Origin of the sequence: Haloferax massiliensis (assembly GCF_001368915.1) — an archaeon.
GTDB lineage: Archaea > Halobacteriota > Halobacteria > Halobacteriales > Haloferacaceae > Haloferax > Haloferax massiliensis.
The window spans coordinates 106,600-270,133 of record NZ_CSTE01000006.1 but is presented as its reverse complement, the minus strand read 5'-3'; the positions used below and the strand labels follow the sequence as shown (position 1 = coordinate 270,133).

At 67.3% G+C, this 163,534-nt stretch carries 163 protein-coding genes, 2 tRNA genes and 3 pseudogenes (1 of these 168 cut by a window edge); 97 read left to right on the top strand and 71 right to left on the bottom strand.

Going from position 1 to position 163,534, the window contains the following annotated elements; all coding sequences use genetic code 11:
- The 8 genes and pseudogenes from BN996_RS19125 to BN996_RS19095 form a co-directional block, all read left to right on the top strand.
- Window positions 1–954 (top strand): FAD-binding protein (locus BN996_RS19125; RefSeq protein WP_139043147.1); only part of this gene is annotated, 954 nt, incomplete at its 5' end.
- Complete coding sequence (gene nadC, locus BN996_RS19120; protein ID WP_089781731.1) at window positions 941–1,747, top strand: carboxylating nicotinate-nucleotide diphosphorylase; 807 nt, start codon at window positions 941–943, stop codon at window positions 1,745–1,747. The genes BN996_RS19125 and nadC, both read left to right, overlap by 14 nt.
- 84 nt (window positions 1,748–1,831) lie before the next feature.
- Entirely contained in the window at window positions 1,832–3,025 is a 1,194-nt protein-coding gene (locus tag BN996_RS19115) for an MFS transporter (RefSeq protein WP_089781730.1), read from the top strand.
- A 39-nt stretch (window positions 3,026–3,064) separates the two neighbouring features.
- Entirely contained in the window at window positions 3,065–3,997 is a 933-nt protein-coding gene (locus BN996_RS19110) for a hypothetical protein (protein WP_089781728.1), read from the top strand.
- A 72-nt stretch (window positions 3,998–4,069) separates the two neighbouring features.
- Entirely contained in the window at window positions 4,070–4,867 is a 798-nt protein-coding gene (gene pyrF, locus BN996_RS19105; RefSeq protein WP_089781726.1) for an orotidine-5'-phosphate decarboxylase, read from the top strand.
- A gap of 90 nt (window positions 4,868–4,957) precedes the next feature.
- Window positions 4,958–5,170, top strand: a pseudogene (locus tag BN996_RS20400) (J domain-containing protein); the annotation flags it as partial.
- Window positions 5,150–5,356: pseudogene (locus BN996_RS20755) on the top strand (molybdopterin biosynthesis protein); the annotation flags it as partial. The pseudogenes BN996_RS20400 and BN996_RS20755, both read left to right, overlap by 21 nt.
- 99 nt (window positions 5,357–5,455) lie before the next feature.
- Complete coding sequence (locus tag BN996_RS19095) at window positions 5,456–6,202, top strand: response regulator (protein ID WP_089781722.1); 747 nt, start codon at window positions 5,456–5,458, stop codon at window positions 6,200–6,202.
- A gap of 67 nt (window positions 6,203–6,269) precedes the next feature.
- Here the strand turns inward: BN996_RS19095 and BN996_RS19090 are convergent, their stop codons facing one another.
- From BN996_RS19090 to BN996_RS19055, 8 genes and pseudogenes are all read right to left on the bottom strand, one after another.
- Window positions 6,270–6,938, bottom strand: coding sequence for an HAD family hydrolase (locus BN996_RS19090; protein ID WP_089781721.1), 669 nt, complete (start codon window positions 6,936–6,938; stop codon window positions 6,270–6,272).
- Between the two features lie 46 nt (window positions 6,939–6,984).
- Window positions 6,985–7,380 carry an LWR-salt protein gene (gene lwrS / locus BN996_RS19085; RefSeq protein WP_089781719.1) on the bottom strand — a complete coding sequence of 132 codons (396 nt, stop codon included), beginning with the start codon at window positions 7,378–7,380 and terminating at the stop codon, window positions 6,985–6,987.
- Window positions 7,377–7,652, bottom strand: coding sequence for a 4a-hydroxytetrahydrobiopterin dehydratase (locus BN996_RS19080; RefSeq protein WP_007275669.1), 276 nt, complete (start codon window positions 7,650–7,652; stop codon window positions 7,377–7,379). The genes lwrS and BN996_RS19080 overlap by 4 nt, the downstream gene beginning before the upstream one ends.
- Before the next feature lie 45 nt (window positions 7,653–7,697).
- Window positions 7,698–7,970, bottom strand: coding sequence for a hypothetical protein (locus BN996_RS20305; RefSeq protein ID WP_167344171.1), 273 nt, complete (start codon window positions 7,968–7,970; stop codon window positions 7,698–7,700).
- A 62-nt stretch (window positions 7,971–8,032) separates the two neighbouring features.
- Window positions 8,033–9,427 carry a glutamyl-tRNA reductase gene (gene hemA, locus BN996_RS19070; RefSeq protein ID WP_089781715.1) on the bottom strand — a complete coding sequence of 465 codons (1,395 nt, stop codon included), beginning with the start codon at window positions 9,425–9,427 and terminating at the stop codon, window positions 8,033–8,035.
- A pseudogene (locus BN996_RS19065) lies at window positions 9,424–10,001 on the bottom strand (precorrin-2 dehydrogenase/sirohydrochlorin ferrochelatase family protein). The gene hemA and the pseudogene BN996_RS19065 overlap by 4 nt, the downstream one beginning before the upstream one ends.
- A gap of 1 nt (window position 10,002) precedes the next feature.
- On the bottom strand, window positions 10,003–11,064 hold the full coding sequence (ahbB, locus tag BN996_RS19060) for a siroheme decarboxylase subunit beta (protein WP_089781758.1): 1,062 nt from the start codon (window positions 11,062–11,064) through the stop codon (window positions 10,003–10,005).
- A gap of 167 nt (window positions 11,065–11,231) precedes the next feature.
- Complete coding sequence (locus tag BN996_RS19055) at window positions 11,232–11,630, bottom strand: DUF5778 family protein (protein WP_089781713.1); 399 nt, start codon at window positions 11,628–11,630, stop codon at window positions 11,232–11,234.
- A 149-nt stretch (window positions 11,631–11,779) separates the two neighbouring features.
- Here BN996_RS19055 and uppS point away from each other — a divergent pair, with 149 nt between their 5' ends.
- Window positions 11,780–12,709, top strand: a complete 930-nt coding sequence (gene uppS / locus BN996_RS19050) for a polyprenyl diphosphate synthase (RefSeq protein ID WP_089781711.1) — start codon at window positions 11,780–11,782, stop codon at window positions 12,707–12,709.
- Between the two features lie 27 nt (window positions 12,710–12,736).
- Here the strand turns inward: uppS and BN996_RS19045 are convergent, their stop codons facing one another.
- The 3 genes from BN996_RS19045 to BN996_RS19035 form a co-directional block, all read right to left on the bottom strand.
- The gene (locus tag BN996_RS19045; RefSeq protein WP_089781709.1) at window positions 12,737–14,104 is read right to left on the bottom strand and encodes a serpin family protein; all 1,368 of its coding nucleotides are present in this window, start codon (window positions 14,102–14,104) and stop codon (window positions 12,737–12,739) included.
- A gap of 71 nt (window positions 14,105–14,175) precedes the next feature.
- Entirely contained in the window at window positions 14,176–14,544 is a 369-nt protein-coding gene (locus tag BN996_RS19040; RefSeq protein WP_089781707.1) for an Rz1 protein precursor-related protein, read from the bottom strand.
- Window positions 14,545–14,730: 186 nt separating this feature from the next.
- Window positions 14,731–15,339, bottom strand: coding sequence for an undecaprenyl diphosphate synthase family protein (locus tag BN996_RS19035; protein ID WP_089781705.1), 609 nt, complete (start codon window positions 15,337–15,339; stop codon window positions 14,731–14,733).
- A gap of 162 nt (window positions 15,340–15,501) precedes the next feature.
- On the opposite strand from BN996_RS19035, the gene BN996_RS19030 reads away from it, so the two are divergent.
- Together BN996_RS19030 and BN996_RS19025 are read left to right on the top strand one after the other, a co-directional pair.
- Complete coding sequence (locus BN996_RS19030) at window positions 15,502–16,815, top strand: DUF92 domain-containing protein (protein ID WP_089781703.1); 1,314 nt, start codon at window positions 15,502–15,504, stop codon at window positions 16,813–16,815.
- Window positions 16,812–17,267 (top strand): GNAT family N-acetyltransferase, encoded by a 456-nt coding sequence (locus tag BN996_RS19025; protein WP_089781701.1) that lies wholly within the window; start codon window positions 16,812–16,814, stop codon window positions 17,265–17,267. Before BN996_RS19030 ends, BN996_RS19025 begins: the two co-directional genes overlap by 4 nt.
- Window positions 17,268–17,309: 42 nt before the next feature.
- On the opposite strand, the gene dnaG is transcribed toward BN996_RS19025, so the two are convergent.
- The gene (gene dnaG / locus BN996_RS19020; RefSeq protein WP_089781699.1) at window positions 17,310–18,707 is read right to left on the bottom strand and encodes a DNA primase DnaG; all 1,398 of its coding nucleotides are present in this window, start codon (window positions 18,705–18,707) and stop codon (window positions 17,310–17,312) included.
- A 212-nt stretch (window positions 18,708–18,919) separates the two neighbouring features.
- The gene (locus BN996_RS19015) at window positions 18,920–19,669 is read right to left on the bottom strand and encodes a sugar phosphate isomerase/epimerase family protein (RefSeq protein ID WP_089781697.1); all 750 of its coding nucleotides are present in this window, start codon (window positions 19,667–19,669) and stop codon (window positions 18,920–18,922) included.
- A gap of 216 nt (window positions 19,670–19,885) precedes the next feature.
- On the opposite strand from BN996_RS19015, the gene BN996_RS19010 reads away from it, so the two are divergent.
- From BN996_RS19010 to BN996_RS18975, 8 genes are all read left to right on the top strand, one after another.
- Window positions 19,886–20,107 carry a DUF3311 domain-containing protein gene (locus BN996_RS19010; RefSeq protein ID WP_089781695.1) on the top strand — a complete coding sequence of 74 codons (222 nt, stop codon included), beginning with the start codon at window positions 19,886–19,888 and terminating at the stop codon, window positions 20,105–20,107.
- Window positions 20,107–21,606, top strand: coding sequence for a sodium:solute symporter family protein (locus tag BN996_RS19005; protein WP_089781693.1), 1,500 nt, complete (start codon window positions 20,107–20,109; stop codon window positions 21,604–21,606). Before BN996_RS19010 ends, BN996_RS19005 begins: the two co-directional genes overlap by 1 nt.
- An 88-nt stretch (window positions 21,607–21,694) precedes the next feature.
- Entirely contained in the window at window positions 21,695–21,979 is a 285-nt protein-coding gene (locus BN996_RS19000; protein WP_089781691.1) for an amphi-Trp domain-containing protein, read from the top strand.
- Between the two features lie 75 nt (window positions 21,980–22,054).
- Window positions 22,055–22,573: a GNAT family N-acetyltransferase gene (locus tag BN996_RS18995; protein ID WP_089781689.1), complete on the top strand. Its 519-nt coding sequence runs from the start codon at window positions 22,055–22,057 to the stop codon at window positions 22,571–22,573.
- Window positions 22,574–22,686: 113 nt separating this feature from the next.
- Entirely contained in the window at window positions 22,687–23,484 is a 798-nt protein-coding gene (locus BN996_RS18990; RefSeq protein WP_089781686.1) for a YqcI/YcgG family protein, read from the top strand.
- 28 nt (window positions 23,485–23,512) lie between these two features.
- On the top strand, window positions 23,513–24,079 hold the full coding sequence (locus BN996_RS18985; RefSeq protein ID WP_089781684.1) for a cysteine hydrolase family protein: 567 nt from the start codon (window positions 23,513–23,515) through the stop codon (window positions 24,077–24,079).
- A 75-nt stretch (window positions 24,080–24,154) separates the two neighbouring features.
- Window positions 24,155–24,538 carry a DUF7994 family protein gene (locus BN996_RS18980; protein WP_089781682.1) on the top strand — a complete coding sequence of 128 codons (384 nt, stop codon included), beginning with the start codon at window positions 24,155–24,157 and terminating at the stop codon, window positions 24,536–24,538.
- Window positions 24,539–24,664: 126 nt separating this feature from the next.
- A complete protein-coding gene (locus tag BN996_RS18975) occupies window positions 24,665–25,792 on the top strand; it encodes a putative sulfate/molybdate transporter (RefSeq protein ID WP_089781680.1) in 1,128 nt (375 codons plus the stop codon).
- 269 nt (window positions 25,793–26,061) lie between these two features.
- On the opposite strand, the gene BN996_RS19870 is transcribed toward BN996_RS18975, so the two are convergent.
- Window positions 26,062–27,129, bottom strand: a complete 1,068-nt coding sequence (locus BN996_RS19870) for a DUF8203 domain-containing protein (RefSeq protein WP_139043146.1) — start codon at window positions 27,127–27,129, stop codon at window positions 26,062–26,064.
- Window positions 27,130–27,286: 157 nt separating this feature from the next.
- On the opposite strand from BN996_RS19870, the gene BN996_RS18970 reads away from it, so the two are divergent.
- Both BN996_RS18970 and BN996_RS18965 read left to right on the top strand, forming a co-directional pair.
- Complete coding sequence (locus tag BN996_RS18970) at window positions 27,287–28,231, top strand: HFX_2341 family transcriptional regulator (protein ID WP_007275692.1); 945 nt, start codon at window positions 27,287–27,289, stop codon at window positions 28,229–28,231.
- Between the two features lie 178 nt (window positions 28,232–28,409).
- The gene (locus BN996_RS18965) at window positions 28,410–28,646 is read left to right on the top strand and encodes a DUF4242 domain-containing protein (protein WP_007275693.1); all 237 of its coding nucleotides are present in this window, start codon (window positions 28,410–28,412) and stop codon (window positions 28,644–28,646) included.
- A gap of 54 nt (window positions 28,647–28,700) precedes the next feature.
- On the opposite strand, the gene BN996_RS18960 is transcribed toward BN996_RS18965, so the two are convergent.
- Window positions 28,701–29,756: a hypothetical protein gene (locus tag BN996_RS18960; protein WP_089781678.1), complete on the bottom strand. Its 1,056-nt coding sequence runs from the start codon at window positions 29,754–29,756 to the stop codon at window positions 28,701–28,703.
- Window positions 29,757–29,825: 69 nt separating this feature from the next.
- On the bottom strand, window positions 29,826–30,536 hold the full coding sequence (locus tag BN996_RS18955) for a DUF1405 domain-containing protein (RefSeq protein ID WP_089781676.1): 711 nt from the start codon (window positions 30,534–30,536) through the stop codon (window positions 29,826–29,828).
- A gap of 583 nt (window positions 30,537–31,119) precedes the next feature.
- Between BN996_RS18955 and pdxS the strand changes: the two genes are divergently transcribed.
- Window positions 31,120–32,028 (top strand): pyridoxal 5'-phosphate synthase lyase subunit PdxS, encoded by a 909-nt coding sequence (pdxS, locus tag BN996_RS18945; protein ID WP_089781672.1) that lies wholly within the window; start codon window positions 31,120–31,122, stop codon window positions 32,026–32,028.
- A gap of 72 nt (window positions 32,029–32,100) precedes the next feature.
- On the opposite strand, the gene BN996_RS18940 is transcribed toward pdxS, so the two are convergent.
- Window positions 32,101–32,604 carry a universal stress protein gene (locus BN996_RS18940; protein ID WP_089781670.1) on the bottom strand — a complete coding sequence of 168 codons (504 nt, stop codon included), beginning with the start codon at window positions 32,602–32,604 and terminating at the stop codon, window positions 32,101–32,103.
- A gap of 133 nt (window positions 32,605–32,737) precedes the next feature.
- Window positions 32,738–33,619, bottom strand: coding sequence for a homoserine kinase (locus BN996_RS18935; RefSeq protein WP_089781668.1), 882 nt, complete (start codon window positions 33,617–33,619; stop codon window positions 32,738–32,740).
- Window positions 33,620–33,780: 161 nt separating this feature from the next.
- Between BN996_RS18935 and BN996_RS18930 the strand changes: the two genes are divergently transcribed.
- From BN996_RS18930 to BN996_RS18920, 3 genes are all read left to right on the top strand, one after another.
- Window positions 33,781–35,094, top strand: a complete 1,314-nt coding sequence (locus BN996_RS18930) for an NAD(P)/FAD-dependent oxidoreductase (protein WP_089781666.1) — start codon at window positions 33,781–33,783, stop codon at window positions 35,092–35,094.
- 149 nt (window positions 35,095–35,243) lie between these two features.
- Window positions 35,244–35,903 carry a TetR/AcrR family transcriptional regulator gene (locus tag BN996_RS18925; protein ID WP_089781664.1) on the top strand — a complete coding sequence of 220 codons (660 nt, stop codon included), beginning with the start codon at window positions 35,244–35,246 and terminating at the stop codon, window positions 35,901–35,903.
- Window positions 35,900–37,384 (top strand): MATE family efflux transporter, encoded by a 1,485-nt coding sequence (locus BN996_RS18920; protein WP_089781662.1) that lies wholly within the window; start codon window positions 35,900–35,902, stop codon window positions 37,382–37,384. Before BN996_RS18925 ends, BN996_RS18920 begins: the two co-directional genes overlap by 4 nt.
- A 23-nt stretch (window positions 37,385–37,407) precedes the next feature.
- Here BN996_RS18920 and BN996_RS18915 read toward each other — a convergent pair whose 3' ends face one another.
- Window positions 37,408–38,049: a DUF6149 family protein gene (locus BN996_RS18915; RefSeq protein WP_193310976.1), complete on the bottom strand. Its 642-nt coding sequence runs from the start codon at window positions 38,047–38,049 to the stop codon at window positions 37,408–37,410.
- 122 nt (window positions 38,050–38,171) lie between these two features.
- Here BN996_RS18915 and BN996_RS18910 point away from each other — a divergent pair, with 122 nt between their 5' ends.
- The 6 genes from BN996_RS18910 to mptA all read left to right on the top strand — a co-directional run bounded on the left by BN996_RS18910 (window position 38,172) and on the right by mptA (window position 42,949).
- The gene (locus tag BN996_RS18910; RefSeq protein ID WP_089781661.1) at window positions 38,172–39,080 is read left to right on the top strand and encodes a winged helix-turn-helix domain-containing protein; all 909 of its coding nucleotides are present in this window, start codon (window positions 38,172–38,174) and stop codon (window positions 39,078–39,080) included.
- 88 nt (window positions 39,081–39,168) lie between these two features.
- On the top strand, window positions 39,169–39,570 hold the full coding sequence (locus tag BN996_RS18905; protein WP_089781659.1) for a hypothetical protein: 402 nt from the start codon (window positions 39,169–39,171) through the stop codon (window positions 39,568–39,570).
- 108 nt (window positions 39,571–39,678) lie between these two features.
- A complete protein-coding gene (locus BN996_RS18900) occupies window positions 39,679–40,920 on the top strand; it encodes an NAD(P)/FAD-dependent oxidoreductase (RefSeq protein WP_089781754.1) in 1,242 nt (413 codons plus the stop codon).
- A gap of 219 nt (window positions 40,921–41,139) precedes the next feature.
- On the top strand, window positions 41,140–41,379 hold the full coding sequence (locus BN996_RS18895; RefSeq protein ID WP_089781657.1) for a DUF7979 domain-containing protein: 240 nt from the start codon (window positions 41,140–41,142) through the stop codon (window positions 41,377–41,379).
- A gap of 166 nt (window positions 41,380–41,545) precedes the next feature.
- Entirely contained in the window at window positions 41,546–41,941 is a 396-nt protein-coding gene (locus BN996_RS18890; RefSeq protein WP_004975410.1) for a DUF7124 domain-containing protein, read from the top strand.
- An 81-nt stretch (window positions 41,942–42,022) separates the two neighbouring features.
- Window positions 42,023–42,949 carry a GTP cyclohydrolase MptA gene (gene mptA, locus BN996_RS18885; protein WP_008575490.1) on the top strand — a complete coding sequence of 309 codons (927 nt, stop codon included), beginning with the start codon at window positions 42,023–42,025 and terminating at the stop codon, window positions 42,947–42,949.
- Between the two features lie 76 nt (window positions 42,950–43,025).
- Here mptA and BN996_RS18880 read toward each other — a convergent pair whose 3' ends face one another.
- Together BN996_RS18880 and BN996_RS18875 are read right to left on the bottom strand one after the other, a co-directional pair.
- Complete coding sequence (locus tag BN996_RS18880; RefSeq protein ID WP_089781655.1) at window positions 43,026–43,829, bottom strand: TrmB family transcriptional regulator; 804 nt, start codon at window positions 43,827–43,829, stop codon at window positions 43,026–43,028.
- Between the two features lie 74 nt (window positions 43,830–43,903).
- Window positions 43,904–45,562: a DUF255 domain-containing protein gene (locus tag BN996_RS18875; protein WP_089781653.1), complete on the bottom strand. Its 1,659-nt coding sequence runs from the start codon at window positions 45,560–45,562 to the stop codon at window positions 43,904–43,906.
- A gap of 170 nt (window positions 45,563–45,732) precedes the next feature.
- Between BN996_RS18875 and BN996_RS18870 the strand changes: the two genes are divergently transcribed.
- From BN996_RS18870 to BN996_RS19865, 9 genes are all read left to right on the top strand, one after another.
- Window positions 45,733–46,332 (top strand): FxsA family protein, encoded by a 600-nt coding sequence (locus tag BN996_RS18870; protein WP_193310975.1) that lies wholly within the window; start codon window positions 45,733–45,735, stop codon window positions 46,330–46,332.
- Between the two features lie 180 nt (window positions 46,333–46,512).
- A tRNA-Ile gene (locus tag BN996_RS18865) sits at window positions 46,513–46,586 on the top strand.
- Between the two features lie 931 nt (window positions 46,587–47,517).
- Window positions 47,518–49,335, top strand: coding sequence for a DUF8148 domain-containing protein (locus BN996_RS18850; RefSeq protein WP_008577217.1), 1,818 nt, complete (start codon window positions 47,518–47,520; stop codon window positions 49,333–49,335).
- Window positions 49,336–49,421: 86 nt separating this feature from the next.
- Complete coding sequence (locus BN996_RS18845) at window positions 49,422–49,790, top strand: hypothetical protein (RefSeq protein WP_226908799.1); 369 nt, start codon at window positions 49,422–49,424, stop codon at window positions 49,788–49,790.
- On the top strand, window positions 49,790–50,197 hold the full coding sequence (locus BN996_RS18840; protein WP_089781645.1) for a DUF8023 family protein: 408 nt from the start codon (window positions 49,790–49,792) through the stop codon (window positions 50,195–50,197). Before BN996_RS18845 ends, BN996_RS18840 begins: the two co-directional genes overlap by 1 nt.
- A 7-nt stretch (window positions 50,198–50,204) precedes the next feature.
- Window positions 50,205–50,627, top strand: coding sequence for a DUF8125 domain-containing protein (locus tag BN996_RS18835; protein WP_226908798.1), 423 nt, complete (start codon window positions 50,205–50,207; stop codon window positions 50,625–50,627).
- Window positions 50,624–51,013: a hypothetical protein gene (locus tag BN996_RS18830; protein WP_089781643.1), complete on the top strand. Its 390-nt coding sequence runs from the start codon at window positions 50,624–50,626 to the stop codon at window positions 51,011–51,013. The genes BN996_RS18835 and BN996_RS18830 overlap by 4 nt, the downstream gene beginning before the upstream one ends.
- Window positions 51,010–51,996: a hypothetical protein gene (locus BN996_RS18825; RefSeq protein ID WP_089781641.1), complete on the top strand. Its 987-nt coding sequence runs from the start codon at window positions 51,010–51,012 to the stop codon at window positions 51,994–51,996. The genes BN996_RS18830 and BN996_RS18825 overlap by 4 nt, the downstream gene beginning before the upstream one ends.
- A 66-nt stretch (window positions 51,997–52,062) precedes the next feature.
- Complete coding sequence (locus BN996_RS19865; RefSeq protein WP_139043144.1) at window positions 52,063–52,563, top strand: hypothetical protein; 501 nt, start codon at window positions 52,063–52,065, stop codon at window positions 52,561–52,563.
- 65 nt (window positions 52,564–52,628) lie between these two features.
- Here BN996_RS19865 and BN996_RS18820 read toward each other — a convergent pair whose 3' ends face one another.
- Entirely contained in the window at window positions 52,629–52,907 is a 279-nt protein-coding gene (locus tag BN996_RS18820) for a winged helix-turn-helix domain-containing protein (protein WP_226908797.1), read from the bottom strand.
- Between the two features lie 698 nt (window positions 52,908–53,605).
- On the opposite strand from BN996_RS18820, the gene BN996_RS20710 reads away from it, so the two are divergent.
- The 4 genes from BN996_RS20710 to BN996_RS20705 all read left to right on the top strand — a co-directional run bounded on the left by BN996_RS20710 (window position 53,606) and on the right by BN996_RS20705 (window position 55,676).
- Entirely contained in the window at window positions 53,606–53,728 is a 123-nt protein-coding gene (locus BN996_RS20710) for a hypothetical protein (RefSeq protein ID WP_264371820.1), read from the top strand.
- Window positions 53,725–54,777: a tyrosine-type recombinase/integrase gene (locus tag BN996_RS18815; protein WP_089781639.1), complete on the top strand. Its 1,053-nt coding sequence runs from the start codon at window positions 53,725–53,727 to the stop codon at window positions 54,775–54,777. Before BN996_RS20710 ends, BN996_RS18815 begins: the two co-directional genes overlap by 4 nt.
- A gap of 400 nt (window positions 54,778–55,177) precedes the next feature.
- Window positions 55,178–55,366 (top strand): hypothetical protein, encoded by a 189-nt coding sequence (locus tag BN996_RS18810; RefSeq protein ID WP_042661863.1) that lies wholly within the window; start codon window positions 55,178–55,180, stop codon window positions 55,364–55,366.
- Window positions 55,367–55,547: 181 nt separating this feature from the next.
- Window positions 55,548–55,676: a hypothetical protein gene (locus BN996_RS20705; protein WP_255516694.1), complete on the top strand. Its 129-nt coding sequence runs from the start codon at window positions 55,548–55,550 to the stop codon at window positions 55,674–55,676.
- Window positions 55,677–55,803: 127 nt separating this feature from the next.
- Here BN996_RS20705 and BN996_RS18805 read toward each other — a convergent pair whose 3' ends face one another.
- Window positions 55,804–56,826, bottom strand: a complete 1,023-nt coding sequence (locus BN996_RS18805; RefSeq protein ID WP_089781637.1) for a sodium:calcium antiporter — start codon at window positions 56,824–56,826, stop codon at window positions 55,804–55,806.
- Window positions 56,827–56,944: 118 nt separating this feature from the next.
- A complete protein-coding gene (locus BN996_RS18800) occupies window positions 56,945–58,168 on the bottom strand; it encodes a GNAT family N-acetyltransferase (RefSeq protein WP_089781635.1) in 1,224 nt (407 codons plus the stop codon).
- A gap of 138 nt (window positions 58,169–58,306) precedes the next feature.
- Between BN996_RS18800 and BN996_RS18795 the strand changes: the two genes are divergently transcribed.
- The 3 genes from BN996_RS18795 to BN996_RS18785 all read left to right on the top strand — a co-directional run bounded on the left by BN996_RS18795 (window position 58,307) and on the right by BN996_RS18785 (window position 59,634).
- Window positions 58,307–58,528 (top strand): DUF7996 family protein, encoded by a 222-nt coding sequence (locus tag BN996_RS18795; protein ID WP_089781633.1) that lies wholly within the window; start codon window positions 58,307–58,309, stop codon window positions 58,526–58,528.
- 164 nt (window positions 58,529–58,692) lie between these two features.
- On the top strand, window positions 58,693–58,944 hold the full coding sequence (locus tag BN996_RS18790) for a DUF8006 family protein (RefSeq protein ID WP_004969679.1): 252 nt from the start codon (window positions 58,693–58,695) through the stop codon (window positions 58,942–58,944).
- A gap of 159 nt (window positions 58,945–59,103) precedes the next feature.
- Window positions 59,104–59,634 (top strand): DUF5815 family protein, encoded by a 531-nt coding sequence (locus BN996_RS18785; RefSeq protein ID WP_004969680.1) that lies wholly within the window; start codon window positions 59,104–59,106, stop codon window positions 59,632–59,634.
- Between the two features lie 21 nt (window positions 59,635–59,655).
- On the opposite strand, the gene BN996_RS18780 is transcribed toward BN996_RS18785, so the two are convergent.
- The gene (locus tag BN996_RS18780; RefSeq protein ID WP_089781631.1) at window positions 59,656–60,678 is read right to left on the bottom strand and encodes a S66 family peptidase; all 1,023 of its coding nucleotides are present in this window, start codon (window positions 60,676–60,678) and stop codon (window positions 59,656–59,658) included.
- A 144-nt stretch (window positions 60,679–60,822) separates the two neighbouring features.
- Between BN996_RS18780 and carB the strand changes: the two genes are divergently transcribed.
- On the top strand, window positions 60,823–64,071 hold the full coding sequence (gene carB / locus BN996_RS18775; protein ID WP_089781629.1) for a carbamoyl-phosphate synthase large subunit: 3,249 nt from the start codon (window positions 60,823–60,825) through the stop codon (window positions 64,069–64,071).
- Between the two features lie 143 nt (window positions 64,072–64,214).
- A complete protein-coding gene (locus BN996_RS18770) occupies window positions 64,215–64,979 on the top strand; it encodes an SDR family oxidoreductase (RefSeq protein ID WP_089781627.1) in 765 nt (254 codons plus the stop codon).
- Window positions 64,980–64,991: 12 nt separating this feature from the next.
- Here the strand turns inward: BN996_RS18770 and BN996_RS18765 are convergent, their stop codons facing one another.
- Entirely contained in the window at window positions 64,992–65,813 is an 822-nt protein-coding gene (locus BN996_RS18765; protein ID WP_042661874.1) for an NAD(+)/NADH kinase, read from the bottom strand.
- A 186-nt stretch (window positions 65,814–65,999) separates the two neighbouring features.
- Here BN996_RS18765 and BN996_RS18760 point away from each other — a divergent pair, with 186 nt between their 5' ends.
- The gene (locus tag BN996_RS18760) at window positions 66,000–67,124 is read left to right on the top strand and encodes a KaiC domain-containing protein (protein WP_089781625.1); all 1,125 of its coding nucleotides are present in this window, start codon (window positions 66,000–66,002) and stop codon (window positions 67,122–67,124) included.
- Between the two features lie 25 nt (window positions 67,125–67,149).
- On the opposite strand, the gene BN996_RS18755 is transcribed toward BN996_RS18760, so the two are convergent.
- The 3 genes from BN996_RS18755 to BN996_RS18745 all read right to left on the bottom strand — a co-directional run bounded on the left by BN996_RS18755 (window position 67,150) and on the right by BN996_RS18745 (window position 70,447).
- Window positions 67,150–67,821: a nitroreductase family protein gene (locus tag BN996_RS18755; protein ID WP_089781623.1), complete on the bottom strand. Its 672-nt coding sequence runs from the start codon at window positions 67,819–67,821 to the stop codon at window positions 67,150–67,152.
- A 162-nt stretch (window positions 67,822–67,983) separates the two neighbouring features.
- A complete protein-coding gene (locus BN996_RS18750) occupies window positions 67,984–68,418 on the bottom strand; it encodes a universal stress protein (protein WP_042661871.1) in 435 nt (144 codons plus the stop codon).
- 61 nt (window positions 68,419–68,479) lie between these two features.
- A complete protein-coding gene (locus BN996_RS18745) occupies window positions 68,480–70,447 on the bottom strand; it encodes an ATP-binding protein (RefSeq protein ID WP_089781621.1) in 1,968 nt (655 codons plus the stop codon).
- A 134-nt stretch (window positions 70,448–70,581) separates the two neighbouring features.
- Between BN996_RS18745 and BN996_RS18740 the strand changes: the two genes are divergently transcribed.
- On the top strand, window positions 70,582–70,995 hold the full coding sequence (locus BN996_RS18740) for a DUF7113 family protein (RefSeq protein ID WP_042662121.1): 414 nt from the start codon (window positions 70,582–70,584) through the stop codon (window positions 70,993–70,995).
- A 46-nt stretch (window positions 70,996–71,041) separates the two neighbouring features.
- Here the strand turns inward: BN996_RS18740 and BN996_RS18735 are convergent, their stop codons facing one another.
- Entirely contained in the window at window positions 71,042–72,316 is a 1,275-nt protein-coding gene (locus BN996_RS18735; RefSeq protein WP_089781619.1) for a DNA double-strand break repair nuclease NurA, read from the bottom strand.
- A 154-nt stretch (window positions 72,317–72,470) separates the two neighbouring features.
- Between BN996_RS18735 and BN996_RS18730 the strand changes: the two genes are divergently transcribed.
- Window positions 72,471–73,130, top strand: a complete 660-nt coding sequence (locus BN996_RS18730; RefSeq protein WP_089781617.1) for an HAD family hydrolase — start codon at window positions 72,471–72,473, stop codon at window positions 73,128–73,130.
- Window positions 73,131–73,154: 24 nt separating this feature from the next.
- On the opposite strand, the gene BN996_RS18725 is transcribed toward BN996_RS18730, so the two are convergent.
- Together BN996_RS18725 and BN996_RS18720 are read right to left on the bottom strand one after the other, a co-directional pair.
- Complete coding sequence (locus tag BN996_RS18725; RefSeq protein ID WP_089781614.1) at window positions 73,155–73,550, bottom strand: DUF7993 family protein; 396 nt, start codon at window positions 73,548–73,550, stop codon at window positions 73,155–73,157.
- Window positions 73,551–73,630: 80 nt separating this feature from the next.
- Entirely contained in the window at window positions 73,631–74,077 is a 447-nt protein-coding gene (locus BN996_RS18720; protein ID WP_089781612.1) for a DUF2240 family protein, read from the bottom strand.
- Between the two features lie 129 nt (window positions 74,078–74,206).
- Between BN996_RS18720 and BN996_RS18715 the strand changes: the two genes are divergently transcribed.
- On the top strand, window positions 74,207–74,584 hold the full coding sequence (locus BN996_RS18715; RefSeq protein WP_089781610.1) for a 30S ribosomal protein S8e: 378 nt from the start codon (window positions 74,207–74,209) through the stop codon (window positions 74,582–74,584).
- 156 nt (window positions 74,585–74,740) lie between these two features.
- Here the strand turns inward: BN996_RS18715 and BN996_RS18710 are convergent, their stop codons facing one another.
- A complete protein-coding gene (locus BN996_RS18710; RefSeq protein WP_089781608.1) occupies window positions 74,741–75,742 on the bottom strand; it encodes a phosphate uptake regulator PhoU in 1,002 nt (333 codons plus the stop codon).
- A 345-nt stretch (window positions 75,743–76,087) separates the two neighbouring features.
- On the opposite strand from BN996_RS18710, the gene BN996_RS18705 reads away from it, so the two are divergent.
- The 5 genes from BN996_RS18705 to phoU all read left to right on the top strand — a co-directional run bounded on the left by BN996_RS18705 (window position 76,088) and on the right by phoU (window position 81,551).
- Window positions 76,088–77,143 carry a PstS family phosphate ABC transporter substrate-binding protein gene (locus BN996_RS18705; protein ID WP_089781606.1) on the top strand — a complete coding sequence of 352 codons (1,056 nt, stop codon included), beginning with the start codon at window positions 76,088–76,090 and terminating at the stop codon, window positions 77,141–77,143.
- Window positions 77,144–77,206: 63 nt separating this feature from the next.
- Window positions 77,207–78,166 (top strand): phosphate ABC transporter permease subunit PstC, encoded by a 960-nt coding sequence (pstC, locus tag BN996_RS18700; RefSeq protein WP_089781604.1) that lies wholly within the window; start codon window positions 77,207–77,209, stop codon window positions 78,164–78,166.
- Window position 78,167: 1 nt separating this feature from the next.
- The gene (gene pstA / locus BN996_RS18695; protein WP_089781602.1) at window positions 78,168–79,796 is read left to right on the top strand and encodes a phosphate ABC transporter permease PstA; all 1,629 of its coding nucleotides are present in this window, start codon (window positions 78,168–78,170) and stop codon (window positions 79,794–79,796) included.
- Window positions 79,797–79,847: 51 nt separating this feature from the next.
- Window positions 79,848–80,696 (top strand): phosphate ABC transporter ATP-binding protein PstB, encoded by an 849-nt coding sequence (gene pstB / locus BN996_RS18690; protein ID WP_089781600.1) that lies wholly within the window; start codon window positions 79,848–79,850, stop codon window positions 80,694–80,696.
- Between the two features lie 174 nt (window positions 80,697–80,870).
- Complete coding sequence (phoU, locus tag BN996_RS18685; RefSeq protein WP_089781598.1) at window positions 80,871–81,551, top strand: phosphate signaling complex protein PhoU; 681 nt, start codon at window positions 80,871–80,873, stop codon at window positions 81,549–81,551.
- Between the two features lie 91 nt (window positions 81,552–81,642).
- Here phoU and BN996_RS18680 read toward each other — a convergent pair whose 3' ends face one another.
- Together BN996_RS18680 and BN996_RS18675 are read right to left on the bottom strand one after the other, a co-directional pair.
- Window positions 81,643–81,921 carry a hypothetical protein gene (locus tag BN996_RS18680; protein ID WP_089781596.1) on the bottom strand — a complete coding sequence of 93 codons (279 nt, stop codon included), beginning with the start codon at window positions 81,919–81,921 and terminating at the stop codon, window positions 81,643–81,645.
- A gap of 139 nt (window positions 81,922–82,060) precedes the next feature.
- A complete protein-coding gene (locus BN996_RS18675) occupies window positions 82,061–84,292 on the bottom strand; it encodes a CDC48 family AAA ATPase (RefSeq protein WP_089781594.1) in 2,232 nt (743 codons plus the stop codon).
- Window positions 84,293–84,485: 193 nt separating this feature from the next.
- On the opposite strand from BN996_RS18675, the gene larC reads away from it, so the two are divergent.
- Window positions 84,486–86,045, top strand: coding sequence for a nickel pincer cofactor biosynthesis protein LarC (gene larC, locus BN996_RS18670; RefSeq protein ID WP_089781592.1), 1,560 nt, complete (start codon window positions 84,486–84,488; stop codon window positions 86,043–86,045).
- A 66-nt stretch (window positions 86,046–86,111) separates the two neighbouring features.
- Here the strand turns inward: larC and BN996_RS18665 are convergent, their stop codons facing one another.
- Both BN996_RS18665 and BN996_RS18660 read right to left on the bottom strand, forming a co-directional pair.
- The gene (locus BN996_RS18665; protein WP_089781590.1) at window positions 86,112–86,639 is read right to left on the bottom strand and encodes a hypothetical protein; all 528 of its coding nucleotides are present in this window, start codon (window positions 86,637–86,639) and stop codon (window positions 86,112–86,114) included.
- A 182-nt stretch (window positions 86,640–86,821) separates the two neighbouring features.
- Window positions 86,822–87,568, bottom strand: coding sequence for a hypothetical protein (locus BN996_RS18660; protein WP_089781588.1), 747 nt, complete (start codon window positions 87,566–87,568; stop codon window positions 86,822–86,824).
- 162 nt (window positions 87,569–87,730) lie between these two features.
- Between BN996_RS18660 and radB the strand changes: the two genes are divergently transcribed.
- On the top strand, window positions 87,731–88,420 hold the full coding sequence (radB, locus tag BN996_RS18655; protein ID WP_007274534.1) for a DNA repair and recombination protein RadB: 690 nt from the start codon (window positions 87,731–87,733) through the stop codon (window positions 88,418–88,420).
- 104 nt (window positions 88,421–88,524) lie between these two features.
- On the opposite strand, the gene BN996_RS18650 is transcribed toward radB, so the two are convergent.
- Complete coding sequence (locus tag BN996_RS18650; protein WP_089781586.1) at window positions 88,525–89,667, bottom strand: CBS domain-containing protein; 1,143 nt, start codon at window positions 89,665–89,667, stop codon at window positions 88,525–88,527.
- 389 nt (window positions 89,668–90,056) lie between these two features.
- Here BN996_RS18650 and BN996_RS18645 point away from each other — a divergent pair, with 389 nt between their 5' ends.
- The 6 genes from BN996_RS18645 (at window position 90,057) to BN996_RS18620 (ending at window position 99,683) form a co-directional block, all read left to right on the top strand.
- The gene (locus tag BN996_RS18645; protein ID WP_089781583.1) at window positions 90,057–92,372 is read left to right on the top strand and encodes a type II/IV secretion system ATPase subunit; all 2,316 of its coding nucleotides are present in this window, start codon (window positions 90,057–90,059) and stop codon (window positions 92,370–92,372) included.
- Window positions 92,362–94,488, top strand: coding sequence for a type II secretion system F family protein (locus tag BN996_RS18640; RefSeq protein WP_089781750.1), 2,127 nt, complete (start codon window positions 92,362–92,364; stop codon window positions 94,486–94,488). Before BN996_RS18645 ends, BN996_RS18640 begins: the two co-directional genes overlap by 11 nt.
- A gap of 4 nt (window positions 94,489–94,492) precedes the next feature.
- A complete protein-coding gene (locus tag BN996_RS18635; protein WP_089781581.1) occupies window positions 94,493–96,670 on the top strand; it encodes a hypothetical protein in 2,178 nt (725 codons plus the stop codon).
- A gap of 3 nt (window positions 96,671–96,673) precedes the next feature.
- Complete coding sequence (locus tag BN996_RS18630; RefSeq protein WP_089781579.1) at window positions 96,674–98,404, top strand: Ig-like domain-containing protein; 1,731 nt, start codon at window positions 96,674–96,676, stop codon at window positions 98,402–98,404.
- 124 nt (window positions 98,405–98,528) lie between these two features.
- Window positions 98,529–99,233 (top strand): haloacid dehalogenase type II, encoded by a 705-nt coding sequence (locus tag BN996_RS18625; RefSeq protein ID WP_089781577.1) that lies wholly within the window; start codon window positions 98,529–98,531, stop codon window positions 99,231–99,233.
- 78 nt (window positions 99,234–99,311) lie between these two features.
- On the top strand, window positions 99,312–99,683 hold the full coding sequence (locus BN996_RS18620) for a DUF7980 family protein (protein WP_089781575.1): 372 nt from the start codon (window positions 99,312–99,314) through the stop codon (window positions 99,681–99,683).
- Window positions 99,684–99,774: 91 nt separating this feature from the next.
- Here BN996_RS18620 and BN996_RS18615 read toward each other — a convergent pair whose 3' ends face one another.
- Window positions 99,775–101,223, bottom strand: a complete 1,449-nt coding sequence (locus tag BN996_RS18615) for a DUF7282 domain-containing protein (protein ID WP_089781573.1) — start codon at window positions 101,221–101,223, stop codon at window positions 99,775–99,777.
- Between the two features lie 500 nt (window positions 101,224–101,723).
- Here BN996_RS18615 and BN996_RS20390 point away from each other — a divergent pair, with 500 nt between their 5' ends.
- Both BN996_RS20390 and BN996_RS18605 read left to right on the top strand, forming a co-directional pair.
- Entirely contained in the window at window positions 101,724–101,873 is a 150-nt protein-coding gene (locus tag BN996_RS20390; RefSeq protein WP_187367408.1) for a hypothetical protein, read from the top strand.
- Entirely contained in the window at window positions 101,873–102,061 is a 189-nt protein-coding gene (locus BN996_RS18605) for a DUF7511 domain-containing protein (RefSeq protein ID WP_089781571.1), read from the top strand. The genes BN996_RS20390 and BN996_RS18605 overlap by 1 nt, the downstream gene beginning before the upstream one ends.
- Before the next feature lie 98 nt (window positions 102,062–102,159).
- Here the strand turns inward: BN996_RS18605 and BN996_RS18600 are convergent.
- The 4 genes from BN996_RS18600 to BN996_RS18585 form a co-directional block, all read right to left on the bottom strand.
- Window positions 102,160–102,234, bottom strand: a tRNA-Val gene (locus tag BN996_RS18600).
- Window positions 102,235–102,305: 71 nt separating this feature from the next.
- Complete coding sequence (locus tag BN996_RS18595) at window positions 102,306–102,515, bottom strand: hypothetical protein (protein ID WP_089781569.1); 210 nt, start codon at window positions 102,513–102,515, stop codon at window positions 102,306–102,308.
- Window positions 102,516–102,777: 262 nt separating this feature from the next.
- Window positions 102,778–103,311, bottom strand: coding sequence for a cob(I)yrinic acid a,c-diamide adenosyltransferase (locus BN996_RS18590; RefSeq protein ID WP_089781567.1), 534 nt, complete (start codon window positions 103,309–103,311; stop codon window positions 102,778–102,780).
- Window positions 103,308–103,547 (bottom strand): glutaredoxin family protein, encoded by a 240-nt coding sequence (locus BN996_RS18585; protein WP_004969721.1) that lies wholly within the window; start codon window positions 103,545–103,547, stop codon window positions 103,308–103,310. Before BN996_RS18585 ends, BN996_RS18590 begins: the two co-directional genes overlap by 4 nt.
- 191 nt (window positions 103,548–103,738) lie before the next feature.
- Between BN996_RS18585 and BN996_RS18580 the strand changes: the two genes are divergently transcribed.
- Genes BN996_RS18580 through BN996_RS18570 form a run of 3 tightly spaced genes read left to right on the top strand, consistent with a single transcriptional unit; the run spans window position 103,739 to window position 106,679 of the window.
- A complete protein-coding gene (locus BN996_RS18580) occupies window positions 103,739–104,845 on the top strand; it encodes a metal ABC transporter substrate-binding protein (RefSeq protein WP_089781565.1) in 1,107 nt (368 codons plus the stop codon).
- On the top strand, window positions 104,842–105,684 hold the full coding sequence (locus tag BN996_RS18575) for a metal ABC transporter ATP-binding protein (RefSeq protein ID WP_089781746.1): 843 nt from the start codon (window positions 104,842–104,844) through the stop codon (window positions 105,682–105,684). The genes BN996_RS18580 and BN996_RS18575 overlap by 4 nt, the downstream gene beginning before the upstream one ends.
- Window positions 105,681–106,679 (top strand): metal ABC transporter permease, encoded by a 999-nt coding sequence (locus tag BN996_RS18570; RefSeq protein WP_193310974.1) that lies wholly within the window; start codon window positions 105,681–105,683, stop codon window positions 106,677–106,679. The genes BN996_RS18575 and BN996_RS18570 overlap by 4 nt, the downstream gene beginning before the upstream one ends.
- A gap of 112 nt (window positions 106,680–106,791) precedes the next feature.
- On the opposite strand, the gene BN996_RS18565 is transcribed toward BN996_RS18570, so the two are convergent.
- Window positions 106,792–107,133 (bottom strand): hypothetical protein, encoded by a 342-nt coding sequence (locus tag BN996_RS18565; RefSeq protein WP_226908796.1) that lies wholly within the window; start codon window positions 107,131–107,133, stop codon window positions 106,792–106,794.
- 242 nt (window positions 107,134–107,375) lie between these two features.
- On the opposite strand from BN996_RS18565, the gene BN996_RS20300 reads away from it, so the two are divergent.
- A complete protein-coding gene (locus tag BN996_RS20300; protein WP_004042289.1) occupies window positions 107,376–107,552 on the top strand; it encodes a DUF7838 family putative zinc beta-ribbon protein in 177 nt (58 codons plus the stop codon).
- Window positions 107,553–107,574: 22 nt separating this feature from the next.
- Here BN996_RS20300 and gcvPB read toward each other — a convergent pair whose 3' ends face one another.
- The 7 genes from gcvPB to BN996_RS18530 all read right to left on the bottom strand — a co-directional run bounded on the left by gcvPB (window position 107,575) and on the right by BN996_RS18530 (window position 116,854).
- Window positions 107,575–108,996: an aminomethyl-transferring glycine dehydrogenase subunit GcvPB gene (gcvPB, locus tag BN996_RS18560; protein WP_089781561.1), complete on the bottom strand. Its 1,422-nt coding sequence runs from the start codon at window positions 108,994–108,996 to the stop codon at window positions 107,575–107,577.
- Complete coding sequence (gene gcvPA, locus BN996_RS18555) at window positions 108,996–110,339, bottom strand: aminomethyl-transferring glycine dehydrogenase subunit GcvPA (RefSeq protein WP_089781559.1); 1,344 nt, start codon at window positions 110,337–110,339, stop codon at window positions 108,996–108,998. The genes gcvPB and gcvPA overlap by 1 nt, the downstream gene beginning before the upstream one ends.
- A 1-nt stretch (window position 110,340) precedes the next feature.
- Window positions 110,341–110,721: a glycine cleavage system protein GcvH gene (gene gcvH, locus BN996_RS18550; protein ID WP_089781557.1), complete on the bottom strand. Its 381-nt coding sequence runs from the start codon at window positions 110,719–110,721 to the stop codon at window positions 110,341–110,343.
- A 2-nt stretch (window positions 110,722–110,723) separates the two neighbouring features.
- Window positions 110,724–111,815: a glycine cleavage system aminomethyltransferase GcvT gene (gcvT, locus tag BN996_RS18545; protein ID WP_089781555.1), complete on the bottom strand. Its 1,092-nt coding sequence runs from the start codon at window positions 111,813–111,815 to the stop codon at window positions 110,724–110,726.
- A gap of 294 nt (window positions 111,816–112,109) precedes the next feature.
- Window positions 112,110–114,530, bottom strand: coding sequence for a DUF2309 domain-containing protein (locus BN996_RS18540; protein ID WP_089781553.1), 2,421 nt, complete (start codon window positions 114,528–114,530; stop codon window positions 112,110–112,112).
- Window positions 114,520–116,004, bottom strand: a complete 1,485-nt coding sequence (locus tag BN996_RS18535; RefSeq protein WP_089781551.1) for a proton-conducting transporter transmembrane domain-containing protein — start codon at window positions 116,002–116,004, stop codon at window positions 114,520–114,522. The genes BN996_RS18540 and BN996_RS18535 overlap by 11 nt, the downstream gene beginning before the upstream one ends.
- A 364-nt stretch (window positions 116,005–116,368) precedes the next feature.
- Complete coding sequence (locus BN996_RS18530) at window positions 116,369–116,854, bottom strand: Lrp/AsnC family transcriptional regulator (protein ID WP_007274563.1); 486 nt, start codon at window positions 116,852–116,854, stop codon at window positions 116,369–116,371.
- A 425-nt stretch (window positions 116,855–117,279) separates the two neighbouring features.
- Between BN996_RS18530 and tuf the strand changes: the two genes are divergently transcribed.
- A complete protein-coding gene (gene tuf / locus BN996_RS18525; RefSeq protein ID WP_004969741.1) occupies window positions 117,280–118,542 on the top strand; it encodes a translation elongation factor EF-1 subunit alpha in 1,263 nt (420 codons plus the stop codon).
- 119 nt (window positions 118,543–118,661) lie between these two features.
- Here tuf and BN996_RS18520 read toward each other — a convergent pair whose 3' ends face one another.
- From BN996_RS18520 to BN996_RS18510, 3 genes are all read right to left on the bottom strand, one after another.
- Window positions 118,662–118,913, bottom strand: coding sequence for a DUF7999 family protein (locus BN996_RS18520; protein ID WP_089781549.1), 252 nt, complete (start codon window positions 118,911–118,913; stop codon window positions 118,662–118,664).
- A gap of 337 nt (window positions 118,914–119,250) precedes the next feature.
- On the bottom strand, window positions 119,251–120,444 hold the full coding sequence (locus tag BN996_RS18515; RefSeq protein WP_089781546.1) for an ATP-grasp domain-containing protein: 1,194 nt from the start codon (window positions 120,442–120,444) through the stop codon (window positions 119,251–119,253).
- Window positions 120,445–120,604: 160 nt separating this feature from the next.
- Window positions 120,605–122,170 carry a S8 family serine peptidase gene (locus BN996_RS18510; protein WP_089781540.1) on the bottom strand — a complete coding sequence of 522 codons (1,566 nt, stop codon included), beginning with the start codon at window positions 122,168–122,170 and terminating at the stop codon, window positions 120,605–120,607.
- A gap of 195 nt (window positions 122,171–122,365) precedes the next feature.
- On the opposite strand from BN996_RS18510, the gene BN996_RS18505 reads away from it, so the two are divergent.
- From BN996_RS18505 to hmgB, 5 genes are all read left to right on the top strand, one after another.
- Entirely contained in the window at window positions 122,366–122,842 is a 477-nt protein-coding gene (locus BN996_RS18505; RefSeq protein ID WP_089781538.1) for an NYN domain-containing protein, read from the top strand.
- Between the two features lie 135 nt (window positions 122,843–122,977).
- Window positions 122,978–123,826: a TatD family hydrolase gene (locus BN996_RS18500; protein ID WP_089781537.1), complete on the top strand. Its 849-nt coding sequence runs from the start codon at window positions 122,978–122,980 to the stop codon at window positions 123,824–123,826.
- A gap of 172 nt (window positions 123,827–123,998) precedes the next feature.
- Window positions 123,999–124,586, top strand: a complete 588-nt coding sequence (locus tag BN996_RS18495; RefSeq protein ID WP_089781535.1) for a DUF2150 family protein — start codon at window positions 123,999–124,001, stop codon at window positions 124,584–124,586.
- A gap of 56 nt (window positions 124,587–124,642) precedes the next feature.
- Complete coding sequence (locus BN996_RS18490; RefSeq protein ID WP_089781533.1) at window positions 124,643–127,309, top strand: Ig-like domain-containing protein; 2,667 nt, start codon at window positions 124,643–124,645, stop codon at window positions 127,307–127,309.
- A 62-nt stretch (window positions 127,310–127,371) separates the two neighbouring features.
- Complete coding sequence (gene hmgB, locus BN996_RS18485) at window positions 127,372–128,709, top strand: hydroxymethylglutaryl-CoA synthase (RefSeq protein WP_089781531.1); 1,338 nt, start codon at window positions 127,372–127,374, stop codon at window positions 128,707–128,709.
- Between the two features lie 102 nt (window positions 128,710–128,811).
- Here hmgB and BN996_RS18480 read toward each other — a convergent pair whose 3' ends face one another.
- Together BN996_RS18480 and BN996_RS18475 are read right to left on the bottom strand one after the other, a co-directional pair.
- Window positions 128,812–129,114, bottom strand: coding sequence for a DUF5789 family protein (locus BN996_RS18480; protein ID WP_089781529.1), 303 nt, complete (start codon window positions 129,112–129,114; stop codon window positions 128,812–128,814).
- A 57-nt stretch (window positions 129,115–129,171) separates the two neighbouring features.
- Window positions 129,172–129,879, bottom strand: a complete 708-nt coding sequence (locus tag BN996_RS18475; RefSeq protein WP_004062555.1) for a helix-turn-helix domain-containing protein — start codon at window positions 129,877–129,879, stop codon at window positions 129,172–129,174.
- Window positions 129,880–130,020: 141 nt separating this feature from the next.
- Here BN996_RS18475 and BN996_RS18470 point away from each other — a divergent pair, with 141 nt between their 5' ends.
- Both BN996_RS18470 and BN996_RS18465 read left to right on the top strand, forming a co-directional pair.
- Window positions 130,021–130,665, top strand: coding sequence for a metal-dependent hydrolase (locus BN996_RS18470; RefSeq protein ID WP_089781528.1), 645 nt, complete (start codon window positions 130,021–130,023; stop codon window positions 130,663–130,665).
- A gap of 73 nt (window positions 130,666–130,738) precedes the next feature.
- Entirely contained in the window at window positions 130,739–131,311 is a 573-nt protein-coding gene (locus BN996_RS18465; RefSeq protein ID WP_089781526.1) for a GNAT family N-acetyltransferase, read from the top strand.
- 48 nt (window positions 131,312–131,359) lie between these two features.
- Here the strand turns inward: BN996_RS18465 and BN996_RS18460 are convergent, their stop codons facing one another.
- Window positions 131,360–131,941: a DUF7978 family protein gene (locus tag BN996_RS18460; RefSeq protein ID WP_089781523.1), complete on the bottom strand. Its 582-nt coding sequence runs from the start codon at window positions 131,939–131,941 to the stop codon at window positions 131,360–131,362.
- Between the two features lie 171 nt (window positions 131,942–132,112).
- On the opposite strand from BN996_RS18460, the gene BN996_RS18455 reads away from it, so the two are divergent.
- Complete coding sequence (locus BN996_RS18455) at window positions 132,113–133,300, top strand: metal-dependent hydrolase family protein (RefSeq protein ID WP_089781741.1); 1,188 nt, start codon at window positions 132,113–132,115, stop codon at window positions 133,298–133,300.
- An 8-nt stretch (window positions 133,301–133,308) separates the two neighbouring features.
- Here the strand turns inward: BN996_RS18455 and BN996_RS18450 are convergent, their stop codons facing one another.
- Together BN996_RS18450 and BN996_RS18445 are read right to left on the bottom strand one after the other, a co-directional pair.
- Complete coding sequence (locus BN996_RS18450) at window positions 133,309–133,956, bottom strand: GNAT family N-acetyltransferase (RefSeq protein ID WP_089781521.1); 648 nt, start codon at window positions 133,954–133,956, stop codon at window positions 133,309–133,311.
- Window positions 133,953–134,591: a GNAT family N-acetyltransferase gene (locus BN996_RS18445; protein ID WP_089781519.1), complete on the bottom strand. Its 639-nt coding sequence runs from the start codon at window positions 134,589–134,591 to the stop codon at window positions 133,953–133,955. Before BN996_RS18445 ends, BN996_RS18450 begins: the two co-directional genes overlap by 4 nt.
- A gap of 205 nt (window positions 134,592–134,796) precedes the next feature.
- On the opposite strand from BN996_RS18445, the gene BN996_RS18440 reads away from it, so the two are divergent.
- The 3 genes from BN996_RS18440 (at window position 134,797) to BN996_RS18430 (ending at window position 137,924) form a co-directional block, all read left to right on the top strand.
- Window positions 134,797–135,189, top strand: coding sequence for a DUF8058 family membrane protein (locus BN996_RS18440; RefSeq protein ID WP_007274577.1), 393 nt, complete (start codon window positions 134,797–134,799; stop codon window positions 135,187–135,189).
- A 113-nt stretch (window positions 135,190–135,302) separates the two neighbouring features.
- Window positions 135,303–136,763 carry a replication factor C large subunit gene (locus BN996_RS18435; protein WP_089781517.1) on the top strand — a complete coding sequence of 487 codons (1,461 nt, stop codon included), beginning with the start codon at window positions 135,303–135,305 and terminating at the stop codon, window positions 136,761–136,763.
- Window positions 136,764–136,895: 132 nt separating this feature from the next.
- On the top strand, window positions 136,896–137,924 hold the full coding sequence (locus tag BN996_RS18430) for an alcohol dehydrogenase catalytic domain-containing protein (RefSeq protein WP_089781515.1): 1,029 nt from the start codon (window positions 136,896–136,898) through the stop codon (window positions 137,922–137,924).
- Between the two features lie 43 nt (window positions 137,925–137,967).
- On the opposite strand, the gene BN996_RS18425 is transcribed toward BN996_RS18430, so the two are convergent.
- From BN996_RS18425 to BN996_RS18405, 5 genes are all read right to left on the bottom strand, one after another.
- Window positions 137,968–138,201, bottom strand: coding sequence for a DUF8106 domain-containing protein (locus BN996_RS18425; protein WP_007274580.1), 234 nt, complete (start codon window positions 138,199–138,201; stop codon window positions 137,968–137,970).
- A 70-nt stretch (window positions 138,202–138,271) separates the two neighbouring features.
- Window positions 138,272–139,000 carry an amino acid ABC transporter ATP-binding protein gene (locus BN996_RS18420; protein WP_007274581.1) on the bottom strand — a complete coding sequence of 243 codons (729 nt, stop codon included), beginning with the start codon at window positions 138,998–139,000 and terminating at the stop codon, window positions 138,272–138,274.
- Window positions 138,997–139,830, bottom strand: a complete 834-nt coding sequence (locus BN996_RS18415; protein WP_004969786.1) for an amino acid ABC transporter permease — start codon at window positions 139,828–139,830, stop codon at window positions 138,997–138,999. The genes BN996_RS18420 and BN996_RS18415 overlap by 4 nt, the downstream gene beginning before the upstream one ends.
- Window positions 139,831–139,879: 49 nt before the next feature.
- Window positions 139,880–140,689, bottom strand: coding sequence for a basic amino acid ABC transporter substrate-binding protein (locus tag BN996_RS18410; protein WP_007274582.1), 810 nt, complete (start codon window positions 140,687–140,689; stop codon window positions 139,880–139,882).
- A 265-nt stretch (window positions 140,690–140,954) separates the two neighbouring features.
- The gene (locus BN996_RS18405; protein ID WP_193310977.1) at window positions 140,955–141,746 is read right to left on the bottom strand and encodes a COX15/CtaA family protein; all 792 of its coding nucleotides are present in this window, start codon (window positions 141,744–141,746) and stop codon (window positions 140,955–140,957) included.
- A gap of 234 nt (window positions 141,747–141,980) precedes the next feature.
- Here BN996_RS18405 and BN996_RS18400 point away from each other — a divergent pair, with 234 nt between their 5' ends.
- Window positions 141,981–143,087 carry a M24 family metallopeptidase gene (locus tag BN996_RS18400; RefSeq protein ID WP_089781511.1) on the top strand — a complete coding sequence of 369 codons (1,107 nt, stop codon included), beginning with the start codon at window positions 141,981–141,983 and terminating at the stop codon, window positions 143,085–143,087.
- 131 nt (window positions 143,088–143,218) lie between these two features.
- A complete protein-coding gene (locus BN996_RS18395) occupies window positions 143,219–145,474 on the top strand; it encodes an NADP-dependent malic enzyme (protein WP_089781510.1) in 2,256 nt (751 codons plus the stop codon).
- A gap of 33 nt (window positions 145,475–145,507) precedes the next feature.
- On the opposite strand, the gene BN996_RS18390 is transcribed toward BN996_RS18395, so the two are convergent.
- Both BN996_RS18390 and BN996_RS18385 read right to left on the bottom strand, forming a co-directional pair.
- Window positions 145,508–146,233: a hypothetical protein gene (locus tag BN996_RS18390; RefSeq protein WP_089781508.1), complete on the bottom strand. Its 726-nt coding sequence runs from the start codon at window positions 146,231–146,233 to the stop codon at window positions 145,508–145,510.
- 178 nt (window positions 146,234–146,411) lie between these two features.
- On the bottom strand, window positions 146,412–147,050 hold the full coding sequence (locus BN996_RS18385; RefSeq protein ID WP_042662440.1) for a ribonuclease H family protein: 639 nt from the start codon (window positions 147,048–147,050) through the stop codon (window positions 146,412–146,414).
- A 177-nt stretch (window positions 147,051–147,227) separates the two neighbouring features.
- On the opposite strand from BN996_RS18385, the gene BN996_RS18380 reads away from it, so the two are divergent.
- From BN996_RS18380 to BN996_RS18355, 6 genes are all read left to right on the top strand, one after another.
- Window positions 147,228–148,859, top strand: coding sequence for an ABC transporter substrate-binding protein (locus BN996_RS18380; RefSeq protein WP_089781506.1), 1,632 nt, complete (start codon window positions 147,228–147,230; stop codon window positions 148,857–148,859).
- Between the two features lie 3 nt (window positions 148,860–148,862).
- Window positions 148,863–149,861: an ABC transporter permease gene (locus tag BN996_RS18375; RefSeq protein ID WP_042662442.1), complete on the top strand. Its 999-nt coding sequence runs from the start codon at window positions 148,863–148,865 to the stop codon at window positions 149,859–149,861.
- 6 nt (window positions 149,862–149,867) lie between these two features.
- Entirely contained in the window at window positions 149,868–150,932 is a 1,065-nt protein-coding gene (locus BN996_RS18370; protein WP_042662443.1) for an ABC transporter permease, read from the top strand.
- Between the two features lies 1 nt (window position 150,933).
- Window positions 150,934–152,127, top strand: a complete 1,194-nt coding sequence (locus tag BN996_RS18365) for an ABC transporter ATP-binding protein (protein WP_089781504.1) — start codon at window positions 150,934–150,936, stop codon at window positions 152,125–152,127.
- Window positions 152,120–153,451 carry an ABC transporter ATP-binding protein gene (locus BN996_RS18360; protein ID WP_089781502.1) on the top strand — a complete coding sequence of 444 codons (1,332 nt, stop codon included), beginning with the start codon at window positions 152,120–152,122 and terminating at the stop codon, window positions 153,449–153,451. Before BN996_RS18365 ends, BN996_RS18360 begins: the two co-directional genes overlap by 8 nt.
- Before the next feature lie 114 nt (window positions 153,452–153,565).
- Complete coding sequence (locus BN996_RS18355) at window positions 153,566–154,501, top strand: DMT family transporter (RefSeq protein WP_089781500.1); 936 nt, start codon at window positions 153,566–153,568, stop codon at window positions 154,499–154,501.
- Between the two features lie 9 nt (window positions 154,502–154,510).
- Here BN996_RS18355 and BN996_RS18350 read toward each other — a convergent pair whose 3' ends face one another.
- Window positions 154,511–154,810, bottom strand: a complete 300-nt coding sequence (locus BN996_RS18350) for a DUF8072 family protein (protein ID WP_089781498.1) — start codon at window positions 154,808–154,810, stop codon at window positions 154,511–154,513.
- A gap of 338 nt (window positions 154,811–155,148) precedes the next feature.
- On the opposite strand from BN996_RS18350, the gene BN996_RS18345 reads away from it, so the two are divergent.
- The 4 genes from BN996_RS18345 to BN996_RS18330 all read left to right on the top strand — a co-directional run bounded on the left by BN996_RS18345 (window position 155,149) and on the right by BN996_RS18330 (window position 157,557).
- A complete protein-coding gene (locus BN996_RS18345; protein WP_089781496.1) occupies window positions 155,149–155,415 on the top strand; it encodes a DUF8028 family protein in 267 nt (88 codons plus the stop codon).
- Window positions 155,416–155,710: 295 nt separating this feature from the next.
- Window positions 155,711–156,694: an aldo/keto reductase gene (locus BN996_RS18340; protein WP_089781494.1), complete on the top strand. Its 984-nt coding sequence runs from the start codon at window positions 155,711–155,713 to the stop codon at window positions 156,692–156,694.
- A gap of 62 nt (window positions 156,695–156,756) precedes the next feature.
- Window positions 156,757–157,317, top strand: coding sequence for a DUF1684 domain-containing protein (locus BN996_RS18335; protein WP_089781492.1), 561 nt, complete (start codon window positions 156,757–156,759; stop codon window positions 157,315–157,317).
- Between the two features lie 51 nt (window positions 157,318–157,368).
- Window positions 157,369–157,557, top strand: coding sequence for a DUF8178 family membrane protein (locus BN996_RS18330; protein ID WP_089781490.1), 189 nt, complete (start codon window positions 157,369–157,371; stop codon window positions 157,555–157,557).
- A 173-nt stretch (window positions 157,558–157,730) separates the two neighbouring features.
- Here the strand turns inward: BN996_RS18330 and BN996_RS18325 are convergent, their stop codons facing one another.
- The 3 genes from BN996_RS18325 to BN996_RS18315 form a co-directional block, all read right to left on the bottom strand.
- On the bottom strand, window positions 157,731–158,201 hold the full coding sequence (locus BN996_RS18325) for a type IV pilin domain-containing protein (protein WP_089781488.1): 471 nt from the start codon (window positions 158,199–158,201) through the stop codon (window positions 157,731–157,733).
- Window positions 158,202–158,630: a type IV pilin domain-containing protein gene (locus BN996_RS18320; protein ID WP_089781486.1), complete on the bottom strand. Its 429-nt coding sequence runs from the start codon at window positions 158,628–158,630 to the stop codon at window positions 158,202–158,204.
- A 405-nt stretch (window positions 158,631–159,035) separates the two neighbouring features.
- Window positions 159,036–162,131 (bottom strand): adenosylcobalamin-dependent ribonucleoside-diphosphate reductase, encoded by a 3,096-nt coding sequence (locus tag BN996_RS18315; RefSeq protein ID WP_089781484.1) that lies wholly within the window; start codon window positions 162,129–162,131, stop codon window positions 159,036–159,038.
- Window positions 162,132–162,666: 535 nt separating this feature from the next.
- Between BN996_RS18315 and BN996_RS18310 the strand changes: the two genes are divergently transcribed.
- A complete protein-coding gene (locus BN996_RS18310) occupies window positions 162,667–162,879 on the top strand; it encodes a DUF8029 family protein (RefSeq protein WP_042662454.1) in 213 nt (70 codons plus the stop codon).
- Window positions 162,880–162,973: 94 nt separating this feature from the next.
- On the opposite strand, the gene trpG is transcribed toward BN996_RS18310, so the two are convergent.
- Window positions 162,974–163,534: the 3' portion of an anthranilate synthase component II gene (trpG, locus tag BN996_RS18305; protein ID WP_089781482.1), read on the bottom strand. Its footprint extends 60 nt past the window's final position; 561 of the gene's 621 nt are visible here — the last part of the coding sequence; its start codon lies beyond the right edge, outside the window; its stop codon occupies window positions 162,974–162,976.

Here is a 163,534-nt window from a genome sequence, read left to right as displayed (position 1 = left end):
GTGGCGATGGCCGCCCTCGCCGGCGCGACCGTCTCGGACATGCAGTACGTGCAGTTTCACCCGACCGCGTACGACCCCCGGACTGACCCACGGGCCGACGACGACGCGCGACCGTTCCTCGTCAGCGAAGCCGTTCGCGGCGAGGGCGCGGTCCTGCGCGACGCCGACGGCCGCCGCTTCATGCCTGACGTGCACGAAGACGCCGAACTCGCCCCCCGAGACGTGGTCGCCCGCGCCGTCTCCCGCGCCCGCGACCGGACCGGCCGCGTCGTCCTCGACGTGTCCGACCTCGACTTCCGCGGGGAGTTCCCCGACCTCGCGGCGCTCTGTGACGACCGCGGCGTCGACCTCGACGCCGGCATCCCCGTCGCGCCGAGCGAGCACTTCCTCTGCGGCGGCGTCGCCGTCGACGACCGCGGCAGGACCTCGCTGTCCCGCCTGTTCGCCGCCGGCGAGTGCGCCCGCACCGGCGTCCACGGCGCGAACCGGCTCGCCTCGACCAGCCTGCTCGAAGGGCTCGTCTGGGGCGTCCGCGCCGGCGAGACCGCGGCCGAGCGGGGCCGCGGCGAGGGCGAGACCGTCGAGTACGCGCCGCCGCGCGACTCCGACCCGGCGCTCCCCGACGCCTTCGCAGAGACGAAGTTCGACCGCCTCGGGCGGACGATGGACGAGTTCGTCGGCATCGAACGCACCCCCGACGGCCTCGAAACCGCGCGGGCGCGGCTCCGCCGCCTGAAGGGCGAGGTCGACGCCTACGCCCGCACCCGCGTCTCGCGGTCCGTCTACGAACTCCGGAACGCCTGCGTCTCGTCGCTCCTCGTCGCCCGCGCGGCCGCCGACGCGCCGTCGGCCGGCTGTCACTCCCTCGTCGACCCGGACGGACGCGAGGGAGGCGAAGGAGGCGAGGAAAGCGACGACGCCGGACAGGGAGTGACCCCGAGTGCTGACGACTGAGACCGTCGAGCGCTGGCTGGCCGAGGACGTGGGCCACCGCGACGTGACGAACGACGTGCCCGGCGACACCACCGGGCGACTCGTTGCCAAGGAGCCGGCGGTCGCCGCAGGCCTCGACGCCGCCGTCGCCGTCTTCGACTACCTCGGCGTCGAGGCCGAGAACGCGGTCGACGTCGGCGACGCGGTCGAAGCGGGCGACGAAGTCCTCCGCGTCGAGGGCGACGCCCGGAACGTCCTCCGCGGCGAGCGCGTCGCCGCCAACGTCGTCGGCCACGCCTCCGGGGTCGCCACGACGACCCGCGAGGCCGTCGCCGCCGCCCGCGAGGTCTCCGACTCGGTTCGGGTCGCCGCGACTCGCAAGACCACGCCCGGCCTCCGCGGCGTCGAGAAGCGGGCCGTCGTCGCCGGCGGCGGCGACACCCACCGCCTCACGCTCTCGGGGATGGTGATGGTCAAGGACAACCACGTCGCCGAACTCGGTCTGGAGGAGGCGGTCCGCCGCTTCGCCGAGCGCAAGTCGTTCGCGACGAAGCTCGAAGTCGAAGTCGAGACGCCCGAGATGGGCGAGCGCGCCGCGGCCGCCGGGGCCGACATCGTCCTGTTCGACAACCTCGCGCCCGAGGCGGTCCGCGAGGGCGTCTCCCGACTCCCCGAGGGCGTCATCTCGGAGGCCAGCGGGGGTATCACCCCGGAGGCGCTCCCCGCCTACGCCGACACCGGCGTCGACGTGGTGTCGATGGGCTGGCTCACCCACAGCGCGCCGAGTTCGGACTTCTCCTTCCGGACCGGGTGAGCGGCGGGCGTTCTTTCCGACTCGGATGCCGTCGCAGGCGGTCGAATCCACACGTTCTTTGGCCCGTGTCGAGACGGTGGAACGATGACTTCGTGGCCCGCCGCCCGCCTGCGCTCCCCGGTCGCGAAGTACTACGCCTACAAGACGACCGAGTTCGTCTCCTTTACGACGGCCATCTGGATTCTGTTCGTCCGCTCGCGCGACCTCTCGTTCGCCGAGGTGGGCGCGCTCAACAGCGTCTGGTGGCTCGCGCTCGTCGCGGCCGAGATACCGACCGGCTACCTCGGCGACCGGCTGGGTCGCCGGAGCGCGATGGCCCTCGGGACGGCCGTCATCGCCGTCTCGACGGCGGCGATGGGCCTGTCGGAGACGTTTCTCCAACTCGCGGTCGTCTACGGGACGTGGGCCGTCGGCCAGACGTTCCGGTCCGGAAGCGACGACGCGTGGCTCTACGACCTCCTGGCCGAGACCGACGAGACCCACGAGTTCGCCGCCGTCCGCGGGCGCGCCACCGGCGTCGGCCTCGCAATCGGCGCGGTGACGACCCTCGCCGGGGGCCTCCTCGCCGACGCGACGAACTACGCGGTCCCCTTCTTCGCCACCGCCGCGGTGACGGCGCTGGGCGTCCCGATTCTCTTGTCGGTCCCCGAGACCGGAGCCAACGGCGGCGACTTCACGCCGCGGGCGGCGCTCCGGGTCATCCGCGAGAAGCTCTCGCGCCCGCCGCTCCGCGGCTTCGTCGCCTACTTCGCGCTCCTGTTCGGCGTCGCCAACATGGTGTACATCTTCGACCAGCCGATTCTCCGCGACGTGGCGCTCGACCTCGGCGTCCCCGCGTCGGCGACGAACACCGCCGTCAGCGCCGCCTACGCGCTGTTCTCGCTGGTCGCGGCCGCCGCGACGTTCCGCGCCGGCTGGGTCGAATCCCGCGTCGGCGTCCGCCGGTGGTTCCTCGCCTCGCCGCTCGTGCTCGCGGTCGCCTACGCGTCGGTCCCCCTTTTCGGGCCGCTGGCCTTTCCCGCGTTCGCGGTCGCCCGCGGCGTCACGAACGTCTCGTCCGTCCTCGGGAACCAGTACGTCAACGACCGGGTGGACTCGGTCGGGCGCGCGACCGTCCTCTCGGCCGCCGGGATGCTCTACTCGCTCGCGGTCGTCCCGTTCGAACTGGCCGGCGGGGCCGTCGCCGACGCCCTCTCGCCGGCCGGCGCGCTCGCGCTCTTCGGCGGGGTGCTCGTCGTCGGCGCGGGCCTCCTGTGGACGGTCGAGCGACCCGTGTGACGCAGTAGTATTACGGTCGCTCGCCGGCGATGGGAGGGCATGCGCGTACCGTCGCCCTCCAGGACAGCCCGCGCCGCCGCGAGCGGTCGCTCCGGCGCGGTCGAGTCCGCCGTCGTCGCCGCCCTCCTGCTCGGCGTCGCGCTCCTGCAGTTCGCCGTCCGCGAGTCGCTGGCGGGCGTCGCGCCCGACCTCCTCCGGTCGCGGGGGTTCGTCGTCGCCGGGGTCGTCACCGGCGGGACGCTCGTCTGCGCCCTCGCGCTCTACGCGGGCGCGTACGCGAGAGTCCGCGATATCGCACTCGGCGTCAGGCTCCCGGCGGTCGCCGACCGCGGAATCGGCGTCGTCGCCGTCGCCGCCGCGGCCCCGGCGCTTTTGGTGGCCGCGACCAAGGTCGTCGGCCTCCGCTCGGGCGTCACGTACGGGTCGCTGACGAAGACCGGCTACGGCGCGGACGCGACCCTCGCGGCCGTCGCGCCGGTCTCCGCGCTCGCCGCGCTCGTCGGCGTTCCCGTCCTCGTCGTCGTCTCGCAGGTGCTCGTCCAGCGGAGTTTCGCGCGCGCCCTCGACGGCCGGCGCGCGCTCGCGGTGACGACCGCGACCGCCTCGCTCGCGTTCCTGAGCGCGAACCGCGGAGTCGTGGTGTTCCCGGCGCTCGAACACCTCGTTCGCGCCGCGGTGTTCCTCGCGTGCCTCGGCGTCGCCTTCGCGGCGGCGACGCGAGCGACGACCGGGGGGCGACGGGCGCTCGGGTACGCGCCGCTCGCCGTCGTCTCGACGGTCGCCGTCGGCGAGGAACTCCTCGCGGTCGACTCGCTCGCCGGGGGCGTCTTCGTCCTCTCGCACGTCGCCGTCTTCGCGCTCGCGGCCGTCGCCTACGACCGAACCGTCTCGCTCGTCGTCCCGGCGCTCGCGTACCTCTCGCTGCTCGTGAGCGGCGACGCGGTGGTCTTCCTCTTCGAGGCCGGCCTCTGAGCCGGGTCCGGGGGCGACGCGGCGCGGGGCGAAGGGAAAACCCCTTACTTTCGGTCGTCGCACTCGCGGGCAATGGCCTTCTTCGACGACCTCCGCGACCGCATCGAGGCGACAGACAGCGTCGTCTCCGTCGGCCTCGACGCCGACATCGACCGCATCCCCGACCACCTGCTCGACGAGGACCTCCCGCGGTGGGCGTTCAACCGCCGCATCATCGACGCGACCCACGAGCACGCCGCGGCGTACAAGCCGAACGCGGCGTTCTACGAGGACGAAGACGGCTGGCGCTCCCTGCGCGAGACCATCGCCTACGCCCACGGCAAGGGTGTGCCGGTCCTCTTGGACGCTAAGCGCGCCGACATCGGCAACACGACCCGCAAGTACGCCGACCTGCTCGACGACGCCGACGCCATCACGGTCAACCCCTACATGGGCCGCGACTCCATCCAGCCGTTCCTCGCCCGCGAGGACAAGGGCGTGTTCGTCCTCTGCCGCACCTCGAACCCCGGCGGCTCGGACCTCCAGTCGCTCGAACTCGACTCGGGCGAACCCCTCTACGAGCGCGTCGCGGCGCTCTGCGACCTCTGGAACGAACACGGGAACGTCGGCCTCGTCGTCGGCGCGACCGGTCCCGAGGAACTGGAACACCTCCGCGAGCAGGTGCCCGACCTGCCGTTTCTCGTCCCCGGGGTGGGAGCGCAGGGCGGCGACGCCGAGGCCGCCGTCGAGTTCGGCCTCGCGGACGGCGTCGGCCTCGTGAACTCCTCGCGCGGTATCATCTTCGCCGGCGAGGACCGCGGCGAGGAGTTCGACAAGGCCGCCGGACAGGCCGCAAAGCGCCTCAAAAAGCGGCTGAATCAGTACCGCTGAGGCGACGCAGACAGTCGACTTTCCCGGCCGCTCCGTCCGGCGGTCGCGGCCCGGCGAGACGTTTACCACCGTGGGCCCCTAACTGCGCCCGTGGACCGAGACCGACTCGTCATGGGGCTCGCGGCGGTGTTCGCGGGCATCACCATGCTCCTCGTCGTGTTGGCGTTCGCCTACCGACAGCTCCTGTTGCTGTTCGTCGCCCTCCCCTTCGGCGCGACGACGTACTTCATGTACGCCCACGTCAGCGGACGCCTCGAAGAGCGGTTCCGCCGGACGCCCGCCCGCGCCGACGCCGGGCTCGGCCTCCGCGCGACCGCGGACTCGCTCGGCCTCGATTTCGTCTCGCTCGGGACACAGCCGGTCGCCGTCCTCGCGAACCCCGACCGGACCGAGAAACCCGGCGTCGACTCGTTCCGCGACGCGCTCGCAGCGAGCGACGATGTGTTTGACGCCCTCGCAGGGGTCGAGAGGAGCCAAACGTCGCGGTAACGCTTTAGAAAGCCGCCGCGACCGGTTCAGATATTCGCGTTCCGCTGAAGTATAAACTAAGTGGAACGTTTTTATCCACGTAGCGTGTATAACTGGTATATGAACCGCCCGCTGAAGGTCCTACACGTCGACGACGACCCCGAGATGCTCGCCCTCTCGGCCGCCGCGTTCCGCCAACTCGACGCCGTCTCCTTTCTCACCGCCGAGTCGGCGACCGAGGCGCTCGACGTCATCTCCGCCGAGTCGGTCGACTGCGTCGTGAGCGACTCGCTCGTCCTCCCAAACGGGGTACCGCTCGTCAAGGCCGTCCGACAGGAGCACGCGGACATCCCCATCCTCCTGTTCACGGCCAAAGAATGGCCCGAGGTCGCCGACATCGCCTCGACTGCCGGCGTCACCGAGTACGTCCAGAAAGCCGGTCCCGGCGACCTCGCGACGGTCCTCCAGCGGGTCCGGAGCCTCGTCGACGACGACAGCGTCGACTCCGCGCTCGCCGTCGGGGCCTCCGCGGTCACGCAGGCCCTCGAAGAACACGCCGACGCGACCGCCGAGGCGTCGTTCGGCGTCGACGACAACTGGGTGCTCGTCGGGCAGTGGCTCGGCGACGAGGAGCTCGGCATCGTCATCGTGGAGGCCGTCGAGTCCTACGGCGGACTCTCGGCCATCGAGACGCCGCTGTACGAGTACATCGACACCGACGCGCTCGAAGAACTCCTCCGGCCCGTCGTCGAGGACGAAGAGCGCCCCGGCATCGAGGTCCGGTTCCCGTACGAAGACGTTCAGGTCGCCGTGACGAGCACCGGCGACATCTTCGCTCGCCCGTCGACCGAGCGGACGCTGTCCTGAGCGTCGGTTCCGTTCTTCACTTTTCGCCCCGTCGCCGCCGGAGCGCCGTTGAGCGGAATCGCCCGACTCAGTCGGATCGGACGAGGTCGTCGAAGCTCTCGACGCGGTACTCCCCGAGCACGCAGCGCCCGCGGTGTTCCGGGCCGTGGCGTTCGACGTGGATGCCGTCCAAGCCGGCGTTCCACGCGGCCCCGATGTCGCTTTCGCCGTCGCCGGCGAGGACGCCCGCGGTGCCGCCGTCGGTCAGGAGGCGGTCGTCCAGCCCCAGTTCGCCGATAGCCTGCCGGACCGGCGCGGCGTCGGGTTTCCACCCCGTCTCCTCTGTACAGCAGACGACGGTATCGAACCAGTCGCGCACGTCGAGGCGGTCCAACACGGGGTCGGTCAGGAACTGCTGGCAGTGGGTGACGATGCCGACCGGGCGGCCGGCGGCGTGAATCTCTTGGATGAGGCGCTCGGCGTCGTCGTGGAGGTACGTCACTTCAGCGCGCTTTGCGGGGTCTTCCTCGCGGTGGAACGCGGGCCAGAACTCGGCGGGGTCGATGCCCCACTCGCGGAGCATCGGGTCGCGCGCGCCGCCGAGTCCGTGCCAGATGGTCTCGGCTTCGCGGTCCGTGAACTGACGGCCCAGTCGGTCGCCGACGCGGTCGAACACGTCGCGCGTGTACGACCACTCGGCGTCGACGAGGGTCCCATCGAGGTCGAACAGCCAGAAATCGTAGTCATCGGCGACCATTCGGACAACAAGGTACGTCAGGCATGGATAAATGTCTTCCCCCGCGTCACGAACCGCTCGATTCGACGCGAATCGCGCTCCCGAAGTACTTGTGAAGCACCTCGCGGACCGAGTCGGCGTTGAACGCGTCGAGGTCCGCGGCGACGGCTTCGCGGAAGGCGTCCAGCGACGCCTCGTCGGCCCGGAGCTCCGCGAACGAACACGAGACGACGGGCACGTCGAGCCACGACGCCGCGAGGTCGCGGGCGTGGCGCTCGTCGTTCACCTCGCCCCGCCACAGCGCGTCGCGGAACAGCAGCCAGCCCTCCTCGCCCGGCGGCGGCGGCCTGACGCGGACCGTCGTCTCGAACTCCCGCGGGTCGGTCTCGACGCCGGCGGCCGAGTCGAGGCGGAAGCGGACCCGGAAGACGTAGGTGAGCGCCGCGGTCTCCCCGCCGCTCACAGCTCGTCGTCGAACAGGTCGGCGAGTCGGAGGTCCTTGTCCGTGATGCCGCCCTCCTCGTGGCTCGTGAGGCGGACTTCGACCTCCTGGTACCGAATCGTTATCTCGGGGTGGTGGAACTCCTCTTCGGCGACTTCGCCCACGCTGGCGGCGAACGCAACGCCGTCGAGGTAGTCGTCGAACTCGTAGACGCGGACGATTTCGTCGCCGTCGCGTTCCCAATCCGACCCGAGTTGTGCGTCGACTTCGTCGTCCGAGAGCAGGTCTGCCATGCCGAACCCGTCGAGTGGCAACCCGATAAGGATTCTGCCGGATTGTCAAGTTGTGTCCGCGCGGACGACGAACCGCGGCCCCGTCAGGAGTCGTCGCCCGCCGCGCTCGCGGCCGCGGACGACGCGCCCTGTGACCGACACCTCGTCGCACACCCGGCGTCTCGGGGTCGCGCCGACGAGGCGGCGACGCGCTCGCGCCCGGAGGCGATTCACGAGATACCGGCCGACGGCCGAAAACGCGCTGGCCGCGGCTCGTCGGCGGTCGGCGTCGAGACGGGAGCGGCGCGCGAGGCTCGTCGCTGACAGTCGGCGTACCATCGACGCGGAATAGTCCCGCGTTCGGATAAGAACGTTCGCCCGCCGTCCGCTTCGGCCGCCCGTCAGTCGTCGGAGAGCTGTTCGAGGACGCGCCGGGGAACCTCGCCTTCGAGCGCCTCGCGGTCGAGGTCCTCCGGCGGCTCGCCCGAGAACTCGATGGACGGCCCGGACGGCTCGGACGGCCCGGCCGAGTCCGACGCCCCGAGGTCGCCGAAGCCGGGGTCGAACAGCTGCATGGCGGTCTGGATGGTCGTCCAGTCGTCGTCGCCGGCGGCGTCGCGGAGGCTCTTGGTCGGCGCGGCGAGGATTTGGCCGACGAGCGCGTCCGCGAGCGACTCGACCGTCTCGCGCTGCTCGTCGGTGAGCTCGCCCTGCGATTCGAGTTTCGACAGCGCCGTCGACACCTCGCGGCGCTTGACGTGCTCCGCGGCCTCGTACATCGAGCTGATGGCCTCGTCGGCGCGCTTGCGCTTGTAGGCGGCGAGCAGGCGGTCGAACTCCTCGTCTATCATCGCCTCGACCTCGCGGGCGGCGCGTTCGCGGCGCTCCGCGGTCCGGTCGGTCACCGTCTCCAAATCGTCGATGTCGCGGACGCGGACGCCGTCGATATCGCCGGCGGCGGGGTCGACGTCCCGCGGCTGGGCGATGTCGATGAGCATCGTCTCGCCGGCGTCGTCCAACTGCTCCGGCGTGACGACGTAGTCGGGGCTGCTCGTGGCCGTGATGACGAGGTCGGCGTCGCGGAGGCGACCGCGGAGGTCGCCCAGTCCGGCGGCGGTCGAGACGCCCGGAACCTCGCGGGCGAGGTGGCGGGCGTTGGCGACCGTCCGGTTCGCCACGACGAGGTCGCCCACGTCGACCGACGCGAGCGCCTTGGTCGCGAGCGTGCCCATCTCGCCGGCTCCCACGACGAGGGCGTCCACCTCGCCGACGGGGGCGTCGAGTTCGGCCCGCGCGAGCCTGACGGCGGCGCTCCCGAGGGAGACCGCACCCTCGTTGATTGCCGTCTCGTCGCGGGCGCGCTCGCCGACGTGGACGGCCTTCATGAGCGCGTCTTCGAGCATCGGACCGATGGCGTCCCGCTCGCGGGCGGCCTCGATGCCGGCTTTGACCTGTCCGAGAATCTGGTCTTCGCCGAGGACGAGTGATTCGAGCCCCGACGCCACCCGCATGAGGTGGCGCAGGGTCTCTTCGTGGTCCATGTAGCGAACGCTCCCGTCTCGGACGTCGGGAGCGAAGTCGTCGAGCGCGCGGCGGCCGTCGGCCGCGTCGTCGGTGACGACGTACGCCTCGGCGCGGTTACACGTCTGCAGGGAAAACGCCTCGGTGACGCCGTCGCAGGCGAGGAGCCGTTCGACGACCGTCCGAACGTCGTCGCTCGACGCGGCCTCTATCTCGCGAACGCTGGCCCGGTCGTGGGCGACGCTCACACCGGAGATGACGCCCGAATCTCTCATGAATCACCTCGCTGTGTGTCTCGTATCACGCGCGCTGCCTCTCGTCGGGGGTTTGCATCGCCGGTACGTAAAGCCTTCCAAACTGACGGGTTTCGCACGACCGCGCGAATCGCATCACGGCGCTCTGTTGGCGACCGGTCGGACGCCTTGAGCTCCGCGCGAAGCTCCGCGGTCAGCGCGGCCATCTCGCCCGCCCCCGCCAACTCGGATTCGATGCGCTCCCGGAGGTGCTTCGAGAGGGCCGGACTCGCCCCGCCGGTCGTGATTGCGACCGACACGTCGCCGTCCTCGACGGTGGCCGGGCCGCCGCGACGACCGCGTCGTTCACCGCGTCGTCGTCGGTCGCGGCGACGACGAGCGCCGGCCCGAACCGCTCGACCCAACTGGGAACCTCCTCGGGTTTGGGGGCCGCTCGAACGAGTTCCGCGTCGCCGAAGTCGCGGTCTCCGAACTCGGGACTGACGACGACGGTCCGCGCCTCGCGGGCGAACCGGCGGGCCTTCCGCGCGCCGACGGGCCCCCCGCCGAAGACGACGACGGTCTCGTCGGAGAGGTCGTGAACCAGCGGAATCATCTCACGCAGTGTTCGCCTCGGCTCGTTCGTCCAGTCTGATTCCCGTCTTCTTGAGGATGCGCGTCGAAAACAGGGTGTCCCAGTCGTCGTCGCCCACGTCCCAGTAGTCGCTCATGACCTCGCGAACCTGTTCGATGCGGGCCTCGCTCTCCTCCTCGGAGCGACCGTGTGTCATCGCGAAGAAGTTGTACGGCCAGACGCCCGCGTGTCGCGGCCGGCGGTAGCAGTGGGTGACGAAGTCCAGCGCGGCGATTTCGGGGCCGACCTCCGCCACGAGGTCGTCGGGGACGTTCCAGACGGTCATCCCGTTTTCCGAGTAGCCGAGCGCGTAGTGGTTCGGGATGACGCCGACGCGGCGGACCTTCCCCTCCAGATTGAACCGCTTGATGGTCTCGACGACCCACGACGGCTCCTGTCCGATTGCCGCCGCCACGTCGGCGTAGGGCGTCTCGGTAATCGGCAGGCCGCCCTGAATCTCCATGACGAGGTCGCGCTCGTCGGGCGTCAGGGTGCGCGCGTCCGTCGGCTCCACGTCGGGGCCGAGATGCGAGAGGTCGAGGTCGCCGTCGGAGACGGGACCGTCGAGGAGGAACTTCGCGCCGACGTGGAACTCGCGGCGCTTGGGCATGTTGTACGTCGCTTGGCCAGTCTCGTTTTCGATGTCGCCGAGCACCTCGTCCACCCGCGACTCGTCGGCGACCGAGACGACGAACCACATGTTCAGGTGGGGGTGCTCGCGCTCGTAGTTGTGTGCGACCTCGCGGTGGGCGTTCACCTGCTCGGCCACCTCGTCGAACCGCTCGGGCGGCGCGTGCATGGCGACGAGCGTCGCCGTGCCGCCGATTTCCTCGGCGTTGACGAGCGCGCCGAACCGCGAGAGAACGCCCTCCTCGTCGAGCGTCCGAACCCGCTCGCAGAGGTCGGTCGCCGACACGTCCACCCCGCGCTCGCGGAGCGCGGCCGCCGCGGGCTCGAAGGGCCGCTCGACGACGGGGAAGCCGCCCTGGAAGGCGTTGACGATGGCGCGGTCGAGACGAGAGAGGTCCGCGTCCGCCTGTATCATGGGCGTCACTCGGGATGCGAGGCGGATAAACGCCTCGCTTGTTCTCACCGTGACGAACCGGAGCGAACGCCCGGCGAACAGCCGGTGAACAGTCGACGCGAGCGAGTCGAGCACCCGCGCCCGTGAAGTAAAAAAGACGTTCCAGCGACGACGGGCCGCGCCCCGTCTCAGGGGACCGGCGTGACGCGGTCGACGTCGTCGAGCGCTTCGAGTCCCTCGACGATGGCGTCTTGGTCGGCGATGGCCTCGTAGTAGAACACGAGGTCGAACGTGCCGTCGCGGACGAGCTGTTGGCACTCCCAGACGAACTCGTCGTCCTCGACGGAGAGCCCCTGGAACTGGTTCGACGAGAAGTCGGTGTCGTCGTTGCCGGCGTAAATCCACGCGTCGCCCTTCCCCGCGTGCTCGGCGATTACCTCGTTGATTTCGACGGTCAGCTCCTGCATCTCCAGGTCCTCGCGGCTGGTCAGGTCGGTGTGGACGATGGCCCCGACGAGTTCGATATCGCCGGGTTCGAGCAGCGCGAGGGTCCGCTGGTAGAGGTCCTCGTCGATGGTCTTGCTCATGTCCGAGTCTTCTCGGGGAGGTACAAACGGGTGGCGATTCGTCGTCCACCGTCGGAACCCGCCATTTTGGGGTGGTTCCCCGCACCACGACGCACCGTGTGACGCTATACCCCACAAGACACATTGCCTCGGGAGACGACCGAGGGTATATGTTCGGGTGGGTCCGACGCGGCTTTCGACGCGCCTACGAGCGGGTGCTCGACCGGGAGATAGACGACGGACCGACCCACGTCGCCATCATTCAGGACGGCAACCGCCGGTACGCCCGGAAGAACGGCGACGACGCCCCCGACGGCCACAAGGCGGGCGCGCAGACGACGGAGAACGTGCTGACGTGGTGCGAGGAACTCGGCATCGAGGAGCTGACGCTGTACACCTTCTCGACCGAGAACTTCGACCGCCCGGACCACGAGCGCGAACCCCTCTTCGACCTCATCGAGGACAAGCTCTACGAGTTCGCCGACGCCGACCGCGTCCACGAGAGCGAGGTCGCCGTCCGCGCCATCGGCGAGGTCGACATGCTCCCCGACCGCGTCCGCGACGCCGTCGACTACGCGGAGTCCCGGACCGCCGACTACGACGGGTTCACCCTCAACATCGCCCTCGCGTACGGCGGCCGGGCCGAACTCCTCGGGGCCGCCCGCGACGTCTGCCGGGCGGTCGAGCGCGGCGACCTCTCGCCCGACGAGGTGGACGTGTCGGCGGTCGACCGCCGCCTGTCCAGAAAGCCCGTCCGCGACGTGGACCTCATCATCCGCCCCGGCGGCGACGAGCGCACCTCGAACTTCCTGCCGTGGCACGCCAACGGCAACGAGGCCGCCGTCTACTTCTGTGCGCCCTACTGGCCGGAGTTCTCGAAGGTCGACTTCCTGCGCGGCATCCGCACCTACGAGTCCAGAGAGCAGTCGTGGCAGCGCACCCGGACCGAGCGCGCCGTCACGCTCGTCCGGGCCGTCGCCGAAGTCGAGTTAGAGGACGCCCGTACCGTCGCGGGTCGGCTCCGCGAGCAACTCCCCTCGTCGGGGGCCGACGAGGTGTCCGCGGAGTTGGCGAAGCGGACCGACGAGACGGCCGACTGAGTCGGTCGATTTGGGCTGTTTTTGCGGTTATCCGTCTCCCTGCGCAGCCCCGGCGTCGACGACGCGACCGCAGAACAGAATCGCGTCCGTCGGCCGGTCGCGGACGCAGAACAGGAACGGCCGGTCGAACCGGAGTTCGCCCCAGCTCGGCGGTAGCGAACTTTCGACGACGACGCCCGTCGCCGCCGCGGCCTCCGTTCCCTCCTCGTCCACGGAGACGAACGATTTGTGGAACACCTCGTCGATTGCGAGGCCTGACCCGTCACCCTCGACCATTCCGCCGAAGTCGGCGTCCGAGCCGAACGCGGCGGGCATCCCGAGGTTCGACAGCGCCTCGGAGAGTCGGACCTCCGTCTCGAACTCGAACCGCGGGAGCACGACGTCGCCGATTCGCTCCCGCATCGCCTCGAAGACGCCGAACAGCCGACTCGCGGTCAGACTTCGCTCGAACGACTCGAACTCGCCTTCGTCCGGGAGCAGAAGCACCATCGACACGTCTCGCCCGACGTACGGGAGTTCGACTGCCTGCGCGCTCGGGAGGTCGGCGTAGTTCGCCTTGAGTTCCTGCCGCATGAGCGGCACCGTCGACTCGGACCCGTCCAGCGCGGTGAACGTCCCGTCCTCGGTGTCCTCGGGGTCGAACGTGTGGGCCCACTGCGCCATGAAGTAGATGGCGTTGGTGAGCACGAGCGCCGTGTCGGGCGTGACAGCGCCCGCCGGAAGCAGGTCCTCGATTCGGCCCTCCGTCCGGTCGGCGACCCACCCGTTGATTCGCGCTCGCTCGCCGTCCGGGTCGCCGGCGAAGTCGGCCCGCCGGAGCCCGGCCCCGTAGTTCGATTCGAGGCGGTCGAGGAACCCCTCCGAGAACGCGAACCCCTCGCGGCCCCACAGCGCGTTCGCCACGGCCAGTCGGAAGGCGTCGGCTTCGCCGCCATCGACCGGGTCCCGAGCCGTCTCCCGCTCTTCGAGCGCCGCCTGAAGGTCCGCAAAGGCGGGGTGAACGTCCTCCCCGAGCGTGTAGCGCAGCGTCGCTTCCATCTGTTCGCGGGTCGTCCCGCGAGCGCCCGCGTAGGTCATCGCCAGCGCGACGGAGATGCTGTACGGCGAGAGGAACTGGTTGCCGCCCTGTTCGGACGCGACCTGTCGGTGCAGGTCGAGAGCGAACTCGGCGTTGCCGGCCGCGAGCGCGGCGAGTCGCTCGTTGTCCACGCTCGGTTCGCCGGTCGGCGGTTCGTCGTTCGGGGTCTCTGTCGGCGTGTCCGTGGTCGCGGTCGCGGTGGCCGTCGCCTCGGTTTCGGTCTCGGTCCCCGCGGACGACTGACCGTCGCCCGTACAGCCGGCCATCGTCGCGGCGGCGAGGGCCCCCGACAACGCCAGCATCTCGCGGCGGTTCATGTCGAACGGTTCAGTGGCCTAACAATATGTCTTCTGTATGCACAAACGGCGGTTTGAGCGACGGCGGCGGGTCACTCAGTCGGTCGAACGCTCCGCCGGTACGTCCGCCAGCAGAACCATCCCAGAAACGCGGCGCTCTGCCCGAGCACGACGGCGACGAACTCGGCTTCGTAACGCGGCCCTAACAGCAGTACCACCCCGGCGTAGGCGACGGTCGGAACCCACGAGCGCCACCCCTCGTGGCGCGATTCGAGGAACAGCCACGGCGGGACGACAGCGACGCCGATGAGCGCCCACGCCCAGTCCGGCGCGGCGGGCCGATTGAGCCAGAGAATGAGCAACAGCGAGAGCGCGAGGAGGACGTGGCCGTCTTCGAGCCACTCGCTGGGCGGCGGTGGCGGCGGGAGGAGGTCTGTCCTGTCGGTCGGGGTGGAGGGCATTGGATTCGTGTTGCTACTCAATCAACATATCTGTGTGGTCGAGGAGAGCGCGTCGGCACCGCCGCCACGTGATTCGCCCTACCGGCCGAACTTCTGTCGCACTCTTCGAGCGCGACAGCGGTTGGCCGATTCGCTGACGCTCATCGGCCAAACCACCGTGTCGGCAACCTCGCCACGGGATTTGGCCTACCGGCCAAACCTCCGCTGACGGTCCTGATAGTCCCGCAGCGCCCGCAGGTAGTCCCGCTTCCTGAAGTCCCGCCAGTTCACGTCGGTGAAGTAGAGTTCGGCGTAGACGGACTGCCAAATCATGAAGTCCGACAGGCGCTCCGCGCCCGTCTTGACCACGAAGTCGGGTTCGTCGGGGAACACGAGTCGCTGTTCGATGTCCGCGGCGTCGATGTCGTCGGGGTCGAGCGCGCCCTCCTCGACCTCCTCGGCCAGCGACCGGACGACCGAGGCGAACTCGCGTTTCCCGCCGAGGCCGATACTGACCTGTACGGGGGCGTCGGCGCGCTCGGTGTCGCCCGGCTCTCGGAGCTCAACCCGGTGCGGAACGTCGAGGTCGCGGAGCTCCCGGGCGAGCGTCGGGACGACCGCCTCGTCGAGGACGCTCACGGAGATGGTGACGCGGTCGCTTCCGAACTCGAACGCCCAGCCGACGAACGCTTCGAGCGTGTCGTACGCGCCCTGTTCCAGCAGGTCGCGCTCGGTGATGACGAGCGCGACGTGCTCGGGGGCGTCGGCGTCGTCGAGGCGGAACCGGAGGGCGAGATAGGAGTCGTACAGTCCCACGGGAGTCGTTCTCGCGGCGATTCTCCTAACGCTTCGGGTTCGGCGTCGCCTCCGCGGTCGCCGCCGCGGCACGGGTCCGTCGACGCCGGCCCGCGGACCCGGTGTGGTGCGGTCGTCGGTGATGTCGGGAGGGTTAAGTGCGCGTCGGGGATACCGCATGGTGTGACTTCCACGGTACGGCGAGCGGGCGGATTCGCGGTCGTCGGGACGTTGGCCCTCGCGGCCCCCAGTCTCGGCGCGGCCGCCTTCGCGCCCTTCGCCGCAGTCGCGCTCTTGGCGGCCTTCGTCGTCGACGACGGCCCCCTCTTCGAGCTGTTCGCGCGCCCCGGCGACCGGCAGGACGGCCGGCTCAACGGGCTCGCCGGGTTCGCGCTGGCCGCGACCGGCCTCGCCCTCTTGGCGACGGTCCCGCGCGTCACGATGCCGCTTTCGGTGTTCGCCGCCGCGGTGTTGATACTCGCCTACGGCAACCTCGGCGCGCGACTGGTGGGTTCGAGAACGTCCGACGAGTCGCTTCGCGCGGCGGGCTTCGTCGCGGCCGCGGTCCTCGCCGGCACGGCGGGACAGGTCGTTATCGCGTCGCTGACGGGCGACGCCGCGCTCCTCGCCCGGTTCGTCCTGCTCGCGGCCGTCGGCGGCCTCGTCGGCGCGGTGCTCCGGACGGCCCTCTACGAGCGCGACGACCCGCTCGTCATGCTCTCTATCGGCCTCGTCCTCTGGGGCGTCGAGGTGCTCGCGGGGCCGGTGTCGCCGACGCAGACCGGCGTCGCGCTCGCCCTCACGGTCGCGCTCGGCTACGCGGCCTACGCCCTCGGGACGGCCTCCGTCGCCGGCATGATAACCGGCGTGCTCCTCCTCCTCTTCGCGGTCGTCTTCGGCGGCTTCGGCTGGGCGCTCGTGCTCGTCTCCTTCTTCGGCGTCGGCGCGCTCGCCACCAAGTTCCGGTACGACAGCAAGGCCGAACGCGGCGTCGCCGAGGACAACGACGGCGCTCGCGGGACCGGCAACGTCCTCGGCAACTCGGGGGTGTCGCTCGTCGCCGTCGTCGGCTACGCCGCGGCGCAGACCCTCGGCTACCCCCTCGCCAGCGACCTGCTCGTTCTCGCGTTCGCCGGGTCGGCCGCCGCCGCGATGAGCGACACGCTCTCCAGCGAAATCGGCGGGCTGTTCGACCAACCGCGGCTCATCACCTCGCTCAAGCCCGTCCCGGCGGGGACCGACGGCGCGGTCACGTGGCAGGGCGAAGTCGCCGGCGCGCTCGGCGCGGCCCTCGTCGCCGGCGTGAGCGTGCTGGTGCTTCCCCTGCCGGCGCAGACGGCCGCCATCGCGGTCCTCGCCGGCGGACTCGTCGGGATGACGGTCGACAGCCTCCTCGGCGCGACGGTCGAGGGAGCCGGCCTCGGCAATCAGGCGGTCAACTTCCTCGCCACGCTCGCCGGCGCGCTGGGCGCGGTCGTCGTCTGGATTCCGCTGTGACGGGGGGCGACGCGGCCGCGACGGGTGTTCGCCCCGCCCGCGCCGCCGACGTGCCGGCCGTCGAATCGCTCCAGCGACTCGTCTCCCACCCGTCTCCCGACCTCTTGGACGCGTGGCCAGCCGTCGGCACGCTCCTCGTCACCGTCGACGCCGCCGACCGGCCGGTCGGCTACCTCCTCGGTGTCGGCGCGCACCTGACCGAGCTCGCCGTCTCGCCCGACCACCGGCGCGAAGGGCGCGCCACCGCGCTCGTGGACGCCTTCCGCGACGCGCGCCGTTCTGACGCCGACGCGGCCGACACGACTGACTCGGCTGACGCGCCGCTCACGTTGCTGGTCCATCCGGAGAACGACGGCGCGCGCGCCTGCTACGAAGCGCTCGGGTTCCGCTTGGACGCCCGCGTCCCCGACGCGTTCGACGGCGACGACGGACTTCGACTCGTTCTCGACTGACCGGGGCCGGTCGCCTCGGTCGGCGTCGCGGCGTGTTCGTTCTCAGTCGAGAAGCTGGTCCGCGGTTCTGACGCGGACGCTGACGGGCTTTTTGACGTACTCGCCGGCCGAGCGCGCCACGACGTGTTCGACGCCGCGCTGGGCCGCGATGTCGACGAGCTTCTGGCTCGCCTCGCCGTCGACGACGACGATTGCCGGGGCGGGGTCGGCGTACTCGACGGCGTCGTAGACTTTCTCGACCGCGACCTCGTCGGCGACGTCGAGGTCGGCGTCCAACAGGCGGGCCATGCCGCTCTCGTCGGCGATGACCTCCCGAACGTGGTCGGCGAGCGAGGGCCGTTCGTCCGCCGGTTCGACCGCCTCGGCGACGGCCTCGACCTCGGACTCGGTGAACACCTCCGCGTCGGGAGCGGCGTCGGCGTCGGTATCTGCGCGCGCGCTCGCGGCGTCCGCGGGCTTTTCGACCGCGACGGTGCCCCCGGTGGCTTCGGCGGGGGGCTCGGTGACCGCCTCGGCCGACCCGTTGGCCGGGCCGTCTGCGGATGGAGTCGTCGGCGACTCCGTGCGAGGGTCCGCCGGGGCCTCCCCCGTCCCGTTGACGGCGGCGACGGCGGCCCGGAAGTCCCCGTCGCCGTCGTCGGGGAGCGACGAGAGCGCGACCTTGTTCCGGAGGGCGCGGACGACCGACGCGCGGTCGAGGTCCTCGACCGACTGGCCGTCGGGCGCGAACGCGACGTAGTCCACGTCGCCGACCTGCGAGAGTTCGCGCAGGATGAGTTCGCCGCCGCGGTCGCCGTCGAGGAACGCCGTGACGGTCCGCTCTTGGGTGAGGCCGGCGACCGAGTCGGGGACGTTCGTCCCCTCGACGGCGACGGCGTTTTTGATGCCGTAGCGGAGGAGGGTGAGCACGTCGGCGCGCCCCTCGACGACGATGATGGCGTCGGAGTCGGCGACGCGGGGGCCGGCCGGGAGGCCGTGATACTCGGTGATGTCCTCGACGCGGACGCTCTCTTTGACCTCTTCGAGGATTTCTGTCGAGGACATCACGGTGTCGTCGAACGACTCCGTGAGGAGTTCCTTGGCGCGCTCGACGACCATCCGGCGCTTGGCCTCGCGCACGTCCTCGATGTTCGTGACCTCGATGACGGCCTGACAGGGACCGACGCGGGTCAGCGTCTCCAGCGAGGCCGCGAGGATGGCCGTCTCGACTTTGTCGAGGCTGCTGGCGATGGTCATCTGGCCGAACGAGTGGCCGTTCTCGGAGTCTATCTGTACGTCTATCCGACCGACCTTGGAGGACTGTTGGAGGTCGCGGAGGTCGAGTTCGTCGCCGAGGAGGCCCTCGGTCTGGCCGAAGACGGCCCCGACGACGTCGCTCCGTTCGACGACCCCGTCGGCGGAGATGGAAGCGTGAATGAGATATTTTGCAGTGTCGTCCATTGGTGAAGTCACCCCGCTGGGGGTGGTGATGTGGTGATTGTGATGGCGTCATGGGCCGTCCCCACGAACGTCATTATATAAGTTGCGCCCGAGGGAAATATCTATCGTGGCCGACGATTCGAACGTCGGCCGGCGCTCGTTGCCGTCCTCGAATCCACGTCGTCGCCGGCGAATCGCCGCTCTTCCGCCGCCGTCGACGACCGACCGATTCGTTACGTCTCCTCGTCAGTTCGGTGCGCCGCGACGAACTCGCCCGCGTCCCGGCAGAACGCCGCCGGGTCCTCGGGGAAGTCGTGTTCGGCGACGGCCCACTCGACGAACCCCTCGCGGGCGGCCGCGAGACAGCGTTCGACGTCGAGGTCGCCCTCGCCGAGGTGGACCGGCCGCCCGCCGCGTTTCGCGTCGGCGTCGACCACCACGTCTTTGAGGTGGACCACCGGGGTCCGGTCGGCGTAGCGGTCGAGGTACGCGACGGGGTCGTAGCCGGCCGTGAGAATCCACGCGAGGTCGAGTTCGAAGCCGATACCCGACTCCTCGGCGAGCCGGTCGAGCGCGGGTTCGCCCTCGACCGTGACGAGTTCGTGGTCGTGGTTGTGGTACAGCAGTCTGACGCCCCGCTCGTCGCACTTCGCGGTCAGGTCGTCCAGCCGGCGTGCGGTCTCGTCGACCGCGTCGGCGTCGGCGAACGCCTCCGGCGGCAGGAACGGCACCACGAGCGTCTCGACACCGAGCGCGCCGTAGCGTTCACAGACCGCGTCGAGGTCGGCTTCGAGCTCCTCGATGGGGACGTGGGCGGCGGGCGCGCCGACCCCGGTCTCGTCGAGAGCCGCGCGGACCGCCGCCGCGTCGTCGACGCCCGCGAACTCCACGCCGTCGAAGCCGGCGTCCGCGGCGCGGCGAACGAGCGCCGCGGTCGGCTCGTCGAGGTCTCGAAGCGAGTAGAGCTGGATGCCGAAGTTCATGTGCGTCCGCTCGTCCGCGCCGCTGGAAACTGTTTCGGCGCTCGGGTCGGCGTGACCGGCAGACTGGCCGACGGGACCGCCACCCGCGACGCGGCCGTGACGTGGGTGGTCCCGGTCGTTCGACAGCCATTGTTGAAGAAAATAGTTCTTCAATACGGGGCAACGTAGGTCGATAGAGTAAGATTTACGCCTCGTTATCGATTATCGTTCCTACGAATGACGCGAGTTCGCATCGACTACCGCTGGATTGCCGTCTTCGCAATCCTCGTGACGTTCGCCGTTCCGTGGTTCCTCTGGGGCGACAGCAGGGTGTTCGCCGGCCTGCCGCTGTGGCTCTGGTGGCACATCGGCTGGATGGGGCTGACCGCGGTCGTCTTCCACCTGTTCACCCGGACGGCGTGGGACCGCGGCATCGTCGGGGAGGGGGAGAGTCGCTGATGGTGTCGGCGCTCGGCGTCCAACTCGGCGTCGTCGGCGCGTACCTCGTGGTCGCGCTCGCGGTCGGCCTCCTCGCCTACCGCCTGACCAGCCGCGACGCGGAGGACTACTACCTCGCCGGTCGCTCCATCGGGACCGTCGTCCTCCTGTTTACGACCTTCGCGACGCTCCTCTCTGCCTTCACGTTCTTCGGCGGCCCCGACCTCGCCTACCGGGCCGGCCCCGAGTGGATTCTCGTGATGGGCGTCATGGACGGCGTGCTGTTCGCCATTCTCTGGTACGTCGTCGGCTACAAGCAGTGGCTCGTCGGCCGCGCCCACGGCTACGTCACGCTCGGCGAGATGCTCGGCGACCGCTTCGGCTCGACCCGCCTGCGCGCCGTCGTCGCCGGCATCAGCCTGTTCTGGCTGTTCCCGTACGTGATGCTCCAGCAGATGGGCGCGGGGGAGGCCATCGTCGGCCTGACCAACGGGATGGTTCCGTACTGGGCCGGCGCGGCCGGTATCACCGTGTTCATGATCGCCTACGTCGTCATCGCGGGGCTCCGCGGCGTCGCGTGGACCGACACGCTTCAGGGGCTGTTCATGCTCGGCGTCGTCTGGCTCGCGGTCGGCTGGGTCGCGGCCGCGGCCGGCGGCCCCACGGCGCTCTCGAACGCCCTCGCGACCAACGAACCCGAGTTCCTCGCGCTCGGCGGCGGCGTCTACTCGCCGCAGTTCATCATCTCGTCGGCCGTCACCATCGCCTTCGGCGTGGCGATGTTCCCGCAGATAAACCAGCGCTTCTTCGTCGCCAAGTCGAGCGCCGTCCTCAAGCGCTCGTTCGCCCTGTGGCCCGTCCTCGTCGTCCTGCTTTTCGTGCCCGCGTTCATCCTCGGCACGTGGGCGGCCGGCCTCGGCGTCGCCGTCCCCGAGGGCGCGAACGTCCTCCCCGTGCTCCTCAACGAGTACACGCCCGTGTGGTTCGCCGCGCTCGTCATCGCCGGCGCGATGGCCGCGATGATGTCGTCGTCGGACTCGATGCTCCTCTCCGGGTCGTCGTACTTCACCCGCGACCTCTACCGCCCCTTCGTCAACCCCGACGCGAGCGACGCCCGCGAGGCGTGGCTCGCCCGCATCGGCGTCGCCCTGTTCGCCACGCTCACGTTCGTCGCCAGCCTGTTCCGGCCCGGCACGCTCGTCTCCGTCGGCGACACCGCCTTCGGCGGGTTCGCCCAGATGGCCCTGCCGGTCATCGTCGCGCTCTACTGGTCGCGGACGACCCGGTCGGGGATGTTCGCCGGCATCCTCGGCTCGCAGGCGTTCTACCTCGCGCACGTGTTCGTCCCCGCGATAGAGGTCGGGTCGATGACGCTGTTCGGGCCGACCTACCTCACGTGGGACTACGCCCTCTGGGGGATGGCGCTGTCGGCGCTTCTGACCGTCGGCGTCTCCGCGATGACCGCCGCCGCGCCCGAGGAGAACCAGTCTCGCTTCACCGACGGTCTCCGGGCCGACTGACGCCGCGCCGACCCGACCGCGACTCCGCGCCGACCCGTCCGTTTTCGCCGCAACGAACCTTATCTTCCTGCGCGAGTAACCTCCCCCCATGCCCGAAGAAGTGCTGTTCGAGTCCGAGAACCGACAGACCCGCGCCGAAATCGCGTCGTACCTCCGCACCGTCGCCGACAAACTCGACGCGGGCGAGCCGATTACGCTGACCGCCGGCGACCAGACGGTCACGATGGAACCCCCCGCGTCGCCGACGTTCGAGGTGAAAGCGGAACGCGAGGGGCCCGCGGGCGGTCCCTACGAACTGAGCATCGAGTTCGAACTGGAGTGGGACGAAGGCGCAGAGGACGGTGCGGACGCGAGCGGCCTCGAAATCGAGTGAGGCGGTCGAAACTCACCTCCGGCGACCGCCGAATACGGTTACTCTTTTGACACCGCCGCGAGTCGTCGGTGACTCATGGAGATTCGACCGCTTCAGGCCGACGAGGTAGAGGCACTAGTGGACGACCTGTGGCTCCCGTTCGCCGACGAGATGGGCGACGTCGACGACTACGACGCGCTGGCCGAGGACGTCGACGTGCGGGCCGAGGCGCTCGACTACCGGACCGAGCAGTTGGAAGCCGATGATGTCCGGACGTTCGTCGCCGTCGCGGGCGGGGAGTCGGCGGCGGAGTCCGGTCCCGCCCCTGACTCCGCCGAGGCGTCGCTCCGCGGCTACGTCACGGTCGCCGCGTCCGAATCGCCGCCGGTGTTCGCCCGCGGGTCGGTCGCCAAGGTGAAAGACCTCTACGTCGCGCCCCCGGCGCGGGGCGAGGGCGTCGGCACGGAACTCCTCGAACGGGCCCACGAGTGGGGCCGCGACCGGGGGTGCGAGCGGGCCGCGCTGAGCGTCCACGCCGACAACGACGCCGCCCGGTCGTGTTACGAGTCGATGGGCTACGAGACGCGCTACCTGAAGCTCGACCGCCCGCTCTGAGCGCGGGAACGGAGGCGGCTTCGACCGCGAAAATGAGGGTTGAGCCGCCGTTTCGGGGGCGAGTTCGCCCCGCGAACCCGAACTCTCAAAGTCGCTGAATCCTATTGACGCGCATGAACGAGTCGGGTCACCAAGTGCTCATGGAGCAGGACGTGCTCCGCCGCCGCCTCGACGACGGCGACCTCCCCGACTGGGCGAGAAAGCACTACGAGACCTTCCGCGAGACGATGCTCGGCGACCGCGACGGCGCGCCGTTCCCCTGTTACTTCGGCATCGAGTCCGAGCGAAACGGCGACGCCCTCTACACGTTCGTCGATTCGATGACCGACAAGGACGCGCTGTTGGCGCTCCGCGACACGCTCCTCGAATATCTCGACGTGTACCCGGACTACTCCGAAGCGTGCTCGCTCGTCACGTTCTTCAAGCCGCCGGCGGAGGACCTCACCGAGGCCGACTACCACGAACATCTCTGGCACATCCTCCAGTTCCTCCACGTCAACGACCCCGAACCGTGGCCGGCGGACATCCCGACCGACCCCGACGACCCGACGTGGGAGTTCTCCTTCGGGGGCGAGCCGATGTTCCCGACCACTCGCGCGCCGTTCTACGACGAGCGCGTCAGCCGCTACTGCCCGTGGGGCCTCGAAATCACCTTCCAGCCGCGGGCGCTGTTCGACGGCATCACCGCCGACACCGAGGCCGGCCAGCAGGCCCGCGCGGTCATTCAGGGCCGCATCGAGGAGTACGACGGCGTCTGTCCGCACGCCGACCTCGGCGACTGGGGCGTCGAGGGCGACCGCGAGTGGCCGCAGTACATGTTCTCCTCCGACGAGACGCAAGCGCCCGACGAGTGCCCGATTCGCATCACTCGCGAGCATCCGAAAGTGCCGATGGCACCGGCGGACGACTGATGGCGGGGACCGATTCGAAGGTCGAGCGATGACCGCTTCCGACCTCCCGGCCGACGCCGTGCTCGTCTGTATCGACATGCAGGTCGGCTTCGACGACCCCGCGTGGGGCGACCGCAACAACCCCGAGATGGAGGTGTGCGTCGCCGACCTGCTCGCGGCGTGGCGCGCGGCCGACCGCCCGGTCGTCCACGTCCGCCACGACTCCACCGAACCCGACTCGCCGCTCCGGAGCGACCGCGAGGGCTTCGCGTGGAAGCCGGAGGCCGAACCAGCCGACGGCGAACCCGCGTTCACGAAGCGCGTCAACAGCGGCTTCATCGGGACCGACCTCGAAGCGTGGCTCCGCGAGCGCGACTACTCGACGCTCGTCGTCTGCGGTCTCACGACCGACCACTGCGTCTCGACGACCGCCCGGATGGCCGAGAACCTCGGCTTCGACGTGTACCTCCCGGCGGACGCGACGGCGACGTTCGACCGCGAGGGCTACGACGGCGAGCGCTTCTCGGCCGACGAGCTGCACCGCACCGCGCTGGCGCACCTCAACGGCGAGTTCGCCACCGTCGTCGAGTCGGGCGACCTGTCGGCGACGCGGTGAGTCGTCGAAGTGCCCGCCGTCGGTCGGCCGTGAAGCTGTAGTCAGTTTTTCATGTCCCCGTCGAGAGCGACTTCTATGGACCGTCGATTCCTCGCCGTCGTCGGGGTGTTCGACCTGCTCATCGCGGGCGGCCTCGCGTTTCTCGGCGCGCTCGCGCACCCGCTTTCGTTCGCCCAGTTCGCGCTGTTCGTGGCCGCCGGCGTGCTGTTGGTCGTCGCCGGAATCCGCGAATCGGTCGCTCTCGGGTCGACGACCCTCGGATGGCACGTCGTTGCGGGCGCGGGTTACGTCTGCTTCGGGATGGCCATACTCGTGAACGGCCTCTCGTCCGTCCTCGACGCCCGCGGCGACGTCTTATTCGGTGGGCTGTCCGCGCTCCTACTCGCCCCCGTGATGTTGTTCATGGGCATCGATTACCTCCGCGGCGGCGTCCACTTCGACCTCTCGACGTTCGAGTGAGCGTCGGCGTCGACGACCGCGGGGCGTCGAGGCCGGCGTAACCCAATTCGGTTTCTCGAACCGGCCGCCGTTCCGGCTCCCGATTACGCAAATACATTTCCCCGTCGGCGCGGAATCCCCATCCGAATGGGCGTTTCGTTCCCGTACGGCGACGAACTCGCGGTGGACTTCGAGTGGCACGAGTTCACCGGCGCGGTGGGTGATTCGGTTACGATCCTCCCCATCGTCGTCGCCGTCGCCCGCCTGACCGACCTCTCGCTGGCCGTGGTGCTCATCTGGTTCGGCGTGTTTCAGGTCGTCTGGGGGCTGTACTACGCGGCCCCGCTGTCGGTCGAACCGATGAAGGCGCTGGCCGCGCTCGTCCTCGCCGAGACGGTCACGACCGGCGAGGCGCTCCTTGCCGGGTTCGGCCTCGGCGTCGTCCTCCTCGCTATCGGTCGCACCCGCTCGCTCGGCCGCCTGAGTCGCTACATCGGCGCGCCGGTCGTCCGCGGCGTCCAGTTCGGCGTCGCGCTCGTCCTCCTGTCGACGGGGCTCGAACTCGGCGCGGGCGACCTCCCGCTCGCCGGCCTCGCGGTCGCCGTCGCCGCCGTCGCCCTCCTCACCAGACGCTCGAACGTGAGCGCCCTCGCCGTCCTCGCGGTCGGCGGCGCGGTCGCGTTCGCCGACGTGGGCCACCTGTCGCTCACCGTTCCGTCGGTCGGCGACGCCCGACTGCTCTCGCTCGGCGACCTCTCGTTTTCGGCCGCCGAGGCCGCAATCGCCCAGTTGGCGATGACCGTCGGCAACGCCGCGCTCGCCACGTCGGTCCTGCTCGCGGACTACTTCGACCGCGACGTCTCCGCCGACGAACTCGCCACCAGCATGGGCGCGATGAACCTCCTCGCGGTCCCCCTCGGCGGCTTTCCGATGTGCCACGGCAGCGGCGGCGTCGCCGGCAAGTACGCCTTCGGCGCGCGGACCGCCGGCGCGAACGTGATTCTCGGCGCCGGCTACGTCCTCGTCGCCCTGTTCGCCGTGGACGTGGTCGCCGCCTACCCGGTCGCCATGCTCGGCGTCGTCTTGGCGATTATCGGCCTGCAACTGGCGCGGACGAGTCTGACCAGCCTGACCCGCGCGGACGGCTACCCCCTCGTGGTCGCTATCGGCCTCGTCGGCGTCACGGTGAATCTGGGCGTCGCGTTTGTCGGCGGCGTGGTGGCGTGGCTGGCGTGGGAGCGGTGGGGTGCTTCGGGTTGGCTGAAGAGATGGTGAAGCAGATGGTGCTTCCGGGAACACTAACCGGGTGAGAACATCGTGTTCGACTGTTGCGTGCTGAGATAGGGTTGCGGCGGTCAGTAATAGCCTATATCCCGGATTTTCTTTGAGAGTACATATCTCGAATAGAAAGTCACCATTTCGATAGCAAAATATTTTTTAAGGTTAAACTCGTTCATCAAAACGAGTCTTCGAGAGAAGACAAATTCTTAGGGTCTCCCACAGGAGACTCATTCAATATGCTTCTAGCGTAGTTTATATTGCGGCTATAGCACTAATCCCGATGGTATCTCGTCTAGAAAATGGTTGATAGCTGATTCTGCATCAAACACTGTAATTGAATACTGTGTATTCAAGCGCTCATAATCAGCGTAGATCTCTGAGTTCCCATCCACACAAACAAGTATATCTTCTCCTGAGAAGTGGTGCCGGTCATTATTCTCTTCAAAGAATTTCACCGATCCACCCTTTATCTGAGCATACATACAGGCATGGTGAAACATATCAAGCGATGTAACGCGATCTTTTGGCACATCCCCACGAGCGATGTATACTGTTGGGTCTGGTAGATTGAGATCTGTTCGGATTCCGTCTGTCACGTGGGGAACTAGTCGCTCAAGATCTTTGCCATCATATACTGAATCTGCAACGACGTAACCCGGAGTCTCGTCCTTAATGTACTCTTCAATCTCATCTTTTCTAAGTGGATAGACCTCTTGTTTTAACAATCCTGTAACCAAATCGGCCATTGATAGTACCGGATATGTTTGGTCACCTTGGGGAACGATAAGGAAATTATCTGCCAATTCACCAAGTTCTTGATAGGCACGGCAGACCTGCCCCGAGAAGTAGTCCGTCATTACGTTGTAGTGCGTTCCATCTCCTCCATGATATCGTTCCAAGTACTTCCAAATCGAGACTATGTCATAGTATTGGAATAGAATATCCTTGACAAAATCATGAGAGGTCATTCTGCGAAACTCATCTTCCTCATCGCTGTACAGTTCAATCCATTTTGGTTTCAGATATGTCTCTGTTACATAGATAGTGTCTAGAACGTCAATGGACAAAAGTTCAAATACAATATCCTTCCTTGCTTCCTCAGTCTGCCAAGTGGGGATATGGCGTGAGATATCCTTACTCTTGAGAATTGGATGAGGAAGTTTGATGTCATACTTTTCAATTTTCTCTTTTATTATTTCGAAGTATTTCTCATTGAATTTTTGATGGTCTCCGACCGCAATTGCAACTGATACTACGTTTACTCCGTGTGGGTGTTGCTTATGAAATTCATTTTTCGTGGCGTCTGCTGCAATTATCCCGTCACTTGACATTGTTAGTTCTTCGAACACATCTGGTAAATATCTCACCCCCAATGCCGGTGATGAAACTTCATCAGACCTATACTGAATGACAATCTCCTGTGACGGAGAACGGGTGAACGATACACTACTTGAAGAGATTAATAAACGTCCCCACGGAGTATAGCGTATGCAGACGCACATCGTTCCCGTCGGCTTCGACTACGACCGACTCATCGCGCCGCTCATCCGCGATCAGTTGGACGTGGACCGCGTCATCCTCCTCGAAGGGGCCGTTGGGAGCGAGGCGAACGTCGAGTACTCGCGGAACCTCTCGGGCAAACTCGAAAAGGACTTCGAGAACCTCCTCGGCGCGGAGACCGAACGCGTCATCGTCGACGACGTGTACGACTACGACGCGGCGTTCGAGCAGGCGTACGACCTCATCAACGCGGAACTCGACGCCGACGACGAACTCCGCGGCGACGACGACGAACCCGGCGAGGTGTGGGTCAACGTGAGCGCGATGCCCCGCCCGGTCTCGTTCGCCTTCGCCACCGCCGCCCACTCCATCATGGTCGAGCGACAGGCCGACCGCGAGCGCATCCACACCTACTACACGGCCCCCGAGAAGTACCTCGAAACCGAACTCGCCGAGGAGTTGCGGACCGAGCGCGCGCTCCTTTCGGACCTCCTCGAATCCGGCGAAATCGACGCCGACCGCATCCGCGAGCGCCTCGACGCCACCTCCGACCTGCTGTCGGAGTTCGACGAGCGCGGGACGACCATCGGCGCGAAGCAGATAGACGGCCGCCACATCGTCGAACTCCCGGTGGCCTCCTTCTCCAACGTCAAGCCGTTCGAGGAGGTCATCCTGTTCAAACTCGGCGAGCACGGCGAGTTCGGGTCGGTCTCCGAACTCGCGGAGGCGCTCGCCCGCGAGATGAACGAGGAGTACACCGACTCCTTCCGGTCGAAGGTCATCTACAACGTCGACCGCCTCGGCCCCGGCGGCAAGGGCTACATCGAACAGGAGGAACGCGGGAAGTCCTACCGGACGCGCCTCTCCAGAATCGGCGAGTTGTGGGTCCGCGCCCACGCCGACAGCGACGAGTTCCGGACGAGCGAGGAGTGAGGTCGGCGGCGACGATAGTAGGCATCTGACGGCTATCTGATGGCGGTTTTGTGAGGTTCGAACCGGCGATACTCCAAGCTGGCTCGGGGCGTGACGGTTATATCAGAATATTCTGGTAACTATCGAAGAACGGTTATGAGCTCCGGAGTGCTATACACTAGCACCCATGCCGCTATACATGGACGTACACCGGAACGTAGAGGGGAGTGCGAAAGACGTCGCCGAGGCCCACCGTGCAGACCTGGAGACGCAGGGCAAGTACGGGGTGAACTACAAGCACTACTGGGTCGACGAGACGGACGGCGCAGTCTTCTGCCTCTTCGAGGCACCGAACAAGGAGGCCGGGGCGAAAGTCCACGAAGAGGCCCACGGCCTCGTCGCCGACGAGATATTCGAAGTCCAGCAAGGCGAGTAAGCGCGGCCGGCGCACCCCTCGGCGCGTCCGTTTGAAGCGACTGTTTTTCGGTTCTCAGAACTCCAGCCCCGACGGGTCAGCCGACGGCACGAGCGGGCTCGTCGGCAGTTCCGCCGGCGGCTCGGGGAGGTTGTACTCGCGGGGGGCCACGTCGTTCGGGCCGTCGGGGTAGAACACCGACGCGAGCAGTTGGATGTGGTCGCGGCCCGCGTCGAGTTCGAACTGGCCGCCGCCGTACAGCGACATCCCGCGTTCGTCGGCGTACTCGATGGTGTCGAACAGCGACTCGACCGTGCCGAATCGCGAGGGTTTGACGTTCAGCCACGACGGCTCGAACGGGAGGGATTTCACGGATTCGACGCCGGTAATCGGGGCGTCCCACGAGACGCGGGTCTCGCGGCCGTCGAACAGCGGGCGCGTCTCGTCGGTGAACGCCGGGTCCTCGACGACGGCGTCGGGGAAGCCCGACAGGACGCGCTCGTAGAGGTCGGGGTCTGGGGCTTGGTCCACGTCGGTCCCCTCGTACTGCCCTTTGAGGTCGAGGATGCGGACGCAGTCGTGCGCGGCGAGCGACGCCACAAGCTCGTCGTGCCAGTCGGTTGTCGGGTCGAGTTTGAACTCGCAGTCGGGGTCGCGGTCGAGGAGCGTCTCGACGCGGTCGGCCGACGGCGGGTCGCCGAGGCGGGTGCTCGCCACGAACCGAACCGGGTCGCGCTCGCGGTCGACGGCGGACGCGAGGTCGGTGTCGGCCTGCCGGAGCGCGAGGTCGAGGCCGGCGGATTCGAGCGCCCAGCGCCGGTAGTGTGCGGCCGTCTCGCGCTCGGGTTCCTTCGTCGGGAACAGGTCGACCCCGTCGAGCGCCGCGGAGAAGTCGGCGAACGTGTCGTAGCTTCCGGCGAGGTCGAAGGCGTCCGCGGGCGCGTTCGCGAGGGCGTTGTGGTCCTCGGCGTCGTAGGTCACGTCCTCGCCGCGGCCGACCGCGCCGTCGCCGACGAGCGAGAACACCGTGGTCTTGCGGAGAAAGCCGCTCGACGTGTCGCTCTCGAAGCGGTCGCGGGAGACGGACTCGACGGTCAGCGGCAGGTCGGCCACGCGGTCGAAGAGGCGCATAGCTCGTCGGTTAGGGTCGGCGGGACAAAAGGCTACGTCTGAGTCGGCCGACGACGCGTCGGTTCCCGGTCAGTCGATGCCGCCCCGTTCGAGCTTGGCGACCCGCGTCGCGAGCGCGAGGAACGTCGCCGCGACGGTCAGGAGGACCGCGCCCGCCGCGGCGTACTCGTGGGCTGGCGAAACGTGCTGGACGACGCCGTCGACGATTGGCTCGGCCGGGATGAGCGTGTGGTGCGGCGTGCCCGCGATGGGGACGAAGTAGTCCACGAGGTCGTTGAGAGCGTACCAGCCGACCGCGACGAGGACGGCGAGACTCGGGAACTCGGCGTACCGCTGGATGAGGAAGGCCTCGACGACCATGGCGAGGTGGCTCCAGAAGAGGAAGTTGTACATCGCCCAGTGGAGGTACGAGAAGTCGCCTTTGAACGCGAGGAGGACGTACGGCGTCCACAGCCCGAGTTTGAGACAGCCGAAGAACGCGAGGGCGTTGACGTACTCGTTCGAGCGCCCGAGTTTCCAGAGCGCGAGCGACAGCGCGATGAACAGCGTGGCGACGGGGCTGTCGGGGACGAGCGGCCACATCGCGGTCGGCTCGATGCTGAACTGGTAGCCGTAGTACCAGAAGCCGAAGGCGGTCCCGACGAGGTTGATGACGACCACGAGCCAGGCGATGTTGAGACCGAAGTTCTCCAGCCACTCCGGCAGGGGTGCGAGCCACCGCGGGAGGTCGGTCCCCGCCGGGAGGCCGTCGTCGTCGAGCAGTCGGGTCGCCGCGTCCATACCCACGCCGAAGCGGGGGTGGACAAAAGTGATGCCGGTCTCGGTGACTGCGGCCGGTGTCGGCGGGCGGGGATTACGCCCGCGGCGCTGTTGAAGTCCTCAGCCGCTGATAGCTTGTTGAGTCCGTGCTGAATACAGGGCGCGAGTCGGTCACGTCCACCGACGAGCAATCTCGTAAGCGATGGTCATGGGCAGGGTGATGCCCAAGACGACAAACAGAATCTCATCGACTGTCGGACCAGTTTGCACGAGGGTACTGTAGAACACGAGAGCGCCCGTAGCGAGGACACCAACAACGGTTGCGACGTATTCCGGACTTGTCCAGCTGGCCTGCGAATCGGAGGAGGGCATGCGCTATAGTGCCGACGCTGTGGTGGTATAGTTTGGGAGTTTTTAGGTGAATACGTGGTCTCCGGTTGCTTCATACACCCTCTGAGTATTGCACGCTCCATCTGTCAAAAGCTAAGTAGTTCAACAGAATCACGACACCCCGCCGCCGACCACGAAACACGACCTGTGCGGAATGCGAACGGTTGGCGGGCGGAAGCGACCGCTTAAGTGAGCCCAGTCGCAAGCGACCGATATGCCAGAGGAGACCGACCTGGAGGAGCTTCGGCGCGGGACCGAACTCGTCAAGCGCGGGTTCGCCCAGATGCAGAAGGGCGGCGTCATCATGGACGTCGTGGACGCAGAGCAAGCGAAAATCGCTGAGGAGGCCGGCGCGGTCGCCGTCATGGCGCTCGAAGCCGTCCCGGCCGACATCCGCAAGCGCGGCGGGGTCTCCCGGATGGCCGACCCCGAGACGGTCAAAGAGATCATCGACGCCGTCTCCATCCCGGTGATGGGGAAGGCCCGCATCGGCCACTACACCGAGGCGCAGATTCTCGAATCCATCGGCGTCGACATGATAGACGAGAGCGAGGTGCTCACCCCGGCGGACAACGACTACCACATCGACAAGCGCGAGTTCACCTCGCCGTTCGTCTGCGGCGCGCGCAACCTCCCCGAGGCGCTCCGCCGCATCAACGAGGGCGCGGCGATGATTCGCACCAAGGGCGAGGCCGGCACCGGCGACGTGAACCAGGCGGTCACGCACCAGCGCACCATCAAACACCAGATTCGGTCGCTGACCGGCCTCAACTTCGACGAGCGCGAGAAGTGGGCCCGCGAGCACGAGGCGCCCGCCGAACTCGTCCACGAGACCGCCGAGATGGGTCGCCTGCCGGTCGTCAACTTCGCGGCCGGCGGCATCGCCACGCCCGCGGACGCCGCGCTCATGATGTACCACGAGTGCGACGGCATCTTCGTGGGCTCCGGCATCTTCGGCGCGGAGGACCCGGAACAGATGGGCGAGGCCATCGTCGAGGCCGTCAACAACTGGGACGACCCCGACACGCTCGCCGACATCGCCGCCGGCATCGGCAAGGGCATGAAAGGCGAGGCGAACGTCGGCATGGCCGACGAGGACAAACTGCAGGGCCGCGGCGTCTGACGCGGCGGCAATCGACGCGCTCGACCGTCTCGGTTCTCGATTCGGTTTTTCCGCTCGGTACGTCGTCCGCTCTCAGGCGAGGAGTCCCGACTTCCCCTTTTCCTTTCCCGTCGCGTCGTCGGACGACTCCTCGCCGAGGAGGACGGTGACCGGGCCGTCGAAGTTGAGCATGACCGACTGCGTCAGGTCTCGGGAGATGAGCTTTCCGGCGGGCGAGCGGCGGCGACCGGCGATAAAGAGGTGGTCGCAGCCCTCCCAGCGGGCCGTCTCTAAGATGGTGTCCGCCTCGGGGCCGATGTCGGCGACGATGCGGTAGTCGAGGTCCAGTCCCTCGAACGCCTCGCGGGCGACGCGCTTGGCGCGGCGGGTGGCCGACTCGATGGCCTGGTCGATGCCGTACACCACGTCCGAGGAGCCGACGCTGGCGAGCGCCGAGCGGGTCCGCTCGAACTCCTCGTCCGGGAGGACGGTGAGGACGATGAGTTCAGCGCCGCTGCCGGCGGCGAGTTCGCCGGCCTCGCGGAGGATTCGGTGCGACCGCTTTTCGGGGGAGACGACGACGAGTGCTCGTTCCATGATTCGAATATATCGCGATAGTGAGAAAAGTCTTCTCGGAATCGTGTTACCAGCGACCGCGATAACGCGTTGCAGTCGCTCAGACGGGAGAAAAGACGAGAATCTGGTGTGCGAGTTGTTCTCTGTGTGTCGTTCAGCGCTCGAACACTTCGGCCCCGCGACCGACCCGCGTCTTGTAGGCGCGGGCGGCCACGTCGGCCTCGTCGAAGGCTTCGAGCATCGCGCCGGCGACGCGGGTGCGGTCGCCCGCTTGGCAGACGGCGAGGACCGACGGGCCCGCCCCGGAGACGGTGACGCCGGACGCGCCCGCGCCGAGGGCGGCCTCGCGGACCTCGTGGTAGCCGGTTATGAGCTCTGCTCGCGCGGGCGTGACGACGCGGTCGTCCATCCCCGCGCCGACGAGGTCGGCGTCGCGGCGGCACATCCCGACCGCGAGGGTCGCCGCCCGGCCGACCGTGTGGACCATGTCCTCGATGCTGGCGTCGCTCGGGACGACGCGGCGGGCGTCGCGGGTCGAGACGGCGATTTCGGGGAGGCAGGCGACGAGCGGGATGTCGGCGTCGACGGTCGTCACGCCCTCGTCGGTCGCCACGGTGAAGCCGCCGAGGAGCGCGGGCGCGACGTTGTCGGCGTGGGCCTCGCCGGAGACGACGGCCTCGCCCTCGGCGGCGATGGGCACGAGTTCCTCGTGGGAGTGCCCGCGGTCGTACAGTTCGTTCAGCGCGAGGGCGGCGGCGGCCGAACTCGCCGCCGACGACCCGAGCCCGGACGACGGGCGGACGCCCTTGTCGATGCGGATGTGCGCGGGGGCGTCGAGCGCCTCCGCGACCGCGCCGACGACGTTCCGGTCGGGGTCGGTCGGGATGTACTGGCTGCCGACGCCGGTGACTTCGATCGTCGTCCGGTCCGCCCGTTCGACGTGCACGATGTCTGCGGGGCGGTCGAGAGCCACGCCGAAGACATCGAACCCACTTCCGAGGTTTGCGCTCGTGGCGGGTGCGCGGACCGTAACCATGCCCCGCTGTTGCCTTATCGCAGATAAAAATGTGGCGAACGTCGCAACGACCCCGTCTCGGTCGCTCGGCGAAGCGCGCCGACGCGTCCCGCGGTCGGTGACGACGCCGGCGGACCCGGCCAATCAGAAAGGACTTTCCACCGGACCTCGAACGTCCGAGCATGATAGGCATCGTCGGCGGCGGCATCGCGGGGCTCGCCGCGGCGTACCGGCTCCAGAACCGGGGCCACGACGTTCGAGTCTTCGAGGCGGCCGACTCTCTCGGCGGCCTCGCCGCGACCTACGAGACGAACGGCGACGACATCGAGAAGTTCTACCACCACCTCTCGAAGTCCGAAGAGACCATCGTCGAACTCGCCGAGGAACTCGGCCTCGGAGACGACTTGGAGTGGCGCATCGGCAAGAACGCCTACTACGTCGACGGCGTCGTCCACCCGCTGGACACCGCGTGGCAGATCGCCGCGTACCCCCACATGAGCCTCTACGACAAGTTCCGCCTCGGCATGCTCACGCAGGGTATCGACGTTCGCGGGGGTATCCCGGACTTCGACGCCTACGAGGACCTCGCCGAGTACGAACACACGCCCATCGAGGAGTTCGTCGTCGAGCACACGACCCGCGGCGTCTACGACAACTTCGTCGACCCGCTTTTGGACGGGAAGTTCGGCGAGCGCAAACACGACGTGTCGGCGTCGTGGTTCCTCGGGCGCGTCCGCTTCCGCGGCGAGCGCGACCTGCTTCGCGGCGAGAAACTCGGCTACTTCGACGGCGGCTTCGCGCCCTTCATCGACGCGCTCGTCGAGGCGGTCGGCCGCGAGCACATCGAGACCGGCGCGCGCGTGACCGAACTCGACACCGACGGGGAGGCGGTCTCGACGCTGACCGTCGAGACCGACGACGGGACCGAGACCCACGAGGTCGAGTCGGTCGTCGTGGCGACGATGCCGAACGTGCTCGAAGACCTCACGGGCTTCCCCTGCGACATCGACTTCCAAGGCGCGGTCTGCGGGCTGGCGACCATGTCGGAGTCGCTGATGGACACCTACTGGCTCAACATCGCCCACGACGCGCCGTTCGGGTCGCTCATCGAGCACACGAACTTCGTGCCGAAAGAGCGCTACGGCGGCGACCACCTGCTGTACGTCGCCAGCTACGTGCAGGGGCCGCACGAAGAACTCTGGCAGATGAACGACGAGGAAGTCGAAGACGCGTGGTTCGACGAAATCGAGGACATGTTCCCCGACTTCGACCGCTCGGCGGTCGAGGAGTTCGAAATCGCCCGCAACCCGCGGGCTGGCCCGGTGTACGAGCGGGGCTACCTCGACCTCGTGGTGCCGTACGACCTCGGCGACGACGTGGCCGAGGGGGTCTACTACGCGGGGATGGCGTCGGAAGCGCAGTATCCCGAGCGGTCGCTGAACGGCGGCATCGTCGCCGGCTACGAGGTCGCAGACCGCATCGACCGCAGCCTGTAGTCCGGTCACAACCCGGTTTTCTCGGAGCCGTTCGGGGCGTTTCGTCCCGGAGTGTGCCGTCGTCTCTCGTGCCGCGATATCGCACACTTACCGGCAATCGGTTTCCCGACCGCAACTACTTTTTAAGTAGCTGACTGACTAGTCAGTTAGTGAGTGCAGACGAAACGACGGATCAGTCGGTCCCCGACGAGGTCCACGAAGAACTGATGGCCGCGACCTACCGGGCGCTGTGCGCCCACGGCTACGCGGACCTGACGATGCAACGAATCGCAGACGAGGCCGGAAAGAGCAAGTCCCTCCTCCACTACCACTACGGGACGAAACAGGAGCTGCTCGTCGCGTTCCTCGGCTACCTGTTCGACCGCTTCGAAGCGCGGGTCGCCGCGACCGAGGGCGACGCTCCCGAGGCTCGCCTCCGGGCCCTCCTCGACAAGATGGTCCCCGGAGCGGACGACGACCGCGACTACGACCGCTTCGGACTGGCGCTCAACGAACTGCGGACGCAGGCTCCGTACGTCGAGGCCTACCGCGAGCAGGTCGCCCGCAACGAGGAGGTTATCCGCCGCCGCCTCGCCGACATCATCCGCGAGGGCGTCGCGGAGGGCCACTTCCGCGAGGTCGACGCGGACCGGACCGCGTCGCTCCTGTTCGCCGCGCTCGACGGCGCGCGCCTCCAGCGCGTCGCGGTGACCGACCCCTCGGGCACCGAGACGGCGAGTCAGTCCGCCTTCGACGCGCCGACCGAGGTCCGCGCCGCGCTCGACGAGTTCGTCGTCGAGAACCTCGTGCGCGAGGAGGGCGACGAATGAGCGCGAAGGCCCGCGACGTCAACCTCGTCGACGGCGAGCTCGTCAAGCCGATGTTGGTGCTGTCGCTCCCGCTCGTCTTCTCGCAGATCATGCAGGTGGCGTACAACCTCGCCGACACCTTCTGGGTCGGCCGCGTCGGCTCCGAGGCCGTCTCGGCGCTGTCGTTTTCGTGGCCGCTCGTCTTCCTCATGATCTCGTTCGGCGGCGGCTTCACCGTCGCGGGGACGGTCCTCGTCGCCCAGAACAAGGGCGCGGGCAACCACGGCGAAGTCGACCACGCCGCCGGCCAGACCCTCGGGTTCGTCATCCTGCTTTCGGCCGGGTTCGCGGTCATCGGCTATCTGTTGACGCCGATACTGCTCCCGCTCATCGGGACGACGCCCGGCACGGAAGTCCACCAGTTGGCGGTCGAGTACACGCGCACCATCTTCCTCGGCGTCGCGTTCATGTTCGGCTTCTTCATCTTCCAGGCGCTGCTCCGCGGGTGGGGCGACACGAGGACGCCGATGTACCTGATGGGTCTCGGCGTCGTCATCAACGTCTTCCTCGACCCGTTTCTCATCCTCGGGTTCAACGCGAACCCGATATTCGGCCTCGTCGGCCTCGAAGGCCTCGGGCAGTCGCTTTTCGCCGCGACCGGCTTCACCGGCTTCGGCGTGCAGGGCGCGGCCATCGCCACGGTGTTCTCCCGCGGCGTCGGCGCGCTCGTCGGCTTCTGGCTCCTGCTTTCGGGTCGGGTCGGCATCAGCCTCTCGCCGCGCGACCTGATTCCGGAGCGCGAGACGGTCGAGCGCATCGTCCGCATCGGCGCGCCGTCGAGCATCGAGCAGTCGACCCGCGCGCTCGGCGTGACCGCCCTCACGGCGCTCGTCGCCTACGCCGCCGTCAACGCCGGCGGGGCCAGCACCGAGACCGCGGTCGCCGCGTTCGGTATCGGTAACCGCCTCAACTCGCTGGTCTTCCTGCCGGCCATCGGCCTCGCGCAGGGGACCTCGACGGTCGTCGGCCAGAACCTCGGCGCGGACCAGCCGGACCGCGCCGAGCGCGCCGTGTTCTGGGGTATCGGCATCATCGTCGCCGCGCTGGTGTTCGTCTCCGCCGCCGCGTACCTGTTCGCCGAACCCATCGTCTCGGTGTTCATCCCCGGCGAGGAGGCGGTCATCGCCATCGGCGTGGACTACCTGCGCATCATCGGCCCGACGTTCCTGTTCCTCGGGGCGTTCAACGTCGTCAACGGCGGCTTCCGCGGGAGCGGCTCGACCCGGACCGCGATGGTGTTCTCGCTCATCTCGCTGTGGGTGCTGCGCATCCCGGCGGCGTTCGTGCTCGTGGAGTTCTTCTCCATGGGCCCGACCGGCATCTGGTACGGTATCGCCTTCTCGAACGTCGGGGTGGCGCTCCTCGCGTTCGCGTGGTTCACCCGCGGCACGTGGAAAAACAGCGTCGTCGACGTCGGCCCCCGCGTGCCGACCGACGATTAAGACACGACTCCGCGCGGCCTCTTTTAGGCGGTCTTCTCGTCGGTGCCGTCGACCTCCTGCATCCCCGGCGCGGCCGACACGTCCACGTCCTCGGGTTCGTCGGCCCCGCCGACACCGACTTCGCCGGAGTCGTCTTCGACGTACACGTCGTCTGCGAAGCCGCCCTCCGCGTGGGGGTGGTCCGGGTCGTCGAGTTTGTCGAGCGTCGCGGGCGCGTCCGGGATGTCGATGGTGCGGAACTCGCCGAGCGGGTCGGCGATGTCGATGCCGTGGCGCTCGAAGAACTCCTCGTAGCGCTCGTAGTGGGCCTCGATTTCGTCGACCGGAATCTCCATCATCTCGGTCCAGCCGTGGTTGTAGAAGTCGAAGTTGGCCTGGACGTGGGTTATCTCGCGGGCCTCGGCCTCGGGGTAGCCCGCGTCGAGCGCCGCGAGGTAGGTGTCGAACGTGCACTCGAAGAACGCCGCCATGTGGTCCTCGCGCTCGTCTCTGCGGTCGGGGTCGGCCCGCTCGCCGAAGATGCGAACGTGGAGGTCCACCATCTTCTCGGTGGCGATGTCGCCGATGACCGGCATGGTGAGCGCCTTCTTCGTCGCGAAGTGGCGGATGTTCTGGCGAATCTTCATTTCGTCGTTCGCTTCGGGTCGAATACACGTAAAGACCACGTCTCCGGGGACGACGGCGCGTTCGCCCCGAGCGAGACGGACGCGACCCCGCCGCGACCCGCGAAGCTCCCGAACGAGATTTCACGACGTAATTTAATGCGGTTCGACCGCATGTGAGGGGTATGAGCGACTCCGCATCCGTCCGCGAGGACTCGGTCCTCGAATGCGACGACTGTATCTCGCCGGCCGAAGCGTTCGGCATCGTCGCCGACGAGACCCGACTCACCATCCTCGAAGCGCTCTGGGAATCTCCCGACCGACCCGTCCCCTTCTCGGAGCTCCGCCGACGGGTCGGCGTCGACGACAGCGCCCGCTTCAACTACCACCTCGGAAAGCTCCGCGGCCAGTTCGTCCGCAAGACCGACGAGGGCTACGACTTCCGGCACGCCGGCGAGAAGGTCGTTCGCGCCGTGCTCGCGGGGACGTTCAACGAGGACCCCGTCCTCCCGGCGTTTTCGGCCCCCGGCTCCTGCGTCGGCTGCGGCGGCTCGCTCGAAGCCGACTACGGCGACGAGAAACTCACCATCTCCTGTGCCGACTGCGCCCGGGTCCACGCCCGCGAGGAGTTCCCGCCCGGCGGCCTCGAAGGCCGTAGCTCCGAGGCGCTCCTGTCGGCGTTCGACCAGCGCGTGCGACACCTCCACTGCCTCGCCGCCGACGGCGTCTGCCCCGAGTGCGGCGGGACGACCGGAACCTCGCTGTCCCGCGAGGCAGACCCGTTCGACCTCGACGTGGTCGTGACTCACCGCTGCGCCCAGTGCGCCTACGAGGCCGTCTCCCCCGTCGGGCTGGTCCTCCTCGACGAGTCGACCGTCCTCGGCTTCCTCTCGTCGCGGGGGAACGACGTGTGCGGGACCCCCTTCTGGCGGTTCCCGTGGGTCGTCGGCGACGACGCGCTCACCGTCGTCTCCGAGGAGCCGTGGCGCATCCGCGTCCGCATCGAAGCGGACGACGAGGCGCTCGTCGTCGAACTCGACGGCGGCCTCTCGGTCGTCGACTCCGCCGTCGAACCTGTCGAGACGGTTGCATAAGTACGCTCCAGTAAGCCAGCGTACAGAAATGTAATTCAGATTACTATTATGGCGTCGGCGGTCGTCTCTCCAAACGAGGAGAACGACCATGTTCGACGACACTCACATCGGCCGCGGCGACGTGCGAGAGGCGCTCCCCCACCGGTACAGGACGCTTTCGGAGGCCGCCCTCGTCGCGGTCGCGGCGGTCGGCGGCGTCTTCACGGCGGGGATTACGGCGACGCTCGTCGCCCCGCTCGCTCCCGGCCTCGGCCTCGTCGCGCTGTTCGTCGGGTGGCCGGTCGGCTTCGTCGCCGGTCTCGTCGGCGTTCGCGGCGTCGTCCGGGTGGCTTCCGCCGGTCGCGGCGTCGTCCGCGCCCGTCTCGGCCACGTCCGCAGTCCCAGCCGCGACGCCGTCGCTCGCGGTGGCGACGACGCGGAGGCGACGCATTCGGAGTGCCCCGCGGCCACCGACGGCGGCTTCGACGGGCGCTTCGGCGAGACGCGATAACCATCCGTACTCGGCTTCTGTCTCTCGATTTCGCTGGGGTCCCCGAGGGGGAAATCAATCATGAAGGAGATAGCAATCCACATTAACCCCGAATACAAACGTCGGGTCATGAGCCAATCGTACGTGATCGTCGGCGACGGTATCGCCGGGGCCTCAGCGGCTGAGACACTCCGCGAAGAGGAACCCGACGCCGACATCACCATCATCACGGACGAGGGCGAACCGCTGTACAACCGCATTCTCATCAAGGAATTCGCCAAGGGCAAACTGCCCGAGGCTCCCATCTCCATCCACGACGAGTCGTGGTACGACGACCGCGACGTCGACCTCGAACTCGACACGCTCGTCACGAACATCGACCCCGAGGGCCACACCGTCACCGCCCACGACGGCACCGAGTACGACTACGACAAACTCCTCCTCGCCATCGGCGGCACGCCGACCCAACTCCCCGTCGAGAACTCCGACGCCGAGGGCATCCACCACTTCTGGACGTTCCAGGACGCCCGCGACATCAAAGAGCACATCGAGGGCGCGGACAACTCCGTCGTCATCGGCGCGGGCCTGCTCGGCATCGACCTCGCGGCCATCACGGCCGCACAGGAGGTCGAGGGCAAGTACCTCATGCGCGGCAAGGCGTGGTGGCGCTACGCGCTCTCCGAGGAGGGCGCAGAGATCATCCACGAGGCGCTCCGCGAGCGCGACGTCGAACCCGTCTTCGACTCCGGCGTCGACCACTTCGAGGTCGACGAGAACGACCGCGTCACGACCGCCGTCGACCCCAACGGCGACCGCTACGACGCCGACTTCGTCGGCATCGCGATCGGCCTGAACTTCAACACGGAGATTCTCGGTGGCACCGACATCGAGTACGACAACGGCATCTACACGGACGAGTTCATGCGGACGAACCACGACGACATCTTCGCGGCCGGTGACATCACCGAGTTCCACGACCTCATCCTCGGCGACCGCGCCCAGAACGGCGCGTGGGGCTCCGCCAAAGAGCAGGGCACCATCGCGGCCAAGAACATGGTCGACTACGGCTCCGAGGAGTTCCGCTGGGTCTCGTCGTACTCCATCACCCACTTCGACTTCCCGTTCCTCTCGTTCGGCCACCCGACGCTCGGCGACGACCACGTCGAGGCCAAGTACTCCGACACCGAGTGGCGGCGGCTCGCCATCAAGGACGGCAAAATCGTCGGCGGCGTCCTCATCGGCGACCTCTCGCCGCAGACGAAGTACAAGAAGCTCATGCGCGAACAGGTCGACGTGAGCGGCCAGAAGGAGGTCCTCGTCAAGCAGGACTTCCAGCTCGACGACCTCGAAGGCGCGGCGGCCGAACAGTAACCCGGGACACCGCGCCCGCTGTTTTCACCCGGCCAGCCGCGTCTGCGCTCGCCTCCGGTGCGCCCGTCGGCTCGCGTGCCGGCCGCGCGACGGTTCGCTCCACACCCGTTTTTGGCTCTTTCGTCCGGCGCACTCGCCGTCCGCCGGTCAGTCCGTTCCCCCGTCGTCCCACGCCTCACCGGCCAAACATTTATCTCCACCCGTGGAGTGTGTTATCACATGTCATCCAAAGACGGACAGCAACCGTCTTCTCCAGACGCCACCGCGCCGCCGACCGTCGCACCCGTCTCCGACGTCCCGCCCGGTGCGCGGGTCCACCACTTCGACGAGTTGAGCGAGCGGACCCAGCGCGCGCTCGCGGCCGCCAGTCCCGCCGGCCGGCTCGACATCGACCCGACCGCCTCGCGGCTCTCGCGGGGCGACATCGTGGTGTTCACCGACTACGTCCGCGTTCAGTAATCTCGCTGCGTCCGTCCCGTCGCCCGCGTTCTCCGGCCGACCCGGTCGCCCCCGAGCCGTGCGGCCGTCTCGTTGCGTCGCGTCTCGCGGACGGCCGGGACCGAAGTCGTTTTCCACGCGTCGCCGCCTATCGCCGGGTATGGCAACAGGTGGCGGCCAAGGAACGATGACGCTCGCGTTCGAACTCTCCGCGCTCAAGCAGCTCGGCGACCCGAACGCGGCGTTTTCTGACGCCCGGACGTGGACGAAGTACATCGGCGTGGTGAGCGAGAAACCCACGTACGTCGTGACGAACTTCACCCGGAAAGAGCGAATCCGGCAGGACTTCTTCTCCGGACCGCGCGGCGTCAAAGAGAGCCTCGAAAACGTGATGCGCCAGTTCGACACCGACCGGCACGTCTTCGTCGGCACGTCCGACGAGGACCGCGCGGTGGCCGAGGAGACCGGCTGGGAGTACCTCCCCGTCGAGGACGCCGCCGAGGCCGCCGAGTGGGTGCTCGCCGGCGACGACGACGCTCCCGCCGACCCCTTCGAAGACGAGGGGCGCGACGACTGGCCCTAGTCGGAACACAGCGGCGCGTTCGTCCGCGATTCCGTTCCCCTATCGAAAGCACTAATCAGCAACGGCACTTCTTATTCTCCGATGAGTCACCAGTTGCCTGACGTACAGGCCTCCCAGCCGGACGTGACCGTCGGGCTGAGCCAGGTCGGCGTCACGGGCGTCGAGAAGCTCGTCAAGATAGCTCGCGACGGGAAGCGACCCCTCGTCTTGATGGCGGAGTTCGAAGTGTTCGTCGACCTCCCCGGCGGCCGCAAGGGCATCGACATGAGCCGAAATATGCAGGTCATCGACGAGGTCCTCGAAGCCGCCGTCTCCGAGCCGGCCTACCGCGTCGAGGACATGTGCGGCGACGCCGCCGAGCGCCTCCTCGCCAAACACGAGTACACGACGACCGCCGAGGTCAGCATGACCGCAGAGCTCGTCGTCCGCGAGGACACCCCCGCCAGCGGCCTGTCCACCCAGAGCACCGCCCAAATCATCGCCAGCGCCACCGCGACCGACGAGGGCACCCGAGAGGAAATCGGCGCGGAAGTGGTCGGCATGACCGTCTGTCCCTGCTCGCAGGGCATGTCCGCCTCCCGCGCCCGCGACGTGCTGCAGGACCTCGCCGTCGACGACGACACCATCGAGGAGTTCCTCGACAAGGTGCCTCAGCCGGGCCACTCCCAGCGCGGCCACGCCACGCTCACCGTCGAGACGGAGGGCTCGCCCGAGGTCGACCTCATGGACCTCATCGACATCGCCCGCGACTCGATGTCGGCGCGCATCTACAACCTCGCGAAGCGCCCCGACGAGGACCACATGACCTACCACGCCCACGCCAACGCGAAGTTCGTCGAGGACTGCGTCCGCTCGATGGCCGAGCTGTCCATCGACGCGCTCGACCACCTCGGCGACGACGCGGTGGTCCACATGAAACAGTCGAACGACGAGTCGATTCACCAGCACAACGCGCACGCCGAGCGCGAGGTGACGCTGGGACAGCTCCGCGACGAGCTCGACGCCTGAACGCCCTCGACGCCCGAGACGCTCGTTTTTCGAATCCGACCCCGATTTCAGTTCTCGTTTCCGCCGCCCTGAGCCGCTACAGCGAGAGCGGTGCCGCTTCCTCCCAGCGCGGGTCGAACGTCGCCCGGAGGTCGGCGGCGAACTCGGGGTCTTTCAGGTCGATCATGGCGAACGCCTGTCCGGGGTCGAGGGGGTTCGGCACCTCGATACAGACCTCCACGTCGTCGATGAGGTTGAACACGCCCGTGACGTTCTCCGCGGTGCGCGCCCGGAAGTTCGGCGCGCTCGACAGTCGGTTCACGTAGCTCTGTCCGACGCTCTCGGGCAGGCTGTCGACGAGGCCAGGCGACATGAGCATCGACACTTCGACCCCGCGGTCGAGCGCGGCTTCCAGTTCGTCGACGACGAGGTTGCCGACGGCGTCGAGGTCGAACTGCGGCGAGGGCGTCCCGGCCACCATCACGAGCGAGTCGTCGGCCGCCGCGAGCCGCTCGACGAGCAGGTCGATGGTCTCGTCCGCGCCGACCGCGGCCGTCCAGAACTGGTCGTGGACCGGCTCCGCGGCGTCGAGCTCGTCGGTCAGTTCGTCGACGACGTTCTCGTACTGCTCGGCCTTCTCGGCCAGCTCTTGGCGCTTCGATTCGAGCAGGCGGTCCAGCGCCGTGTCGGGCTCGACGGCGACGTACTTCTTCGGCCGGCTGGCCGCCTGACTCCGGATGAGGTGGTACTGTTCGAGGCTGTTCAGCACGTCGTAGACGCGACCCATGGGAACGTCGCTGGCGCGTGACAACTCCTTGGCCGTCGTCGCGCCCGTCCGCAGAAGCGCGCGGTAGGCTCGGGCCTCGTACTCGGACAGCCCGAGGTCTCGCAGACTGGTCATGCACCGTCCGTCACGTTTCTCCTTGATAAACAAACCGGATGTTTACACCCGCGTTCCGTTGCCGCGGGTCGTTGTCAGGCGTCGGGCGTGACTGAAGACACCGCCTCCATCAACTCCTCGGGAGTGGTTGCCTCCACCGTCGTCTCGCCGGCGCTGACGCGCGCGGTCCCCGCCGGGAGGTCGTCGACGTCGGCATCGGGGACGACGAGCGCCTCGTGGTCCGCGACGCGGAGCGCCGCCCGGTGGAGGTCGGAGCCGACGCCGTCGTTGAGTTCGACGAGGAGCGGGTCGCGGAGGAGCCGCGCCGCCGCGGTCCCGTAGGCGGCGACCTGCACGCCGATGCGGTCCCACGCGCCCGCGAACGCGGCGATGGTCTCCTGTGCCACCTCGTGGTAGCGCCCCTCGCCGGTGAGCGCCGCGAGGTCGAGCAGCGCGTTCGCCATCTCCACGTTCCCGTCGAGCGGGCGCAGCGGCGACGACAGGAGCGCCTCGCCGCTCGCGGGGCCGTCGAGGAACGAGCCCTCGTCGAACAGCTCGTCGATGGCGGCGTCGGCGACCGCAGCGGCGAAGTCGAGAAACGGTTCGCCCGCCACCGACTCGTCGCCGAGCACCTGTCGGGCGCGGCAGGCCGCGGCGACGACGCGCGCCTGATCTTCCAGCAGGAGGTCCTCGCCCGCGTCGCCGCCGGACCGGAAGTGGGTCACGACGCCGTCGTCGACGAGGTCCTCGGCGATTCTGTCGAGCGCGCGGGAGCCGAACTCGCGGGCCCGCTCGTCGTCGGTGAGCCCCGCCAGCACCAACAGCGCGTCCGCGGCGAGAGCGTTGCCGCCGGCGTACACCGTGAGGTCGGTCCGCGGGCCGGGTGCGTTGTCGCGGCCCTCCTTCCCGAGGAGGTAGTAGTCCGTCCCCGCGGCGGGACCCATGCTCCCGGCGAACCCGGTTCCGGTCCACAGCGAGTCGACGAGGAAGTCGGCGGTCCCCGCGGCCGGGTCGAGGTAGGCGTCCTCGCCGGTGTAGCGGTAGCCGTTGGCGAACGCCCGCAGGAGCGCGGCGTTCGATTCGAGCGTCTTCTCGCGGTTCGGCTTCGACCACGCGGCGTCGTCGGCGTAGCGGAAGAAGCCGCCCTCGACGGGGTCGTACAGGCCGTCGCGAATCGCGTCGAGCGACCGGAGCGCCCGGCTTCGGTCGCGCTTCAGCGCGAACTCGACGGTCCGCGGGAGCGGGAACTTCGTGGCGTCGCCCCAGCCGCCGTGGGCCTCGTCGAAGGCGACTTCCAACTGGCCGGCGAGGTGCGATTCGATTTGCGGCGAGACCTCGCCCGCGGGCGGGAGGTCGCCCCTGAGCGCCCGCGGGAGGCGTCCGGCCTCTGCGCCCTTCTTGTCCCACACCTCGCGCACGCGGTCGACGACCTGCCGCATGCCGTCGGGGCCGATGAACGTCGCGCCCGTGATGGGGTGGCCGTCGGGCGCGAGGAAGACGGTCGAGGGGAAGCCGCCCATGTTGTACCGCTCGCGGATGCGCGGCTGGCGGTCCACGTTCACCCGAATCGGGACGAAGCCGTCGTTGAGGTTGGCCGCGATGCGCGGCTCGGCGTACGTCTCGGCGTCCATCTCGTGACAGTCCTCGCACCACGTCGCCGACAGCGAAAGCAGAATCGGCTTGTCCGCCGCTCGCGCCTCGGCGAACGCGTCGGGACCCCACTCTCGCCATTCGACGCGCGTCTCGTCGGTCATGTCCACCCATCCGCGGTGGACGCGGGTAAGCGCTTCGAGCCCTCGTGGCACGACCGGTCGCCGTCGGCGGGTCGCGGGGTCCCTCGATGGCCGCCGCGGTCGGATTCGCGGTCCCGGCGCGCCGCGGGCGGGACAAAAGGGCTATGGGCCGCGACCCGGTAGTGTCGCCCATGCGAACGCGCACGCTGATGGCGCTCTTGCTCCTCATCCCCCTCTCCGACGCGTTGCTGCTCGTGGTCGTCGCGCAGTACATCAACCTCGTGCCGACCGTCGCGCTCGTCGTCCTGACCGGGCTCGTCGGGATGCTCATCGTCCGCGCCGAGGGGCGACACACCCTCAGAAGCCTCCAGTCGAAGTTCGCCGGGGGCGACCTCCCGACGAACGAGGTCATGGACGGCGGCCTGCTCATCGCCGCGGGCGCGTTCCTCCTCACGCCGGGGCTCGTCACCGACACCATCGGCTTCCTGCTCGCCATCCCCGTGACTCGATACCCCATCCGCGAGGTGCTCAAGCGCTTCGTCGTCAAGCCGTACCTCGACAAGCGCGCCGACGGCTTCGTCACCGGCAACGTCTGGACGACCGGCTTCCCGCAGGGCGACTTCGGCCCCGGCGGCCCCGGCGGCCCCGGTGGCTCGCCCGGCCCGAGCGGCGGGAGCAGTTCCGGCGGAAGCGGTAGTAGCGGCAGTAGCGGCAAGGGCGGCGGTGACGGCGTCTACGACGCCGACCCCGACTCCTACCGGTTCGACCGCGACAGCAACGACGCCAACTAACGCGCCTTTCTCGCTTTCGCGTCGGTCGTTCGGTGGCTTCACCCGCGTAGCCGCGCGTTCGGCCCGCGTTTCGAGTCCCGCAATCGACCGACGACGCCGACATTCACTAACACGCACCAACGCGCCTCCGAAAAGAAAGTCTTAAAATCAACAGCGCACAACGAGTGAATGCGCTTACCTGGGCCAATAGCTCAGTCAGGTTGAGCGCTCGGCTGATAACCGGGAGGCCCGCGGTTCAAATCCGCGTTGGCCCATCCAAATTTAACTCGGCATCTTGCCGAATTAAATTGGGCTTCATGGCTCCCCAGCCACCCAGATTCTGCGGTTCCGCTAAATCGAGAACGGCTAGTTTCTCACCAGTTCATAATACGACCTAACGAGGGTCGCCGCCGTCTGCCGGTCTTAGTAGCCGGAGGTGGCCGGTAGTGTCCCAGACTCGTCGAGAGACGGAGCTGTGGCGGTACGTTCGATACCACTGCGGCAGTTGCAAAGCCTGGTGTCTCGTCGATCACTCGACGCGCGCGGCGAAGATGCGCGAGTGCAAAGACTGCGCGCGCATCCCCGCCATCGAGGACGAGATTCGGGACCATCGTCTCACCTCGCTCCTGTGGGCACACCAACTGGCCGCAGAAACCACCGCAAGGACCGGAACAGCGGAGGGCGGGTCCCAGTCCGCCCGGAGCGGCCGGAAGCAGGGGCTTGCCCCTGACCCGGAAGCCGGTCCGCATGAGGCCGACGGCCGTCGGCCGAAAACGAGTGGCGGTAAGGCCCAGTGCCATCGAGGACGAGATTCGGGACCATCGTCTCACCTCGCTCCTGTGGGCACACCAACTGGCCGCAGAAACCACCGCAAGGACCGGAACAGCGGAGGGCGGGTCCCAGTCCGCCCGGAGCGGCCGGAAGCAGGGGCTTGCCCCTGACCCGGAAGCCGGTCCGCATGAGGCCGACGGCCGTCGGCCGAAAACGAGTGGCGGTAAGGCCCAGTGCCGTTTGAGCGATTTCATCCGCACAGACGGGGGTAGCAGTGAGTAACGCGGGCACCCGCGGCCCCGGCGCTCACGACTCACCAGCCGCGCGTGCGGTCTCTCGGAGCGATAGATGAGCGTCGGGAAACGCTCATCGCCCGAAATCGCCGACGTATGGGGCTCTCGACTCCGTCCAGACCGATGTAAAGATACCTACCTCGTGGACTACCTGGGCGACCTCGGCCTGCTGGCCTACGGGTACGACCCGGCGGACCCGGACGATGACCTCGAACTTCGCGGGCGCGACCGCGACCGCGTACGGCTGGTAAAGCGCATCTCGACCTCGCCAGAGGGGATTTACCTGCCGACGCTCGTCTCCGAGTGCGTCAAGGGTCAGTACATCGGACAATGCGAGCGGTTCGACGGGAGCGACCCGGACTACCAGTTCGTCTACCGCTTCCTGAACGACCTCGACGGGCACGACCCCCAACTCATCGAAAAACGCCAGTCTGACGGCATGACGATGGTCACCCCGACAATTCGCCTACTTGACTTGATATCAGAAGGCATTACTCAAACAACCAGGGAACGCGACGACCTGCTGTACGACCGGCATTTCTGCGAAAACTACCTGAGAACCGCGAATGAGGTCGATGACTGGGGTCGGGACCTGCTGGAAGACTCTTTACATCGGTACCTGAAGCGCATCGAGAACTACCAACTGCTGTTCGACGTCCACTTCTGCGGGCGACGCGGCGGCGACACCACCCGCCGGATGACGAAGCAGTACAACACTCGCTTCAACTCCCAAGGACGGCTCCGCAAGACGTGGGCGCGGTACAACAGCGCGCTCGAACACGCCTACGAAAAGTACGACAACGCCGTCTTGATGACGCTGACGACGGACCCTGGCACGTACGACGACCCGACTCGACCCGACCCGCGCTCGCTGTACGACGGCATCTCGTCGATAAACCCGAACTTCAACCGGCTCCTCTCGTACTTCGATTCGGACCCGTCGACGAAAGACGACACCAGGAAGGACGGCGTTCCCAGTTGGTCACCGGCGCTCGACGGCAAAGTGACCGGGCGACCTCGCTACCGGCCGCCGTACCTGAAAGCTCTGGAGTTCACCGAGAAGGGCTACGCGCACCTGCACGTCCTGATGTTCGACGTTCCGACCCGCGAGAGTGACGGGATGCCGTTCCTGATAGACAAGGCGGAGCTGGAACGGAAGTGGAAGGACTACGGCCAGGGTCAAATCGTCGATCTCTATCCACTCGTGTTTCGGGACGACCTCGACGAAGTGGGGAACTTCGGAACGAAAACGCTCGTCGACGACGACGGCGACCAGTTCGAAGTTCCGGTCTCGAAAGGATTTGTGGACTGGTACCGCTACGGCGACCACGACCACAGCGACGAGTGGATAGCGAAGAACGCGAGGTCTCACGACCTCATCGAGTTCTACGACGACGAGAGCGGCGAGGACGGCGACGAACAGATGCAAAGCCGGACGGCTGGCGCGTACCTCGGAAAGTACCTCTCGGCCACCTTCGGCTCCCTGCTCGAAGCCTCCGAGTCGTTCGAGGACGCGAAAGAGTCGGATTCGTACGCGGACAAGGCGGCGACGTGGAAACTCGGCCTCTACTGGGCGACCGGCAGGCGGTTCTGGTCCATCTCACGAGACATCGAGAAAGCGATAGAGAGGCCCGAGCACCTGCAAGACCCGGACGTTCGGCACGCCGTTCGAGAGTTCTCTATCGACTCTCTCCAGCTCGCGTGCGATGGCGCGACAGTCGAAGAACTCGCGCTCGACGACGTAGTGACACCAGGCGTCGAATCGACGCTCCCGGAGAGTGCCGATTTCTATTGCCATATCGACTACCTGGGTTGCTACGCCTACTGGGACATGCCGACGGCCGACGCGACGGCTACGAATCTCGAACACGTCGAAGACTACGTTGCTTCGGGAGGACAGCCGGAATACCCCGATGTCGGCGGCGAGAAACCCCCACCGGTCGCTGACGTGTGGGGATGACGTAGAAACCTACCCTGCCTGGTGATTCCACTTTCACACGGCTGGTAGGTACGGCTAGTACCTACTATCAACATGTTCTAGCTGTAATGGCGTCTGAACCAATGTCGTTCGACGACTTCGAAGAAACGCAAGTCGAGGACGACTACGACGACGGAGTAGAGGAAATCAAGTTCGAAGTGGACGAGCCGGTCATCGGCGTTATCGTCGATATCGACCACGACGTGGGACCGAACGAAAACGACGTAATCCATCTCGCCCGCGGCGGCGACCTCGGTGACCGGGTGAAGTTCTGGTCGAACGGCCAGATTCGCCGGACCATCGACAAGAAGGGTCTCGGCAACGGGAGCTGGCTCGCGGTCAAGAAGACCGCCGAGACGCGGACGTACGAACTCGAAAACGACGACGGCTCGACCGAGGAGCGCGAGTACCACGTCTTCGACGTGAGGGGCGAATAATGGCGTCGCGCTACTCGCAGGGCCTTGGTGGTCTCGCGTCGGACTACGCGATGCTACGGACTATCCCGGCACTGCTGTCGGTCGTGTTCGTCGCTACGGGCCTGTACGCCTTCGGTGGCATCTCCGACATCACCATCACCTGGCTGTCGAACTACACGCTGACGAGCGAGCACGCGACGCTCGGCGGCATCCTCGTGTACGCGGTGGCGTTCATGTCGAGCGAGACAAAGTCGCTCGAACACTACGAGCCCTGGGAGATGGCGTTCATCGTGGCGTCGCCTGCTGTCATCCTCGGCTGGCAGTACGTGACCGAAATCAAGGACCTCCTGCTCGGACTGGGCGACCCGCTGGGCGCGCAAGTCGCGTTCCTGATTACGGTCGTCGGCTGGGCGGTCGCCGTGAGGTAACCCGACCATGACACTTCCTTTCGGCCTCACCAGACTGGAAGCGACTGCGACGTGGGTCGGCTCGCTACCCGACCCGGTGCTGGCGCGGGCACTCGAATATCTCCGGTACAACCGCAAGCAGTTGGAACCGAAGGCCCGGAAGGGCGAATCGCTCGAAATCAACTCCTTCGCTATCGTCCGAGCGGCGGCGGTCAAGACCGTGAAACACGTCGTGCGGACGTTCGAGAAAGGCGCGCTCCCGGACGACGGCGAGGCGCTTCACTCGGAGATTGACAGCGTGCTCGAAGACTTCGACCTGGACGGCTCGGATTCCATCTTCGACGAGGACCCGACCGAGTGGGCACCAGGTGACGGCGACCCGGCACCCGACCCGCTGGCCGACCTCGACCAGCGACGGAAGCAACACGCGGCCAACGGTGAATCAGAATGAAACTCGAATTGGAACTCTCGACGCGCGAACAGTACATAATCGCCCTCTCGCTGTCGGTCGGTATCGTCGCTGGCCTGTGGTTCGGTCTCCTGATGATACCGCCGCGGGCGCTCGACGTGCCGATGCGCTTCCTCGATGACGGCGCGGTGGCGGCGTCGTACTACCCGGTGACGAATATGCACGTGTTCGTTTCGGCGGCCCTGCCGCTGGCGACGGCGTACCTCGTGCGGAACCACGCGCGGGACGACGGGACGGACGACGCGGACGAACGCACGCCTGACCGCTCCGACGGTGACGGAGACGGGCGCGACTGCGCTCACGACCTCGACGGCAGTTCGACCCGCGAGTTCGGCCCGCATCCCCTCGACGGAGGTGAGTCCGCGTGACCGACGAACGACTGCTGACGGCGGCGAAGCTGTACGAACAGGTGCGCGGGCGCATCGACGGCGACCACAGACTGCTCGACCACGCGGGACTGCCCGTCTCGAAGGGCGACCACGCGAACCTGTCGTTCCTGAACTCGCTCGACCTCACCGACGACGACGAACTCGCCGACTCGTTCGCCGAGACCTCGTTGGGGAGGCTCGTCGATTCATCGCTTCGGACGCAAGCCGCGACCCGCGCGGTGCAGTCGTCGCACGCGACCGCGCTTTCGTACCTCGTCGGCGTGACCCAGCAGGACCTCGACGCCAGTTCGCTGACGCTCCCGCTTCGGCTCGTCGACGAGCTCGAAAACGGCGGTGGTCTCACGACCATCACCGGCGCGGGGAACCCGAACACGGGAAAGACGAATACGATGTTCCTGCTGAACGGCGACCTCGCGCGGGCGCACTTCGGCGATGACCTGCTGGTCATCTCGAACGTGGGGACGTGGGACGGCGCGGACATCGTGGTGCGGTCGATGTACGACCTGATGGACGTACTGCTGACCCACCGCGAGCGGCCGAAGACCGTCACTATCGACGAAGGCTCGACGCACTTCGACGCCCGGACGTTCAGCCGCGAAGTGGCCTCGCAATGGACGCCCGCGATTAAGCGGTTCTCGAAGCTCGGCGTCGAATCGGTCGGCGTGGTGAGCCACACCGGGAAGGACGTGCATCCCGAACAGAAACGGCTCTCGACGCTGTCGTTCTACAAAGAGGCGCAGGACGAAGTGACGTTCTACCGCGACTGGGACGCCGATTCAGACTCGCCCGATGGAGAGCTGTTCGGCGGCTCGCTCGTGAACCTCGAACCGACGTTGGAGAAATACGATCCGGACGACGCCGCGCCGTGGGCGTGGAACCTGCCGAGTGATCTGTTTCAGGAGCAGTTTGAGGACTGGAACGAGTTCCACGAAATACTACGGGATACTGAGCCGACTATGTGAAGCGATATGACCGGACTACGTTTTGTCCAAGAAATTGATTTGTAGCCCGTCTCAATAATATTGTCTGTGAGTTCACTTGTTCCCGTCGGATTGGCTTTAGACTTGGTTGGTGCTACGCTCTTGCTGGGTCCAGAAGTGGAGACTATTGGAAAGGCAGCTAGACGGTTCGACCCGATTCACCGGAGTCTAGTTTACGGCTTTGAATATATCCGCGAAGAGACATCAGAGGACGGTGAGTACGCTGGAAGTGTGACTGCTGGACAGATACGACTTCTGCCATTCATGCATTTCATGAATTCAAGAATCGACCAGACAATATCCAGAAAAGATAATATATCTTATGAAGGGAATCGATTTCTTGTCAATGGGGATCGAACATATCTTCCCGAAGAGCGGAAGGTTGAGGGACTTAATGAAACAACCTACACTAAAATGGTAAGTGTTTCTACAGCTCATCGGTTGATATTTGAAGCTCAGAGACGGAGAGTATACGTATATGGCGTGTCTCTGCTTGCTATCGGCTTCGGTCTTCAGATAGTTGCTCAATTTGTTAGTCAACCAACGTAGCTAATCATTTGAACAACCCACCCATCCACCCGCCCCCTTTACGGGTAAGGGTGGTGGGTGCTTGCTCACTCGCTGTTCTCTAACTCGGTGGCGTCGATCTCCCCGGCAAGGTAGGCGCGGCCCCGTTCGGAAAGCCGGTAAATCGCTCGCTCCTCGTCGTGGTACTCGACCAGCTCGTGACTCAGGAGTGTTCTGAGATGCTGGCGGATTGTGGTCCGTGCGTAGTCGGAATTCTCAGCAATTAGAGCAGGTGTAAGAACGAGTTCATCATTCCCCTCGTTTTGCAGTCGCTCCAGTATCGCCCTGTCTGTGGGCGTCATCCAGCCGGCGAGAGGAACGCGCATGGTCTACAACTACATTGATGTAGTAAGTCTATTTTCATTGGCACGTGGCGTGCATCAATCTGTGTTTAACTCATACAGTTCTGTGCGCAACAGTTAAGTCCAACACGTACAGTCCTGTTCGTACCGAGAGCTACACGTGACGCTGACTGTCGTTCAGTCGCGTCAGAAGCGGACCCGGTGCTGCGACACCGGCCCGCGGTGGCTCCCGTAATCAAGGTACGGAAGCATGTTTGCCTACACGACTCGGGCTATTGAAGCCCCACGACGGACGGCTGTTGATAGACTGACAGAAAGCGGCTTCACTTTCGCTCAAACGTACACTTTCACTCCGGGGCCATGGCTCAGTACTTTAACTAGCCCCCTCGAATGGATTACCCGGCTGACGGTCCCCTTCGAGGGTGCTCAACCTACCAAAGCCAGCACCCTCGACCCGGACCGCGGCCTCACAATGGAAGCCATGAATCAGTTATCGCACCGCGGTTGTAAGCGTAGCGAATGGACCGGAAGTGAACCCGATTCGGGGGTGATTCGATGAGCGTCGACTGGTGTCGGTTCCCCTTCGAGGGTGCTCAACCTACCAAAGCCAGCACCCTCGACCCGGACCGCGGCCTCACAATGGAAGCCATGAATCAGTTATCGCACCGCGGTTGTAAGCGTAGCGAATGGACCGGAAGTGAACCCGATTCGGGGGTGATTCGATGAGCGTCGACTGGTGTCGGTTCCTCGACCTCGTTCACGAACTCGACGGCTCCGACGACGCCCGAGCACATCTCGAATCCGTTCGGTTCACTCGTGATTACCTCACGGAGGTGATTCGATGAGCGGCGACCTCGACCCGATTACTCCCGAGTCGGCGCTGATGTACTACCTCGACGCTCGCCAGTACGACCTCTCGGACGACACGCTGCGGTCCCATCGCTACCGAATCGAGTCCTTCATCCGCTGGCTCCAGTCGCCGGACTACGGCGACGGCGAGGTGCTGAACATGAACGACGTGGACCTGCGGATGATTCACGCCTACCGCGTGTTCAAGCGCGAGGAGAATTTCGAGGGCGATGAACCCTGCAACGCGGTGACGATGCAGGGGCAGGTCTCGACGCTCCGCGTGTTCTTCCAGTACATCGCGGACATCAACGCGGTTCCAGAGGAGCTGGCCGACCGAGTCCGGCTCCCTCGTCTGCAACACGGGGAGGACGTGTCCGAAACCGTGCTCGACTCGGAGCGCGCGAACGCGATTCTCGACTACCTCCACAAATGGGAGTACGCGACCTCGGAACACGTGGCATTCCTCATCCTGTGGCGTACGTCCTGCCGGCTCGGTGGACTGCGCGCGCTCGACCTCTCGGACTTCGACCGCGAGGAGCGAGCGCTGTGCTTCCGGCACCGTCCGAAGACAGACACGGGACTGAAGAACGGGACGCGTGGCGAGCGCGACGTGTCGCTGAAGCCGCAGGTCGCGGCGGTCATCGAGGAGTACATCGACGGCCCGCATCGGCACCGGGTGACGGATGAGTTCGGTCGTTCGCCCCTGGTGACGACGACGAACGGGCGACCGTCACCGACGACGATTCGCATCTGGTGTTACAAGTGGACTCGACCGTGCGCGATTGGGGAGGCGTGCCCGGACGGGCGCGACCTCGACGAGTGCGAGGCGACGGATTACAACGAATCGAGTAAGTGTCCGTTCTCGGTTTCGTCGCACCCGGTCCGGTCCGGCTCCATCACGGCGTTTCGTGATGCGGGCGCACCTCGGGAGGTGGTCAGCGACCGGGGCGATGTGAGCGAGAAGATTCTGGAGAAGCACTACGACCGTGCTTCGTCTCGCCAGCGGATGCGTCGCCGTCAGGAGTTCATCCCGGACGACTTGTGACGATGCAAGGAAATGTCGATTTCGACAGTCTGAGGGTAACGAGAGGCCTGATTATGCATACCGCGTTGGCCCACTCCCATCGATAACGTTTCGTTGCCGATGCGAGTCAGGGGCTGAAACTCCCCGGCCACCCAACTTCTGCGGATACCACTGACCGAGAGAACGTTCGGTCCGTCGTTCGTGCCGTCGGGACGAATCAGCGACGAAGCCTCGACTCCACCGACCGCGCGGTGACTGCCTCGGTACAGCGAATCACTAATGTTTAACCCAAATACTCGCCTATTCAGCGCAATTTCGATCCTATTTGCACAGAATCGTCTGCATTTATCAGCATATAGCTGGTCGAACGGTCGAATACGGAGAAAGCTATATCACGCAATAGATTGTGGTACTGAATAACATGGAATACGAACTCACCTGTCTGTACGGGTGCGGCCACACCTCCACGGCCGACTCCCGCGAGAGCGTCGGCGTTCTCGTGATGGAACACATGGACGACGAACACGACACGCCCGTCGACCCGCTCGAAGCGGGCGAACTCGCGTTGAAGCGCTTCGACGGCGCGTCGCTCCGGCAGGCGCGGCAGTAGCGAACAATCCGATTTCTGTCACGTCTTCCAATCCGAGTTTCTCTCGGAGACAACCGTCCCACGACCCCGAGCGGCGGTTCAGTCCGCCGATTTCATGCTCCGAGGGCCGACGGCCTCGGACAAATTTACTCAGTTCTGTATCCCAGTAGTATTAAATCCGTACACGCCATATGTGTTTGTGATGCCAACCATCGACGTCTCCGAACACCTGTACCGCCAGATTGAGTCCGCCGCCGACGGCGACGACCTCGACGCGGCGATGTGGAAGATGGTCGGCCGGTACCAGCGCGGTAACACGCCCGGCGACTGACAGGCTTCGGACCGACCCCGCGACCCCCGACCGCGCGTGCGGTCGTCATCAACCTCGCTCGCCGCGACAGCCCTTCCCGCGGCGAGTCCGTTTTCCGTTTTCTGAGAGGTCATCCCAGAGCGTCGCCTCAACCGAGAAACCCGGTCACGCCGAGGCTTTCTGCGACCAGCCACGCGACGAACAGCGCGTAGGTTCCGAGGAGGAGGTACGACTCGCCGCGCGTCAGTGCCATCTCGGTTCGGAGGACGGCGAAGAAGACGACCGACGCGCCCGTGAGGAAACTCATCATCGGCACGACCTCCTCGAAGTTGATGACCGCGCCCCCGGCGACGAGGATGCCGACCGGGAGGGCGACGAGGAGCGCGAAGACGTTGCTCCCGAAGACGTTGGCGAGGCTCATCGGCGCGTTGCCCTGCCGGGCGGCCGCGACGCTGACGAAGGTGTCCGGCAGGCTCGTGCCGGCGGCGACGACCGTCAGGCCCCAGAGGAACGGCGACGTGCCGAAGGCGTCGCCGAGGCCGACCGCCGCGCGGACGAGCAGTTCGGCCCCGACGAGGATGACCGCGAGCGACCCGACGAGCGCGAGCCACTCGCGGCCCGGGTTCACGTCGTTGACGACGGCGGTGAGTCCCGCGCGGTGCTCCAGCGTGTCGTGGTACTGCATGAACAGATACAGGCCGTACAGCCCGAGCGGGATGAACGCGAGCGGGGGCGTGACGAGGCCGTCGAGGCCCGAGGTGTCGGCGGCGGGGCTGTAGATGACCGCGAGCGAGAAGGTGAGCACGAGGACGGCGATGGAAAGCAGGTAGAACTGCGCCTCCTTGTAGACGAGGTCGCGGTTCGAGGCGAGCCGCTGGCCCTCGCCGACGAGCGCCGACACGGCCGGGATGATGAGGATGTTGTAGACGGCGGACCCGACGACCGCGCCGACGCCGATATCGAACGACTGGTACCGGAGCGTGGCGATGACGATGCTCGATAGCTCGGGGAAGCTCGACCCCACGGCGGCGATGATGGCTCCCTGCACGATGGCGGGGAGGCCGTAGTACGCACCCAGCCGGTCTGAGGCCTGTACGAGCATGTCGCCGCCCCGCCACGCGAGGGCCGCGCCGGCGACCGCGAACGCGACGAGGACCGGAACAGATGGCACGCCCGCACTTCGGCGGCCGATAGCAAAAAACCGACCCGAACGGGGTCGCCGAACAGCGCCGCCGCGCAGTCGCCCGGTCGTCGGCGGTTCGCCCGCCGGCTCCGTCCCGCCCGCGCTCTCAGAACCCCTCGCGGAGGTACAGGTCCCGCTCTGAGAACACCGCGTCGAGGGCGTCGGCCGCGCGTCCGTCGGCGACTGCGAGGTGTTCGGTGCGGGCGAGCGCCTCGACGGACCGCGCGCCGACGAGGAGCTGTGAGAGCGCCCCGATTTCGACGGTCGCGTCGGGGGCGATGTCGTCGTCGACCGGTTCGACGCTCGCCTCGCCGTCGGCGACGGCGAGTCCGAACGGGCCGTCGTTCCAGTCGCAGCGGTCGTCTTCGACCGCGAGGACGAGGTCGCAGACGGCGTCGGCGGGCAACGAGACGGCTTCGAGGGCGGCCGACACGTCCACGATACGGACCATCGGCCCGGGCTTGATCTCCACCGTCGCCGCCCGCGGGTCGGTCAGGTCGTCGATGAGTCGGGTCGACGCGTGCTCCGACGAGAGGACGACCTCGTCGACCTGCGAGTCGTGGTCCCGCAGGAATCGGAGCAGTTGGGCGCGGGCGTCGGCGTCGACGGCGACGAGTTCCGCCACGGTCAGCGTCCGCGACTCCCAGTCGCCGGTCACGTCGTAGACGACGTAGCCGCGGAGGTCGCCGCCCCGCTCCCAGCCGTAGACGAACGGGTCGTCGTCCCAACCGCGGAAGAGCCGGTGTCGAATCCACCCCTCGCTTCGGTTCACCGCGAGGTCTGCGGTCGCCGCGGCCGCGTACACGCCCTCGACCCGCGCCCAGTCGTCGGCGTCGAGTCTGACGAACTCCCCGTCGGGGTCGGCGGCGACCGCCGCGAGCTCGTCGGGCGGGACGGTCGTCTTCGCGTAGTTGTTCGCCGTCGCCCAGCCGAACCGGCGGTAGAACGCGTACTTGAACGGCCAGAGGGCGGAGAGGTATCGCCCGGTGTCGCGGAACTCCGCGAGCAGGTCGTCGAGCATCGCGGCGATGTGGCCCCGTCGGCGCGCCTCCGGCGGGGACGCGACGGCGGAGACGCCGGGCAACGGATGCCACTCGCCGCGGACGCGGGCCGTGAAGTCGTAGAAGGCACAGACCGCGCGGAGCGACGCCGCGTCGAGGTCTCCGACGGGTGCGTCGCGCGGAGCGTCGTAGAACCCTCGCGGGCGGTAGCCCTCCGGGTCGGGCAGTCGCTCGTCCGGCCAGTCGGGACCGTTCTCGGGGCGGAAGGCGTAGTCGAGGAACTCGCGGTACGTCTCGCGGTGCTCCTCGGGGAGAGGGCGGAGATGCATACCCGCGGTGCGTCGGGCGGCAGTATATGTTTTCGGTACCGGGGGCGCGTCGTCGAGCGATTCGACGGGGCTCGACGGGGGTTGAGGGTCGCTCTCCGAACCGTGCGATTCACGTCGCCTCGGTCCCGAGTGCCGCGTATGAGCGAGACGAAACAGTCGTTTCTGTCGCGGGGGAACCTCCTCCTCGCGGCGGTCGTGACGCTCGGCATCGTCCTCCCGGGCGTGGCGCGCCGCCTCCTCGGGGAGGCCGGCTACAACGGCCTCGGGATGGTCGTGTTCACGCTCGGCTACGCGGGCATGGTCTTTATCGTCTGGTACGGGTGGATTCGACCGCTCGACATCACCGGCCCCTCCGGGTAGTCCGCCGCCGTCGGTCGGAACCGTACCGTGCCGAAGCGGTGTTGGCCGACCGTCGGGACCGTTCCGACCGCCCGGTCGCCCCAATATCGGGGGGTTCGACCCCCGGTTTCCAACGAGAATAACGGAACTTTGATAGTCGATTCGAACCGACCGAGAAAACAAGAATGCTTCCCCTTCAGCTCGTAGACACCTTCCTGCTCGACTACAACATCGGGCAGGCGCTGTTGCTCGTGTTCATCCTGTCGACGGTCGGCACGCTGCCGCTGAAGTCACGGCACGTCCTCGGCATCAACGCCACGCTGTTCGGGCTCATCTTCCTTCTGACCCCGGTGACGCTGGGCAAACCGCACTACATGTTCCTCGGCATCACGCTCCTCATCGTCGGTCCCATCGTCTACGTCTCGGGCCGCCGCTGAGGGGACGCCGCCGCGCGTTTCTCCTCCGGTCGCCGCCGTTTTTCGCCGTCAGTACGACGGACAGACCGACCGCAACTGACGTTCCGTGTTATCTCCGTTCCGCGCGCGCCGATTCCGAAGAACGCGACGTTTAAACGGCGAGAACCGCAACCCACGGGTATGTCTGAACCGAGCGTTCCCGGCGGCCGCGGGGCCGTCTTGGACCTCCCCTGCGGCGAGACGAAGCGCGTCCGGGAACTCGACTTGGGCAAACGGGAGTTCGACTGTCCCTGCGGCGACAGCCACGCCGTCGTGATGGACGTCCACCCGCCCGACCGCTTCCTCCCGGAGTTCCTCGTCGAAATCCTCCAGGAGACCATCGAGACCACGAGCGACGACATGCCCGAGTTCGGCACGGCCCACCTCATGGGCATCGTCTTGGAGGAGTTCCCAGAGGCCGTCGTCTCCGAGGACGTCTCGGAGGACGGCGAACTCGGCGCGGGCATCGTCTGGGTGACCGATTTCGATTCTCGAAGGCTCCACGAGATAATCGTCGAACTCGTCGTGGAACTGATGGAACACGCCGTCAGCCACGCCGACGACGACGACGTCGTCTCGGAGTTCGAGTCGAAGATGCTGCAGTTCGACGTGAGCGAGTTCGTCGACCAGTACCGCGCCCAGCGCGACCTCGACCCCGAACCGTACATGTAGCGCGCGCCGAGCGCCCGCTTTTCAGTCGATTCGAAGCCGCCCCACCGTCGGGTCTAAGGTTGCCTTCGCGCCGAGCGGGAGCGGCACCGCCGGGTCGGCGTGGCCGAACTCCACGTCGAACACCGCCGTCGCGTCGGGGTTGTACGCGTCGAGGACCGACAGCACCTCCGCGCGAAGCTGTGCGCCGTAGTCGGCCGGCGGCTCCCACTCTAACCCCGGTGAGAACGTCCGCGGCCGACCCACCACGACCCCGTCGAACCGCGCTAACAGCCCGCGTTCGCCCATCGCCCGCAGGGTGTAGCGGACCTCGCGGGGGAGCGGCACGTCCTCCGAGGTTTCGAGCGCGAGCACCGCCCCGTCGAGTTCCTCGGGGTCGGGGAGGTAGCGACCGGTCTGGAGATGCCACTTCAGGATGCTGAAGTTGCCGCCCCAGAGCCGACCCGTCACGCGGTCGTCGCCCCGCCACGTCCGGCCCGGATTGTCGTGCCACTCACGCGGGTCTTCGGTGTCGAAGTCGAACCAGTCGTCGGTCCACTCCGGGGCGGGTTCGACGACGCCGATGGACCGCTCGAAGAACGCCCGTCGAAGGTAGCGCTCGACGTACGGGTGTAGCTCGGGGTCGACGGTGAGCGTCGGGTGGAGCGTCGCGCCGTAGCTCACGACGCCGTGGTTCCAGAGGAACAGCCGGAGGTTGTCGTTGTCGCTGAAGCCGAAGAAACGCGTCGGCGACGCGGTCAGCCGCGCCGGGTCGAGGTGCGGGAGGATTCGAAGCTGGTCGTCGCCGCCGGTGACGGCGATGACGCCGCGTATCGACGGGTCCTCGAAGGCAGACATCACGTCCTCCGCGCGCGCCGCCGGGTTGTCCCGGAGCCACGCCCAGTCGCGGCGGGCCGACTCGAAGACGACCGGGTCGAGCGAGAACGCGTCGCGGAGTCGCGCGCACGCCCGGTCCAAGTGAGATTCGTCGATGGGGCGCGACGGCGCGACGACCGCGACCCGGCTCCCGGAGTCGAGCGGCGACGGCGTCGTGAATACCGCGGGCATGCGTAGCCGGTACTCGGATACCCGTCAAAAGCCTTCCCCGGCCACGACAGCGGCGTTCCGGGACTTTTTCGAAATTCGCAATCGAGTTTCGGACCTCGTAATTTTTCGCCGGACTTATTACGATGTGCGGATTGGATTCCGACGATGACTGACGAGGACACCTCGACCGGGTCTCAGGAAGCCACGGAGGACCGGACGATTTTGCTCATCGGAAGCGGCCCAATCCAGATCGGACAGGCGGCGGAATTCGACTACTCCGGCGCGCAGGCCTGCCGCGCGCTCCGAGAGGAAGGCGCGCGGGTTGTCCTCGTCAACTCGAACCCCGCGACCATCATGACCGACCCCGAGATGGCCGACAAGGTCTACATCGAGCCCATCACGACCGAGGCCATCTCCGAGATTATCGAACGCGAGCGCCCCGACGGCGTCATCGCCGGACTGGGCGGTCAGACCGGACTCAACGTCACGGCCGAACTCGCAGAGGAGGGCGTCTTAGAGGAGTTCGACGTGGAGATCATGGGCACGCCGCTCGACACCATCTACGCGACGGAGGACCGCGACCTGTTCCGCCAGCGCATGGAGAAGATCGGCCAGCCCGTCCCGAAGTCGACGACCATCTCGCTGGAGGAAGGCGAGGCGGTCGAGAACATCACCGAGGAGGCCCTCGAAGAGCGCGTCGAAGACTCCGTCGACGCCGTCGGCGGCCTGCCGGTCATCTCGCGGACGACCTACACGCTCGGCGGCTCCGGCTCCGGCGTCGTCCACGAGATGGACGAACTCGTCTCCCGCGTCCGCAAGGGCCTCCGCCTCTCGCGCAACAGCGAAGTCCTCATCACGGAGTCCATCTCCGGGTGGGTCGAACTCGAATACGAGGTGATGCGCGACGCCGACGACTCGTGTATCATCATCTGCAACATGGAGAACATCGACCCGATGGGGATTCACACCGGCGAGTCAACCGTCGTCACGCCCTCGCAGGTCATCCCCGACGAGGGCCACCAGGAGATGCGCGACGCCGCGCTCGGCGTCATCCGCGAACTCGGCATTCAGGGCGGCTGTAACATCCAGTTCGCGTGGCACGACGACGGCACGCCCGGCGGCGAGTACCGCGTCGTCGAGGTGAACCCGCGCGTCTCGCGGTCGTCCGCGCTCGCCTCGAAGGCGACCGGCTACCCCATCGCCCGCGTCACGGCGAAGGTCGCCCTCGGCAAGCGCCTCCACGAGATTACCAACGAAATCACCGGCGAGACCACCGCCGCCTTCGAGCCCGCAATCGACTACGTGGTCACGAAGGTCCCGCGGTGGCCCAAGGACAAGTTCACCGACGTGGACTTCGAGCTCTCGACGGCCATGAAGTCCACCGGCGAGGCGATGTCCATCGGGCGCACCTTCGAGGAGTCGCTTCTGAAGGCGCTGCGGTCGTCCGAGTACGACCCCGCCGCCGACTGGGACGAGGTGTCCGACGAGGAGCTCGAAGCCGACTACCTCGAAACGCCGACCCCCGACCGCCCGTACGCTATCTTCGAGGCGTTCGAGCGCGGCTACACCACCGAGGACGTGGTCGAACTGACCGACATCCACGAGTGGTACGTCGAGCGCTTCGGCCGCGTCGTCGAGGCGGTCGAGGCCGCCTCCGAGGGCGACTTCGCCGCCGCCGCCTCCGCCGGCCACACCAACGCCAGCATCGCCGCGGCGACCGGCACGAGCGTCGGCGAGGTCGAACAGAACGTCCCCGGCCGCACCTACAAGCAGGTCGACACCTGCGCCGGCGAGTTCGCCGCCCAGACGCCGTACTACTACTCCGCCCGCAAGCCGGAGTTCTTCCGCGGGCCCTTCGAGGGCGACTCGGCGGGCAACGAACTGCGCGTCGACCGCGACATGGAGAGCGTCGTCGTCGTCGGCGGCGGTCCCATCCGCATCGGGCAGGGCGTCGAGTTCGACTACTGTTCGGTCCACGCGGTGCAGGCGCTCCGCGACATGGGCATCGACGCGCACGTCGTCAACAACAACCCCGAGACGGTGTCGACCGACTACGACACCTCCGACGGCCTCTTTTTCGAGCCAATCACGGCAGAAGAGGTCGCCGACGTCATCGAGGCCATCGACGCCGACGGCGTCATGCTCCAGTTCGGCGGGCAGACCTCGGTCAACATCGGCCACCCGCTGGAGTCCGAACTCGACCGCCGCGGCGTCGACTGCGAGATTCTCGGCACGACCATCGACGCGATGGACCTCGCCGAGGACCGCGACCGCTTCAACCGCCTGATGGACGACCTCGGCATCCTCCAGCCCGAAGGCGGCTCCGCGACCAGCGAGGAGGAGGCGCTCGACCTCGCCAACGACCTCGGCTACCCCGTGCTCGTCCGCCCCTCGTACGTCCTCGGCGGCCGCGCGATGGAAATCGTCCATTCCGACGAGGACCTCAAGGAGTACATCGAGGAGGCCGTTCGCGTCTCCCCCGACAAGCCCATCCTCATCGACGAGTTCCTCGCCGACGGCGTCGAACTCGACGTGGACGCCGTCTCCGACGGCGAAGACGTCCTCATCGGCGGCGTGATGGAACACGTCGAGGCCGCGGGCGTCCACTCCGGCGACTCCGCGTGTATGATTCCGCCGCGCTCGCTCGACGACGAGACGATGGCCCGCGTCCGCGAGGTCACGGAGGACATCGCCAGCGCCCTCGACACGGTCGGCCTGATGAACGTCCAGCTCGCGGTCAAGCGGAACGAGGACGGCTCGAACGACGTGTACGTCCTCGAAGCCAACCCGCGGTCCTCGCGCACCGTCCCGTTCGTCTCGAAGGCGACGGGCGTCCCGATTGCAAAGCTCGCGGCGAAGGTCATGGCCGGCAACTCGATTGCCGACCTCGACGTGAGCGAGCAGATTCCCGAGCAGGTGTCGGTCAAGGAGGTCGTCCTCCCGTTCGACCGCCTGCCGGGTTCGGACCCGCGTCTCGGCCCGGAGATGAAGTCCACGGGCGAGGTCATGGGTACCGCCACCTCGTTCGGCAAGGCCTACGAGAAGGCCCAGTCGGCGGCGAACGACCCGGTTCCGGCCGACGGCACCGTCTACGTCGACCTCGCTGACCCCGAGTTCCCCGACGCCGACAGCGAGGCCGGACGGGAACTGCTCGACGCCTTCGGCGAGTACTACGAGGTGCTCACGCCCGAGGACGTCGACGACTTCCTCACGATGCTCCGCGAGGGCGACTTCGACTTCGTCGTCTCCCGCGACCGCGAGACGCTCATCGACTGCGTCGAAGAGGAGGTCAGCTACTTCTCGACGTACGCCTCCGCGAAGGCGGCCCTCGAAGCGCGCGACGCGGCCGACGAGGACATCGACGTGCTCCCGGTCGGCGAGCGCCCGCGCGTCGTCGCCAACTGGGGCCAGTAACCGAACGGTAGGCGCGCGACCCTCCCGACCCGATTCTTCGACTCGCCGCCGACTTGATTCTCTGTCTCCCGCCGGTGACCGCCGCCGACCCGGACTTTTGACGCGTTCCCGAAGGTTATTGAGCCGCGCCCCCATGCGCGGGTATGGCACGCAATCGCGGTCGCGTCCTCCTCGCCGGTGCGACGGGTCGGACGGGCCGACACGTCCTCGACGCGCTGGCCGAGACGCCCCTCGTCGTCAGGGCGCTGACCCGCGACGCAGACGCCGAGTCGGACCTCAGAGCGCGCGGCGCGGACGAGGTCGTCGTCGGCGACCTCCTCGACGCCGACGACGCCCGGCGAGCGGTCCTCGACGCCGACGCCGTCGTCTCCGCGGTCGGCGTCTCGGCGGGGCTCGAAACCATCCGCGGCGACCTCGTCGACGGCGCGGGCGTGGTGAACCTCGTGGACGCCGCGACCGCCTCCGGCGCACAGCGGTTCGTCCTCACGTCCTCTATCGGCGTCGGCGACTCGAAGGGCGGACTCCCGCTGTCGCTCCGCGCGATTCTCACCGCGTCGGGCGTCCTCTCGGCGAAGGAACGAAGCGAGAACCGCCTTCGGGACGCGCCGCTCGACCACACGATTGTCAGGCCCGGCGCGCTCACCGACGCCCCCGCGACCGCCGACGTGGTCGTCGGCGAGGGCGGCGACTCCGTCCGCGGGAGCGTCCCCCGCGCCGACGTTGCGAACGTCCTCGCGCACTCGCTTTTCACCCGCGAGACCGAAAACCGGACGTTCGAGGTCGTCTCCCGCCCCGGACTCCGCGGCCGGGCGGACAACGTGGTCGATATCGACTGGACGCCGCTCCCCCGGCCCGAGGCCGCGGGCGGCGAGGGAGACCAAGAACGAGAGCGAGAACTCGCGGAGTAGTCGGCGGCGCGCTCAGTCGAGTTTGCCGAGCGCCTCGAAGAAGTCGGAGGTCGGCCCGGCGAGTCGGACCGGCGAGTCGGACCGCTCGATGCGAATCTCCGTCGGCGGCGACACCGTCCGACGGGTCCGGCCGTCGCCGACGACGACCGCCGACGCCGCGTCGGTGACGGTGACGGTCACGGCGGCGTCCAGCGGGACGACGAGCGGCGGCATCCCCTCGTCGGCCGCCATCTCGGTGACGACGAGCCCCTCGACGCCGGGGTGGACGAGCGGCCCGCCCTCGCTGAGGTTGTAGGCGGAACTCCCCGCGGGCGTCGTGACGAGCACGCCGTCGGCGTGGCTCCCGGAGTACAGCGAGCCGTCCACGCGGACCTCCAGGTTCGCACCGCCACCGTGGCCCCGCCGCGGGCCGTGGACGACGACCTCGTTCATCGACGGGTCCATCTCCCAGTCGTCGCCCGTGGCGACGATGCGGGGGACCTCCCGGACCGACTGGTTCCCCTCGCGGAATGCGGCCACCTCGGCCAACACCTCGTCGATGGCGTCGTCGGGCGAGACGGCGTTCAGGAAGCCGACCTCGCCGAGGTTCACGCCGAGGATGGGGACGCCGTCGGCACCGCGGGCGGCGTAGAGGAACGTTCCGTCGCCGCCGATGCTCACCACGAGGTCGCAGTCGTCGAACGACTCGACGGGGACGCCCTCGACGCCCAACACCTCGGCGGTCGCCGCGTCGACGACCGCCTCGGCGTCGACCTCTGCGAGCGCCTCGCTCGCGTCCGCGGCGAGGTACGCCGCCCGGCTGTTGCCCTTCTGTGCGACGATGCCGACCTTCATGCCCCGCGGTTTGGCGTCCCCGGGCAAAAGCCCACCGTCACGTCGCCCGGTCTCGCGTCCGCTCGTCCCGCCCGGCGACGCCGCGTGATATCTTCGCACACGGGAAACGTTCATGACGACGCCGACACACCATGAGATGATGGCAGGCACGGACGCCGGCCGCGCTGTCGTTCGGTGGTGGCTCCCGTGAGTGACGACGACGACTGGTTCGAACGGGCACTCCGCGAGACCGACGACGGCGAGACCGACGCAGAGGACGCGGCCCCGGAGGAACGCGAGCAGCGCGACGACGGCGAGACCGACGCAGAGGCGGACGGCGACGCCGAGACCGAAAGCGGAGCTCCCGAAGCGACAGACGCGGCCGGAGGCGAGGGCGAACCGCTGTCGTTCGGCGACGACCCGTTGGGCGGGGGTGCGGGCGACGACGACCCGACAGACGACGACCCGTTTTCGACCGACTTCGCCACGGCGTTCAACAACGCGCCGACGCCCGACGCGGGTGGCGGGTTCGGCGGCGAGTCGCCCGGCGACGATTTCGGATTCGGTCCCGCCCCCGGCTCCGGACCCGAGGGGTCTGACCCCCCGACCTTCGACGACGAGGAGTTCGACTCCGACATCGACCGCATCGATATCGGCATCGAGGGGCTCGACGACATGATTCTCGGCGGCGTCCCCGAGCGGTCGCTCATGGTGGCCATCGGGAGCGCCGGAACCGGCAAGACGACGTTCGGCCTGCAGTTCCTCCGGAAGGCGCTCGAAGACGGCGGAAGCGGCGTCTACATCACGCTCGAAGAGAGCCGCGAGCGCATCCTCGATACGGCCGACGAGAAGGGCTGGGAGTTCTCGAAACACGAGGCCGACGGCCGGTTGGCCGTCGTGGACCTCGACCCCGTGGAGATGGCGAACAGCCTGTCGAGCATTCGCAACGACCTCCCGCGGCTGGTCGAGGAGTTCGGTGCCGACCGGCTCGTCCTCGACTCCGTCTCGCTTCTGGAGATGATGTACGACCACCCCTCGAAGCGCCGCAGCGAGGTGTTCAACTTCACGCGGTCGCTGAAGGACGCCGGCGTGACGACGATGCTCACCTCCGAGGCGGACCAGTCGACTCCCTACGTCTCCCGACACGGCATCGTCGAATACCTCTCGGACGCCGTGTTCGTCCTCCAGTACGTCCGCGGCGACGACTTCCGGGAGACCCGGCTCGCAATCGAGATTCAGAAGATACGCGACGCCAACCACTCCCGGGAGACCAAGCCCTACGAACTCACGAACGAGGGCATCAGCGTCTACCGGCAGGCGAACATCTTCTGAGTCCGCGTTCGGCGGCGTCGATACCTCAGTCGTCGGCGGGCGCGGGGTCGGCCGACTGTTCGGACTCGAAGCTCTCGAAGTGGACGACCTCGTCGACCGGGCGGCGGTACTTGCGTTCCGCCTGCAGTTCGTCGGCGTCCTCGGCGGGGATACCCATCGTCAGGAGCATCACGGGTTCGTAGCGCTCGCCGTCGATGTCGAACGCGTCGAGGACGGCGTCAGCGTCGAAGCCGCCGATGGGACAGGAGGCGACGCCCTCGTCCCACGCGGCGTACATCAGCGACATGGCGACCAGCGACGTCGAGCGGACGGTCCAGACGCGGCGCTCCTGCTCGGGGAGGTCGGCCATGCCGGCGATGTTGTCGAGGATGCCGTCGCGGACCTCCTCGCTCGGCAGGTAGCCCTTCTCCAGCATGTCGTCGGCGACGGTCTCGGCGTGCGCCTCGGGGTCCTTGTTGCCGAGCACGATGACCGACGCGGCGGCACCGGTGACGTGGTCTTGGTCGTAGGCCGCCTCGCGGAGCAGCTGCTGTGTCTCGTCTTCGCGCAGCACGACGAACTCCCACGGCTGGAGGTTGTAGCTCGACGGGGCCTGTACGGCGTTTTCGAATATCGTCCGGAGGGTCTCGTCGTCGAGCGACTCGTCGGCGTACTCGTGGATCGAGCGGCGGGTCGTCACGACCTCTGTGAACTCCATCGGTTCCCGGCAGGGACGGCGCACAAATAGGCGGTTGCAATCCGGTCGAGCCGGCCGATTCCGGTGTGCTCGCAGTCCTCGTATCGGCACACTACCGGGTGACGCCGATGTTACCGAGGGGGGCAGATGCGCGGTCCCGCGGCGACGGTCGCCCGTCGCGGCTCACCTGACGATGGTCACCGGCACGGGCGACCGCCGGAGGACCTCCTCGGCGACGCTTCCGAGCAGGATGCGCGAGACGCCGGTCCGGCCGTGGCTGCCCATCACGACGTGGTCGTAGTCGGCGTCGTCGCCGCCCAGCACCTCGACGATGACTTTCTGGGGGCTGCCGACCTCGATGCGGTCGGTCACTGCTCTGTCGGCGTCGACGAGTCCGACCTCGGCTTTCACCTCGGCGAACGTCTCTCTCGCCTTTCGTTTCTCCGCTTGGAACCACTCTTCTGAGCCGCTGAGCGCACGCTCTCTGTAGTCGGCGTCGGCGGGGTTGATGACGTTCAAGAGCGTGAGTTCGGCGTCGGGCCACTCCGAGGCGGCGAAGCGAACCGCGGCGACCGACTGCGGCGACCCGTCGGTCGGAACGAGCACGTGTTCGGCCATGTCGCGGACTACTCGGCCGACCGCTAAAAAGCCGCCCGGCGACCGCGCCGCGGCGCGGCCGTCAGTCGCCGTGTCGCGTCACGCAGGTCGAAAGCCCCTTCAGCTCGACGGGTTCGGAGTTGTCGGGCGAGTAGACGACCATCTGCCCTTTCTCCATGTACGGCACCTTGTCTTCGAGGTTCGGCGGGATGTTGACGCTCTTGATGGCGTCCTCGTCGCCGAGGTTGAGCACGACCTTCGTGTTCACCTGCTTGAACACCGGGTCGGCGATGTCCTGTGGGTCCTGCGTGATGAGGAACAGGCCGAGTCGCTCCTTGCGGCCCTGTTTGGCCGCCTCGGTGAACTTCTGGATGACCTTCCGCGCCTGCACCGAGTCGGCGTCGGTGAGGAAGTTGTGCGCCTCGTCCATCCCGAGGACGACCGGCGTCTCCTTGATGCGGTCGCTCGACGGGTCGTTCGAGAGCTTGTCGTCGATGAGCAGCGCCGACACCGCGAGGACGAACAGCTCCTTCGCCCGGCTCGACGAGAGGTGGTAGGTCGGCACGACCGTCAGTCCGCCGGGGCGGACGAGCTGGTGGTCGAGTTCGGTTATCGGCCGGGCGTCCTGGTCGAACACGCCGCTCGGGACGCCCCGGACCCGGCGTTTCACCGCGTCGAAGGTGGCCTCGTGGACCCGCCCCGACTCGTCGAGTTCCTCTTTCAGCGCCGGGTCGTCGAGGAACCGGAGGAACTGCTTGTACGTCCCCGAATCGCCGTAGTCCCCGAAAAAGCGGTTCAGGAGTTCGGTGAGCGCCTGGTACTGGTTGTCGTTGAGGCTGCTGCCGGCGACGAGCCACGGGAGGTCCCGCACCATCGAGAAGGGGATGGTGAACTCCAACTGCTCGGCGCGGTGGTTCGCGCCCGGATACGACGACCCGGCCATCTTCGGCACGAGCGCGACGGTGTTCTCGTGGCCGCCGTGGGCGACGCCCTCGCGCTCGTAGCGCCGGGCCGTCTCGGCGTCCATGTCCGGGTTGTCGTCGTGCATCTGGGCGTACTCGTCCTGCGGGTCGAACTGGACGACCGCGGTCTGCACCTCGCGGCCGTCGTCCATCTCGTAGCTCCGCTCCTCGGAGAGGTACTGCCGCAGGATGTTCTTCGAGGCGTGGGTCTTGCCGGACCCGGTGCCGCCGGCGACGAGCGTGTGGCGGAACACGAGCGGGTCGCCGTCGGTGTAGTCGTCGTTCAGCCGGTAGTCGATGGTCGGCGGACTGGCCGCCGTCCGGACCTTCTCGCCGCCGACCGAGAGGTGGCCGAGGAAGACGCCCTCCTCGGGAATCTTCAGGCCGGTCTTAATCTGGGTCGCGTCGGTGGCCTCGCCGACCGTCGCCTGCGGCTTCGGCACGCGGTCGACCATCCGGCGCTTGAGGTCGCCGCCGTCGGAAAACAGGACGGCGATGGGTTCGAGTTCGGCCATGAACTTGAAATCGCGCTCCTCGAACTCGTCGGCCGGGCGGCGCATCGCCCGGCGGGCGTGAATCTCCGTCGCGTCGTCGGCCTGGAACTCCTGGGCGTACTCCAGGCCGACGATGCGGCAGAACAGCAGTTCGTCGTCGGGGTAGGGGACGATGAGGTACTTCCCGAGGCGGACGCGCTCGCGGTTGCCCGCGGTCACGAACGCCCGGAGCGCCGTCCGGTCGGGGTCCTCCGAGACGCGCAGGCCCTGCGAGACCGCAATCGCGCCGACGCCCCGCTCGTCGCCGACGGGGTCGGCGTCGTAGTCGTCGAACTGCAGGTCGTCCGCGTCGTCGGTCGCGCCGCTCGAATCGGTCGGACCGGCGTCGTCGCGCTCGCCGCGGTCGGTTTCGACACCGCCGCCACCGACGCCGTCCCCGTCGGTCGCGCTCGCGGCGGCCGCGTTCTCGCCCTCCGAGGCGGGTTCGGAGCGCCCCTTTCCGGCGGCTTCCGCTCCTCGGTCCTCTTGACTCGGGTCGGACGAGTCGTCGGGGTCGTCGCCGGCGAAGTCGCTAAAATTCCCCAGGTCGGTCATGTTCCAACGCTTGCGGGCGGCGAGTAAAAAGCCACGCGTCGGCGACGGCTCTCGGTCCCGTGTCGAATGGTCCCGTATCCCGCGGTCTCGGGCCGTCGCGTGCGACTTTTCCGTGTCGCGCACCTAGTCCGGCTATGTTATTGGTCCGCGGTCACGGCGGCGGCACGGCACTCACCGGCACGATATTCGAGCGGGGGGAGCAAGCGCCGACCTACCGCGGCGCGCCGGACGAGGACGCCCCCTACGTCTGGGTCTGCGACGAGTTCTACGAGGTCGAAAGCGGCGGCTCGGAGACCGAAATCGACGGGCGGACGATTCGCGTCGCCTTCGACACGCCGCTTCCCCGCGGCTTCGACACCCGCGAACAGGCGCTGTCGGCGGCGAAAGAACACGTCAGGACGCAGTTCGCGCGGGTCGGCGTCTCCGCCGACGACGTGCGAGTCGAGGTCGTCAGGCCCGAAGAGGAGGGGACGCCGGAGGACGAACAGCCGGACGCGGCGGACCGCTCCGCCGACGAGGGCTCCCCCGAGGGCGACGCGTCGCTCTGAGGTCGGCTGAGCGTCTCGGGTTTCCGGCTGCGCGACGCCCTGTCGCTCACTCGTCGGCGTCGACCCAGCGGATGTTGTCGTAGCTTTTCATCGGGTCCGAATCGAGCTTTTCGGAGAGCTTGCGCCTGAGCGCCGCCTTCTCGCCGACGCTCACCCGCGCGAGTTCGTCGGCCTTCTCGACCGCCAGCGGCGGCCCGCGCGTGGCGGCCACGTCGCGGACGACGTGGTGCATCAGGTCCGTCCGGAGGTCGGGGTCCTTCGTGAACGCGTAGGGCGCTTCGACTCGGTAGCACACGTCGGTTCGGGGGTCGTACAGCACGAAGAACGTCACCGTGTACGCCTCGGGGTCGAGCTTCCGCTCGATGCCGAACGCCTCGCCCTCGGCGCTCAGTTGGCGGTCCGACCCGCCGCGCGAGGCGAACCAGCTCGTGAACGTGAGTTCGTCGGTGCGGCGCTCGTCGCCGTCGGAGCCCTCCCGGCGTTCGAGCAGGTTGACGAAGAAGGCGGCGTCGTCGACCCACGGCCGCCGGCCGGCGTCCCTCCCGTCGAGCTGTTTCCTGACCGTGCGGACGACGTGTTTCGCGCCGGGGTTCTTCACGAAGCCGGCGAGGGGGACGCCGCGCTCGACGAAGCGCTCGACGAGTCGGACGTAGTTCTCCACGACGGCCTTCGGCTTCGCGTCGCGCGCGAGGTCCTTCAGTTCGGCGTCGCGGTCGCGCCAGTTCAGGAGTTCCTTGGGGTACACCGGCCCGTCGAGGATGAGGAGGTCCGAAACGGCGTCGGCGTGTTCGAGCGCGTGGGCGCTCTCGGCGAGGTAGAGCGCGAGCGCGTGGACGACGCCCTCGGCGTAGCGGTTGACCCGCGGGACGCTCAGGACGCGCCGGCGGCCGTAGCCCTCGTCGGAGTGGAGCCACTCGTCGGTGTCGAAAAACGGGACCGGGTCGTGGGTGTGCGCCGCCATGACGATAGAGCGGTGGCGGTGGAGGTCGAGGTCCGACGGCTCGGCGGCCATCGCGGCGTGGGCCACGTCGAGGACGAGCCCGTTTTTGAACGTCGTCGGGTTGATTGTCCCCGAGTCGAGGCCGTGGACGGTCGGAAACGGCGATTCCGTGAGCGCCACGTCGTCGATGTCGGCGGCGTGGAGCCGTTTTTCGCCGAGCGGTTCGACGATTGGGAGCCCTCCATCGGGCGATTCGAGGGGGTCGAGAAACGACTCCCAGACCGTCCGCGCGAGGTCGTCGTAGTCGGCGTCGTCGACCGAGTCCGCGATGGAACTCGCCATGGACGCGATGTCGTCCACGTGGACGGGGTCGAGGGTCATATCTCGGCGTCGTCGCCGACGGGTATAGTGGTTGCCGTCGCCGGTGGGCGACCGTCCGTGGGGGAGGGTCGCCCTCGTACCGGCGCGAGACGGGTTATTCCCTCGACAGGTCCCGGCACGCTCATATCCGTTCGTTTCCAACGCTTCGCCGAGAATGTCTGTCAGCGCGGTCGGGTTCGACCTCGACTACACACTCGCGGTTCCGACGCGGGACCGCGAGACGATTCTCTCGGAGGCGGCGGCGGCGTCGGGCGCGCCCCCGCTGACCCGAGAGGCGTACCTCCGGGCACACCAAGAGAACCTCACGCGCGAGACGCGCGAACCCATCTTCGAGACGCTCCTCGACGAGCACGGCTCTCCCGTCGACCCGGAGCGCGTCACCACGGCGTACCGAGAGCGAATCACCGACGCGGTCGTCCCCGTCGAGGGCGTCGAGGCGATGCTCGCCGGCCTCCGGACGACCTACCGCGTCGGCCTCCTCACAAACGGCCCGGTCGTGGCTCAGGAGGCGAAAATCGACAAACTCGGGTGGCGCGACCACTTCGATACGGCCCTCGTGACGGGCGCGCTCCCCGCCGGAAAGCCGGACGGGCGGGCGTTCGACGCCCTGCTCGACGACCTCGGAACCGCGCCCGAAGAGACCGTCTACGTCGGCGACAGCGTCCACCACGACATCGCCGGCGCGCACGACGCCGGGCTGCGTCCGGTGCAGGTGCTCGGAGACGGCTGCGACGACCCCGACCCGCGGGCTATCGCGCACATCCACCACGACGACCTGCCGACTGCGCTGCCGGAACTCCTCGCGGACCTCTGAGTCGGTCGCGCGACGGCCGGCCAGTTATTCCTCGCGGTCCCCGGCGTCGAGCGCCGCGACCAGCGCGCGGAACGCCGGGAGCGTCCACTTCACCTGCGCGCCGTCCTCGACGAACACGAGCGTCCGCGGCGGGCGGACCGCCTTCGGGCGAACGCGAAGCCCCGCCTCGGAGGCGGCCTCGGCGGTCACGTCGGGATGGGCGATGAACTCGACGCGAGCGCGGTCCGGCTGGACGTACACTTCGGCGACGCGCTCGCCGTCGGCGGCGACCGCGTAGGCGAGCGCGCCGTCGTCGGTCGGTTCCACGTCGGCGTCGGCGTCGACGACCGAGAGAACCGAGAAGGCGTCCTCGTGGCCCGTGACCTCCGAGGCGAGCAGTTGGGCGATGCGTGTCCCGTCGGAGAGCGAATCGACGACCATGCCGGGCGTTCGCGCCCGGACGGTTTCGGGGTGTCGCTTTGCTGGCGGGCGGAGGGGCGAAGCGAAAAGACGGGCGGGCGCTACTCGGCCAGCGACCGCTTTGCTTTCTCGGCCGCGTCGTCGACGTTCACGTCGTTCGCGCGGGCGAAGAGGACCGCGGCGGCCTCGGCGGTGACGCCGAGCCGCGACTGCCGCTCGTTGATGCCGGCGACGGCGGCCTGTTTTTCGATACCGGCGGCGACGCAGGCGTCGAGAATCTGCTCGAACGCCGACTGCTCGCGGAGGACGGAGGCGTCGGGTTCGAACTCCTCGGGAATCTGTACGTCGGCGGGGTCGAACGTCGCGACGACCTCGCCGTCGTCGCGCTCGACGAGGCCGCGACCCGCGGCGAGGTCGATGAGGCGCTTGGCCTGGTCCGGGGAGAACCAGTCGCGGTCGAGCGACAGGGCGACGACGAACTCGCCCTCGCCGAGGCGGGTCGAGCCGTGTTGCCGGAAGGGGACGGCGACGGTGACGTCGAGACTCATCGGTTCGACGGCGGGCGCGGGCGAACTAAACGGTTTGCGTTGCCATCGCCCCCGAGAGACGTGGTGGCACCCGTCTCCGCCGAGCACCGATTCGAGCGATTCAAGTAGTCACCGAGGTTTTTACCCCGTATGAAGGACCAAGGACGCTCCAAGCGAAAGCGGACCGGTGGTCGGCGCAAGCCGTCCCGAAACAAGAAGCGCTACCAGCTGGGCCGCGAACCCGCCGCCACGACGGTCGGCGAGCCCCGGTTCCAGGTCATCGACTCCCGCGGCAACAACGAGAAGCTCCGCGCCCTCTCGACGAACGTCGCGCAGGTCGCAGACGGTGCCGACGTGACGCAGGCGGACATCGAAGGCGTCGTCGACAACCCGTCGAACGTCAACTACGCCCGCCGGAACATCATCACGAAGGGCTCCATCATCGACACGAGCGCCGGCCGCGCCCGCGTCACCTCCCGTCCCGGTCAGGACGGACAGGTCAACGCCGTCGCCGTCGACGAAGAGTAAGCTTCTCTCCCCCGCGTCGCCGTTTCGGCGCGGCTCGACCGTTTGCCCCCCTGAGCCTCGCGGCCGTCGCTCACGGACAGGGGGTTCGAAGTAGAAAGCGAGACTGGACGGTACTGAATCGAATCGCGCGACGACCCGACGCGGCCGGTCGGCCGGTCAGGGCGTCGGCGCGGCCTTCTGGAGCGCCGTCTCGGCGATGTTGCCGCCGTAGTCGGCGCTCCGCGAGACGGAGTCGACGATGAGGCCGAGCAGTTGCGCGCGCGCCGGGTCGAGGTCCCGGAGGAGTTCGTCGATGCCGCGGGCGCTCGCGTCGATGGCTTGGACGGCCTGACGAGACTCGTTGGCGAGGCGGCTCGCCTCGTCGCTCTCCTCGGCGAACAGCGCGTCCATCCCGCCGTTGACGACCCCTTCGGTCTCCTCGAACAGCTCCCGAATCGCCTCGACGATTTCGTCGCTGACGGGCTCTTCGAAGTTCAACGAGAGGTGGGCGATTTTCGTCGCGTGGTCGCCGATGCGCTCCAGCTGCCGGGCCGCGGACTGGTAGTCGAAGCAGATTTCGCGGGGGAGACCCAGCTCCTCGGCGGCCTTCGGGGTCCGGAGCGTCGCCCGGAAGATGCGGGAGACGACCATCCAGAGGCGGTCGACGTCGTCGTCGCGCTGGATGACGTCGCGGGCCATGTCGTCGTCCTTCTCGGCGATGGCCGCGATGGCGTCTTCGAGCATCGAGAGGGCGATGAGCCGCATCCGGGTGACCGCGTTGTGGATGGAGAGTTCCGAGGAGTCGAGCAGGTCGCGGATGACGACCCGGTCGCGCGTCTCTTCGAGCACTTCGAGACCGACGAGGCTCTGGGTCGCCTCGCGGATGGTCCGGCGCTGGTCGGTCGTGATGCGCGAGCTCTCCAGCGCGATGATGTCGAACCCGCTCACGTACATCGTCATGACGGCGCGCGTGAGCTTGTCGCCTTCGAGGCTCGTGATGTCGAGGGTCCCCTCGGTGCGCTCTTCCTCCGAACGGGGCGTGAGGAACAGCGAGTCGCCCTCCGGGTAGAACTCGACTTCGCTCCCCGCCGAGACGCCGTTGTCCGTCGCCCAGTCTTTGGGAATCGAGACGGTGTAGGTGGAACCGCCCGTCACCTGCACCTTTCGGGTTTCGACCATGTCCGTGGGTGGTTCTCAATACACAATAAAACTGTCTATCTCTATATATTGGAGTGCTGATTTACGGCACCGACGAGACACGGCCCGGTCAGTGCCGGATTCGACGGGGGATTCCGCTCGCTCGGGAGCAGCGACGCGACGGCTCCGAAGCGACTCAGTGCCCGAGTTTCTGCCGTTTCAGGGGGAACTAGCTCCCGGACCGAGGTCGAATGAGACAACCCGGAGTTTTCGACGGAATCGACCGCCGATTGTCACTCGGTAACAAGCGTTGTGGACATACCGGAACGTACCACTATATAGTTGTCATAGCAGGGTATTTACGACAAAATCGGCTCGTCAAAATCGATGACGCGTAACTCGGACAGTGTTCTTTCGCGGCGTAAGTTCCTGATTGCCTCGGGTGCGGCCGGCCTCGCGGGACTCGCCGGGTGTACGGAGAACAACACCGGCGGCGACTCCGGTGGCGAGGGCGGTAGCTCCGGCGGCGACTCCGAGGGAACGGACTCGTCGGGCGACGGGAGCGGCGAACTCTCCGGAACCATCGATATCGCCGGCTCCTCGACGGTGTTCCCGCTCGCAACCGCGATGGGTGAGCGCTTCCAGACCGAGCACTCCGAGGTCAACATCAACCTCCAGTCCACCGGCTCCGGTGGCGGCTTCGCGAACTACTTCTGTACGGGGCAGACCGACTTCAACAACGCTTCGCGCCCGATTCAGCCCGACGAGGAAGAGCAGTGCGCGAGCAACGACGTGACGCCCGTCGAACTGAAGGTCGCCACCGACGCGCTGACGGTCATCGTCAACAACGACAACGACTTCATCGGCGAGGGCCTCACCGTCGAGCAACTCCAGACCATCTTCTCGGCCGAGTCGACCCCGACGACGTGGGCGGACGTCAACTCCGAGTGGCCCGACGAGGAAATCGAGATTTACGGTCCCACCGACGCCTCCGGCACCTACGACTACTTCATCGAGGCCGTCATCGGCGAGGAGGGTCCGGGTCACCGCCAGGACTACTCCGCGACCGAGCAGGACCGCACCATCGTCCAGGGCGTCCAGGGCTCCGAGTACGCGATCGGCTATCTCGGCTTCGCGTACTACAGCGAGAGCACCGACGCCGTGCAGGCGGTCCCCATCGAGAACGACGCCGGCGAGTTCGTCGAACCGTCGCTCGACACGGCGCTGTCCGGCGAGTACAACCCGCTTTCCCGCCCGCTTTTCACCTACCCCGCCCGCGAATCGCTCGCGGAGGACCACATCGCGGCGTTCGCCCGCTACTGGATGGAGAACTCCACTAGCCGCGAAATCGTCGCCGACGAGGTCGGCTACGTCCCGCTCGGCGAGGACGAGCAACAGGAGATGCTCGACACGCTCGACGCCGCCATCGAGGAAGCCAACTAGCCGCTTTCTCGACAGAATCAGCTAACGAAGCGCTTTTTCATACACCACGATTCAATCCAACCAATGAGCACAGATGACCTCGAAACCGACCTCACGCGGAACACGGAGAACGCGCCGCGTGAGCTGCTGACGCGGTCGTTCTTCTTCCTGTGCGCGGCGCTGTCCGTCGTGACGACCCTCAGTATCGTCGGGCTCCTCATCACGGAGGCGGCCAAGTTCTTCACGCTGACAGCCCCGCTGATGGGAGTGACGGGGGAGACGGCGTCCGTCGTCGACTTCCTCACCGGAACCACCTGGCAGATACACAGCCAAGAGTTCGGCGTGCTGTCGCTCGTGTCGGCGACGCTGATGGTCACCATCGGGTCGGCCGTCATCGCGCTCCCGCTCGGCGTCGCCACCGCCATCTACCTCAGCGAGTACGCGAGCGCGCAGGCCCGGTCGATTCTCAAACCCGCGCTGGAAATCCTCGCCGGCGTCCCGACGGTCGTCTACGGCTTCTTCGCGCTCATCTACATCACGCCGGCGCTGGAAGTCGTCTTCCCCGACATCGGGACGTTCAACATGCTCTCTGCGAGCATCGTCGTCGGCATCATGATCATCCCGATGGTCGCCTCAATCAGCGAGGACGCGATGTCCGCCGTCCCCGACGAACTCCGACAGGCGGGCTACGGTATGGGCGCGACGAAGTTCGACGTGTCGACCGGCATCGTCGTCCCCGCCGCGCTCTCAGGCATCTTCTCTTCTTTCATCCTCGCGCTCTCGCGCGCTATCGGCGAGACGATGGCCGTCACCGTCGCCGCGGGCGCGCAGGCGAAGTTCCTCAACCCGCTCAATCCCGCATCGTACCTCGAAGGCGCGCTGCCCATGACCGCCGCGATGGTCCAGCTTCTCACCGGAGACATCACCGGCGGCGGGCTGGCCTACCGCAGCCTGTTCGCCATCGGTCTCGTGCTCTTCGTCATCACGCTCATCATGAACGTTATCAGCGACTACGTCTCGCGACGCTACCGGGAGGCCTACTGAGATGGCGACCGACACCGAACCCGGCCGCGTCGAAGACTTCGGACAGGTCAGTCGAACCGCCGGAACCGTCTTCCGGTACCTGCTTTTGGGCGCGACGATGTTCGGCATCGTCACGCTCGCCGTCCTCCTCGTCTACGTCGCCAACGACGCGATTCGCCCGCTCACCGCGGACCTCGGTTGGCACCTCACGTTCTTCCTGACGCTCGTCGTCCCCACGGCGGTCGTCGGCGGCTACCTCGCACGCCGGAACGTCCCGGCGCTCAAACTCGGCGGCATGGTCGTCGGGATGCTCGCCGTCTCCCTGATGTTCAGCGGCGGCGTCGCCATCGTCTTCGTCGACATCATCCCGCCGCTGACCGGCCTCTCGTACGTCATCGGCCTCATCGTTCCGGCGGCGCTCGTCGTCGTCCTGACGAAGTACGAACAGCAGATACCGTTCACGCTCCGCGTCGCCGTGACCGGAGCCGTCTTCCTCCTCTCGCTCGTCGGCGTCCCGGGGTACTACCACAGCATTCCCGAAATCGTCCGCCAACTCCCCGTGGTCCCCGCCGACTGGGTGATTCTGACGCTCGTCCTCGGCGGCGTGACCGCGGTCGTCGTCAGCCAGTACGTCGCTCGAATCCGCGAGGACACCACGGCCGGCCTCGCCGCGGGCGCGTCTGCGTTCGTTTTGACCGGCCTCGCGGCCGTCGTCGGCCCGACGGTCGGCGTCAACGCGAACGCCGCCGCCGTCGTCACGTCGGTCGCGTTCGTCCCGACGGTCGCCTACGCCGGCGGCGCGGCGGTCACCCGCGAACGGGAGCGAATCGGGCTGGTGCTCGCCGGAGTCGTCATCGGCGGGTCGCTCGTCGGCGCGGCCGCGGTCGACGCGCTCGGCTTCGCCGGCCCGCAGTCGTGGGTCGACTGGCAGTTCCTCACGAGCGCCCACAGCGGGACCGCGGAGAACGCCGGTCTCTACCCGGCCATCGGCGGCTCCATCCTGCTGATGGCGACGGTCGCCGCCCTCTCGTTCCCGCTCGGCGTCGGCGCGGCGGTGTACCTCGAAGAGTACGCCCCCGACAACGCCTTCACCCGATTCGTCGACGTGAACATCTCGAACCTCGCCGGCGTCCCCTCGGTCGTCTACGGCCTGCTCGGGCTCGGCGTGTTCGTCACCTACCTCGGCCAGCCCACGGGGACGGTCATCATCGGCGGCGCGACGCTCGCGCTCCTCATCCTGCCCATCGTCATCATCTCCTCGCGCGAGGCGATTCGCGCGGTGCCCGGCGACATGCGGCAGGCGTCCTACGGCATGGGCGCGACGCGCTGGCAGACCGTGAAGAACGTCGTCCTCCCGGAGGCGTTCCCCGGCATCCTGACCGGGACCATCCTCGCGCTCGGCCGGGCCATCGGCGAGACCGCGCCGCTCATCATGATCGGCGCGCCGAACGTCCTTTTCACCCTACCGACGGAGCTCTCGTCGAAGGTGAGCGCGATGCCCCTGCAGGTGTACGCGTGGTCCAGCCTGTTCGCCAGCGAGGACTTCTACACGAAGGCCGTCCCGGCCGGCGTCGTCGTCCTCCTGGCGGTCCTCCTCGCCATGAACTCCGTCGCCATCGTCCTGCGAAACAAGTTCGAAAGTGGAAACTGAACGTCACCAATGAGCCAAAGAGACAAAGCACCCGAGGGAGAACAGCAAGCCATGAACGGAACAGAGGACCCGACGAACGACGAGATGCTCGTCGAAACCGACGTGAGCGACGGGCTCTCTGCGTCGGCGAACTCGGTGGCCGACAACGCCGAGACCGTCATCAGCTCGGAGGACATCAACGTCTGGTACGGCGACGACCACGCGCTCACCGACATCTCGATGGACATCCCCGAGAACAGCGTGACCGCGATGGTCGGTCCCTCCGGCTGCGGGAAGTCCACGTTCCTCCGCTGTATCAACCGCATGAACGACCTCATCGACGTCGCCCGCGTCGAGGGTCGACTCACGCTCCGCGGTAAGAACGTCTACGACGACGACGTCGACCCCGTCGCGCTCCGCCGCCGCGTCGGCATGGTGTTCCAGAAGCCGAACCCGTTCCCCAAGAGCATCTACGAGAACGTCGTCTACGGCCTGAAGATTCAGGGCATCGACGCCGACTACGACGAGGTCGTCGAGGAGTCGCTCAAGCGCGCCGCCCTCTGGGACGAGGTGAAAGACCGCCTCCACGAGTCCGGGCTCGACCTCTCCGGCGGCCAACAACAGCGCCTCTGTATCGCCCGCGCCATCGCGACCGACCCCGAAGTGCTGCTCATGGACGAGCCCGCGTCGGCGCTCGACCCGGTGGCGACCTCGCAGATCGAAGACCTCGTCGAGGAACTCGCCGAGGACTACACCGTCGTCATCGTCACCCACAACATGCAGCAGGCGGCGCGTATCTCCGACAAGACCGCCGTCTTCCTCACCGGCGGCGAACTCGTCGAGTTCGACGACACCCAGAAAATCTTCGAGAACCCCGAGAGCCAGCGCGTCGAAGACTACATCACCGGCAAGTTCGGATAACCCCGTTCCCGCTCGCGAACCCCCGGGTCGCTTCTGTGAGACGTTCGATTCACGCCGCGGAGCGACGCCCGCGTCCCGCCGTCGCGCATTCGACACGGTCGTTCGAGACGGACCGGCGACTCGACCACCGGAACCATCACAAGGAATTTCACGTCCCCTATCGGAACGTCACGTATGGCCAGAAACACGTACCAATCTCGCCTCAATCAGCTCGAAGAGGACGTGTTGTATCTCAGCGAACTCGTCTCGGAGCGAGTTCGGTACGCCCTCGACGCGCTCGAAGACAAAGACGAGCGGAAGGCCCAGGAGGTCATCGAGGGCGACCACGAAATCAACCGTATCTACCTCGACTTAGAACAGGACTGCATCGACCTGCTCGCGCTCCAACAGCCCGTCGCGGGCGACCTGCGATTCATCGCGGCGTCGTTCAAGATCATCACCGACCTCGAACGCATCGGCGACCTCGCGACCAACCTCGCGCAGTACGCCATCGACGCCGAAAACGACGTGTACGCGGAAGTCGACATCCGCCGCATCGGCGACGCCGCCCTCGACATGGTCGACCAGGCGATGGACGCCTACGAGACCGAAGACACGGACCTCTGTCAGTCCGTGGCGGAGCGCGACGACGACCTCGACGCGATGTGTGACAGCGCCTCGGAGAGCATCGTCCGCGACCTCATGAACGGCGACGACTTCGAGGGCGACGGCGACCTCGACCCCGAAAGCGCCCTCGTCGACGTGCGCCGACTCCTGCTTACGGTGCGCGACCTCGAACGCATCGGCGACCACGCCGTCAACGTCGCGGCGCGGACGCTCTACATGATAGACAACGACGACTCCCTGCTGTTCTGAGGCACGTCGGCGCTCGGGTGGCTCGGTCGGCCGCGGTTCGGTCAACGTGGCCCGGACCGAATCCCGGCGTTCTCCGCATTTTCCGAACGGGTCAGGCGGACGTCTGCATGAACAGATACCCGAACATCAGCCCCGCAGTTCCGACAGCCACAGCACTGTAGAGCAGGACGTACTTCAGCGAGTACGCTGACGCGTACCAGACTGCGGCGGCGGCCGCGACGAGCGAAATGCCGAGCGTGCCGTACACCACGGGCATCCCCTCAAGCGATAGTCGGTGCGCCAGTAGCGCTTCGGCGGTGTGGGGCGCGAGGGCACCAGCGCAGACGACGAGGAACCCGCTGGTGAGCCGTCGGTCGGTGTGGGCGGACACACTATCGAACCGGCTGTACCAGACAATATGTTTTCTGGTTGCCACTATTGGCGCGTGGGAAAACCGAAGCTCCGGCTGACGCGAGTGAGTCCAAAAAGAAAAACCAGAACCACCGACCGCCGACCGCCGTCAAACCGGCTTACTGGAAGCCGATGCGGCCGCCGTCGCGGGTGTCGGGCGACAGGCCCTCGCGGGAGCCACCCTTGAACTGGTCTTGGATGTCCTCGTAGTAGCGCATCAGTTCCTCGGTGATGGTCGGGCGGACCGACTCCATCGCCTTGCGGAAGTGGCGCATCTCGATTTCCTCGGCGTCGGCGTCCTCGCGGAGCGCCTCGATGGCCGCCTCGCGGCAGATGGATTCGAGGTCGGAGCCGACGTAGCCGTCGGTTATCTCCGCGATTTCGCGGAGGCTCACGTCGGGGGCGAGCGGGCTCTGCTGCGTGTGGATGTCGAGAATCTGCTCGCGGCCCTCCTCTTCGGGCTGGCCGATGAGCACGAGGCGGTCGAACCGGCCCGAGCGGATGAGCGCGGGGTCGATCATGTCCGGGCGGTTCGTCGCCGCGATGACCATGACGTTGCCCGCGTCTTCGAGGCCGTCCAACTCCGTCAGGAGCTGGTTGACGACGCGCTCGGAGACGTTGTTGCCCATGTCGTTGCCGCGGGCGGGGGCGAGCGCGTCCAGCTCGTCGAAGAAGATGATAGTCGGCGAGACCTGCCGCGCCTTGCGGAATGTCTGCCGAATCGCCTTCTCCGACTCGCCGACCCACTTCGACAGCAGCTGCGGGCCGCGCACCGAGATGAAGTTCGCGTTCGTCTCGTTGGCGACGGCCTTCGCTATCAGGGTCTTCCCCGTGCCGGGTGGCCCGTAGAGGAGCACGCCCTTCGGGGCCTCGATACCCATCCGCTGGAACTTCTCGGGCGTGGTCAGCGGCCACTCGACGCTCTCTTGGACCTTCTGTTTGGGCCCTTCGAGCCCGCCGACGTCGTTCCACGTGACCTTCGGAATCTCGACGAGCACCTCGCGCATCGCCGAGGGTTCGACCTCGCCGAGCGCGCCGCCGAAGTCGTCGTTCTTGACGACCATGCGGTCGATGAGGCTCGGCGGGATGTCCTCCCTGTCGAGGTCGATTTCGGGGAGGTAGCGCCGGAGCGCCTTCATCGCGGCCTCCTTGGTCAGCGCCTCGATGTCCGCGCCGACGAAGCCGTGGGTGTCGTCGGCGAGGTCGTCGAGGTCCACGTCGTCCGAAAGCGGCATCCCGCGGGTGTGAATCTGGAGAATCTCCTTGCGGCCCTCCTCGTCGGGCACGCCGATTTCGATTTCGCGGTCGAACCGGCCGGGACGGCGGAGCGCGGGGTCCACCGAGTCGACGCGGTTCGTCGCCGCGATGACGATGACCTGTCCGCGGGCTTCGAGCCCGTCCATCATCGTCAAGAGTTGGGCGACGACCCGGCGTTCGACCTCGCCGGTCACGTCCTCACGCTTGGGCGCGATGGAGTCGAGTTCGTCGATGAAGATGATGCTCGGCGACTCCTCTTTGGCGTCCTCGAATATCTCGCGGAGCTGTTGTTCGGACTCGCCGTAGTACTTCGAGATGATTTCCGGCCCTGCGATAGAGAAGAAACTCGCCGAGGTCTCGTTGGCGACCGCGCGGGCGAGAAGCGTCTTCCCGGTGCCCGGCGGCCCGTGGAGCAACACCCCCTGCGGGGGCTCGATGCCCAGTTTCTTGAATATCTGGGGGTGTTTCATCGGCAGTTCGACCATCTCGCGGACGCGCTGAATCTCGTTGGTCAGGCCGCCGATGTCCTCGTAGGTGATGCCGCCGCCCGCCTTCTCGAAGCCCGAGATGGGCTCCTCGCGGAGTTCGACGTCGGTGTCCTCGGTGACGAGGACGACGCCGTCGGGCTTCGTCTCGACGGCGATGAGCGGAATCGCCTGTCCGGGCGACCGCATAAACGGGTGATTCGTGCTCGACATCACCGGGACGATGTCGCGTTCGACCACGGGCCGCTTGAGAATCTGCCGTTTGACCATGCCGGCCGCGTCGGACCCGAACTGCACGCTCGCCTCCTCCGGCGGCGCAAGTACGAGTTTGTCGGCCTTCGTGGCCTCTGCCTTGCGGATGGTGACCCGCTCGCCGATGCCCACGTCGGCGTTCTGCCGCGTGAACCCGTCGATGCGGACCGTATCCGTGTTCCAGTCCTGCCGGTCTGCCCGCCACACCTTCGCGGCGGTCGTCTTCCCTCCCTCTATCTCGATGATGTCTCCCGGCGAGAGCTTGAGATGGAGCAAGGTGTCCGGATCAAGACGGGCGATGCCGCGTCCCGAGTCGTTCGGGTACGCTTTCGCCACTTCGAGTTGGACTTCGTTCATGATTACCTCGCGGGGATGCTGATACCTGTGAGAGGCCATCGGATAAGTCCTTCCCCGGTCGGCCCGAGGCACCGTCCTCTCGTGGTTACAGCCTAGCACATCGTAGGGCGGGCCGCTACTAATCCCTACCGACCGGACAGGGGGCGGCGCGTCGATGCCCGGCGTTTTTACGCTCGAACACGACAGTTCACGCATGCGACTCCTCGCGTTCGACGGTCGGATGGGTGCCAGCGGCGACATGCTCCTCGGCGCGCTCGTCGCCGTCGGTGCCGACCCGTCCGTCCTCTCGCCCGTCGAAGACGCCCTCGACGTGACCTACCGCGTCCACGAGGTCGACAAAAACGGCATCCTCGCGACCAAGGTGGACGTGCTCCTCGCGGAGGCCGACGGGGGCGAACCCCGCGGCGAGGGCCACGGCGACGACCACCGACGCCAGCCCGAACCCGAGAGCGGCGACGGCGACGACGGGGGAGACTCCGACGACGCTGACGGTGACGACGAAGACGAGCACAGCAACCAACACCAGTACCGTCACCACGACCACGCTCACGACGAGGAAGGACACGACCACGGCACCGACGACGGACACGGCCAGTCGCACGCCGACCACGGCCACTCACACGACCACGGCCACTCACACGACCACGGCCACTCACACGACCACGACCACTCGCATACTCACGACGACCATCACCACCACGGCCATTCGCATACTCACGCCGACCACGACGGCCACACTCACGCCGAGGGCCACGGCCCGCACCGGACCTACCCCGAGGTCGTCGACCTCGTCGAATCGATGGGCTTGCCCGCGAGCGTGGTCGGGGACGCGACGGCCATCTTCCGCGTGCTCGGCGAGGCCGAGGCCGAGGTCCACGGCACCGACCTCGACGAGACCCACTTCCACGAGGTCGGCGCGGACGACGCCATCGCCGACGTGGTCGGGGTCTGTCTCCTCCTCGACGACCTCGACGTGGACCGGGTCGTCACCGGCCCGGTCGCCGTCGGCGGCGGCCAGGCCGAGATGAGCCACGGAACCTACCCGGTCCCCGCGCCCGCCGTGGTCAACATCGCCGCGGCGGCCGACTGGTCGGTCCGCGGCGGTCCCGTCGAATCCGAACTGCTCACCCCCACGGGCGCGGCCATCCTCGCGCACCTCGCCGAGGGCGTCGAGACGCTCCCGTCGATGTCGGTCGAGTCGTCCGGCTACGGGGCCGGCGGTCGGGAGTTCCCCGACCACCCGAACGTCCTCCGCGCCGTCGTCGGCGACGGCGGTTCGCGGCTCGTCCGCGACGATATCTCCGTCCTCGAAACGAACCTCGACGACGCCACGCCCGAGGTCCTCGGCGGGCTACAGGAGACCCTGACGGACGCCGGCGCGCGCGACGTGACCATCGTCCCGACGACGATGAAGAAGTCCCGCCCCGGCCACCTCGTCAAGGTCGTCGTCAAGCCGGAAGACGCCGAGCGCGTCGCCTACCGCCTCGCGGTCGAAACGGGCACGCTCGGAATCCGCGAACACGGGGCGGGGCACCGCTGGACCGCCCGCCGCGAGTTCGAGACCGCGACGCTCGACATCGACGGCGACGACTACGAGGTGAGCGTGAAGGTCGGAAGCGACGCCGACGGCGTCGTCTACGACCGAAGCGCTGAGTACGACGACGCGCTGGCGGTGGCGAAAGAGACGGGGCTTCCGGTCCGAGAGGTCATGCGCCGCGCCGTCGACGCGGTGGCGTCGGGCGGCGGTGAGTGAGTGATTCGCTGAGTTCCCTCCCCGAGACGCTTCGCCGAAAAAACCGTTCGCTGCCGACCCGTCAGGTCACTTCTCGTTGAACTGCGGCCGGGAGTTGAACGGCGCGAACGTCCCCGCGGGGTTGTTGACGTGGACCCACGCGTGGAGACCCCAGTGTCCCGCCGCGAAGCCCCACATGCCGTCGTCGCTGTCGCCGTGGAACGGGTCCGGGAACGGTCCCCCGTAGTTCGGCGCCTCGTCGAACAGGTACTCTGCCGCGCCGAGGACGAGCGTTTCCTTGCCGTTGCCCTCGTTTCTCCCGTAGACGAGCGCGGCGGGCTTGGTGATATCGACCTCGTCGTCGTCGTTCTCGATGACGTAGTTCTCGTTCACGTAGTGGTAGCCCATGCCCGGCACGAACGGACTGCCGAGGACGTAGCCGTCCGCGATTGCCTTCCGAACGTCGGCGTACTTGGACGTGGCCGCCCGAACCGACGCGAGTTCGCGCTGGAGCGCCCCGCGGTGCGCGGCGAACGCGCCGACCGAGAGCGCGCCGACGCCGAGTGCCTTCAGATACGTCCGTCGCCCGAGTTCGGGGGTGCGTGATGTGCTCATGCGACACGGAATACGCGCCGGGAGAACGTAGGTATGAATCGGGCGCGGTGCGTCTCATAAACCGAGAGTCGCGTTAATAGCGTTCTTCGTGGGCCGACCACTCGAAACGGAGGTTCCTCAACCGGCCGCGTAGAGCCCCGTTAGGCGGCCGTTAACGACGTCAGGGCCGCCGGTATGGACGCTCACTCCTCGCGGGAGCGGTGTTCGTCCAACGCCTCGTCGATGCTCAGTTCCCCGCCGGCGACGCGGCGCGCGAGGCCGTCGTCGATGGTGCGGTTGTCGGCCGACGCCTCCCGGGAGCGCGCCTTGATGCGCGTGAGTTCGCCCTCGGTCGGCTCTATCTCGCGGGACTCGATGCGCTCGCCGCCCCGGCGGGCGATGTTCACCGCGGCGAGCACGTCGCCCATGCCGCGCGCGCCGCTTCCGAGGTAGGGCGTCGTCCCGGTCTCGTCGACGAGCTCGACCGCGACGCCGTCGAGTTCGTTGATGAGCTTCGCGCCCTGTAAGCGCGCGCCGTCGCCGATGCGGACCACGGGGTCGACCGCGTCGTCGGTCTCCTCTCGGATGACGTCGACGGCGTCCGAAAGCGGGACGTGGAACGCGGCGACGACCGTCTCGCCCGAGAGGACCGCGATACCCGGTCTGGTTCCGGGGTCGACGCCGACGACGGTCTGTCCGCCGTCGCCGCGGAGGCTGGCGAGCGCCTCGTCGACGGCGCGGCGCACGTCGTCGCCGGTCGCGGTCACGCGGGTCACGTTTCGGTCGGAGCCCGTGCCGTCGAGGTCGTCGTCGGGGCCGGTGAGGAGCACCCGCGCCCGCTCGGGCAGGGGGTCGCCCGGCTCGACGGTCGTAAACGTGACACCTCGGCTCCGGAGTTCGGACACGGCCTCGTGGTAGAGGTCGAAATCGGCGGTGGCGACGACTATCACGGAGGTCCCTTGGCGACGGCGACGAATAAAGCGTCGTGCGCGAGTCGCCGTGGCGGTCGCGGACCGGCGTCGAGGCGGCGGTCGGTCGCGCGACTGCGAGTTCCCCCGAGACCGTCCGCGGCGACCGGGGTCTTTTTCGGCCGGTGGCTCTCACCACCAGACGTGACAGAGTCAGTCTCCACCGGCTGTGACGCGCTCGACGACCTCCTCGACGGCGGGTTCGAACGCGGCACCGTCACGCAGGTGTACGGTCCCTCCGCGGCCGGCAAGACGAACGTCGCGCTCTCGGCGGCGGTCCGGGTCGCCGCCGCGGGCGGCACCGTCGTCTACATCGACACCGAGGGCCTGTCGGTCGACCGCTTCCAACAGCTCGCGGAGGCGGTCGCCCCCGAGGACGTGGAGTCTGTGACCTCGCGGCTGATGATAAGCGAGGCGTACGACTTCGAGGACCAAGAACAGGCCGTCCGCGACGCCGAGGAGTTCGCCGCCAGCGCCGACCTCATCGTCCTCGATTCGGCGACCGGCTTCTACCGGCTCGAACGGACCGCCGAGGGCGACGGCGGCGAGGCGCTCCGCCGGGTGGCACGGCAGGTCACGCACCTGCTGTCGCTGGCGCGCAAACACGACCTCGCGGTCGTCCTGACGAATCAGGTGTACGCCGACCCCGACACCGACCGGACGCGCGCGCTCGGCGGCCACACCCTCGAACACTGGACCGGCACCGTCGTCCGCCTCGACCGGTTCCGCGGCGGCAACCGCCGGGCGACGCTCGAAAAGCACCGCGCGAAACCCGCCGGTGAGACGGCGACGTTCAAGATAACGGACCGCGGGCTCTCCGCGGCTGACGTGTAGAAAAAGGTCGACGCGGCCGGGCGGACGACCCGGCCGAATCCCGCTCCTGTGTTCGGTTTGCGTTACAGCTCGGGCGTTCGGTGCGCCCCGGCGACTCGGCGGCGTTACAGCTCGTTGAGCTTGCGGAGCAGCTGGCCGCGGTAGCGCTCGTCGGCCTCGAAGCCCTTGACTTCGAGCACGTTGCGTTCGAGCTTGTCGAGCGCGACGTGGAACGCGTGTTCCGCGCCGTAGCCCTCGCCGCTGCCGGCCAGTTGGCCGTGGCTCGTGCGGAGCCGAATCTGGCACTGGATGAGCGGCGTGCCGCGGAGCTTCTCCTTGTGCTCGTGGAAGCGGACGTGGGCGTGGAGCACGCTCATCCGCTGGTACTTGTCGGCGACCTCGGTGATAGCCGAGTTGATGTCGGCGCGGCTCAGCGTTTCGAGGAGGCCGATGTTCGTGACCTGCACGTCCATCTGCTCTTCTTCGGTGTAGGTGAGCGCGCGGAGCACGTCGGTTTTGGTCACCACGCCGAGGACTTCGCCGTCGTCGTCGGCCGGCGTGACGACGAGGCCGGCGATGTCGTTTTCCAGCATGCGCGCGACCGCCTCGCGGACGCTCTCTTCGGGCGTCGCCGTGCGCGCCGGGCTGGTCATGAGGTCGTAGACCGGGAGGTCGAGCATGCGGTCGGTGTCGCCGCGGCGGTCCTGTTTGCCCTGCCGACCCTCGTCGCGCACCATGAACTCGACGAGGTCGTAGGTGGTCAGGATACCTTCGAGGCGGCCCTCGTCGTTGACGACCGGGAGCCGCGAGACGCCGTGTTCGCGGAGGCGGTTGATGGCCTGCCCGAGGTGGTCGCGCTCGCCGACGGTGATCACGTCGTCGGTGTAAATCTGCTCGACGGTCAGCGCGTCGAGGTTGTCGAGGACGGCTTCGAGGATGGCGTCCTGCGTGATGATGCCGTACTGTTTTTCGCCCTCGTAGACCGGCGCGACCTTCGTGTCGCCCTCGACGAGCATCCGCGCGACCTCGCGCACGTTCTCGTGACGGTCTATCTTGGGGACGGCCTTCGTCAGCGCGGCCGCTTTGGTGCTGTCTTCGACGTGCGAGTTGATGAGCTGTTTCTCACCGATGACGCCCGCGTACTCGCCGTCGTCCTGAACGATGATGCCCTTAGGGTTTTCCCGCTCGAAGATGGAGCGGACTTTGCCTAATCGCTCGTCAACGTCGACCTCGATGAAATCAGGAGTGGCGATATCAGCAATATCCATAATACATCCTTACATACAACGCCTCGTCTCTTGAAGGTTCGTCCCGTTTCCACCCGCTAGGAAGGACCGAAATCGCAAGGCCACGAGGGGCTGAAGGGGCGAATTCCGCCGGCAGACGGCCTATGACCATTGTTAACACTCACATTTCGCTGAATGTCGCCGTTTCTCGCCGACGCGTCGGCCGGGGACACCGTCCGCGAGGGACAGTACTCTCAGTTGGTTGTCAGCCGTTGCCGGGTCGTTCCGGGGGCGTGTCGGTCTAACTTCCCCGCCGACATCGAACCAGTTAGATTCCTGAATCCGGCGGTAGTTCGGGCCTAACCGGCCGAATCTGGTCATCTAGTCGCTCCATACTTACAGCAGTTCCTACCGTTCAGTATTTCCAGAGAATGGCGTCTCCTGACAAGAACTCCCAGACTGACCGCCGCGATGGCGAAGAATCGTTCCGAGCAGACGGTGGCTCCGCCCAACTGGTCCCCACGACCGGTCCGGAGGCGATGGCCGCCCGCGCGAGTGAACTCCCGGTCCCCGCGTCGGACCGCATCGAGTACGGCCCCGCCGACCCCGTCGAAGGCGAGGCGGAAGACGAGGACCGCCCGGAAACGCTCCGGGAGGCCGTCCTCCGCGAGGTGAAGGCGTTCTTCGCCGAAATCGACGACGAGACGGCGTTCGCGCCCGCGCCCTCCGAGGCGTTCATCGAAGACAGGTTCTTCGACTTCGCGTTCCTCGAAGGCGTCGAGGCCGTCGAACACTACTGGGTGAACAAACCCTTCGCGTTCGTCTCCATCCTGTACGACCACGAGCGGCGCGAACACCGGTACCACGTGAGCGAGCCGCGCCTCGACGACTTCGAGGACTTCGTGCGCGAGGACCTGACGAAGATTCTGCGCAACAGCCTCTTGTACCGCGACCTCGACGCCGACGGCGACCGCGAGGACGTCTTCGACGACGAGGCCCGCGGGATAATCACCGAACACGCCGCGACGGTCGAAGACGGGTCGCTCTGGAAGCTGTTTTACTTCCTGCTCCGCGACTTCATCCACTTCGGCCGCATCGACCCCGTGATGCGCGACCCCGGCATCGAGGACATCTCCTGTGACGGCGACGACGTGCCCGTCTACGTCTTCCACAGCGTCTACCGGGACGTGCCGACGAACGTCGTCTTCGACGACGGCGACCTCTCGTCGTTCACCATCCGCCTCGCGCAGCGCGCGGGCAAGCAGGTGACCGTCTCCGACCCGCTCGTCGACGCGAGCCTCCCGGACGGCTCCCGCGTCCAGTTGACCCTCGGCTCCGACATCGCCACCCGCGGGTCGAACTTCACCATCCGGAAGTTCTCGGACGTGCCGTTGTCGCCGGTCGACCTCGTGCGCTGGAACACCTTCAGCGTCGAGCAGATGGCGTACTTCTGGCTCGCCATCGAGAACAACCGCTCGCTCATCTTCGCGGGCGGCACGGGCTCCGGGAAGACCACCTCGATGAACGCGGTGTCGTTCTTCGTCCCCGGCCACGCGAAGGTCGTCTCCATCGAGGACACCCGCGAAATCACCCTCCCGCACGACAACTGGATTCAGTCGGTCACCCGCGACACGTTCACGGCCGACGGCCGCGGCGAGGTGTCGATGTACGCGCTCCTGCAGGCCGCGCTCCGCCAGCGCCCCGAGTACCTGCTGGTCGGCGAGATTCGCACGGAAGAGCGCGTCGCCCTGACGTTCTTCCACTCCATCGCCACGGGTCACACCGCGTACACGACGTTCCACGCCGACTCCTCGGAGGGCGTGGTCCACCGCATGCGCAACGAGCCCCTCGGCGTGCCCGCCCAGATGCTCTCGGACCTCGACATCATCTCGGTCCAAAAGCAGATTCACCTCGACGGCGACCGGACCCGCCGGAACATCGCCGTCACCGAAATCGCCGGCGTCGACGACGACGGCGAGGTCGAACTCCGCGACGTGTTCAAGCGCAACCCCGAGAACGACGCCCACGAGCGCGTCGGCGACTCGGTCGTCCTCGACGAAATCGCCGCCGAGCGCGGCTGGACGAAGGCCGACCTCAAGTACGAACTCGACGTTCGCGCCGACGTGCTCCGGTACATCGCCGCCTCGGGCGTCGACGACTACCTGACCGTCTCGGCGATGATTCGCCGCTTCGAGCGCGACCGCGAGGGGCTCCTCGCGCACGTCTACGCCGAGACCTCGCTGGTCTCCGTCGACGAGGACGGCGCGGACGGCGAACGTGACGAGCACGACGCCGCGGCCGACGACCTCGACGACGACGAAATCGAGGTCTCGCCCGAGACCGAACGGCTCCTCGCGGACCTGTTCGACATCGAGTTAGACGACGCGGAAGACGGCGACGAGACGCCCGACGCCGCCGAGGCGGAGGCCGCCCCTGAACCCGCACCCGCCGCCGAACGCGACGCCGACGACCCCGACGAACCCGGCGAGCCCGACAGTGTCGGGACCGACTGGGAAGTCGGCGACGACGCCGATGCCGGTGTAGACGACGCGGAAACCGATTCCGCTGTCGTCGCAGACGCCGCCGAGTTCGACGATATCGCGGAGGCCGGCCCCGCGCCGGCCGATGACGCCTCGGACGCTTCGGACGCCTCGGACGCCGCAGACGCCTCGGATGGTTCGGACGACAGCGAAGCCGACGAACCCGCGACCGACGACGACGAACGGGAGGCCGACGATGCCCGCTGACTCGTCGGCGTCGGTTCCCCTGCCCGACTACGAGGTCGAGCAGTACTTCCCGCGCGAACACTTCGACGAGTCGCCCGAGGAGGTCGAGCGACTCCGCCAGCGCTACGGCTACGTCCGCACGTACTTCAAGCGCCACCCGGCGGGCCACCGCGACCTCCAGCGCTGGCTGAACCAGACCCGCGTGGGAACGACCTACGACCTGTATCTCACCCAGTCGGTGAAGCTGGCGGTCGTCACCGCGGCGTTCGGCTCGCTCGTCGGGCTCGCGCTCACGTTCGTCCTCGCCCGCACGGGCGTGCTGGCGAACGCGTCGAGCCCCGTGATCCTCGGCATCGCGGCGCGGTACGTCGCCCCGCTCACCCCCTACAAGGTTCCCATCCTCGGCGTGGCCCTCGTCGGCCTCGTCGGCGGGTTAGCGGCCGCCGGGACCTACTACGCCCGGTACTACCTCCCCAAGAGCCGCGCCGAGATGCGCGGCCGGAGCATCGACATCCTGCTCCCGCACGCCATCGTCTACATGTACGCGCTCAGCCACGGCGGGATGAGCTTCCTCGAAGTCATCCGCTCGGTCGCCGACGCGCCCGACTACGGCGAGGTGTCCCGCGAGTTCGAGATGATCGCCCGCGACATGGACCTGTTCGGTAACGACCTGTTCACGGCGCTCCGCAACTCCCGGAACCTGACGCCCTCGATCAACTTCGAGCAGTTCCTCGACGACTTGCTGTCGGTCCTCGACTCCGGCGGCGACGTGACCGCCTTCCTCGACCGCGAGTCCGCGACCTACCTCGAAGAGGCCCGCGACGAACAGGAGGACTTCATCGAGACGCTGTCGATGCTCTCGGAGGTGTTCGTCGCCGCGTTCGTCGCCGCGCCGCTCTTGCTCATCGTCACCCTGATGGTCATCAGCTTCCTCGGCGGCGACACGCTCGTCCAGCTGTACGCGCTGAACTACCTCATCTTCCCGCTCGGGATGGGGCTGTTCTTACTCCTCGTGGACGTGCTCTCCTCGCCGTACACCCAGGACACGGTCCGGACGAAACACGACGTGACCGTCCTCGAAGAGATTCGGACGGTCGCGGTCGACTTCCTCGGCGCGATGCGCCGCGAGGTCCAGCGCGCCCGCGAGGCCCGCTGGGGAAGCGACGGAATCGCCTCCGACGGCGGCTTCGTCGACGAGCGACTCGACGACTACCGCCTCGAAAACGCGGTGTACGAGCTTCGGACGCTCATCGGCGACCCGCTCGACATCATGCGCCGCCAGCCGTACCTCTCGGCGGCCTTCACGGTGCCCGTCGCGCTCCTGTCGGTCGTCGCCGTCTACGCGCTCGGCCTCGCGACGCCGAGCCTCGACGCCATGCTCGCCGACCCGTACAACACGACGGTCTGGTTCGTGGTCCTCCCGTTCGCCATCGTGGCGGTCCCGCTGACGGTGTTCCACGAGCTTCGGACCCGCCGCGAGCGCACCCTCGAACGGCGCTTCCCCGACACGCTGAACCTGCTGTCGAGCGCCAACCAGATGGGCATCTCGCTGGTCGAGTCGCTCGCGCTCGTCTCCCGCTGGTCGAACGGCGCGCTCGCGGACGAACTCCGCGCGCTCCGCAACGACATCCGCTGGAACCACGACGCCCACGCGGCGCTCATGGCGTTCGCCACCCGGCTCAACGTCCCGCAACTCTCGCGGGTCATCCGGCTCATCGCCAGCGGCGGCCGCACCAGCGGCGACCTCTCGCGCGTCCTCAGCGTCGCCGCCGAAGACACCCGCAACCGCTACAAACTGGAGAAGTCCCGCCGTCGCGCGATGGGCTCGTACATCGCCATCGTCGTCATCGGGTACTTCGTCTACCTGTTCGTCATCCTGATGCTCGGCGCGAGCTACCTCGCCCCGCTCGCCGAGATGACCGCGCCCACGACGGCGTCGAACGGGCAGGCGCTCCCCATCGGTATCGGCTCCGTCCCGCTGGCGAACTTCCACGTGGTGTTCTTCCACTCCGCGCTGATTCAGGCGGTCGGAAGCGGGCTCCTCGCCGGCAAACTCGCCGACAACAGCGCCCTCAGCGGGCTGAAGTACGCCCTCGGACTGTCCGCGCTGGCGCTCGTCGCCTTCGCACTGGTGTAAGGCCATGACTCACAACACTCCCAACAACACCCAATACACACACTCGCCCCTCAGGCACGTACTGCGCGGGCTCGTCGCGGGCGCGGCCCGCCGCGGCTCGCACCTCCGCGGTGACCGCCGCGGGGCCTCGGCCATCCTCGGCACGATGCTCGCGTTCGCGCTCGTCGTCTCGCTCGTCGCGATGGTGCAGGTCTCGGCGGTCCCCGCGTGGAACCAACAGACCGAGTTCGAACACCTCACGGCCGCCGAGACCGACTTCGCCGCGTTCGACGAGAGCGTCGCGAAGGCCGTCGACGGCCGGCAGACCCGCGCGACCCTCGACGCCGGCGTCGACTACCCGACCCGCGCGCTGTTCGTCTCGCCCGCCGCAGGCTCCGGAAGCCTCCGGACGACCGACCCCGCGACGGCCCGCATCTCCGGCGCGGTCGCGACCGGCGAGACCGGCACCTACTGGGACGGCTCCGAACACGCGTTCGACACCCAGCAGTTCGTCTACCGCCCCGACTACCGCTACCTCCAGAGCGAGCCCTCGCTCGTCCACGAGGGGACCGCACAGTACACCGCCTACGGCGGCGGCGAGGTCGGCGCGACCCAGTCGCTCGTCGACGGCACCAAGGTCTCGCTCGTCTTCCTCGAAGGCGACATCGACACCGCGACGAGCGAGGCGACCACCTTCGGCGTCGTCCCCCTGAGCGCCGGCACCGACTACATCACGGTCACCGACGCGGGCGCGCCCATCACCATCTCGGTCCCCACTCGGCTCTCCGAGGACACGTGGCGCGACCTGCTTGCCGACGAGCCGAACGTCCGCTCTATCGCCTACGCGACCGGAGCCGACTACAACACCCTGACGGTCGAACTCGCGCCCGGCAAGACCTACGACCTGCGGCTCTCGCGGGTCGGCATCGACACCCCCGGCGCGCTCCAAGCGCCCGCCTACATCGTCGATGTCGAGGGCGACAACGCCGTCGTCCCGCCCGGTGCGAGCCACCGCGCCGTCGTCGAGGTCCGCGACGCGCAGAACAACCCCGTCCCCAACGCGGTCGTCAAGGCCAGCCCCGGCCTGACCGCCGAAAGCGGGCGGGTCGTCGCGCGCGACACCGGTACCGTCTCGACCGTCACCGATTCGGACGGCCGCGCGACGTTCGTCTACACCGCGCCCGGAAGCGTCGACGGCGTCGTCAACGACGAGTTCGACGTGGTCGCCGAGGACGCCGCGGGCGCGACCGTCGACCGCGTGACCTTCGACGTACAGCTCCGCGAAGGCGGCGTCACCGACCCGCTCCGCGGGCTCGTGGCCGCCGTCGACGACCCCGGCTTCGTCTACGCGGACGTCGACGGCAACGGCGAGTTCGACGGCGCGGACTACCGCGTCAACGACACCGGCACGGGCGGCGACGTGAAATACGACGCCGGTACCGACCGGCTCGTCGTCCCGCCGAGCACCGGGACCATCGTCTCCGACCGCGACATCACCCTCGCGGGCGACGGGGTCTCGCTCCACGTCGACGTCGTCGCGACCGGCTCGCACAGCCAAGTCGACGTCGACGCCGGAAGCGGCTCGCTGGCCGCGGTCGGCGTGAGCGTCACCTCGGTCTCGGGGCAGGACATCACCGTGACCGCGGGCGACGAAATCGACCTCTCGGGCGCGTCGGTCACGCAGGGAAGCAAAGCCGGCCTCTCCATCGAGGCCGGCGGCGACGTCGACCTCGACAACGCCGGGGTGACGGTCGCACAGGACAGCAACAGCCTCCGTATCGTCTCGACGAACGGCTTCGTCAGCGCCCGGAGCGCCGACATCAGCGGGAAAGGCGACATCCGCATCGACGGCACGGACGGCGTCGACCTCGCCGGAGCCGGCCTCTCGGGGGTCAAGGACAACGGCGCGCTCGAAGTCGCCTCCGCGCGCGGCGGGGTCAACCTCAACGGCGTGGTCATGCTCGGCGACGGCGACATCGTCGTCGACGCCGAGGGCAACGTCTTCGTCGTCGGCGCGAACATCGCCTCGACCAAGACGGACGTGGAGATAACCTCCGACGGCGGGATGGTCAGCGGCCGCGAGGCCGCCATCTCCGCCGAGGACGACGTGGTCATCACCGCGGCGGTCCGCATCTACCTGCCCGACTCCTCTATCGAAGACGAGGACACGCCCGAACTGAACGCCCCCGAGAAGGAGGTCTGAGCCGTGTCCCGTCTCTCCCTCGACTCCCGCGGCGTCTCGGAAATCCTCGGGCTGGTCTTCGCGTTCGGGCTGGTCGTGTCGGTCATCGCGGTGGTCCAACTCGCGGGCACGCCCGTCTGGACCGCCGGCGACGAGGCCGACCACAGCGCCAGCGTCTCGACCGACCTCGCGTCGCTCGACTCGCAGTTCTTCCGGGCCTCCGGCGTCGAGTCCGGCGGCCGCGTCGCGGTCGACTCCGACGTGTCGTACCCCGAGCGCTACCTCGTGGTGTCGCCGCCCGACAGCGTCGGGACGTTCCGGGTCGACGGCGCGGACGCCGTGACCGTCACGGGCGTCTCCGCGGTCGGTCCCGAGGCGGTGTTCTGGGACGGCTCGACCCGCACCTACGAGACCGGTGCCATCGTCTACGAGGCCGACTACGCCGAGCGCGACGAGGCCCGGATGGTGCTCGAAAGCGGCGTCTCGTACCTCGAAACCGACGGCAACCCCGTCGTCCACCGCCAGTCGCTCGTCCGCGGCACGACCGTTACGCTCGTGTTCTTCGAGGGCGACCTCGACGGCCACACGACCGCCGGCGACACCGTGGCGCTCGCGCCCGTCTCCGTCCGCAGCGAGTCGCTGCCGGTGTACAGCGCCACCGACCCGGTTCGAATCTCGGTTCCGACCTACCTCTCGGAGGACGCGTGGGTCGACCTCATGGCCGAGGAACCCCACGCGCGGGTCGTCTCACACGTCGCCAGCGGCGACCACGCGGTCGTCACTATCGAACTCGACGCGGGCGTCCGCTACGACTTCCGCGTCGCCCGCCTCGGCGTCGGCGAGGCCGTCGAACCCGACCCCGCCGCCTACGCCGTAGCGGTCGAAGGCGAGGACGCCGCGGTCCCCTCGGGCGGCCGCGAGACGCTCACTGTCCGCGCGTTCGACCGCTACGGCGCGCCAGCCGCGGGCGCGACGCTGACCGCCACCTCGCCGACGCCGCTCGGCGGCACCGTCGCCCCCATCGACGGGGCGACCGCCGTCACCGACGAGTCGGGCCGCGCGAGTTTTACCTACACCGCGCCCGCCGGCGTGACCGAAATCGAACACGACACCGTCACCGTCGCCCTCGACGGGGCGTCCGGCCCCGGCGCGACGGTCTCCATCCCGCTGGAAGTCCGCGGGATGGGCGAGACCTACGAGGTCAGAAACACCACGCCGTCGACGCCGGAGCCCGAAGACGACTTCAGCATCGACGACGGCGAGGTCGTCCCGTCGAACGCCTTCACGGGCGAGTTCGAACTGCTCGGCAGCGCCATCCGGGACGGTTGGGGCGACGTGCCGGTCTCCGTCACCTTCGTCGCCGACCGCGAGTCGCACCACCCGCGCGACTGGAACAACGTGAACGACCGCCGGTCCCACTCGTTCACCCTGTCTGGCGACGACGGCGACGGACTCTCAATCGTCGCCACCGCCCGGGGCTACGTCAGGGCCGACTCGACGGTCGACCACCGGCAGGTCGCGGTCCTCCGCGACGGCGACCCAGTCCCGGAGATACGAGGCTACAACGGACAGGACGACGTCGCCGAGTTCGTCGCGCCGTACATCAGCGCCGACGGACGAACTATGTCCCTCGCCGACAACCAGGCCATCTTCCTGTTCGAACTCGGGACGACCGACCCGCGGAGCAACGCCTTCGACATGCAGGACGTGGTCATCCTCGTGACCCTCTGGGAAGACGAGGAGGGGGACGACTGAGCGGGCCGACTCCCTCCCGCCGCGCTCGTCAGGAGCGCCGACCCATTCCATTCTTCGGTCTTTTTCCCCGTCGCGTCCGCGCGACCGCCGTATCGTTAACACTCGCGCCGCCGTAGAGCCGCGCATGTCGTTCGACTCCGACCGCGTCTCGACGGTCACGTTCGACTCGTACAGCACCCTCGTCGACGTCGACGCCGCCGAGAAGGCGCTCGCCGCGCGCGTCGACGACCCCGAACCCGTCTCGAAGCTGTGGCGGTCGCGGTCGCTCGAATACACGTTCGTCGGCAACCACGTCGACGAGTACGAACCCTTCTACGAGGTCAACCGCGCGGCGCTCCAGTACGCGCTGGACGCCCACGGCGTGTCGGTCTCGGCGAGCGAGCGCGACGAGATTCTCTCGGTGTACCACGAACTCGACGTGTTCGACGACGTGCGCGACGCGGTCGGCCGCCTCGGCGACGCCGGCTACGACTGCTACGTCGTCTCCAACGGGAACCCCGAGATGCTCGACTCGATGGTCGACCACGCGGACATCCGCGACCTCCTCGACGGCGTCGTCAGCGCCGACGAGGTCGGGGTGTTCAAACCCGACGCGGAAATCTACCGCCACGCGGCCGCCCGAACCGGGACGCCCATCGACGAAATCGCCCACGCGACCGCCGGCTGGTTCGACGTGATGGGGGCGCAACACGCCGGAATGCAGGGCGTCTGGGTCGACCGCAAGGACTCCCCGTGGGAACCGTTCGGCCCGGAACCCGACCTCACCGTCCCGGACCTCACGGCGCTCGTCGACGCGCTCGTCGGCGACGAAAGCGGGACGGCGGACTGACGCGCTCCGGCGTGCTACCCCGCACGATATATGCTATCTGTTCACAATGCTGATGTTACTTGCCGTCCATCTAGTCGGATGGAACGGCGGCGCGTGAAAGGCGGTATCCTGGCCGCTATCGGGTTCGTTCTGTCCCCGCTCTCGTGGTGGAACGACCTCGTGGTCAACCTCCCGCTGGCCTACGCGTTCGGGGTCGCGGTGAGCCTCATCTCCAGAAGCTGGTTTCTCCCGGGCGTCGTCGCGGGCTACTGGCTGACGAACGTGGCCGGGTTCGTCCTGCTCCACAAGGGCGCGGTCGACGCTGTGTCGGCCGAACCTCGTCCGTACACCGCGCGACGGTTCGCCAAGGACTTCGCCATCTCGGTCGGCTACACCGCACTCGTGGTGCTTTTGGTCTGGTTCGGCTTCCTCACCGTTCCCGACGGCCTGCTCGCGGCGCTCGGTCGCTGACTTCGGTTGGCCGGTCGCGCCGGCGCTCGCCGTCAAAAAATAGCTCCGGGCCGACCCGGTGGTGGGTCCGAGTCGGACGGTTGTCGGCGGTTCAGTTCTCCGTTTCGTTGTCGATGGGCGTCTCGGTCGGCGGCGGCGTCTCGCTCATCGGTTCGTCGGTAGTGGTTGGTTCGTCAGTGGTCGGTTCGTCGGTGGTCGGTTCGTCGGTGGTTGGTTCCTCAGTGGTTGGTTCGTCGGTAGTGGTTGGTTCCTCAGTGGTTGGTTCGTCGGTAGTGGTTGGTTCCTCAGTCGTCGGTTCGTCGGTGGTCGGTTCCTCAGTCGGCGTCTCCGTGGTCGGCTCCTCACCGACAGTCACGACCGCGTCGTCGGTGACGGGCGTCCCGTTCATCGTGTACGGGCCGTCCTCGGTTCCGTTGGACGTGAGGAAGTCGAGCGTCTGGTTGTCGTTGGTGTCGAGGTGCGCCTGCGCCGTGAGGTTGGCGCTCTCGTTCAGCGGTTCGAGAAGCGGCACGGTGACGTTCTCCTGCTCCCCGGGTTCGAGGTAGTCGGTCGCGCCGACGACGGAACCGTTCTCGTCGAGGATGGCGATGTAGCCGCCCTCGGAGAGGTTCGCGCTCGCGACGGTCACGTTACTCCCGTCGGACTCCTGGTCGTCGAACTGGAGCGACGCGGTCGGCTCCTCTGTCGGCTCCTCGCTAATCGTCACCTCGGCGTCGTCGGTGACGGGCGTCCCGTTCATCGTGTACGGACCGTCCTCAGTCCCGTTGGAGGTGAGGAAGTCGAGCGTCTGGTTGTCGTTGGTGTCGAGGTGCGCCTGCGCGGTCAGGGTGGCGCTCTCGTTCAGCGGTTCGAGAAGCGGCACGGTGACGTTCTCCTGCTCCCCGGGTTCGAGGTAGTCGGTCGCGCCGACGACGGAGCCGTTCTCGTCGAGGATGGCGATGTACCCCCCGTCAGAGAGGTTCGCGCTCGCGACGGTCACGTTACTCCCGTCGGACTCCTGGTCGTCGAACTGGAGCGTCGCGGTCGGCTCCTCGGGTTCGGGCTGTTCGCCCACGGTGAGCGTCGTCAGCTCGCCGAAGTCCCGCGTCTCGACGCCGTGGATGTACGTCCCGTCTTCGAGACCCGTCGTGTTGACGTCGAACTCGATGGTCTCGGTCTCGTTGGGGTTCAGCGCCCAGCCGGTCCGCTCGACCACGTCGCCTTCGAGTCGGAACTCGACGCACTGGATCATCGGCACGTCGTTCGGGTTGGTGATGTTCGCCGACACCGTCACCGGCTCGCCGGCTTCGACGCCGGACGGCGCGGAGAGGTTGCTCACCTCGAACGACTCGTAGGTCCCGTTGCTCGGATACGTGCAGTACTCCGTCTGCATCTGTGTCTGCGTCTGTTCTTGTACCTGTGCCTGCCGTGTGTCGACCGCCGGCGCGTCCGGCTGGGCGACCGACTGCACGCCGTCGGACGCCGCCAGACCGGTCCCCGCCGCCGCCGCGACGAGGGCGACGACGACGAGGACGCCGGCGATACGTGTTCGTGTGCTCATGTGTCTGCGGTGACAGTCTACCGACGCCGCCGGCAAAAGGTGACGAGATAGTTTCAATAGTTTCGCGTTCCGGCTGTCAACTTACCTGATGGTGTAGGCGGTTAGTCTGTCTCTGATTCCGATACTGGGGGCTTATTGACCAGTTTTTCCGCAACAGTTCGCGAAACACGATGTTTCATTCGAGACGCTACGCGTTAACTGTCAGAAAAGCGATTACGTCACCGAAGCTAACAGGGTAGCCTCTCGTTTATTCGACATTCTTGACAGATTGAGTGACGGATGCGACTGAGCGTTTCGAAACCGGAACGGTATCGAACTGGTGGCTGTCTCGCGGGGCCTCTCCGGACGGCTCGGCCGACTTCCCACCCGCGTACCGATTCTCCTTTGATGTGGATGAGTACAAACTACAATCGAGAGTATCGTTACATTCGGGTTCGAATCTGAACAATTACGACCACAATATCCAAAACTTCTTGTACTCGTGTCGTATTTGGACGTGTATGAGCGAATCCAACGAGAATTCGCGGATCGCACCGTACACGGAGTACTCGCGCACCCGTTCCCGGTGCCCTCGATGCGGGACCTCCGTCCCGAAGGAGGCGGTCGGCGACGCGCTGTGTGCGAGTTGCAAGGCGGACGTCTCTATCTGATGAGTACGGCCGCACCCCACAGTTCCGACGAGTTGGCGGACGCGCCGGTGTTCGACCTCGAATGCATCTACGACGACCCCGAGAACCCGAGCGAACTGACCGTGTTCTCCCCGAAATCGGAGGAACTGACCACCTCGTGGATTACGGTCGACCGAGGGAGCGCCGTCTCGCTGGACGATATCGCGTAGGCGCTCGGCTTGCGACGTTTTTGTTTTTTGATTAACTGACGGCGACCAGCCTCGGCTCCGTAGACGCCTGTCACTTATCGTTTCGAGAACTCAGAAAGTGGGTTGGGGCGGATTCGAACCGCCGGCCTGCTCCGTGTGAAGGAGCCGTCATAACCTGGCTAGACCACCAACCCGGCTACGACTTCGATTTCCCGCGCCGCCAATTAAGACTTACGTTGTGCCCCGATTCGGGGCACAAACGCACCTACTCGGGTCGCCGCACGCGACGGCGAACCCGCCCGGCGGCTCGGCGACTCCGCGTCCGCGGCGCGGGCTCCGACTCGTCTTCGACCTCGCGCCCGAGCGCCGCCATGAGGCGGCGACGGAGCGGTGCCGTCTCCTCGTCGACCCCGGCGTACAGGTGCTCGAACCCCCGCCGGAAGTAGTACCGCGCGTCGGTGAAATGTCGGTTCATACCTCCGGATAGTCCCGCGGACGAGAAAACGGTTATGTCACGCGGTACCGAATCTCATATGTCTGAGAAAGAGCGATACACTTTAGTGATTCTTAGGCATACCTAAAACTGGGAACGCAGGCCACGCTTCGTGGTCGGTCCCAGCGTCTGGCCCCTTCCGGGACGGCGATACCGTGGGCACGATTCGTCCGTCCTGGTCCCATTATCCTCGTGAGCGACCGCGCCGGCCCGCCGACGCCGGCGGGTGAAGCGGGGGCTCGACTCAGTACGTCGGCGACTCCTCGGGCACGCCGTCGCGCTTGTTGACCAGTCGCGCGAAGACGAACAGCGCGTCGGAGAGGCGGTTGAGGTACGCGACGACCTCCTCGTTGACGGGTTCTTCCGGCGCGAGCGAGACGACGCGGCGCTCGGCCCGCCGGGACACCGCGCGGGCGTGGTGGAGTTTGGCCCCCGTCTCGCTCCCGCCGGGGAGGATAAACGACGTGAGCGGGTCGAGTTCCTCGTCGGCCTCGTCTATCCACGCTTCGAGTTCGTCCACGTGGTCGGCGGCTATCTGCGGGTCGCCCTCGTCGGGGTCGGGGTTGGCGAGGTCGGCCTGCACGATGTGGAGGTGGTTCTGGACCGTTTCGAGAACCTCGTCCACGTCGCCGTGGCCGGTCGGGCGCACGGTCCCGACCAGCGCGTTCACCTCGTCGACCGTTCCGTACGCCTCGATGCGGTGGCTCGTCTTCGACACGCGGGTCATGTCCCGCAGGTCGGTCATCCCCTCGTCGCCGCGACCGGTGTATATCTTCATGCCAGCGTCTGGTCGACGTACCGGAGGATGTTCTCGCTCTCGGACATCGTCACGCCGCGGTCGCCGTCTACGAGGACCGGAACGCCGCGCTGGCCGCTCACGCGCTTGACCTCGTTTCGGTCCGAGTGCAGCGCGTCGACCCACTGCGTCTCGTAGTCGACCCCCGCCTCGGAGAGCGCGTCGTGGACCTTCTCGCAGTACGGACAGCCGTCGAGCGCGTAGAGTTCGATTCCCATGTCGGGCCGTTGGGCGCGCCGGCCCAAAGAGATTTGCACGCCGGTGGGTCCGAGCGCCGCGCACTCCTGTTCAGCGGCATCGTCGTCGGTGCCCCGTGAGCCGTTGCGGCTCGCCACTCGTTTTAGACCCGTCTAATTTAAACCTTAGAGCAACACATCTATATAATGCGTTGTCTCTATCTAGCATAGTAATGAACGCGAATCCAGATTCGGCCGGTGCCAAACTCTCTCGGCGGTCGGTCGTCGCGGCCGGTTCCGGTCTGTTGACGGCCGGGCTCGCCGGTTGTCTCGGCGGTGGCGGCGGAGCGGGAGGCGGAACCGACGGCTCGAACACCGGCTCGAACGACGCCTCCGGCGGGTCCGAGTCGGAAGGCGGCCCCGTCGTGGTCGCCTCGTTCTTCAGTTTCTACGACTTCGCGCGGGAGGTCGCGGCCGACACCCCGGTGACCCTGAAGAACCTCATCCCGACCGGGCTTCACGGTCACGGCTGGGAACCCGATGCGAGCGTCACGCGGGACATCATCGAGGCCGACGCGTTCGTCCACGTCGGAGAGGACTTCCAGCCGTGGGCCGACCGCGCCATCCAGACGCTGAAGGACGACGGCGTGGACACCCAACTCATCAACGTCCGCGAGGGCGTCGAACTCGTGGAACTCGCCGCGAGCCTCGACCGCGACGAGGAGGGCGTCGGCGAGGGCCGCGGGAAGGACCCCCACTTCTGGCTCGACCCGCGGCGCGCCAAGACCGCCGTGGACAACATCACGGAGGGGCTGGTCGAACTCGCCCCCGGGCACGAAGAGACGTTCCGCGACAACGCCGACGCGTACAAAACCGACGTGCTCGACCGCATCGACCGGGACTATCAGGACATCTTCGACCGGGCGTCGCGCAAGGTCGTCCAGTTGGCGGCCCACAACGCCTTCCAGTACATCGGCGTCCGCTACGGCGTCGAGATGCGCCCGCTCGTCGTCAACCTCGCCGCCAGCGGCGACGTGAAGCCCTCGGACATCACCGAGGCCAAGCGCGTCATCGAGGACAACGACATCAGGTACATCGGCGCGGGCGTCTTCGAGACGCGCCGCCCCGCGAAACAGCTCATCGCCGAGACGCCCGTCGAGGCGTACTTCCCCGTCACCCCGTACGCGGGCGTCCGCGAGGACTGGGTGGAAAACGACTGGGGCTACGAGGAAATCGCCGACAACATCAACATGCCGACGTTCGAGGTCGTCCTCGGCAACAAGTCGCCCGAGGAAGTCGGCTACGACGGCTGGGCCGACGAATGGAGGAACTTCGAATGAGCGTCTTCCGTAATGGCCAGTCCGCCGAGTCAGCTGAGTCCGCCGACACCGGCGTCGCCGACGCCGCCGCCGATGACGGCCGCGGCTCGTCCGACCCCCTCGTCGAACTCGCGGACGTCGAGTTCGGCTACACCGCGACGCCCGTCGTGGAGGACATCTCGCTCCGCATCGACCCCGGCGAGTACGTCGCCATCGTCGGGCCGAACGGCTCCGGCAAGTCGACGCTGATGAAGCTCATCCTCGGCCTGCTCCGTCCCGACGAGGGGTCTGCACGGCTGTTCGGCGAGCCCTCCCACGCCTTCGACGACGGGGCGCGCATCGGATACGTCGCCCAGCACGCCAGCGCCTCCAAGGAGATGCCCATCACCGTCCGCGAGGTCGTGAAGATGGGTCGGTTCCCCCACGTCGGCTTCGGCCGACTCTCCGCCGAGGACCACCGCATCGTCGACGAGGCGCTCGCCACGGTCGGGATGTCCGAGTTCGCCGACCGCCGGGTGACGAAGCTCTCGGGCGGCCAGCGCCAGCGCGCCTTCATCGCCCGCGCGCTCGCCGGCGAGGCCGACCTGCTCGTCTTGGACGAGCCGACCGTCGGCGTCGACGCCGAGTCGGTCGACGCCTTCTACGACCTGCTCGAAGCGCTCAACGACGAGGGCATCACGGTTCTCCTCATCGAACACGACCTCGGCGCGGTCACCGACCACGCCCGGCGCGTCGTCTGTCTCAACCGCGAGGTCTACTTCGACGGCCCGACCGACGAGTTCGTCGAGAGCGACGCGCTCGCGCGGGCGTTCGGCACGGCGGCCTCCTTCGCGGGCGGTTCGGGCGGTGGTCGCGCGTGATTCCCCTCGAACTGTTGGTCGCGCTCCAAGCGGGGCCGTTAGACGCCGTCCTCGCGCCGTTCTACTGGGTCCTCGCGCTGTGGTCCGACCTGCTTTTCGCCGTCGGCGACGCGACCGGCCTCGGCTTCCTCGACTACCGGTTCATGCACCGCGCCATCCTCGTCGGCCTCTGCATCGGCGTGATGGCCCCGCTCATCGGGACGTTCCTCGTCCACCGCCAGCTCGCGCTCATCGGCGACGCGCTCGCCCACACCGCCTTCGCCGGGGTCGCCGTCGGCCTCTTTCTCAACGGCGTGTTCAGCCTCGGCGTCTCGCCGTATCTGACCGCCGTCGTCGTCGCCGTCATCGCGGCGCTCCTCATCGAACTCATCTCCGAGGCGACCGACGCCTACAACGACGTGTCGATGGCAATCGTGCTGTCGACCGGCTTCGCGCTGGGGACCGTCCTCATCAGCCTCAACGCGGGCGGCCTCGCGGTCGGCATCAACCAGTACCTCTTCGGCAACCTCTCGACCGTCTCCGCGGAGAACGCGGCCATCCTGCTCGTGCTGTTCGCCGTCATCGTCGGCACCGTCGCGCTCACGCGCAATCAACTGCTCTACGTGACGTTCGACGAGACGGCCGCCGCCGTCTCGGGCATCTCGGTCACGTGGTACAACCGCGTGATGGTCATGCTGACCGCGCTGGTCGTCGTCGGCGCGATGCAAATCATGGGCGTCATCCTCGTCGCCGCCATGCTCGTCGTCCCCGTCGCGGGCGCGGCGCAGGTCTCCCGAAGCTTCTCGGAGTCGCTTTTGGTCTCCGTCGTGCTCGCCGAACTCGCCGTCCTCCTCGGCATCGGCGCGTCCTACTACGGCGAGGCGACCGCGGGCGGCGTCATCGTCCTCGTCGCGGTCGGCATCTACGTCGTCGCCGTCGCTATCGGGAAGGTACAGGCGCGCGCCGGCGAGGACGCGACCCCCGAACTGGGGAGTATCGAGTCCTCCGAACTGTAGTCTCTCGCGTTTTCTGACCCGCCTGTTGCTCGGCGATTTCGGTGCGATTCGGTCTCGATTGTCCCCGCCACCGCTCGCGGTGTCTCATACAACCTGCCACCTCAAGCGGCGGTCAGTCCGACTGACTCCCGTGGACGGTCCCGCTCGGGTCCCACAGCAGGTCGACCGCTCCCCCGACGCCGAGGAGAACCAACAGCACCGGGAGGTCCGTCGGTGCGCCGACGCCGTAGGCGGCGACGCCGACGACGCCGAGTGGAACCGCAACGAGACGCTCGACGTTCGGAACCCGGTGGAACAACAGCACCGTCAGCGCGTACCCCGTCAGCGATGCGAGGAGCAACACCTGCACGGCGGCGTGGCCGCGGACGGCGGCCCGGACGGTCAAGCCGCCCAGCACGACGGTAAGCAGGAGGAACAACAGTACGCGGGGGCGCTCGACGATGCGGGAGGGCACGGTCGATGACTGAATCCGAAGATGCATAACCTTTGACAGACGGTCCGGGAGCCCGGCCACAGTTGTGACGCCCCCCAGTTGACGCGGCAAACCGGAGAGACGGCACAGACCCGGCCGTTCACGCGAACTGGCAGTGATTCGGCGACGAATCCGGATTTCATATCGCGGTATTTGATTTATTGCACCGGCCACAGCGTCCGCGAACCAATATCTTCAACAACGACTACCACGGATTCGACCCCATGAGCGACCTCGAAATCGAACGCGAGTGCCCGGCCTGCGGCAACGACACGTTCTACCTCGCCGCCAGCATGGAGATTCACCTCGGCACGAAGACGAAGTGGCACTGCACGGAGTGCGACTACGGCTACATCCACATCACGGACGACATCGAGACGTACGCGAAAGCGGAAGCGTAACCGCGAAAAGAGGGTTTTCTCGTTATTCGTCGTCGCCGAGCGCCCGCCACGAGAGCCGCGGGTTCCGCGCGGCGGACACCTGGTCGATGCGGCGGGCGCTGGTCTTCGAGGGCGCGGTTTCGAGCGCCTCGTCGGAGTCGGCGTACGCCGCGTTGAAGGCGTGCGCGAGGTCGTCGAGCGACGCCTTGTCCTCGACCTCCGTCGGTTCCGTGAGCATCGCCTGCGAGACGAGTTCGGGCCACTTCGTCGTCGGTGGGTGGACGCCGTAGTCGAGCATGCGCTTCGCCACGTCGGCGGCGTCGCGGTCGCCCGAGGTCGCCGCGAACTCGTGGTGGAACGGCCCGTACGGGACTTCGAGGTCTATCTGCGAGGCGAGGTAGTTGGCGTTGAGGACGGCCTTCGCGCTGGCGTCCGCGAGGCCCGCGTCGCCGAGGCGGGCGATGTAGGCGTACGCCTTCACGAGCACGAGCCAGTTGCCGGCGAAGCCGTGGACCTTGCCGATGGACGACTCGGGTTCGTACTGCTCGTAGCCGGCGGCCGTCTCGCGGACCATCGGACTCGGGAGGAACTCCGCGAGCTCTTCGACCACGCCGACCGGGCCGGCACCGGGACCGCCGCCGCCGTGGGGCGTGGCGAACGTCTTGTGGACGTTGTAGTGCATGATGTCGAAGCCCATGTCGCCGGGGCGGGCGCGGCCGAGCAGCGCGTTGAGGTTCGCGCCGTCGTAGTACAGCAGGCCGCCAGCGTCGTGGACCAACTCGGCGATATCGACGATGTCGCGCTCGAACAGCCCCAGCGTGTTGGGGTTCGTGAGCATGAGCGCGGCGGTCTCCTCGGAGACGGCGGCGTCGAGCGCCTCCATGTCCACGCGGCCGTCGTCATCAGAGGGGAGTTCGACCACGTCGTAGCCGGCCATCGCGGCCGACGCGAAGTTCGTCCCGTGGGCCGACGAGGGGATGATAATCTCCGAGCGGTCGTCGCCGCGCGACTCGTGGTACGCCTTGGCGACGAGGATGCCCGTGAACTCGCCCGCGGCACCCGCCGGGGGCTGGAGCGTCACGGCGTCCATGCCGCCGATGTCCGCGAGGTACTCCTGCAGGCCGTGCAGGAGGCCGAGCGTCCCCTGAATCGTCCGGTCGGAGCGGTCGGGGTGGACCCCGGCGTTGGGGTCCGCCGCCACGTCCTCCGTGAACGAGGGGTTGTACTTCATCGTACACGACCCAAGCGGGTACGGCCCGAGTTCGACGCTGTAGTTCATCTGCGACAGGCGCGTGTAGTGGCGCGCCAGTTGCGGCTCCGACAGCGCCGGGAGCGTCAGTTCGTCGCGGGTCAGGTCGTCGGGGAGGACGCCCTCCGAATCGACCTCGACGGTCGTGCTGTCCTTCTCGGACAGGAGCGGTTCGTACTCGTCGTCGCGGCTGAATCGGGCTTGGTCGAAGTTCATCAGATGACCTCCTCGAAGGCCGCGACCAGTCCGTCCGCGGCGTCGGCGTTCGCGTCGGTGATACAGACCTGCAGGTGGTGGTCGTCGAGGGCGTGGACCGCGAAGCCGCGACCCGCGAGGTCGTTCGTGATGGCGGGCGCGGGCTGGTCCGTCCGGACGACGAACTCGCGGAAGTGGTGGCGGTCGTACAGCGGCGCTTTGACGCCCGAAAGCTCGTCAAGTCGGTCAGCGAGGTCGCGAGCGTCGGTGACCGCTCGCTCCGCGAGGTCGACGAGGCGGTCGGGGCCGAGCCACGCCATGTGCATGGCCGTTCGGAGCGCGACCCACGCCTGATTCGTACAGATGTTCGAGGTCGCGCGCTCCTTGCGGATGTGCTGTTCGCGGGTCTGGAGCGTCAGCGTGAACGCCCGCATGTCCGCGCTGTCCTCGGAGACGCCGACGAGCCGGCCGGGGACCTGCCGGAGGTACTCCTCGCGGGTGGCGAAGATGCCGAGACCCATGCCGTAGGCCGTTCCGAGGCCGAGCGCGCCGGCCTCGCCGACGACCACGTCGGCGCCGACGCTCGCTGGCTCTTCGAGGAGCGCGAGCGCAACGAGGTCGCTTCCGAGACAGAACAGCGCGTCGTTGTCGTGGGCGAGGTCGCCGATGTCCGCGAGTCGCTCCTCGATGACGCCGCGGACCGTCGGGGTCTCGGCGTACACCATCGCGGTCTCGTCGTCGACGAGGTCAGCGAGGGCGTCGACGTCGACCGCGCCGTCGGCCATCGGGTACTCGCCGATTTCCATCTCCGCGCCGTCGAGGTAGTTTTCGAGGACGCCGAGGCGGCCCTCGTGGAGGTGTTCGGGGACGAGCACGCGGTGGCCGCTCGCGCCGCGCCGGAGGCGGTTCGCGAGGAGCGCGGCCTCGGCGAGCGCCGTCGCGGCGTCGTACATCGAGCAGTTGGCGACCGGGAGCCCGGTCAGCTCGACCAGCATCGACTGGTACTCGAACAGCACCTGCAGGAAGCCCTGCGCGATTTCGGGCTGGTACTGCGTGTACGAGGTGAGGAACTCCGAGCGCCGCGAGAGGTCGTCGACCAGCGCCGGCACGTAGTGGGCGTGGTGGCCGCGGCCGAGGAACTCCGTCAGCTCCTCGTTGCGCGAGAACAGGTCGGCCATGGCGTTCCTGAGTTCGCGCTCGTCGGCACCGGAGACGCCGAACTCGCCGTCGAAGCGGACTTCCTCGGGGATGTCGAAGAGGTCTTCCGCGCTGTCGACGCCGACGGCGTCCAGCATCGCTTCCTCGTCGGCGTCGGTGTGTGGGGCGTACGGGCTTCCGGCCCGCCGTCCGTTTCCAGCTGTCATCTCACTCCGTCTGCTCGCGGTACTCCTCGGGGGAGAGGAGGTCGTCGAACTCGCTTTCGTCGGCCGGTTCGACTTCGAGCATCCAGCCGTCGCCGTAAGGGTCGTCGTTGAGGAGTTCCGGGGCGTCGAACAGCTCCTCGTTGACGGCCGTGACCGTGCCCGAGACGGGGGCGTAGAGGTCCGAGACGGCCTTGATGCTCTCGACCACGCCGAACTCCTCGCCGGCGACGAGCACGTCGCCCTCGGCGGGGAGCTCCACGAAGACGACGTCGCCCAGTTCGTCCTGCGCGAAGTCGGAGATGCCGATTTTGACGGCGTCGCCCTCGGTGGTGGTCCATTCGTGCGATTCCAGATACTTCCGGTCGTCGGGAATTTCGAACATTGTCAGTTGATGAAGGGGGGAGTCACGATTACTGCGCGCTTCTCGCGGCCGCGGACGAGCACCGAAATCTCGGTCTCGTCGTCGGCGTACTCGACGGGAACGTAACCGAGGCCGATGGGTTCCGACAGGGTCGGGCTCATCGTCCCGCTCGTCACGACGCCGATGACCTCGCCGTCCGCGTCGGCGATGTCGTAGCCGTGTCGGGGGACGCCGCGGTCGAGGAGCGTGAAGCCGACGAACGTCTCCTCGACGCCGGCCTCGCGCTGTCGTTCGAGGGCGTCGCGGCCCACGAACTCGGTGTCGAGGTCGACGACGAAGCCGATGCCGGCCTCGTAGGGGGTCCGGGGTTCCGTCTCGGGGTCGAAGTCCTGTCCCGAGAGCAGGTAGCCCATCTCCATGCGGAGCGTGTCGCGGGAGCCGAGCCCGCAGGGAGTCGCGTCGAGCGCCGACCAGACGGTCTCGGCGTCGGCCCACGGGCAGAGGACCTCGAAGCCGTCCTCGCCGGTGTAGCCCGTCCGGGCCACCCAGCACTCGACGCCCGCCACGTCGACGAACGCCGCTTGGAACTTCGAGAGGTCGCCGAGGGCCGCGCCGGGCGCGGCGTCGGTGACCGAATCGAGGGCGTCGGGGCCCTGCACCGCGAACATCGCCCACTCCTCGGTCACGTCCTCGACGGCGGCGTCGAGGCCCCACTCGTCGCGGAACGCGGTCCAGCGGTCGTACATCTCCTCGTCGTGGCCGGCGTTCGGGATGAAGAGATAGACCCGCTCGTCGCGGTCGGGGAGGCGGTAGACGACGGTGTCGTCGACGATGACGCCCTCGTCGTTCACGATGGCCGAGTACTGCGAGTCACCCGGTTCGAGGGCCGTCACGTCGTTCGTCGTCAGGCGTTGCATCAGCGCGGTCGCGTCCGGGCCGGACACCTCTATCTCGCTCATGTGCGAAACGTCGAAGATGCCGACCGACTCGCGGACGGCCGCGTGTTCGGCCTTGATGGAGTCGTACTCCACAGGCATGTCCCATCCGCCGAACTCGGTGAACGTCGCCCCGGCGTCCGCGTGGACGTCGTACAACGGCGGCTTGCGAAGGCCCATACAGGCCCCTGCGAACTGAGATAAGTAATGCTTTGGTATCTGTTCGCTCGGTATATCCACTATCGTGCATTAATCAGGGGAGGGATGCGGGGGAAAACACCACGAACCCGCAACCAGATGGCGAAATATGCCGTTCGGACGCGGTTGGGAGAAAGACGGCACGCACCGCGATAAACGAATTACTGCGATATATAATTCCGATGTGGGTCGACGACACGCCGCGAAGTCGCTATCCGTGGCGAATCGGCCGGAAAAAACGGTCGCTGGCGAGTGTCCGACTCGAACGCGGCCCGCTCAGTCGTCAGCGGCGGCGGGCGCGGGCGGCGTCTCCGGTTCGGGGCGCGCTTCGACCCGTTCGGACGTCGGCGTCCACGTCAGTTCTTCCTCGTAGTGGAACGCGCGGTGGTCCTGCGTCGGGTCGACGACCGTCAGCGAGAGCCAGTCGTTGTCGAGCAGTTCGGTCAGTTCCTCGTGGTCGGCCAAGATGTCGGTGACGCGGTCGACCGGCGCGTGGATAATCGTCGAGAGGCGGAGCGGCTGGTGGTACGGGTCGTCGTCGGCGGCCATCAGCGACTGGAGGGGGAGGCCGGTCATGAGGTCGCCGCCGTTGCCCTGATAGACGCCGACGTTGCCGACGGGGTTCTGGGTCACCTTCGACCCGCTCCCGTAGGCGGCGTTGTCGACCGTCGAGAAGTAGTACTGCATGTTAATCCACTGGGTGACGACCATCGGCCCCGTGAGAATCGCTTCGAGCGCGTCGCCGTCGGGGTCCGTCGAGTGGTCGTAGGAGTGGAGGAACGCGCGCCCGTCGAGGTTGAGGTCGCTCGTCAGTTCGCGCGGGCCGATGACGAAGCCGGCGTTGCCGGCCAGCCCCCACTCGGGGCGCGTCTCGGCCCAGTCGGCGGCGCGGCGCTCCGCCTCGCTGACGGCCGCGGAGCCGTTTGCGCCCGTCCGCTCGGCGGCCGCGTTCTCGCGGGCGACTGCGAGGTCCGCGCGCAACTGGTCGAGGTCGTCCGCGTGGCTCTCCGGCACGTCGCCGTCGTACAGCTCGATTTCGTCGGTCGTCGTGTTGTGCTGACCGGCGACGAACACCGTGTCCTCGGGGATGTCGAACCCGCGGTCGCGGAGTTCGTCCGCGACCGTCTCGTCGTTGCAGATGGCCGCGAGGACGCGGGCGTTCGGGCCGCCGGGGTTGCCGGCGCAGGCCCCGCAGTCCAGGCTCGAATCGTAGGGGTTGTTGGCCGTCTCGCTGGCGTGGCCGGTGAACACGACGAGGCGGCCGAACTCCTCCCACCCCATCAGGTCGAAGGCGTTCGCGGCGTACTCGACTTTCTCCTCGTCGGTCAGCCCCACCGGGAGGTCGCCGACGTAGGAGTGCTGGTGGTGGACGACCGGGTCGCAGAACTCGTGGTTGTCGGGGACCGCGTCGTCGGCGGTTCCGAGCAGGTCGGCGACGCGGCCGGGAACGAGCGTGCGGGCCGCGAGGGCCACCCCGTAGCCGCTCCCCGCGCTCTCGACGAAGCCGAAGGCGGTTGCGGGGTTGGTCTTCAGCGCCTCGATGGCTTCGCCCGCGGTCTCGCGGAGGCGCGACCAGCGGTCGCGGGTCGCCTCGGTGTCCCTGTCGGTCGGGACCTCGGTGACGCGGTGTTCCGGGTCGACAATCGGGGGACAGGCGTCGACCGCAACCTCGGCGTCGTAGCCCTGATACTCCATCGGGACGCCGAAGAAGCCGGCGTAGCCGTGGGTCTCGTAGTCGCCGGTGTCTTCGATGTGCCGGCGGATGACCTCCGAGCGCGTGTCGATACAGAACACCAGTTGCGCGTCCGGGCGACCGCCGAAGTCGCTGTGTTCGAGGGCCTCGCTCTCGGCGGCGACGCGGTCGACCACCTCGCCGCGGTAGCTCGCCTCCCACGCGCTCAGGAACGCGTCGGCGAGGTCGTCGGCCGCCTCGGCCTCGTCGCTTTTCGACCCGGTCGACGGCGCGATGTCGACGCCGAACGCGTCGAGGAGCGCGAGGCGGGCCGCGAGGTAGCCGTCGAGCGAAATCGGGTACGCGGACTGCCACTCGCCGCCGTCGGCGGCGCGTTGCTTGATGAACCCGGTCCAACCGGGGAGCGCGGCGAGCTGCTCCTCGAATATCGGCACCCACTGGCTCTCGGGATACGGCGCTAACGCGGACTCGATGGCCTCGACCGGCGACTCGGGCAGGTCGGCAACGACCCCGTCGTCGGGAATCCGGCCGTCGTGGGGGGCCATCGACCGGAAGGCGCTGTAGAAGCCGTCTTCGCGGTCCGGCATCGGCCAGTGGGCCTGCCCCTCGTCGAGGAACGCCGACAGCCACTTCGTCAGCACGCGGTCGACCCGCGCGGCGTCCGTGTCTGCGGCGGTCTCGGCGTCCGCATGGCCCGACTCGTCGCCGGCGTCCATGCGCTCCAGTAGGGCTTGGGGGTCGCCCTCGTAGCCGCGCTCGGTCAGTTCCGCGTCGAGCACCGCGGGGTCGATTTGGCCCCCTTCGAGTGCCACTTCGAACGTCTCCGGGGTCGGGTAGCCGCGGCCGCCGACGAGGTCCGCGGCCTGCGTGACCGCCTCGCTGAACGGCATGTCCTCGAAGCCCGAAAGCGGGTTGGCCGTCACGAACGAGTGGACCGGCCAGACCGAGCCGACGGTGGTCGCGGCTTTGTCGATGCTGTCTTCGATGCTGTGTTCAGTACTCATTGTATTCCTCCGTGGCGGTCAGCATGGTGCTGGACGCGGGTTGGCTCGCGTTCAACAGCGCGACGTAGAGGCGGCGACTCCGCTCGTGGACGCCGAGTTCTATCGCGACGTAGACGACGAGGAAGACGCCGGCGACGAGCGCGTGGAGCGCGCTCAGTTCGGCGGGTGCCTCGACGACCGGCAGTCCGGACAGCACGCTCGAAATCCCCTCGTAGACGAGGGCGTACACGGCGATGGCCGACAGGGAGACGAGCGGGACCGCGCCGTAGCGGGCCGTCGACGGGAGCGCGGCGCGCGCGACGACGTTGCGGGCCGCGTGCAGCGTGGTGAGCACGACGAACGCCACGAGCAGGAGTCCGCTGTCGAGGTGCGTTCCCTTCCCGGTGAGCGCCGCGAACAGCGCGCCGCCGGCCAGTCCGGTCGCCACGATGACGGCCGTGCCCGCGACCCCGGTGTCCGGGTTCCCGTGGTCGGTCGGGGCGGTCCGTTCGACCGCGCCGCCCGAACTGAGGAAGTGGTACGCCTTGTAGAAGCCGTGCAGGATGAGGTGGGTGATGGCGGCCCCGAAGAAGCCGAGGCCGGCCTGCATGATCATAAAGCCCATCTGCCCGATGGTCGAGCAGCCGAGTTCGCTCTTGACGTCCGACTGGACGTTCTTGAGCAGTTTTCCGACGAGGGCGCTCGTCGCGCCGACGGCCACGATACCGAGCATGAGCGTGGCGTCGAGGGTCACGACCGGGGCGAACCGGAGCAGGAGGATGCCGCCGGCGTTGACGAATCCGGCGTGCATCAGCGCCGAGGCGGGCGTCGGCGCGGTCATCGACGACAGGAGCCAGCCGTGGAACGGGACGAGCGCGGACTGAATCATCGCCGCGAGAACGAGCGCGACGACGGCGACGAGCCACGCCGGGCCGCCGAGTCCGTCGGCGTTCGCGGCGATTCCCGAGACCGTCGTCGCGCCGGTCGCCCACCACAGCGCCGCGAGCGCGACGCCGAGGAACGCGCTACTGGCGAGGAAGTACCTGCGGGCGACGCTCGCGGCGGCCTGCGCCTGCGGCCAGCCGTCGATGACGCCGATGAGATTCGCCATCACGAGCCCCATCGCGAGCCAGAACAGCCAGAACAGCGCGAGGTGGTCGGCCGCGACGAGACCCATCACGGCCACCGTGAAGCCGAACACGGTCGCGAAGAACTTCGTCTCGTGGGCGGAACCGGCCATGTAGCGGCGCGAGTAGCTGTGGACGATGCCGCTGAAGAACGTCACGACCACCCACAGAAGCACGGTCAGGCCGTCGACGGCGACGACGCCGGGAACTTCCCACGCACCCCCGAGTCGGACTCGGGCGAAGAGCACGGCGACGCTCGCGGCGAACAGCGCCCACACGAGCCGCGTTAGTGCGACGGGCGCGAGCGGCGAGTCCGCCGCCGCGTCCGGGAGTGCTCCGACCGTCGGGTTCGAGCTGTGTCCTGACATCGTTCGGTTCGTCGTTGACCAGTCCGGTCATCGAGACCGCATCGCGGTCCGATACTGGTCGCCCTTACGCCCATCCGAGAACAGATTGTCTATTAAATCTATCTACATTCACAAACCGTTCGCAAATTAGCCATTATAGAACATTATAGTTTCGCGGCGTCGACTCTCGACTCTCAGAGTCGATTCCGCGTAGAACAGTTCGCTCGAGGCCTGATACCCGGTGAAGCGGCGCGAGCGAACGAATCGAGTGCGCCGGCCCGACGGCTGTCGCCCCGCCGCGGCGCCCGGCGACTGCGGTCGCTCGCCTGTCTCGGTGACCGATTCGTGAACGGCCCGTTCGTCGGTGGATGCCGCGCGCGCCCGGTCAGGAGTCGTTCTCGGCGTGCCGCTCGGAGTCGAACTCGCCGAACGGCGTCGTCTCGTGCGTGCGGACGAGGACTTCGTCGGCGACGGTGACGCCCATGTCGAGAAGCTCCTGCGCGATGGACGTGATGTCGTCGTCCGTCTCGCAGACGGCGGTCACGAGGAGGTTCTGCTCGCCGGTGACCAGTTCCTGGACCGCCACGACGCCGTCCATCTCCAGAATCTCGGGGACGAGTTCGCCCCGCTTGGGAATCGAGGCGGTGCAGTACAGCAACATCCGGAGCGGATAGCCCGACTTCTGATAGTCGACGCTCGCGCTGTAGCCTTTGACCACGCCTTCGGATTCGAGCCGCTGGATGCGCTTGCGGACGGTGCTGTCCGAGGTCCCCGTTCGCTTTGCGATGTCCCCAGACGACATGTTCCGGGCGTCCTCCTGGAGTGCGTATAGAATCGCCCTGTCCACGTCGTCGATGTCCTCGCGGGCCATACCACTACCTCCGCGAGGAGCACACTTTAGCCTTTGATATCGCGCGGACGCCCTCTCGCGTCTCGACCTCGGCGGTAGATTTATTACCCAAACGGTAGGAATAGTTACTATGATTGTTGTAAAGGACAACGCCGATACGTCTCACGCTCACGAGCAGTCCGTTCGCCGCACGGCCACCTTCGCCGACATGGCCGCCGCGATGCGTCAGTTCTGAGCCGTCGGCTTCCGCTTCGATTCCCCGCTCGACTCTCGCTCGGTTCGCCCGACGGCGTCGCAACGTGACGGCGTTCCTGAGTTTTCGCGTTTCCTGATAACCCGTTTCCGCGACCCGTCTGAGCCGGCGCGAGACGCGCTTCGCCCCGGGAAAACGGATTTACCTTTGGGTGTCATATTTTACCAAACTGGGCGACACCGCCCTGATACCCATGGCAGACAAACCACACCAGAACCTGGCCATCATCGGACACGTCGACCACGGGAAGTCCACCCTCGTCGGCCGGCTTCTGTTCGAGACAGGTAGCGTCCCGGAACACATCATCGAACAGCACCGCGAGGAGGCGGCGTCCAAGGGGAAGTCGGGCTTCGAGTTCGCCTACGTCATGGACAACCTCGCCGAGGAGCGCGAGCGTGGCGTCACCATCGACATCGCCCACCAGCGCTTCGACACGGACAAGTACTACTTCACCATCGTCGACACGCCCGGTCACCGCGACTTCGTCAAGAACATGATTACGGGCGCGTCGCAGGCCGACCACGCGATTCTCGTCGTCGCCGCCGACGACGGCGTCGCGCCGCAGACCCGCGAGCACGTCTTCCTCGCCCGAACCCTCGGCATCGAGGAGCTCATCATCGCGGTCAACAAGATGGACGTCGTCGACTACAGCGAGGACTCCTACAAGCAGGTCAAAGAGGAGGTCCAACAGCTCCTGAACCAGGTGCGGTTCAACTCCGACGACGCCGGCTTCATTCCCATCTCGGCGTTCGAGGGCGACAACATCGCCGAGCCCTCGGAGAACATGCCGTGGTTCGACGGGCCGACCGTCCTAGAGGCCCTGAACAACCTCCCCGAGCCGTCGCCGCCGACCGACGCCCCGCTTCGCGTCCCGATTCAGGACGTGTACACCATCTCCGGCATCGGGACGGTCCCGGTCGGCCGCGTCGAGACGGGCATCCTCAAGACCGGCGACAACGTCCGGTTCATGCCCTCCGACGCCGGCGGCGAGGTGAAGACCATCGAGATGCACCACGAGGAGGTCCCGGAGGCCGGCCCCGGCGACAACGTCGGCTTCAACGTCCGCGGCGTCGGCAAAGACGACATCCGCCGCGGCGACGTCTGCGGCCCGGCCGACGACCCGCCGTCGGTCGCCAAGACGTTCAAGGCGCAGATCGTCGTGATGCAACACCCCTCGGTCATCACCGCCGGCTACACGCCGGTCATCCACGCGCACACGGCGCAGGTGGCCTGCACGTTCGAGTCCATAGACCAGAAGCTCGACCCCGCGTCGGGCGAGGTCGCAGAGGAGAACCCGGACTTCATCAAGGCCGGCGACGCCGCCGTCGTCACGCTCCGGCCGCAGAAGCCGCTCAGCATCGAACCGTCGTCAGAAATCGCCGAACTCGGGAGCTTCGCCATCCGCGACATGGGACAGACCATCGCGGCCGGCAAAGTGCTCGAAGTCAACGAGTAGCGCCCGGTCCCGACCTCGGTTTTTTCGCGTCGCCGCCGCGACAGCGACCGCGCCGTCCACGCGGACGGTCGGCGACCGATTGGTCACAAACGGCGCGCGAGCGTTCGTCGCGTCCGGCGTCACTCGTCGGCGCCGGGGTAGAGCGCCGACACCTGCCAGACGTTCGCGCGGACGCCCGCCCTGACGATATCCATCCGCACGCGGTCGCCGGCGTGGTGGTTCGCGAGGTAGTCGCGGAAGCTGCTGTTCTCGTAGGACGTGACGTGGTACGTCGAGCCGTTGTCGCCGCGGAGCGTCGCCGCACCGTGGTCGTTGACCTCGTTTACGATTGTGAACGTATTTGGATTATTTCTGGACGCTGTCTCGGACATGTTCAACTATATGTTAATTAGAACCATAAAACCTGCCATCGCGTTTAGTAAATCATTATAAACTATATCCTGATTGTATCTCGGACGACACTGTCCGCTCGCCGTCTGTCGGTTCTCCGAGAGTGGCCCGCGTCCGGTGGTCGACTCGACGTGCCGTGCGCCGGTGTTGGGTTGCGACCGACGTGGGACGTGACGCGACGCGGCCACGCTGTCGAGCGCGGGTGGATCGTCGAAACGAACTGCATCGCGTAAGTACGGCCTCTCGAATCGGGGACGGGGCGCAGTCACCCTTGGCGGAGCAACCAATTAACCGAATGGCTTGATATATCCGGTCTCATTAGTCACCCGCGCCGCCGCGGACCCCTCGGCGCACGTCGACGTAGTAGTCGCGGAGCACGTCCCGGCCGATTCGAAGCGGCGTCTCCGAACCGACGTCCTCGTCGAGCACCGCGGTCACGGTCCGCCGCTCGCCCGCGAGTTCGACCACGATGTCCACCCGCGGCGGCGCGCCGTCTTCCACCGCGGCCGGTGGTTCGGTCCCGAGGTCGGACGCCAAGTCGGGCGCGATTCGCGTCGTCGACGCGGCGGTGTCGATGCGGGCGAGCACCTCTTTCGACCCGCTGATTCCGGTGACGGTCACGCGTTCCGCGTGGCCGACGACGGGAACCCGCTCGTCGCGGACCCGCGAGGGGGCGTCCGCCGGCGGCGTTCCGGTGGCGCGGAACAGGCCGCGGAACCCCGCGGTCGGGTTGACTTCGAGGACGAGCCAGCCGCCGTCGCTCTCGATGAGGTCGACGCCCGCGTAGTCGAGGCCGAGCGTCCGCGTCGCCCGGAGCGCCGCCCCCGCGGCCCGCTGCGGGAGGTCCCCGGTCGCGTCCTCCACGTCGCCGCCGAGGGCGACGTTCGTCCGCCAGTCCCCCGCCGGGGCGTAGCGGTACATCGCGCCGACGACCTCGTCGTCGACGACGTAGATTCGGAGGTCGCGGTGGCGCTCGCTCGCACCGACGTACTCCTGAATGAACGCCCGGCGGCCGTCGACGGTCGCCGAGACGGCCCGGTCGTGGTCGACTAACCACGTCCCACCGCCGTTGGTCCCGATTGCGGTCTTGTAGACGACCGGCGTCCCGAACCCGTCGCGCGCGGCGTTCAGTTTGGCGTCCGCGGTGGCCATGTACGTGTGCGGCACCGGGACGCCCGCGGCGGCCAGCCTGCTCGCCGTCGCGTGTTTGTGGACGGCGAAGAGAACGCTCCGCGGGTCGTTGAGCACGGGCCGAACGGCGGCGTAGCAACTGGCGATAGAGAGGTCTTCGAGCGGGCTCGTCGATTTCGACAGCAGGAGCCGGTTGACAACCACGTCGACGTCGGGGTCCAGCGCGACGCCCGACCGCGACACGTCGATGCCGACCGCCTCCTCGTGGAGCCAGACGGCCTCGTGGCCGAGCGCCGCGACCGCGTTGCTGATGGCTTTCGTCTCCCTGCTGTCGTGGAACCCCAGAATCCCCACGGTGACCGTTTGTGTATCCCCACCCATGGGTGAGACTACGCGTTCCGGTCGCATCAGCGCATCGCGAGGTCCCGCAGAATCGGAATGTGACGCCGCGCGACGCGTTGTCGCGCGCGACGGTCACCCGCTCATGAAGTCGGCTGTCGGTTCGCTCGCGAGGCGGCCTCGCGGGCGGTCGAGGTCCCCGTTACTCCTTTTCGGTGACGGTCACGGTGTAGCTGCCGCTGCCGGAGTAGCTGTCGACCAACACCGAGAGGTCGGCCGACGTGTCGGGGTCGTCGACGACTATCTGCTCTTCGCTGTTCGTGGTCCACGAGCGGTAGTCGTACGACCCGGTCGTGGGGCACGTCCCCGAGCCCTCGTTGACGTAGAGGTCGAAGTCGGCGCTCGTCGGGCCGCTGAGGTCGACGACGACCTGCGACGGCGAGCCGTACTCCCACGCGTAGCTCCAGCAGTCGGAGTCGGCCGACGACGACAGCGAGTCGTCGATGGTCGAGGTAATCGAGTCGCCACCGCCGCCACCGCCGCCACCGCCGCTTCCCGGCTCGGTCGTGACGGCGTTCGCGGCGTCCACGCGACCCGCGCCCTGTTCGTTCTCCGAGAGGCCGATATCGACCGCGGTGTTCTTGAGTTGGCTCCGCAGGTCGGCCGGCGAGAGGTCGTAGACGGCGAGCGTGAGCCCGGCGACCCCCGAGACGACCGGCGTCGCCATCGACGTGCCGGATATCTCCTTGTACTCGGTGTCGGTCGTCCAACACGACAGCACGTTCGTCCCCGGCGCGGCGAGGTCGATGTCGGTGCCGTAGTTGGAGTACGTCGCCAGCGTCTCGTCGGGGTCCAGCGCGGAAACCGCGACGCACTCGCTGTAGGCGGCGGGGTACGAGACGCTCCCGCTCCCGTCGTTGCCGGCGGCGGCGACGACGAGGCTCCCCTGTTGGGTCGCGTACGACACGGCGTTTTTCATCGTGGACGTGTAGCCGCCCCCGCCGAGCGAGAGGTTGATGACGTCCGCGCCTTGGTCCGCCGCCCACTCGATGGCGTCGGCGATGTCGCTCGTCGAGCCGCTGCCGGACTCGGAGAGCGCGCGCCCCGAGAGGAGCGACGAGTCGCTGATGCCGCCGATGCCCTCGTTGTTGTCGGTGGAGCCGGCGGCGATGCCGGCGACGTGGGTGCCGTGATACTCGTCGGCGAGCACGTCCGGATACGGGTCGCCGTCGGCGTCGACGAAGTCCTGGCCCTTGTCGGAGCCGAACTGCGCCGAGAGGTCGGGGTGGTCGTATTTGACCCCTTGGTCGACCACGGCGACGGTCACGTCGGGGCTGCCGAGCGTGGTGTCCCACGCGGCGTCGGCGTTCACCTGCTGTGGCGCGTACTGACTGCCGTACTGCGGGTCGTTCGTCGTGTAGAGCGCCTGATGGGTGACGTTCTTCTCCGCGTACTTCACCTCGTCGCGCTTCGTGACCGCCGAGATGAAGTTCTCGCGGGCGCGGTCGGCGGCGACCGACGGGAACTTGACCGCCACGTAGCCGAGTTTCTTGTTCTCGTGGACGACCGTCGCGTTGCCGGGGACGTGCTTTTCCACGGCCTTGCGCGGACTGTCGGCCGTCTTCGAAACGCCGACGAGAATCTCTTCTTTCTTCGGGCCGGGAGACCGACCGGGCGTCGCGGTGGTCACGCCTGCCGCGCCGGTCAACCCGGCGGCCGCGGCGAGCTTCAGGAAGGTTCGTCTGTCGAAGTTCGGTGTGCCTGTCATAGGCACACATGTCTCGGGAGGCCGTGGCAATATTTGTTAGCTTGACTGAAATTTCAATTTCAGCCTGTTCTTCAAATGGGATTCGGAACCGGCTCGTAAACCAAAATAAATCCTCGACAGATTCCCGAATCGTCGTTCCTGCTTCGGTCGCCCCTCCCTCGAAATTTATAAACCCGAAACCGGGTGAGGTGGTGTATGGACCTCCTGCGGCGGTTGGTCGGCCCCGACGGGCTTCCCTCGGGCCGAGTGGCGCTCTTCGTGGACGGGCCGAACGTCCTCCGCGACGAGTTCGACGTGGACTTAGACGACATCCGGGCGGCGGGGCGCTCGCTCGGCGACCAGTTGAGCGCGGCGCGGCTCTACCTCGACGAGCACGCCACGCCGGGGCTGATTCAGGCCGCGGAGGCGCGCGGGTTCGAGGTCGTCGTCACGAGCGGCGACGTGGACGTGAAGCTCGCGGTCGACCTCACGCGCTACGCCGTCGAGGACCGCGCCGACGTCGTCGCGGTCGCCTCGCGGGACACCGACTTCAAGCCCGCCTTGGAGACGGCCAACGCCTACGGCCTGCGGACGGTCGCCATCGCTCCGGGGAGCTACGGCCGCTCGGACGCGCTCCAGAACGCGGCGACCCACGCGATGACGCTCGACGACCCCGCCGACGGCGGCGACTGAGTCGGCGACGAGCCGGCGGCGCGGACCGCCTTGCCCGACGCCGACCGCCGGCGAGAGCGTCGCCGCACCGACACCGCACCGACCGCACCGACCGCGAACGGTTCGCTTTTTCCTCCCCCGACCAACCACACGTCCATGCAGGAGTTCGACACGCCGGTCGTGGACGACCACCTCCACCTCGACCCGGACCACGGGCGCGGGCTGGAGGCGGTGAAGGATTTCGCCCGGAGCGGCGGCACGCACCTCCTCGTCGTCAACAAGCCCTCGTGGCTCCTCGGACACGAGGTCGAGACGGGCGCGGACTTCCGCCCGGTCTTCGAGACGACGGTCGAGGTCGTCCGCGAGGCCACCGAGCTACTTCCCGGACGCGCGTGGCCGGTCCTCGGCGTCCACCCCGGTCTCGTCTCGAAGCTCGTCGACGACCGCGGGTTCGACCCCGAGGCCGCCCGCGACCTGATGTGCGCCGGCCTCGACACCGCCGCCGAGTTCGTCCGCGAGGGCGACGCGCTCGCGCTCAAGTCCGGCCGCCCGCACTACGAGGTCACCGACGCGGTCTGGGAGGCCTCGAACGCCGTCCTCAGACGCGGTCTCGACCTCGCCGCGGACTGCGACTGCGCGCTCCAACTCCACACGGAGTCGACGACCGACCTCTCGGACGTGGCGGAGTGGGCCGACGAGCGCGGCGTCCCCGGCGAGCGCGTGGTCAAACACTACGCGCAGGGCCACCTGACCGGCGGCACGCCGAGCGTCATGAGCGACAAGGACCGCCTCGAAGACGCCGCCGAGCGGGGCGACCCGTTCCTCATGGAGACCGACTTCATCGACGACCCCGACCGCCCCGGCGCGGTGATGGGACCGAAGACCGTCCCCCGGCGCGTCGACTGGCTCCTCGATGAGGGCCGCGACGACGCGGTCCGAAACGCGCACGTCGAGACGCCCGCGCTGGTCTACGGCGTCGACACCGAAGCGACGCTCGACCGATAGCCGGGGCGAGAGAACGCTAGGCGGGCGAGGCGGACCGACTGACCCGGGAGGCGGGACGACCGCCGAGACCGACGCACGGGCCGAATCGCGCCGTCTCCTCCCACGTCGTCGTCTCACACGGTCACAGGCAGGATAAGAAAGGCATTTGAGTCCGGCACGGGAGGTTGTAGGTATGACCGAGGCCGAGGAACGATACTACTCGCCGGAACGCTGGCAGAACTGGTTGACGCGCGTCGAAGAAGAGGACCTGGACCTCGAAAGCGAGGAGACCGGCCGTCTCCTGATGAACATCCAGAACGACGCGGCCATCGCCATCGCCAAGATTCTGACCGCCTACGACGACGACACGCTGGGCGAAGAGGAGGCGCTCGACGAGCTGTCGACCGTCCACGACATCGTCATGGCCGAACCCGAGTTCGAGTCCGAAAACGAGGAGGCCGAAATCCTCGTCGGGAGCGTCCAGACGAGCCTCTCGTGTGCCTTCTTCGCCGCCGAGGAGTTCATCGTCGCCGGCCCCGCCGAACTCGAAGACGGCATGGACGCCTACATCCGCGCCGCCGCGGACGCCGAGGCCGCCGACGACCTCGACAGCGCGCTCGGCTACATCGTCCGGGTCGGCACCCGCGTCATCGACGGCGAGGAACTCGATATCGAGGTCCTCGACGAACTCGAATTCGGACTCGTCACCGAGTGGGTCAACGGCCTCGACAGCCTCCAGAGCGGCCTCTCGGAGCCCGAGGTCGTCGAAGAAGAAGACTGAACTCGGCCTCTCGCTTCTGTAGGAGTCTTTTTCCCGTTCGGATATCTTCACGTTATATGGACTTTCGGGGGGACGAGAGAGCAGTCACTGTCCAAATCGGCGCAGTCCTGCTGTTCGGTATCATCATCATCTCGATGTCGATGTACCAAGCGACCGTCGTCCCCAACCAGAACGAACAGGTCGAGTTTCTCCACAACCAAGAGGTTCACGACCAGTTCGAATCGCTTCGCGGTGCCATCATCGAAAGCTCGTCGGAGACGACCGCCCGTCCGTCGACGGTGTCGCTGGGGACTCGGTATCCGAGCCGGACGCTGTTCGTCAATCCCGGCCCCGTCTCGGGGACGTTGCAGACGCGGGAACTCGGAAGTCTCACCCTCACGAACGTCGAGACGGGGGAAGCCGAGACGAGCGACTACGTGAACGGCGGTCTCACGTACGAGACAAAGTCGCTCGAATACCGGCCGAACTACAACGTTCTGCAGTCGCCCCCGACGACGGTGTACGAAAACACCGTCGCGTACAACCGGTTCGAGACCGGCTACTCCGGGACGCTCAACGACAAGCAATCACTCATCAGCGGCCGGACGATTTCGCTCGTCGTCCTCCAAGGGAACTACTCGGAAAACGGCGTCGGCTCCGCGACTGTCGACGCGCAGGCGGTCAGCCCGGCGACGCGGACCGTCTCGGTACGCGGGAACGCATCGGGGAACGTGACCATCAGCGTGCCGACGGAACTATCCGTGGACGAGTGGCGTGACCTTCTCGCAGAGGGGAACGACGACTACGTCCACAGCGTGGACCGTTCCGGCGACAGCGTCGTAATCGAGATGCAAGGGGAGGAAGGTGGCGAGCCCGTGACGTACGACCTCCGCGTCGGAGCGGTCGGCGTCGGTTCGGGCGTCGACGACCCGCCGGCGCATTACCTGACGGTCGTCGACGGAGCCTCGCCTCGAAGCATCGGGTCGGGAGACACCGAGACACTCACTTTCGAAGTCCGGGACCAATACAACAACCCCGTCTCCGGAGTCTCAGTGAACTTCTCTGCGAGCGGGAGTTCGGCCTCAATCGACCCGGAGAGGCCGACGACCGACTCGGAGGGGCGAATTCGAGTGACAGTGACGGGCGACTCGGCGGGGACCGCCGAGGTGCTCGGCAGTTTCGACGACGCGACGTTCAATCCGAGTACGCGGCAGGACGCGGGCGTCGAAATCACCGTTTCGAGCGGGGAGGCCACCGAGAGTGGCGTCGCCGGACTCCTCTATGAGAACGACGCAGTCGCCCGCGACGGCGACGACGACGACTTCTTCTCGACGCCCGGTGGCGTCGAGTTCTCGCTTCGGAACGTCGGCTCCGACTCCGTCGAACTCCTGAACGTCGTGATCAACCCGCACGACGACAGCATCGATGGACTCTCAGACCGGGTCGACGGCGGGAACGACGACCCCGGCGAGACAGAGCTGTACGTCGAGTCGCCGAGCGGCGACGCCCTCGTCGACTACCAGATTACCCGGAACGAGTACGTCGACGTGCCCGAAGACGGGCTCGCAATCGATATCGACGAGAGCGGTGACATCGGCGGATCGAACCCCGTCGTCGGCAGCGGCGAGTCCGCGCGGTTCTACGTGTACGAGTTCTACGACGGCGACACGAACGTCGACATGACCGGCGAGTGGCTCTCTGTTCGCGTGACCTACCGCCTCCCGTCGGGCCTCGTCGACGCCAAGACGTTCTCGTTCGAAGCTAACGCCCAGCCGGAAGGCGGTGTGAACGCTCCGCCGACTCCCCGGACGACGGGTCCGTACAGCGTCCCCGAAGGCGAGTCGATACAGCTCGATGGCTCGGGGAGTTCGGACAGCGACGGGTCGATTACCAGCTACAGTTGGTCCATCACTGACGACCCGACGGGACAGGCGAGTCTGTCGAATCCCAGTTCCGCACAACCGACGTTCAACGCGCCCGACAGCGTTTCGGGGGACACCGACGTGACCGTCGAGTTGACGGTCACCGACGACGACGGGGAGACGAGCACGAGAACGACGACTGTGACTGTCACGGATAGCACGCCGTCCCCGCAGCCGTCCATCTCGATGCGGGTCGACGACCTTACCGACATCCGCACGAACAACCCTGACTTCGTCGTCTCCTACGATATCGGAGAGACGAACGCCTCGTTCGAGCGGGTCGAAGTCGAGATGGATTCGACGCAGGGTTCCGCGTTCGATTCCGAACAGCAGACGGCGGCACGAGGGAGCGTTCGGCTGCAGCCCGGATACGGAGCGGAACAGACGTTCGAAGTCACGGTTGACGTGATTTACGATGGACCGAACGGCGAGTACGTCGAGAGCTCCCAGACCGTGACCGACGTGGCCGACGCGCGGAACCGGAACGAAAACGCCGACCTGTCGCTCGGAAGTAGCGCATCCATCAACTCTCTCAACATCGAAGATCAGACAAACACTGGACAAAACGAAGTCAGGTACCGCGCAGACTACGCTGTCTCGACCGGTGACTTTAGTCGGGTCGAACTGGTGGCGCTCAACCTCAACGGCAACGGGGCGACGGACACGACCCAACGGACCGACCGGAACCGTAATAACGTGGAGATTATCAGGTCCGACGGCGCGCAGACTGACTACCGAGTCGGAATACTGGTGTACGACAACACGGGTGCCGTCGTCGACATCCAGACGGTCGACGACGTCGCGGACGGCACTGACCCCTAGTTCGACAACCGACGTAACTCCCCATCGACAAAACCTTATCCCTCGGTTCTGTAGCATCGACCATGACTTCCGTCGGCATCGACGCCATGGAGATTTGGACGGGCAAACTCGTGTTAGACCTCCCCAACACCTTCGCGCCGGTGAAGGGCGAAGACCCGGAGAAGTACACGAAGGGTCTGGGTCTCCACACGTCGTCGTTCCCGGACGTGTACGAGGACATCGTCACGATGGGGGCGAACGCCGCCAAGAAACTGATGGACCGAAAGGGCCTGACGCCCGCGGACATCGGCCGCATCGACGTGGCGACCGAGTCGGCGTTCGACAACTCCAAGCCGGTGTCGACGTACATCGCCGGCTGTCTCGAACAGGTGTACGACGGCGACTTCCGCCACGCCAACAAGGGCGAGCGCAAGTTCGCCTGCATCGCGGGCACCCAGAGCCTCGACGACGCCTACAACTGGATTAAGGCGGGTCGGAATCGCGGGCGCGCGGCGCTCGTCATCGCCACCGACACCGCCCTCTACGAGCGCGGCGACCCCGGCGAGGCGACGCAGGGCGCGGGCGCGGTCGCGATGCTCATCGACGAGGACCCGGACCTCGTCGAACTCTCGACCGAGCAGGGCTACGGCAGCATGGACGAGACGGACTTCCTCAAGCCGAACCAGCAGTTCCCCTCGGTGGACGGCAAGCGCTCCATGCAGGTGTATCTCGCTCGGATGCGCGAGGCGCTCGAAGACTACGAGAGCGTCGCGGGTCGGACCCACCCCGACCTGTTCGAGTACATCCCGTTCCACACGCCGTTCCCCGGCATGGTCCGGAAGGCGGCGCTTCTGGGCTTCCGTCACATGACTCGCGACACGGACATCGAAGACGACCTCGAAGCCGAAATCGGCCGCCAGCCCCGCGAGGAGGACTTCGAGACGTGGGACGACTACGAGGAGGCCATCCGCGGCTACATGGACGAGTTGAAGACGACCGAGCAGTACCGCGACTGGTACGGCCGCGTCATCGAGCCGACGCTCGACATCTCCAGCCGCGTCGGCAACTGGTACACCGGCTCGGTCCACATCGCCCGGCTGTCGGCGCTCATCGCCGCCGCCGACGAGGGGAAAGACATGACCGGAAAGCAGCTTCTCGTCGGGTCGTACGGCTCCGGCGCGCAGGCCGAGATTCACGCCGAGACGGTCCAAGAGACGTGGCTCGACGAGATCGAGGCCGTGGACGTCGACGACCAGCTCGCGGCCCGCACCGAGATTTCCTTCGACGACTACGAGCTCATCCACGACGTGCACAACCACGAAAAGGAGATCGAGGTCGAGGAGTTCACCCAACCCGAAGCCGAGTTCGTCTTCACGGGCTGGGGCCGGATGAACGAGCGCCGCTACGAATACGTGGAGTAGCGGGGACCGTCCGCACGAGCGGAGCGAGTGCGGAGACGAAGCGCCGGTGAGGCGCTTCGGAAGTACGAATACGTGGAGTAGCGGGGACCGTCCACGCGAGCGTCAGAACGGGCGGGGCTGGTCGTTTCGAATCGACCACGCTTCCGCCGGGTTCGACCCTCTGTCATCGTAGAACTTCCGTCCGACGTAGCTCTCGCTCACGCCGCCGAGTATCGTGTTGTACAGGTCGCTCGCCGACTTGTGGGTCTCTGCGCCGAGCGGGTCGAGAATCGTCTCGACTGTCTCCGCGTCGTCGACGTTCGGCGCACTGATTTCGACGTCACCGGCCTGTTCGACCACGCGAGACGTGCTCACCGGATAGGTGAACTCGGTTTCGAGGAACGACTGGAGGTCACTACGTTCCATATGTGCCCATGTGCATCGAGCCCCTTCGTATTTTTCACCATTATTCAGAACGATCGGTCAGGGAAGCTTCCGCAGGTCTTCGAGCATCTCGTCTAAGTCGCGGTCGGTCACGGCGAGCGCGAAGCCGTCGATGGTGGCGAGCGCGGGCGCGTGCTCCCAGAGGTCGTCCTCCGAGAGCCCGTGGAGGACGACCGCGTTCGGCGTCGGCGTGACGACGCGCATGGCGACCAGCGGCGACTCGCCGCGGGTGACGCCGGTGAACACGAGCGCCCGACTCGTCGACTGGCCGTAGAGGCGGTAGAACTCCTCCGATGAGAGCCGCGTGATGGCCTGAATGCTGTTGATGACGGTGTGGCCGCTGATGCGGTCTTGGTCGCCGTCGACGATGGGCGTCGCGCCGATGGCGTCGTAGAAGCTGTCCAGCGGAATCGACGTGGGGTACTCCCGGAGGTCCTGGACGATGTCGCTCTCGAAGCCGGCCGAGAGCACGCGGGCGTACTGCCGGATGCGGCTGCCGCCGCGGGCCTCGTCGATGTCGAGGAGCGCCTCGACCATCCGGCGGATGACGCCGATTCCGGGGCTCTCGCGGCGGCCGCTCTCGTAGTCGGAGACGACCGACGACGACACGTCCAACTGCTCGGCGAGCGCCGTCTGGGAGATGTCGAAGTCGGTCCGCCACTTCCGGAGCGTCGCGCCGGGGTCGTCCGAGAGGGTGATCTCGCCCGCGATGCGGCGGGCGAGGTCGTCGCGCGGTGCCGCGGTCACCGCGAGCACCTCGGTCCGGCCGACGAGTGAATCATGGGACAATCTGCGCGAGTGTCCCGCAAAAGCGTGTCGAAAGTGGTAGTCGTCGCCTGACGAACTCCGTGGGAACACTTCAAGGCCGTCGCCCGACCACTACGCGGTATGCCATCGACCCTCGTCCACGTCGCGGTCGGCGGACTCGTCGGTGCCGCCCTCCTCGGTCGCTGGTTCGACGCCCGGGCTATCGGCGTCGCGCTCGCCGCGGCCGCGGTCCCCGACCTCGACTCGTTCACCAGCACGCTCCTGCCGGGGAGCCACCGCGCGCTCCTCCACACGCTGTTGCTCCCGTTCGCGCTCGCCGCGGTCGTCGTCTACGACACGCGGATTCGGGACCCAGAGCGCTCCGCGATTCGCGGCCGATGGGGTACCCGAGGGGTCGCGGTCGCGTGGGTGGGCATCGCCGCGCTCCTCTGTGGGGGCATCTTTCCCGACCTGTTCACCAACGGCGTCAACGCCTTCTACCCGCTCCACGACGCCTTCTATTCCATCAACGGGCGCGCCGAGTGGTCGAGCACGCGCGGGTTCGTCCAGACGTTCGTCGAGCTACGGCCCGCGTCGCCGCCGCCGACGACGGAAACCCTTCACTACAGCACCGTGGTCGACCCGTCGCCGGGCGCGGAACCCGAGAACGTCGAGCGAATCGCCCCGCTCGCCTCGTCCGGACTGGAGCTGCTGCTCGTCGTTCTCGGGGCGGGCGTGGTCGGCGGGCGACTCCTCTCGGAGCGGCTTCGCGGCTCGTCGGAGTGAGTCAGCGCGGACTGACCCGAGAACGCGGCCGCGACTCCGAGCGTTCATAACCGACGGCGACGCATCCGCGTGCATGACAGAGACACCGGACGGCGTCGAGGTGCGACCCTACGAACCGGGCGACGCGGCCGCGTTCTGGGAACTGAAACGCGGGTTCGAACTCGGCCTCGGCGCGGGGACCGGCGGCGACGACAAGCTGTCGACGTACGAGGCGAAACTCACCGACGACTACCGCGAGCGATACCTCTCGTGGGTCGAGCGCTGTGCGACCGACGACCCCGGGTGCGTCGTCGTCGCCGAGGCGGTGTCGGGCGACGGGGACAGTGATGGCGGCATCGATAGTGACGACGGTGTGGACAACGGCGACGACGACGCTAATCTGGTCGGCTACGCCTTCGCGCTCCCCGAGGAGATGACGTTCATCTGGGATGCGGCCGTGCTCAACGAACTGTTTCTCGACGCCGACTACCGCGGCACGGGCGTCGCCGACGAACTCATGGGCGCGGTGTTGGACCACGTGCGCTCGCAGGACCTCCCCCTGGACCGAATCGTCCTCGACGTGGACGAGGCGAACGGCCGGGCGCGGGCGTTCTACGAGCGCTACGGCTTCGACCACTGGGGCGAACTCGTCGCGCGCGACCTCTGAGGTCGGGAAAACGAGCAACCGGGGGACCGAGCGAGCGGACGTCGGCGACTACCGGAGCGCCGTGGCCGCGACGCCGCCGACGGTCCCGAGAACGGCGGGGTAGGCGACGCCCGCGAGGAGCGCGGACGTGACCGGGTCGGGACTGATAGCCGCGTCGCCGACGCTGACGGTGAACAGTGCGATACCCGCGAGCGCGAAGACGAGGTAGCCGACGGTGGTTCCCGCGCCGGCCAGCGCGCCTTCCTGCGGCGAGGACGCGCCGCTGACGACGGCCGCGAGCGCGCCCGCGGCGAGGAGCGCGACCACGGGCACGACGTAGAGCACCGGCGAGAACGCCTCGACGTTCTCGATGAGGTTCGCGCTGGAGGTCGTTCCGAACAGGCCGGGGAACCGCGTCGTCACGCCGTGGGCGCTCATGAACACCCAGCCGACGACCTTCCACGTCGAGATGTCGGAGCCGAGGGCTTCGAGCACCTGACTGGCCGTCGAGTTCTCGATGGTCGAGGAGGACAGCAGGTACGTCACGAGGTAGCCGAACAGGGCCGCTCCGAGACCGGCGACGCCGCCGCTCCCGACCGACCGAAGCGTCGACGGGTCTGCGCCGGACGTCGAGTGAGGTGTCGATGACATTGTGTCGAGACACATTATCGTTCTCCCGTAAATGTCTCGTGGCCGGCGTGAGACGGCGTCTCGCGGTGCGTACTGACGGTTCACACTGGTTGCGACGTGTCCGGAGACCACCGGACGGCCGGCGAACGCAAGAGGGCCACGTTCAAGTCGCGGGAGGCGATAGCGATGGGCATGCTACTACGGGGTGCGCGGGTGATTCGAAGCGACCGCGTCACCGACGAGGCGGACGTGCGAACCGACGCCGAGACGGGGCGAATCGAGGCCGTCGGCGACCTCGACCCCCGCGGCGACGAACGGGTCGTCGACCTCTCCGGCAAGACGGTCACGCCCGGACTGGTGGACGCGCACGTTCACTTCTCCTTGTCGGGCGAGCGGAGCGTCGAGGACGTAGTCGATATGTCAGACGCCGAACTCACGCTGGTCGAGGCGCGAAACGCCCGGAAGACGCTCGAAGCGGGCGTCACGGGCGCTCGCGTGATGGGTGCGCGCGACATCGACGTGGCGCTGAAGCGCGCCATCGACGCCGGGGACGTCCCCGGCCCGCGGACGGTCGCCAACTGCCGGTCGATAACTATCACCGGCGGTCACGGCCACCACATGGGCCGCGAGATAGACGGGCCGACCGAGGCGCGAACGGCGGTCAGAGAGCAGGTGAAACTGGGCGCAGACTTCATCAAGTTCATGGCGACCGGCGGGGTGACGACGCCCGGCAGCGACCCCGGCGCGGTGGCGTTCACCGAGGAGGAGCTCCACGCGCTCGTCGACGAGGCGCACCGCCGGGGCGTTCACACCGCGACCCACGCCCACGGCGGCGAGGGCGTGAAAGCCGCCATCCGGGCCGGCGTCGACACGGTCGAACACGGGACGTTCCTCGACGACGAGGCCATCGACCTGTTCTTGGAGCGCGACGCGACGCTCGTGCCGACGCTCTCCGCGCCGTACCACATCGTCCGCAACACCGAGGCGGCGACGAAGGAGGACGTGACGAAGACCGAGTTCGTCTACGACCGCCACATCGAGTCGTTCAAGCTGGCCGCCGAGGCGGGCGTCCGAATCGCCGGCGGCACCGACGCGGGCACCCCGTTCAACGTCCACGGCGGCAACGCCTCGGAAGTGCAGTTCATGGCGCAGCACGCCATGGAACCGTTGGACGCTGTCCGGGCGATGACCGAGACGGCCGCCGACGCGGTGGGACTGGACGACTGCGGCGTCGTCGAACCCGGCGCGTACGCCGACCTGCTCGTGTTCGACGACGACCCGCTGTCGGACCTGACGCTGCTGAACGACCCGACGGCGGTCCTGAAAGGCGGTCATGTCGTCGCCGGCGCGGTCCCCGGTGCGGTTCCCGACGGCGAATAAGCGGCGGCTCAGCGAACGTCGTCGGGGTCGACGTCCCAGCGGAACTCGGCGTCGTAGTCCCCGCCGGTCGTCGCCAGCCAGTCCTCGCGGGAGACGCTGTAGCGGAGTTCGTCGGTCGGCTCGCCGTCGACGACGATGCTGTTGCGGTCGCGTCCGTCGAGGTCGCCGCCGAGCGCCGCCATGTACTTCTCTATCGCTCGCTTGGACTGCTCGTTCTCGGCGACGTGCGACACCGAGACGACTTCGAGGTCGAACGCGTCGAACGCGAGCGCCGCCAGCGCCGCGGCTCGCTCGCCCGAGTAACCGCGGCCCCAGTAGCGCGGGCGGAGCCACAGGCCGAGTTCTCCGACGCGGCGGTCCCACTCGGTGTGGAGCCCGCCGAACCCCGCAATCTCGCCCGCGCCGCCCTCGCCCGCGCGGGGGATAATCGCGTAGTCGGCGCTCGCCGCGTCGGTCCAACTCGACTCCCCGCGGTCGAGGAACTCCTTCGTAACTTTCGGCGTCTCGTGGCGCGACCACGGCATGTACCGCGTCACGTCGTCCATCTCGGGGGCCGAGCAGAGTTCGTAGGCCTCGTGGACGCCGACGTACTTCGGGCGACGAGCGACCAGTCGGAGCCGCGGCGTCTCGACGACCGGAGGGTAGAGGTCGCTCACTCGCGACCCTCCCAGCGGAACTCGGCGTCGTAGTCGCCGCCGGCGGCGGCTTCCCACTGCTCGCGGGTCACGGACCAGCCGCGAACGTCGCGCGGCGTGCCGTCGGCATCGACGGTCTCGTTGGGGAACAGGCCGTCTTCCTGCCCGCCGAACCGGTCGGTGTACTTCTCGATAGCTCGACACGACGCCTCGTTTTCGGGCATGGCGTAGGCGAGCGCGACGTCGAGGTCGAGCACGTCGAAGACGGCGGCGAAGAAGGCGGCCGCCCGCTCGCCGGAGTAGCCGCGACCCCAGAACTCCTTGCGGAGCCACATGCCGAAGACGGCCCGGCGCTTGTCCCACTCGGGGTTGAAGCCGGCGGTGCCCGCGAACTCGCCCGCACCGTCCTCGCCGTCGCGCGGGAAGACGGCGTAGATGGCGTTTTCGGCCGATTCGTGGCCGTCTTCGGCCTGTTCGAGGAACTCCAGCGTCTCCTTGGGCGTCTCGTGGGGGTTCCACGTGACGAACTCGGTCTCCTCTTCGATGGTGTCCGACCGCGAGGCCGCGAAGCGGTCGTAGGCGTCCAACGGGTCGACGACCGCCCGCGACAGGGCCCGGAGCCTGAGCCGCGGGGTCACGATTTCGTCGGGGAACATGGGACGGAGTCCACTCGGAGGGCGCTAATAAGTTTTCTGACTATTGACATATGTCAACGTGATGCACGACCTGACTGGCCGCGGCTCTCGGATCGGTCGGATTCGAACACGTTCCGGGCGCACACACCTTCTCCCGCGCGAGAACCCGGAGATGCGTATTTGTGTCGGGAGCGCGTCTAGCGGGGACGGAACGGAGTGCAACGAGATGGACTGGGAGCGAACGGTGGGCGGCTACGCGCTCGTCATGGGAGCCGTGACGCTCGTCATCTGGGCGTTGACCGTCGACGGCGGCCCGGTGATGGAGCCGCGGACCGACCCGTTTTCGCTGTTCGCGTCGCTCGTGTTGGGCGGGCTGACCGGCGTGTCGCTTCTGGTGGCGGGTGCGGGACTCGTCCGACGGCAGTTGTGGGCGCGCCCGCTCAGTCTCGTGGCCTTCGGCCTGCTTTTCGCCGGCGTCATCGACAGCGCCGGCTACTACGCCGCAGTCGGACGAGTCGGCGTCGTCGTGGCGCTGTTCGTTGTCTGTCTCGCCACGCTCGCGGCGCTCGGGTGGTCCCTCGTCGACGCCCGGAACCGGGCGCGGCGGGCGGCGTGGTGAGTCGGCGTCTGCGTCGGTGAGTCGCCCCGGTAGTTCGGGCGCTTCCGGCGGAGCGTCCGGCCGGCGCGCGGCGCTCCGCAACCACTAAACGCGCCTCGGTCCTCCTTCCGGTAATGGTAGACTGGACGGAGAAGTACCGCCCATCGACGCTCTCCGAGGTCCGCGGCAACAACAAGGCCCGCGACGCCCTCGCGGAGTGGGCCGAGACGTGGGACGACCATCGAGAGGCGGTCGTCGTCCACGGGAGCCCGGGCATCGGAAAGACCTCCGCGGCCCACGCGCTCGCCGCCGACATGGGCTGGGAGACGGTCGAGTTGAACGCGTCGGACCAGCGGACCGGCGACGTCATCGAACGCTTCGCCGGCCGCGCCGCGAAGAACGCGACGCTCGCCGGCTCGTCGACGGGCACGTCCACCCGACAGTTGGTCATCCTCGACGAGGCCGACAACATCCACGGCAACTACGACCGCGGCGGGGCCAGCGCCGTCACCCGCCTCGTCAAGTCGTCGAGCCAGCCCATCGTCCTCATCGCCAACGAGTTCTACGACATGAGCCGCGGGCTTCGGAACGCCTGTCGGGAAATCGAGTTCCGCGACGTGTCCGCCCGCTCTATCGTCCCCGTCCTCCGCGACATCTGCCGCAAGGAGGAGTTAGCGTTCGAATCCGACGCGCTCGACCGCATCGCCGAGATGAACAGCGGCGACCTTCGCTCGGCCGTCAACGACCTCCAAGCCATCGCCGAGGGCCGCGAGAAAATCACCGAGGAGGACGTGGTCATGGGCGACCGCGACCGATCGGTCGGCCTGTTCGAGTTCCTCGACGCCGTCCTCAAAGAGGAGTCCGCTCAGGACGCGCTCTACACCGCCTACGACGTGGACGAGACGCCCGACGACCTCACGAAGTGGGTCGAGGACAAGGTGTCGCTCGTCTACGAACCCGACGAACTCGCCCGCGCCTACGACTTCCTCGCCAACGCCGACCGCTGGCTCGGCCGCGTGCGCGCCACGCAGAACTACTCCTACTGGCGCTACGCGACCGACAACCTCGCCGCCGGCGTCGCGGCCTCCCGCGACCGGACCCGCGGCGGGTGGACCCGCTACGGCGGCGCGCCCTACCGCTCGACCCGCGACAAGACCCGCGACACCGTCGTCCGGAAAATCGCGCAGAACGGCGGCTTCAGCATGGCGACCGCCCGCCGCGAGGTCCTCCCGTACCTCTCGGCTATCACCCACCACTGCAAGCCCCGCGAACTGACCGTCGCCATGGCCGCCTACTACGAGTTCGACGAGTCCCACGTCTCCTTTGTCACCGGGAGCGGCGAGACGACGAACAAGGTCCAGTCCATCGTCGAGGACGCCGGCGAACTCCGCGAGGAACTGGTCGAGGAACACGCCGGCGGCGCGTTCGCCGGGATGGAAGACGTGTCCGTCGAGGGCGACGCGGCGGCCGCCGACGGCGACGAGGGCTCCGACGACGTGCTCGACCGCGACGCCGACGCCGACGACGCGGCCGAGAGCGACGAGGACGACGCCTCGACCGACGACGGGCAGTCCGGGCTCGACGACTTCTTCTGAGCGGGACCGTCCGCCGCGTTCCAGCCGCGTTCCAGCCGCGTTCCAGCCGCGTTCCCGCCGCGTTTCTGTCGCGCCGCCGCCCGAGAGTAACGCCACGCGGGGCTTTTTGGGGCCGCCCGACGAACCGCGCGTATGAGAGCCGCAGTCCTCCGCGAACACGGTGAACCGCTCGACGTGACCGAAGTCCCCGACCCGACGTGCGACCCCGACGGCGTCGTCGTCGAAGTCGAGGCCTGCGGCATCTGCCGGAGCGACTGGCACTCGTGGATGGGTCACGGCGAGTGGGCCGACGACGCGGTCCCCGCCGGCCAGATTCTCGGCCACGAGCCCGCCGGCCGCGTCGTCGAGGTCGGCGACCGCGTCGAGACGATTCGGGAGGGCGACCGCGTCGCCCTGCCGTTCAACCTCGCCTGCGGCTCGTGCGGCTACTGCCAGACCGGCCACGGCAACGTCTGCACGGGCGACCACCCGCACGCCCTCGGCTTCGAACCGTCCGCGCAGGGCGCGTTCGCGGAGTTAGTCCATCTCCCGTCCGCCGATTACAACGCGATTCAGCTCCCCGAGGATGTTTCCCCGACCGACGTGGCCGCGCTCGGCTGTCGGTTCATGACGGCCTACAACGCCCTCGACGCCCGCGCCGGCCTCCGCGCGGGCCAGTGGGTCGCCGTCCACGGCTGCGGCGGTGTCGGCCTGTCGGCGATTCAGGTGGCGAACGTCCTCGGCGCGCGGGTCGTCGCCGTCGACCTCGGCGCTGACGCCGTCGTCGACGGCTCCGCGGAGGACCCGGTGGACGCCATCCGGGGGCTGACCGACGGCGGGGCGCACGTCTCGCTCGACGCGCTTGGCGTCGCCGAGACCTGCCGGAACTCGGTTCGGTCGGTCCGGCCTCGGGGCGCACACGTCCAGGTCGGCCTGACGACCGAGGCCGAACAGGGGAACGTGTCGCTTCCGACCGACTGGATGACGAGACACGAGGTGTCGTTCCTCGGCGCGCGCGGGATGCCGCCGACGAACGCGGACGACCTGCTCTCGCTGCTCGCGTCGGACGCGGTCGACCCCGGCTCGCTCGTGACGAAGACCGTCTCGCTCGACGAGGTACCCGAGCGACTAGCCGCGATGACCGACTACGACACCGTCGGCGTCGAAGTGATGGTTCCGTAAAAGCGGAGTCGGCGGTTCGGACGCTCGTTGGCTCGTTGCCGGCTCAGGGCGTCGGCGTCGGCGTTCGACGCTCCTCGGACGGCTCGTCGTCCGCGAGGCCGCGCCAGACGACCTCGCCGCAGTCGGGACAGTCGAGTCGGACCGTCCGGCCGTCGCGCGTCCGCTCGGACCACGCGTCGATGCCGGCGGCGCGGCCGCAGGTCTGACAGAAGAGGACGGCCTTGGTGCGTTCGCTATCGGGCGGTTCGTGACTGAATTCGCGGGGAGCGTAGTTCATGCCGCAGGAAGCGGCGTTTCGGGGGATAAGCTTGTTGGAAGATTCCGGGTGTGTGCCCGGCTACCCCGTCTCAGAGGAGCTTCGAGAGGAACTGCTTGCCGCGGTCGGTCTTCGGGTTCTCGAAGAACACCTCGGGCGGCGAGTCCTCGACGACGCGGCCGTCGGCCATGAGGACGATTCGGTCGCCGACCTCGCGGGCGAACCCCATCTCGTGGGTGACGACGAGCATCGTCATGCCCTCGTCGGCGAGGTCGTGCATCACGTCGAGCACCTCCCCGACGAGTTCGGGGTCGAGCGCGCTCGTGACCTCGTCGAACAGCATCACGTGGGGGTCCATGGCGAGCGCGCGGGCGATGGCGACGCGCTGTTGCTGGCCGCCAGACAGTTGGTTCGGATAGGAGTTCGACTGCGCGCCGAGGCCGACCCGGTCGAGCAGTTCGTCGGCGCGCCGCGTGGCGTCTCCCTCTTTGAGGCCCTTGACCTTCGTCGGCGCGAGCGTCACGTTCTCCCGCGCCGTCTTGTGCGGAAAGAGGTTAAAGCTCTGGAACACCATGCCGATGCGCTGTCGCAGGCGATTGATGTCCGCGTCCTCCGCAGAGATGGACTGGCCTTCGAGTCGAATCTCGCCGTCTTGAATCTCTTCGAGGCGGTTCGCACAGCGGAGGAGCGTCGATTTCCCGGACCCCGAGGGGCCGATGACGACGCACACTTCGCCCTCTTCGACGTCGAGGTCGACGTCCTTCAGGACGTGCGTCTCGCCGAAGTACTTGTCCACCTCGTCGAATTCGAGGAGGCTCATCGGCGGTCACCTCCCCAGTCGGAGCGGGCTTCGAGGTAACTGACGATTTTACCGAGCGGAATCGTAATCATGAGGTAGGCGATGGCGACGAGGAGGATGGGCGTCCACGGGTCGAACGTGGTCGAGTTGACGTTGCGGAACGCGCTGATGAGCTCCGGGATGGCGATGACCGTCAGGAGCGAGGTGTCCTTCACGAGGATGACCTGGTCGTTGCCGATTGCGGCGAGCGCGTTGCGCCACGCCTGCGGGAGGACGACCTCGCGCATGCCCTGCACGTAAGACATCCCGAGCGAGCGGGCGGCCTCCATCTGGCCCTCCGGGACGGCGTCGATACCGCCGCGGACGGCCTCGCCGACGTAGGCGGCGTGGTTGAGCGTCAGTCCGATAATCGCGGTCGGAATCGCCCAGTTGGAGATGGGGAACTGCCCCGGCGGCCAGAACGCCGGAATCCCGACGTAGATGACGAGCAACTGGAACAGAAGCGGCGTCCCGCGGAAGAACTCGACGTAGGCGGTCGCGACGGTGTTCGTGAACCTCGTGTTCGACACCCGACCGAGTCCGACGAAGACGCCCGCGGTGACGGAAAACAGACTCCCGACGAGGACGATACCGAGCACTCGCAGGAACGCGTTGACGAACTGCGGGTGGATAATCTCGACGAGGAGTTCGAAATCGACCTGGGTGAAGATAATCGCCGCGATGAACCCGCCGACTCCGAGCGTGAATAGTCCCGCGATGGCCGCGCCCAGTCGCCTGAGCGTTTTGTCGTTCAAGAACTGCTCTTGGTACTCACCGTCACCGGTTCGTCCCTCGGAGTAGGATTCAGCCATTGGTAGTGTTTCTCACAGTGGTGGGATAAAAAACGCGTCCTGGTTCGGCTTATCCGGAGAAGTACTCCGAGTAAATCTCGTCGTACGTGCCGTTGTCGCGGATGGTCTGGAGCGCGCCGTTGACCTCCTCGCGCAGGTCGTCGTCGTCCTGCCGGAAGCCGATGCCGTACTCCTCGACGGTGAGGGTGAGGTACGGCGGGGCGTTCTCCTTGCCCTGTTCCTCGGCGGCACCGGGACCTTCGAGGAACCGGACGTTGTCGCTCTGGTCGACGAAGGCGGCGTTGACGGTGTTGTCGTTGACGACCGCGCTGACCTGGTTGTTCCGGAGCGCGTCGAACGCGCCGGTCACCTGGTCGTAGCTCTGAATCGTCAGGTCGCCGTCGAACTCCTCTTTGAGGCTGGTCGCGGCGCTCTCGCCGGTCGTCCCCTTCTGGACGCCCACCGTGACACCCTGGAGGTCCTCCTTCGAGGAGATATCACTGCTGTTGAGGACGATGACCGTCTGGTAGGCGGTGAAGTACGGGTCCGAGAAGTCGATCTGCTCCGCGCGGTCCTCGGTGATGGTCATCGCGGACATGATGACGCGGAAGTTCCCGTTGTTGAGCGAGGGGATGATGCTGTCGAAGCTCGTCTTCTGGAACTCGTGTTCGTAGCCGAGTTCGCCGAAGACCGCCTCGGCGATGTCGACGTCGAAGCCGACGAGTTCGCCCTCGGTCGTCTCGTACTCGAACGGCCGGTACGGGATGTCCGAGCCGATGGTAATCGTCTCGCTACTACTGCCGCCGCCGCCGAGACAGCCGGCCAGCGTGAACGCGGCCGCGGCCCCGGCGGAGCCCTTCAGAAAGGTGCGACGTTCCATAACAGCCATCAGGTAGCACAGCCCCGTATAACACTTCTTCGGTCCGTTCGTCAATTCGTTCCGATATTGACGAAAAATATCCGGGAATTGTGTGGATGGGTGGGATATATCTCTAACCGTGAAACGGATTCGCCATATCGTCGTTTTATCGGAGTAGTATGCAACTCGAATCGCGAAAGTTGTTGATATTGCCGATAGTTATCTCATTTCTTGTATTTTAGTTGTTAAACGGAGTTCCTCCCCAACCCGAGGTCACGCTCCGCCGTCAGTCGGCGTCGTTCGTCGCGCCGGCCTGCGGTATCGGGAGGCCGCCGCGGACGAGGACCGCCGCGCCGACGACGAGGACGAGCGCGAGGACCGTCCCGCCGAGGTGGGCGAGTTCGAGCGCCGGCCCGTACACCTGCCGGCCGGCGATGAGAAGCGCGACGACGACGACGCTCGCGGGCGCGGTGACGAATCTGAGCCGGTCGTAGGCGTCCGCCCGCGGGCCGTGAGCGGCGTTCGCCCAGAGGGTGACCGCGACGAGCGCGGCGTAGGTCGTGAGGCCGACGACGTAGTAGACGGCCTGCGTCGTCGGGCCGAAGGAGACGAACGCGTGGGGCGCGAGGACGAGCATGACGGGCGCGCCGACGAGCGCCAGTCCCACCGCGTCGGCGATGCGGGGGATGCCGCGGTCGGCGAGTCCCCACGCGGCGGCGGCGACGACGGCGGTGAAGATGGAGGTCGCGACCACGTAGTGGGCGGTGAGGATGACCCACTCGTACTCGGTGACGGTGAGCGCCCCGAGGACGATTTGGAACGGGAGGATGACCGTGGCGACGACGAGCGCGTAGCGGACGCCTTTCGCGACGCCCTCGCGCCACGCCTGCACGGTCGTTCCGAGGATGAGGAAGCCGGTGAGCATGGCGACGAGGCGGTGGAACCATTCGAGGAAACTGCCCCAGTTGGCCGGGAACAGGCCGAGGAAGCCGTCGCAGAACGGCCAGCGGCCGGCACAGGTGAGGCCCGCGCCCGCGGCGGCGGTGTACACGCCGAGGACCATCAGGACGCCGGTCATCGCGGCGGCCCCCGCGAGGAGGCGGCGAAGCCGAGGTGTCATACGCGTGGGTCGGGACCGCGCGAACTTATATCTCGTCGGTATGGTCCTCGAAGAACCCACCGTGCTACCTCCTCGCACGACAGGCCCGGCCGCTCGGCTCGTGTCGGACCAGTTCGCCTCGGTCGCGTTGGACCGGTCCGCCCGGGTCGTCCGAGCCGTCCCATTCAAGTCGATTCGGCTGGACGCGCGAACATGGACGAGCGACTCGACTCCCGAGCGGACCGACTCGATGGCTACCTCGACGACAACGGCCTCGAAGCGGTCTGGTTCGCCCGACCGAACTCCTTCGCGTGGCTCCTCGGCGGCGACAGCGTCGTCGACCGCGACTCGCCGTTGGGCGTCGCCGCCGCCGGCTACGACGGCGACGAGTTCCACGTCGTGACGGACAACATCGAAGCGAACCGCCTGCTCCACGAGGAACTGCCCCACGAGGACGTTCGCGTCCACCGATTCCAGTGGTACGAGGGCTCGCTGGCGTCCGGCGTCGAGGCGGTCTCGCCGACACCCGCCGCCGCCGACTTCGACGTGCCCGGCTTCGAGGACGTGGACGCCGCGGCCGTCCGCCAGCCGCTTTCGGACGCCGACATCGAGGCCTACCGCGAACTCGGCCGCGACGCGGCGAGCGCGGTCGAGCGGGTCTGCCGCGAACTCGCGCCGGGCGACACCGAACACGAGGTCGCCTCCGGTCTGAAGGTCACGCTCAGCGCGATGGGCATCGAAGCGCCGGTGGTGCTCGTCGGCGGCGCGCGGCGCGTCCAGAAGTACCGCCACTACACGCCCAAACAGGAGGAACTCGGCGACTACGCCCTCGTCTCAGTGACGGCCCAGCGCGGCGGTCTCTACGCGAGTTGCACGCGGACCGTCGCGTTCGACGCGCCGGAGTGGCTCGAAACCCGCCACGAGGGAGCGATGCGGGTCGAGACCGAGGCGCTGGCGGCGACCCGGAAGGCCGCCGCGGAGGGCGGCACCGCCGGCGACGTGTTCGACGCCATCCGCGACGCCTACGACGCGGTCGGCGAGTCCGAGGAGTGGCTGAACCACCATCAGGGCGGCGCGGCCGGGTTCGCGGGCCGCGAGTGGTTCGCCACGCCCGACGCCGACGACGAGGTCCGCGCGCCGATGGGCTACGCCTACAACCCGACCATTCAGGGCGCAAAAAGCGAGGGAACCGCCCTCGTCACCGACGAGGGCGTCGAGCCGCTGACCGCGACCGGCCGCTGGCCGACCCGGACCGTGACCGACGCCGACGAGACGGTCGAACTCGAACGGCCGGAAATTCTTCACATCGAAACGGAGTAATTTTTCGAACGGGGCGGCGTTGATTCGCCGCCGCGACCTCGCCGCCGTCCGGTGAGGATTCGACTATTGTCGAAGTCAAAATTCGACGTTGTTGAATAGCTTTTTGCCCCCTGCGTGAGGACGTGTGGGTCATGGGACTGGACGACGACTCACGGGAATATCACAGACAAGACCCGCCCGGAAAAATCGAGATTGCGACGACGAAGCCGACGAACACTCAACGCGACCTGAGTCTGGCGTACTCGCCGGGCGTGGCCGCGCCGTGTCTCGACATCGCCGACGACGAAGACGCCGCCTACGAGTACACGGCGAAGGGCAACCTCGTCGGCGTCGTCTCGAACGGCTCCGCCGTCCTCGGGCTGGGGAACATCGGAGCGCAGGCGTCGAAGCCGGTGATGGAGGGCAAGGGCGTGCTGTTCAAGCGCTTCGCCGACATCGACGTGTTCGACGTCGAACTCGACATCGCGGACGTGGACGACTTCGTGGCGGCGACGAAGGCGATGGAGCCGACGTTCGGCGGCATCAACTTGGAGGACATCAAGGCCCCGGAGTGCTTCGAAATCGAACGACAGCTCCGCGAACAGATGGACATCCCCGTGTTCCACGACGACCAGCACGGCACGGCCATCATCTCCGGCGCGGCGCTTCTGAACGCCGCCGACATCGTGGACAAGGACCTCGACGACCTCGACATCGTCTTCTCCGGTGCGGGCGCGTCCGCGCTCGCGACGGCGCGGTTCTACGTCTCGCTCGGCGCGAAAAAGGAGAACATCACGATGTGCGACTCCTCGGGCATCATCACCGAGTCGCGCGTCGAAGAAGGCGACGTCAACAAGTACAAAGCCGAGTTCGCGCAGCCGGTCGACGAGGGGTCGCTGTCGGACGCGATGGAGGGCGCGGACGTGCTCGCGGGGCTCTCGGTCGGCGGCATCGTCAGCCAAGAGATGGTGCGGTCGATGGCCGACAATCCCGTCATCTTCGCCATGGCGAACCCGGACCCGGAGATCACCTACGAGGACGCGAAGGAGGCCCGCGAGGACACCGTCATCATGGCCACGGGACGCTCTGACTACCCGAATCAGGTGAACAACGTCCTCGGGTTCCCGTTCATCTTCCGCGGCGCGCTCGACGTGCGCGCGACCGAAATCAACGAGGCGATGAAGCGCGCGGCCGCCGAGGCGCTCGCCGAACTCGCCCGGCAGGACGTGCCCGACGCGGTCGTCAAGGCCTACGGCGACCACCCGCTGCAGTTCGGTGCCGACTACGTCATCCCCAAACCGTTGGACCCCCGCGTGCTGTTCGAGGTCGCCCCCGCGGTCGCACAGGCGGCGATGACCTCCGGCGCGGCCCGCGAGCGCCTCGACATGAACGCCTACCGCGAGCGCCTCGAAGCCCGCCTCGGGAAGTCCCGCGAGATGATGCGCGTCGTCCTCAACAAGGCGAAGTCGAACCCCAAGCGGGTCGCCCTCGCCGAGGGCGAAGACGAGAAGATGATTCGCGCCGCCTACCAGATGCAGGAGGAGGGCATCGCCGAACCCATCCTCGTCGGGAAGACGACGACGATACTGCGGAAGGCCGAGGAGCTGGGTCTCGACTTCGACCCGACCATCGCTAACCCCCGCGACGGCGAGTGGGACCACTACGTCGACCGCCTCTACGAGCTTCGACAGCGCAAGGGCGTCACGAAGTCCGAGGCTGAGGAACTCGTCCGCCGCGACTCGAACTACTTCGCCAGCGTCATGGTCGAAGTCGGCGACGCGGACGCGATGCTGACGGGGCTGACTCACCACTACCCCTCGGCGCTCCGCCCGCCGCTGCAGATTATCGGAACGGCCGACGAGGCCAACTACGCCGCCGGCGTCTACATGATGACGTTCAAGAACCGCGTCGTCTTCTGCGCCGACACGACGGTCAACCTCGACCCCGACGAGGAGATTCTCGCGGAGATTACGAAGCACACCGCGGACCTCGCACGCCAGTTCAACGTCGAACCCCGCGCGGCGCTGCTCTCGTACTCCAACTTCGGGAGCGTCACGAACGAGGGGACGCGCAAGCCCCGCGGCGCGGCGGCGCTCCTGCAGGACGACCCCGACGTGGACTTCCCGGTCGACGGCGAGATGCAGGCCGACACCGCCCTCGTCGAGGACATCCTCGAAGGAACCTACGACTTCGCGGAGCTCGACGGCCCCGCGAACGTCCTCGTGTTCCCGAACCTCGAAGCGGGTAACATCGGCTACAAGCTCCTCCAGCGCCTCGGCGGCGCGGAGGCGATCGGCCCGATGCTCGTCGGCATGGACAAACCCGTCCACGTCCTCCAGCGCGGCGACGAGGTCAAAGACATCGTCAACCTGGCGGCGACGGCGGTTGTGGACGCGCAGGAAGAGTAACGCGCAATCTGTCTTCGGTTTTTCTTCGAATCGCTACCCGAACTCGACCCACGCGACGGCGACGCCCAGTCCGACCGCCGGCGGGGCCGCGTAGAGCGCGAAGGTCGTCGAGTCCGGCGGCGAGAAGCACGCGGCGAAGGCGACGAGACAGAGGAGCGACAGCCCTCTGGTCGTCCCGGCGAGTCGGCGGGAGAGCGCGCCGGCGCGGCGCAGTCCGAGCAGGAGCGGGGCGACGGCCGCGCCGCCGCCGACCGCGACCGGGAAGAACAGTTCGAGTTCGAGCGCCGACTGGCGTGAGTCGGCCGCGACGCGGCCCCATTCGACCAGCAGGTCGGTGAGGCCCGGCGCGAACTGCCGCGCGGCGACGGTCCCGACGAGAAAGCCCGCGGCGGCGACCGCCAACCACCCCGAGGCGGCGCGGAGGTCGACCGCGGGGTCGCAGCCGGCGAGGGCGACGAGCGAGACGCCGGCGGTGAGAGTGCCGGTGAGCACGCCCAGTTCGAGACGGACGAGGAAGGTCGGGTCGCCGACTCCGGCGACAGCTGTCGAAACACCGGCGGTCGGAGAGACGCCGGCAGTCGGCGGGAGTCCGCCGGTCGGTGAGAGGAGTCCTGGGTCGCGGATAGCGGCGAAGACGGAGACGGCCGTCAGAAGACCGATGGCGACGAGTCGTGTCGCGTGGCGTCTCGCGGTCGCGGCGAGCGGCGAGAGTCCGCGTCGCCGCGGGTCGAACGTGTCGACGGTCTCCGCGGAGTCCATACGTCCGGCGTCGTCGCTCCGCGTTGTCAACTTTGTGACGGTGAGGAGACCGGCCGGCGGCGGGACGGCCGCCCGGGGGACGCGCCCCGGGAAGGCGACAGCCCGGTGAGACCGCTCGCGCTCGGCGGCCCACTCGATGGGCGGGGCGAACGGGACGGGTCTCAGCGACGCTCTGCGCTCAGTCGCTCGCGCGCCCCTCGAACCGCGAGGGCGGGAGGTAGCTCACGTCCCTCCCGGAGTCGGCCTCGAACTCCGGGGGGTCGGGGAGCACACAGCGGTCGGCGCGCCGGTTGACGTGTTCGTACTCGCCCGGCGCGTTCGCCAGCGGGTGCGCGGGGTTCTCGCGGCTGTCGATTCGCGCGGCGCGTAGCTCGCCGAACCCGGCGATGCGGGCCTGAATCCCCCGCCAGTGGTGTTCGCTTCCGGCGGGAACGACGATTCGCTTCGGCGACTTCCAGTCGGGGTGGTCACCGGCGAGGACGGCGTTGTTGACGTTCGCGGCGAGGTCGTCGTGGTCGACGAGGACGCCGACGCGAGCGCCCGGCGGCGCGCGGTGGGCGAGCACGTCAAGTCCGAGGTGCAGTGCGCGATACTCCGAGACGTTGTTGTCCGGCGGCACGTCCGGGAGTGCGATACGGGCGACTCGCTCGCCGTCGCGGGTCTCTATCACCGCACCGAGTCCCCCGCCGTTCGGGCGGTACGACCCGTCCGTCGCGACGTAGAAGTGTCGTTGATGCGTTCGCGGCGGGTGTGCGATGTGGGGCGTCGGCGACTCGTCGAACAAGTCCCGAAGTGTGGGACGGCCGGTCACGGCCATACGAATGATTCCGCGATGGGCAGTAATAAACGTACCCCGTGTTTGGGGGGATGACGCATCCGTGTGTTCAGCGGCGATGCCCCGGGAGCATAACTGCGCACAATATATTGTCAGAACGCTATGCGGGGCCGAATCTCAGGCAATGGATATAAGAACGACCGACTCAATCTACCTTCGATGGCTGATACCAATTCTCACATTAGTCGACGGTCGTACATTAAGTTGGCTGGCGGCGCGGCGGCGTCGGCGGCGCTCGCGGGCTGTTCCGGTGGCGGCGGGGAGGAGACCGAGACCACCGAGACGACGACCGGCGGGGAGGAGACCGAAACCGACGAGACCACGACGACGACCGAGGCCAGCGGCTCGTTCGACGTGACCATCACGCAGGGGCAGATGCCCTCCGGTCTCGACCCGCAGGACCACCGCGAGACGACGACGGACATCGTCGTCCTCCACGCGTACGAGGGCGTCTTGACCCGCGACGCGGCGGGGTCGATTCAGACCTCGCTCGCGACGAACTACGAGCGCATCGACGGGGAGAACGCGGTCCGCTTCGACCTCCGCGAGGACGTCACGTTCCACAACGGCGACGAACTCACTCCCGCGGACGTCGCCTACAGCATCAACCGCGTCGTCGACGAGGAGGTCGGCTTCGCCAGCCCGCAGAGCGACCAACTCGCCGGCGTCGCCGGCGCGGAGGTCATCGAGGGCGAGAACGCGGTCAGGGTCAACAACGCCTCCCTCAACCCCATCGTGTTCTCCGAGTTCGCGACCTACCTCGACGTGATGCAGCAGTCGTGGGTCGAGGAGAACGACAAGGCGTACATCAGCCAGCACATGAACGGCACGGGACCGTTCCAGCTTGACTCGTACACCGAAGACGAGGAGGTCGTCCTCACGGCGTACGAGGACTACTGGCGGGAGCCCGCGGCGGTCGACACGCTCACCTTCCGCGCCGCGTCGGAGGCCAGCACGCGCGTCAACCAACTCCTGCAGGGCGAGACCGACCTCATCGTCAACGTCCCGCCGCAGGAGGTCCAGCGCGTCACCAACTCCGACAACGCCCGCGTCGCCGCGGCCCCGTCGACCCGCATCATCTACAACGGGATGCGCTACGACGTCGAACCGTTCGACTCGATGGAGTTCCGGCAGGCGATGAACTACGCCATCGACCTCGAAAGCATCGTCCAGAACGTCCTCGGGGGCTTCGGCGCGCAGACGGGCCAGCCCACTCTCCCCGAGTTCGTCGGCCACAACCCCGACATCGACCCGTACCCGCACGACCCGGACCAAGCCGAGCAGTTGGTCGAGGAGTCCGGCTACGCCGGCGCGGAAATCGAGCTTCACACGCCGGTCGGGCGCTACCTGAAGGACCTCGAAGTCGCGCAGGCGGTCGCGGGCTACATCGACGAGCTCCCGAACGTCACGGCGACGGTTCGCCAGCGCGACTTCGGGTCGCTCGTCGACGAACTGCTCGCGGGCAGTATCGAGGCCCGCCCGCCGTGGTTCCTCATCGGCTGGGGCGAGGCGACGTTCGACGGCGGCCTCGTCATGGAGGCGCTTCTCGCCTCCGAGGGGACGCTCACGACGTGGCAAAACGAGGAGTTCGACGCGCTGCTCGAACAGGCCGGCAACCAGTCCGGCGAGGAGCGCGAGGCGACCCTCCAGGAGGCGAACGCGATGGCCCACGAGCAGTGCCCGTGGATATTCCTGAACCAGCAGTACAGCGTCTACGGCGTCAGCAACGCCATCGCGTGGGAGGCCCGCTCCGACGAGCGCATCGACGCGTACGCGATGAGCCAGCAGTAGTCGATGTCGCTGTCGAGGTTCCTCATCAAGCGCTCGCTCCAGGGGCTGTTCGTCATCTGGGGGGTCATCACGGTCGTCTTCGGCCTCCGGTTCATCTCGCCGGGGGACCCGGCGAACGTGCTGTTGCCCCCCGACGTCGACCCCGAGGTCAGAGCGCAGGTCATCGCCGAACTCGGGCTGAACGAGCCCCTGTACGTCCAGTACTGGGAGTTCGTCTCCGGTATCCCGTTCGGCGACCTCGGCCTGTCGCTCGTGACCCGGACGCCGGTGTCGGCGCGCGTCGTGGCGAAGCTCCCGGCGACGCTCGAACTCGCCGTCGCGGCGACCGTCGTCGCCGTCGTCATCGCCATCCCGCTCGGCGTCCTGTCGGCCACGCGGCGGCACGAGCCCGCGGACTACGGCGCGACGGTGTTCTCGCTGGTCGGCATCAGCACGCCCAACTTCTGGCTGGGGGTGATGCTCATCCTCGTGCTCGCGGTCCAGTTGAACCTGTTCCCGACGAGCCAGCGTCCCATCGGCCTCGACGGCATCGCGCTGCTTCTCGTCGGCGGCGACCCGGGCGCGGCGATACGCGGCTTCGGGACGTGGCTGTGGCACATCACGCTCCCCGCCGTCACGCTCGGGACGTACTTCACCGCACTCATCACGCGGCTCACCCGCAGCGGGATGCTCGACCAACTCGGACAGACCTACGTCCGCGCGTCGCGGGCGAAGGGGCTCCCCGAGACGTTGGTCCGCTACAAGCACGCGCTTCGGAACACGCTCATCCCGGTCATCACCGTCATCGGTCTCCAACTCGGAACCCTCATCGGCGGGGCCGTCATCACGGAGGCCGTCTTCGCGTGGCCGGGGCTCGGGACGCTCATCATCAACAGCATCAACGCCCGCGATTGGCCGGTCTTACAGGGCTCGCTCATCGTCGTCGCGGTCGGGTTCGTCCTCGTGAACATCCTCGTTGACGCCCTGTACGCCTACGTCAACCCGCAGGTGGCCTACGATTAACGCTCTATGATATCGGAACGCACACGCAGAAACCTTCGCCGAGAGCTCAGACGGAGTCTCCTCGCGAAGCTCGGCATCGTCGTCGTCGTCCTCGTGGTGGCGATGGCCATCTTTGCCCCGTTTATCTCGCCGTATAGCCCGTCCCAACAGAACCTCGACAACGCCCGGCAACCGCCGCTCGGCTTCAGCACGACGGAGACCCGGGAGGTGACACAGATGGAAGACGGGAGCGTCGTCATCGAGGACGGACAGGTCGTCACCGAGACGCAGACCGTCTACACGAACGCGACGGTCGCACACCCGCTCGGCACCGACGGCAACGGGCGGGACATCCTCTCCCGCGTCATCTACGGCGCGAGAACGTCCATCCTCGTCGGCCTGTTCGGCACGTCGCTCGCGGCGCTCATCGGCGTCCTCGTCGGGCTGTCGGCGGGGTTCTACCGCGGGCGCGTGGACGACGTCCTGATGCGGAGCGCGGACATCATGCTCGCGTTCCCGTCGCTCGTCCTCGCAATCGCCCTCGTGGGCGTCTGGGGACAGGCCCAAGCGCCGATTCCCGACCCGTTCGTCGCCACCGGACTCGCCCCGGCGTTCCGCTCGGCTGTCGGGTTACCGACGGGCATGCCGGGGACGGTCGTCCTCCCGGGGACGGTCATCGTCGTCGTCGCGCTCGTCAACTGGGTGTGGTTCGCCCGCGTCGCCCGCGGCGAGGCGCTCTCCATCCGCGAGGAGGAGTACGTGAAGGCCGCGAAGGCACTCGGCGCGAGCGACGGGCGGACGATGCTCAGACACGTCCTCCCCAACGCCATCACGCCCATCCTCGTGTTGGCGACGATTCAGGTGGCCGCCATCATCCTGCTGGAGTCGGCGCTGTCGTTCCTCGGCTTCTCCGGGGCCGACGTGTCGTGGGGCTTCGACATCGCCCTCGGCCGGCAGTACCAGTCCACCGCGTGGTGGATTTCGACGATGCCCGGCCTCGCTATCGTGGTGACGGTCATCGGGCTGAACCTCGTCGGCGACTGGCTCAGAGACGCGCTCGACCCCGGCATCGAAGGGGAGGGGGGCGTCTGAGATGGCCGACACGATTCTCAGCGTCCGCGACCTCTCGACCCGCTTTTTCACCGAGGAGGGGCAGGTCAACGCGGTCGAAAGCGTCTCGTTCGACGTCGAAGACGGCGAGATATTCGGCATCGTCGGCGAGTCGGGGTCCGGCAAGTCCGTGACCGCGCTGTCGGTCATCGACCTCATCGAGTCGCCCGGTCGCGTGACCCAAGGCGAGATATGGTACCGCAACGCCGACCTCGCCGAGGAGTTCCGCGGGTCGAAGCCAGACGCCGTGGACGGCGACCTCGTCGACATCCGGCGGCTCCCGGAGGGCGTCCGCCGGTCGCTCCGCGGCCCGTCGTTCAGCATGGTGTTTCAGGACCCGATGAGCAGTTTCAACCCCTCGATAACCGTCGGCGAGCAGATCGCCGAAGCGGTGGAGGTCCAGCGCCGCGCCCGGTCGAACCCGCGGAGCACGCGCTCGCGCACCCAGGGCTACGGGCTCGCGTCGCTCATCAGGGACTCGCTTCTCCCCTCGAAGAGCTACGTCGACGACGAGAGCATGGACCGCGCGGTCGAACTGCTCGACCAGGTCGGTATCCCCGACCCCGAGGACCGCGCCGAGGAGTACCCCCACCAGTTCTCCGGGGGAATGCTCCAGCGCGCGATGATCGCGCAGGCGCTCGCCGGCGAGCCGGACGTGCTCATCGCCGACGAGCCGACCACCGCGCTCGACGTGACCATTCAGGCGCAGATTCTCAACCTGCTGCGCGACCTGCAGGAACAGGAGGGGATGAGCATCCTGATGATAACCCACGACCTCGGCGTCATCGCCCGGATGTGCGACCGCGTCGGCGTCATGTACGCCGGCGAGGTCGTCGAGCGCGGCCCGCTCGCCGACATCTTCGAGAACCCCGTCCACCCGTACACGCAGGGGATGTTGGGGTCGATTCCCGACGTTGACGACCCCTCGGGCCGCCTCGAACCCATCTCGGGTAACGTCCCCAGTCTGCTCGACTCGGAGATGCCCGACGCGTGTTACTTCGCCGACCGGTGCCCCAAAGCCATGACCGACTGTCTGACCCGCATCCCCGAGTACGAACTGGACGGCCGACACAGCGTCCGGTGCGTCCTCGCCGAACAGGAGTTCGACCCCTCGGACGCCGTCGATTCGGTCGACGGGGCCGAGGCGGCCGACCCGGAGGTGAGCGCCGATGACTGAACCGCTTCTGTCGGTTCGGGAGCTCCAGAAGTACTACTTCGAACAGGACTCGCTCGTCGACAGCCTCCTCGGGCGCGACCCGACGAGCGTCAAGGCGGTCGACGGCATCTCGTTCGACATCGTCCGCGGCGAGACGCTCGGACTCGTCGGCGAGTCCGGCTGCGGAAAGTCCACGACCGGGGAAACCCTGCTCCGGCTCCGCGAGGCGACCGGCGGCGCGGTCACGTTCGACGGGAAGAACGTCTTCGAGATGGACGACGACGAACTCAAGGCGTTCCGCAGGGACGCCCAAATCGTCTTCCAAGACCCGTTTTCGAGCCTCGACCCCCGGATGACCGTCGGCGACATCGTCGCCGAGCCGCTGCGGATTCACGGGATTCCCGACACCGCCGACGGCGAGTCCAAACGCGAGTGGCGGCGCGACAGGGTCACCGACCTGCTAGAGCGGGTCGGCCTCTCCGCGAACCACTTCGACCGCTACCCCCACGAGTTCTCCGGCGGCCAGCGTCAGCGCGTCGGTATCGCCCGCGCGCTCGCGCTCGAACCGGAGTTCATCGTCCTCGACGAGCCGGTGTCGGCGCTCGACGTCTCGGTGCAGGCGCAGGTGTTGAACCTGCTCGACGATTTGCAGGAGGAGTTCGGGCTGACGTATCTGTTTATCGCCCACGACCTCTCCGTCGTCCGGCACATCTGCGACCGCGTCGCCGTGATGTACCTCGGCAACATCGTCGAACTCGGCCCGACGGACGAGCTGTTCGAGTCGCCGAAACACCCCTACACCGAGGCGCTGTTGGAGAGCGTGCCCCGGCCCTCGACGGCCGAACACGGCCGTCGGGTCGAGGCGCTGTCGGGCGACGTGCCGTCGCCGCGAAACCCGCCGTCCGGCTGTCGCTTCCGGACGCGGTGCCCGCGGGTCATCCCCCCGGACGACCTCGACATCGAACAGGAGACCTACCGCGCCGTGATGGACCTCCGCGACGCGCTGGCGGTCGGCGACGTGAACCCCGACCACGTCTGGGACGCCGCCGACCCCGACCGGGAGGACGCGGAGGCGTTCATCGAGGAGGCGCGCGCGCGACACGTCGACGCCGAACTCCGCGGCGAGGTCGCGGGCGTCGTCGACACGGCGCTGGGCCACCTCGCCGAGGGCGACGCCGACCGCGCCGGCGAGACGCTACGGGAACGCTTCGAGAGCCCCTGTGAGACGCGACGCCCCGCGGTCGGCGACGCGCCGCACCCCGCGGCGTGTCACCTCTACGAGGGCTCCGACGAGGTGACGGTCATCGAGACGAACGCCGGCGCGGCCGTCGAGGCGGACGACTGAGTCGCGGTCGCAGGCTGGCGGCCGGCGGGTGTTGCTCGGCCGTTCCCCCCTCGCGGCACCGGCGAAACCGCCCCGTAACGAAACGTTCAGGCACCTCCCCGGTGCACCAACGCTGTGACACGGTACCGAAACATCGGACTGTTCGTCGTCCTCGCAGCCGTCTGGGGCTCCGCGTTCATGGCGATAAAGGCCGGACTCGACTTTTTCCCGCCGGTGCTGTTCGCCGCCCTCCGGTACGACGTGGCCGGCGTCGTGATGCTCGCCTACGCGCTGTACGCCACCGACTCGCCGGTCCCACGCGGCAGAGCCGAGTGGACGGAAATCGCCATCGGCGCGGTGTTTCTCATCGCCGCGTACCACGCGCTTCTGTTCATCGGCGAGACCGACCCGACCGTGACGAGCGCCGCCGCCGCCGTCATCGTGAGCCTCAGCCCGGTTCTCACCACCGGGTTCGCCCGACTCTTGCTCCCGAGCGAGCGACTCACCGCGCTCGGCGTCGTCGGCCTCCTCCTCGGCCTCGTCGGCGTCGCGGTCCTCTCGGAACTCGACCCGAGCAACCTCCTCGCCGGCGCTACGGTCGCGAAACTGCTCATCTTCGGCGCGGCCGCCGCCTTCGCCCTCGGCTCCGTCCTGACCCGTCGGGTCGACTCGGAGATGCCCATCGAGACGATGGAGGCGTGGTCGATGCTCCTCGGGGCGGGCCTGATGCACGTCGCGTCCGTCGGGCTCGGCGAGAGCATCGGCTCGGTCGACCTCACCGTCCAGTCGGTCGCCGCGCTCGCGTACCTCTCGCTCGCGGCGAGCGCGCTCGGCTTCCTCATCTACTTCGACCTGCTCGCGCGGCTCGGTCCCATCGAAATTAACCTCGTCTCGTACGTTGCACCCGTCTTCGCGGCGCTCGCCGGCTGGGCGTTCCTGAGCGAGGTCCCCACCTCGTCCACGGTCGGCGGGTTCGCGCTCATCTTCCTCGGGTTCGTCCTCCTGAAGCGCGGGGCGATTCGGCGCGAACTCCGCTATCGGTTCGGCGACGGCGCGGGCGCGGCCGACTGAAACACGCGGCTACGCGTCCGTCGTATCCGCCGCGTCCGCCCGCTCGACTGTCTCTACTTCTCCGACCATCGACCAGCCGTCCTCCCCGGGGCGCTGTCGACCGACGACGACGGCGTCGTTGTTCTCCGTCGTCGCGAACCGATAGACCGCGTCGTCGTCGACGCACCGCCCCTCGGCCTGAAACTCCGTCTGGAAGAACTCCGCGCTCTCCAACGTGAACGTGCCGTCTATCTCCTCGCCGACGACGAGACGCATGGCGTTCGGGTGGATGTTGTACATGCGCTTTGCGACGCGGTTGAGTTCGGGCATCACCCCGACAGTCGCGCTCGCGGGGTAAATCCCTGCGGGAGCGACGGCGGCCGAACCTCAGACCGACTGACGAACCGCGCGGGCCGGCGCACCGAGCGCCGAGTCTGGTCAATCGAAATTCGGGAAAATCAGGATTTCCGGACTGTTCAGGAACAGCTGAATGTTCTCTGAATAAAAGAGTTAGAACCGAGTATAAAGTATTAGGCCGTCGCTCGTCAGCCTATGAAATTTCACGTTTATCCGACGGTCGCGAGTAAACGAGTATGAAACGAATCGAATTCTCGCACCTAATTATGACCCCTCCGCACCATGTTGTGTTCGTAGGTGCCCCCCAACCAATGTCGAACTCCCCATCCACGGTCCCCCGTGAACGCCTCTCCCAACTCCGCGAGGTCGTAACGGAAGAACGGTCGCTTCGCCTCGGCTTCGAACTCGTCGCCGCACCGCTCCGGTTCGTCGGCTTCTGGGCCGCCGTTGCCCTCCCGTTCCTGTATCTGCCCTTGCTGTTCGGCGGCCTCGAAGCGAGCGAGTTCACCGTCTTCGGAGTGCTTCTCGCACTCAACGCGCTCGCGCTCGTCATCGGGCACAACTACGCCCGGTCGTAGGCGAGACGGTCGCCGACACGCATCCGACGGTTCGCGCACCGACGCGACCTGCGTTCTCCCTCCGCGTCCCTCCGTCCCTCCGTCCCTCCACATCCTCCCACCTCCGCGTCCCCTCCACATCCTCCCACCTCCGACACTCTCGGTCTCTCCTCCGCGAGCGCCTCCGGCGCGGCTCCCTCCGCGATTCTCGCGTCTCTCGGGCGCTCGATGCGTCGACCCGCCACCGCCGCACGTTCCTCATTTTCGACCGTCGGGAATCGAGTGGCTTTACCCCGGTCCGGTCTTCGGATTCGGTATGTCGCTCGCGATGGTTCCATTAGGACGGACCGGGACGACGGTCTCCGAACTCGCGTTCGGAACGTGGCGGTTCGGTCGGCGGAACGACGACGGCGAGGTCGAGGTCGGCCGCGACCGCGCCCACGAACTGCTCGACGCGTACGCCGCCGCCGGCGGGAACTTCATCGACACCGCGGACATGTACGGCGACGGTGCCAGCGAGACGTACATCGGCGACTGGCTCGGTGAACGCGACCGAGAGGATTTCGTCGTCGCGTCGAAAATCTTCTGGCCCACGCGAGAGGACGCCAACGGCCGCGGCCTCAACCGGAAACACCTCCGCCGCCAGATGGACCGCATCCTCGACCGACTCGGCACCGACTACGTCGACCTGCTGTACATCCATCGGTGGGACGACGAGACCCCGGTCGAGGAGTTCATGCGGACGCTCGACGGCTTCGTCCGCGACGGCAAGGTGAACTACCTCGGCACCTCGACGCTCGAACCGAACGCGTGGAAAGTCGTCAAGGCGAACGAACTCGCCGACAAGCGCGGCTACGAGCCGTTTAAAGTCGCCCAGCCGCGGTACAACGCCGCCAACCGCGAGATAGAGGGGAACTACCTCGACATGTGCGCCGACTACGACATCGGCGTCGTCCCGTGGTCGCCCTTGGCCGGCGGGTTTCTCACGGGCAAGTACGCCCGCGACGAGCGCCCGCCCGCGGACTCCCGCGCGGCGAACGACCAGCGGTTCGCCGACTCCTACCTCACGCCGTCGAACTTCGACGCGCTCGAACAGGTCGAGGAGGTCGCCGAGGCGGTCGGCGCGTCGCCCGCGCAGGTCAGCCTCGCGTGGCTCATGCATCACCCGCAGGTCACCGCGCCGATTGTCGGAGCGCGGACGGTCGACCAACTCGGCGAGAACGTCGCGGCCGCGGACATCGACCTCACGCCCGACCAGTTCGAACGCATCTCGGTCGCCAAGCGCCGCGTTTCCGGATAGCGGGTTCGTCGCCGCGCCCTCGAACCGTCAGGTGTAGGTGTCGCCGGCGGGTATCGGCGCGTATGACCGACCACGCGTTCGACGCCGACGCCTACGTCTCCGAACTCCGGGCGAAGCGCGAGGAGAAAGACGACTTCTTCGGGTCGCACCCGCAGTCGCCGATTCCGCCGGAAGAGCGGGACGAGTTCGACGGCCTCGACTACTTCGACCCCGACCCGGACTACCGCGTGACCGCGTCGGTCGAGACGCACGCCGACCCCGAGCCGGTGACGATGGACACCTCGACCGACGGCGAGGTCCGGTATCTCCGCGTCGCCACGTTCCACTTCGAACTCCGCGACACTGACCTCTCCCTCGGGGCGTACCGCCAGGAACACGACGACTCGCCGACGCTGTTCGTCCCCTTCCGCGACAAGACGACGGGCCAGCAGACCTACAACGGCGGTCGGTACATGGAACTCACGCCCGACGCGCCACTCGACGAGTTAGACGAGGTCGTCGTCGACTTCAACCTCGCGTACAACCCGTTTTGCGCGTTCACCGAGGCCTTCGAGTGTCCGCTTCCACCCGAGGAGAACTGGCTCGACGTGGTCGTCCCCGCCGGCGAACAGGACTACGAGTAACCGCGACGCGAAAGCGCAAGTTCCATATCGGACGCTTCCGGAGAGACCGACATGGGACTGCTCAGTTCGAAGAAAGCCGTCATCGGGATGGCGCTGATGATCGTCGGGACGATCGCGATGCTGCCGGGAACGCTACCGAACTCCGCACAGGTGATGTCCTACGCGGTCATCGTCGGTGCCGGCGCGCTCACCCTCGGAACGTGGCTAGTCGGCACGTCCGAAGACGGCCGCCCGGTCTGAGACCGGCGTATCCCTCGTTGTAACGGCGAAGAACCGGCTGTTCTCGCGACGGCGCAGTTCGTCTGTCTGAGCGCGCGCCAGCGACGCGGCCGGACACGCTTCGCGGGAGTCGAGTCAGCCGCGGCTCGGTGGGTGGGTCGGAAGAAAACGATGCCGCAAAGGCGGTGTTGCGTTCAGGCGTCGGGACCGGACCAGCTCTGAAGCGTGGCGGAGTTACTGCCACTCTCGGAGGTCCAGATGACTCGAACAGTCGCGGTTGAGAGGTCGTCGGCGTTCTGCTCGACAACCGTCACTTGGCTCCCGGCAGTAATCTCCGAATCCGAGGATATCGACTTCCAAGTGCCGGTCGTACCGCTCGCCCCGGCGAGTTCAGTTCCCGTGGAGTCGTTAAGGGCAACCGAAGAGGTGATGTTGACCTGCGCGGCGTCGATGGAAGAACCGCTCTCGTGGGTGACCGTGAGGGCGGTGCCGTTGTAGTCGAACCCGAAGCTCGCCTGCGGAGCAGTGTCGCCGACCTGGTCGCCGAGACCGAGGACGAACGTCCCGATAACGGCCGCGAGAATCACCGTGATTGCGACCATGAGGATAACGCCGATGACCGGCGACACCGCGTCGTCCTCAGCGAGGAGTTGTTTGAAATTCATCTATCCGTTGTAGGTCCACTGCTGGAGCGTGGAGGACGTGCTGCCACTCTGCGAGTTCCAGACGACGCGAACGGTGTCGCCGTCAGCGAATCCATCAGAGTTGTTTACGACGGCGGACCCACCTGCGGAGATCGGATCGGAGCCACCGTAAGCGGTCCAGTTATTACCGGAGTTGCTGAAGTTACCGGTTACGGTGACCTGGTTCGCGGCAATCTGCTCCCCGCTCTCGTGGGTAATCGTCAGGTTGTCGGTGCCGTCGTAATCGAAGCTAAAGCTCGCCTGCGGGGCCGTCTCGCTGACTTGGTCACCGAGTCCGAGAACGAACGTGCCGATGACGGCTGCGAGAATCACTGTAATCGCCACCATCAGGATAACCCCGATGACGGGACTGACTGCACGGTCTTCCGTGAAGAGATGTTTGAGTTGCATGCGTTATGTCCGACACCCGGGACGGTATCGCTCGCCGAGGACGCTAGTGGCGCGGTCGTCGCTGCCAGCATCCCTGCCCGGCACCCGTCGCGGTGTGTCCACCCGACCGGTATCTCCGGGATAACTTAAATCTACGTGCCAGATTAATGGGCAATTTCGAGCCGGAATTAGGACATTAATATACTGTTTATACTGTGTTTAAGTCCCTAACTACCCCCCTTCGAGAGACGCTTTCTGAGGACATTTGACATGTCCTCGGGGGCGTTTCATTCGATTCCGACGGTCGCATACGACGTCGTCGAACACGTCCGCGAGACTGGACCGCACAGGCTCGGAGTGGAGAAGTCGCAAAGAACAGAGCGGAAGAGAGACGAGACAGCGACCGCGGATGTTACTGGCCCGCGTTCAGCACTCGGACCAGCCGCAGTTCTGGCAGGTCTTACAGCCCTCGGAGTAGTAGAGGTCCATCTCGCCGCACTCGGGACACTCGGGGCTCTCGCCCGCCGCGAGCAGGTCCGCGACGGCGTCGGAATCGGAGCCGTCGTCGACGGCGACCCCGCCGTCGGTGTCCGCGTCCTCGGCCGCGGCGGCCTCGGCTTCGACCTCGGTCAGGTTCTGCTGTTGCGGGTAGCCCTTGTCGATGTCGCCGTCGAGATACCGGCGCATGGCGGTCCCGATGGCGTCCGGGATGGAGTTAATCTGCTCTCCTTTGTCCCAGGCGACCTTCGGGCTCCGGATGCCCTTCAGCTCGTTGGCAATCTCCTCGGGGTCGACGCCCGAGCGGAGCGAGGTGGAGACGGTCTTGGCGAGCGCCTCGGTGAAGGAGGCGGTGAAGCCGCCGGAGTTGCCGATGTTGGCGAACAGCTCGAACGGCTCGCCGTGTTCGTCCTCGTTGATGTTGACGTAGAGCTTCCCGTAGCCGGTGTCGATGCGCTGGGTGACGCCGTACAGCACGTCCGGACGGGGGCGCTTCTTGCCGACGTCGCTCGGGGAGTCGGCGAAGGCGAGTTCGAGTTCGCTGCCGATGAGGTCCGAGACCTCCTCGGATTCGAGGAACGCCTCCACGTCGCCGAACACGTCGCGAATCTGCGAGACGATGGCCTCGGCGGCCTCCTCGTCGTCGGAGAACTCGGTGTTCTTCGCGCGCGTGGTGAGCACCTGCTTCGAGCGGGTCCCGTCGCGGTAGACGGTGACGCCCTTGCCGCCGTGGTCGTAGATGTAGCGGTAGACCTCGTCCATGTCCTCCTTCGAGGCGCTGTTCGGGAAGTTACAGGTCTTCGAGATGGCGGAGTCGACGCCGCTCTGGAGGGCGCACTGGACGCCCGCGTGCTCGATGCCCGCGAGGTCGGAGGTCACGACGAACAGCTCGGAGATGGCGTCCGGAACCGTCGACAGCGAGGCGACGCCGTCGAACTCGTTTGCGGCCATCTGGTCTTGGGCCTCGCGCTTGACGGCCTCGACGTCGATGTCGTTGGCCTCCAGCACGCGGAGGAAGTAGTCGTCGAACTCGACGAGCATCTCGTCGCCCTGCACGTCGTCGGAGACGTTCTTGTAGTAGGCGACGTTGTAGATGGGTTCGCAGCCGCCGGTGGTGTTCGACACCATCGACGTGGTGCCCGTCGGGGCGATGGTCGTCGTGTTGTGGTTGCGGATGGGGTAGCCGTCCTCCCAGTCGTCGGCGGACTCGCCGGTGTGGTGTTCGAACCACTCGCGGTACTCCGTCGGGTTCGCGTACTTCGAGTCTTCCCACGCCTCGAACGGGCCGCGCTCTGCGGCGAGTTCGTGGGAGGCCCGCTTGGACCCGTGGTTGATGTGGGTCATGAGCTGCTGGGCGATTTCGTTGCCCTCGTCGGAGCCGTAGCGGACGCCGAGCTGGATGTACAGCTGGGCGAGACCCATGATGCCGAGACCGATCTTGCGGAGTTCGCGGACTTTCTCCTCGATCTTCTCGACCGGGAAGTCCGACATCGTGACGACGTTTTCGAGGAAGCGCGTGCCGCTTTCGATGCGGTGGTTGAACTCCTCCCAGTCGACGGCGTCTTCGAGGAACGCCTCCGTCGCGGCCTCAAGCGAGTCGTACTCGTCGCCGTGGGCGTCGTACCAGACGCGCCAGTCGGGGGAGTCCTCCGCGACGAGCGTCGAGAGGTTGATGTGCCCGAGGTTACACGCCTCGTACTCCTCCAGCGGCTGTTCGCCGCAGGGGTTGGTCGCGAGGATGCGGTGGTCGGGGTGTTTCTCGACGTCGAAGGAGTGCTGTTTGTTCGCGCGTTCGAGGTAGACGACGCCGGGTTCGCCGTTCTCCCACGCGCCCTCGATAATCTGGTCCCAGAGCTCCTTCGCGGGGACCGAAAGGACCTCGCCGACCTCGACGTACTCGCCGAGACCGAACATGTCGTAGATCTCCTTCGTCTGGGGCGTGGCGACGTGCGGCTCTTCGGTGCGGGGGTTCGTGAAGACGAACTCCTCGTCGTTGTACAGCGCCTCCATGAAGCCGTCGGTGATGCCGACGGAGATGTTGAAGTTCGAGAGGTGGCCTTCGACGGCGTTACGGAGGTGCTTGGGGACGCGGCCGTCCTCGTCGATGAGTTCGCGCGCCTCGTCGAGCGCATCGACGAACTTGGTGTGGGTGAAGTCGTCGGGGTCGTTCAGGCGGAGCGTGTGCGCGAGCGAGACGTCCTTGTTCTTCGCGTGGAGGAACTGGATGACGTCGGGGTGGCTGACGCGCATGACGCCCATCTGCGCGCCGCGGCGCGCGCCGCCCTGCGCGATGGTCTCGCACATCTGGTCGAACGTCCGCATGAACGTGATGGGGCCGGAGGCGATGCCGCCGGTCGAACCGACCGCGTCGCCGTAGGGGCGGAGCTTCCAGAAGGCGTAGCCCATGCCGCCGCCGGACTGGAACACCTCGGCGGCCTCCTTGGCCGTCTGGTGGATGTCGGTGATGTCGTCGCCCGGGGAGTCGACGAAGCAGGCCGACAGCTGCTGGAGTTCGTCGCCGGCGTTCATGAGCGTCGGCGAGTTCGGCATAAAGGAGAGCTGTTCCATCATGTCCTGGAACGTCTCGCGCTTCTCGACGACGACCTCGCGGACCTCCTCGGGGAGTTCGGGGACGAGGGTGTCGTAGGCGAACTTGTTGACGTTGTACACCGAGAGCGTCGCCTCGGCCTCGTCGTCGTCGGCGGTGACGCCCTTACCGAAGACCTCCGCGGCGAGTTCGTCGCGGCGCGGGTGGTCCGGCTTGATGAGGTCGGGGGTGACCGTGAGTTCGATGTCGCGCTTTTCGGCCTCGAAGACGGCCTCGGCGAGCGCGATGTTCTTCGCGACGCGGGGGAACAGGTCCTCCTGCGTCTCGACGAGGTCGCCGTCGGCGTCCTTGCGGAGATAGCGGGCGGGGAGAATGTTGTTGTAGGCGTTGCCCGTCATCCGCGCTTCGAGGGTCTCGCCTTCGGTCCGCTTGACCGGAAGCACGAGTTCGTCCGTCGAGAGGTTCGCGTCGCTCATCTTACTGTCCCTCCCGCCCGAGCCGCGTTCGGGCGAGGTCGCGTCGATAGTGTCCGGAAATTCCGCTCATTGGTGACGATATTGGTGTGTGTTGCGTGGTTGGTTAAGGGCTTCGAACTCGGAGGTTCGACCGCCGAACGTATCATAATTAGTGCAGTTACGCCGACGGCCGACGACCGGGTCCGAAGTGCACGGATTCATAGGACGGACGGAAGCCACATAACCGTAGTTAGAGCGGAGCGGAAGTGAAATCGTGACGCCCAAAATCGACAGACGGAAGCGGTATATCCAGTAGAACGTGAGGGGGGAGACGAAGCCGCTGAACCAGTCGCATGGTGACGTGTCTCGCATCAATGGGGAGATTATAAAGGATGGCCTGATAGTCACCGCTCATACAACTATCAGAATTCATATGTTCAAATTCGCCAGTCGCTCAGGGGTGCCGAAATCGGTCGTTTCGGCGGGAAAATCACGCCGGAACCGCGCGACGAGACCGCCCACAAGCTTATCCACTTCACGGGAGTCATATCGTGGTATGGTACTGACTTCCCTCGCACTCACCCCGTTACAGCTCGGCGGCCTGCTCTCCGGCCCGCTCGGTCAGATGCTCGTGGTGCTCGCGGCCGTCGCCGTCGTCATCCTCGTCGGCCGACTGTTCCTCAAAATCGCGTGGCGACTGGTCACTATCGCCGCCATCGTCGTGGGCGCGCTGCTGCTGCTTTCGTTCTTCGGCATCAACGTCCTCTGAGGCGGCGGCACAGCCGCCGGACCGAGAACAGCAGACCGCAGTCGCATCCGCTCGGTCGCGTCTCGACGTCTCTGCGCCTGACCGGTCTCAGGCCTCAGGCCACGTCGAAGCCGGCGACCTCTGTGAGGAAGTTTCTGACGACGCCGTGTCCAGACCCCGTGAGCACGCTCTCCGGATGGAACTGGACGCACTCGATTGGGTACTCGCGGTGGCGAACGCCCATCACGAGCGCCTCGCCGTCGTGGTCGGTCGTCGCCGAGACGTCGAAGCAGTCGGGGACGTCCGTGGCGACGAGCGAGTGGTAGCGCCCGGCCGGGAAGCCGTCTTCGAGGCCGGCGAAGACGCCCTCGCCGTCGTGGTCGACGGGGAACGCCTTGCCGTGAATCGGCTCCGGCGCGTGGCCGATAGTGCCGCCGTAGGCGTACGCGGCGGCTTCGAGGCCGAGACAGACGCCGAGCGTCGGAATCTCCGTCGAAAGTTCCGTGAGCACATCGTTCGTCACGCCCACGTCGCGGTCGTTCTTCGGGTGGCCCGGCCCCGGCGAGACGACGATGGCGTCGGGGTCGAGGTCGCGTATCTCGTCGAGCGACGCGGTGTTCTTGCGCACCTCGATGTCGAGCGGTTCGCCCTCGACGGTCTGCTCGGAGAAGTACTC

What these genes read in the sequence shown, in the direction of transcription:
- BN996_RS19115 (WP_089781730.1), top strand. Translation starts at nt 1,832, where the DNA reads ATGACTTCGTGGCCCGCCGCCCGCCTGCGCTCCCCGGTCGCGAAGTAC.
- BN996_RS19110 (WP_089781728.1), top strand. Translation starts at nt 3,065, where the DNA reads ATGCGCGTACCGTCGCCCTCCAGGACAGCCCGCGCCGCCGCGAGCGGT.
- pyrF (WP_089781726.1), top strand. Translation starts at nt 4,070, where the DNA reads ATGGCCTTCTTCGACGACCTCCGCGACCGCATCGAGGCGACAGACAGC.
- BN996_RS19095 (WP_089781722.1), top strand. Translation starts at nt 5,456, where the DNA reads ATGAACCGCCCGCTGAAGGTCCTACACGTCGACGACGACCCCGAGATG.
- BN996_RS19090 (WP_089781721.1), bottom strand. Translation starts at nt 6,938, where the DNA reads ATGGTCGCCGATGACTACGATTTCTGGCTGTTCGACCTCGATGGGACC.
- BN996_RS19080 (WP_007275669.1), bottom strand. Translation starts at nt 7,652, where the DNA reads ATGGCAGACCTGCTCTCGGACGACGAAGTCGACGCACAACTCGGGTCG.
- BN996_RS20305 (WP_167344171.1), bottom strand. Translation starts at nt 7,970, where the DNA reads ATGGTACGCCGACTGTCAGCGACGAGCCTCGCGCGCCGCTCCCGTCTC.
- hemA (WP_089781715.1), bottom strand. Translation starts at nt 9,427, where the DNA reads ATGAGAGATTCGGGCGTCATCTCCGGTGTGAGCGTCGCCCACGACCGG.
- ahbB (WP_089781758.1), bottom strand. Translation starts at nt 11,064, where the DNA reads ATGATACAGGCGGACGCGGACCTCTCTCGTCTCGACCGCGCCATCGTC.
- BN996_RS19055 (WP_089781713.1), bottom strand. Translation starts at nt 11,630, where the DNA reads ATGAGCAAGACCATCGACGAGGACCTCTACCAGCGGACCCTCGCGCTG.
- uppS (WP_089781711.1), top strand. Translation starts at nt 11,780, where the DNA reads ATGTTCGGGTGGGTCCGACGCGGCTTTCGACGCGCCTACGAGCGGGTG.
- BN996_RS19045 (WP_089781709.1), bottom strand. Translation starts at nt 14,104, where the DNA reads ATGAACCGCCGCGAGATGCTGGCGTTGTCGGGGGCCCTCGCCGCCGCG.
- BN996_RS19040 (WP_089781707.1), bottom strand. Translation starts at nt 14,544, where the DNA reads ATGCCCTCCACCCCGACCGACAGGACAGACCTCCTCCCGCCGCCACCG.
- dnaG (WP_089781699.1), bottom strand. Translation starts at nt 18,707, where the DNA reads ATGGACGACACTGCAAAATATCTCATTCACGCTTCCATCTCCGCCGAC.
- BN996_RS19015 (WP_089781697.1), bottom strand. Translation starts at nt 19,669, where the DNA reads ATGAACTTCGGCATCCAGCTCTACTCGCTTCGAGACCTCGACGAGCCG.
- BN996_RS19010 (WP_089781695.1), top strand. Translation starts at nt 19,886, where the DNA reads ATGACGCGAGTTCGCATCGACTACCGCTGGATTGCCGTCTTCGCAATC.
- BN996_RS19005 (WP_089781693.1), top strand. Translation starts at nt 20,107, where the DNA reads ATGGTGTCGGCGCTCGGCGTCCAACTCGGCGTCGTCGGCGCGTACCTC.
- BN996_RS19000 (WP_089781691.1), top strand. Translation starts at nt 21,695, where the DNA reads ATGCCCGAAGAAGTGCTGTTCGAGTCCGAGAACCGACAGACCCGCGCC.
- BN996_RS18995 (WP_089781689.1), top strand. Translation starts at nt 22,055, where the DNA reads ATGGAGATTCGACCGCTTCAGGCCGACGAGGTAGAGGCACTAGTGGAC.
- BN996_RS18990 (WP_089781686.1), top strand. Translation starts at nt 22,687, where the DNA reads ATGAACGAGTCGGGTCACCAAGTGCTCATGGAGCAGGACGTGCTCCGC.
- BN996_RS18985 (WP_089781684.1), top strand. Translation starts at nt 23,513, where the DNA reads ATGACCGCTTCCGACCTCCCGGCCGACGCCGTGCTCGTCTGTATCGAC.
- BN996_RS18980 (WP_089781682.1), top strand. Translation starts at nt 24,155, where the DNA reads ATGGACCGTCGATTCCTCGCCGTCGTCGGGGTGTTCGACCTGCTCATC.
- BN996_RS18975 (WP_089781680.1), top strand. Translation starts at nt 24,665, where the DNA reads ATGGGCGTTTCGTTCCCGTACGGCGACGAACTCGCGGTGGACTTCGAG.
- BN996_RS19870 (WP_139043146.1), bottom strand. Translation starts at nt 27,129, where the DNA reads ATGTCAAGTGACGGGATAATTGCAGCAGACGCCACGAAAAATGAATTT.
- BN996_RS18970 (WP_007275692.1), top strand. Translation starts at nt 27,287, where the DNA reads ATGCAGACGCACATCGTTCCCGTCGGCTTCGACTACGACCGACTCATC.
- BN996_RS18965 (WP_007275693.1), top strand. Translation starts at nt 28,410, where the DNA reads ATGGACGTACACCGGAACGTAGAGGGGAGTGCGAAAGACGTCGCCGAG.
- BN996_RS18960 (WP_089781678.1), bottom strand. Translation starts at nt 29,756, where the DNA reads ATGCGCCTCTTCGACCGCGTGGCCGACCTGCCGCTGACCGTCGAGTCC.
- BN996_RS18955 (WP_089781676.1), bottom strand. Translation starts at nt 30,536, where the DNA reads ATGGACGCGGCGACCCGACTGCTCGACGACGACGGCCTCCCGGCGGGG.
- pdxS (WP_089781672.1), top strand. Translation starts at nt 31,120, where the DNA reads ATGCCAGAGGAGACCGACCTGGAGGAGCTTCGGCGCGGGACCGAACTC.
- BN996_RS18940 (WP_089781670.1), bottom strand. Translation starts at nt 32,604, where the DNA reads ATGGAACGAGCACTCGTCGTCGTCTCCCCCGAAAAGCGGTCGCACCGA.
- BN996_RS18935 (WP_089781668.1), bottom strand. Translation starts at nt 33,619, where the DNA reads ATGGTTACGGTCCGCGCACCCGCCACGAGCGCAAACCTCGGAAGTGGG.
- BN996_RS18930 (WP_089781666.1), top strand. Translation starts at nt 33,781, where the DNA reads ATGATAGGCATCGTCGGCGGCGGCATCGCGGGGCTCGCCGCGGCGTAC.
- BN996_RS18920 (WP_089781662.1), top strand. Translation starts at nt 35,900, where the DNA reads ATGAGCGCGAAGGCCCGCGACGTCAACCTCGTCGACGGCGAGCTCGTC.
- BN996_RS18910 (WP_089781661.1), top strand. Translation starts at nt 38,172, where the DNA reads ATGAGCGACTCCGCATCCGTCCGCGAGGACTCGGTCCTCGAATGCGAC.
- BN996_RS18905 (WP_089781659.1), top strand. Translation starts at nt 39,169, where the DNA reads ATGTTCGACGACACTCACATCGGCCGCGGCGACGTGCGAGAGGCGCTC.
- BN996_RS18900 (WP_089781754.1), top strand. Translation starts at nt 39,679, where the DNA reads ATGAGCCAATCGTACGTGATCGTCGGCGACGGTATCGCCGGGGCCTCA.
- BN996_RS18895 (WP_089781657.1), top strand. Translation starts at nt 41,140, where the DNA reads ATGTCATCCAAAGACGGACAGCAACCGTCTTCTCCAGACGCCACCGCG.
- BN996_RS18890 (WP_004975410.1), top strand. Translation starts at nt 41,546, where the DNA reads ATGACGCTCGCGTTCGAACTCTCCGCGCTCAAGCAGCTCGGCGACCCG.
- mptA (WP_008575490.1), top strand. Translation starts at nt 42,023, where the DNA reads ATGAGTCACCAGTTGCCTGACGTACAGGCCTCCCAGCCGGACGTGACC.
- BN996_RS18880 (WP_089781655.1), bottom strand. Translation starts at nt 43,829, where the DNA reads ATGACCAGTCTGCGAGACCTCGGGCTGTCCGAGTACGAGGCCCGAGCC.
- BN996_RS18875 (WP_089781653.1), bottom strand. Translation starts at nt 45,562, where the DNA reads ATGACCGACGAGACGCGCGTCGAATGGCGAGAGTGGGGTCCCGACGCG.
- BN996_RS18870 (WP_193310975.1), top strand. Translation starts at nt 45,733, where the DNA reads ATGCGAACGCGCACGCTGATGGCGCTCTTGCTCCTCATCCCCCTCTCC.
- BN996_RS18845 (WP_226908799.1), top strand. Translation starts at nt 49,422, where the DNA reads ATGGCGTCTGAACCAATGTCGTTCGACGACTTCGAAGAAACGCAAGTC.
- BN996_RS18840 (WP_089781645.1), top strand. Translation starts at nt 49,790, where the DNA reads ATGGCGTCGCGCTACTCGCAGGGCCTTGGTGGTCTCGCGTCGGACTAC.
- BN996_RS18835 (WP_226908798.1), top strand. Translation starts at nt 50,205, where the DNA reads ATGACACTTCCTTTCGGCCTCACCAGACTGGAAGCGACTGCGACGTGG.
- BN996_RS18830 (WP_089781643.1), top strand. Translation starts at nt 50,624, where the DNA reads ATGAAACTCGAATTGGAACTCTCGACGCGCGAACAGTACATAATCGCC.
- BN996_RS18820 (WP_226908797.1), bottom strand. Translation starts at nt 52,907, where the DNA reads ATGCGCGTTCCTCTCGCCGGCTGGATGACGCCCACAGACAGGGCGATA.
- BN996_RS20710 (WP_264371820.1), top strand. Translation starts at nt 53,606, where the DNA reads ATGAGCGTCGACTGGTGTCGGTTCCTCGACCTCGTTCACGAACTCGAC.
- BN996_RS18815 (WP_089781639.1), top strand. Translation starts at nt 53,725, where the DNA reads ATGAGCGGCGACCTCGACCCGATTACTCCCGAGTCGGCGCTGATGTAC.
- BN996_RS18810 (WP_042661863.1), top strand. Translation starts at nt 55,178, where the DNA reads ATGGAATACGAACTCACCTGTCTGTACGGGTGCGGCCACACCTCCACG.
- BN996_RS20705 (WP_255516694.1), top strand. Translation starts at nt 55,548, where the DNA reads ATGCCAACCATCGACGTCTCCGAACACCTGTACCGCCAGATTGAGTCC.
- BN996_RS18800 (WP_089781635.1), bottom strand. Translation starts at nt 58,168, where the DNA reads ATGCATCTCCGCCCTCTCCCCGAGGAGCACCGCGAGACGTACCGCGAG.
- BN996_RS18795 (WP_089781633.1), top strand. Translation starts at nt 58,307, where the DNA reads ATGAGCGAGACGAAACAGTCGTTTCTGTCGCGGGGGAACCTCCTCCTC.
- BN996_RS18790 (WP_004969679.1), top strand. Translation starts at nt 58,693, where the DNA reads ATGCTTCCCCTTCAGCTCGTAGACACCTTCCTGCTCGACTACAACATC.
- BN996_RS18785 (WP_004969680.1), top strand. Translation starts at nt 59,104, where the DNA reads ATGTCTGAACCGAGCGTTCCCGGCGGCCGCGGGGCCGTCTTGGACCTC.
- BN996_RS18780 (WP_089781631.1), bottom strand. Translation starts at nt 60,678, where the DNA reads ATGCCCGCGGTATTCACGACGCCGTCGCCGCTCGACTCCGGGAGCCGG.
- carB (WP_089781629.1), top strand. Translation starts at nt 60,823, where the DNA reads ATGACTGACGAGGACACCTCGACCGGGTCTCAGGAAGCCACGGAGGAC.
- BN996_RS18770 (WP_089781627.1), top strand. Translation starts at nt 64,215, where the DNA reads ATGGCACGCAATCGCGGTCGCGTCCTCCTCGCCGGTGCGACGGGTCGG.
- BN996_RS18765 (WP_042661874.1), bottom strand. Translation starts at nt 65,813, where the DNA reads ATGAAGGTCGGCATCGTCGCACAGAAGGGCAACAGCCGGGCGGCGTAC.
- BN996_RS18755 (WP_089781623.1), bottom strand. Translation starts at nt 67,821, where the DNA reads ATGGAGTTCACAGAGGTCGTGACGACCCGCCGCTCGATCCACGAGTAC.
- BN996_RS18750 (WP_042661871.1), bottom strand. Translation starts at nt 68,418, where the DNA reads ATGGCCGAACACGTGCTCGTTCCGACCGACGGGTCGCCGCAGTCGGTC.
- BN996_RS18745 (WP_089781621.1), bottom strand. Translation starts at nt 70,447, where the DNA reads ATGACCGACCTGGGGAATTTTAGCGACTTCGCCGGCGACGACCCCGAC.
- BN996_RS18740 (WP_042662121.1), top strand. Translation starts at nt 70,582, where the DNA reads ATGTTATTGGTCCGCGGTCACGGCGGCGGCACGGCACTCACCGGCACG.
- BN996_RS18735 (WP_089781619.1), bottom strand. Translation starts at nt 72,316, where the DNA reads ATGACCCTCGACCCCGTCCACGTGGACGACATCGCGTCCATGGCGAGT.
- BN996_RS18730 (WP_089781617.1), top strand. Translation starts at nt 72,471, where the DNA reads ATGTCTGTCAGCGCGGTCGGGTTCGACCTCGACTACACACTCGCGGTT.
- BN996_RS18725 (WP_089781614.1), bottom strand. Translation starts at nt 73,550, where the DNA reads ATGGTCGTCGATTCGCTCTCCGACGGGACACGCATCGCCCAACTGCTC.
- BN996_RS18720 (WP_089781612.1), bottom strand. Translation starts at nt 74,077, where the DNA reads ATGAGTCTCGACGTCACCGTCGCCGTCCCCTTCCGGCAACACGGCTCG.
- BN996_RS18715 (WP_089781610.1), top strand. Translation starts at nt 74,207, where the DNA reads ATGAAGGACCAAGGACGCTCCAAGCGAAAGCGGACCGGTGGTCGGCGC.
- BN996_RS18710 (WP_089781608.1), bottom strand. Translation starts at nt 75,742, where the DNA reads ATGGTCGAAACCCGAAAGGTGCAGGTGACGGGCGGTTCCACCTACACC.
- BN996_RS18705 (WP_089781606.1), top strand. Translation starts at nt 76,088, where the DNA reads ATGACGCGTAACTCGGACAGTGTTCTTTCGCGGCGTAAGTTCCTGATT.
- pstC (WP_089781604.1), top strand. Translation starts at nt 77,207, where the DNA reads ATGAGCACAGATGACCTCGAAACCGACCTCACGCGGAACACGGAGAAC.
- pstA (WP_089781602.1), top strand. Translation starts at nt 78,168, where the DNA reads ATGGCGACCGACACCGAACCCGGCCGCGTCGAAGACTTCGGACAGGTC.
- pstB (WP_089781600.1), top strand. Translation starts at nt 79,848, where the DNA reads ATGAACGGAACAGAGGACCCGACGAACGACGAGATGCTCGTCGAAACC.
- phoU (WP_089781598.1), top strand. Translation starts at nt 80,871, where the DNA reads ATGGCCAGAAACACGTACCAATCTCGCCTCAATCAGCTCGAAGAGGAC.
- BN996_RS18675 (WP_089781594.1), bottom strand. Translation starts at nt 84,292, where the DNA reads ATGAACGAAGTCCAACTCGAAGTGGCGAAAGCGTACCCGAACGACTCG.
- larC (WP_089781592.1), top strand. Translation starts at nt 84,486, where the DNA reads ATGCGACTCCTCGCGTTCGACGGTCGGATGGGTGCCAGCGGCGACATG.
- BN996_RS18665 (WP_089781590.1), bottom strand. Translation starts at nt 86,639, where the DNA reads ATGAGCACATCACGCACCCCCGAACTCGGGCGACGGACGTATCTGAAG.
- BN996_RS18650 (WP_089781586.1), bottom strand. Translation starts at nt 89,667, where the DNA reads ATGGATATTGCTGATATCGCCACTCCTGATTTCATCGAGGTCGACGTT.
- BN996_RS18645 (WP_089781583.1), top strand. Translation starts at nt 90,057, where the DNA reads ATGGCGTCTCCTGACAAGAACTCCCAGACTGACCGCCGCGATGGCGAA.
- BN996_RS18640 (WP_089781750.1), top strand. Translation starts at nt 92,362, where the DNA reads ATGCCCGCTGACTCGTCGGCGTCGGTTCCCCTGCCCGACTACGAGGTC.
- BN996_RS18635 (WP_089781581.1), top strand. Translation starts at nt 94,493, where the DNA reads ATGACTCACAACACTCCCAACAACACCCAATACACACACTCGCCCCTC.
- BN996_RS18625 (WP_089781577.1), top strand. Translation starts at nt 98,529, where the DNA reads ATGTCGTTCGACTCCGACCGCGTCTCGACGGTCACGTTCGACTCGTAC.
- BN996_RS18620 (WP_089781575.1), top strand. Translation starts at nt 99,312, where the DNA reads ATGGAACGGCGGCGCGTGAAAGGCGGTATCCTGGCCGCTATCGGGTTC.
- BN996_RS18615 (WP_089781573.1), bottom strand. Translation starts at nt 101,223, where the DNA reads ATGAGCACACGAACACGTATCGCCGGCGTCCTCGTCGTCGTCGCCCTC.
- BN996_RS20390 (WP_187367408.1), top strand. Translation starts at nt 101,724, where the DNA reads ATGAGCGAATCCAACGAGAATTCGCGGATCGCACCGTACACGGAGTAC.
- BN996_RS18605 (WP_089781571.1), top strand. Translation starts at nt 101,873, where the DNA reads ATGAGTACGGCCGCACCCCACAGTTCCGACGAGTTGGCGGACGCGCCG.
- BN996_RS18595 (WP_089781569.1), bottom strand. Translation starts at nt 102,515, where the DNA reads ATGAACCGACATTTCACCGACGCGCGGTACTACTTCCGGCGGGGGTTC.
- BN996_RS18590 (WP_089781567.1), bottom strand. Translation starts at nt 103,311, where the DNA reads ATGAAGATATACACCGGTCGCGGCGACGAGGGGATGACCGACCTGCGG.
- BN996_RS18585 (WP_004969721.1), bottom strand. Translation starts at nt 103,547, where the DNA reads ATGGGAATCGAACTCTACGCGCTCGACGGCTGTCCGTACTGCGAGAAG.
- BN996_RS18580 (WP_089781565.1), top strand. Translation starts at nt 103,739, where the DNA reads ATGAACGCGAATCCAGATTCGGCCGGTGCCAAACTCTCTCGGCGGTCG.
- BN996_RS18575 (WP_089781746.1), top strand. Translation starts at nt 104,842, where the DNA reads ATGAGCGTCTTCCGTAATGGCCAGTCCGCCGAGTCAGCTGAGTCCGCC.
- BN996_RS20300 (WP_004042289.1), top strand. Translation starts at nt 107,376, where the DNA reads ATGAGCGACCTCGAAATCGAACGCGAGTGCCCGGCCTGCGGCAACGAC.
- gcvPB (WP_089781561.1), bottom strand. Translation starts at nt 108,996, where the DNA reads ATGAACTTCGACCAAGCCCGATTCAGCCGCGACGACGAGTACGAACCG.
- gcvPA (WP_089781559.1), bottom strand. Translation starts at nt 110,339, where the DNA reads ATGACAGCTGGAAACGGACGGCGGGCCGGAAGCCCGTACGCCCCACAC.
- gcvH (WP_089781557.1), bottom strand. Translation starts at nt 110,721, where the DNA reads ATGTTCGAAATTCCCGACGACCGGAAGTATCTGGAATCGCACGAATGG.
- gcvT (WP_089781555.1), bottom strand. Translation starts at nt 111,815, where the DNA reads ATGGGCCTTCGCAAGCCGCCGTTGTACGACGTCCACGCGGACGCCGGG.
- BN996_RS18540 (WP_089781553.1), bottom strand. Translation starts at nt 114,530, where the DNA reads ATGAGTACTGAACACAGCATCGAAGACAGCATCGACAAAGCCGCGACC.
- BN996_RS18535 (WP_089781551.1), bottom strand. Translation starts at nt 116,004, where the DNA reads ATGTCAGGACACAGCTCGAACCCGACGGTCGGAGCACTCCCGGACGCG.
- BN996_RS18530 (WP_007274563.1), bottom strand. Translation starts at nt 116,854, where the DNA reads ATGGCCCGCGAGGACATCGACGACGTGGACAGGGCGATTCTATACGCA.
- tuf (WP_004969741.1), top strand. Translation starts at nt 117,280, where the DNA reads ATGGCAGACAAACCACACCAGAACCTGGCCATCATCGGACACGTCGAC.
- BN996_RS18520 (WP_089781549.1), bottom strand. Translation starts at nt 118,913, where the DNA reads ATGTCCGAGACAGCGTCCAGAAATAATCCAAATACGTTCACAATCGTA.
- BN996_RS18515 (WP_089781546.1), bottom strand. Translation starts at nt 120,444, where the DNA reads ATGGGTGGGGATACACAAACGGTCACCGTGGGGATTCTGGGGTTCCAC.
- BN996_RS18510 (WP_089781540.1), bottom strand. Translation starts at nt 122,170, where the DNA reads ATGACAGGCACACCGAACTTCGACAGACGAACCTTCCTGAAGCTCGCC.
- BN996_RS18505 (WP_089781538.1), top strand. Translation starts at nt 122,366, where the DNA reads ATGGACCTCCTGCGGCGGTTGGTCGGCCCCGACGGGCTTCCCTCGGGC.
- BN996_RS18500 (WP_089781537.1), top strand. Translation starts at nt 122,978, where the DNA reads ATGCAGGAGTTCGACACGCCGGTCGTGGACGACCACCTCCACCTCGAC.
- BN996_RS18495 (WP_089781535.1), top strand. Translation starts at nt 123,999, where the DNA reads ATGACCGAGGCCGAGGAACGATACTACTCGCCGGAACGCTGGCAGAAC.
- BN996_RS18490 (WP_089781533.1), top strand. Translation starts at nt 124,643, where the DNA reads ATGGACTTTCGGGGGGACGAGAGAGCAGTCACTGTCCAAATCGGCGCA.
- hmgB (WP_089781531.1), top strand. Translation starts at nt 127,372, where the DNA reads ATGACTTCCGTCGGCATCGACGCCATGGAGATTTGGACGGGCAAACTC.
- BN996_RS18480 (WP_089781529.1), bottom strand. Translation starts at nt 129,114, where the DNA reads ATGGAACGTAGTGACCTCCAGTCGTTCCTCGAAACCGAGTTCACCTAT.
- BN996_RS18470 (WP_089781528.1), top strand. Translation starts at nt 130,021, where the DNA reads ATGCCATCGACCCTCGTCCACGTCGCGGTCGGCGGACTCGTCGGTGCC.
- BN996_RS18465 (WP_089781526.1), top strand. Translation starts at nt 130,739, where the DNA reads ATGACAGAGACACCGGACGGCGTCGAGGTGCGACCCTACGAACCGGGC.
- BN996_RS18460 (WP_089781523.1), bottom strand. Translation starts at nt 131,941, where the DNA reads ATGTCATCGACACCTCACTCGACGTCCGGCGCAGACCCGTCGACGCTT.
- BN996_RS18455 (WP_089781741.1), top strand. Translation starts at nt 132,113, where the DNA reads ATGCTACTACGGGGTGCGCGGGTGATTCGAAGCGACCGCGTCACCGAC.
- BN996_RS18445 (WP_089781519.1), bottom strand. Translation starts at nt 134,591, where the DNA reads ATGTTCCCCGACGAAATCGTGACCCCGCGGCTCAGGCTCCGGGCCCTG.
- BN996_RS18440 (WP_007274577.1), top strand. Translation starts at nt 134,797, where the DNA reads ATGGACTGGGAGCGAACGGTGGGCGGCTACGCGCTCGTCATGGGAGCC.
- BN996_RS18435 (WP_089781517.1), top strand. Translation starts at nt 135,303, where the DNA reads ATGGTAGACTGGACGGAGAAGTACCGCCCATCGACGCTCTCCGAGGTC.
- BN996_RS18430 (WP_089781515.1), top strand. Translation starts at nt 136,896, where the DNA reads ATGAGAGCCGCAGTCCTCCGCGAACACGGTGAACCGCTCGACGTGACC.
- BN996_RS18425 (WP_007274580.1), bottom strand. Translation starts at nt 138,201, where the DNA reads ATGAACTACGCTCCCCGCGAATTCAGTCACGAACCGCCCGATAGCGAA.
- BN996_RS18420 (WP_007274581.1), bottom strand. Translation starts at nt 139,000, where the DNA reads ATGAGCCTCCTCGAATTCGACGAGGTGGACAAGTACTTCGGCGAGACG.
- BN996_RS18415 (WP_004969786.1), bottom strand. Translation starts at nt 139,830, where the DNA reads ATGGCTGAATCCTACTCCGAGGGACGAACCGGTGACGGTGAGTACCAA.
- BN996_RS18410 (WP_007274582.1), bottom strand. Translation starts at nt 140,689, where the DNA reads ATGGAACGTCGCACCTTTCTGAAGGGCTCCGCCGGGGCCGCGGCCGCG.
- BN996_RS18405 (WP_193310977.1), bottom strand. Translation starts at nt 141,746, where the DNA reads ATGACCGGCGTCCTGATGGTCCTCGGCGTGTACACCGCCGCCGCGGGC.
- BN996_RS18400 (WP_089781511.1), top strand. Translation starts at nt 141,981, where the DNA reads ATGGACGAGCGACTCGACTCCCGAGCGGACCGACTCGATGGCTACCTC.
- BN996_RS18395 (WP_089781510.1), top strand. Translation starts at nt 143,219, where the DNA reads ATGGGACTGGACGACGACTCACGGGAATATCACAGACAAGACCCGCCC.
- BN996_RS18390 (WP_089781508.1), bottom strand. Translation starts at nt 146,233, where the DNA reads ATGGACTCCGCGGAGACCGTCGACACGTTCGACCCGCGGCGACGCGGA.
- BN996_RS18385 (WP_042662440.1), bottom strand. Translation starts at nt 147,050, where the DNA reads ATGGCCGTGACCGGCCGTCCCACACTTCGGGACTTGTTCGACGAGTCG.
- BN996_RS18380 (WP_089781506.1), top strand. Translation starts at nt 147,228, where the DNA reads ATGGCTGATACCAATTCTCACATTAGTCGACGGTCGTACATTAAGTTG.
- BN996_RS18375 (WP_042662442.1), top strand. Translation starts at nt 148,863, where the DNA reads ATGTCGCTGTCGAGGTTCCTCATCAAGCGCTCGCTCCAGGGGCTGTTC.
- BN996_RS18370 (WP_042662443.1), top strand. Translation starts at nt 149,868, where the DNA reads ATGATATCGGAACGCACACGCAGAAACCTTCGCCGAGAGCTCAGACGG.
- BN996_RS18365 (WP_089781504.1), top strand. Translation starts at nt 150,934, where the DNA reads ATGGCCGACACGATTCTCAGCGTCCGCGACCTCTCGACCCGCTTTTTC.
- BN996_RS18360 (WP_089781502.1), top strand. Translation starts at nt 152,120, where the DNA reads ATGACTGAACCGCTTCTGTCGGTTCGGGAGCTCCAGAAGTACTACTTC.
- BN996_RS18350 (WP_089781498.1), bottom strand. Translation starts at nt 154,810, where the DNA reads ATGCCCGAACTCAACCGCGTCGCAAAGCGCATGTACAACATCCACCCG.
- BN996_RS18345 (WP_089781496.1), top strand. Translation starts at nt 155,149, where the DNA reads ATGTCGAACTCCCCATCCACGGTCCCCCGTGAACGCCTCTCCCAACTC.
- BN996_RS18340 (WP_089781494.1), top strand. Translation starts at nt 155,711, where the DNA reads ATGTCGCTCGCGATGGTTCCATTAGGACGGACCGGGACGACGGTCTCC.
- BN996_RS18335 (WP_089781492.1), top strand. Translation starts at nt 156,757, where the DNA reads ATGACCGACCACGCGTTCGACGCCGACGCCTACGTCTCCGAACTCCGG.
- BN996_RS18330 (WP_089781490.1), top strand. Translation starts at nt 157,369, where the DNA reads ATGGGACTGCTCAGTTCGAAGAAAGCCGTCATCGGGATGGCGCTGATG.
- BN996_RS18325 (WP_089781488.1), bottom strand. Translation starts at nt 158,201, where the DNA reads ATGAATTTCAAACAACTCCTCGCTGAGGACGACGCGGTGTCGCCGGTC.
- BN996_RS18320 (WP_089781486.1), bottom strand. Translation starts at nt 158,630, where the DNA reads ATGCAACTCAAACATCTCTTCACGGAAGACCGTGCAGTCAGTCCCGTC.
- BN996_RS18315 (WP_089781484.1), bottom strand. Translation starts at nt 162,131, where the DNA reads ATGAGCGACGCGAACCTCTCGACGGACGAACTCGTGCTTCCGGTCAAG.
- BN996_RS18310 (WP_042662454.1), top strand. Translation starts at nt 162,667, where the DNA reads ATGGTACTGACTTCCCTCGCACTCACCCCGTTACAGCTCGGCGGCCTG.